The sequence below is a fragment of the Cellulomonas gilvus ATCC 13127 genome, from assembly GCF_000218545.1.
GTDB lineage: Bacteria > Actinomycetota > Actinomycetes > Actinomycetales > Cellulomonadaceae > Cellulomonas > Cellulomonas gilvus.
Map to the genome: position 1 here is coordinate 2512032 of NC_015671.1, position 230686 is coordinate 2742717.

General features: G+C 73.1%; 188 protein-coding genes, 3 rRNA genes, 1 other RNA gene and 1 pseudogene (1 of these 193 running past the window's edge). 70 read left to right on the top strand and 123 right to left on the bottom strand.

The window, feature by feature from the left end:
* From CELGI_RS11555 to CELGI_RS11605, 11 genes are all read left to right on the top strand, one after another.
* Positions 1-397: the 3' portion of a TetR/AcrR family transcriptional regulator gene (locus CELGI_RS11555; RefSeq protein ID WP_013884306.1), read on the top strand. It extends 188 nt beyond the left edge of the window; 397 of the gene's 585 nt are visible here — the last part of the coding sequence; the start codon falls outside the window, past its left edge; the stop codon is at positions 395-397.
* A gap of 62 nt (positions 398-459) precedes the next feature.
* A complete protein-coding gene (gene poxB / locus CELGI_RS11560; protein WP_013884307.1) occupies positions 460-2181 on the top strand; it encodes a ubiquinone-dependent pyruvate dehydrogenase in 1722 nt (573 codons plus the stop codon).
* A gap of 52 nt (positions 2182-2233) precedes the next feature.
* A complete protein-coding gene (locus CELGI_RS11565; protein ID WP_013884308.1) occupies positions 2234-3265 on the top strand; it encodes a TIGR03885 family FMN-dependent LLM class oxidoreductase in 1032 nt (343 codons plus the stop codon).
* Positions 3262-4968 carry an alpha-amylase family protein gene (locus CELGI_RS11570; RefSeq protein WP_013884309.1) on the top strand — a complete coding sequence of 569 codons (1707 nt, stop codon included), beginning with the start codon at positions 3262-3264 and terminating at the stop codon, positions 4966-4968. Before CELGI_RS11565 ends, CELGI_RS11570 begins: the two co-directional genes overlap by 4 nt.
* Positions 4969-5248: 280 nt before the next feature.
* On the top strand, positions 5249-5692 hold the full coding sequence (locus tag CELGI_RS11575) for a hypothetical protein (RefSeq protein WP_013884310.1): 444 nt from the start codon (positions 5249-5251) through the stop codon (positions 5690-5692).
* 263 nt (positions 5693-5955) lie between these two features.
* Entirely contained in the window at positions 5956-6534 is a 579-nt protein-coding gene (locus tag CELGI_RS11580) for a PKD domain-containing protein (protein WP_049785561.1), read from the top strand.
* Positions 6535-6589: 55 nt separating this feature from the next.
* Complete coding sequence (locus CELGI_RS11585; RefSeq protein ID WP_013884312.1) at positions 6590-7915, top strand: hypothetical protein; 1326 nt, start codon at positions 6590-6592, stop codon at positions 7913-7915.
* On the top strand, positions 7912-11301 hold the full coding sequence (locus CELGI_RS11590; RefSeq protein WP_013884313.1) for a DUF7824 domain-containing protein: 3390 nt from the start codon (positions 7912-7914) through the stop codon (positions 11299-11301). Before CELGI_RS11585 ends, CELGI_RS11590 begins: the two co-directional genes overlap by 4 nt.
* A 198-nt stretch (positions 11302-11499) precedes the next feature.
* On the top strand, positions 11500-12675 hold the full coding sequence (locus CELGI_RS11595; protein WP_013884314.1) for a serine/threonine-protein kinase: 1176 nt from the start codon (positions 11500-11502) through the stop codon (positions 12673-12675).
* On the top strand, positions 12672-13208 hold the full coding sequence (locus tag CELGI_RS11600) for a hypothetical protein (RefSeq protein ID WP_013884315.1): 537 nt from the start codon (positions 12672-12674) through the stop codon (positions 13206-13208). The genes CELGI_RS11595 and CELGI_RS11600 overlap by 4 nt, the downstream gene beginning before the upstream one ends.
* Positions 13209-13299: 91 nt before the next feature.
* The gene (locus tag CELGI_RS11605) at positions 13300-13608 is read left to right on the top strand and encodes a DUF5808 domain-containing protein (RefSeq protein ID WP_013884316.1); all 309 of its coding nucleotides are present in this window, start codon (positions 13300-13302) and stop codon (positions 13606-13608) included.
* Positions 13609-13630: 22 nt separating this feature from the next.
* Here the strand turns inward: CELGI_RS11605 and CELGI_RS17385 are convergent, their stop codons facing one another.
* The gene (locus CELGI_RS17385; RefSeq protein WP_169315151.1) at positions 13631-13795 is read right to left on the bottom strand and encodes a hypothetical protein; all 165 of its coding nucleotides are present in this window, start codon (positions 13793-13795) and stop codon (positions 13631-13633) included.
* Positions 13796-13942: 147 nt separating this feature from the next.
* On the opposite strand from CELGI_RS17385, the gene CELGI_RS16565 reads away from it, so the two are divergent.
* Positions 13943-14860 carry a GGDEF domain-containing protein gene (locus tag CELGI_RS16565; protein WP_169315152.1) on the top strand — a complete coding sequence of 306 codons (918 nt, stop codon included), beginning with the start codon at positions 13943-13945 and terminating at the stop codon, positions 14858-14860.
* Positions 14861-14989: 129 nt separating this feature from the next.
* Here CELGI_RS16565 and ssrA read toward each other — a convergent pair.
* Positions 14990-15359: a transfer-messenger RNA gene (gene ssrA / locus CELGI_RS16770) on the bottom strand.
* Between the two features lie 129 nt (positions 15360-15488).
* Between ssrA and CELGI_RS11615 the strand changes: the two genes are divergently transcribed.
* Positions 15489-16286 carry a DinB family protein gene (locus CELGI_RS11615; RefSeq protein WP_041574186.1) on the top strand — a complete coding sequence of 266 codons (798 nt, stop codon included), beginning with the start codon at positions 15489-15491 and terminating at the stop codon, positions 16284-16286.
* Between the two features lie 91 nt (positions 16287-16377).
* Here CELGI_RS11615 and CELGI_RS11620 read toward each other — a convergent pair whose 3' ends face one another.
* From CELGI_RS11620 to CELGI_RS16570, 3 genes are all read right to left on the bottom strand, one after another.
* Positions 16378-16845: a hypothetical protein gene (locus tag CELGI_RS11620; RefSeq protein ID WP_013884320.1), complete on the bottom strand. Its 468-nt coding sequence runs from the start codon at positions 16843-16845 to the stop codon at positions 16378-16380.
* A 154-nt stretch (positions 16846-16999) separates the two neighbouring features.
* The gene (locus tag CELGI_RS11625) at positions 17000-17548 is read right to left on the bottom strand and encodes a Do family serine endopeptidase (RefSeq protein WP_013884321.1); all 549 of its coding nucleotides are present in this window, start codon (positions 17546-17548) and stop codon (positions 17000-17002) included.
* A gap of 128 nt (positions 17549-17676) precedes the next feature.
* A complete protein-coding gene (locus CELGI_RS16570; RefSeq protein ID WP_013884322.1) occupies positions 17677-18804 on the bottom strand; it encodes a matrixin family metalloprotease in 1128 nt (375 codons plus the stop codon).
* Positions 18805-18890: 86 nt separating this feature from the next.
* Here CELGI_RS16570 and CELGI_RS11635 point away from each other — a divergent pair, with 86 nt between their 5' ends.
* Positions 18891-19949 (top strand): ATP-dependent DNA ligase, encoded by a 1059-nt coding sequence (locus CELGI_RS11635; protein ID WP_013884323.1) that lies wholly within the window; start codon positions 18891-18893, stop codon positions 19947-19949.
* 3 nt (positions 19950-19952) lie between these two features.
* Here the strand turns inward: CELGI_RS11635 and smpB are convergent, their stop codons facing one another.
* The 9 genes from smpB to chvE all read right to left on the bottom strand — a co-directional run bounded on the left by smpB (position 19953) and on the right by chvE (position 29807).
* A complete protein-coding gene (gene smpB, locus CELGI_RS11640) occupies positions 19953-20423 on the bottom strand; it encodes an SsrA-binding protein SmpB (RefSeq protein WP_013884324.1) in 471 nt (156 codons plus the stop codon).
* 129 nt (positions 20424-20552) lie between these two features.
* Positions 20553-21866, bottom strand: a complete 1314-nt coding sequence (locus tag CELGI_RS11645) for a M23 family metallopeptidase (RefSeq protein WP_013884325.1) — start codon at positions 21864-21866, stop codon at positions 20553-20555.
* Between the two features lie 2 nt (positions 21867-21868).
* Positions 21869-22783, bottom strand: coding sequence for a permease-like cell division protein FtsX (gene ftsX / locus CELGI_RS11650; protein WP_013884326.1), 915 nt, complete (start codon positions 22781-22783; stop codon positions 21869-21871).
* An 11-nt stretch (positions 22784-22794) separates the two neighbouring features.
* Complete coding sequence (gene ftsE / locus CELGI_RS11655) at positions 22795-23484, bottom strand: cell division ATP-binding protein FtsE (RefSeq protein WP_013884327.1); 690 nt, start codon at positions 23482-23484, stop codon at positions 22795-22797.
* A 181-nt stretch (positions 23485-23665) separates the two neighbouring features.
* The gene (locus CELGI_RS11660; RefSeq protein ID WP_013884328.1) at positions 23666-24436 is read right to left on the bottom strand and encodes an ATP-binding cassette domain-containing protein; all 771 of its coding nucleotides are present in this window, start codon (positions 24434-24436) and stop codon (positions 23666-23668) included.
* Positions 24437-24498: 62 nt separating this feature from the next.
* Positions 24499-25701, bottom strand: coding sequence for an ROK family transcriptional regulator (locus tag CELGI_RS11665; protein WP_013884329.1), 1203 nt, complete (start codon positions 25699-25701; stop codon positions 24499-24501).
* A 35-nt stretch (positions 25702-25736) separates the two neighbouring features.
* Positions 25737-26963 (bottom strand): multiple monosaccharide ABC transporter permease, encoded by a 1227-nt coding sequence (gene mmsB / locus CELGI_RS11670; RefSeq protein ID WP_013884330.1) that lies wholly within the window; start codon positions 26961-26963, stop codon positions 25737-25739.
* Positions 26960-28519 carry a multiple monosaccharide ABC transporter ATP-binding protein gene (gene mmsA, locus CELGI_RS11675; protein WP_013884331.1) on the bottom strand — a complete coding sequence of 520 codons (1560 nt, stop codon included), beginning with the start codon at positions 28517-28519 and terminating at the stop codon, positions 26960-26962. Before mmsA ends, mmsB begins: the two co-directional genes overlap by 4 nt.
* 145 nt (positions 28520-28664) lie before the next feature.
* Positions 28665-29807, bottom strand: a complete 1143-nt coding sequence (gene chvE / locus CELGI_RS11680) for a multiple monosaccharide ABC transporter substrate-binding protein (protein ID WP_013884332.1) — start codon at positions 29805-29807, stop codon at positions 28665-28667.
* Between the two features lie 394 nt (positions 29808-30201).
* Between chvE and CELGI_RS11685 the strand changes: the two genes are divergently transcribed.
* On the top strand, positions 30202-31200 hold the full coding sequence (locus tag CELGI_RS11685; RefSeq protein ID WP_013884333.1) for a LacI family DNA-binding transcriptional regulator: 999 nt from the start codon (positions 30202-30204) through the stop codon (positions 31198-31200).
* A 34-nt stretch (positions 31201-31234) separates the two neighbouring features.
* On the opposite strand, the gene prfB is transcribed toward CELGI_RS11685, so the two are convergent.
* The 9 genes from prfB to CELGI_RS11730 form a co-directional block, all read right to left on the bottom strand.
* Positions 31235-32347 carry a peptide chain release factor 2 gene (prfB, locus tag CELGI_RS11690; RefSeq protein WP_013884334.1) on the bottom strand — a complete coding sequence of 371 codons (1113 nt, stop codon included), beginning with the start codon at positions 32345-32347 and terminating at the stop codon, positions 31235-31237.
* 42 nt (positions 32348-32389) lie between these two features.
* Positions 32390-32839, bottom strand: coding sequence for a hypothetical protein (locus tag CELGI_RS11695; protein WP_013884335.1), 450 nt, complete (start codon positions 32837-32839; stop codon positions 32390-32392).
* Entirely contained in the window at positions 32836-33330 is a 495-nt protein-coding gene (locus CELGI_RS11700) for a TadE/TadG family type IV pilus assembly protein (protein ID WP_013884336.1), read from the bottom strand. Before CELGI_RS11700 ends, CELGI_RS11695 begins: the two co-directional genes overlap by 4 nt.
* Positions 33327-33683, bottom strand: coding sequence for a TadE/TadG family type IV pilus assembly protein (locus tag CELGI_RS11705; RefSeq protein WP_041574187.1), 357 nt, complete (start codon positions 33681-33683; stop codon positions 33327-33329). Before CELGI_RS11705 ends, CELGI_RS11700 begins: the two co-directional genes overlap by 4 nt.
* A 38-nt stretch (positions 33684-33721) precedes the next feature.
* The gene (locus tag CELGI_RS17390) at positions 33722-33958 is read right to left on the bottom strand and encodes a hypothetical protein (RefSeq protein ID WP_013884338.1); all 237 of its coding nucleotides are present in this window, start codon (positions 33956-33958) and stop codon (positions 33722-33724) included.
* A gap of 99 nt (positions 33959-34057) precedes the next feature.
* Complete coding sequence (locus tag CELGI_RS11715; RefSeq protein WP_013884339.1) at positions 34058-34990, bottom strand: type II secretion system F family protein; 933 nt, start codon at positions 34988-34990, stop codon at positions 34058-34060.
* Positions 34987-35841 carry a type II secretion system F family protein gene (locus CELGI_RS11720; protein WP_013884340.1) on the bottom strand — a complete coding sequence of 285 codons (855 nt, stop codon included), beginning with the start codon at positions 35839-35841 and terminating at the stop codon, positions 34987-34989. Before CELGI_RS11720 ends, CELGI_RS11715 begins: the two co-directional genes overlap by 4 nt.
* Position 35842: 1 nt before the next feature.
* Positions 35843-37069 (bottom strand): CpaF family protein, encoded by a 1227-nt coding sequence (locus CELGI_RS11725; RefSeq protein ID WP_013884341.1) that lies wholly within the window; start codon positions 37067-37069, stop codon positions 35843-35845.
* A gap of 129 nt (positions 37070-37198) precedes the next feature.
* Positions 37199-38452: a right-handed parallel beta-helix repeat-containing protein gene (locus CELGI_RS11730; RefSeq protein ID WP_013884342.1), complete on the bottom strand. Its 1254-nt coding sequence runs from the start codon at positions 38450-38452 to the stop codon at positions 37199-37201.
* Between the two features lie 91 nt (positions 38453-38543).
* Here CELGI_RS11730 and CELGI_RS11735 point away from each other — a divergent pair, with 91 nt between their 5' ends.
* Complete coding sequence (locus tag CELGI_RS11735; RefSeq protein WP_013884343.1) at positions 38544-39500, top strand: aldose 1-epimerase family protein; 957 nt, start codon at positions 38544-38546, stop codon at positions 39498-39500.
* A 79-nt stretch (positions 39501-39579) separates the two neighbouring features.
* On the opposite strand, the gene CELGI_RS17710 is transcribed toward CELGI_RS11735, so the two are convergent.
* From CELGI_RS17710 to CELGI_RS11750, 3 genes are all read right to left on the bottom strand, one after another.
* Positions 39580-41565: a M15 family metallopeptidase gene (locus tag CELGI_RS17710; protein WP_013884344.1), complete on the bottom strand. Its 1986-nt coding sequence runs from the start codon at positions 41563-41565 to the stop codon at positions 39580-39582.
* Between the two features lie 330 nt (positions 41566-41895).
* The gene (locus tag CELGI_RS11745; protein ID WP_013884345.1) at positions 41896-42948 is read right to left on the bottom strand and encodes a hemolysin family protein; all 1053 of its coding nucleotides are present in this window, start codon (positions 42946-42948) and stop codon (positions 41896-41898) included.
* Positions 42945-44315 carry a hemolysin family protein gene (locus CELGI_RS11750; protein WP_049785636.1) on the bottom strand — a complete coding sequence of 457 codons (1371 nt, stop codon included), beginning with the start codon at positions 44313-44315 and terminating at the stop codon, positions 42945-42947. Before CELGI_RS11750 ends, CELGI_RS11745 begins: the two co-directional genes overlap by 4 nt.
* Positions 44316-44590: 275 nt before the next feature.
* Here CELGI_RS11750 and CELGI_RS11755 point away from each other — a divergent pair, with 275 nt between their 5' ends.
* Together CELGI_RS11755 and CELGI_RS11760 are read left to right on the top strand one after the other, a co-directional pair.
* Complete coding sequence (locus CELGI_RS11755; RefSeq protein ID WP_013884347.1) at positions 44591-45331, top strand: response regulator transcription factor; 741 nt, start codon at positions 44591-44593, stop codon at positions 45329-45331.
* A gap of 7 nt (positions 45332-45338) precedes the next feature.
* Positions 45339-46478 (top strand): sensor histidine kinase, encoded by a 1140-nt coding sequence (locus CELGI_RS11760; protein ID WP_013884348.1) that lies wholly within the window; start codon positions 45339-45341, stop codon positions 46476-46478.
* A 16-nt stretch (positions 46479-46494) separates the two neighbouring features.
* On the opposite strand, the gene CELGI_RS11765 is transcribed toward CELGI_RS11760, so the two are convergent.
* Positions 46495-47682 (bottom strand): TIGR04053 family radical SAM/SPASM domain-containing protein, encoded by a 1188-nt coding sequence (locus CELGI_RS11765; RefSeq protein ID WP_013884349.1) that lies wholly within the window; start codon positions 47680-47682, stop codon positions 46495-46497.
* 94 nt (positions 47683-47776) lie between these two features.
* Between CELGI_RS11765 and CELGI_RS11770 the strand changes: the two genes are divergently transcribed.
* The 3 genes from CELGI_RS11770 (at position 47777) to CELGI_RS11780 (ending at position 53759) form a co-directional block, all read left to right on the top strand.
* The gene (locus CELGI_RS11770; RefSeq protein ID WP_013884350.1) at positions 47777-48835 is read left to right on the top strand and encodes an ABC transporter ATP-binding protein; all 1059 of its coding nucleotides are present in this window, start codon (positions 47777-47779) and stop codon (positions 48833-48835) included.
* Complete coding sequence (locus tag CELGI_RS11775; RefSeq protein ID WP_013884351.1) at positions 48832-49638, top strand: ABC transporter permease; 807 nt, start codon at positions 48832-48834, stop codon at positions 49636-49638. Before CELGI_RS11770 ends, CELGI_RS11775 begins: the two co-directional genes overlap by 4 nt.
* Positions 49639-49982: 344 nt before the next feature.
* Positions 49983-53759, top strand: coding sequence for a multifunctional oxoglutarate decarboxylase/oxoglutarate dehydrogenase thiamine pyrophosphate-binding subunit/dihydrolipoyllysine-residue succinyltransferase subunit (locus CELGI_RS11780; protein WP_041574188.1), 3777 nt, complete (start codon positions 49983-49985; stop codon positions 53757-53759).
* A 27-nt stretch (positions 53760-53786) separates the two neighbouring features.
* Here the strand turns inward: CELGI_RS11780 and CELGI_RS11785 are convergent, their stop codons facing one another.
* Positions 53787-54749: a GlxA family transcriptional regulator gene (locus tag CELGI_RS11785; RefSeq protein ID WP_013884353.1), complete on the bottom strand. Its 963-nt coding sequence runs from the start codon at positions 54747-54749 to the stop codon at positions 53787-53789.
* Between CELGI_RS11785 and CELGI_RS17140 the strand changes: the two genes are divergently transcribed.
* Together CELGI_RS17140 and CELGI_RS11790 are read left to right on the top strand one after the other, a co-directional pair.
* Positions 54741-55010: a hypothetical protein gene (locus CELGI_RS17140; RefSeq protein WP_150104730.1), complete on the top strand. Its 270-nt coding sequence runs from the start codon at positions 54741-54743 to the stop codon at positions 55008-55010. The two genes, CELGI_RS11785 and CELGI_RS17140, sit on opposite strands and share 9 nt — an antisense overlap.
* 118 nt (positions 55011-55128) lie before the next feature.
* Positions 55129-55722, top strand: a complete 594-nt coding sequence (locus CELGI_RS11790; RefSeq protein WP_013884355.1) for a GDSL-type esterase/lipase family protein — start codon at positions 55129-55131, stop codon at positions 55720-55722.
* Positions 55723-55829: 107 nt separating this feature from the next.
* On the opposite strand, the gene CELGI_RS11795 is transcribed toward CELGI_RS11790, so the two are convergent.
* From CELGI_RS11795 to CELGI_RS11805, 3 genes are all read right to left on the bottom strand, one after another.
* Entirely contained in the window at positions 55830-56438 is a 609-nt protein-coding gene (locus CELGI_RS11795; RefSeq protein WP_013884356.1) for a PadR family transcriptional regulator, read from the bottom strand.
* Positions 56435-57253 (bottom strand): DUF4097 family beta strand repeat-containing protein, encoded by an 819-nt coding sequence (locus CELGI_RS11800; RefSeq protein ID WP_013884357.1) that lies wholly within the window; start codon positions 57251-57253, stop codon positions 56435-56437. The genes CELGI_RS11795 and CELGI_RS11800 overlap by 4 nt, the downstream gene beginning before the upstream one ends.
* Before the next feature lie 75 nt (positions 57254-57328).
* Complete coding sequence (locus CELGI_RS11805) at positions 57329-57919, bottom strand: TetR/AcrR family transcriptional regulator (protein WP_041574190.1); 591 nt, start codon at positions 57917-57919, stop codon at positions 57329-57331.
* A gap of 83 nt (positions 57920-58002) precedes the next feature.
* Here CELGI_RS11805 and CELGI_RS11810 point away from each other — a divergent pair, with 83 nt between their 5' ends.
* On the top strand, positions 58003-58773 hold the full coding sequence (locus tag CELGI_RS11810; protein ID WP_013884359.1) for a DUF2306 domain-containing protein: 771 nt from the start codon (positions 58003-58005) through the stop codon (positions 58771-58773).
* Positions 58774-58782: 9 nt separating this feature from the next.
* Here CELGI_RS11810 and CELGI_RS11815 read toward each other — a convergent pair whose 3' ends face one another.
* Complete coding sequence (locus CELGI_RS11815; RefSeq protein WP_150104731.1) at positions 58783-59871, bottom strand: type IV pilus twitching motility protein PilT; 1089 nt, start codon at positions 59869-59871, stop codon at positions 58783-58785.
* Positions 59872-60050: 179 nt separating this feature from the next.
* Here CELGI_RS11815 and CELGI_RS17825 point away from each other — a divergent pair, with 179 nt between their 5' ends.
* Positions 60051-60125 carry a 50S ribosomal protein bL37 gene (locus tag CELGI_RS17825; RefSeq protein ID WP_118766687.1) on the top strand — a complete coding sequence of 25 codons (75 nt, stop codon included), beginning with the start codon at positions 60051-60053 and terminating at the stop codon, positions 60123-60125.
* 88 nt (positions 60126-60213) lie between these two features.
* Here CELGI_RS17825 and rsrA read toward each other — a convergent pair whose 3' ends face one another.
* Positions 60214-60513, bottom strand: a complete 300-nt coding sequence (rsrA, locus tag CELGI_RS11820) for a mycothiol system anti-sigma-R factor (protein ID WP_013884361.1) — start codon at positions 60511-60513, stop codon at positions 60214-60216.
* Positions 60513-61346, bottom strand: coding sequence for a sigma-70 family RNA polymerase sigma factor (locus CELGI_RS11825; protein ID WP_013884362.1), 834 nt, complete (start codon positions 61344-61346; stop codon positions 60513-60515). Before CELGI_RS11825 ends, rsrA begins: the two co-directional genes overlap by 1 nt.
* Positions 61347-61505: 159 nt before the next feature.
* Between CELGI_RS11825 and CELGI_RS11830 the strand changes: the two genes are divergently transcribed.
* A complete protein-coding gene (locus CELGI_RS11830; protein WP_013884363.1) occupies positions 61506-61994 on the top strand; it encodes a DoxX family membrane protein in 489 nt (162 codons plus the stop codon).
* 59 nt (positions 61995-62053) lie between these two features.
* Here the strand turns inward: CELGI_RS11830 and CELGI_RS11835 are convergent, their stop codons facing one another.
* The gene (locus tag CELGI_RS11835) at positions 62054-62911 is read right to left on the bottom strand and encodes a hypothetical protein (RefSeq protein WP_013884364.1); all 858 of its coding nucleotides are present in this window, start codon (positions 62909-62911) and stop codon (positions 62054-62056) included.
* A 48-nt stretch (positions 62912-62959) separates the two neighbouring features.
* Here CELGI_RS11835 and aroA point away from each other — a divergent pair, with 48 nt between their 5' ends.
* The 3 genes from aroA to hisN are packed head-to-tail and all read left to right on the top strand — an operon-like array spanning position 62960 to position 66235.
* The gene (gene aroA / locus CELGI_RS11840; RefSeq protein ID WP_013884365.1) at positions 62960-64297 is read left to right on the top strand and encodes a 3-phosphoshikimate 1-carboxyvinyltransferase; all 1338 of its coding nucleotides are present in this window, start codon (positions 62960-62962) and stop codon (positions 64295-64297) included.
* On the top strand, positions 64294-65367 hold the full coding sequence (rsgA, locus tag CELGI_RS11845) for a ribosome small subunit-dependent GTPase A (protein WP_013884366.1): 1074 nt from the start codon (positions 64294-64296) through the stop codon (positions 65365-65367). The genes aroA and rsgA overlap by 4 nt, the downstream gene beginning before the upstream one ends.
* Before the next feature lie 58 nt (positions 65368-65425).
* Positions 65426-66235 carry a histidinol-phosphatase gene (hisN, locus tag CELGI_RS11850; protein ID WP_013884367.1) on the top strand — a complete coding sequence of 270 codons (810 nt, stop codon included), beginning with the start codon at positions 65426-65428 and terminating at the stop codon, positions 66233-66235.
* Here hisN and CELGI_RS11855 read toward each other — a convergent pair.
* The 4 genes from CELGI_RS11855 to CELGI_RS11870 are packed head-to-tail and all read right to left on the bottom strand — an operon-like array spanning position 66232 to position 70210.
* Positions 66232-67023 (bottom strand): HAD family hydrolase, encoded by a 792-nt coding sequence (locus CELGI_RS11855; RefSeq protein WP_013884368.1) that lies wholly within the window; start codon positions 67021-67023, stop codon positions 66232-66234. The genes hisN and CELGI_RS11855 overlap by 4 nt on opposite strands.
* Positions 67020-68546: a glutamate--tRNA ligase gene (gene gltX / locus CELGI_RS11860; RefSeq protein ID WP_013884369.1), complete on the bottom strand. Its 1527-nt coding sequence runs from the start codon at positions 68544-68546 to the stop codon at positions 67020-67022. Before gltX ends, CELGI_RS11855 begins: the two co-directional genes overlap by 4 nt.
* A gap of 35 nt (positions 68547-68581) precedes the next feature.
* A complete protein-coding gene (locus CELGI_RS11865) occupies positions 68582-69367 on the bottom strand; it encodes a fumarylacetoacetate hydrolase family protein (RefSeq protein WP_013884370.1) in 786 nt (261 codons plus the stop codon).
* A gap of 27 nt (positions 69368-69394) precedes the next feature.
* Positions 69395-70210 (bottom strand): methyltransferase domain-containing protein, encoded by an 816-nt coding sequence (locus tag CELGI_RS11870; RefSeq protein ID WP_013884371.1) that lies wholly within the window; start codon positions 70208-70210, stop codon positions 69395-69397.
* Between the two features lie 126 nt (positions 70211-70336).
* On the opposite strand from CELGI_RS11870, the gene CELGI_RS11875 reads away from it, so the two are divergent.
* The 7 genes and pseudogenes from CELGI_RS11875 to CELGI_RS11905 form a co-directional block, all read left to right on the top strand.
* Positions 70337-71368, top strand: coding sequence for a heparan-alpha-glucosaminide N-acetyltransferase domain-containing protein (locus CELGI_RS11875; RefSeq protein ID WP_041574191.1), 1032 nt, complete (start codon positions 70337-70339; stop codon positions 71366-71368).
* Between the two features lie 22 nt (positions 71369-71390).
* Entirely contained in the window at positions 71391-72284 is an 894-nt protein-coding gene (locus tag CELGI_RS11880; RefSeq protein WP_013884373.1) for a hypothetical protein, read from the top strand.
* A 64-nt stretch (positions 72285-72348) separates the two neighbouring features.
* Entirely contained in the window at positions 72349-73881 is a 1533-nt protein-coding gene (locus CELGI_RS11885; protein ID WP_150104733.1) for a hypothetical protein, read from the top strand.
* Between the two features lie 107 nt (positions 73882-73988).
* A complete protein-coding gene (gene pnuC, locus CELGI_RS11890; RefSeq protein ID WP_013884375.1) occupies positions 73989-74690 on the top strand; it encodes a nicotinamide riboside transporter PnuC in 702 nt (233 codons plus the stop codon).
* Positions 74687-75766: an AAA family ATPase gene (locus tag CELGI_RS11895; protein ID WP_013884376.1), complete on the top strand. Its 1080-nt coding sequence runs from the start codon at positions 74687-74689 to the stop codon at positions 75764-75766. The genes pnuC and CELGI_RS11895 overlap by 4 nt, the downstream gene beginning before the upstream one ends.
* On the top strand, positions 75763-76428 hold the full coding sequence (locus tag CELGI_RS11900; RefSeq protein WP_013884377.1) for an NUDIX hydrolase: 666 nt from the start codon (positions 75763-75765) through the stop codon (positions 76426-76428). Before CELGI_RS11895 ends, CELGI_RS11900 begins: the two co-directional genes overlap by 4 nt.
* A gap of 41 nt (positions 76429-76469) precedes the next feature.
* A pseudogene (locus CELGI_RS11905) lies at positions 76470-76745 on the top strand (3-methyladenine DNA glycosylase); the annotation flags it as partial.
* Between the two features lie 39 nt (positions 76746-76784).
* Here CELGI_RS11905 and CELGI_RS11910 read toward each other — a convergent pair.
* Positions 76785-77861: an ABC transporter ATP-binding protein gene (locus tag CELGI_RS11910; RefSeq protein WP_013884378.1), complete on the bottom strand. Its 1077-nt coding sequence runs from the start codon at positions 77859-77861 to the stop codon at positions 76785-76787.
* A 97-nt stretch (positions 77862-77958) separates the two neighbouring features.
* Here CELGI_RS11910 and CELGI_RS11915 point away from each other — a divergent pair, with 97 nt between their 5' ends.
* The 3 genes from CELGI_RS11915 to CELGI_RS11925 all read left to right on the top strand — a co-directional run bounded on the left by CELGI_RS11915 (position 77959) and on the right by CELGI_RS11925 (position 80531).
* Positions 77959-78648: an ABC transporter permease gene (locus CELGI_RS11915; RefSeq protein ID WP_041574193.1), complete on the top strand. Its 690-nt coding sequence runs from the start codon at positions 77959-77961 to the stop codon at positions 78646-78648.
* A gap of 10 nt (positions 78649-78658) precedes the next feature.
* Entirely contained in the window at positions 78659-79435 is a 777-nt protein-coding gene (locus CELGI_RS11920; protein WP_013884380.1) for an ABC transporter permease, read from the top strand.
* 88 nt (positions 79436-79523) lie between these two features.
* Complete coding sequence (locus tag CELGI_RS11925) at positions 79524-80531, top strand: glycine betaine ABC transporter substrate-binding protein (RefSeq protein ID WP_013884381.1); 1008 nt, start codon at positions 79524-79526, stop codon at positions 80529-80531.
* 82 nt (positions 80532-80613) lie between these two features.
* Here the strand turns inward: CELGI_RS11925 and CELGI_RS11930 are convergent, their stop codons facing one another.
* Positions 80614-82059 carry a dihydrolipoyl dehydrogenase family protein gene (locus CELGI_RS11930; RefSeq protein WP_013884382.1) on the bottom strand — a complete coding sequence of 482 codons (1446 nt, stop codon included), beginning with the start codon at positions 82057-82059 and terminating at the stop codon, positions 80614-80616.
* Positions 82060-82176: 117 nt separating this feature from the next.
* Positions 82177-83094 (bottom strand): LysR family transcriptional regulator, encoded by a 918-nt coding sequence (locus CELGI_RS11935; protein WP_013884383.1) that lies wholly within the window; start codon positions 83092-83094, stop codon positions 82177-82179.
* A gap of 118 nt (positions 83095-83212) precedes the next feature.
* Between CELGI_RS11935 and CELGI_RS11940 the strand changes: the two genes are divergently transcribed.
* Positions 83213-84484 carry a TDT family transporter gene (locus CELGI_RS11940; RefSeq protein ID WP_013884384.1) on the top strand — a complete coding sequence of 424 codons (1272 nt, stop codon included), beginning with the start codon at positions 83213-83215 and terminating at the stop codon, positions 84482-84484.
* Here the strand turns inward: CELGI_RS11940 and CELGI_RS16775 are convergent.
* Positions 84376-85110: a glutamine amidotransferase gene (locus CELGI_RS16775; protein ID WP_013884385.1), complete on the bottom strand. Its 735-nt coding sequence runs from the start codon at positions 85108-85110 to the stop codon at positions 84376-84378. The two genes, CELGI_RS11940 and CELGI_RS16775, sit on opposite strands and share 109 nt — an antisense overlap.
* Before the next feature lie 85 nt (positions 85111-85195).
* On the opposite strand from CELGI_RS16775, the gene CELGI_RS11950 reads away from it, so the two are divergent.
* The 3 genes from CELGI_RS11950 (at position 85196) to ybaK (ending at position 88924) form a co-directional block, all read left to right on the top strand.
* Complete coding sequence (locus tag CELGI_RS11950) at positions 85196-87754, top strand: DEAD/DEAH box helicase (RefSeq protein ID WP_013884386.1); 2559 nt, start codon at positions 85196-85198, stop codon at positions 87752-87754.
* A 97-nt stretch (positions 87755-87851) separates the two neighbouring features.
* Positions 87852-88403 carry a VIT1/CCC1 transporter family protein gene (locus CELGI_RS11955; RefSeq protein ID WP_041574195.1) on the top strand — a complete coding sequence of 184 codons (552 nt, stop codon included), beginning with the start codon at positions 87852-87854 and terminating at the stop codon, positions 88401-88403.
* A 20-nt stretch (positions 88404-88423) separates the two neighbouring features.
* Positions 88424-88924, top strand: a complete 501-nt coding sequence (gene ybaK / locus CELGI_RS11960; protein ID WP_013884388.1) for a Cys-tRNA(Pro) deacylase — start codon at positions 88424-88426, stop codon at positions 88922-88924.
* Here the strand turns inward: ybaK and CELGI_RS11965 are convergent.
* Positions 88921-89319 carry a YccF domain-containing protein gene (locus tag CELGI_RS11965; RefSeq protein ID WP_013884389.1) on the bottom strand — a complete coding sequence of 133 codons (399 nt, stop codon included), beginning with the start codon at positions 89317-89319 and terminating at the stop codon, positions 88921-88923. The genes ybaK and CELGI_RS11965 overlap by 4 nt on opposite strands.
* Positions 89320-89410: 91 nt before the next feature.
* On the opposite strand from CELGI_RS11965, the gene CELGI_RS11970 reads away from it, so the two are divergent.
* Positions 89411-90145 (top strand): YggS family pyridoxal phosphate-dependent enzyme, encoded by a 735-nt coding sequence (locus CELGI_RS11970; RefSeq protein WP_013884390.1) that lies wholly within the window; start codon positions 89411-89413, stop codon positions 90143-90145.
* 222 nt (positions 90146-90367) lie between these two features.
* Here CELGI_RS11970 and CELGI_RS11975 read toward each other — a convergent pair whose 3' ends face one another.
* The 9 genes from CELGI_RS11975 to CELGI_RS12015 form a co-directional block, all read right to left on the bottom strand.
* Complete coding sequence (locus tag CELGI_RS11975) at positions 90368-91474, bottom strand: lipoate--protein ligase family protein (RefSeq protein WP_013884392.1); 1107 nt, start codon at positions 91472-91474, stop codon at positions 90368-90370.
* Between the two features lie 19 nt (positions 91475-91493).
* Positions 91494-92366, bottom strand: coding sequence for a sensor domain-containing protein (locus CELGI_RS11980; protein ID WP_013884393.1), 873 nt, complete (start codon positions 92364-92366; stop codon positions 91494-91496).
* A gap of 110 nt (positions 92367-92476) precedes the next feature.
* A complete protein-coding gene (cimA, locus tag CELGI_RS11985; protein ID WP_245528228.1) occupies positions 92477-94129 on the bottom strand; it encodes a citramalate synthase in 1653 nt (550 codons plus the stop codon).
* A gap of 322 nt (positions 94130-94451) precedes the next feature.
* The gene (locus tag CELGI_RS11990) at positions 94452-95561 is read right to left on the bottom strand and encodes a branched-chain amino acid aminotransferase (protein WP_013884395.1); all 1110 of its coding nucleotides are present in this window, start codon (positions 95559-95561) and stop codon (positions 94452-94454) included.
* 203 nt (positions 95562-95764) lie between these two features.
* Entirely contained in the window at positions 95765-96829 is a 1065-nt protein-coding gene (locus CELGI_RS11995; protein ID WP_013884396.1) for a 3-isopropylmalate dehydrogenase, read from the bottom strand.
* Between the two features lie 58 nt (positions 96830-96887).
* Positions 96888-97343 (bottom strand): ASCH domain-containing protein, encoded by a 456-nt coding sequence (locus CELGI_RS12000; RefSeq protein ID WP_013884397.1) that lies wholly within the window; start codon positions 97341-97343, stop codon positions 96888-96890.
* Positions 97344-97475: 132 nt separating this feature from the next.
* The gene (ilvC, locus tag CELGI_RS12005) at positions 97476-98504 is read right to left on the bottom strand and encodes a ketol-acid reductoisomerase (RefSeq protein WP_013884398.1); all 1029 of its coding nucleotides are present in this window, start codon (positions 98502-98504) and stop codon (positions 97476-97478) included.
* Between the two features lie 60 nt (positions 98505-98564).
* Positions 98565-99089: an acetolactate synthase small subunit gene (gene ilvN, locus CELGI_RS12010; protein WP_013884399.1), complete on the bottom strand. Its 525-nt coding sequence runs from the start codon at positions 99087-99089 to the stop codon at positions 98565-98567.
* 3 nt (positions 99090-99092) lie between these two features.
* The gene (locus tag CELGI_RS12015) at positions 99093-100985 is read right to left on the bottom strand and encodes an acetolactate synthase large subunit (protein WP_013884400.1); all 1893 of its coding nucleotides are present in this window, start codon (positions 100983-100985) and stop codon (positions 99093-99095) included.
* 321 nt (positions 100986-101306) lie between these two features.
* Between CELGI_RS12015 and CELGI_RS17395 the strand changes: the two genes are divergently transcribed.
* A complete protein-coding gene (locus CELGI_RS17395; RefSeq protein ID WP_169315153.1) occupies positions 101307-101948 on the top strand; it encodes an AMIN-like domain-containing (lipo)protein in 642 nt (213 codons plus the stop codon).
* Positions 101949-101964: 16 nt separating this feature from the next.
* Here CELGI_RS17395 and CELGI_RS12025 read toward each other — a convergent pair whose 3' ends face one another.
* The 7 genes from CELGI_RS12025 to ilvD (CELGI_RS12055) form a co-directional block, all read right to left on the bottom strand.
* A complete protein-coding gene (locus CELGI_RS12025) occupies positions 101965-102939 on the bottom strand; it encodes a hypothetical protein (RefSeq protein ID WP_013884402.1) in 975 nt (324 codons plus the stop codon).
* The gene (locus tag CELGI_RS12030; protein WP_049785638.1) at positions 102936-103910 is read right to left on the bottom strand and encodes an ABC transporter ATP-binding protein; all 975 of its coding nucleotides are present in this window, start codon (positions 103908-103910) and stop codon (positions 102936-102938) included. Before CELGI_RS12030 ends, CELGI_RS12025 begins: the two co-directional genes overlap by 4 nt.
* 95 nt (positions 103911-104005) lie before the next feature.
* The gene (locus CELGI_RS12035; RefSeq protein WP_013884404.1) at positions 104006-105007 is read right to left on the bottom strand and encodes an ABC transporter permease subunit; all 1002 of its coding nucleotides are present in this window, start codon (positions 105005-105007) and stop codon (positions 104006-104008) included.
* Positions 105004-105999 carry an ABC transporter ATP-binding protein gene (locus CELGI_RS12040; protein ID WP_013884405.1) on the bottom strand — a complete coding sequence of 332 codons (996 nt, stop codon included), beginning with the start codon at positions 105997-105999 and terminating at the stop codon, positions 105004-105006. Before CELGI_RS12040 ends, CELGI_RS12035 begins: the two co-directional genes overlap by 4 nt.
* Positions 106000-106080: 81 nt before the next feature.
* Positions 106081-106671 (bottom strand): pyridoxamine 5'-phosphate oxidase family protein, encoded by a 591-nt coding sequence (locus tag CELGI_RS12045; RefSeq protein ID WP_013884406.1) that lies wholly within the window; start codon positions 106669-106671, stop codon positions 106081-106083.
* 49 nt (positions 106672-106720) lie between these two features.
* On the bottom strand, positions 106721-108442 hold the full coding sequence (locus CELGI_RS12050) for an alpha-glucosidase (protein WP_013884407.1): 1722 nt from the start codon (positions 108440-108442) through the stop codon (positions 106721-106723).
* Between the two features lie 61 nt (positions 108443-108503).
* Positions 108504-110219, bottom strand: a complete 1716-nt coding sequence (gene ilvD, locus CELGI_RS12055; protein ID WP_013884408.1) for a dihydroxy-acid dehydratase — start codon at positions 110217-110219, stop codon at positions 108504-108506.
* A 256-nt stretch (positions 110220-110475) separates the two neighbouring features.
* Between ilvD (CELGI_RS12055) and CELGI_RS12060 the strand changes: the two genes are divergently transcribed.
* The 3 genes from CELGI_RS12060 to CELGI_RS12070 all read left to right on the top strand — a co-directional run bounded on the left by CELGI_RS12060 (position 110476) and on the right by CELGI_RS12070 (position 116702).
* Entirely contained in the window at positions 110476-112911 is a 2436-nt protein-coding gene (locus CELGI_RS12060) for a putative bifunctional diguanylate cyclase/phosphodiesterase (RefSeq protein WP_150104736.1), read from the top strand.
* A gap of 457 nt (positions 112912-113368) precedes the next feature.
* The gene (locus CELGI_RS12065; protein ID WP_245528095.1) at positions 113369-114919 is read left to right on the top strand and encodes an outer membrane protein assembly factor BamB family protein; all 1551 of its coding nucleotides are present in this window, start codon (positions 113369-113371) and stop codon (positions 114917-114919) included.
* Positions 114920-115061: 142 nt separating this feature from the next.
* Positions 115062-116702 (top strand): outer membrane protein assembly factor BamB family protein, encoded by a 1641-nt coding sequence (locus CELGI_RS12070; protein WP_245528096.1) that lies wholly within the window; start codon positions 115062-115064, stop codon positions 116700-116702.
* A gap of 182 nt (positions 116703-116884) precedes the next feature.
* Here the strand turns inward: CELGI_RS12070 and ilvD (CELGI_RS12075) are convergent, their stop codons facing one another.
* The 5 genes from ilvD (CELGI_RS12075) to CELGI_RS12095 form a co-directional block, all read right to left on the bottom strand.
* On the bottom strand, positions 116885-118747 hold the full coding sequence (ilvD, locus tag CELGI_RS12075) for a dihydroxy-acid dehydratase (protein ID WP_013884412.1): 1863 nt from the start codon (positions 118745-118747) through the stop codon (positions 116885-116887).
* A gap of 217 nt (positions 118748-118964) precedes the next feature.
* The gene (locus CELGI_RS12080; RefSeq protein ID WP_013884413.1) at positions 118965-121319 is read right to left on the bottom strand and encodes a beta-xylosidase/alpha-l-arabinosidase; all 2355 of its coding nucleotides are present in this window, start codon (positions 121317-121319) and stop codon (positions 118965-118967) included.
* A 6-nt stretch (positions 121320-121325) separates the two neighbouring features.
* Positions 121326-122225, bottom strand: a complete 900-nt coding sequence (locus CELGI_RS12085) for a carbohydrate ABC transporter permease (RefSeq protein ID WP_013884414.1) — start codon at positions 122223-122225, stop codon at positions 121326-121328.
* Positions 122222-123259 carry a carbohydrate ABC transporter permease gene (locus CELGI_RS12090; RefSeq protein WP_013884415.1) on the bottom strand — a complete coding sequence of 346 codons (1038 nt, stop codon included), beginning with the start codon at positions 123257-123259 and terminating at the stop codon, positions 122222-122224. The genes CELGI_RS12085 and CELGI_RS12090 overlap by 4 nt, the downstream gene beginning before the upstream one ends.
* Positions 123260-123264: 5 nt before the next feature.
* Positions 123265-124569, bottom strand: coding sequence for an extracellular solute-binding protein (locus tag CELGI_RS12095; RefSeq protein WP_013884416.1), 1305 nt, complete (start codon positions 124567-124569; stop codon positions 123265-123267).
* Between the two features lie 153 nt (positions 124570-124722).
* Here CELGI_RS12095 and CELGI_RS12100 point away from each other — a divergent pair, with 153 nt between their 5' ends.
* Complete coding sequence (locus CELGI_RS12100) at positions 124723-125703, top strand: LacI family DNA-binding transcriptional regulator (protein ID WP_013884417.1); 981 nt, start codon at positions 124723-124725, stop codon at positions 125701-125703.
* A gap of 35 nt (positions 125704-125738) precedes the next feature.
* On the opposite strand, the gene CELGI_RS12105 is transcribed toward CELGI_RS12100, so the two are convergent.
* The 7 genes from CELGI_RS12105 to CELGI_RS12135 all read right to left on the bottom strand — a co-directional run bounded on the left by CELGI_RS12105 (position 125739) and on the right by CELGI_RS12135 (position 136670).
* Positions 125739-127268, bottom strand: a complete 1530-nt coding sequence (locus CELGI_RS12105) for a peptide MFS transporter (protein WP_049785565.1) — start codon at positions 127266-127268, stop codon at positions 125739-125741.
* A 50-nt stretch (positions 127269-127318) separates the two neighbouring features.
* Positions 127319-127870, bottom strand: coding sequence for a GNAT family N-acetyltransferase (locus CELGI_RS12110; RefSeq protein ID WP_013884419.1), 552 nt, complete (start codon positions 127868-127870; stop codon positions 127319-127321).
* Positions 127871-128023: 153 nt separating this feature from the next.
* A complete protein-coding gene (locus CELGI_RS16580; protein ID WP_013884420.1) occupies positions 128024-132640 on the bottom strand; it encodes an endo-1,4-beta-xylanase in 4617 nt (1538 codons plus the stop codon).
* A 285-nt stretch (positions 132641-132925) separates the two neighbouring features.
* On the bottom strand, positions 132926-134425 hold the full coding sequence (gatB, locus tag CELGI_RS12120) for an Asp-tRNA(Asn)/Glu-tRNA(Gln) amidotransferase subunit GatB (protein WP_013884421.1): 1500 nt from the start codon (positions 134423-134425) through the stop codon (positions 132926-132928).
* Positions 134422-135936 (bottom strand): Asp-tRNA(Asn)/Glu-tRNA(Gln) amidotransferase subunit GatA, encoded by a 1515-nt coding sequence (gatA, locus tag CELGI_RS12125; RefSeq protein WP_013884422.1) that lies wholly within the window; start codon positions 135934-135936, stop codon positions 134422-134424. The genes gatB and gatA overlap by 4 nt, the downstream gene beginning before the upstream one ends.
* Positions 135933-136232 (bottom strand): Asp-tRNA(Asn)/Glu-tRNA(Gln) amidotransferase subunit GatC, encoded by a 300-nt coding sequence (gatC, locus tag CELGI_RS12130; protein ID WP_013884423.1) that lies wholly within the window; start codon positions 136230-136232, stop codon positions 135933-135935. Before gatC ends, gatA begins: the two co-directional genes overlap by 4 nt.
* Positions 136233-136253: 21 nt before the next feature.
* Positions 136254-136670 (bottom strand): hypothetical protein, encoded by a 417-nt coding sequence (locus tag CELGI_RS12135; RefSeq protein WP_013884424.1) that lies wholly within the window; start codon positions 136668-136670, stop codon positions 136254-136256.
* A gap of 70 nt (positions 136671-136740) precedes the next feature.
* Here CELGI_RS12135 and nrdI point away from each other — a divergent pair, with 70 nt between their 5' ends.
* Both nrdI and CELGI_RS12145 read left to right on the top strand, forming a co-directional pair.
* Positions 136741-137181, top strand: a complete 441-nt coding sequence (gene nrdI / locus CELGI_RS12140) for a class Ib ribonucleoside-diphosphate reductase assembly flavoprotein NrdI (protein ID WP_013884425.1) — start codon at positions 136741-136743, stop codon at positions 137179-137181.
* Positions 137182-137211: 30 nt separating this feature from the next.
* Positions 137212-138393: an ROK family transcriptional regulator gene (locus tag CELGI_RS12145; protein WP_013884426.1), complete on the top strand. Its 1182-nt coding sequence runs from the start codon at positions 137212-137214 to the stop codon at positions 138391-138393.
* Positions 138394-138442: 49 nt separating this feature from the next.
* Here CELGI_RS12145 and CELGI_RS12150 read toward each other — a convergent pair whose 3' ends face one another.
* The 6 genes from CELGI_RS12150 to CELGI_RS12170 form a co-directional block, all read right to left on the bottom strand.
* Positions 138443-139720 carry a GNAT family N-acetyltransferase gene (locus CELGI_RS12150; protein ID WP_013884427.1) on the bottom strand — a complete coding sequence of 426 codons (1278 nt, stop codon included), beginning with the start codon at positions 139718-139720 and terminating at the stop codon, positions 138443-138445.
* Positions 139717-142080 carry an NAD-dependent DNA ligase LigA gene (gene ligA, locus CELGI_RS12155; protein WP_013884428.1) on the bottom strand — a complete coding sequence of 788 codons (2364 nt, stop codon included), beginning with the start codon at positions 142078-142080 and terminating at the stop codon, positions 139717-139719. The genes CELGI_RS12150 and ligA overlap by 4 nt, the downstream gene beginning before the upstream one ends.
* Before the next feature lie 43 nt (positions 142081-142123).
* Positions 142124-142495, bottom strand: coding sequence for a hypothetical protein (locus CELGI_RS16585; RefSeq protein ID WP_013884429.1), 372 nt, complete (start codon positions 142493-142495; stop codon positions 142124-142126).
* Between the two features lie 98 nt (positions 142496-142593).
* Positions 142594-143607, bottom strand: a complete 1014-nt coding sequence (locus tag CELGI_RS12160; protein WP_013884430.1) for a uroporphyrinogen decarboxylase/cobalamine-independent methonine synthase family protein — start codon at positions 143605-143607, stop codon at positions 142594-142596.
* Positions 143604-144788, bottom strand: a complete 1185-nt coding sequence (gene mnmA / locus CELGI_RS12165) for a tRNA 2-thiouridine(34) synthase MnmA (protein WP_013884431.1) — start codon at positions 144786-144788, stop codon at positions 143604-143606. Before mnmA ends, CELGI_RS12160 begins: the two co-directional genes overlap by 4 nt.
* A 1-nt stretch (position 144789) precedes the next feature.
* Positions 144790-145998, bottom strand: coding sequence for a cysteine desulfurase family protein (locus CELGI_RS12170; RefSeq protein ID WP_013884432.1), 1209 nt, complete (start codon positions 145996-145998; stop codon positions 144790-144792).
* Between the two features lie 80 nt (positions 145999-146078).
* Here CELGI_RS12170 and CELGI_RS12175 point away from each other — a divergent pair, with 80 nt between their 5' ends.
* Entirely contained in the window at positions 146079-147077 is a 999-nt protein-coding gene (locus tag CELGI_RS12175) for a phosphotransferase family protein (RefSeq protein WP_407636799.1), read from the top strand.
* A 4-nt stretch (positions 147078-147081) separates the two neighbouring features.
* Here CELGI_RS12175 and CELGI_RS12180 read toward each other — a convergent pair whose 3' ends face one another.
* From CELGI_RS12180 to CELGI_RS12190, 3 genes are all read right to left on the bottom strand, one after another.
* Positions 147082-148206: an ATP-dependent 6-phosphofructokinase gene (locus CELGI_RS12180; RefSeq protein WP_013884434.1), complete on the bottom strand. Its 1125-nt coding sequence runs from the start codon at positions 148204-148206 to the stop codon at positions 147082-147084.
* Between the two features lie 70 nt (positions 148207-148276).
* The gene (locus tag CELGI_RS12185; protein ID WP_013884435.1) at positions 148277-149251 is read right to left on the bottom strand and encodes an electron transfer flavoprotein subunit alpha/FixB family protein; all 975 of its coding nucleotides are present in this window, start codon (positions 149249-149251) and stop codon (positions 148277-148279) included.
* A gap of 62 nt (positions 149252-149313) precedes the next feature.
* The gene (locus CELGI_RS12190; protein WP_013884436.1) at positions 149314-150093 is read right to left on the bottom strand and encodes an electron transfer flavoprotein subunit beta/FixA family protein; all 780 of its coding nucleotides are present in this window, start codon (positions 150091-150093) and stop codon (positions 149314-149316) included.
* A gap of 112 nt (positions 150094-150205) precedes the next feature.
* Between CELGI_RS12190 and glgX the strand changes: the two genes are divergently transcribed.
* From glgX to CELGI_RS12225, 6 genes are all read left to right on the top strand, one after another.
* Entirely contained in the window at positions 150206-152446 is a 2241-nt protein-coding gene (gene glgX / locus CELGI_RS12200; protein ID WP_245528098.1) for a glycogen debranching protein GlgX, read from the top strand.
* A gap of 120 nt (positions 152447-152566) precedes the next feature.
* Positions 152567-153103 (top strand): flavodoxin family protein, encoded by a 537-nt coding sequence (locus CELGI_RS12205; RefSeq protein ID WP_013884438.1) that lies wholly within the window; start codon positions 152567-152569, stop codon positions 153101-153103.
* An 84-nt stretch (positions 153104-153187) separates the two neighbouring features.
* Positions 153188-154831, top strand: coding sequence for an FAD-binding dehydrogenase (locus CELGI_RS12210; RefSeq protein ID WP_013884439.1), 1644 nt, complete (start codon positions 153188-153190; stop codon positions 154829-154831).
* A gap of 370 nt (positions 154832-155201) precedes the next feature.
* A complete protein-coding gene (locus CELGI_RS12215; RefSeq protein ID WP_013884440.1) occupies positions 155202-157337 on the top strand; it encodes an alpha-1,4-glucan--maltose-1-phosphate maltosyltransferase in 2136 nt (711 codons plus the stop codon).
* A gap of 110 nt (positions 157338-157447) precedes the next feature.
* Positions 157448-159160 (top strand): maltose alpha-D-glucosyltransferase, encoded by a 1713-nt coding sequence (treS, locus tag CELGI_RS12220; protein WP_407636818.1) that lies wholly within the window; start codon positions 157448-157450, stop codon positions 159158-159160.
* Between the two features lies 1 nt (position 159161).
* Positions 159162-160508 (top strand): maltokinase N-terminal cap-like domain-containing protein, encoded by a 1347-nt coding sequence (locus CELGI_RS12225; protein ID WP_013884442.1) that lies wholly within the window; start codon positions 159162-159164, stop codon positions 160506-160508.
* Between the two features lie 9 nt (positions 160509-160517).
* Here the strand turns inward: CELGI_RS12225 and CELGI_RS12230 are convergent, their stop codons facing one another.
* Positions 160518-161756 (bottom strand): ROK family transcriptional regulator, encoded by a 1239-nt coding sequence (locus tag CELGI_RS12230; protein WP_013884443.1) that lies wholly within the window; start codon positions 161754-161756, stop codon positions 160518-160520.
* A gap of 224 nt (positions 161757-161980) precedes the next feature.
* On the opposite strand from CELGI_RS12230, the gene CELGI_RS12235 reads away from it, so the two are divergent.
* The 6 genes from CELGI_RS12235 to glgB all read left to right on the top strand — a co-directional run bounded on the left by CELGI_RS12235 (position 161981) and on the right by glgB (position 170957).
* Complete coding sequence (locus CELGI_RS12235; protein ID WP_013884444.1) at positions 161981-163318, top strand: ABC transporter substrate-binding protein; 1338 nt, start codon at positions 161981-161983, stop codon at positions 163316-163318.
* 11 nt (positions 163319-163329) lie between these two features.
* On the top strand, positions 163330-164298 hold the full coding sequence (locus CELGI_RS12240) for a carbohydrate ABC transporter permease (protein WP_013884445.1): 969 nt from the start codon (positions 163330-163332) through the stop codon (positions 164296-164298).
* Positions 164295-165119 carry a carbohydrate ABC transporter permease gene (locus CELGI_RS12245; protein ID WP_013884446.1) on the top strand — a complete coding sequence of 275 codons (825 nt, stop codon included), beginning with the start codon at positions 164295-164297 and terminating at the stop codon, positions 165117-165119. Before CELGI_RS12240 ends, CELGI_RS12245 begins: the two co-directional genes overlap by 4 nt.
* Before the next feature lie 58 nt (positions 165120-165177).
* Positions 165178-167733, top strand: coding sequence for a glycosyl hydrolase 2 galactose-binding domain-containing protein (locus CELGI_RS12250; protein WP_013884447.1), 2556 nt, complete (start codon positions 165178-165180; stop codon positions 167731-167733).
* A gap of 104 nt (positions 167734-167837) precedes the next feature.
* Entirely contained in the window at positions 167838-168680 is an 843-nt protein-coding gene (locus CELGI_RS12255) for a LacI family DNA-binding transcriptional regulator (RefSeq protein WP_041574719.1), read from the top strand.
* Positions 168681-168770: 90 nt separating this feature from the next.
* Positions 168771-170957, top strand: coding sequence for a 1,4-alpha-glucan branching protein GlgB (gene glgB / locus CELGI_RS12260; RefSeq protein WP_013884449.1), 2187 nt, complete (start codon positions 168771-168773; stop codon positions 170955-170957).
* Positions 170958-171019: 62 nt separating this feature from the next.
* Here the strand turns inward: glgB and CELGI_RS17780 are convergent, their stop codons facing one another.
* The 11 genes from CELGI_RS17780 to CELGI_RS12315 form a co-directional block, all read right to left on the bottom strand.
* Positions 171020-174055: a glycosyl hydrolase 53 family protein gene (locus tag CELGI_RS17780; RefSeq protein WP_321572164.1), complete on the bottom strand. Its 3036-nt coding sequence runs from the start codon at positions 174053-174055 to the stop codon at positions 171020-171022.
* Between the two features lie 208 nt (positions 174056-174263).
* On the bottom strand, positions 174264-175181 hold the full coding sequence (locus CELGI_RS12270) for a sugar ABC transporter permease (protein ID WP_013884451.1): 918 nt from the start codon (positions 175179-175181) through the stop codon (positions 174264-174266).
* The gene (locus CELGI_RS12275; protein ID WP_013884452.1) at positions 175181-176821 is read right to left on the bottom strand and encodes an ABC transporter permease subunit; all 1641 of its coding nucleotides are present in this window, start codon (positions 176819-176821) and stop codon (positions 175181-175183) included. Before CELGI_RS12275 ends, CELGI_RS12270 begins: the two co-directional genes overlap by 1 nt.
* Positions 176822-176909: 88 nt before the next feature.
* Complete coding sequence (locus CELGI_RS12280; protein WP_013884453.1) at positions 176910-178172, bottom strand: sugar ABC transporter substrate-binding protein; 1263 nt, start codon at positions 178170-178172, stop codon at positions 176910-176912.
* 103 nt (positions 178173-178275) lie between these two features.
* Complete coding sequence (locus CELGI_RS12285; protein ID WP_013884454.1) at positions 178276-180321, bottom strand: beta-galactosidase; 2046 nt, start codon at positions 180319-180321, stop codon at positions 178276-178278.
* A gap of 745 nt (positions 180322-181066) precedes the next feature.
* Positions 181067-181183 (bottom strand): 5S ribosomal RNA (gene rrf, locus CELGI_RS12290).
* Positions 181184-181269: 86 nt separating this feature from the next.
* Positions 181270-184380: ribosomal RNA gene (locus tag CELGI_RS12295) — 23S ribosomal RNA — on the bottom strand.
* Positions 184381-184801: 421 nt separating this feature from the next.
* Positions 184802-186318 (bottom strand): 16S ribosomal RNA (locus tag CELGI_RS12300).
* Together the 16S, 23S and 5S rRNA genes form the textbook arrangement of a ribosomal RNA operon.
* Before the next feature lie 580 nt (positions 186319-186898).
* Positions 186899-187834 (bottom strand): tetratricopeptide repeat protein, encoded by a 936-nt coding sequence (locus CELGI_RS12305; protein ID WP_013884455.1) that lies wholly within the window; start codon positions 187832-187834, stop codon positions 186899-186901.
* Between the two features lie 57 nt (positions 187835-187891).
* A complete protein-coding gene (locus tag CELGI_RS12310) occupies positions 187892-188908 on the bottom strand; it encodes a hypothetical protein (RefSeq protein WP_013884456.1) in 1017 nt (338 codons plus the stop codon).
* On the bottom strand, positions 188905-190740 hold the full coding sequence (locus CELGI_RS12315; protein WP_013884457.1) for a hypothetical protein: 1836 nt from the start codon (positions 190738-190740) through the stop codon (positions 188905-188907). Before CELGI_RS12315 ends, CELGI_RS12310 begins: the two co-directional genes overlap by 4 nt.
* A 339-nt stretch (positions 190741-191079) precedes the next feature.
* Between CELGI_RS12315 and CELGI_RS12320 the strand changes: the two genes are divergently transcribed.
* Together CELGI_RS12320 and CELGI_RS12325 are read left to right on the top strand one after the other, a co-directional pair.
* Complete coding sequence (locus CELGI_RS12320; RefSeq protein ID WP_013884458.1) at positions 191080-193398, top strand: coiled-coil domain-containing protein; 2319 nt, start codon at positions 191080-191082, stop codon at positions 193396-193398.
* On the top strand, positions 193395-193817 hold the full coding sequence (locus CELGI_RS12325; protein ID WP_013884459.1) for a hypothetical protein: 423 nt from the start codon (positions 193395-193397) through the stop codon (positions 193815-193817). Before CELGI_RS12320 ends, CELGI_RS12325 begins: the two co-directional genes overlap by 4 nt.
* A gap of 3 nt (positions 193818-193820) precedes the next feature.
* On the opposite strand, the gene CELGI_RS12330 is transcribed toward CELGI_RS12325, so the two are convergent.
* The 7 genes from CELGI_RS12330 to CELGI_RS12360 all read right to left on the bottom strand — a co-directional run bounded on the left by CELGI_RS12330 (position 193821) and on the right by CELGI_RS12360 (position 202757).
* On the bottom strand, positions 193821-194615 hold the full coding sequence (locus CELGI_RS12330) for an alpha/beta fold hydrolase (RefSeq protein ID WP_013884460.1): 795 nt from the start codon (positions 194613-194615) through the stop codon (positions 193821-193823).
* On the bottom strand, positions 194612-195499 hold the full coding sequence (locus tag CELGI_RS12335; protein WP_013884461.1) for an alpha/beta hydrolase: 888 nt from the start codon (positions 195497-195499) through the stop codon (positions 194612-194614). Before CELGI_RS12335 ends, CELGI_RS12330 begins: the two co-directional genes overlap by 4 nt.
* Positions 195500-195509: 10 nt before the next feature.
* Positions 195510-196376: an HAD family hydrolase gene (locus CELGI_RS12340; protein ID WP_245528099.1), complete on the bottom strand. Its 867-nt coding sequence runs from the start codon at positions 196374-196376 to the stop codon at positions 195510-195512.
* Positions 196373-196675: a hypothetical protein gene (locus CELGI_RS12345; protein ID WP_013884463.1), complete on the bottom strand. Its 303-nt coding sequence runs from the start codon at positions 196673-196675 to the stop codon at positions 196373-196375. The genes CELGI_RS12340 and CELGI_RS12345 overlap by 4 nt, the downstream gene beginning before the upstream one ends.
* Positions 196676-196778: 103 nt before the next feature.
* Entirely contained in the window at positions 196779-198227 is a 1449-nt protein-coding gene (locus CELGI_RS12350) for a GH1 family beta-glucosidase (protein ID WP_013884464.1), read from the bottom strand.
* A 130-nt stretch (positions 198228-198357) separates the two neighbouring features.
* A complete protein-coding gene (gene yicI, locus CELGI_RS12355; protein ID WP_013884465.1) occupies positions 198358-200652 on the bottom strand; it encodes an alpha-xylosidase in 2295 nt (764 codons plus the stop codon).
* A 29-nt stretch (positions 200653-200681) separates the two neighbouring features.
* The gene (locus CELGI_RS12360) at positions 200682-202757 is read right to left on the bottom strand and encodes a beta-galactosidase (RefSeq protein WP_013884466.1); all 2076 of its coding nucleotides are present in this window, start codon (positions 202755-202757) and stop codon (positions 200682-200684) included.
* A gap of 248 nt (positions 202758-203005) precedes the next feature.
* Here CELGI_RS12360 and CELGI_RS12365 point away from each other — a divergent pair, with 248 nt between their 5' ends.
* Positions 203006-204010 carry a LacI family DNA-binding transcriptional regulator gene (locus CELGI_RS12365; protein ID WP_013884467.1) on the top strand — a complete coding sequence of 335 codons (1005 nt, stop codon included), beginning with the start codon at positions 203006-203008 and terminating at the stop codon, positions 204008-204010.
* Positions 204011-204020: 10 nt separating this feature from the next.
* Here the strand turns inward: CELGI_RS12365 and CELGI_RS12370 are convergent, their stop codons facing one another.
* From CELGI_RS12370 to CELGI_RS12385, 4 genes are all read right to left on the bottom strand, one after another.
* Positions 204021-206399 carry a glycosyl hydrolase family 95 catalytic domain-containing protein gene (locus CELGI_RS12370; protein ID WP_013884468.1) on the bottom strand — a complete coding sequence of 793 codons (2379 nt, stop codon included), beginning with the start codon at positions 206397-206399 and terminating at the stop codon, positions 204021-204023.
* A gap of 11 nt (positions 206400-206410) precedes the next feature.
* A complete protein-coding gene (locus CELGI_RS12375) occupies positions 206411-207403 on the bottom strand; it encodes a carbohydrate ABC transporter permease (RefSeq protein WP_013884469.1) in 993 nt (330 codons plus the stop codon).
* Positions 207400-208389, bottom strand: a complete 990-nt coding sequence (locus CELGI_RS12380; protein WP_049785643.1) for an ABC transporter permease — start codon at positions 208387-208389, stop codon at positions 207400-207402. Before CELGI_RS12380 ends, CELGI_RS12375 begins: the two co-directional genes overlap by 4 nt.
* 119 nt (positions 208390-208508) lie before the next feature.
* Positions 208509-210179, bottom strand: coding sequence for an extracellular solute-binding protein (locus tag CELGI_RS12385; RefSeq protein WP_013884471.1), 1671 nt, complete (start codon positions 210177-210179; stop codon positions 208509-208511).
* Positions 210180-210627: 448 nt separating this feature from the next.
* On the opposite strand from CELGI_RS12385, the gene CELGI_RS12390 reads away from it, so the two are divergent.
* A complete protein-coding gene (locus tag CELGI_RS12390) occupies positions 210628-213480 on the top strand; it encodes a glycoside hydrolase family 3 C-terminal domain-containing protein (RefSeq protein ID WP_013884472.1) in 2853 nt (950 codons plus the stop codon).
* Between the two features lie 177 nt (positions 213481-213657).
* Complete coding sequence (gene tatA / locus CELGI_RS17630; protein ID WP_013884473.1) at positions 213658-213900, top strand: Sec-independent protein translocase subunit TatA; 243 nt, start codon at positions 213658-213660, stop codon at positions 213898-213900.
* A gap of 7 nt (positions 213901-213907) precedes the next feature.
* Here the strand turns inward: tatA and CELGI_RS12400 are convergent, their stop codons facing one another.
* The 18 genes from CELGI_RS12400 to rpmE all read right to left on the bottom strand — a co-directional run bounded on the left by CELGI_RS12400 (position 213908) and on the right by rpmE (position 228786).
* Entirely contained in the window at positions 213908-215119 is a 1212-nt protein-coding gene (locus tag CELGI_RS12400; protein ID WP_013884474.1) for an N-acetylglucosamine-6-phosphate deacetylase, read from the bottom strand.
* Between the two features lie 61 nt (positions 215120-215180).
* Positions 215181-215669, bottom strand: coding sequence for a hypothetical protein (locus CELGI_RS12405; protein WP_013884475.1), 489 nt, complete (start codon positions 215667-215669; stop codon positions 215181-215183).
* A gap of 61 nt (positions 215670-215730) precedes the next feature.
* Entirely contained in the window at positions 215731-216426 is a 696-nt protein-coding gene (nucS, locus tag CELGI_RS12410; protein ID WP_013884476.1) for an endonuclease NucS, read from the bottom strand.
* A gap of 25 nt (positions 216427-216451) precedes the next feature.
* Complete coding sequence (locus tag CELGI_RS12415; RefSeq protein WP_013884477.1) at positions 216452-216865, bottom strand: DUF2550 domain-containing protein; 414 nt, start codon at positions 216863-216865, stop codon at positions 216452-216454.
* Positions 216866-216878: 13 nt separating this feature from the next.
* Positions 216879-217160, bottom strand: coding sequence for a F0F1 ATP synthase subunit epsilon (locus CELGI_RS12420; RefSeq protein WP_013884478.1), 282 nt, complete (start codon positions 217158-217160; stop codon positions 216879-216881).
* Entirely contained in the window at positions 217160-218647 is a 1488-nt protein-coding gene (gene atpD, locus CELGI_RS12425; RefSeq protein WP_013884479.1) for a F0F1 ATP synthase subunit beta, read from the bottom strand. Before atpD ends, CELGI_RS12420 begins: the two co-directional genes overlap by 1 nt.
* 67 nt (positions 218648-218714) lie before the next feature.
* Positions 218715-219614 (bottom strand): F0F1 ATP synthase subunit gamma, encoded by a 900-nt coding sequence (locus CELGI_RS12430; protein ID WP_013884480.1) that lies wholly within the window; start codon positions 219612-219614, stop codon positions 218715-218717.
* Positions 219615-219618: 4 nt separating this feature from the next.
* A complete protein-coding gene (gene atpA / locus CELGI_RS12435; protein ID WP_013884481.1) occupies positions 219619-221247 on the bottom strand; it encodes a F0F1 ATP synthase subunit alpha in 1629 nt (542 codons plus the stop codon).
* A 57-nt stretch (positions 221248-221304) separates the two neighbouring features.
* Complete coding sequence (locus tag CELGI_RS12440) at positions 221305-222117, bottom strand: F0F1 ATP synthase subunit delta (RefSeq protein WP_013884482.1); 813 nt, start codon at positions 222115-222117, stop codon at positions 221305-221307.
* On the bottom strand, positions 222117-222686 hold the full coding sequence (locus CELGI_RS12445) for a F0F1 ATP synthase subunit B (protein ID WP_013884483.1): 570 nt from the start codon (positions 222684-222686) through the stop codon (positions 222117-222119). Before CELGI_RS12445 ends, CELGI_RS12440 begins: the two co-directional genes overlap by 1 nt.
* Before the next feature lie 2 nt (positions 222687-222688).
* The gene (gene atpE, locus CELGI_RS12450) at positions 222689-222934 is read right to left on the bottom strand and encodes an ATP synthase F0 subunit C (RefSeq protein WP_013884484.1); all 246 of its coding nucleotides are present in this window, start codon (positions 222932-222934) and stop codon (positions 222689-222691) included.
* Positions 222935-223031: 97 nt separating this feature from the next.
* Positions 223032-223898, bottom strand: a complete 867-nt coding sequence (gene atpB / locus CELGI_RS12455; protein WP_013884485.1) for a F0F1 ATP synthase subunit A — start codon at positions 223896-223898, stop codon at positions 223032-223034.
* A gap of 83 nt (positions 223899-223981) precedes the next feature.
* On the bottom strand, positions 223982-224500 hold the full coding sequence (locus tag CELGI_RS12460) for a hypothetical protein (RefSeq protein WP_013884486.1): 519 nt from the start codon (positions 224498-224500) through the stop codon (positions 223982-223984).
* An 8-nt stretch (positions 224501-224508) separates the two neighbouring features.
* Positions 224509-225618, bottom strand: coding sequence for an MraY family glycosyltransferase (locus tag CELGI_RS12465; RefSeq protein ID WP_013884487.1), 1110 nt, complete (start codon positions 225616-225618; stop codon positions 224509-224511).
* On the bottom strand, positions 225615-226427 hold the full coding sequence (locus CELGI_RS12470) for an L-threonylcarbamoyladenylate synthase (RefSeq protein WP_013884488.1): 813 nt from the start codon (positions 226425-226427) through the stop codon (positions 225615-225617). Before CELGI_RS12470 ends, CELGI_RS12465 begins: the two co-directional genes overlap by 4 nt.
* Entirely contained in the window at positions 226424-227350 is a 927-nt protein-coding gene (gene prmC, locus CELGI_RS12475; protein WP_013884489.1) for a peptide chain release factor N(5)-glutamine methyltransferase, read from the bottom strand. Before prmC ends, CELGI_RS12470 begins: the two co-directional genes overlap by 4 nt.
* Entirely contained in the window at positions 227347-228432 is a 1086-nt protein-coding gene (gene prfA / locus CELGI_RS12480) for a peptide chain release factor 1 (protein ID WP_013884490.1), read from the bottom strand. Before prfA ends, prmC begins: the two co-directional genes overlap by 4 nt.
* 138 nt (positions 228433-228570) lie before the next feature.
* Entirely contained in the window at positions 228571-228786 is a 216-nt protein-coding gene (gene rpmE, locus CELGI_RS12485; protein WP_013884491.1) for a 50S ribosomal protein L31, read from the bottom strand.
* Positions 228787-228994: 208 nt separating this feature from the next.
* Here rpmE and CELGI_RS12490 point away from each other — a divergent pair, with 208 nt between their 5' ends.
* Positions 228995-230134, top strand: a complete 1140-nt coding sequence (locus tag CELGI_RS12490) for a glycosyltransferase family 4 protein (protein ID WP_013884492.1) — start codon at positions 228995-228997, stop codon at positions 230132-230134.
* Positions 230135-230144: 10 nt separating this feature from the next.
* On the opposite strand, the gene CELGI_RS12495 is transcribed toward CELGI_RS12490, so the two are convergent.
* Positions 230145-230606, bottom strand: a complete 462-nt coding sequence (locus CELGI_RS12495; protein ID WP_013884493.1) for a type II toxin-antitoxin system PemK/MazF family toxin — start codon at positions 230604-230606, stop codon at positions 230145-230147.
* Between the last annotated feature and the right edge of the window lie 80 nt (positions 230607-230686).

Genomic DNA, 230686 nt, shown 5'->3' on the forward strand with positions numbered 1-230686 from the left:
CGAGGGACTGCTCGACCGCTTCCACGCGAGCATCGAGTTCGACGACGACCTGCCGGTGCGCACCGCGCTCGAGGCGCAGCTGGACACGCTCGTCCACCTGCTGCGCGACACCCCGGCGGGCCGGCTCCTGCGCCAGCTCATGGCCGCGTCGATCACGGACGCCGCGACCGCGACCGCACTGCTCGACCAGTGGCTCGAACCGCGCCGGCACGCAGCCGTGCACCACGTCGAGCGCGGCATCGCCTCGGGTGAGCTGCGCGCGGGAACGGACGCCGCGCTCGTCGTCGACGCGCTTTTCGCGCCCGCCTACCACAGGCTGGTCTGGGGGCACGCGCCGCTCGACGACGACCTCGCCGCACGCGTGTGCGCCCTGGTCTGGCCCGCGATCGCCACCTGACCCGAACGGTCACCCCACGCGGCGCACCCGGCCGCACCACCACCCACATCAGGGAGAGCTGCATGACCACCGTCGCGAAGAACATGGTCGACTCGCTCGTCGCCGCAGGCGTCAAGCGGGTCTACGGGATCCCCGGGGACTCCCTCAACGGGTTCACGGACGCGCTGCGCGACTCGGGCATCGACTGGGTGCACGTGCGGCACGAGGAGGCGGCGGCGTTCGCGGCAGGCGCCGAGGCGGCGCTCACGGGCGAGCTCGCGGTGTGCGTCGGGTCCTGCGGCCCGGGCAACCTCCACCTGATCAACGGCCTGTTCGACGCGCAGCGCTCGGGCGTGCCCGTGCTCGCGATCGCGGCGCACATCCCCACCTCCGAGATCGGCTCGGGGTACTTCCAGGAGACCCACCCGCAGGAGCTGTTCCGCGAGTGCTCGGTGTACGTCGAGTACGCCGCGTCGCCCGTGCAGATGCCGCGCGTGCTGCACACCGCGATGCGCGCCGCGGTCGAGCGCAAGGGCGTCGCGGTCGTCGTGATCCCCGGTGACGTCGCGCTCGCCGACGCGCAGGACGAGACCGTCGCAGCGATCCGCGCGACGACGCCGCGCATCGTGCCGTCCGACGACGAGCTGGCCGCGATGGCCGCGCTCCTGGACGGCTCGCAGCGCGTGACCATCCTGGCGGGTGCGGGTGCCGAGGGCGCGCACGCCGAGCTGCTCGCGCTCGCCGACACGCTCGGTGCGCCGATCGTGCACACGCTGCGCTCCAAGCAGTTCGTCGAGCACGACAACCCGTTCGACGTCGGCATGACCGGGCTGCTCGGGTTCGCGTCGGGGTACAAGGCCATGGAGTCGTGCGACACCCTGCTGATGCTCGGCACCGACTTCCCGTACCGGCCCTTCCTGCCGGAGAAGGCGAAGGTGGTGCAGGTGGACGTGCGGGGCGAGCGCCTGGGCCGCCGCACCCCGCTCGAGCTGGGCGTCGTCGGGGACGTGCGCGAGACGCTGCGCGGGCTCCTGCCCCTGCTGACCCGGCACGACGACCGGTCGCACCTGGAGGAGGCGGTCGCGCACTACGCCAAGACCCGCGCCAGGCTCGACGACCTCGCGACGCCGCGCAAGGGCGCCCAGCCGCTGCACCCGCAGTACGTGGCACGCCTGATCGACGAGATCGCGTCCGACGACGCGGTGTTCGTCCCGGACGTCGGCTCGCCCGTGATCTGGGCCGCGCGCTACCTCCGGATGAACGGCCGACGCCGGCTCATCGGCTCGTTCATCCACGGCTCGATGGCCAACGCGCTGCCGCAGGCGGTCGGCGCAGCGGCCGCGCACCCGGGCCGGCAGGTGGTGGCGCTGTCCGGCGACGGCGGCGTCGCGATGCTCCTGGGCGAGCTGCTCACCATCACGCAGAACAAGCTCCCGGTGAAGGTGGTCGTGTTCAACAACGCGTCCCTCAACTTCGTCGAGCTCGAGATGAAGGCGGCCGGGTTCGTCACCACCGCGACCGACCTGGAGAACCCGTCGCTCGCGGCGATCGCGGAGGCCGCCGGGCTCAAGGCGTTCCGGGTGGAGCGTTCGGACCAGCTGCGCGACGCGCTCGAGGCCGCGTTCGCGCACGACGGGCCGGCGTTCGTCGACGTGGTCACCGAACGCCAGGAGCTGACCATCCCGCCGTCCGTCAAGCTCGAGCAGGCCAAGGGCTTCGCGCTGTACGCGCTGCGCACGCTGCTGTCCGGACGCGGCGACGAGCTGCTCGACCTGACCCGCGCGAACCTGCGCCAGGTGTTCTGAGCCGCCCGCCTCACCGCGCGAGGAGCGCGGTCAGCAGGTAGGAACGTCAGGCATGGCGACGATCGGGTTCCACCACTCGCACGAGCAGGTCCACCCCGCCGGGCTCCTGGCGGCCGCGCAGCACGCCGAGCAGGTCGGGTTCGACGCGGGCATGTGCTCCGACCACTTCGCGCCCTGGAGCGTGACGCAGGGCCACTCGGGCTTCGCCTGGAGCTGGCTGGGGGCCGCGCTCGCGACGACGAGCCTGCCGTTCGGCGTGGTCAATGCGCCCGGCCAGCGCTACCACCCGGCGATCATCGCGCAGGCCGCCGCGACGCTCGCCGCGATGTTCCCCGGCCGGTTCTGGGTCGCGCTCGGCTCGGGCGAGAACCTCAACGAGCACGTCACGGGTGACGCCTGGCCGCGCAAGCAGGTGCGTGACGCGCGGCTGCGCGAGTGCGTCGACGTCATCCGCGCCCTGCTCGCGGGCGAGGAGGTCTCGCACGACGGCCTGGTCCGCGTCGACCGCGCCAAGCTGTGGACGCTGCCCGACGAGCCCCCGCTGCTCGTCGGACCCGCGGTCACTCCCGCGACCGCCGCGTCGCACGCCGCCTGGGCCGATGGCCTCGTCACGGTCAACCAGCACCCCGACCGGCTGCGCGAGGTCGTGCGTGCCTACCGCGACGCGGGCGGGCGCGGCACCGCGGCGCTGCAGGTGCACGTCGCATGGGCGCCGGACGCGGACGAGGCGCTCGCGATGGCCCGGGAGCAGTGGGGTGTGCAGGTGTTCGGCCCGCCCCTGGCGTGGGACCTGGACCTGCCCGAGTCCTTCGACTCGCTCGCGCCGCACGTGTCCGACGACGCCGTGCGCGCGTCGGTGCTCGTCGAGCACGACCCGGCGCGCCTGCGGGACCGCCTCGCCGACCTCGTCGGGATCGGGTTCGACGCCGTGTACGTCCACCAGGTGGCCACCGACCCCCGCCCGTCGCAGGACAAGCACGCGAGCGCCGCACCGACCGCGACGCACGTCTCCGCCACGCTCGGCCGGTTCCTCGACATGGCCGGCGAGCACGTGCTGCCGGGCCTGCGGGAGGTGCTCGGATGAGGATCCGCGAGACCGGCGAGCTGTGGTGGAAGACCGCGGTGATCTACTGCCTGGACGTCGAGACGTTCATGGACTGGGACGACGACGGGATCGGGGACCTGGAGGGCCTCGTCCAGCGCATCGACCACCTGGCCGACCTGGGCGTCACGTGCCTGTGGCTCATGCCGTTCTACCCGACGGCCGACCGTGACGACGGCTACGACATCACCGACTTCCTGGGCGTCGACCCCCGCCTGGGAGACCTGGGCGACCTGGTGCGGCTCATCCGCACCGCGCAGGACCGCGGCATCCGCGTGATCGCCGACCTCGTCGTGAACCACACCAGCGCGCAGCACCCGTGGTTCAAGGCCGCGCGACGCAGCACGTCCTCGCCGTACCGCGACTACTACGTGTGGCGTTCCACGCCGCCACCCGACACGAGCGACCAGGTGGTCTTCCCCGACCAGGAGGACAGCATCTGGACGCTCGACGAGGCGAGCGGTGAGTACTACCGGCACCGGTTCTACCGCCACCAGCCCGACCTCAACACCGCCAACCCGGCCGTGCGCGACGAGATCGCCAAGACCGTGGGCTTCTGGACGCAGCTCGGGCTGTCCGGCTTCCGCGTCGACGCCGTCCCGTTCTTCCTGAGCGACACCGCCAAGCACCCCGGCGACGACATCACCGACCCGCACGACTACCTGCGGGACCTGCGTGCGTTCCTGCACCGCCGCCGCGGCGACGCCATCCTCATGGGCGAGGTCAACCTCCCGTACGACGAGCAGCGCCTGTACTTCGGGGACAGCGACGGCGACGGCACGTCCGACGGCGACGAGCTCACGCTGCAGTTCGACTTCGTCGGGATGCAGCAGCTGTACCTGGCGCTCGCCCGCCAGGACGCGGGCCCGATCGCCGACGCGCTGCGGGCCCGGCCCGCGATCCCCCGTGACGCGCAGTGGGCGACGTTCGTGCGCAACCATGACGAGCTCACGCTGGACAAGCTGTCCGACGACGAGCGCGCCGAGGTGTTCGCCGCGTTCGGACCCGACCCCGACATGCAGCTGTACGGCCGCGGCCTGCGGCGCCGGCTGCCCCCGATGCTGGCGGGAGACCCCCGGCGCATCCGGATGGTCTACTCGCTGCTGTTCTCCCTGCCCGGCACGCCCGTGCTGTTCTACGGCGAGGAGATCGGCATGGGCGAGAACCTGGCCGTCGAGGGCCGCATGGCGGTGCGCACCCCCATGCAGTGGAGCGACGCGCGCAACGGCGGCTTCAGCCGAGCGGCCCCGTCGCGCCTGCCCGGGCCCGTCGTCGAGGGCGGGTACGGCCCCGAGCACGTCAACGTCGCCGACCAGCGCCGCGACCCCGACGCGCTGCTGTCCTTCGTCGGGACGCTCGTGCGGCGCTACCGCGAGAGCCCCGAGCTCGGCTGGGCGGAATGCGCGGAGATCCTCGACCAGCCGCACCCCGGCGTGCTCGCACACCGGTGCACGTGGGAGGACGGGTCCATGGTCGCGGTGCACAACCTCACCGACCAGGCCGTCACGGTCCCGCTCACGCTGGCCGACCTCAAGCACGACGACGATGCGCCCGCCCGGCTCGTCGACCTGCTGCAGGACGGCGCGTGCGACGTCGACGGCCGCGGCCGCGTCTCGCTCGAGCTGCCCGCCTACGGCTATCGCTGGCTGCGCGTGGTGCACGCCGACGACCGCCGCATGGTCTGAGCGACCCGTGCGCCCCTGTTCGGTTGTCCACACCCCCGCGGACAATCCCCTGTGCGCCGCGCCCTGAATGGGTAGTTTCTCCCCCATGCGCCGGAGACTCGCCCGCACCGCCGCGGCCCTGGTCTGTCTGATCGCCCTCGGTGCCTGCACCTCCGAGCCGTCGGAGGTCCCGCCGAGTGCCACTCCGTCGCCGACGGCCACCGCCTCCGCCACCCCATCACCGACTCCGGCTCCGAGCCCGACACCCTCGACCGCACCCACCTCCGGCCCGGACCAGGACGTGACCCGGCCGCCCACGCCGCCCGCCGCACTCGACGGCCCGGCCACCGAGGACAACGCGGTCCTTGTGGCGAAGTACTTCGTCGCGCTGTTCCCTTATGTGACGTCCACTGGCGACCTCCAGGTATGGGACCGCATGAGTGGAAGGACGTGCCACTACTGCGCCAACGTCCGCGACATCGTGACGAAGCTGTTCGATGCCGACCAGCGCTCCGTGGGCGGTGCCGACGACATCGGCTTCGGCTCAGCTTCACGCATCAGCGCGGACTCATTCGTTGCCGCGATCGATCTGGTGCAGCATCCGTCCCGCACCGTTGACAGGCAGGACCGCGTCATCGAGACCTTCCCAGACACGCTCGTGCTCCGAGCCCACGTCGAGCTGAGTTGGACGGGAAGTCGCTGGCGGATCGACGGCTTGGAAATGCAGCGAATGGGAACGCAATGAGGCGGACAGCGCTCACCGCACTCACGCTCGTGACGGCGTTAGTGGCCGCGAGCCCTGCGCTGGCTATTCAGCAGGACACCGACGGCGACCAGATCACCCTGAGTGACACATTCAAGCGGCATCAGGAGTACCGCAGGTACCAGGCGCTGGGTGTCGCTCCAGAGCAGCGCCTCATCGAGTTCGTTCACGCTCCGCTCTGCAATGTCGACAGCCGGTTCCTCGAGCCGGGGATCGATGGGAACTGCGAACCTCCCAATGGCACCGTGAACCTCCCCGGGTGTGGCGACGACGAGCCGGTCGAACCGCTGTGGCGTCGAACGCGCACGAGCCCCGACGCCGAGTGGACGCGCTGGGACCAGTACATCGGCTGGATCTGCCCCGACGACCTGCTGCCTCCGTTCACCGAGCAGGACTTCCGGAGCCTGACCATCGCCTCGCCCGAGGCGCACCGACAGCCCGCGACGGGCGACGTGCTCGTCAACAAGCCCCTGATCGTCTACACCGAGCCGGACGTCGAGCGCAGGTTCCGCACCAGCCTGTTCGGGTACGGCATCGACGTCGTCGCGACGCCGCTGGAGTACACGTGGGACTTCGGCGACGGGACCGAGCTGACGACGACGTCCCCAGGTGCGCCCTACCCGTCGTTCGAGCTGACGCACGACTACCGCGCCCCGGGCGCGGCGACCGTCACGCTGACGACCAGCTGGGAGGGCCAGTACCGCGTCGACGAGGACCCCGACGGCGAGTGGCGGGACATCGACGGGACGGCAGTCACCACGGTCGCGCTCGACCCGTTCGAGGTGGTCGAGCTGCGCACCCGTCTGACGGACGGCCGGCGCTGACCGGTCACGGGACGCCAGCCATGCACGTCGGAGGCCGTGCCTAGACTCGCCCCTCGTGACCACCCGGACGTTCGCGCGCGGCTCCCACCTGGGCGAGGACGGTCTGACGCTCGGGCTGGCACCGGCGCTGACACCGGGCGGTGTCGTCGACGACCCGAGCTTCTTCCACGGGTTCGCCGCGCACCCCCAGGTGCTGGCCCGTGGACTGCTCACGCTCGCGGACGTGACGGCGACGCGGTACTTCCAGTTCACGCCGACGTCGCAGCGCGATCCGGTGCTCACGGCTCACGGCGACCGGCTGCGCGCCGAGTGCTTCTCGGCGTGCAACAGCGTCTACGCGCGACTCGACCTGCTGCCGGACTCGTTCGACTCGGGCCGGATGAGCCACGGGACCACCAACGTGGACATCGGTCTGGCCACCCGCGCGGCGCTCGCGCGGGTCGGCCGGGACCGGCTGCTCCACCTCGACGTGGGCTCCGACGGGCTGACGCTCTCGAGCCCCACGGACACGATCGCGGAGCGGCCCGTGCAGATGCCGGGGCGCTGGGTGCGCGCGCTGGGCAACGTCGCGCAGCTGCACCACGCGCTGGCGCCCGGGTTCACGGTGGGCACGGCGGCCGCGCGCGCGTTCGTCGCAGCGCTGCCTGCGGCGACGGCCACCCACCGTACGGGCTGGCTCGTCGCGGACCGGTCCGGCGTACGTGTCTCCTCCCGTGCGGCGCCGGGCGGGGTGCACGTCGCGGGACTGCACCGGCTGAGCGCCGCCAAGCGCCTGCTCCCCCACGTCGCGGGGCTCACCATGCACGGCGGTGCGGAGCCGGGCCCGGTCGCGGTGGAGCTGGCGCTGCCGGGCGCACGGCTGGTGCTCGGGCTGACCGACGAGGCGTGGCGCGGCCACTCCGGCGAGGGCGCGCTGCTCGCGGCGCTCGCCGGCGCCACGGTCGCGGAGGACGCCGACCTGGTGAGCGCGCTCCTGGCGTTCGAGCCCGTGATCGACATCCCCGCACTCGCGCGCGCGGCCGCGCTCGACGAGCACCGGGTGCGCGATGCGCTCGCAGTGCTGGCGGCCGACGGGCGGGTCGGGTGGGACGCACACGACGCGGCGTGGTTCCACCGCGAGCTCCCGCACGATCCCGAGCGGGTGGACAAGGACAACCCGCGGCTGGTCGCGGCACGCAGGCTCGTCGCGGACGGCGCGGCGACCCCGACCGCAGGCGGGTGGTCGGTCCGGCGTCAGCGCGGCGACGGCCCCGAGCACCGGGTCACGCACGGCGACGCGGGTCCGCGCTGCACCTGCACCTGGTACCTCACGCACGGCCGTGGTCGCGGCCCGTGCGCGCACGTCCTGGCCGTCCAGATCCTCACGGAGGACCCCGCATGACCGTCACCCCCCGCCTCGCCGCCGCGGTCGAGGTGTTCCGGGAGCTCGGCTGGACGCAGGCGTCACCGGACGACGTGGCGACGTTGCCCGCGGGCACCCCCGAGCAGCAGCGCACCGCGCGCGACGGCCTGGCCACGGGCGAGTGGGGCGAGTGGGGCCGGACCGGGCCGAACACGTACGGCTGGATCAGCTGGGTGGACGTGGACCGGGACATGCTCGGGGCGTTCGCGGTGCGGGTGGGGGTCGACGCGCGCCAAGCGGCCCGCGTCCTGCCGGGCACGGAACGCCTGTCCGACGAGCAGGCCACACGACTCCTGGCGACGCGCGGACCCCGGTTCGCCGAGCAGTTCGTCGAGGCGGCCTGCCGGTCCAACCGACGCGCGTGGGAGCACGCGACCAGCGCGCACGCGGGCGCCGCGGTGCGGCTCGTGGACCTGCACGACCTGCCCGTGCCCCGCAACGTCGAGTACCTCAAGGACTGGTCGGTCTACGCGCTCGGCGCGCTCACCGGTGAGGGCGAGCTGTTCCCGCAGAGCCGCGGCTGGTGCGAGCCCGCGGTGGTCACGCGGCGGCTGGCCGAGCACGTGCGCGCCGGCATCGAGGTGGGCTGCCCCGCCACCGGGCCGTTCGGTGCGGTGGTCCCGGAGGCCGTGGCCCGTGGTCTGCTCCCCCGCGACGAGACGCTGGCCCTGGTGCTGACGGCGCTCGACGCCGCTCAGCGGCCCGGGGACCGGACCGTGTGGGTGCGCGTGCTGACCGGTCCGCTGGCGCTGACGGACGACGAGCTGCTGGCGCACGCCGATGCGTTCGTCACGGTCCTGGCGCACGGCGACGGGCCCGTCGTCGAGCTGCTGGCGCCGCGGCTGATCCGCCTGGCGCCGCAGGACGTCCTCGGCGACGTGCTCGCCGTGACGCTGCCGACCCGCACGAAGAAGCTGGTCCGCGTGCTGCTCGGTGCCGCGGCCGAGCGCGCGCGACCCGCCGACCACGTGGTCGAGGCCGTCGCGCCGCTGGTCCTGCCGCACGTCACGGGGACGGACCGGCAGCTCGCGCGTGCGGCGCGGACCCTCGCCGATGCGTGGGCCATGGAGCCTGGCCCGGACAGCGCGCCCGACGACGAGGCACGTGGCCTGTGGCGGCCCACCCCGCCGCTCTGGACCGTGCCGCGCCTGGAGCTCGGTCCCGTGACCGCGGAGGCGCTGACGGCGTCGGCCGCGGCGCTCACCGGACGGCCGGAGGGGGTCGTCGACGTCGAGGTGGAGCGGTTCCTCGCGCTCGCCAACGCGGTGGCGCGCGACGACGTCGCCGCGGCACGCACCGCGCTCGGCGGCGTGCGCCACGGCTGGGTGGGCGGCCTGCGGTGCGTCCCGGAGTGGGTCGCCGGCGAGCCCAACCGCCTGCTCGACCGGCCCGCCAACCCCGCGTACACCGACGCGCGCGCCACGGTGTGGGGCCCGGCCGAGGCGCGGGAGGCCGCCGTGATGCAGCGGCTCGGAGAGGCGCCGGTGCTGCTGTCCACGCCCACGTGGGTGGACCTGAGGATCGACCCGGCGGACCTCGTCGACCGCCTGCGTGAGTACCGGGCGGCGGGCGCCACCGTGAGCGAGGGTGACCTGTACCTGGCGCTCACGCGCAGCGACCCGACGCTCGCGACGCCCGAGGTGCTCGAGGCGCTCGTCGGGCTGACCGTGCCCGTCGTGCTGCAGTCGGGCAGCACCGCACCCGTCACCGCCGGACCGGCCGTGCGCGACTACCTCCTCGACCCGCTGGTCGAGCCCCCGCTCGAGGTCACCGAGTCGTGGCGGCAGTGGTCGCCGGCCGCACGGGCCGTGCCCGCGTCGCTCGGGTGGCTGCCCGCACGCATCGACGCCGAGAGCCGCTTCGACTTCCCCGGTCTCGACGAGGTGCCGACGTGGGGCGACGCGGCCGCCACCCACCTCGGCCACTCCGAGTCGGCCGAGATCGGACTGCTCCTGCGACAGGCCGTCCGTCGCGCCACGCCGCTGCCCCCGGGCCTCGCGGTCAACCTCATCGGCGCGCAGCGCGTCTTCCACCACGCCGCCGCACCCGACGGCACCGCCGCGGTCCACGAGGCATGGGAGCGGGGTCTGCTGCGTCCGGGCGTTCCCGACGTGCGCCTCCTGGACTGGCGCGAGACGCCGTCGAACCTGGCCGCCCTGGCCCGCGCGTGCGACGAGCTCGCCGCCGAGGGCCTGCTCTCGGTGGTCTGGCCGGTGCTCGACGGCGTCCTCACCGCGAGCCTGCGCGCACCCCGCATGCTCGCCGGCACCGCCGAGGTGGTCGAGGCCATGCAACGGCTCCTGCCGGAGGTCCGGGCCGCCGTCGCGGGCGACCTGGCCGGTCCCGCCGCGCTCGCCCTTCCCGGTGCGCGCGCGCTCGCCGAGCGCGCCGGTTCCTCCCGCGCGGTCACCGCCGCGCGCGCCCTCGTCGCGCAGCTCCCGGCCCTGCCTCCCACTCCCGAGACCGCTCCCGAGACCGCCCCCGCAGAGGTGCCCGCACCCGCGCCGGCGACCGGACGGTCGTTCGACGAGATCTGGCCCGCCGGGGCCGGCAGCGCGCCCGCCGTCGACGACGGTGCCGTGCTCACCGCGCAGTGGGCCGACACCTCGGGCAAGCAGCTGGCCCTCGACCTCACGCTGCCGCACGAGCCGCACGGCCCGTTCCGCGTGATCAAAGGCTGGTTCTACGACCTGGAGCACGAGGGCCAGTGCGCCGCGGTGGCGCTCCCGGTGCCCGAGGGCGCGCGCGGTGCGCAGGCGTGGCTGCGCTGGGACGCCGACGCGGGCCGGCTCGTCGTGTCCTCGCAGCGCAACTGGCGCGGCGGAACGGACGGCCCGTTGGACGGCGGGCCGGTCGCCCCGCTGACCACCTCGATGGTCGCCGCGGTGCTGGCGAGCCTGTGCCACGCCGACGGCGGGACCTACCACCAGCACCACCTGGTGACGTCCGGGCTGTTCGGCTCGGCGGCCGTCGCGGCCGCGATGCGCGCGCTGCTGCCCCACCCGGACGTCAGCCCGGCCCGGATGGTCAAGCTGCTCGAGAGCGACCCGACCACGTTGCCAGTGCTGTGGCCCGTCCTGGCCGAGTCCGTCCGCCACGCCGCCGAGCTCCCCGGCGCGGCTCCGCGGTGGCTCAACCGTGTGCTGGACGTGACGCTGCTGCACGCGGCCGCGTTGCGCACCGCGGCCGACCGCGCCCTGATCCCTGCCGCTGCCGCCGCGTGGCCCGGACTCGCCGCGCTCGCCGCCCGCCCCGGGTCCTCGGCGGTCCCCCGCAAGGCCCGCACGCTCGTCGCCGCGCTGCTGGACACCGATCGCGGTACGCCGATCGACGCTGCCGGCGCCGCAGCGCGCGCCTCGGGGTAGGCGCCGGCCGCCGGGCGAGCCGGCGACGGTGCCCTGCTCGGCGCCTGACCAGCGCGGCGATCACTGCCGGCCACCCGGTGAGCACCGTCGATCGTCGGCGGATGTCGCTCCTCGTCGAGCTCGCGTGTCAACCCCCGAACGGGCGATATCCAGCCACCCGGAGTGCGGGCCGCCCGGACCGCGCCTAGCGTCGGCGGGGTGCTGGGACATGTGGACTCGCCTCCGACGGCCCCCTCGTCGGACGTACCGGAGCCGATCGTCTTCGACGGTCGCTACCGGCTCGATGGCGTGCTCGGCCACGGCGGCATGGCGACGGTCCACCGCGCTCACGACCTGCTCCTGGAGCGCGACGTCGCCCTCAAGGTGTTCCCCGTGAGCCACGGCGAGGACGAGCTCATGCGCAACCGCGCCGAGGTGCGCGTGCTCGCGGCGCTCAGCCACCCCGCGCTGGTCATGCTGTACGACGCAGGCGCCGAGCAGCGGCCCGACGGCGGCCAGCAGGACTACCTGGTCATGGAGCTGGTAGGCGGCCCCACCCTGTCCCAGCGGCTGCGCCGCGCCCCGCTCGGCCGCGCCCAGGCCGCCCGCGTGGGCCGTGACCTCGCCGAGGCGCTCGCCGTGGTGCACGCGCAGGACGTGATCCACCGCGACATCAAGCCGGGCAACATCCTGCTCACGGGTCCGGACGCGCTCGAGGCCGACGAGGCGGGCGGACCTGCGGTCAAGCTCGCCGACTTCGGCATCGCGCGTCTGATCGACGGCACCCGGCTGACGAAGACCGGCCAGACGCTCGGCACGGTGCTCTACCTGAGCCCCGAGCAGGCCCGCGGGGAGGCGCTGACACCGTCGAGCGACATCTACTCGCTCGGTCTCGTGCTCATCGAGTGCCTCACCGGGGTGCCCGCCTTCCCGGGCACCACCACCGAGTCCGCGGTCGCACGCCTGGTCTCCCCGCCGCGCATCCCGGACGACATCGATCCCGAGATAGCGGCGCTGCTGACGCGGATGACGCTCATGGCGCCCGACGAGCGCCCGAGCGCCGACGAGGTCGCGGTCGCCCTCGCGCCGCTCACCTCGCCGGACCGCACGCTCGACCTCTCTGCCGTCGCCGCACCTCCCACCGAGCCACAGCCCACCGAGGCGCAGCCCACCGAAGCCGCCCCCGCGGCCCCTGCGCAGGGTAGGAGCCGCTGGCGCCATCCGCGCCGCGCGCTGCTGTCCGCCGGTGCCGCCCTGGCGCTGACCGCGGGCGGTCTGCTCGTCACGCAGCAGGTGGCGGCCTCGGACGTGCCGTCCGACGCGCCGTCGTACCCCGCAGTGGACGGGCGTCTCGGCGACGCACTGACCGAGCTGCAGAAGAGCGTGCAGCCATGAGGCGCCTGCGCACCACCCTCGCCGCGTTCGGCCTCGCGATCGCGCTCCTCGGAGCGTCAGGCTGCGGAAGCACCACCGAGCTCGCGGCGGAACGCGGCCGCACGCTCCAGGCATCGGTGCTCGCGGTCACGCAGGCCGCCGCCCAGGGCCACTGGCGCGAGGCTTCGACCCTCCTCGCGTCCACGCGGGCGCTTCTCGACGCGGGCGTCGAGCAGGGTGAGGTCTCGGCGGTGCGGTACCGCGCGATCGACGCGGCCCTCGACGACGTCGAGGCGGAGCTGGCCGCCGCACGCCAGCGCGCTGCCGCGGCCAAGGCCGCCGCCGCGGTTAAGGAGACAGCCCCGGCCGACGACGCGACGCCGACGCAGCAGACCACGACGCAGCCGGTCGTCCAGGAGAAGGACGCGCCGGCGAAGCCCGACGACCAGCCCAAGAAGCCCAAAAAGCCCAAGGACCCCGGCAAGGCCGTGCCGCCGGACAAGCCCAGCGGCGGCAAGGGCAAGAAGGCGCCGCGCCACGCCAGCCGCGGGTGAGCACCCCGCGCCCAGAATGCACGGAGGCACTCCCGTCGGCGGACCGTCAGGTGAATGATGGCGGGTAGATCCCCGACCCGAGGAGGGCTCGATGACCACGAAGACCCACGCTCGTCGCCGTGGCGGTCCCGGCGACGTCGTCCGTGCCGTCGGCCTGGCGCTGGCCGTCACCGCGGTGGTCAAGGAGCTGCGCACGCCCAAGGAGAACCGCACCTGGCACGGCGTGGTGCTCGGGTTCGTGCCCTACGAGCTCCGCCCGCCGACTCTCACCCGGTTCCGCGAGCGCGTCTGGGCCCCGGACGACGAGCACCTGATCGGCCCGCGCGTGTTCGGCGTCGGGTGGACGCTCAACCTCGGGCGCCTCTACGCGCTGGCGCGCGAAGCCGCGGACAAGGACTGACCCACGCGCCCTCGGAGAAGCGCTAGACCGCGCACTCGCAGACGAGGTTGTACTCGACCACGATCTCGTCGTCCTGCGCCCACGCCTCGGCCTCGGCGCGCGACCCGAACGTCCGGCCCGCCAGCCGGCCGTTGGCCATCAGCACGCTGAACTCGATCTGCTCCCGCGGGTCCGCCCATCCGCTCATGGCGCCATCATCACCCGCTCGGGCGTCCCCCGTCACGTGGGTCATGCGCGCCGCCCCACGTGCCGATGACGGAGCATGGGTCTCGTCGACGCGTCGATCCGCTGGTTCCACGGGACCCGTGGACTGCTCGCACTCACCCTCGCCGTCATGGCGGTCAGCGTCTTCGCGGCGCTCCGCTGGTCGGTGAACCCGCACGCCTCTGCCCTGCCCTGGCTCGTGGTCGGCACGCTCCTGGCCGTCCTGTCCGGGCTGACGGTGGTGCTGCCCGAGCGGGCGTGGGTCCGGCCCGTGATCCTCGCACTGGCGATCGTCGGGCTCGGGGTGCTCCTGGCCGCGTGCCGGACGGCCGAGGGTCTGGTCTCGATCTCGCTCGCGCTGATCACCGCCGCGCAGCTCGCTGCGTTCGCCTTCCCGGCGCCGCAGGCGATCCCGCTCGTCGGGCTCGCCCTCGCGACGATCACCGCCGGCATGGCGGCCACCTCAGCCGAGTTCCACCCGATGACCTGGGTCGCCGTCATGGTGATGACGGCCGCCTCGACGTCGTTGCTGGGCTACGTGACGCACCGGCTGCGTCACCACGCGACCACCGACGACCTCACCGGAGCGCTCGCCCGCCGGAAGCTGCTGGAGCGCCTGGCGACGCTGCTGCACGAGTCCCGACGCACGGGAGCAGCGCTCGCGGTCGTCTCCGCGGACGTCGACGACTTCAAACTGATCAACGACACGCAGGGCCACCTCGCCGGCGACGAGGTGCTCGGATCGCTCGTGGCGACCTGGCGCTCGACGAGGCAGGGCGCCGCACCGGTGATCGGACGAGTCGGCGGCGACGAGTTCATCGTGGTGCTGCCGGGATACGACGAGGCCCGCGCGGCCGACTGGGTCGCCCGCGCGCAGTCAGCCTCGACGGCGCCGTGGAGCGCCGGCATCGCCGTCGCGGACCGGAGCGACTCCCTGTCGGACCTCCTGCACCGCGCCGACGTCTCGCTCTACGAGGCCAAGCGCTCCCGCGCCAGGGATCCGGAACCGGAGGGCCGCCCGGCAACGCCGCACGCTCCGCCGGTCTGAGCGCCCCGGCGTGCTCGCACGCGGTCCACACCGTCGGTCAGCGCATGCGCCAGACGCCAGAAGGCAGCCGCTCGCGTCGACGAGTGGCTGCCTTCTGAGCAGTACGACCGCCATTTCTGCAAGTCGCTGAGGTGGAGGTGGCGGGAATCGAACCCGCGTCCGATGACGTGGAACCAGGGCTTCTCCGGGTGCAGTCCGTGATGGATTTTCTCGGCCCCCACCACTCCCACGGACGGGAAGGTGGACGGGCTCAGTCAGCTAGAAGTCCCGGTCCTCACACTGACGATGAGGACCAGCAGTGGCTCCCTAGATGACGCCAGGGACTAAGCCGGAAGCGTGCTTAGGCTGACGGACTTCGGGACTCGCTCAGGCGGCGAGGGCGAAGTCGGTGCGCTTGGAATCGGCACCTATGGGTTTGCGCGGAGCGTTAACGAGATAACCGTGCGTCCTCGACCCGCTTCTCCTGGCTCGACGATCACCGTCGAAACCGATCACCCCCGTGTGCATTTATCAACCGCCCGGACCTGGCCGCAGCCGTGCCGGGCGGGGTCCAGACTACCCGTCCAACGCGGGCGGCGTCGCGGTGATTCCCTCGACGCTGTCAGTGGGCGGGTCTAGCGTCCCGGACATGACGGACACACCGGACAGACCCAGCTTCGACGGCACGGACCTGCGGGGGGCGCGCTTCACGAGCGTCGACCTCACGGACGCGGTGTTCCGACGAGTGCGCCTGCGCGGCGCGCACATCCGCGGCGCAGACCTGGAGAACGTGCGCATGGAGGGCGTCGAGATGTTCGACGTCACGATCGAGGGTGACGTCCGGAACCTCACGATCAACGGCGTGGAGGTGACGGGCTACATCTCCGACGAGCTGGACCGCCGGGAACCCGATCGCCTGCTGCTGCGCCCGACGACGGCCGAGGGCTACCGGACCGCGTGGGACCTGCTGGAGCGCCGGTGGGCGGAGACGGTCGAGCGGGCGCGCGCGCTGGGGCCCGAGCGCCTGCACGAGTCGGTGGACGGTGAGTGGTCGTTCGTCGAGACGCAGCGCCACCTGCTGTTCGTCACGGACGCCTGGGTGCGGCGCGGCATCCTGCGCGAGCCGGAGCCGTGGCACCCGCTCGACCTGCCGTGGGACGAGATGCCGGAGAAGCCGGGCATCCCCCGCGACCGCGCGGTGCGCCCGAGCCTCGACGAGGTGCTCGTGCCGCGCGCGGAGCGTCAGCGCATCGTCCGGGAGCTGGTCGCGGGCCTCACGGACGAGCGGCTCGACGAGGAGATCGAGCCCTTGGGCGGTGACTCCTGGCCGCCGGTGCACGTCTTCAAGGTGCGCGAGTGCCTGGACGTGCTCATCGAGGAGGAGTGGTGGCACCGGAGGTTCGCCGAACGCGACCTGGCGGTGCTCACGGGCGCCGCGACCGCCTGAGGGTCCGGCCGACCGGGCACCGCGCGCTGCTGCGGCGCCCTGGCACGTCGGCCACCAGGGGTGCAACGCCCGCAGTCAGGGCTGGCGCGCGTCAGTCGCAGGGCGCCGGCTCGTCGCGCGGCGGGCGGGGCGGGTCGGTGGCGGCGCGCAGCTCGGGCCAGGCGTGGACCGACGGCGGCCGCACCTCGGACCAGTGCACGACCGTGGTCAGCGTGGTGCCGAACACCGCGAAGTACCAGGCCCGCTCGGTCGCGGTGAGCGTGCGGTCCGGCATGCGCAGCCGGCGCAGCGTCCAGTCGGGTCCGTGCGGCCCGTCGGTCGCATACACCGTGAGGTAGCCCCGCGCCTCGAGGTCCCTGACCACGGCCGGGATGCGGCCCCCGCGACGCCGCAGCACCGAGTTGCGCACGATCATCACCAGGCCGAGCAGCACGATCACGCCCACGGCGGCGACCCCCGCCCAGGCGGACGTGCCGATGCCGTCGGCGGTGGTGGCGAGCAGCCCGTCGATGGTCCCGAAGTCCGGTGAACCACCGCTGACCAGCAGGTTCGTGTGCATGGCGCAGTCCCGTCCGCCGAGTCTCGTCGAGAGCCCCCACCCCGGCATCGAGGAACCTAACGCCGCATGAACCCCGGCCGCAGCGCGTGCGCACAGACGTCACCCGCGCCGGTGCACGATTGCCCACCTGGGGGTGAACGGTTGCCGCCGGTACTCAGGCGGGCGCGTCCTCGACCAGGTCGTCGCGCAGCGCCGCGGGGTCGGCGACCGTGGCGGACACCAGCTGCAGCACCGCCATGTCGGCACGCGGATCGCTCACCAGCACCGACGCGAGCGACCGGCGGCCGGAGACGGGATCGGTCACGACGATCGTCGTCGCGCCGGCCACCACGTGCCGGTGCGTCACCGCGATGCCGTCGGCCGTGACAGCCAACGCGGTACCGGTCACGGACCCGGCGGCACCACGCGCCGCGACCTCGAGCACACCGGCGGTCGGGTCGGCCGCCGCCAGCCCGGGCCACGACGGCGCGACGAGCGGCTGCCGCGCACCGTGCGCGCTCGCCGCGGCCGCCGCCGTTCCGGCGGGTCCGACGACGCTCGCACCGACGGCGAGGGCCGCCCCGATCGCGAGACCGCGCCGCCGCCCCCGGGTGCGTCCGGGTGCCTGCTCGGCCGGCTCGGCCTGTGACGCGCCCGGCCCGGTCAGGGCTTCGGTCACGTCGTCCTGTCGTGCGGTCGGTCCGGCGTCGTCGCGGGCAGCCATCGTCGTACCCCTCCTCCCGACGCCGGGCGGCGTCGCTCCGGGACCACACAAGTCCCTCCGCCCGCACAACGACTGAGAGCTCCTTGGGAGTTCCATGGGAATCCCGTGACGTGCTCCGGACCCGACGCTCAGAGATCGGGAGCGCACACCCCGCGGCCCAGCTGGGCCAGCCCGTACGCGTCGCCGCCGCTGTACGCGGCGACGTCGGGTGACCAGAAGGGGTTCATCACCTGGCTGGGGTCCTCGACGTGTGCCAGGCCCAGCGCATGCGCCAGCTCGTGCCTCAGGACGGTCACGTACGCGGGAGACCCGTCGGTCATGGCCTGTCCGACGAGTGTGGTGTCCAGCCATACGGCCCCCGTGACGGTGACCAGCAGACCGTCGCCCCGGTCCACGTTGACGGGGCCGCCCAGTCCGGCGACGTCGCCCTCCAGGTCCGCGACGTCCTGCTCGTCCGCGAACCGGATGAGCAGCGGCGCCCACCGGCCCGGGTAGCGGCTCGGCTGGTACGGCAGCCGGTCGGTGCTCGACGTCTCCGTGGTGACGCCGTCGGACACGAACCGCAGACCCGTCACAGCCGAGGCCTCCGCCACCACGTCCGCGACCTGCGCAGCGAACCCGTCGGGCGCACCGTCGGTGTTCACGACGAAATGGACCGGCCGGCACGGCGACCATCCCACGGGTGCGACGCGGCCGTCCGGCAGCTCCTGCGTGTCGAGGAACGCGAAGGGCTCCCCGGTCGGCGCCAGTCGCATGGGCGCACCGAGTGGCTCGGCTGCCTCCTCGACGCCGGCCGGAGGCCCGTTCAGGATCGTCGTCGTCCCGCCCCAGCCGGTCCCGTACGCGAGCGCGCCCTCCGCGAGAGCACCCGGGAGGTCGTCGAGCGCGGGGCTGTTCAGCTGCTCGTACCCGCGCACGGCCAGGACGCCGATCGCGAGCACGGCGCACGTGGTCGCGAGGATGGTCCGTGTCCGCTCCCACCCCCTGCGCGCATGGATCGGCGCCAGACGGCGGAGCCGGGCCGGCGGCGCGACGTAGCTGGGCGGCCCGTCGCGGTCGATCCCGAAGGTGCGCACGCGGGGTGCACGGTCGCGCCGGCGCATGCGCCGGTGGAGCCAGCGCTCGTCCTGCGCCGCCGACGTGTCGTACGCGTCGGTGCGGAACGGAGCGGGCGTCGTCTCCCGGCCCTGCGCCTCGTCGATCACCCACTGCGGGATCCGACCCGTGGGTGAGCGCGGCAGGTCGTCGTGGGACACGCGGTGGCATCGGCACTTCACGCGCTCGGGTGAAGCCCCTGCACGCCGCCGCTGCCGATGTCACCCGGTTGGTCCAGGATGAGCCCATGCGCCTGCCCGTGATGCCGCCGGTCGCCCCCATGCTCGCCAGGTCGGTCAAGGACATCCCCGACGTGGGGCACGTCGAACCCAAGTGGGACGGCTTCCGCACGATCGTGTTCCGCGACGGCGACGAGGTGGAGCTCGGCAGCCGCAACGAGAAGCCGCTGACGCGCTACTTCCCGGAGCTGGTCGAGCAGATCAAGGCCCACACACCGGACCGCTGCGTGCTCGACGGCGAGATCGTCATCGTCGAGGGCGACCACCTGGCCTGGGACGCGCTCACGAACCGCATCCACCCCGCGGCGTCGCGCGTGCGGCTCCTCGCGGAGCAGACCCCCGCGAGCCTCGTCGCGTTCGACCTCCTGGCCCTGGGCGACGAGGACCTGATGGGTGCTCCGCTGCGGGACCGGCGCCGACGGCTCGTGGACGCGCTCGGCGAGGCGCACTCCCCCGTCCACGTCACACCCGCCACGGCGGACATGGACGAGGCGCACCGCTGGTTCACGCAGTTCGAGGGCGCGGGCCTGGACGGCGTCGTCGCCAAGCCGCTGGACGGCACGTACCAGCCGGACAAGCGCGCGATGTTCAAGGTCAAGCACGAGCGCACCGCCGACTGCGTGGTCGCCGGGTTCCGGTGGCACAAGACCGGCGGGATCCTCGGCAGCCTGCTGCTGGGCCTGTGGGACGACGAGGGGCACCTCCAGCACGTGGGCGTCGCGGCGTCGTTCCCCATGGCGCGGCGTGCGGCGCTCATCGAGGAGCTCGCGCCGCTGCGGACCGACGTGGGCGACCACCCCTGGGCGCAGTGGGCGGACAGCGACGCGCACGCGGGCAACCGGCTGCCGGGCGCGGTCAGCCGCTGGAACGCGACCAAGGACCTCAGCTTCGAGCCGCTGCGCCCCGAGCTGGTGGTCGAGGTGGCCTACGACCACATGGAGGGGACGCGCTTCCGGCACACCGCGCAGTTCCGGCGGTGGCGCCCGGACCGGGACCCGGCCACGTGCACGTACGCGCAGCTCGAGACACCCGTGCGGTTCGACCTCGCGGACGTCCTGGGCGGCTGAGCCTCAGCGGTCGCGGCGCTCGCGCATCGCGCGCTGCGACTCCATGTTGTCCTGCCGCTCGCGCAGCGCCTGACGCTTGTCCCAGTCCTTCTTGCCGCGCGCGAGGGCGATCTCGACCTTGGCGCGGCCGTCGAGGAAGTACAGCGCGAGCGGGACGATCGTCTGGCCCTTCTCGCGTGTCTTCGCCGCGAGACGGTCGATCTCGTCGCGGTGCAGCAGCAGCTTGCGCTTGCGGCGCGGCGCGTGGTTGGTCCACGTGCCCTGCGCGTACTCGGGGATGTGCACGCCGTGCAGCCACGCCTCGCCGGCCTCGATCTCGCACCAGCCGTCGACGAGCGACGCGCGGCCGAGCCGCAGCGCCTTGACCTCGGTGCCGGTGAGCATGACGCCGGCCTCGAAGACGTCCTCGATCGTGTAGTCGTGGCGGGCCTTGCGGTTGGCGGCCACGAGCTTGCGCCCGGAGTCCTTGGCCACCGCGCACCCCTCCTCGTCGTCGTCGCGGCCTGGCCCACCCCACGGGGCGTCCGGCCACGCGCGCACGCGAGCCGTGCGCCGGACGAGCCTACCTGGCGGCGCCGGTGGACTCCCGTGGATAACCGGGCGTCACAGCGGCAGGTACGGCCGGGGGTTGGTCGTCGCGCCGTTGAAGTACACCTCGAAGTGCAGGTGGCACGCGCCCGAGATGCCCGTGTTGCCGGCCCGCGCGATCAGCTGCCCGGCCTTCACCTTGGTACCGGGCGCCACGACGAACGACGACAGGTGGTTGTAGCTCGTCGCGAGCGTCCGCCCGTTGACGTCGTTGTGCGCGATCATCACCTGGTTGCCCCAGCCGTACCGGTACTGCGTCCACAGCACCGTGCCGGAGCGCGCGGCGTACACGTCGTTGCCGCAGTAGTCGCGCAGGTCGATACCCGCGTGCAGCCGCCAGTAGCGCAGCACGGGGTGGAACCGCATGCCGTACTCGGACGTGACGTAGATCGGCTTGGTCTGCGTGGGGTTGACGAACAGCGTGCCCGACGAGGACGGCGGGTCGGCCGGGTCGTCGGGACGGTCCTTGTCGCGCTCACGCTGGTCCCGGATCGCGTCGTTGAGGTCGTCCTCGATCCGGTCGGCCTCGCGGTTGATCTTGGCGAGCTGCTCGGTGATCTCGCCCTTCTTGGCCACCAGCTGCTGCTGCTTGGCCTGCTGCTCGGCCTGCAGGCCCTCGAGCTTGGTCTTGGCGCGGGCCGCGGCCTCCTTGGCCGCCTTGGCCTCGTCGACCTTGCCCTGCGCCTGCTCGCGCAGCTCACCGATCCGGCCCTGCACCGCGGTCAGGCGTTCGGCGGAGTTGCGGTTGCCGGACTCGGTGGCCTGCAGGTCGTCCAGCACCTGTGCGCGCGTGCGCAGCGCCATGCTGACCAGGTCGGCCCGCTCGATGAAGTCCTCGCTCGAGTCGGCGTCCAGGATCATGCTGACGCTCGAGACGTCGCCGCCGCCCCGGTACGCCTCACGCGCCATCTGGCCGATCGCCTCGCGCATGCGCGTCGCCTCGTCGGAGTCGGCCTCCATGGTGGTCTCGAGGTCCGCGGCCTGCTCCTGCGCGTCCTCGAGCCGGCCGGTGACCAGCGCGAGCTCACGCTTGGCCTTGGCGAACGTCGCGTTCGCCTCCTCGAGCGCCAGGCGCGCGGCGGGCAGCTGGGCCTGGATCTCCAGCAGGCGGTCGGAGACCGCGCCGAGCTCGCCCTCGAGGCCCTCCATGGCCTCCTCAGCGTCCGCCCGCTCGCGCTCGTTCTTGGCCTGCTCGCGCTCGGCGGCCTCGCGTCGGTCGTCGATCGCGTCGCCCATCGCGGGCGTCGCGGCGAACGCCAGACCGGCTAGCAGCGCGGCGACCGTGAGGGTCGCGGTTCGTCGGGACACGCGTCGGGGAACGGACAGCATCGTCACACCTTCGTGTAGCGGCTCAGGGTCACCAGCGAGGAGATCGCCGCGAGCAGGATCGCCGCGGCCACCAGGAACGGCGCGACCGTGAGCACGTCGGCCGTCGTCACGTACGGGATCCAGCTCACGGTGCCGCCCAGCCAGTCGGTCACCAGGTACTCCACGCCCAGCCACAGCCCGCCCACCGCGAGCAGCGAGCCGACCGTCGCGGCGATCGCGCCCTCGAGCATGAACGGGAGCTGGATGAACAGGTTGGACGCGCCGACCAGGCGCATGATCCCGGTCTCACGGCGGCGCGAGAGCGCCGACAGGCGGATGGTCGTGGTGATGAGCAGGACGGCCGCGATGAGCATCACGGCGGCGAGCCCACCCGTGAGCAGCGTCGCCCGGTCGATCACCAGGAACAGCCGGTCGAACAGCCGCCGCTGGTCCTGCACGGCCTCCACGCCCTGCCGGCCCGAGACGACCTCCGCGACCACCTGGTACTGCGACGGGTCGGTCAGCTTGATCCGGTAGGACGAGTTCATGTCGTCGACGGTCGCCACCGAGGCCCACGACTGGTCGCCGAACTGCTTGCGGAAGGAGCTGAACGCCTCCTCCTTCGTCTCGAAGAAGATCTCCTCGACGAACGGCTTGACTTCGGGCTCGGCGAGCGCGTCGAGGATCGCCGTCTTCTGGTCCTCGGTCACCTCGCCGCTCGCGCACGTGGGCTCGGGCGACGTGGCCGGGCACAGGAACACCGAGACCTCGACCTTGTCGTACCAGTCGTCCTTCATCTTGCCGATCTGCAGCTGCAGCAGGGCCGCGCTGCCGACGAACGTCAGCGAGACGAACGTGACGAGGATGACCGAGATGGTCATCGACAGGTTCCGGCGAAGACCGATGCCGATCTCGGAGAGGATGAATCGCAGTCGCACGGCCGTCCCCCTCAGCGATCCGAGCCGTAGACACCGCGCGACTGGTCGCGCACCAGCTCGCCCGTGGCGAGCTCGACGACGCGCTTGCGCATCTGGTCGACGATCTCGTCGTCGTGCGTGGCCATGACCACCGTGGTGCCGGTGCGGTTGATCCGGTCGAGCAGGCGCATGATCCCCAGGGACGTGGTCGGGTCGAGGTTGCCGGTCGGCTCGTCGCACAGCAGGATCTGCGGCCGGTTGACGAACGCGCGCGCGATCGCCACGCGCTGCTGCTCACCGCCGGACAGCTCGTGCGGGCGACGCTTCTCCTTGCCCCCGAGCCCCACCATCTCGAGCACGTCGGGCACGGTGGTGAGGATCTGGTGGCGCGGCTTGCCGATCACCTGCAGCGCGAACGCGACGTTCTCGAAGACCGTCTTGTTGGGCAGGAGGCGGAAGTCCTGGAAGACCGCGCCGATCTGCCGGCGCAGCTGCGGGACCTTCCACGACGAGAGCGACCCGAGCTCCTTGCCCGCGACGAACACCTTGCCGGCCGAGGCGCGCTCCTCGCGCAGCACCAGCCGCAGGAAGGTGGACTTGCCCGAGCCGGACGCGCCGACGAGGAACACGAACTCGCCGCGCTCGACGTCGAGCGAGACGCGGTCCAGCGCGGGCCTCGCGCCGCGCGCATAGACCTTGGTGACGTTCTCGAACTTGATCACGGTGCTCGCTCAGCTCGCCGGACACGGACTGCGGCCGAGGGCACGGCCTCGTCGAGACTAGGCATCCGTCCTGGGGGTCCGGCCGGGCGACACGCCGGAGCGTGCGGAGGTCCCGTGAAGGCCGCCTGCGACGCGCGCGCCCGCGGGCGGCGAAACGTGACGAACCGCCCGCGGCGAGCGGTCAGCGCAGCGCCTGCACGCGCGGACCGCGCCGCACCGTGGCCCCCGTGATCGCCGCGAGGACCTCCTCATGGCTGGTGGTCGACGCCGTGAACGTCCCGTTGTTGCGCCCGTGCCGCAGCACGACGATGCGGTCCGAGACCGCGCGCACGTCGGTCATGTTGTGACTGATGAGGATCACGCCCAGGCCCAGCTCGCGCAGCCGCTCGATGTGCGTGAGGACCTCCGCGGTCCCCGCGACGGACAGCGACGCGGTGGGCTCGTCGAGCACGACGATGCGCGGGTCGCCGATCAGCGTGCGCGCGATCGCCACCGCCTGGCGCTGCCCGGCCGAGAGCGTCGACAACGGCGTGCGGACCGACGGGATGCGGCTGTTCAGCGCGTCGAGCGCGCGGCGGGCCGTGGCCTCCATGTAGCCGTCGTCACGCAGCGGGCCCCGGTGGATCTCGCGGCCGAGGTACAGGTTGCTGGTGACGTCCAGGTTGTCGCACAGCGCCAGGTCCTGGAAGACCGTGGCCACGCCCAGCTCGCGCGCCGCCGCGGGCGTGGGGATCGCGGTCGGCTCGCCGTCGATCTCGATGAGCCCGGAGTCTGCCACGTACGCACCCGCGATGATCTTGGCGAGCGTGGACTTGCCGGCGCCGTTGTCCCCCACCAGCGCGACCACCTCGTGCGCATGCACGTCCAGGTCCACGCCGACCAGCGCCTCGACCGCGCCGAAGCTCTTGCTGATGCCGCGCATCGACAGCAGCGGCACGGGCGTCGCGCTCATCTGCTCACCTGATCTTCGTCGAACACGTGGTTGCTGTAGTGAAGTGTCCCACTGCTGCGCCGTCAACCCAGTCCCCCGACGTCGACGGTCTCCTCCACGCTCAGCGGCACGTCCGTGGACTGGACCGCGAGCGCGAGCGCCCCCACCATCTCGGCGCGCGAGCCGAGCCCGGCGCGCACCACCTCGAGCGGCGCGATCCGGTTGGGCAGCGCGTACCGCTGCAGCGCGGCGCGCAGCGGCGCGACGAGCGTCTCCCCGGTCTCGGCCAGCTCACCGCCGATCACGACGACCTGCGGGTTGACCGCGAGCGCCAGGCCGGCCACGGCCGTGCCGATCACCGAGCCCGCCTCGGCGACCGCGTCGCCGCAGCGTTCGTCCCCCTGATTGGCCCGCTGCACCACGTCCCGCAGGCTCGCGATGCCGGGCACCGGGCCGATCGCGTCGAGCAGCGCGCTCGAGCCGACCACGGTGTCCAGGCAGCCGCGGCGCCCGCAGCGGCACTCGTCGCCGTCGGGCGCCACGGTGAGGTGGCCGATCTCCCCCGCGGTGCCCGCGAAGCCGCGGAACACCTGGTTGCCGAGCACGATCCCCGCACCCACGCCGTAGGACGCACGCACGAACAGGCTGTCGCTGAAGTCGCGGGCCGCACCCGCGGTGGACTCGGCGAACGCCCCGAGGTTCGCGTCGTTGTCGACGTAGACGGGCAGGTCCAGTCGCTTGGACAGCACCTGGCCCAGGTGCACGTCGTCCCAGCCGGGCATGATCCCGTGCACGGAGATCATGCCGGTCGCGGCGTCGACGGGGGCGGGCACGCCCACACCCATCCCGACGATGTCCTGCAGCGACGCCCCGACCCGCTCGAGCAGGTCCACCACCAGCAGCGCGACCCGGTCGAGCGTGGTGTCCACGCGGTGCTCCACGGGCAGCGGCAGCGTCTGCTCCGCGAGGATCTCGTGGCTGAAGTCCCCGAGCGCCACCCGCAGGTGGCGGTGGCCGATCTGGATGCCGGCCGCCAGGCCCACGCGGCGGGCGAGCGTGACCATCTGGGCACGCCGCCCGCTGCGTGTGGTCGCGACGGTGTCGACGACGCCCGCGGCATACAGCTCACGGACGATCGTCGACACCGTCGCCTGCGACAACCCGGTCGCCGTGGCGAGCTCGACCTGGGTGAGCCCGCCGTACCGCTTGACGGTCTCGACGACGAGCTGGCGGTTCGCCTCGCGCAGCGACGACTGGGAGCCGGCTGCACCTGCGGGCCTGCTCACGCTGGCACCTTAGTGGTCGAGTCCTGGACGGACGATCAGCTCGTGCCCGCGCGCCGCTTGTTGATCAGGTCGAACGCGACGGCTGCGAGCAGGACGAGGCCCTTGATGGCCTGCTGCCACGCCGGGTCGACGACCATGATCGACAGGCCCATGTTGAGCACGCCCATGATCAGCGCACCGACGATCGCGCCGGAGATCCGGCCGATGCCGCCCGTGACGGCCGCGCCACCGATGAAGCACGCCGCGATCGCGTCGAGCTCGTAGTTCTGACCCGCGGCCGCGACGGCCGCACCGAGGCGACCGGTCGTGACGATGGCTGCGATACCCGCCAGCGCACCGATGTTGACGAAGATCAGGAAGTCGACGCGCTTGGTGTTGACGCCCGACAGGCTCGCGGCGGAGCGGTTGCCACCGATCGCGTAGATGTGCCGGCCGAACACCGTGCGCCCCATGAGGAACGTGTAGGCGACGATCAGCAGGCCGACGATCACCAGGATGATCGGCGTGCCGCCCGTGGACAGCGACAGGATGACGGCCAGGAAGCCGATCGCGACCGCGACGCCCACGAGCTTGGCCGCGAACGCGCCGGTCGACTCCATGTGCAGCTCGTGCTTGCGGAGCTGGGCGCGGGCCCGGAACTGCGCGAACGCGAACGCGCCGATGGCCAGGGCGCCGATCACCAGCGTGACCACGTCGAGCTTGCCGACGAACCCGAGGGAGTTGGGCAGCGAGCCGTTGGCGATCTTCTTGAAGCCGTCGTCGGACACGGCGAGCGTCTTGCCGACCACCGCGAGCGCGAGGCCGCGGAAGATGAGCATGCCCGCCAACGTGACGATGAACGCCGGGATCCCGACGTACGCGACCCAGAAGCCCTGCCAGGCGCCCACGGCCGCACCGATCGCGATGCCGATGAGGACAGCCATCGGCCACGAGAAGCCCCAGTCCGACATCGACACCGCTACGACGCCGCCGATGAGGGCCACGACGGACCCCACGGACAGGTCGATGTGACCGGCGACGATGACCATGACCATGCCGATGGCCAGGATCATCACGTACGCGTTCTGCTGGAACAGCGCCGCGACGTTGTTCGCGAGCAGCAGGCGCCCGTCCGTCAGGAACTGGAACAGCAGCACCACGACGACGAGCGCCGCGAAGATGCCGTACTGGCGCGCGTTGCCGCCCAGGCCCGACAGGCGCTGGCTCAGCGGGACGCGGTCCCCCGGCGGCACGGTGGGTGCGAGGTTGGTCTCGGTGCTCATCGGACAGTCACGTCCTTCTCCATGGTCATGTAGTGCATGAGTCGCTCCTGGGTCGCCTCGGCGCGGGCGACCTCGCCCGTGATGCGACCCTGCGACAGGGCGTAGATGCGGTCACAGATGCCGAGCAGCTCCGGCAGCTCCGAGGAGATGACGATGACGCCCTTCCCCTCGTCCGCGAGGCGGTTGATGATCGTGTAGATCTCGTACTTCGCCCCGACGTCGATGCCACGCGTGGGCTCGTCGAGGATCAGCACGTCCGGGTCGGAGTAGATCCACTTGCTCAGGACGACCTTCTGCTGGTTGCCGCCGGACAGCTTGCCGACCAGCGCCTCGACGCTGGGCGTGCGGATGTTCATGTCCTTGCGGAACCGCTCGGCCACCTTGAGCTCGGCGTTGCGGTCGATGACCCCGCGGCGCGAGACCTTCTCGATCGCGGCGCCCGAGATGTTCTCCCGGATCGTCGTGATGAGGTTGAGGCCGTAGTGCTTGCGGTCCTCGGTCGCGTACGCGAGGCCGGCGTCGATCGCCTGCCCCACCGAGTGCAGGTGGATCTCCTGGCCGTCCTTGAAGACGCGCCCGGAGATGTGCGCCCCGTAGGAGCGCCCGAACACCGACATCGCGAGCTCGGTGCGGCCGGCGCCCATGAGGCCTGCCAGCCCCACGATCTCGCCGCGGCGCACGTTGAGCGACGCGTTGTCGACGACCTTGCGGGCCTGGTCGAGCGGGTGGTGCACGGTCCAGTCCTCGATGCGCAGCACCTCGGCGCCGATGGTCGGCGTGTGGTCCGGGAAGCGCTGGTCGAGCGAGCGACCCACCATCCCGCGGATGATGCGCTCCTCGCTGACCTTCTCGGTGCCGTGCATGTCCAGCGACTCGATCGTCTGGCCGTCGCGGATGATCGTCGTGGTGTCCGCGATCGCCTCGATCTCGTTCAGCTTGTGGCTGATGATGATCGAGGTGATCCCGTGGTCACGCAGACCGCTGATGAGACCGAGCAGGTGGGCCGAGTCCTCGTCGTTCAGGGCCGCCGTGGGCTCGTCGAGGATGAGGAGCTTGACCTCCTTGGACAGGGCCTTGGCGATCTCGACCAGCTGCTGCTTGCCGACGCCGATGTCCTTGATCTTGGTGTCCGGCAGCTCGTTGAGGCCGACCCGCGCGAGCAGCTTGGCGGCCTCCGCGTTGGTGCGGTTCCAGTCGATGACGCCGCGCGCCGCGCGCTCGTTGCCGAGGTAGATGTTCTCGGCGATCGACAGGAACGGCGAGAGCGCGAGCTCCTGGTGGATGATCACGATGCCGACGTGCTCCGAGTCGCGGATGCCGCGGAACTCGGCGGTCTGGCCCTCGAAGACGATGTCGCCCTCATAGGTGCCGTGCGGGTACACGCCCGAGAGCACCTTCATGAGGGTCGACTTGCCCGCGCCGTTCTCGCCGCAGATCGCGTGGATCTCGCCGCGGCGCACGGACAGGTTCACGTGGGAGAGCGCGAGCACACCGGGGAAACGCTTGGTGATGTCCCGCATCTCGAGGATGTTGTCGGGTGTTGCAGTGGTGTCCATCTCGACCTCGGTCCTTGCCCGGTCCTTGTCCGGGTCCTGGCTGCCCGCCTGACGGCGGGACGGTTCCGTCCCTGTGGTGCGGCCGACCGGCCGCCGGTGCGCGCAGGGGCACGCACCGGCGGCCGGACGACGCGTCAGGACCGGGTCACAGACCCAGGTCGGATGCCGAGTAGAACTCCGAGTCGACGAGCGCCGACTGGATCGTGTCCGGCGTGACGACCATCGGGTCGAGCAGGTTCGTCGGGACGACCTTGACGTTGTTGTTGTACGTCTTCTCGTCGTTCACCGTGACCGTCTCACCCTTGACGATCTGCTGGACCATCTCGGCCACGGCGTCGCCCAGGGCGCGCGTGTCCTTCCAGACCGTCATGGACTGCTTGCCGTCGATCATGTTGAGCACGTTCGCCTGGTCGGCGTCCTGGCCGGTCAGCACGGGCCAGTCGCCACCCTCGCCGGCCTTGTAGCCGGCGCTCTCGAGCGCCTGCGCGATGCCCAGGGCGAGCGAGTCGTTCGGGGACAGCACCGCGTCGAGCTTGGTCCCGTCGTTGTAGAACGAGCTCAGGCGGTTCTCCATCTCGGCCTGCGCGTCGTCCGAGCCCCAGCCGAGGATGCCGATCGAGGTCCACTCCTCGTTGGTCTTCGGGGCCTTGCCCGACTTCGCGACGAGCTGGCCGCTCTCGACGTACTGGCTCAGGATGTCCCACGCGCCGGAGAAGAAGAACTTGGCGTTGTTGTCGTCCGGCGAACCGGCGAAGGGCTCGAAGTTGTAGGGGCCCTCGCCCGAGTCCAGCTTGAGCTGGTCGCGGATGAACTCGCCCTGCAGCTGGCCGACCTTGTAGTTGTCGAACGTGGCGTAGTAGTCGACGTTCGGGGTGTCGTTGATCAGGCGGTCGTACGCGATGACCTTGACGTCCTTCTCCGCCGCCTTCTCCAGCACCGGGCCGAGGGCCGTGCCGTCGATCGACGCGATCACGAGGACCTTGGCGCCCTCGTTGATCATGTTCTCGATCTGCGTGATCTGCTGGTCGACCTTGTTGTCGGCGTACTGCAGCGAGGTGTCGAAACCGGCGGTCTCGAGCAGCTCGGTCAGGTGCGCGCCGTCACGGTTCCAGCGCTCGAGGCTCTTGGTCGGCATCGCGATGCCGATGAGGCCACCCGTGTCGCCGCCGGCGGTGGTGCCGCCCGTGGGGTCGTCGCTCGCGCGCTCGCTGCTGCAGGCGGCCAGCGAGGCGGTCAGGAGGCCGGCCGTGGCGAACACGACTGCAGCCTTCTTCCAGGTCTTGGACATCGTCGTCTGCTCCTCTGGTTCAGCTCCCGGGGCATGCGTCGCGGCGGTGCGCCGTCGCACTGGGTGTGTGAGCCGCCCATGGCTCACCGCCCCGGGGGTGACGGTTGGATTCAAGTCTCAAAGCCATGACTTCCGCAAGCGCCGTTACCAAAGCGTGTCCTGACGGTGATCTGCCGTGCGTGGGGTCCGTGACATTGGTTCACTTCACGATCTGAAGAGATGCCGTCGCGACCTGCGCCTCCGCTCCGACCGCCTGGCCGCGACGCGGCACGCGCGCGCTGGGGGCGGCGCGCACAGTTCACCCGCTCGGGCGACCCGGCCCGCCGCAAGGCGGGGCGCGCCGAGCCGGGACCAACGTCACCCCACCAGGCCCCGCACCCGACAGAATCGACGCGTGAGCGTCACCATCCGCGACGTCGCGCTGCGCGCCGGCGTCAGCAAGACCACCGTCTCCCGCGTCCTGAACGGACGGGGCGAGCTCGACGAGCGCACCGCCGAACGCGTGCGGGCCGTCATCGACGAGCTCGGCTACGTGCCCTCGGCACGCGCCGTCGCGTTCGCACGCGGGTCCGCGCGCGTCATCGGGATGCTCGTCCCGTCGCTCGCGTGGCCGTGGACGGGTGAGGTGGTCCAGGCCGCGGTCGAGGTGGCCGAGGAGGCCGGCTACGGGATGCTCGTGTTCACCGCGACGCAGGGCGAGCAGTCCATGCGCCGGTTCGCGGGCCACGTCTCCGCCAAGGCGATCGACGGGCTGCTGGTGATCGAGCCCGACGGCACGCTCGACGCGATCACCGCGCTGCACGACGACGGGCTGCCCGTGGTCCTGATCGACGACCGAGGCAGCGAGCCGCGCTTCCCCTCGGTCAGCACTACCAACCGGCTCGGCGCGCGCGCCGCCGCGCACCACCTGCTCGCGCTGGGCCGCCACCGCCCGCTCGTCGTGAGCGGCGAACCGCGGTTCGGCTGCATCCGCGAGCGCCTCGCGGGGTTCGACGAGGGCTATGCGTCGGCAGGCGTGACGCTCGACCCGGGCCTCGTCGTCGAGGGGGACTTCACGTACGAGTCCGGGCAGACGGCCGCGGCCCGCGCGCTCGAGGCCGGGCTGCGCTTCGACTCCGTGTTCGCGCACAACGACGTGATGGCGGCCGGCGCCATGGCGGTGCTGCGCGGCGCCGGGCTGCGCATCCCCGAGGACGTCGCGGTGGTCGGGTTCGACGACCTGCCGCTGGCGGCACAGACCGACCCGCCCCTGACCGCGGTGCACCAGCCCATCCGCGAGATGGGTCAGACCGCCGCGCGCATGCTGCTGGCCGCGTGCGCGGGCACGCCGCCGCCCGACGAGGCGATCGTCCTGCCGACGTCGTTCACCGTCCGCACGTCGACCGCGGGCTGAGCCCGCGCGCTCGTCGGACGGCGCGTGCGGCGCGTCAGGCCGTGACGTCCTGCGCGCGACGCCAGCGCACGCCGGCCTCGATGAAGTCGTCGATGTCGCCGTCGAACACCGCGGCCGGGTTGCCGACCTCGTGCTCGGTGCGCAGGTCCTTGACCATCTGGTACGGCTGCAGCACGTAGGAGCGCATCTGGTCGCCCCAGCTCGCCTTGATGTCCCCCGCCATCTCCTTCTTGGCGGCGCGCTCCTCCTCCTGACGCTGCAGCAGCAGCCGGGACTGGAGCACGCGCAGCGCCGCCGCGCGGTTCTGGATCTGCGACTTCTCGTTCTGCATCGAGACGACGATGCCCGTGGGGATGTGCGTCATGCGCACCGCGGAGTCCGTGGTGTTGACCGACTGCCCGCCCGGCCCGGAGGAGCGGAACACGTCCACCTTGAGCTCGGACTCGGGGATCTCGATGCTGTCCGTCTGCTCGATCAGCGGGATGACCTCGACCGCCGCGAACGACGTCTGGCGCCGGCCCTGGTTGTCGAACGGAGAGATGCGCACCAGCCGGTGCGTGCCCGCCTCGACCGAGAGGTGCCCGAACGCGTACGGCGCCTTGACCTCGAACGTCGCCGACTTCAGGCCCGCCTCCTCCGCGTAGGACGTGTCCAGCACGGTGGTGGCGTACCCGTGCCGCTCCGCCCAGCGCAGGTACATGCGCAGCAGCATCTCCGCGAAGTCCGCCGCGTCGACGCCGCCCGCACCCGCGCGGATGGTCACCACGGCCTCGCGCTCGTCGTACTCCCCCGCCAGCAGCGTGCGGACCTCGAGCTCGCCCAGGTCCTTGCGGATCGCGGCCAGGTCCGCCTCCGCCTCGACCAGCGTGTCCTCGTCGCCCATCTCCTGGCCCAGCTCGACGAGCGTCTCCAGGTCGTCGATGCGCGCACCGAGCTTGTCCACACGGTCCAGCTCCGCCTGCGCCGACGAGAGCGCGCTGGTGACCTTCTGCGCCGACTCCGGGTCGTCCCACAGGTTCGGCGCGCTGGCGTCCTCCGAGAGGCGGGCGATCTTGGCCCGCAGTGCGGTGGGGTCGCTCACCGCCTGGATGGACTGCAGCGTGGTGCGCAGCTCGCGGATCTCAGCGGGGAAGTCGATGGTGGCCACGACCATCCAGGCTACCGTCAGCAGCGCGCTGCGCGGTCCCCGCTAGCCCGAGGTGGCGTGGGCCTCGGCCTCGATCGTGATGCCGTCCGACCATGCGGCGAGCACCCAGGCCGTCGCGCTCGGGACCACGCGCGCGGACAGGTGGACGCGCGCCGTGAGCGCGTCGGGCGCATCGGCCCGCACCACCGCGAACCCGCGCAGCCCCGCGCTCTGGTCCGGGTGGGCGGCCAGGTAGTCCTCGACGCTGTCCCGCACGGATGCGTCCGTGAGCACGATCCGCGTGCCGTCCACGTCGTAGTACACCTGGTCCGGCACCGCGTCCGCGGCCTCCAGCGCCAGCACGTCCGCGAGCGCGAGCAGCCGCTTGCGCTCGAGGTGCACCTGCGCGGCGGAGGCGACGACGAGCACGAGCGCCACGGCGATCAGCACCGCGCCGAGCGTCAGCACCATGACCTGGCCGCCGTCGTCGCCGGCCCGCAGCCGGCGCCTCATCCCGTGCCCCGGTACGTGTCGACGGCGGCGACGTGGCTCGCCGAGACCGGGACCTCGAGCGGCACGACGTCGCGCACGAAGCCCGGCACCAGCGGCAACGGCACGCGCACCTGCACGCGCGCCTCGACGTGCGCACCGGGCTGCAGGCACGGCGCCTGCTCGCACGCGATGTTCAGCGCGTGCGCCGGGTCGTCCTCGAAGCCCTGGTCCTGGAGCGCGACACCCGTGACCGCCACCGCGTGCGCGGCGGCGGACGCCGCGTCGTCGGCCGCGACGTACGTGCGCGCGGCCTCACGCGCGGCCCCCTCCACCGCGAACGCGGCCGCCTCGAGCCGGCCGAGCGTCACGACGAGGTAGACGAGCGGCACGAGCAGCACCAACGACAGCCCGAGGAACTCGACCACGCTGCTCCCGGCGTCGCGGTGCGCGCCGGACTCGTGCGACCCGGCGGTGAGCACCCGAGCGCGGACCCGGTCGCGCAGCCCCGTCACGGCAACGACTCCTCGGCGATCGCGTGGCCGGACACCGTGACCGCACCGGTCGGCCCCACGAGCCCGACCACCGGAAGCGGCGCCGTCACCGTGACCTCGACCAACGTGACACCGTCGCGCACCACGCGCGTGCTCGTCACGTCCGAGGCGTACGACGCCGACAACGCCCCCGTGACCAGCTCGCGCGTCCGCTGCGCGCCGTCGGCCGGGGTCCGGCCGAGCAGCGCGCCGTACCGTGCACCCTCCGACGCGCTGTCGACCAGCACGTTGCGGACGTGCAGCGCGAGCGCGAGCTGCACGATGCCCAGCACCAGCACGATCACGAGGCCGCCGACGAGCACGAAGTCCACCACCGCGGAGCCGCGGTCACGCGCGGACCGGCACGTCGCCGCTACGGCTGGACCTGCTCCACGGCGTCCACGAACAGGCCCTCGAGCAGCGGCTGCGCGAACACCAGGAGCGCCGCCACCAGCATCGCGGTCATCAGCGTGACCATGACCCAGCCGGGCACGTCGCCGCGGTCCGCGGCACCCGAGCGGGCCAGCCGCGACCGCACGCCCAGCAGGGCCCGGGTGGGCAGGTGGCGCAGCGCAGGACGGCGCGCCCCTCCGCGTCGTCGAACCGTCATCGTCGTCTCCTCGGTGCTCGGGCGGGCCGGGCGGCCCCGCCTCCTGGTCCGACGACCCGACGGGCCGCCGTGCATTCGTGGCTCTCGTGCGGGCCGGCGTCACAGGCCCACCTGCAGGATCACGACGCTCGGGAACGCCGCGAACACGACGGTGACCGGCAGGATCAGGAACACCACCGGCACCATCATCTGGACCTCCTTGCGGCCACCCGTCTCCATGAGCGTGCGGCGCCCCTCCTCACGGACGTCCTGGGCCTGCGCGCGCAGCACGTCGGCCAGTGGCGCACCGCGCTCGACCGCGACCGCGACGCCCTCGGCGAAGCGCGAGAGCGCGGGCAGTCCCGTGCGGTCCGCGAGCCGGTCCAACGCCTGGACGATCGGCAGTCCCGCGCGCGCGTCGGCCAGGGTGCGCTCGAGCTCGACGCTGAGCTCCCCGTGGGTCGAGCGGACCACGCGTTCCAACGCGCCGACCGCGCCCTCGCCCGCGCCGACGGCCAGCGCGAGCAGCTCCGCGATCGTCGGCAGCTCGGCCATCATGCGCGTCTCGCGGTCGCGGACCTGCCGGGACAGGAGCCAGTCCGGCGTGAGCAAGCCCGCGATCCCGCAGCCCAGGACCAGCACCGCGAGCACCGCCGTCGCCGAGCCGCGCGCGGCCGCGAGCAGCAGCCCCAGCGTCAGCCCGCCGGCCAGGCCGAGCGCTCCTGCGACCACCTGCCCCGCGCGGAACTGCTCGACGCTCTCCACCCGTCCGGCCCGCGCCAGACGGCGCCGGAGCTCGTCGGTGGGTGAGCCGAGCCGTGCGGCCAGACGCACGCCGTCGGCCAGCACGGGTGCCACGAGGCGCTCGAACGTGGGCAGCGGTCCGCGCGCCGCGGGCACGTCGAGCAAGGAGGAACCCGTCCGGCGGGGCCGCAGGTAGGGCGCGAGGCGCGCGTCGAGGCCGGGCCGACGAGCGCGCACGCGCGCGATCACCAGCAGGACGCCCAGAGCGGCGAGCAGACCCGCCAACCCGCCCATGGCCACCGGGGTCATCGCAGCACCCGCGGGTCGTCGGGCAGCCGCGCGACCCGCAGCATGAGGGCGTAGGCGACGGCCGAGCACGTACCCCCGGTCAGCAGCACCAGGAAGCCCGCGACCGAGTCGTACGCCGCGGCGGCCTCGGGCCGGGTCGCGAGCATCGCGAGCACCAGCCACGGCGCCGCGACCGCGAGCCGTGCGGCGTAGACCGTCCAGCTCTGACGGGCCTCGAGCTCACCGCGCGTGCGCACGTCGTCGCGCAGGAAGCCCGCGAGCGTGCGCAGCAGCCGGCCCAGGTCCGTGCCGCCGACGTCGCGCGTGATCCGGAGCGCCTCGATGATGCGATCGGCGACGGGGTCCGCCAGCCGCGCCTTGAGCGCGTCGAGGCTCTCGGGGAAGCTGCCCGTCGCGCGGTAGTCCTCGCCGAACGCCCAGAACGGCTGCCGCAGCTCGACCGGGCCGCGCTCCCCCACCTGCGCGACCGCCTCGGGCAGCGACAGCCCCGCCCGGATCCCGGACGCGAGGTGGTCCACCACCTCGGGCCACAGGCGCCGCAGCCGGCTGCGGCGCCGGCGGGCCCGGCCGCGCACCACGCCGAGCGGGGCACCCGCGGCCGCGAGCGCGAAGAACAGCGCGATCGTCGGGGCACGCGTCGTCGCGACCATGACCACCAGCACCGTGAGGCCGAGCACCATGCTCGCCGCGGCGAGCCCGCCCGGACTCACACCGACGACGCCCGCCTGCACCAGGTCGTCCTGCACGCGCGCGCTCCAGCGCACCGAACGGGTCCCGGGCTCGCGCGGCCAGAAGGACCACCAGACGCACGCCACGCCTGCGCCGAGCAGCAAGCCGACCACGACGCCCATGTCAGCCCCGCGCGCGCAGGAGCTGCGGCAGGTCGATCCCCAGCCGCGCGAACCGTTCAGGGTGCGGTGGGAACCCCTCCGCACGGACCAGCCTGTCGTCGCGCCAGTGGAAGATCTCCGCGGTCTCCACCACGCCATGCTCGGTGCGCCCGGGGATCGCCAGGATCTCCCGCACGCGCCGCCGGCCGCGCGCGTCGTGCCCGAGGTGCACCACCAGGTCCACGCACGACGCGACGGTCGGCACCACGAACCGGTCCGAGACGTTCTCGCCCGCGAGCAGCGGCAGCGTGCACAGCTTCGTCACCGCCTCACGCGCGGAGTTCGCGTGGATGGTGCACATCGCGGGCACACCCGCGTTGAGGGCGATGAGCAGGTCCAGCGCCTCGGCCTCGCGCACCTCCCCCACCAGCAACCGGTCCGGGCGCATCCGCAGCGCCTCCTTGACCAGGCGGCGCAGCGGGATCTCGCCCGCGCCCTCGAGGTTCGGCTGCCGGCACTGCATCGCGACCCAGTCCCGCACGGCGAGGCGCAGCTCGAACACCTCCTCGCACGAGACCACGCGCTCACGCACCGGGGTCGCGCCGGCGAGGGCGTTGAGCATCGTCGTCTTGCCCGCCTGCGTCGCGCCGCTGACCAGCACGTTCAGTCCGGCTCGCACCGAGGCGCCGAGGAACGCCGCGGCGTCCGGCGGGAGCGAGCCGAGCGCCACCAGGTCGTCCAGGTGGTCCGCGCGGACGATGTACTTGCGGATGTTGACCGACCAGTGCCGACGCGTGACGTCCGGGATGGCCGCGTGCAGGCGTTCACCACCGGGCAGGGTCGCGTCGACGAACGGGCTCGACAGGTCCAGCCGCCGGCCCGAGACCTTGAGCATCCGCTCGACGAGCTCGCGCACCTCACCGTCCGTGAGGATCGTGGTGGTCAGCTCGGCCTCGCCACGCCGCGCGACGAACACCTGCGTGGGCGTGTTGATCCAGATCTCCTCGACCTCGGGGTCGTCGAGGTAGCGCTGCAGCGGACCGAAGCCCGCGACCGCGTCGAGCACCGCCTTGTGTGCCGCGGCGCCGTCGGGCAGGGGCGGCACCGCGCCGAGCACCGAGCGGGCGTCGTAGTCCGCGAGCGCGTCGTCGACCAGCGCAGTGACGCCCGTCCGGTCCCGGACGGGGTCGATGCCGCGCCGGCGGATCAGCTCCCGCACCTCGCGTTCGAGGATCACGACGCCGTCCATCAGCCCCCCAGCAGACCAGGCCCCGAACCGGATGATTCGGACAGTTGCCCGGCCCCGCACCCTAGGGCACGGGCGTCACGGCGCACATCCCGTTGTCCACAGCGAGGACACGCGGCACGTGACGCGAGGTCAGCGTGCGGCGTGGCCGTACTGCGCGCGCAGGCCGGCGTCCGCGACCACCGCGGTGCACTGCTGGATGGAGCCCGAGTAGGACACGGCACCGCGCACGGTGTTCGCGGACCGGTTGAACCGGCCCGTCTCCTCGCGGATCGCCTGCTTGTACCCGGCCAGCAGGTTGCCCTTCACGGTGACCAGGTCCGCGCGCTTGAGCTCCCAGCCCTTGACCGCCGCGTCGTACGGTCCGGCACCCGCCTGGTTCGCGACGAGGTTGCCCTCGATGCGGATCCACTGCGCCGCGAGCCCCACCACGACGCCCGTGGAGCTGTTGAGCATCGTGTTCTTGCGGATCGTCACGCCCCGCGGGCTGTCGGCCGCGGTCGCGGCGCCGGCCGCGGCGACCTTGATCTGGGAGCCGTTGGGCGCGCCTGCCAGCAGGTTGCGCTCGATGAGGCCGCCCGTGGAGTAGATGCCGGCCATCAGGTAGATGTTGTGGTCCATGCCGTGCGTGTGGCGGCCACGGTTGTCGTGGATGCAGTTGCCCGAGATCGTGTAGTCCCGCGGGCCGGCGGCACGGCGCACGGCCTCGGACCCGCTGCGCGCACCGGGCGTGATCATGATGTTCGCGACGCCCGGGGAGTCCTTGACCTCGTTGTCCGCGAACGTCCAGCCCGTGCCGCCCTGGAGGTTGACGATCGCCTGGCCGGAGCCCTGGACCTCGCGGTTGTACGTGAAGTGGAAGCCCCGGACGGTCCAGTAGCTGGGCTTGCGCAGCATCAGGGTCCCGTTGACCTCGGCGCGCTCGCCCGGGTAGGCCTGCAGCACGATCGGCTTGGTGCTGGTGGCGGCCACCGCGCCCCAGCCGACGGCCTCCCGGTACACGCCCTCCCGCACGACGAGCACGTCACCGGGCAGCGCCGACCGGACGGCGGCCTGCACCGAGCGCAGCGGACGGTTGACGGTCGCGGCGGGGCAGTAGTCCTGGTCCGTCATGCGCTTGGCGAGGCACACGTACCGGCTCGCGTAGTTGTCGCCTCGACGCACCCTGTCCGTGCCGGTCACCGCCACGTAGATCGTCCGGCCGCCCGAGGCGGGCGCAGCGATCTCCTCGGTGCCGACGCCCGAGGCCGTCACCGCGCCCGCGGCGGTGCCCTGCGCGGACGCACCACCGGCAGCCAGGGGCACGAGCACCCCGACGAGCGCGAGGCCCGTGAGCAGTCGGGTCAACGCGCCGCGGTGGTGCGGGCGGGGTGCGCGGGGCTGCATGCGGGTCCTCCTGGTCGGGGTCTGTCCGGTCTATCGGCAGCGGGCGGACGGTCCTGCATCGTCGTCGCGGACGAACCACTACCGTGGGCGCGTGACCTCCCCCACCACGAACCCGTCCCCGGACGCCGACCGTGCCGCGTACGTCCCGTCCGGCACCCAGCACGTCCTGACCCACGGCGACCAGATCGCCGTCGTCGCCGCCGTCGGAGCGAGCCTGCGCGTGTACCGCGACGGTGACCGCGACGTCGTGCTGCCGTTCGAAGAGCACCAGATCGCGCCCGCGTATTCCGGCGCCGTGCTCGCGCCCTGGCCCAACCGGCTGGGCAACGGCAGCTACGCGTTCGCCGGCGAGCGGTACGAGGTGCCGCTCAACGAGCAGGACCGCCAGACCGCGCTGCACGGCCTGCTGCCCTACACCGCGTTCGAGCCGCTGGCCGGTGCCCCCCGCGAGGCCGGCACGCTCACGCTCACCGCGACCGTGGTCCCGACCCCCGGGTACCCCTGGCCCGTCCGCGTGGACGTCACGTACGCGCTGTCCGACGAGGGCCTCGAGGTCACCACGGTCGCGACGAACCTGGGTGACCGCACGGCCCCGTTCGGGCTGGGCTTCCACCCGTGGCTGTCGCCCGGTGACGCGCACGTCGACGAGTGCACGCTCCAGCTGGACGCGCAGCGTCACGTGACCGTGGACGCGCGCCTGCTGCCCACGGGCGACGAGGCGCTGACGGGCCCGTTCGACCTGCGCGAGCCCACCGTCCTCAAGGGCATCGCGCTCGACGACGCCTGGCTGCAGCCCACGCGTGACGACGCGGGCCGCACGTGGGCCCGCCTGGGCGCACCCGACGGCCGGACGGTGGCCATGTGGGCCGACGAGGCGTTCGACGCCTGGCAGGTCTGCACCGGCAACGGCATCCCCGGGATCATGCGCCGCGGCGTCGCCGTCGAGCCCATGACCTGCATCGCGGACGCGTTCCGCACGGGCGACCTGCTGGTCGAGCTCGCCCCCGGCGCGACGCACGAGTCCCACTGGGGCCTGCGCCTCGAGTGACGCGCCCGCTCGCACGACGAGAGGGGCGGTCCGGGATCATTCCCGGGCCGCCCCTCTCGTCGTCGATGCGGGTGGTGCGTCAGCCGTAGTACTCGCCGTCCGCCTTGACGCCCTTGAGGTACTCCCAGTGCCAGCGCTCGTACGGACCCGAGCCGCCCGGCTGCGCCCAGTCCGGGTTCTCGAACCCGTACGTCGCGGCGTTGGCCTGCAGCCAGTCCCACCGGCTGCCGGACGTCATGCTCGAGCAGAAGTCGACCGCCAGGCCCCAGCCGTGGTTGCTCTTGCCGGGCTGCGCGGCGAGGCCGCCCTTCTGCGCCTTGACCGCGTACTGCTGCTGCAGCGTCCGGTACCCGGAGGAGACGCAGATGTCGGCGCCGAACTGCGCGACGTACAGGGTGTTGAGCTGCGCGAGCGCCGACGCGGCGTCCGCGCGCATCTGCGTGTGGCCGTCCCACAGCGTGCACAGGTCCTCGGTGGCGAGCAGACCGTTGAGGCCCGCCGCACGCGCCGACGGGTCGCACCCGGGGATCGGCTCGCGCCCGAAGTCGCGGCTCACGAGACCCTCGGCGCGCGCGTCCAGCACCGACGTGTCGCCTGCGGCCAGCGACGCGGGTGGCGACGCCGACGACGGCTGCGCGGTGAGGGCGGACACCGTGGACGGCAGCGTCCCGCGGTCGGTCGGGAGGCCGCTCAGCACGTCGGTGTCGCCGAGCGAGCCGCGGCTGAGCGGCACGGCGACCGTGACGGCGGCCAGCGCCCCGACGACGCCCAGGCGCACCGCGACGCGGCCGGTCTTGTTCAGCGGCCGGGCCACCCGCACCACGTGCGAGCGGAGTGCGGCCTGCTCGTCGTGCGGACCCGATGCGGGCCGCAGGGGCGCTCGGCCCGTACGGCGCTGTGCCGGCTCGGCATGCGCCTCGGTCTCGTCCTCGGTGGGCGGCTCGGCGTGCACCACGTGCAGCACGCGTGCGGCGGCCGGCGCGTCCTCGCGAGCGACCGGCCCCAGCTCGTGCGCGGCGGCGAGCAGCAGCGCGTCCTGTGCCACGGGCAGCGCGCTCGTGGCGGCGTCGCGGCTCGTGTCGCCGGCCGCGGCCTGGTCTGCGTGGCGCGTACCCGCCCAGCGCGGGGTGTGGCTCGCCTGCGCGGCGGCGTGCTCCGCGGCCGCACGCTCGGCAGCCGCTCGCTCGGCAGCAGCACGGTCTGCAGCCGCACGCTCGGCAGCGGCACGCTCAGCTGCCGCACGCTCAGCTGCCGCACGCTCGGCCTCGGCGAGAGCGGCCTGCGCACGCTCGGCCTCGGCTCGCTCGGCGGCGGCGCGCTGGGCAGCGGCCCGCTCGGCGGCCGCACTCTCAGCGGCCGCACGCTGCGCCTCCGCCGTCTCGGCGGCAGCCCGCTCGGCGGCCGCGCGCTGCACGGCGGCACGCTCCGCGGCAGCGCGCTCGGCGACGGCGGCACGCTCGGCCGCAGCACGGTCGGCGGCGGCACGCTCGGTCGCGGCGCGGTGGATGGCCGCGCGCTGCGCAGCTGCGCGCTCGGCGGCGACGCGTTCGGCAGCGGCACGGTCGGTCGCGGCGCGCTGGAGCAGCGCGAGCTCGGCGGCCGCCCGCTCGGCGGAGGCGCGCTCGGTACCCACGCGCTCGGCGGCGGCACGCTCGGCCGCCTCGGCCGCACGGCGGGCCTGCTCGCGCAACGCGGCGCGGGTGAGCGGGGCGCGGGGTGCATCGGGACCGACCGAGGCCGGCCCCGGGGCGTCGGGCCCGGCCGAGAACGACGCGGGCGCCGGGACGTTCGCGGCGCGCGGCGCCGCGGACGCCCAGGAGGGTGCGGAGGGCTGCTGCGGGAGGCGGGCGGGGCCGGCGTCGGGTCCCGACCCGAACGCGGCCGGACGCGCGGCCACGGGGCCCGTGGACACCGAGCGCCGCGCACCCGCGGAGGGGGCGCTCATGTCGGTCGCGGCAGGGCCGCTGGTCGCCGCGACCTGCGCCTGCTCGGCGGCGCGCTGCTGGGCCTCACGGAGGGCTCGTCGGGTCTGCGGCGCGGGGGACGCCTGGTCCGGGACGACCACGGCACCTCCTCACCGGTCCGACGGGCGCGGGGCCCTGCGCAGGGCCTCGACATGACACGCGCCGGCGCACAGGACCCGAAGGGGCCTGCGACGGTGCCGGCGATCACGAAACCATAACGGGAGATGGTGACGCTTCCAAGCCCCCTGGACGTCCGTCCAGCCGGACGGGTGAGGGACCGCGCAGTGGGCGCCCAGTCGACACGCCGGGCAACACGCCGATTCACTCGTCACCTGGCGCGCTTTCACCCGTTAGCGCCCTCGCAAAACGGACAGCACCGCGCCACCATCGCGCCACCGCGGGGCCCATGTGAAGGTTTGGTGATCCTCACCTCAGGCGGGGGCCCCGCGCTGCATCGCGTCGCGCACCTCGCCCACGAGCTCCTCGAGGATGTCCTCGAGGAACACGACTCCCACGGCCCGCCCGGCCTCGTCGACCCGCGCCAGGTGCGAGCCGGTGCGCTGCATGGCCGCGAGCGCCTCCTCCACCTCGTCGTCCGGGCCGACGACCGCCAGCTGCCGCACGCGCCAGGGCTGCACGCGCTCGTCCCGCGCGCGGGGGTCGTCGTCGTGCGCGTACAGGACGTCCTTGAGGTGCAGGTAGCCCACCAGCGCGCCCGCGTCGTCGGCCATCGGGAACCGGGAGAAGCCCGTGCGCGCCACGAGCTGCTCCACCTGGGCGGGCGTCGTCACGGGCTCGAGCACCACGAGCTCGTCGGTGGGCACCATGACGTCCCGCGCGGTCTTGTCGGAGAACTCGATCGCGCCGGTGAGCAGCCCCTGCTCGTCGTCCAGCAGCCCCTCGGCCTGCGAGCGCTCGACGATCGACTGGACCTCCTGCGCGGTGAACGCCGAGGACACCTCGTCCTTGGGCTCGACGCCGAACAGCCGCAGCGTGTGGTTGGCCAGCCAGTTCAGCGCCACGATCACGGGCTTGACCACGCGCGCCACCACCACGAGCGGCGGCCCGAACAGCAGCACCGCGCGGTCCGGGCCCGAGACCGCCAGGTTCTTCGGCACCATCTCGCCCAGCACCACGTGCAGGTACACGACCACGAGCAGCGCGACGACGAACGCGATCGGGTGCGTCCAGGAGTCGGGGACGCCCGCGGCGTGCAGCGGGTCCTCGATGAGGTGCGCGATGGCCGGTTCGGCCACCACACCCAGGCTCGTGGAGCAGACCGTGATCCCCAGCTGCGCGCACGCCAGCATGAGCGAGACGTTCTCCATGGCCCACAGCACGGTGCGCGCCCGGCGGTCGCCCGCCTCGGCGCGCGGCTCGATCGACGAGCGGCGCGCCGAGATGATCGCGAACTCGGCGCCGACGAAGAACGCGTTGGCTGCGAGCAGCACGACGGCCAGCGCGAGTGCGGTGGTGCTGCTCATCGCCGCCTCCGCTCGTCGCGGACCTCGTCGACCGCGGGCGCGGGGGGTGCGGCGGGGTCGTCGGACCCGGCGGGTGCGGGCCGCACGCGCAGCCGCTCGACGCGACGTCCGGCCATGCGCTCGACCTCGAGGCGCACGCCGTCGACGTCGACCGCGTCCCCGGCCTCGGGGATCCGGCCCAGCCGCGCCATGAGCAGGCCGCCCAGCGTCTCGTACGCGCCGTCCTCGGGGACGACGAGGCCCGTGCGCTCGGCGAGCTCGTCGGGACGCGTGACACCGGGCAGGTGCCACGTGCCGTCCGGCGTGCGCGCGATGCCCCCGCGGCCGCGGTCGTGCTCGTCGGCGACCTCGCCCACGAGCTCCTCGACCACGTCCTCGAGCGTGACGACGCCCGACGTGCCGCCGTACTCGTCGACCACGACGGCCATCTGCATGCCGTGCCCGCGCAGCTCCACCAGCAGCGGACCCAGGTGCACGGTCTCCGGCACGCGGGGCGCGTCGTCCATGAGCGCGGCCGCGGGCACCTCGCCGCGGCGCTCGTACGGCACGCCGATCGCGCGGCGCAGGTGCACCAGGCCCACGACGTCGTCGGGGCCCTCCCCCACCACCGGGAACCGCGAGTGGCCCGTGCGGCGCGCGAGCGCGACGACGTCGACCGCGGTGTCCTCGCGGCGCACCGTGACCATGCGCTGCCGGTCGGTCATGACGTCCACCGCGGTGAGGCCGCCGAAGTCGAGGGAGTTGGTCAGCAGCGTCGCGGTCGACTCGTCGAGCGTCCCGACCTGCGCCGAGCGGCGCACCAGCGCGGCGAGCTCCTGCGGCGAGCGGCCGCCGGACAGCTCCTCACGCGGCTCGACGCCCACGCGGCGCAGCAGCCAGTTGGCGCTGCCGTTGAAGAACGCGATCACGGGCCGCAGCCCGCTGGTGAACGCGCGCTGCAGCGGCGCGACCACGCGCGCGGTGCCGAGCGGCCGCGCGATCGCGAAGTTCTTGGGGATGAGCTCGCCGACGACCATCGAGAAGCCGTTGACCAGCACGATCGCGGCGATCACGGCCAGGCCCGTCGCGACCGTCTCGCTCAGGGCGCCGTCGCCGAGCGCGCCCGCGACGAGGCGCTGCACCGCGGGCTGCGTGGTGTAGCCGAGCAGGACCGTGGTGGCGGTGATGCCGACCTGCGCCCCCGACAGCTCGGTGGACAGGCGGCGCAACGACTTCAGGACCGACTGGCCGCGCCGGTCGTCGGGCGACGTCTGGTTCTCGACCACACCCGGGTCGAGCGTGACGAGCGAGAACTCGCCCGCGACGAACACCGCGGTGCCCAGCGTCAGCAGGACGCCGAGACCGACGAGCAGCCACTCGGTCAGCACGCGCACGCCCCGGGGGGCTGCGCGCAGGGGGATCTCCAGGCAGGGCCGGCTTGGTCAGGACCGGGCTGGAGCGGCGACGGGACGCCGACCCGGACGGGACGCCGGCAGCGACTCGGGCTGCTCATTTGCGCGCCATCATACGGGCGGCCCGGCCGACGGTCCTGGTGAGCGGCCGACGGGCACGGTACGGCGACCGGGGCCGGTACCGCGGCGGGCGCACGCCGGGCGGCACGCACGTCCGGGCCCGGCACGGCCCGTTGTGCCACATTGGGGGGATGAGTGCGGTGAGCGGGTCACGGTCGTCGGCAACGCCGACGAAGGTGCTGGTCGTGGAGGACGAGCCGGCGATCGCGCAGGCGATCGCGCGCCGGCTCTCGGCGGAGGGCTGGGCGGTCGAGGCCGTCGGAGACGGGCTGGCGGGCGTCGAGGCCGCCGCGCGGATCGTTCCCGACGTGGTGGTGCTCGACGTGATGCTGCCGGGGATCGACGGGCTCGAGGTGTGCCGCCGCATCCAGGCCGAGCGTCCCGTGCCGGTGCTGATGCTGACGGCGCGCGACGACGAGACCGACATGCTGATCGGCCTCGGCGTGGGCGCCGACGACTACATGACCAAGCCGTTCTCGATGCGCGAGCTCGTGGCCCGCACCAAGGCGCTGCTGCGCCGCACCGAACGCGCGACGCGTGCGCTCGAGATCGCGACGGCCGAGGCGCCCGAGCCGCCGTTGGCCGTCGGCGACGTGACGATCGACCGCGCGCAGCGCCGCGTGGTGCGGCACGGCCAGGAGGTGCACCTCACACCGACCGAGTTCGACCTGCTCGTCGCGCTCGCCACGTCCCCGCGCACCGTGCTGACGCGCGAGCGACTGCTCGCCGAGGTGTGGGACTGGGTGGACGCGAGCGGCACGCGCACCGTGGACTCGCACGTCAAGGCGCTGCGTCGCAAGCTCGGCCCGGACCTGATCCGCACCGTGCACGGCGTGGGCTACGCGTTCGAGCCGGCCGAACCCGACGCGTGAGCGCGCGGTGACCGACCCGGACACCGCTCCCCTGCCCGGCGGGCGCTACGAGGTCCCCCGCCACGTGCGCGGCGACTCGGTGCGCCTGCGGCTGACCGACGTGCGCCCGCTCGACCGCTTCCGCTCGATCAAGATCAAGCTGGGCGTGCTCGTCGCGGCCACCGTGACGCTCGCGTCGTTCGTCACGTGGTTGGGGCTGTCGCACCAGCTCGGCCCGTCGCGCACGCTCCCGCTCGCGATCATCGTCTCGCTGGTGCTCACCCAGCTGCTCGCACGCGGCATGACGTCGCCGCTGCGCGAGATGACGTTCGCGGCGCGGCGCATGGCGGGCGGCGACTACTCGTTGCGCGTGCGCGCCACCAGCAACGACGAGGTGGGCCAGCTCGCCGAGGCGTTCAACACGATGTCCGACGACCTGCAGCAGGCCGACGCGTTCCGGCGCGAGCTCGTCGCGAACGTGTCGCACGAGCTGCGCACCCCGGTGACCGCGCTGCAGGCGCAGCTCGAGAACATCGTCGACGGCGTCACCGACCCCGACCCGGCGACCATGGAGGCCGCGCTCGCCCAGACCGAGCGCCTGGGCCGCCTGGTCACCTACCTGCTGGACCTGTCCCGCCTCGAGGCCGGTGACGTGCCGCTCGAGATCACGCAGGTCCGGCTCACGGACTTCCTGCAGGAGGCCGCCGACGGCGCGGCGCTCGTCGGCGCCGCCAAGCGGCTGCGGTTCCCCGTGGTCGTGGACCCGCCCGACCTGGTGGTCCCGGCCGACCCGGAGCGCCTGCACCAGGTGGTCGCGAACCTGGTGAACAACGCCGTGCGGCACTCCCCCGAGGACGACGAGGTCCGCCTCGAGGCCTCGCGCGTGGGCGCGCAGGTGCGCATCGACGTCGTCGACCACGGGCCCGGCATCAGCCCGGACCAGCGTGCGCACGTGTTCGAGCGGTTCGTCCGAGGCAACACGCCGGCCGCGACCGGGCAGGTGTCCACGGGCGGGACCGGGCTGGGCCTGGCGATCGTGCGGTGGGCCGTCGAGCTGCACGGCGGCCGCATCGAGGTGGCCGACGTCGCGGACGGCTGCACCATGCGCGTGACCCTGCCGGGCTACCCGCAGGCCCCCACGGGCCGCGCGCTGTTCCACCGCACCTGAGCGCCCCGCACGGCGGTCACGCCGTCAGCAGCGCCTCGACGTCCTGCGGGTAGGGGAACGACCCCGGCTCGTAGCCGCACAGCGGGTCCTCGCCGTGCGGGTCGCCGCTGGCCGCGTAGCCGCGCGAGCGCGACCCGCCGCACACGCGAGCGAACTCGCACCGCCCGCAGCGGCCCTGCAGCCGCGTGGCGTCGCGCAGACCCGTGAACAGCTCCGACGTGCGGTAGATCTCGGGCAGCGGCGTGACGCGCACGTCACCCGCGGACACCGGCAGGAAGCCGGACGGGTGCACGGTGCCGACGTGCGAGACGAACACGAAGCCGTAGCCCGCGTTGACGTTGACCGGCGGCCGGCGCGTGCGCACGGGCTCGCCCCAGCCGAACGCGGCCGTGCGCTCGGTGAGCTCGCGGTACAGGTCACCGAGACCGAGCGCCGCGACGTGGTCGACGCCGCGCTCGGCGAGCACCGCACGCTGCAGCGAGACGCGGCGGAAGTGGTGGCCCTCGGTGGTCTTCACCGGGACGTACGGGCCCAGGTCGTACAGGTAGTTCATGACGTCCTCGGCCTGCTGCGCGCTCAGCACGCCCAGGTCCACGCCGCGGCCCATCGGCACGAGCATGAACGCGCTCCACGTCATGGCGCCCTGCGCGCGCACCAGCGCGGCCAGGTCCGGCAGCTCGTGCACCGTGCGCGCCGACATCGTGGAGTTGACCTGGACCTTCATGCCGAGCTCGCGCGCGACCGCCCACGCCTCCACGGTGCGCTGGAACGTGCCCGGCACGCGCCGGAAGCCGTCGTGCACCTGCGCCGTCGCGCCGTCCAGCGACAGCGACATGGCCGTGACGCCGGCCTCCTGCAACCGCACCAGCGCCGCGCGGTCCAGCTTCGCGGTGCCCGACGGCGACACGGCGACCGCCAGCCCCAGCTCGCGGCCCCGGCGCACCAGCTCGTCCAGGTCGGGGCGCTCGAAGCAGTCACCGCCCGTGATGACGAAGATGGGCGACGGCCGCCCGAACGACGCGACCTGCCGCATGAGCTCGGTCGCCTCGTCGGTGTCCAGCTCACGCGGGTCACGGCGCGGCTGCGCCTCGGCGCGGCAGTGCACGCAGGACAGCGCGCACGCGCGCGTCGCCTCCCAGATCACCAGCAGCGGACGATCCGCCGGGTCGTGCCGGACCGTGCGGACTGCCGTGGTGGGTCGCATGGGTCCGGATGCTGCACCCCGCGCGACCCCCGGGTCCGGGACACAGGTCCCGGACCTGCGCGGACACCGCCCGGTCCCGGTTAGGGTCGAACCCATGACCTCGCCGACCGTGACCCCACGTGCCGACGACGGTGCCGGACCCGACTCCCCGGGCCTCGTGCGCGTCGACCACCTCACCAAGCAGTTCGGCAGCGGCCCCACGGGCGTCCGCGCCGTCGACGACCTGAGCTTCGAGGTCCGGCCCGGCAGGGTCACGGGCTTCCTGGGCCCCAACGGCGCGGGCAAGACCACCACGCTGCGCATGCTGCTGGGCCTGGTCACCCCCACGTCGGGCACGGCGACGATCGGCGGCCGCACGTACGGCCAGATCGAGCGTCCCGCGCACGTCGTCGGCGCCGCGCTCGAGGCCGCGAGCTTCCACCCGGGCCGCACCGCACGCGACCACCTGCGCGTGTACGCACCCCAGGTGGGCGTGCCGGACGCGCGTGCCGACGAGGTGCTCGAGCTGGTCGGGCTGACCGGAGCGGCGCGGCGGCGCGTCGGCGGCTTCTCGCTCGGCATGCGCCAGCGCCTGGCGCTCGCGACGACGCTGCTGGGCGACCCCCCGGTGCTGCTGCTCGACGAGCCCGCGAACGGGCTGGACCCCGAGGGCATCGCCTGGCTGCGCAGCTTCCTGCGTGCGCTCGCGGCGCAGGGCCGCACCGTGCTGGTCTCGAGCCACGTGCTGTCCGAGGTCGAGCAGACCGTCGACGACGTCGTGATCATCGCGCGCGGCCGCCTGGTGCACGCGTCCTCGCTGCCGGACCTGGCCCGCCTGGCCCGGTCGCGCGTGAGCGTGGCGTCACCCGACGGCGACCGGCTCGCGGCGCTCGTCGCGCAGCAGGGGTGGGCGGTCGAGAGCGTCGAACGCGACGGCGCCGGCACGGTGTACGAGCTGCTCGACGTCGAGACCGCGCCTGTGGGCGCCGCGGCGTTCGCCGCCGGGGTCGAGCTGCACCGCCTCGCGGGCCGCGACGTGGGCCTCGAGGACCTGTTCCTCCAGCTCACCGCCCCGCCGACCACCGAGGCCCCGGACGCACCCCCGTACGGCGCGCCACCGGGAGGGCCCGTCCCCCCGTCCGGCCCGACGACGAAGACGGAGGCGGCCCGATGAAGGCGGCGATCGTCACCGAGTACCGCAAGCTCGTCACCACCCGCATGTGGTGGATCCTGCTCCTGGCGATGGCCGCGTACATGCTGTTCCTCGCGGCGGCGATGGCCTGGGCGTTCAGCCAGGGCCAGTCCACCGGGCCGTCCGGGGACGGCGACGTCGTGATCACGCCCGAGATGACCGTGCGGACCGTGTACGCGCTCGCCGTCTCGCTGGGCTACGTCTTCCCGCTCGTGGTCGGGGGGCTCTCCTTCTCGGGCGAGTTCCGCCACAAGACCGTGACGCCCACGCTCCTCGCGGAGCCGCGGCGCGGCGTGGTCGTGCTCGCCAAGCTCGTCGCGGGTGCCGCGCTCGGCCTGGTGTTCGGCGTCGTCGGCACGCTCGCGTGCGTCGGGGCGGGCAGCGGCGTGCTCGCCGCGCTCGGCGAGCCGACCTTCCTGGGCGACCCGGTCGCGTGGCGCACCATCGGGCTGTCGGTGGTCGCGCTCGCGCTGTGGTCGCTCGTGGGCGTCGCGCTCGGCTCCGTCCTGACCAACCAGGTGGCCGTCATCGTCGTGGCGCTCGCGTTCACGCAGTTCGTCGAGCCGATCGCGCGCGTCGCGCTGGGCTCGATCGACGGTGGCGCGCGCATCGCGGCGTACCTGCCGGGTGCGGCCGGCGAGGCGGTCTCGGGCGGCTCGTTCTACGCCGCGTCGGGCATCGGGGAGCTGCTGCCGGTCTGGGGCGGTCTGCTGGTCATGCTCGCGTACGTCGCGGTGCTCGCGGCGGCCGGGCGGTTGACGACGCTGCGCCGCGACATCACCTGACGGCCCGGTCGCTCTCAGCAGTTGAGACGCGGCGGGACGACGCACGTCGATTCACCCGTTCGCGTGAGCGCGGCGCACGTGACCTGCGGCTGGTCTCGGGGCGACCACCGGACGGCCCCGGCGCTGCCGTCGTCGCCGGGGCCAAAGACGCCCTTGCCCCGCGGGACGCCAGCCCCTTGCCCGCTGTTGACCCGCTGGTGGGGACCGTGTGGCAGGTGTGTGGACGCCCGCACACGCACGGCGTCCCCGAGCGGGTCGAACGTCCCGTTGGCCGTAGGGTTGTGCCCATCTGAACCGGAAACGACGCGGTCTCCCGGACCGCAGCGGAAGTGGGCGATCCTCGCGTGTCCCAGAAGTCTGAGTCCGACTCGGCACGCGCCGTCTTCGGCGCGAACGAATGGCTCGTGGACGAGCTGTACGAGCAGTACCTGAAGGACAAGGACGCGGTGGACCCCGCGTGGTGGGACTTCTTCGAGGGGTACAAGCCCGGCGACGGCACCGCACAGGACACGCCCGCCGCTGCGCCGGCCCGGCCGGCCGGGACCAACGGCACGCCCAGCCCCGCGGCACCGGCCGCTGCGGTCCCCGCGGCGCCCGCCCCGGCACCCGCCCCCGCCGCGCCGGCGGCCCCCGCTCCGCAGCCGGAGGCGGACGCCGAGGCCCCGTCGCCCGTGGCCACGGCGCAGCCCGCGACCGCGCCGTACGCCGCCGTGGCGCTGCGGTCCAGCCCCGCGGACGACGAGGACGCGACGGACGACGTGCAGAAGCTGCGCGGCCCCGCGGCACGCGTCGTGACCAACATGGAGGCCTCGCTCGAGGTCCCCACGGCGACCTCGGTGCGCGCGATCCCGGCCAAGCTCATGGTCGACAACCGCATCGTCGTCAACAACCACCTCAAGCGGGGCCGCGGCGGCAAGATCTCGTTCACGCACCTCATCGGGTTCGCGCTGGTCGAGGCTCTCGCGGAGATGCCCGCGATGAACGCGTCCTACACGCTCGTCGACGGCAAGCCGGGTGTGAACCAGCCCGCGCACGTCAACCTGGGCCTCGCGATCGACCTGGCCAAGCCGGACGGCACGCGCCAGCTCCTGGTGCCGTCGATCAAGAAGGCCGAGACGCTCGACTTCGCCCAGTTCTGGACCGCGTACGAGGACGTGGTGCGGCGCGCGCGCGGCGGCAAGCTCACGGTCGAGGACTTCGCCGGCACGACGATCTCGCTCACCAACCCCGGCACCATCGGGACCGTCCACTCGGTGCCGCGCCTCATGCAGGGCCAGGGCACGATCGTCGGCGTGGGCGCGATGGACTACCCCGCGGAGTTTGCGGGCACGTCCGAGGACCGCCTCAACCAGATGGGCGTCTCGCGCGTCCTGACGATCACCAGCACGTACGACCACCGGATCATCCAGGGCGCGCAGTCGGGCGACTTCCTGCGGATCCTGGGCGTGAAGCTGCTGGGCGAGGACGGCTTCTACGACCGCGTGTTCGCGGCGCTGCGCGTGCCGTACGAGCCCGTGCGCTGGGTGCGGGACAGCTCGAGCGACCCGGACGCCGAGGCCGTCAAGCCCGCACGGATCGCCGAGCTCATCCACGCCTACCGCTCGCGCGGCCACCTGATGGCGGACACCGACCCGCTCGCCTACCGCCAGCGCAAGCACCCCGACCTGGACATCCAGAACCACGGCCTGACGCTGTGGGACCTGGACCGGCCGTTCCCGACGGGCGGGTTCACGGGCAAGCCGCGCGCGACGCTGCGCGACGTCCTCGGTCTTCTGCGCGACTCCTACTGCCGCACCACGGGCATCGAGTACATGCACCTGCAGGACCCGCGGCAGCGCCGCTGGCTGCAGGAGCGCCTCGAGTCGGGGTGGGCCCGCACGCCGCGCGAGGACCAGCTGCGCATCCTGCGCCGGCTCAACGCCGCCGAGGCGTTCGAGACGTTCCTGCAGACCAAGTACGTGGGCCAGAAGCGGTTCTCGCTCGAGGGCGGCGAGTCCGTCATCCCGCTGCTGGACGCGATCCTGTCGCGTGCCGCGAACAACGGTCTCGACGAGGTCGGCATCGGCATGGCCCACCGCGGCCGCCTCAACGTGCTGGCCAACATCGCCGGCAAGTCCTACGCGCAGATCTTCAGCGAGTTCGAGGGCAACGCCGACCCCAAGTCGGTGCAGGGATCGGGTGACGTCAAGTACCACCTGGGCACCGAGGGCGTCTTCACGGCCGAGTCGGGTGCCACGACGAAGGTCTACCTCGCCGCGAACCCGTCGCACCTCGAGGCGGTGGACCCCGTGCTCGAGGGCATCGTCCGCGCCAAGCAGGACCGCATCGACCTGGGTGGTGACGGCTTCTCCGTGCTGCCCGTGCTGATCCACGGCGACGCGGCGTTCGCGGGCCAGGGCGTGGTGTTCGAGACGCTCAACCTCGCGCAGCTGCGCGGGTACCGCACCGGCGGCACGATCCACGTGATCATCAACAACCAGGTGGGCTTCACCACGGGTCCGTCGTCGTCGCGCTCGTCGCAGTACGCGACCGACGTCGCCAAGGGCCTGCAGGTGCCGATCTTCCACGTCAACGGGGACGACCCCGAGGCCGTGGTGCGCGCCGCGGAGCTCGCGTTCGAGTACCGCGAGCAGTTCGACCGCGACGTCATCATCGACCTGCTGTGCTACCGCCGGCGTGGCCACAACGAGGGTGACGACCCCTCGATGACGCAGCCGCTCATGTACAACCTCATCGAGGCGAAGCGTTCGGTGCGCAAGATCTACACCGAGACGCTCGTCGCGCGCGGCGACATCACGATCGACGAGGCGGAGCAGGCGCTGCGCGACTACCAGGCGCAGCTCGAGCGGGTGTTCTCCGAGACGCGCGAGGACGGCTGGGCGGCCCCCACCAAGGACGCCGAGTCCGTGGCGGGCCTCGAACGGCCCGAGTCGCAGCACGAGGACGCGGGCGTGATGGTCGGCTGGCAGACCGCCGTCCCCGCCTCGGTGCTCGAGCGCATCGGGGCGGCGCACGTGCGGCCGCCCGAGGGCTTCACGGTGCACCCCAAGCTCCAGCAGCTGCTGCACAAGCGTGAGCAGATGTCCCGCGAGGGTGGCATCGACTGGGGCTACGGCGAGCTGCTCGCGTTCGGCTCGCTGCTCATCGAGGGCACGCCCGTGCGCCTGGCGGGCCAGGACTCGCGGCGTGGCACGTTCGTCCAGCGGCACGCGGTCCTGCACGACCGCGAGACCGGCGCGGAGTGGACGCCGCTGCTGTACCTCTCGGGCGACCAGGCGAAGTTCTGGGTGTACGACTCCTCGCTCTCGGAGTACGCGTGCCTGGGCTTCGAGTACGGGTACTCCGTCGAGCGGCCCGACGCGCTGGTGCTGTGGGAGGCGCAGTTCGGCGACTTCGTCAACGGTGCGCAGACGATCATCGACGAGTTCATCTCCTCGGCCGAGCAGAAGTGGGCGCAGCGGTCCTCGGTGGTGCTGCTGCTGCCGCACGGCTACGAGGGTCAGGGACCCGACCACTCGTCGGCGCGCATCGAGCGGTTCCTGCAGCTCGCCGCGCAGGAGAACATGGTCATCGCGCAGCCCTCGACGCCCGCGTCGTACTTCCACCTGCTGCGCCGCCAGGCGTACGCCCGCCCGCGCAAGCCGCTGGTCGTGTTCACGCCCAAGTCGATGCTCCGCCTGAAGGCGGCGTCCTCGGCGGTCGAGGACTTCACCACGGGCACGTGGCAGCCGGTCCTGCACGACACGCTGGCCGAGGCCAAGGCCGGTCAGGTGGACCGCGTGCTGCTGTGCTCGGGCAAGGTCTACTGGGACCTGCTGGCGCACCGCGTCACGTCAGGCGACGAGCGGACCGCGATCGTGCGGCTCGAGCAGCTGTACCCGCTCGACGCCGACGCGCTGCGCTCGGCGCTGGCCGCGTTCGGCGACGCCGAGCTCGTGTGGGTGCAGGACGAGCCGCACAACCAGGGGCCGTGGTCGTACCTGTCGCTGCACCTGCCGCAGATCATCGACCGCACGCTGCAGGTCGTCTCGCGCTCGGAGTCCGCCTCCCCCGCGACGGGCACCGCCAAGAAGCACCAGGCGCAGCAGGCGGACCTGATCGAGCGCGCGTTCGCCCGCTGACCCCGCGCGCATGCCCGGAGCCGCCGCTCAGACCGGCTGCGGCTCCGGGCAGGCGAACGTGCGCCGGTACGCCTGGGGGCTGGTGCCGAGCGTCCGCGCGAAGTGGTGCCGCAGCACCGCGGCGGTGCCGAACCCGGCCAGCCGCGCGATCTCGTCGACGCCCGCCGTGGTCCGCTCCAGCAGCTCCTGCGCGCGCACCACGCGCTGCCGCGTGATCCACGCGGCGGGCGTCGTGCCCGTCTCGGCCCGGAACCGACGGGCGAACGTCCGCTCCGACATGAGGGCACGTGCGGCGAGGTCGGGCACCGTGTGCTCGTCCTCGAGGTGCTCCGCCACCCAGGCCAGGAGAGGCGCGAGCGTGTCCGCGTCGCACGGCAGGGGCGTGTCCACGTACTGCGCCTGACCGCCGTCGCGGTGCGGCGGGACCACCATGCGCCGCGCGACCACGGCCGCGGCCGCGGCCCCGAGCTCGCGGCGGACCAGGTACAGGCTCGCGTCGATGCCCGCCGCCGTGCCGGCGCTCGTGAGCACGCGCCCGTCCTCGACGTACAGCACCGCGGCGTCGACGCGGGCGGTCGGGAACCGGCCGGCGAGCGCCTCCGCGTGCATCCAGTGCGTGGTGCACGCGCGGCCGTCCAGCAGACCCGCCTCGCCCAGCGCGAACGCACCGCTGCAGATGCTCATGATCCACGCGCCCCGCGCATGCGCGGCGCGCAGCGCCTCGAGCACGGGACCGGGCACGGGTGCGGGATCCGCGCCGTACGCCGGCACGATCACCAGGTCGGCGTCCAGCGTCGCCTCGAGCCCGTGCTCGACGACGAGGCCGAACCCCGCCTTCGTCGAGACCACACCCGGTTCCTGCGCGCACACGCGGAAGTCGAACGCCGGGCCGCCGCTGTCGCGGCGGTCGATGCCGAAGACCTCGCACGCGACGCCGAGCTCGAACGGCGCGGTCTGAGGCAGGAGGACGGCGGTCACGCGGTGCAGCATCCGGCCATCCTGGGCGAGATCTGGCAGAAGATCAATGAACCGCGTCAGATCTGCCACTTACGGCGGAACATCGTCGGGCGAAGACTTTCTGCCATGACCACCTTAGCCGCCCTGCTCGCCCTGCTGATCCTCGCGATCATCGCCGCTGCCGTCCGCCTGGCCCTGACGGTCCGGCGCGACGGTCACGGGACGCGCGTGCCGCCGCACGCGGACGCTCCCTGGGCCGACGCCGCCCAGAACCTCCCGAGCCGTCCCTACTGAGCGCGCCGCACGTCACGCGACTCACCCCCGCTGCTGGGCTGCGCCGCGCGCACGCGCTGGGACACTGGTCCCCGGGTGCGGCCGGTGCGGCCGCCATGACGCGACGGAGGTCGGTGGCGTGACTGAGGTGCGGCTCATGGTGATCGGCGACGAGCTCGTCGCCGGCGCCGGCGACCCGAAGGCGCTCGGGTGGGTCGGCCGGGTCGCTGCCAGGACGCACCCCACGGACCGGCTCTCGGTGCTCACGCTCGCGGTCCCGGGCGAGACCACCACGGCACTCGGCCAGCGCTGGGAGGACGAGGTCGCGCGACGGCTGTCACCCGACGCGGACAACCGCCTGGTGATCGGCCTGGGCCGTGCGGACCTGGGTGCGGGTCTGTCGCTGGCCCGCAGCCGGCTCAACCTGGCCAACGTGCTGGACGTCGCCGAGCAGCGGCGGATCCCCGCGTTCGTCGTCGGCCCGCCTCCCGGGAGCACCGCCGAGGCCGACCGCCTGGCCGAGCTGTCGGCCGCGTTCGGCGACGTCGCCACCCGGCGCCGCGTGCCCTACGTGGACACGTTCTCCCCGCTCGCGGCGCACGAGCAGTGGCTCGGCGACCTGGCCATGGGCGACGGCGTGCTGCCCGGTCAGGCCGGGTACGGGCTGATGGCCTGGCTGGTGCTGCACACCGGCTGGCACACGTGGCTCGGCCTGCCCGACGACGCCGCCTGACGACGGCGCGGGCGGGCGCGCGGACGTGCCGCACGTGAGCCACGAGATCAGCAGCACGTACCGCCACGGCAGCACGGCCGCCCCCTAGTCCCGCGCCCGGACGCGGCTCACGGCAGCGTCCGGCGGACCGCGTCGAGGGCCGAGTCCAGCACGGTCTGCAGCGTCTCGACCGTCAGCCGCTCGACGCCGCCGCGCGCGTCGGCCCGGCGCAGGTCGGCACGCAGCTCGTCGCGGAACCGCTGCAGGAGCTGCTCGGCCTCCATCCAGTGCACGTGCGAGACCGTGCGCGGGTCCTGCGAGACGGGCGTGTACGGCACCGCGCGCTCCCGCGCGTGCCGGGCCGCCTCGGCCAGGTCGGCGCGCAGGTCACGCATCGTGCCCCGCACGTCCTGACGGACCGTGTCCGCACGCGCCCGCACCGACTCCTCGATGTCCTGCTCGAGCCGCGCGAGATCCTCACGCCGCGCGGTGAGCTCGGCGTAGCCGGCCTCGGTGAGCGCGTACGTGCTCTTGCGCTCCTGGTCGACGCGCGTGACCAGCCCCTCCTCCTCGAGGCGCGCGAGCCGCGGGTAGATCGTGCCCGCGCTGGGCCGGTACGTGCCGCCGAACCGGTCGGACAGCGCGGTGATCAGCTCGTACCCGTGCTTGGGCCCCGACTCCAGGAGCGCCAGCAGGTACAGGCGCAGCTGCCCGTGCGCAAACACCGGCGCCATCATCGCTTCACCTCGTCCGGCACGCCCCGCAGCACCGTGACGTGGCCGCTGACCGTGTTCGCCGAGACGTAGCACGCACCGTCGCCCGTGGACATGTCCACCTTGCGCCCGCCCGGCGACGACCCCTTGAACTCCTCGCCGTCCACGACGAGCCGCCCCGAGACGGACTGCGCCTTGACGTGCACGCCGCGGCCCGCGGGCAGGCGCACGGTCACGTCGCCGGACACGGTCGACGCCGTGATCGACGACGTGCCCGTGGTGACGTCGAGCGAGAGCGCACCCGAGACGGTGTTCGCCTGGACCAGCGACAGCTCACCCGACGCCGCGACCTCGCCCGAGACGGAGTTCGCCTTGAGGGAGCCGCCGTGGTCCCGCACCACCACCTCGCCGTTGACGGTGTTGACCGAGAGCCGACCCCGCGTCCCGTCCGTGACGAGCGAGCCCGAGACCGTGGAGACCGACGAGTCCTCCGCCACGCCGACGAGCAGGCCGTCCGCGCTCACCGTGCCGAGCTTGGCGGCGGCGCTGCGCGGGATGGCGATGTGGACGTCCGCCCGGTCCTTGTCCATGAAGTTGCGGAACCGCTCGACGAACCCGTCCCACCCGCTCAGGGTGAAGCTGTAGCCCACGCGCAGCTCGCCGTCCGACAGCCCGATCTCCAACGGACGCCCGTCCACGGAGTGCACCTCGATGCGCGCGACCGGCTCGTCGTGCGCGACGACGTCGACGCGACCCCCGACCAGCTGCACGCGCAGGCGGTCGACGCGCTCGACCTCGATGATCTGCGGGCCGGCGACGACCCAGGACTCCGTGGCCATGACGATGGCTCCTCTCGCGATATGTCGTGTCGCGACACACGATACATCGCGTTTGGTCCGCGTCAAGGGGGGGTGTCAGACGCGCCCGAGCAGCATCGACATCGCCTGCCGCACGAGCCCGTCACGCGAGTCACCGAGGCCCAGCTTGGTCAGACCGCCACGCGCGTCGAGCACCGCGAGGCCGTGCAGGGTGGCCCAGATGGTCCGGGCCAGGTCCCCGACCGCCTGGTCCGCCGGCAGCACGCCCGCGTCCTGCGCCTGGACCACCGCAGTGACCAGCGGCTCGAACGTGGGCGGCCCGGCCGGCGCGGGCCGGCCCGCGCGGTCGCCGAACATGAGCTGGAAGACGTCGGGATGCTCCGCCGCGAAGTCCAGGTACGCCACACCGAGGCCGACCAGGCATGCGCGGGGGTCCGGAGCGGCTTGCGCCGCTGCCCGCAGCGCGGCCCCGAAGATCGCGTACCCCTCGTTCGCGAGCGCGTCCAGCAGCGCGTCACGGTCGGCGAAGTGCCGGTACGGAGCGGCCGTGCTCACCCCCACGCGCCGCGACAGCTCGTTGAGGCTGAACCCGGCGGGCCCGCGCTCGACCAGGAGCTCACGGCCGGCCGCCAGCAGCGCCGACCGCAGATCCCCGTGGTGGTACGTGTCTCGTGATGCGGCGCACATGTTGACGACTCTAACATTCGCCCCTAGCGTCGCCCCCGACCCGATGTGACGACCGTTCACATTCACGCGACCCGGGAGTCCTGATGACGCACGACGAGCTCACGCACGCCCCCGCCGCCGGACCTGAGTCCCCTCGCGGGGCACCGCGCCGTCGCCGCCCCCACAACCGACCGGGCGTCGTCGCCGTCACGCTCGCCGCAGTCGCGATCGCGCTCGTGTCGGTCGCGACGTACGCGCAGGGCACGTTGCGCGAGCTCGCCGACGAGGGAGCGGGCCTGGCCTCGACGTACGCGGACGCCCCCGCGGTGGTGCAGGGCGCGCTCTACGTGCACATCGCGAGCGCGTCGTTCGCACTGGTCGCCGGCGCCGTGCAGCTGTGGGGTCGGCTGCGCCGTCGCGCGCCACGCCTGCACCGCGGGCTCGGACGCGCGTACCTGGTCGCGGTGCTGACCGGCGCGGTGTCGTCGCTCGTCATGCTGCCCGCCAACTCGGCGGGCCTCAATGGCGCGTTCGGCTTCGGCGCGCTCGCGCTGCTGTGGGTGGGCTCGGGCGCGCGGGCGCTGCACGCCATCCGGCACGGCGACGTCGCGGGGCACGAGGCGTGGATGATCCGCACGTACGCGCTGACGTTCGCGGCGGTCACGCTGCGCACGTGGACGGGCCTGCTCGTGGGCGTGCTGCTGCCCGGCGCAGGCCCCGACGCGGACGCCGACGCGCTGTTCGCGCAGGCCTACGCGCCCGTGCCGTTCCTGTGCTGGCTGCCGAACCTCGTCGTCGCCGAGTGGTTGATCCGCCGCCGCGGGCTGCCCGCCTACCGCCTCACCACGGCCGCGCCGGCCGCGCGACCGGCGTGAGCCGTGCCGTCAGGCGACGATGCCCGCCTGCCGCAGCTCGACCGTGAGGTCGTGCGGGTTCGAGGAGGCCGCGAGCGCCTCGTCGTACGTGATGACGTCGTCGCGGACCAGACGGAACAGGTGCTGGTCGAACGTCTGCATCTTGTAGTAGTCGCCCTCGCGGATCAGGTCCACCAGAGGCGGCGCGTTCTGCGGGTCCAGGATCGCCTCGGCCGTGCGGCCCGTGTTGATCATCACCTCGATGGCCGGGCAGCGGCCCGTGCCGTCGGACTTGCGGACCAGCCGCTGCGAGACCACGCCCCGCAGCGCCTGCGAGAGCGCGACGCGCACCTGCTTCTGCTCGTGCAGCGGGAAGAAGTCGACGATGCGGTTGATCGTCTCGGGCGCGTCGATCGTGTGCAGCGTCGAGAGGACCAGGTGACCGGTCTCCGCGGCGGACAGCGCCGCACGGACCGTCTCGATGTCACGCATCTCGCCGACGAGGATGACGTCCGGGTCCTGCCGCATCGCGGCGCGCAGCGCGACCGTGAAGTCCGCGGTGTCCTGCCGGACCTCACGCTGCGAGACGATCGCCTTCTTGTCGTGGTGGAGGATCTCGATCGGGTCCTCGATCGTGATGATGTTGACCTCGCGGTAGCTGTTGATGAGGTCGACCATCGAGGCCAGCGTCGTCGTCTTGCCCGAACCGGTCGGACCCGTCACCAGCACCAGCCCGCGCGGCTCGAGCGCGAGCTCGCCCACCACCTCGGGGATGCCGAGCGACCCGAGCGACTGCGCACCCACCGCGACCCGGCGGAAGACCAGGCCGTACGTGCCGCGGGCCTGGTAGGCGTTCACGCGGAACCGGCCCACGCCGGAGACCGAGTAGGCGAAGTCCGCCTCGTGCGAGTCGCGGAAGTGCTGCACCAGGTCGTCCGGGAGCACCTCCTCGAGCATGCGCTCGGTGTCGGCGGGCTTGAGCTCGGGCACCTGGAGCTTGCGCAGGCGGCCGTCGACGCGCACGCGCGGGGCCGATCCGACCTTGCAGTGCAGGTCGGAGCCGCCCGTGCTGGCCAGGGCGTGCAGCAGCGGGATGACGGACTGGGTCGACGTGCTCACGTCGGGAGTCATCGGCCACCCGGCCGCCCGACTTGAGCGCTTGGTACCGCGGTGTCGTCACGCGGCCCCCGCGGCCCGCACGGTCCGGGGACCTCGCGGGGTGTGGGACCATGGCACGTACAGCGACCACAGGTCGCCGGTCCGCCCTGCGGTCCGGCGGACCGACGAAAGGGACAGCCATGAGCAAGCGAGGCCGCAAGCGCCGCTCCCGCGCCGGAAGCGCCGCGAACCACGGCAAGCGCCCCAACGCCTGAGCTCACGCTCAGCCGGGGTCGACGCCGTCGCACCCGTACGAAGGCCCCGCGCACCACTCAGGTGCAGCGGGGCCTTCGTCGTCCGGGGTCAGGAGCGTCCGGCCTGATCGCTGATCGTGACGGTCGTGAACGTCGCGTGGATGCGCGCGCGCAGCTCGGCCGGTGCGGGCTCCTCGTCCGACCAGCACCTGCGGACCAGCTTCTTCACCACGACCTCGACCTCGTGCTCCTCGAGGCAGCCGCGGCAGCCCTCGAGGTGCGCCTTGACGCGTTCGGCCTCGAGCGGCTCGAGCTCGGAGTCCAGGTAGGCCCACAGCTCGGCGACCGCCTCGTCGCACCCGCAGCCGCCCGGCGAGGCCGCCGTCGACCCGTCGTCCGTGCCCGCCATCAGGCCCCCTCCCCTGCCGGTCCGTGCCCCGCCGGCACCAGGCCGCGGTCGCGCGCGTAGTCCGCGAGCAGGTCGCGCAGCTGGCCACGTCCCCGGTGCAGCCGGGACATCACCGTGCCGATCGGAGTGCCCATGATCTCGGCGATCTCCTTGTACGCGAAGCCCTCGACGTCCGCGAGGTACACCGCGATCCGGAACTCCTCCGGGATGCGCTGCAGCGCGTCCTTCACGTCCGAGTCCGGCAGGTGGTCCAGCGCCTCGGCCTCGGCCGACCGCAGGCCGCTCGAGGTGTGCGACGCGGCACGCGCGAGCTGCCAGTCCTCGATCTCCTCGGCGTGCGACTGCTGTGGCTCGCGCTGCTTCTTGCGGTACGTGTTGATGTACGTGTTCGTCAGGATGCGGTACAGCCACGCCTTGAGGTTGGTCCCCGGCCGGTACTGGTGGAACGCCGCGAACGCCTTGGTGAACGTCTCCTGGACCAGGTCCTCGGCATCGGCGGGGTTGCGCGTCATGCGCAGCGCCGCGCCGTACAGCTGGTCGAGGTAGACGAGCGCGTCGGCCTCGAAGCGCGCGGCGCGCGCCGCGTCGTCCTCGGTGGCGGGCACGCGCGAGTGCCCCTCGCCGGGCGGCGTCGGGTCGATCGGGTCGATCGTGTCGTCGGTCATCGCCGCCGATGCTATGCCCCACGGCCGTGCGGCACCGGCCGCGGCACGGTCGGCGCTCCGGTCCGCGGCGTGCGCGGCGGCCAGCCCGACGAACGGCGCGAGCACGGCGGGCACCCCGTCCGCGGGGGTCGCCGACGAGGGTGCGGGCGTCTCCACGAGGCAGGTCATGCCGGTCGACAACACGCACGGGGTGCCACGTGTTCCCGCGTGCCTCCGTCGCCCGCACCGCGGGCCCGGCGCAGCCGACGCGAGTAGCGTGGCGGAGTCCGGGGCCGCGGCCCGCACCTGCGGCCGGGCACCGGCCGTCCGTCCGACGAAGGGGATCCCGTGCTGCTGCGTCGCCTCGCCCGCCCGCTGTTCGCCACCTGGTTCGTCACGGAGGGCATCGACGCGTTGCGCCGGCCGGTGCCGCACGTGGCGGACGCCCGCGCGGTGCTCGCGCGCGTCGAGCGCGCCCGCCCCGACGCGCGCGTCGACGTGACCGACGCGCAGCTGACCGGAATCGTGCGTGCGCACGGCGCGGCGGTCGTGACCGCGGGGGCGATGCTCGCGCTCGGGAAGGCACCGCGCACCGCGGCGCTCGCGCTCGCCGCGCTGACCGCTCCGCTCGTGCTCGCGACGCTGCCCGAGCGCGGTGCCAAGCGGCTCGACCCGGTCGCCGCGCAGGCGCGTCAGGACCGTCTGGTGCGCACACTCGCGTTCGCAGCGGGCGCCGTGCTGGTGGCGGCCGACCGCGAGGGCCGGCCCGGCGTCGCGTGGCGGCTGCAGGACGCGCGGGCTCGCCGTGCGGCGGCGGCCGCCGAGCACGACGACTGACCGCCGCACGCAGCCACGTGCCCGCCACCCGCGCGTCGGGTGGCGGGCACGCTCGCGTCTCAGTGCGCGCGGGCGCTGAGCACCAGGTCGGTACCGACCTCGACCCTGACGTCCGTCAGCCGCACGCCCGCGGGCAGCGACGCCGCCAGGTCCATGCGCCGGCCCTCGTACCGCTCCACACGGCTGCGCGCGGCGACCAGGAGCGCGGCGACCACCGGGTTGCGGCTCGTGGCGCGCACGTCGGACAGGGTCACGCCCAGCGCGTCGTCGACGGTGGCGTTCGCGCCCGCCTCGACCGTCGCCGAGAGCACGCCCTTGCGCACCTGCGCGTGCACGGTGACCGCGACGCCGTTGCTCCCGGCGGGCGCGAACTGCGCGTCCAGCTTGGTGAGCGTGAGCCCGTGCCCCCGTGCGACCTGCGTCGCGACGCGCTCCACGGCCTGCTCGAGCGCAGCGGCGGACACGCTCAGCCGGGCCGAACCCGTCACGGGCGCGCTCTCGGTCGGCTCGACCGGCGCGAGCCCGAGCTCGGACTGCGCACCCTCGACCCACTCGAACGGGACGCCGGCGACGTCGACCAGGACGTCCACGGGCGCACCCGAGACGGTCACGGGGTGCGCCTCGACGCGCAGCCGACGGATCGTGCCGGGCTCACGCGACGTGGGCGCGAAGCTCGCCGCCCGCTCACGCGCGACCTTGGCCTCGCGCGGCGACACCACGACCCCCGTGAGGTCCACGTCGAGCGTCGCGACGTCGGCGCCGTCGAGCGTCGCGGCCACCTGCAGCCGCTGCGCGGACTCGTCGGCGACCCCCGCGCCGGTCTGCAGCGCGGTACGCACACGCGTCGCGAGGTCGTCGCCGGAGGTGGGTCGGGGCAGGGAGCCCAGGGGCACGATGTCCGTTTTCTGTGTGTTCACGACGTGAGCCTAGACGCCCGCGCGCGTGCCGCTGACTAGCCTTGCGCCATGACCGCGACGAACCCCACGACGCCCCTGCCGCTGTGGGCCGCGCCCGGTGCCGGTGCCCCGCTCGACGTGCTCGTCGACGTGCCCGGGTCCAAGTCGCTGACCAACCGCTACCTGGTGCTCGCGGCTCTCGCCGACGGCCCCGGCGTGCTGCGCTCCGCGCTGCTCTCGCGCGACACGCGCCTCATGGCGGGTGCGCTCGAGACGCTGGGCATCGCCGTGGACCTGCCCACCGCGCCCGAGGGCGCGCTCGCGGTGACGCCGCACCCCGTGCGCGGTCACGTGACCATCGACTGCGGCCTCGCGGGGACCGTCATGCGGTTCCTCCCGGCGGTGGCCGCGCTCGCCGACGGACCCGTGCACTTCAAGGGCGACGTCGAGGCGCTCGCGCGGCCCATGGGCCCCGTCATCCGTGCGCTGCAGGCGCTCGGCGTACGCGTCGACGAGGAGGGCGAGCGCGGGCGCCTGCCGTTCACGGTGCACGGGCACGGGGCCGTGCGCGGCGGGCACGTGGACGTCGACGCCTCCGGGTCCAGCCAGTTCGTCTCGGGGCTGCTGCTCGCGGCGGCCCGGTTCGAGCAGGGGCTCGTGGTGCGGCACACCGGCCCGACGCTGCCGAGCCTGCCCCACATCGAGATGACGGTGGAGACCCTGCGCGCCGCGGGTGTCCAGGTGGACGACTCGCGCCCCGCCATCTGGGAGGTCGCGCCCGGGCCGATCGCGGCGCGCGACGTGCGCGTCGAGCCGGACCTCTCGAACGCCGCACCGTTCCTGTGCGCCGCGCTCGTCGTCGGGGGGACCGTGCGGGTGCCCGGCTGGCCCGCGCGCACCACGCAGCCCGGCGCGCTGCTGCCGGGCATCCTCGAGCGCATGGGGGCGCGCACCGCGCTGACGGACGACGTGCTGGCCGTGACCGGCACGGGCGAGATCCACGGCGTGGACCTGGACCTGCACGCCGCGGGTGAGATCGCCCCGACCATCGCGGCGCTCGCGGTCCTGGCCGACTCCCCCACGCGGCTGCGCGGCATCGCCCACCTGCGCGGCCACGAGACCGACCGGCTGGCCGCGCTCGCGCAGGAGATCGGGCGCCTGGGCGGCCAGGCGGAGCAGACGGCCGACGGGCTCGTCATCACGCCACGCCCGCTCACCGGTGGGACGTGGCGAACCTACGCCGACCACCGCATGGCCACGGCGGGTGCGCTGATCGGTCTGCGCGTGCCGGGCGTCCTCGTCGAGGACGTCGCCACCACGGCCAAGACGATCCCCGACTTCGTCCGGATGTGGGACACGATGCTCGCGGGCGGCGCCGCGCAGCCGGGAGCAGTGGCCCCGCGGTGACGCCCCGCCGCCAGTACGACGAGTCCGACGTGCGGATCCGGCCCGGCAAGGGCTCGCGTCCGCGGACCAAGCAGCGACCCGAGCACGCGGATGCGCAGCGCGCGATGGTCACGGGTGTCGACCGCGGCCGGTACGCGGTCCTGGTCGATGCCGACGGTCCCGACGAGCGCCGCGCGATCGCCATGAAGGCCCGCGAGCTCGGGCGCGATCGCGTGGTGCCCGGCGACCTCGTCGACCTGGTCGGCGACTCGTCGGGCGAGGACGGCACGCTCGCGCGGATCGTGCGGATCGTCGAGCGGCGCACCGTGCTGCGCCGGACCGCCGACGACACCGACCCCGTCGAGCGTGTGATCGTCGCCAACGCCGACCAGCTGGTCATCGTCACGGCCCTGGCCGACCCCGAGCCGCGCACGCGCATGATCGACCGGTGCGTCGCGGCCGCGTACGACGCGGGCATGGACGCGCTGCTCGCGCTGACCAAGGCGGACCTGGCGGACCCTGCCGAGCTCGTCGCGATGTACGCCCCCGTGGGGGTCCGCGTCGTGGTGACGCACACCGAGGGGGCCGGGCCCGACCGGACCATCCACGGGCTGCCCGCGCTGCACGACGCGCTCGCCGGGCGCACGTCGGTCCTCGTCGGCCACTCGGGCGTGGGCAAGTCCACGCTCGTCAACGCGCTGGTGCCCGCCGCGCAGCGCGCGACGGGCGTGGTCAACGTGGTCACCGGGCGCGGGCGGCACACGTCCACGTCCGCGATCGCGCTGCGCGTGCCCGACCAGGCCGCGCCCACCTGGGTCATCGACACCCCGGGCGTCCGGTCATTCGGGCTCGCACACGTGGACCCCGACCACCTGCTGCTCGCGTTCGCGGACCTCGCCGACGTGGCCGGACGCGACTGCCCACGCGGCTGCACGCACGCCGCCGACGCACCCGACTGCGGGCTCGACGAGTGGGTGGGCGCCGCGTCCGACGACGACGAGCGCGCCGCGCGCGCCGCACGCGTGGACTCGTTCCGCCGGATCCTGGCCAGCCGGCTCGGCACGCCCGACCCCGAGCCGCCCGCCGGCTGACCGCGGGAACCCCGAGCGGCGCCGCCATCGCGCGGGACCGCGCCACTACGGTGTGGCCATGAGCCTGCGCACCGGGTACGACGACGACCTCCGCCTCGCGCACGTGATCGCCGACCAGGTGGACTCCCTGACGATGTCCCGGTTCAAGGCGCTGGACCTGCGCGTCGAGACCAAGCCCGACCTGACGCCCGTCTCGGACGCCGACCGCACGGCCGAGGAGCTGGTGCGCAGCCAGCTGGCCCGGGCCCGCCCGCGTGACGCGGTGCACGGCGAGGAGCTGCCCGACACGGGCCACGGGCCGCGCCGCTGGGTGGTGGACCCCATCGACGGCACCAAGAACTTCGTGCGCGGCGTCCCCGTGTGGGCGACGCTGATCGCGCTGCTCGACGGCGACCAGGTGGTCGTCGGCCTGGTCAGCGCGCCCGCGCTGGGGCGCCGGTGGTGGGCCGCGCAGGGCTCGGGCGCGTGGACGGGCCGGTCGCTGGCCGCCGCGACGCGCATCCAGGTCTCGCAGGTGGACCGCCTCGAGGACGCGTCGTTCTCCTACTCGAGCCTGACCGGCTGGGAGGAGCGCGACCGGCTGCCGCACGTGCTCGACCTCATGCGACGCGTCTGGCGCACGCGCGCGTACGGCGACTTCTGGTCCTACGTGCTGGTGGCCGAGGGCGCCGTGGACGTCGCGGCCGAGCCCGAGCTGTCGCTGCACGACATGGCCGCGCTGGTCCCGATCGTCACCGAGGCAGGCGGCCGGTTCACGTCGGTCCGCGGTGTGCCCGGACCGTTCGGCGGATCTGCGCTCGCGACCAACGGCCGGCTGCACGACGACGCGCTCGCGCTCCTCGACCCGCTGCCGGGCGTGCACCTCTAGGTCCGGGGCAGTCCCAGGGCGCCCGGGAGCTCGTCGAGCGACGTGATCCGGACGACGCCCGTCACCGTCGCCTCGTCGACCGGGCGACGGCGCGCGCCGGGCCGGTCGATCCAGACACCCATCAGGCCCGCGTCACGCGCGGCGAGCGCGTCCACGTCGGCCTCGTCGCCCACGTACGCCGTGCGCGCCGGGTGGGTCCCGAGTCGGCGGCACGCCTCGAGGAACACGCGCGGATCGGGCTTGCCGACGCCGAGCGTGTCCACGCCCACGAGCAGCGGCACGCGGTCCAGCAGGCCGGCCTTCTCGAGCTTGGCGGTCTGCAGCGCGGTGCCCGCGTTGGAGAGGGCACCGATCGCGAGGCCGGCGTCGAGCAACGCGGTCAGCGCCGCCTCGGTCTCGTGGTGCGCCGCCCATGCGGCACGGAAGCCCGCGTCGAACACCGCGTTCCACGCGACGAAGTCCTCGTCGGAGAGCACGGGTCCGCTGAACGCCGCGTGCAGGTCGTTCGCGCGGAGCATCTTCTGGTGCTCGTACGTGTCGAGCCCGCTGGTGTAGCGGCGGTAGCGATGGTGCGGGTCCTCGCGCCACATCGCGACGACCGCCCGGAGCCGCGCCTCGGCCTCGTCGGCGGGCAGCGGCGGCAGGTAGTGCTCCGCCACACCCGCGAGCGCCGCGGCGAACGCCGTGCGCGTGTCGACGATGGTGTCGTCGATGTCGAACAGGACGCCGTCGACGAGCAGGCCGGAGCTCGTCGTCGCGCTCGTCGACGTTCCGGTGCCCGCCGTCACGGGGCCGTCGGCAGCGACGCGCGCAGCGACGCGATGCGGGCCAGCGTCGAGTCCTTGCCGAGCAGCTCCATCGACTCGAACAGCGGCGGCGAGACGCGCCGGCCCGTGACCGCGACGCGCAGCGGCGTGAACGCGAACCGCGCCTTGATCCCGAGCCCGGCCTCGTCCACCAGGGCGGCCGTGAGCGCGGCCTGGGTCGCGTCGGGCGTGAAGCCGTCCGCCGGGACGTCCGCGAGCACCTGCGCGGAGACGTCGAGCACCTGCGCCGCCTCGGCCCGCAGGGCCGCGCGCGCGTCGTCGACCACGTGCAGCTCGTCGTCGGGCACGAACAGGAAGCCGAGCATCCCCACGGCCTCGCCCAGCAGCGTCATGCGCTCCTGGACCAGCGGCGCGGCACGCGTGAGCAGGTCCTGGTGCGGCGCGGCCAGGTCGGCGAACGAGTGCGCGGGGACCAGACCCGCGGCGTGCAGGTAGGGCACCAGCCGGTCGCGGAAGTCCTCGGCCCCCAGGAGGCGCACGTGCGCACCGTTGATGGCCTCGGCCTTCTTGAGGTCGAACCGCGCGGGGTTGGGGTTGACGTCGTGCACGTCGAACGCGGCCACCAGCTCCTCGACCGTGAAGATGTCGCGGTCCGCGGACAGGCCCCAGCCCAGCAGGGACAGGTAGTTGAGCAGGCCCTCGGGCGTGAAGCCGCGGTCCCGGTGCAGGAACAGGTTCGACTCGGGGTCGCGCTTGGAGAGCTTCTTGTTGCCCTCCCCCATGACGTACGGCAGGTGGCCGAACTGCGGCATGACCGTGGCCACGCCCAGGTCCAGCAGCGCGCGGTACAGCGCGACCTGGCGCGGCGTGGAGGACAGCAGGTCCTCGCCGCGCAGCACGTGCGTGATGCCCATGAGCGCGTCGTCGACCGGGTTGACCAGGGTGTAGAGCGGGTGGCCGTTCGCGCGCACGATCACGTAGTCCGGCACCGAACCGGCCTTGAACGTGACATCGCCGCGCACCAGGTCGGTGAACGTCAGGTCGTCGTCGGGCATGCGCAGCCGGATGACGGGCTCGCGGCCCTCCTCGCGGTAGGCGAGGCGCTGCGCGTCGGTCAGGTCACGGTCGAACCCGTCGTACCCGAGCTTCGGGTCGCGGCCCGCGGCACGGTGCCGCGCCTCGACCTCCTCGGGCGTCGTCCACGACTCGTACGCGTAGCCGCCCTCGAGCAGCCGCGCGACGACGTCGCGGTACAGGTCGTAGCGCTGCGACTGGCGGTACGGCTCGTGCGGGCCGCCCACCTCGACGCCCTCGTCCCAGTCCAGGCCGAGCCAGCGCAGCGCCTCCAGGAGCATCTGGTAGCTCTCCTCGGAGTCGCGCGCCGCGTCCGTGTCCTCGATGCGGAAGACGAACGTGCCGCCCGTGTGCCGCGCGTACGCCCAGTTGAACAGCGCCGTGCGGATCAGGCCGACGTGCGGCAGACCGGTCGGGGAGGGGCAGAAGCGGACGCGCACGGCGGAGCCGTCGAGGGCGGGGGTGGTCACGGGGTCCAGGCTAGTGGCGTCCGGGCACCCGGACGTCAGCGCCGGCGCAGCACCGGGTTGCGCAGGACGCCGATCTCCTCGACCTCGCACTCGACCACGTCGCGGTCGACGACGGGCCCCACGCCCGCGGGCGTGCCCGTGAGGATCACGTCGCCCGGGAGCAGCGTGAAGACCTCGCTGACGTACGAGACGAGGTAGGCGGTGTCGAACACCATCTGCGACGTGCGGCCGTCCTGGCGCGCCTCGCCGTTGACGCGCGAGCGGACCGCGAGGTCCTCGACGTCGAGCCCCGGCACGATCCACGGCCCGAGCGGGCACGATCCGTCGAAGCCCTTGGCGCGCGTCCACTGGTCGTCGCTGCGCTGGATGTCCCGCGCCGTGACGTCGTTGGCCACGGTGAAGCCGAACACGTGGTCGAGCGCACGCTCGGGCGGCACGTCCTTGGTGACCTTGCCGATCACCACGGCCAGCTCCGCCTCGTGCTCGACGTGCTCGGTCCAGTCCGGCAGCAGGATCGGGTCGTCCGGGCCGATCACGGTGGTGTTCGGCTTGAGGAACAGCAGCGGCTGCGTGGGCACCGCGACGCCGTGCTCGGCCGCGTGGTCGGCGTAGTTGCGGCCCACGCCGACGATCTTCGAGCGCGGGATCACGGGTGCCAGCAGGCGCACCGCGTCGTCGTCCAGCGGGACGCGCTCGCCCGTGGGCTGCACGGGCGTGTAGATCGGGTCGCCCGTGATGACGACGAGCTCCTCGGACCCGGGCTCGCCCTCGACCAGGGCGAAGCGGGGGTCCCCGCCGGTGGTGAACCTCGCGATGCGCACGGGACCACCCTACGGGCGACCCGCGGGTCAGACGCGCGCCAGCACCTCGCCGTGCAGCACCGCGAACCAGCCCTCGGGCTGCCTGCCCCACTCGTGCCAGCCGTCGGCGAGCTGCTCCAGGCCCACCTCGTCCGCCAGCCCGTGCTCGATGGCCTGCTGCGCGAAGTTCGACGCGACGCAGCGGTCCGCCCACAGACCCGCCCACCAGGTGCGGTCCTCGGGCGTCGCGTAGCACCACACGCCCGCGCTGGGTGCGATGCCCGCGGGGTCGAAGCCCGCCGCGCGCACCCAGGAGAGCAGGCGACGGCCCGCGTCGGCATCGGCGCCGTTCGCCTGCGTGACCTCGTGGTAGAGCGCGGACCACTCGTCGAGGCCCGCCGACGGCGGGAACCACGTCATCCCCGCGTAGTCCGCGTCCCGGACCGCGACGACGCCGCCCGGGCGCGTGACGCGCTTCATCTCGCGCAGTGCCGCGACCGGGTCCGTCAGGTGCTGGAGCACCTGGTGCGCGTGCACGACGTCGAACGACTCGTCGTCGAACGGCAGCGCGTACGCGTCCGCGGCGTCGAACGTGACGTTGATCGCACCGGCGTCCGCGGCCGCCTTGCGGGCGATCTCGACGACGGCCGACGACGCGTCGATGCCGACGACCTCACCGGGTGCGACGCGCTGGGCGAGGTCGATCGTCACCGTGCCCGGACCGCAGCCGACATCCAGCAGGCGCTGCCCCGGCTCGAGCGCGGGCAGCAGGTACGCGGCCGAGTTGGCGGCGGTCCGCCAGCGGTGGGAGCGCAGCACGGACTCGTGGTGGCCGTGCACGTACACGTCGGGGCGGGTGCTCACACATGAGAGTAGGGCTCAGCGGGCCGTGTGGATCAAGGCCCGGGACGATCTGGTCCACGATCCGAGACGTGCGGGTCCCCGACCGCCCTCCGCGGCCGCAGCGGCCCCACCCCGTACCGTCGGTACGTGGACCGGGTGCCGGGGATCGACGTCGCGCGCGGGCTCGCCGTGCTCGGCATGATGACCGCGCACGTCGGGCCGGACTGGTCGGCGCACGCGCCCGCCGCGGCCGCGGTGGTCGACCTCGCGGACGGGCGGCCGTCCGCGCTGTTCGTCGTGCTCGCCGGCCTCTCGCTCGCGCTGCTCTCCGGCGGGCCCACGCCCGCCCGGGACCGCGACCTCACGCGTGCGCGGGTCCGGATCGCGGTGCGTGCGGTGGTCGTGCTGGGTGTCGGCCTCGTGCTCGAGGCGCTCGGCACGCCCGTCCTGGTGATCCTGCCCACGTACGCGGTGCTGTTCCTGCTGGGCTGCCTGGTCCTGCGGTGGCCGGTGCGCGCGCTCGTGACCGCCGCGGCGCTCGTCGCGCTCGTGGCGCCCGCGGTGCGGGACGCGCTCGGCGTGCGCACGGACGCGACCGACGTCGGCGGGGTCGTCGGCCTGCTCGTCGGGCCGCACTACCCCGCGCTGGTCTGGGCGGCGTATCTGCTCGCGGGCCTGGCGCTCGGCCGGTGCGACCTCGGGGCACGGGCCGTGCGGTGGCGCACGGCCGTGGTCGGCGCCGCGCTCGGCGTCGTCGGCTACGGCGGCGGGTGGGTCGCGCAGCAGGTGCTTCCCGGGTCGGTGCTGACCTCGACCGCGCCCCACTCGTCGTCGACGTTCGAGGTGGTGGGCAACACCGGCGTCGCGCTGCTCGTCGTCGCGCTCGCCGTGGGCCTGGCGCCGCGCGCGCCGCACCTGGCCGCACCCGTCGCCGCCGTGGGCGCGCTCGCGTTCACGGCGTACACGGTCCACGTCGTCGCCATCGCGCTGCTCGGGGACCACGTCGTCTGGCAGCCGACCACCGCCGTGTGGCTCGCGTTTCTGCTCACGACGACGGCGCTGTGCTGGGCGTGGCGCGCGACACTCGGCCGCGGCCCCCTCGAGCGCGGGATGCACGCGCTCTCCGCGGGCCTCGCGGACGCCCTGGTGCCGCACCGTCGCGAGCCCGTGCCCCGCTGAGGCGTCTCCTACCCTGGGAGCCATGACCGTCCAGGCCGAGCTCGTCGCGCTGCCGCCCGACGAGTGGCGCGCCCGGGCCGACACGCACGCCGCGCGCGCCGATGCGCTCACCGCAGGTCACCGCGCACGCCGGGCGCGGGGCGAACGGCACGCGATCGAGGACTTCCTGTACGAGTACTACCCCGCCAAGCCGGCCCAGCTGCGCCGCTGGCACCCGGGCGCGGGCGTCGCGCTGGACCCGGAGCCCGGCGGCCCTGCCCCGCACGCCGCGTGGCGGTGGTACCGCGTGGACGACGACGGGCGCACGTCGGTGGACACCGCGACGTGGTGCGAGGAGCGCGGCGAGACGCTCCGGTACGTCACCGAGCTGCTGGCCGCGACCGCGGCACGTCCCGCCGCCACCGGGTGCTTCGGATTGCACGAGTGGGCGATGGTCTACCGCGAGGACACCCACCGGCACCCGCTCCCGCTGCGCCTCGGCGGCGCGGGGACCGACGCCGTGGTCGAGGGCCACCGCATCCGGTGCACGCACTTCGACGCGTTCCGCTTCTTCACGCCCGCGGCCGTCGGCCGCAACACGCTCCAGCCCACGCGCACCACCCAGCCGTCGCTCGAGCAGCCCGGCTGCCTGCACGCTGCGATGGACTGCTACAAGTGGGCGCTCAAGCTCGGCCCGCTGGTGCCGGGCGAGCTGCTGCTCGACTGCTTCGAGCTCGCGCGCGAGATCCGCACCACCGACATGCAGGCCTCGCCGTACGACGTGTCGTCGTACGGGCTCGGGCCCGTTGCGATCGAGACGCCTGAGGGCAAGGCCGAATACGTCCGGCGTCAGCGCGACTACGCGGCCCGCTCCAATGCGCTCCGTAGTCGGCTCATCGATGCGTGCGCCGTCGCCCGAGGAGTGCCGCCGACCTGAGGCCATGCGGGGCCTCGTCGATTCTTCCTCGATCACCGCTGTCGTTCACGGCACACTTCGGCATGTGACCAGCACAGACGACGCACGGGCGTTGGCACGCGCAGTCGTCGAGGCGGCGGCCAACGGCAGTGAGCAGGAAGCCGCCGAGCTACTGCTCGACGGCCTCGACGGTCGCGCTTGGCTTGCGCTCGACCAGGCAGCGCGCGCATTCGACTGGCGGACCGGCCGTGCACCCGTGAGCGGTCCGGTGCCGAGTCTGGGCATCGCACGCACCGGGGCCGAGCTCCTGACACTGATCGCCGCAAGCCTGCACGTGGACGGTCGCATCCGGCAGCGTGCGGTCGAGGCACTCGCCTCGGTCGATGCGCCTCTCGCAGCCAGCGCTCTCACCGTTCGCGCCCTCGACCACGTCGCCCAGGTACGCGGCCCGGCCCTGGAGGCGACGTTTGCGCGCCTCGACTTGGCGCACGCCGAGCCAATCCTCGAGATCCTGATCGCCGGCCGCGAACGCGACTCGGCACGACGCATGCTTGCGAGTGCGATCGAGAGCCTGGGCCGGCGGTACTCGGTTGCAGAGATCGCTGCCCGACTGACGGTGAGCCCGCGACGAGGCGTGCGCCGGTGGGCCTTCACCTTCGTGCACCGTGAAGACGGCATGACCGCAGACGACCTCGCCGAGGCCGCCAGGAGCAACGGCGACCAGTGGGTGCGAGCGTCGTGCGCAGAGTGGCTCTCTCACACGAACCCCGAGCGGCTGGGCGCGCTGCTCGACGCGACATCGGTGGAGGCGCGCCTCATTGCGATCGCGCGCGTGCCCGATGCTCTGCTCACGGCCGCTGCTCTGGATGGGCTCCTCGTCGACCGAGCTGCACGGGTGCGTGAGATCGCTAGGACTCGAGCGAGGCGCCGCGGAGTCGACGTCGCATCGCACTACCGCCGCCTCGCGGCAGGTGAGCCGACACCCCGCGAGCTCGTCGCGTGCCTGGACGGCCTCGCGTGGAGCGGCGACGTGCAGGACATCACTTTCGCCGTGGGTGCGCTCAGTCACGGCGCAGTTCAGGTCCGCGCGGCCGCAATCTCGGCTGTCGTCGCGCGGGCCGACTCGGCGACCGCGGTCCAGGCCATCGGGCCGTGCCTGGTCGACCCGAGCGCTCGCATCAGCTCAGTCGCAGCCCGCGCTCTCGCCAGAGCCGGCGCGGCGCCCGAGGTTGCCGCGAACGCCTGGGCATCCGACCTCGTCTCCAGCCGCCGGGTCGCGTGGCGCCTGACTCGCGTTTCGGGCGGGTGGAACCGGGTGGAGGCCGACCTTCGGGCCTCGTGCGACCGCGATGCTTCACTCGCTGGACTTGGTCGTGCTGGCGTTCGCAACTGGCTCGAAACTGCGGCCGCGACGACTTGGGAGCCGCTCTCCGACGTCCAGCGTGAGCGCATGGCGGCGCTCTTGCCGCTCTCCGGCCTGGACGAACGTCGTTCCGCTCTGCTCGCGTTCCACGCGGGTATCGCACGAACCGGGTCTACGCCCGACCGTCACCCCGCGGACAGCTCTCCTGACTCGCTTCGTCGGCCACGGTGGTGGCAACGCCTCACGCGACGGTAGTGCGGCCGCGCCGGCGTCCGATCGAGAGATCTTTAACGCAGTCTTGCGTTAATGCGGTACGGTGGCGACATCACATCCGGTGATGGACCACTTGAGAGGCCGATCGCATGCTCCTCGAGATCGACATCCCTGAAGGGGCGGCGGGTCCCGCCGGCCGCACCGCGCCAGGCCGACGCGACGTCGTCGTCGCCGTCGCGGCAGCCGCCCTGCTGACCGCCGCGAGCTACGGCCTCGGCATCGCCGCGGGGTGGATCTCCGGGGTCGAGTGGCTCGAGGCGCTCGCCGTCGCCACGTCGTACGCCAGCACGGCGCTGTGCATCGTCCAGAGGCGGTTCAACTACGTCTTCGGCGCGGTGAGCACGGCGCTGTACGCCGCCCTCTTCTTCCGGCACGGGCTGGTCGCCTCCGCCTTCCTCAACGTCTACCTGACCCCACAGCTCGTGTACGGGTGGGTGCGCTGGCGGCGGGACGACCAGACGCGCCCGGTGACGTGGCTGGTCCATGACAAGAAGTGGATCCCTGCGTACCTGGGAGTCACCGTCGTGGCGTACCTCGGCGGCGCCTGGCTGGTCGGACTCCTCGACGGCCAGCTGGCCTGGGCGGACTCCGCGATCCTGGCCGGCTCGATCCTCGCCCAGCTCCTCCTCGACAACAAGCGGATCGAGACCTGGTTCGTCTGGATCGCCGTCAACGTCATCGCCGTCTGGACGTACTTCACGGCTGGGCTCGTCGTCGCGGGCCTGCAGTACGTCATCTTCATCGGCACCGCCGTGCTCGGGTTCATCGCCTGGCTGCGGGCCACGCGATGAACGAGCACGCCTGGGTGCTCATGACGGCACTACCGCCCACCACCGGACACGAGGACCTCATCCGCTTCGCAACCCGGTGCGCCCGGACCGCCCACGTCGTGCTGTGCACGCAGCCCAGCGAACCGTTCGCGGACGAGCGTGACGCGGCGCTGCGGGCCTTCGCGGCCCGGGCTGAGTTCGGAGATGCGGTTCGGGTTCACCGGATCCACTACGAGCTGCCGCAGGAGCCGACGGACGCCCCAGACTTCTGGGACCTGTGGGGCGGGCTCATGCGCGATCTGGGCGCCAGGGCCGGGGAACTGGTCGTCGCGTCGGAGCCCTACGGGGCTCGACTGGCCGAGGTGATCGACGGCCAGTTCCTCCCGTACGACCCTGACCGGAGCATCAACCCAGTGAAGGCAACCCGCCTCCGAGAGGACGCGATCGCCTCGTTCTCCCACCTGGTGGCGGAGTTCCAGCCTTTCGTGCGCAAGCGGGTCACATTATTCGGAGCGGAGTCGGTCGGCAAGACGACCATGACGAACCGACTCGACGAACTCGGCCTGGCCGCCGCGTTCCCCGAGTGGGCCCGCCCGTACCTCGAGCTCGAGACAGTCGGCCCCGAGGTGACCGCTGAGAAGATGCACGCGATCTGGCGCGGCCAGCTGGCCCAGCAGCGCGCCGCAGACGCCATCGCGACCCGCCGCGGCCGTGCGTTCATCGCCCAGGACACCGACCTCTTCTCCACCATCGGGTACTGGCTACTCAAAGGCGCCGAGTTCGGTGAGCCTGCCGTCCCGGCAGCGCTGTGGGCGGACGCCGCCAGGAACGCCAGCGACCTGTACATCGTGCTCGGGCAGGATGCCGTGCCGTTCGAGGCCGACCCGCTTCGATACGGCGGTCACTGCCGCGAGTCCGACGACGCGTTCTGGACCAATCTCTGCGAACGCGCCGGGCTGAACTGGATCCTGGTCGACGACGCGGATCGGGCGGCACGTGAGGATCGGGTGGTCGCGGAGCTGCGTCGGGTGTTCGGAAATCCGCTCGCCTATCAGCGTCGAGGTGCCGAGTACCAGTCCACGGGAGGTGGCCGATGACGGCCTCCCGCGACGCCACGGGCAGGTCGCTCGAGGACTACCCACGGCCGTCCCTCGCCGTGGACACCGCCGTGCTGACGATCAAGGACCGTGCGCTGTGCGTGCTTCTCGTCCGCGCGGTGGACGTCGACGACGCGACGGCCTGGCGGCTGCCGGGAACGTTCTTGCATCCAGGCGAGACACTCGCCGACGCAGTCACACGCTCCTTGCGAGACAAGGCCGGCGTCACCGGGCTTCACCCAGAGCAGCTCCACGTGTTCGACGACCCGAGCCGAGACGACCGCGGATGGGTCCTGTCGGTCGCACACCTGGAGGTCGTCCGCGCTGACCGAATCCCCGCGACGGCCGAAAACCGCCTGGTATCAGCCTCCGAGGTTCCCGACCTCCCATTCGACCACCGCGACATCATCGACTTCGCGGTCGAAGCCCTGCGCCGTCGCTACGAGTCGACTCCGGACCCGTCCGACCTCGTCGACCCGGCCGAACCTGACGGCTCCTTCACGCTGCGAGAGCTGCGGCAGACCCACGAGGCCGTCGCCGGCCGCCCACTGCCCCCGGACACGTTCCGCCGCACGATGCAGGGCTCGCTCGTGGACACCGGACGCCTGAGTCTGGGGCGGCGGGGAAAGCCAGCGACCCTCTTCCGGCGACTGCCCGGCTGACAGGCGATGCCACCCGGGCTGCATGCTGAATGCGGGTGACGATGGACTGCGACAAGTGGGCGCTCAAGCTCGGCCCGCTGGTGCCGGGCGAGCTGCTGCTCGACTGCTTCGAGCTCGCGCGCGAGATCCGCACCACCGACATGCAGGACTCGCCGTACGACGTGTCGTCGTACGGGCTCGCACCCGTCGCCATCGAGACCCCTGAGGGCAAGGCCGAGTACGTGCGCCGCCAGCGTGACTACGCGACGCGCGCGAATGCGCTGCGCGTCGGGCTCCTCTCCGTGTGCGCCGCCGTCGAGGGGCCGCCGTCCCGCTGAGGCGCGCCGTGCGCCCCGGTGGATCGAGTCGGGCGGCCCTCAGGACGCGTCCGGGCGCGCCTCCGTGACGCGGCGCAGGGCGCGGACGACGCCGTCGACACTCACGCGGCCGACGGGTGCGGTTCCGTCGGGTGTGTCGCGGTCGACGACCGGCAGCGCGGACTCACCGCTCGCCGCGAGCGCGTCGAGCACCTCGCCGAGCTCGTCCCCGAGGTGGACGGCGGGGCCACGACGAGCGTCTGGCTCCCCGCCCTGCAGGGGTTCGAGGTCCCCGGCCTCGAGTGTGCCGAGCGACAGCAGGCGTGCGGTGCGACCACGGCCGACGAGGTCCGCGACGGCCGGGGACGCGGGGCGGGCCACGATCTCGAGCGGGGGCGCCACCTGTTCCAGGTGCGCGCCCGTGCTGAGCACCGCCACGCGGTCCGCCAGGCGCACGGCCTCGTCGATGTCGTGCGTGACGAGCATGACCGTGGTGCCCACCTCACGCTGGATGCGCACGAACTCGTCCTGCAGGTGGCGGCGGCCCACCGGGTCCACGGCGCCGAACGGCTCGTCCATGAGCAGCACGGGCGGGTCGGTCGCCAGGGCGCGCGCCACGCCGACGCGCTGGCGCTCGCCGCCCGAGAGCTCGTGCGGGTAGCGGCGCGCGTACCGGTCCGGTGGCAGGCCGACCAGGTCGAGCAGCTCGGCCACACGCGCGCGGGTCCGCGTGCGGTCCCAGCCGAGCAGGCGGGGCACGGTCGCGACGTTCTGCGCGACCGTGCGGTGCGGGAACAGGCCCACGTTCTGGATGACGTACCCGATGCGCCGCCGCAGCTCCACCGGGTCGGCTCGCGCGACGTCCTCGCCGTCGAGCAGCACGCGACCGCTCGTGGGCTCGATCAGTCGGTTGACCATGCGCAGCGTCGTCGACTTGCCGCATCCCGACGGGCCGACTAGGACGAGCACCTCGTGCGCGTGCACCTCGAGGCTCAGGTCGTCGACCGCGGCTGGCGCGTCCGCCGTGCGGGTGCCCGCGGGGTAGCGCTTCGCGACCCGGTCGAACCGGATCGCCGCAGCGCTCGCACCCGTCCCGGGTCCTGTGCCGTTGGTCACGTCTGTCGTCGCTGCCACCACGGGACGGACCGTAACCGGGGGCACCGACACCCGCGAGCGGGCGGTGGTTCCGCAGGTCAGCGCGCGCGTGTCGGACCCCGCGGCTACGTTCGCTGCCATGTCCCCGACCGAGGTCCCCGCGAACCCCTGGTTCTCGTGGGACTACGTCGTGCGCAACTGGGCGGACATCGAGCGCGCGGTCGGGCAGCACGTGTCGCTGACCGTGCAGGCGGTAGTGCTCGCGCTCGTCATCGCGCTCCCCCTGGCCGCGCTGGCCCACCTGCGGCCCCGGCTCGCGGGACCCGTGGTGGGGCTCGCAGGTGTCCTGTACACCGTGCCGTCGCTCGCGCTGTTCGCGCTGCTCGCGCCGTGGACCGGCATCGGGCGGACCACCGTGCTGATCGGGCTGGTCGCGTACGCGCTGCTGGTGCTGGTGCGCAACGTGCTGGTGGGGCTGCGCGGCGTGGACCCCGCGGTCACGGACGCCGCACGCGGCATGGGGTACGGGCGCCTCCGGATGCTCGTGCAGGTCGAGCTGCCGCAGGCCCTGCCGAGCGTCGTCGCGGGGGTCCGGGTCGCCACCGTGACCACCGTCGCGCTCGTGACCGTCGGCGTCGTCGTCGGGTACGGCGGCCTCGGGCAGCTCATGTTCCGCGGGTTCCGGAGCAGGTACCACGCCGAGATCATGACCGCGACGCTGCTGTGCCTGGTGCTCGCGCTGGTCGCGGACGTGCTCGTGGTGCTGCTGGGGCGCGCGCTGACGCCGTGGTCGCGCTCGACGCGCATGCTCGCGGAGTCCTCGACGTGAGGGGCATGCCGTGGACGTGCTGACCGATGCGCTGGCCTGGCTGAACGACCCGCTGAACTGGTCGGGGACCAACGGGGTCGTCGCGCTCACCCTCGAGCACCTGCGGGTGACGGCGCTCGCGGTGCTGCTCGCCGCGGCGGTCTCGCTCCCGCTCGGGGTGGCGCTCGGGCATGCGCGCCGCGGCGCGACGCTCGGGGTCGTGGTCGCCAACACCACGCGCGCGCTGCCCACGCTCGCGCTCCTGACGCTCCTGGCGGCCACGGGACTGTTCGGCGCGACCGCGACGGTCCTGGCCTGTGCGGTGTTTGCCGTGCCACCGCTGCTCACCAACACCGTGACGGGGCTCGGCGGCGTGGACCGGGACGTCGTGGACGCGGCACGCGGGCTCGGCATGAGCGGGCGCCGGCGGCTGTGGGCCGTGGAGGTGCCGCTCGCCGGGCCGCTGATCGCGGCCGGGGCACGGACCGCCGCGGTCCAGGTGCTCGCCACCGTGCCGCTCGCCGCGCTCGTCGGCGGCCGGAGCCTCGGCACGGTGATCGTCACGGGCTTCGGCACGCAGCGTTACGGGCAGGTGCTCGCCGGCGGGCTGCTGGTCGCCGCGCTGTGCCTGCTCACCGAGGGCGTGCTGGCCCTCGCGCAACGGCTGCTCACCCCGCGTGGCGTCCGGGAAGCCGGATCGGGCCAGCGGCCTCGGCGCTCGCGTCCCACCACCGAGAAGGCACCGGTGCCGCAGCCCGCAGCGGTTGCCGCACCCACGTCGCGCGGGTCGAATGGTCCCGCCGCGTGACCGGCCCTCACTGCTGCCCGGCGCGCTCGCGCGCCACCCGACCTCCCTCCGTCACCCGGACCGCACACCCTCACCCCTTGGAGTCACCATGACCACCCGACGCCACCTGCGGCTGCTGTCCCTCACGGCGGTCGGCGCCGCGCTGCTGCTCTCGGGCTGCGGCGAACCCGGATCCGGCGGAGGCGAGACCGAACCGGCCGCACCCGCCTCCGCGACGGGTGCCACGTGCGCCCCGGTCGCGGGCGACCAGCTCGTGGTCCTGACCGACGACCTGGGCCTGCAGAACTCGGACAACATCATCCCGGCGCTCAACGCGAAGTTCGCGAAGGCCAACCCCGAGGCGGTCGAGCTCCTGGACACGGTCTCCCAGAACCTCGACACCGACGGCCTGATCGCGCTCAACAAGGCCGTCGACATCGACCGGCAGACCTCCAGCGAGGCCGCGAAGGCGTTCGTCGAGGCCCAGGGGCTGGCCGCCGAGGGCACGCCGGGCAAGGGGGTCTCCCTGACGGTCGGCGCCGCGAACTTCTCGGAGAGCGCGACGCTCGCGGAGGTCTACGCGGCCGTGCTCCGCACCGGCGGGTACGACGTCACCGTCCAGACCATCGGCTCACGGGAGACCTACCTGCCCGCGCTCGAGAAGGGCGACATCGCCGCGGTGCCCGAGTACGCGGCCACGCTCGCGGACTTCCTCAACGCGACGGTCAACGGTCCGGACGCGGGGTCGGTGGCCTCCGACGACGTCGCCGAGACCGTGGCCGCGCTCACGCCGCTGGCGAAAAAGCGCGGGCTCGTGGTCGGCGAGGCCTCGGCCGCGCAGGACCAGAACGCGTTCGCCGTGACCCAGGAGTTCGCGGACGAGCACGACGTGACCACCCTCAGCGACCTGGCGACCGCGTGCCCCGGCGGTCTGACGCTGGCCGGTCCGCCCGAGTGCCCCGAGCGTCCGTTCTGCCAGCCGGGCCTCGAGGAGACCTACGGCCTGGTGTTCAGCGAGTTCACGTCGTACGACTTCGGGCTCATCGGTGAGGCCGTCCGGCAGGGCGAGACGGCCCTCGGGCTCGTGCTCTCGAGCGACGGCTCGCTCGCGGCCTGATCGCTCGCGGCGCCCGGCCGCGGTCCGTCCTCACCCGAGCGTGGACCCGGCCGGGCGCCGTCGCCCGCCCTGGCGTGCGCGGTCAGAGGCCTGCGGCCTCGCCGAACCGCAACCAGACCTCGCTGACCGTGGGGTAGGACGGGACGGCGTGCCACAACCTGCTCAGGGGCACCTCGCCGACCACGGCGATCGTCGCGGCGTGCAGCATCTCGGCCGCATCGGGTCCGACGAACGTCGCGCCCACCACGCGGTCGTCCCGGCCCGCGTCGAGCACCAGCGCGGCGCGGCCGGCGTACTCGGGTGACACGACCGACGCCCCGGCGAGGTCGGCGAGGTCGTAGCTCACCACGCGCACGTCGAGGCCCGCGTCGCGCGCCGCGCGCTCGGTGAGCCCCACCCAGGCGACCTCCGGCTGCGTGAACACGACCTGCGGCACGGCCGCGTGGTCGGCGGTCGCGCGGTACCGGCTCCACGGCCCGGCCGCGGCCTCGGCCGTGCGCGCAGCCTCGTCGCCGCCGAACCGCGCGGCGACCACGTCGCCGACCACGCGCGCGTCGTACTTGCCCTGATGGGTGGTCCCCGTGCGGCCCGTGACGTCGCCCGCGGCGAACAGCCAGCCACCCGCGACGCCGTTCACCTGCATCGCGTCGTCCACCTCGACGGGCCGTCCGGGCTCGAGCCCGATGGTCTCCAGACCTAGGTCGGTGGTCCGCGGGTGCCGTCCGGTCGCGACCAGGACCTCGTCGGCGTGCACGTCGGGGCCCTGCGTGACGCGCAGGTGCACGCCGTCGTCGTCGCGCGTCACCGCGATCGCCTCGGTGCCGAACCGCACGTCGACCGCGCGCGCGACGAGCGCGTCGGCCACGGCCTCACCCGCGAACGGCTCGGCGTCGGCGAGCAGGCGCGGCCCGCGGACCAGCAGCGTGACGTGCGCGCCCAGGTCGGCGTACGCGCACGCCATCTCGACACCGACGACGCCTCCGCCCAGGATCGCGAGGCGTCCGGGGACGTGCGTCGCCGACGTCGCGTCACGACTGGTCCAGGGCGCAGCACCCCGCAGCCCGTCGACGGGCGGGATGGTCGCACCCGACCCGGTCGCCAGGATCACGGCGTGCCGGGCGTGCACCAGGACGGTGCCCGCGTCGGAACGGACCGCGAGCTCGCGCGGACCGAGGAACCGCGCCTGCCCGCGCACGAGCGCGATGCCGGCGCCGCGGACCCACTCCTCCTGCCCCGAGTCATCCCAGTGGTGCGTGATCTCGTCGCGGCGGGCCAGCACCGCCGCGACGTCCGGTGCACCGGGGTCGGCGACGCCCGGTGTGCGCCGCGCGGCGTCACGTGCGGCGCCGGCGCGCAGCAGCACCTTGGACGGCATGCAGGCCCAGTACGAGCACTCGCCGCCGACGAGTGCACCCTCGACGATCGCGACCGAGAGCCCGGTCCGGGCCGCGCGGTCGGCCGCGTTCTCCCCCACGGCGCCACCGCCCACCACCACGACGTCGAACGTGTGCTCCTGCGTGCCGGCCATGGGTGACTCCTCGGTGCGGTCGAGCGGGACGGTCCGCGGTCATCGTGACCCGCGGGTGCGCCACCCGCGCGGCGAGCGGAGCGCGGCACGCGGACGCCGCGTCGCCGTGGCTGCGGCTCAGTGCCGCGCGTCGGCGGCGATGACGTCCAGCAGGGCCTGGGCGGCATCCGGCACGCGCGGCAGCGTGGGCGACCACACCACGCTCAGCGGGCGTGTGACGCGCAGGTCCGCGAGCGGCACCCGCACCAGCGAGCCCGCGAGCAGCGCGTCGCGGACCGCCAGGAGGCTGAGCACCGCCGGCCCGGCACCCGCGGCAGCGGTGGCGCGCACGGCCGCGGTGGTCGGCAGCAGGGCCACGGGTCGCGGCAGTGCGGACGCCGGGACGTGCACGTGGGCCTGCAGCGCAGCCTCGAGCGCCGCGCGCGTCCCGGAGCCGTCCTCCCGCGTGACCAGCGCGGTCGCGGCGAGCTCGGCCGACGTGAGCGGGGTCGCGCGGTGCGCCCACGGGTGCTGCGGGCCGACGACCACCACGAGCTCGTCGTGCGCGAGCGTGCGGGACTCCAGGTCGGCCGGCAGGTGCGGGGTCTCGACGAAGCCGAGGTCGTGCGAACCCGCGCGCACCAGCGCGAGCACGGCCGCGCTGTTGGCGGCCGTGAGCTCCACGGAGTCGCTGCCCGGCGCACCCGTCGCGCGCAGCCGCACCAACCAGCCCGGCATGAGGTGCTCGGCGACTGTGAGGCTCGCGGCGACGCGCAGCGGCGCCGCCCCGGGCGCTCGCAGCGCGGCCACCGCGACCTCGAACCGGGTCGCGGCCTCGACCACGTCCCGCGCCCACGTCGCGACGAGCCGGCCGGGCTCGGACAGCGCAGAGCCACGCGCTGACCGATCGACGAGCCGTGCCCCCACCTCGCGCTCGAGCGCGCGCACGCGCTGCGAGACGGCCTGCTGGCTGAGCCCGAGCGCACGCGCCGCGGCGGAGATGCTGCCGTGCGCCTCGATCGCGGCGAGCACGCGCAGCGCTGTCAGGTCAGCCATGGGCGGTCACGGCCACCATCTCCGGTTGTGCGGGCGCTCGTCGGACACAAGGCCTGATTGTGTCAGAACAAGGACCATCGTCTACCGGGGCGCGTGGCAGGGCGGCCAGACTTCCCCTGTGCTCGACCGCGCCCCCGTCATCGCCCGCCCCACCGGCGCGCCCCTGACGCCCGCACCCGGCACCCCGCGGCAGGCGCTCACCACCGCGCGGCTGGGCCCGAACTGGTTCACCTCCGTGATGGGCACCGGCATCGTCGCGACGTCCTCCGCGGGGCTGCCGGTCCACGTCCCGGGCGTGCGGGCCGCGGCGACGGTCGTGTGGCTCACGGCCGCGAGCCTGCTGGTGGTGCTCGTCGTGGCGACCGCCCGGCACTGGTCGCACCACCGCGCGGCCGCGCGGCGCCACCACCTGGACCCGTTCATGGCGCACTTCTACGGCGCACCGCCGATGGCGATGCTGACCGTGGGCGCGGGCGCGGTGCTGCTGGGTCCGCCGCTCCTGGGCGACCGCGCGGCGCTCGTGGTCGGCGCCACGCTGTGGACGCTCGGCACGCTCGCGGGCCTCGCGAGCGCGGTCGCGATCCCCGTCCTGCAGCTGACCCGGCACGCCGTGGGCGAGCAGGACGCGTTCGCGGGCTGGCTGATGCCCGTGGTGCCCCCGCTCGTCTCCGCGGCGACCGGAGCGCTGCTGCTCCCCCACGTGCCCGCGGGCGAGGCACGGCTCGCGTTCGCCCTCACGCTCGGCGCGCTGTTCGGGCTCTCGTTGCTGGGCTCGGCGCTGATCCTGCCGCTCGTGTGGGCGCGGCTGGTCCGGCACGGCCCCGGGGCCCCGACCCTGGTCCCCACGCTGTGGCTGGTGCTCGGCCCCCTGGGTCAGTCGGCGACCGCCGCGCTCGCGCTCGCGGGAGTCACGCACCTGGTCGCCGGCCCCGGCACGGCGCACGTGGTCGAGGTCCTGGCGGTGCTGTACGCCGTCCCGACGCTCGGCTTCGCGGCGCTGTGGGCCGCGTGGGCGCTCACCGTCACGGTGCGCACCGCCCGTGCGGGGATGCCGTTCGCGCTCACGTGGTGGGCGTTCACGTTCCCGGTCGGCACGTGCGTCACGGGGCTCTCGGGCCTCGCGGTGCACACGGGTTCGCGCGTGGTGGCCGTCGCGGCGGTCGGCGCGTGGGCCGGGCTCGTCGGCGCGTGGGCCACGGTCGGCGTGCGGACCGCGCGCGGTGCGCTCGTGACGCGGGAGCTGCTCGCCCCGCCGCAGCCCGCACCCGCACCCGTACCCGCTCAGTCGCGCGCGTACCGCGACACGAACGCGGACAGGATCCGCGGGGGCGCCCACACGTCGGCGCGCGCCACCCCCGCGAGCACCTGCGCCTGCTCGTCGGGCTCGTAGTACCCGTACCCGCCGTAGACGCGGATGCGCGTACTGATCCCCTCGACGTCGAGCTCGGGGTGGAACTGCGTCGCGTACAGGTGCGTCCGCACCCGGAACATCTGCACCGGACAGGTCGGCGAGCTCGCCAGCAACGTCGCGGTCGGCGGCAGCACGCGGCACGCCTCCTTGTGCCCGACGAACGCGTCGAACTCGTCCGGCACGTCGGCCAGGAGCGGATCGGCGCGCCCCTCGTCGGTGAGCCGCACGCGTACCGCGCTGATGGGCTCGGCGAACGTCCGGTCGATCACCCCTCCCTGGTGGCTGCCCAGCGTCCCCACGCCGTAGCACGCGCCCAGGAACGGGTAGTCGCGTGCCACGAGCTCGTCGAGCAGCGCCGACATCTCCCGCTCGACGCGCTGCTGCGTCACCGACTTGCGGACCTCGGGCAGGCTCGCGTCGAACGGGCTCCCCCCGACGATCACGCCCGACAGCGCGTCCAGGTCCAGCGCCGGCACCGGCCCCCGCTCCATCCGGATGCGCACCAGCTCCCGGGGCTCCAGCCCGCCGAACCGCAGGAACGAGGCGTACTCGTCGTCGGCGGCGGCGTCCTCGGCCCGCGAAGCCAGCAGCACGAACGGCCTCATGCTCACCGACCCTAGCGGCGCACGCGGTCGCCGGCCGGGCGAGCGCGGCACCGGCCCGGCAGGGCCGGGGTGCGAGGATGCCGGGGTGCCCACCACCCTCGCCGACCGCGTCCCGGCGGACCCCACGGACCCGGACGCCCTGTACGAGGCGTTCACGGGGTGGGCGGCCGAGCAGGGCCTGACGCTGTACCCGCACCAGGAGGAGTCGCTCCTGGAGCTCGTGACCGGCAGCCACGTGATCCTGTCCACGCCCACCGGGTCGGGCAAGTCGCTCGTGGCCACCGCGGCGCACTTCGTCGCGCTCGCACGGGGCGTCCGCACGTACTACACGGCACCGCTCAAGGCGCTCGTCAGCGAGAAGTTCTTCGCGCTGGTCGCGGCGTTCGGCTCGGAGAACGTCGGCATGATGACGGGCGACTCGGCGGTCAATCCGGGTGCGCCGATCATCTGCTGCACGGCCGAGATCCTGGCGAACGTGGCGCTGCGCGACGGCAAGGACGCCGACGCGGGCCAGGTGGTCATGGACGAGTTCCACTTCTACTCCGACCCCCAGCGCGGGTGGGCGTGGCAGGTGCCGCTGCTCGAGCTGCCGCGCGCGCAGTTCGTGCTGATGTCCGCGACGCTCGGCGACGTCACGTTCTTCGCCGACGACCTGCGTGCCCGCACGGGAGGCGAGGTCGCGGTCGTCGCCGACGCCGAGCGGCCCGTGCCGCTCACGTTCTCCTACGTGGTCGAGCCGTTGCACGAGGTGCTCGACGAGCTGGTCACCACGCGCCGTGCACCGGTCTACGTCGTGCACTTCACGCAGAAGGAGGCCGTCGAGCGCGCGCAGTCGCTGCTCTCGGCCACGCTCACCAGCCGCGAGCAGCGGGACGCGATCGCCGCGGAGCTCGGCGCGTTCCGGTTCGGCCCGGGCTTCGGGCGCACGCTGTCCCGCCTGCTGCGGCACGGCGTGGGCGTGCACCACGCGGGGATGCTGCCCAAGTACCGCCGCGTCGTCGAGCGGCTCACGCAGAAGGGCCTGCTGCCCGTGGTCTGCGGCACGGACACGCTGGGCGTCGGCATCAACGTGCCCATCCGCACGGTGGTGCTCACGAGCCTCGTGAAGTACGACGGCACGCGCATGCGCCACCTGTCCGCGCGTGAGTTCCACCAGATCGCGGGCCGCGCCGGGCGCGCGGGGTTCGACACGGTCGGCGAGGTCGTCGTGATGGCGCCCGAGCACGTGATCGAGAACCGCAAGGCGCTCGAACGTGCGGGCGACGACCCGCGCAAGCTCAAGAAGATCGTCCGCAAGCAGGCGCCCGCAGGTCACGTGAACTGGACCGACAAGACGTTCGAGCGCCTGCGCGACGCTCCCCCGGAGCCGCTGACCAGCAGCTTCGCGGTGACCCACGCGATGGTGCTGCACGTGCTGGCGCGCGGTGCCGCGGGTGAGGACCCGGTCGCGGCGATGACCCGGCTCCTCACGGACAACCACGAGCCCGAGGGCGCACGCGGCCGGCACGTGCGGCGCGCGGTCGCGGTGTACCGCTCGCTGCGCGCCGCGGGCGTGATCGAGCGCGTCTGGGTGCCGGACCCGGACGCACCGCACGGCCGCCGCCGCTCGGTCCGGCTGACGCACGACCTGCCGCCCAACTTCGCGCTCAACCAGGCGCTGTCGCCGTTCGCGTACGCCGCGCTCGAGCTGCTGGACCGCGAGGACCCGGCCTACGCGCACGACGTTGTCTCGGTCCTCGAGGCGACGCTCGACGACCCGCGCCAGGTGCTAGCCGCGCAGGAGAACAAGGCGCGCGGCGAGGCCGTGGCCGCGATGAAGGCCGACGGCCTGGACTACGACGAGCGCATGGCCCTGCTCGAGGACGTGACCTACCCCCGGCCGCTCGCCGAGCTGCTGACCGCGGCGTTCGCCACCTACCGGACGACGAACCCGTGGGTCGCGGACCTCGAGCTGTCGCCCAAGTCCGTGGTGCGGGACATGCACGAGCGCGCCGCGACGTTCGCGGAGTACGTCAGCCTGTTCACGCTCGACCGGACCGAGGGCGTGCTGCTGCGCTACCTCGCGGACGCCTACCGCACGCTGCGCCAGACGGTCCCGGAGGACGCGCGCACCGAGGAGCTGTGGGAGCTCATCGAGTGGCTCGGCGACCTGGTGCGCCGCACCGACTCGAGCCTGCTGGACGAGTGGGAGCGGCTCGCCAACCCCCTCGACGAGCGCGGGGCGGACGCGCCGGGCGGCGTGGACGACGACACGCCCGCGCCGATCACCGACAACCCGCGCGTGTTCCGCGCGCTGGTCCGCGGCGCGCTGTTCCGCCGCGTCGAGCTGCTGGCCCGCGAGGCGTACGGACCGCTCGCCGCACTGGGCGACCAGGACGAGGACGGCGGCCCGTGGACCGCCGAGCGGTGGGCCACCGCGCTCGACCCGTTCTACGACGACCACGACGAGGTGCTCACGGGCGCACCGGCACGCGGTCCGGCGCTGTTCCAGGTCACGACGAGCCCGACGACGTGGCGAGTGCGGCAGCTGCTCGACGACCCCGAGGGCGACCACGACTGGCGGATCGACGCCGTCGTGGACCTGGCCGCGTCCGACGAGACGGGGGAGGTCGCTCTGCGGGTGGTAGCCGTCGGACCGCTGTGACCGGGCCGGACGCAGGGTAGGCATACCTGCATACATGCAGGTCAGGCCAGGCTTTCCAACGATGACAAGGCCCGGCACGCGTGCCTACCGTGGTCGCATGACCGCACTCTCGACCGTCCTGTGGCACCCGTCCGAGCCGCTCGACACGGCACGGCTGAACGGTCTGCGCGCCGGTGTGCTGGGCGCGAACGACGGCATCGTGTCCATCGCGGCGCTCGTCGTGGGTGTCGCGGGTGCGACGCCCGGGAGCAGGGCCATCCTCACTGCCGGGTTCGCCGGGCTCGTCGCGGGTGCGCTGTCGATGGCCACCGGCGAGTACGTGTCGGTCAGCTCGCAGCGCGACGCCGAGCGTGCGGGGCAGGTCGCGGAGCACGAGCAGGTCAACCCCTGGCACGCGGCCGTGGCGTCGCTCGCCGCGTTCGTCGTCGGCGGGCTGATCCCCATGCTCGTCGCGCTCCTGCCGTGGGGTCACGCGGTCGTGCCCGCGATCTTCGTGGCGGTCGCGCTCGCGCTCGTCGGCACGGGCGCGGTCAGCGCCCGCATCGGAGGCGCGCGCATCGCGCCCGCGGTCCGGCGCAACGTGGTGGGCGGCTCGCTCGCGATGATCGTGACGTACGCGATCGGCACGCTCGTCGGCACCGTGATCTGAGCGCGCCCTACCCTGGGCCGGTGGCCAAGCACGCGAAGCACGCCCCGACCGGAACCCCCGCGCTCGTCGCGCTCGCGCAGGCGGGCGTCCCCCACACCGCACACCCCTACGAGCACGACCCCGCCTCCGACCTGGGGTACGGACTGGAGGCTGCGCAGGTGCTCGGCGTGCCGCCCGAGCAGGTGTTCAAGACCCTCGTGACGGTGGTCGACGGCACGCTGACGGTCGCCGTGGTGCCCGTGACGGGCCAGCTGGACCTCAAGGCGCTCGCCGCCGCGGTCGGCGGCAAGAAGGCCGCGATGGCGCCCAAGGCCGACGCCGAGCGGGCCACGGGCTACGTGCTCGGCGGCATCTCCCCGCTGGGTCAGCGCACGGCGCACCCGACGGTCGTCGACGAGACCGCCTGGCTGTTCGACACGGTGCTCGTCTCGGGCGGGCGACGCGGCCTCGACGTCGAGCTCGCACCCGACGACCTGGTGCGGCTGACCGGGGCGGTCGTCGCGGACGTCGCGAAGAGTTAGGCGCCGTACGCCGCGAACGGACGGTCGGTGGGGACCACCCGCTTGCCGAGCGGGAGCAGCGAGACGGGGATCATCTTGAGGTTCGCGATGCCCAGCGGGATACCGATGATCGAGACGAACAGCGGGATCGCGGTCACCACGTGCCCGATCGCGAGCCAGATCCCCGCGACCAGCACCCAGATGACGTTCCCGACGGTGGACCAGGCGCCCGCGGTCGGGCTGTCCACGACGGTGCGGCCGAACGGCCAGAGCGCGTACCCGGCGATGCGGAACGACGCGATGCCGAACGGGATGGTCACCACCAGCAGGCAGCAGACGATGCCCGCCACGACGTAGCCGAGCGCGAGCCAGGCGCCCGCGAGCACCAACCAGATGACGTTGAGCAGGGTCTTCACCCGCTCACGGTGCCACGCCGCCGCGTCGCAGAGCCATCCGGGAGACCCCTGGTTCGTCCCCGACCGCCGGGTTCCGCTAGGTTCCGACGACGTGACCGACGAGCAGCACGACGAGCGCATCGCGGCCCTGGACCGCCGCCTCGCCGAGGTGCGCGAGCGGGTGCGCCGCGCGTGCGCCGCCGCCGGGCGCCCCGAGCGCGACGTCACGCTCCTGCTCGCGTCGAAGGCGCAGCCGCTGCCCGTGGTGCGGGCCGCGGTCGAGGCCTCCGCTCGCACGCCCGGGCCTGTGCTGCTGGGCGAGAACCGCGTGCAGGAGCTCGTGGCGAAGGCGCCCGCGCTCCTGGACCTGGGACCGGCGTGGCACTTCATCGGCCCGCTGCAGTCGAACAAGGTCAACGCGGCGCTGCCGTGGGTCTCGTGCGTCGAGTCGCTCGCGAGCCTCGAGCTGGCGCACCGGCTCGCCGCGCGCGTGCCGGACCGCTCCGCTCCGCTGGACGTGATGGTCCAGGTCAACGTCTCGGGCGAGCCCACCAAGAGCGGCGTGGCCCCCGACGACGCGCTCGCGCTCGCGCGGGACGTCGCCGCGATCGACGGGCTGCGTCTGGTGGGGCTGATGACGGTCGGCGCACGCAGCGACGACGAGGCCGTCGTCGCGTCGGGCTACGACCGGCTGCGGTCGCTGCGCGACGAGGTGCTCGCGAGCGGCGCACCCGGGACCGCGAGCGCGGTGGGCCTGTCGATGGGCATGAGCGGCGACCTGGAGCTCGCGATCGCCCACGGGGCGACCGTGGTGCGCATCGGCAGCGCGGTGTTCGGCGGGCGCTGACGCAGAACGGGACGAGCGCCCGCACGGCGCAGCGCGGCCATCTCCCGTGCGTGCAGCACGGCCATGCGCCGCAGGGCCCGGTCCAACGTGATCGGCTCGGTCGCCATGCGTGTCCCCTCCCGCCGGGTGCCGGCAGCGGGGCCGTCCCCCGTCACCCGCTCCATGTCGCGAGCCGTGCGGCTCCTGCACGCAGGAGCGGATCGAGACCGTGCTGATACGTGCTCAGGGCACGCGCGCGGTCCACGCGGGGTCGGCGAACTTGGTGCGCCGCAGCTCCTCGGCCCGCTCGAGCTCGGCTGGACGCAGATCGCCCGGGACGCTCGGGTAGCGGGCGCGGAAGTGCGCCTCGAACGCGTCGATCACGGCCTCACGCGGCAGGTGCGTCTGCGAGCGCACGGGGTCCACGCGCTTGGCCGCGCTGGGCGTGCCCTTGTCGGAGACCTTCTCGCGGCCGATGCGCAGCACCTCGAGCATCTTCGCCGCATCGATGTCGTACGACATCGTCACGTGGTGCAGCACGGCGCCGCCCACCACGCGCTTCTGCGCGGAACCCGCGAGCTTGCCCGCGGGTGAGGCGATGTCGTTCAGGCCGGTGAGCGTGGCCTGCACGCCCACGTCCGCGAGCGCGCCGAGCACCCACTGGTTGAGGAACGCGTACGACTCCTCGAACGTCATCCCGTCGACGAGCGAGGCCGGGACCACCAGCGAGAACGTGATGCAGTTGCCCGCCTCCATGAACATCGCGCCGCCGCCCGAGATGCGGCGCACCACGGTGATGCCGTACCGCTCGGCGGCGGCCAGGTCCACCTCGTTACGCAGCGACTGGAACGAGCCGATGACGACCGCGGGGTCCTCCCACTCCCAGAACCGCAGCGTGGGACCGCGCCGCCCCGCCGCGAGCTCCTCGGTCAGCACCTGGTCGAGCGCCGCGTGCACCGCGGGCGGCATCGGGCCGGGCCGGATCACCGCGAACTCGTGGTCCTCCCACGTGGTCGACAGGCCCAGCGCACGGCGGACGGCGACGGCGACGGCCCGCTCGTCGAACCCGACCATCGCCACCGGGCCGACGAGGCGGCCCGCGTCCTGCGCCGCCGCGAGGTGCTCGCGCACGGCGTCGGCCAGGCGCAGCGTCGTGGTGTCCGCGGGGAGCCCCGCGAGCGCCGCGTCGATCTCGACGAGCGCGTCGTCGGGCTCGAGGAAGAAGTCGCCGGACACCCGGACGTCCGCCAGGACGCCGTCGTGGACCTCCAGGTCCACCGTGACGAGCTTGCCGCCCGGCACCTTGTACTCGCCGTGCCGCCTGTCCCGTGCGGTGCGCTCGTGGGTCACGGCACCACCCTAGGCGCGCTCAGCCCAGGCCCTGGACCGCCGCCTGCGCGCGCTCCTGCATCAGCATCGACAGCGAGTCGGCGGTGCCGAGCGTCGCGAGCCGCGCCCCCAGGTCGTCGCCGTCGCCGGGCGCCGCCGCGGTCCAGCTGACGACGACGTTCCCGACGAGCAGGTGGCCGCGGAACGTGGGGGTCCGCTGCCCCTCGGCCTCGTGCACGACCTCCTGCACGATCGACGGGTACACACCCTGGCCCTCGATCGCGGGCTCGGCCGTCCAGACGGCACCGTCCATGCCGGGGTTCACCTGCCTGTACCGGGGGCACCCGTCGACGGTCGTCACCAGCTCGCGGAACGCCTCGGCCGCGGAGGCCGCATCGGGCAGCAGCGTGAGCGTCTGCGTGAAGTCCAGGCCCGCGTTGCCCCAGGCGCGTGCGTCGAACGCCGCCGGAGCCGTGGTGACCACGGTGACCGCGGCGGTGCACCGCTCGGGCTCGACGCGCGACCCGTCGGGCAGCCCCCACGCGAGCTCGCCCGACCGGATCCGCAGCGCGACCCCGTCCTGCGCGGCGGGGACCGTGTCCTCGAGCACCCGCGGCCGGACGAACAGCGCGCGCATGGTGCTGTCGTCGAACACCGCCTCGGCGCCCGGCACGGGCGGCAGGGTCGGCGTCGCGGACGGTGCGGCGGTCGGTGCGGTCGGGGACGCCGACCTCGGCGAGGTGCTCAGGGCGCTCTCCGTCGGTGGGAGGAGGGGTTCGGTCTCGTGCGACCACGGCTGCAGGACCAGGACCACCACGAGCCCGAGCAGGGCGATGCCCGTGAGCCACCACCACCCGGACCTGCGAGAGCGCGCGGGAGACGTCCCGGGGCCGTCGGGCACCGTGCTCGTCACGCCCCGTCCTCTCCCGCGGCGGCGCCGCGTGCCGTGCTGCGGTGCCTGCTCGCACCCGTGACGGTTCCGAGGCTAGGGCGCCGGGCCGTCCACCGCGAGGCGCACCCGGGTCAGCGCGGCTCGACCCCGTGCTTGCGCAGGCCCCAGATGGTCGCGTCGGTCAGCGCCTCCCACGACGCCTCGAGCAGGTTGGGGCCCACGCCCACGGTGCTCCAGGACGCCTGCCCGTCGGTCATCTCGATGAGCACGCGCGTGACCGCATCGGTGCCGTGCATCGAGTCGAGGATCCGGACCTTGAAGTCGATGAGCTCGAACGGCTCGAGCTCGGGGTAGGCACCTACCAGCGCGAGCCGCAGCGCATGGTCGAGCGCGTTGACCGGTCCGTTGCCCTCGCCGGTGGAGACCATGCGCTCGCCGCCCGCGTGCAGCTTCACGGTCGCCTCCGCGGTCGCCGGGGTCCCCCGTCCGCCCACGCGCTCGACGATCGTGCGCCACGACTCGACGCGGAAGTAGTGCGGGCGCCGACCCTCGACCTCCTCGACCAGCAGCAGCTCGAACGACGCGTCGGCGGCCTCGTACGTGTAGCCACGCGCCTCGGCGTCCTTGACGCGCTCGGTCACGCGACCCAGCACCTCGGGGCGCCCCGACAGGTCGAAGCCGAGCTCGCGGCCCTTGAGCTCGATCGACGCGCGTCCGGCCATGTCGGAGACGAGCATGCGCATGTCGTTGCCGATGAGCGCAGGGTCGATGTGCTGGTACAGGTCCGGGTCCACCCGGATCGCGGACGCGTGCAGACCGGCCTTGTGCGCGAACGCGCTGGCCCCCACGTACGGCGAACGCGCGAACGGCGAGATGTTGGTGATCTCGCTGATCGCGTGCGCGATGCGCGTCAGCTCGGGCAGGCCGCCCGGGCGCTCGTCGTCGTGCGCCAGCACCGGCAGCCCGTACTTGAGCTCGAGGTTCGCCACCACGGCGAGCAGGTCGGCGTTGCCCGTCCGCTCGCCGTAGCCGTTGACCGTGCCCTGCACGTGCGAGCACCCGGCCTCGACCGCGGCGAGCGTGTTCGCCACCGCGCAGCCCGAGTCGTTGTGCGCGTGCATGCCGAGCACGGCGTCGGGGCCGACGGCCGCGCGCACGTCCTGCACGATCGCCGCGACCCACGCCGGGATCATGCCGCCGTTGGTGTCGCACAGCGCGACCACCTCGGCACCCGCCTCGAACGCCGCGAGCACCGCCGCGCGCGCGTATGCGGCGTCGAACCGGAACCCGTCGAAGAAGTGCTCCGCATCCACGACCACGCGCCGCCCCTCGCGGACCAGGAGCGCGACCGTGTCGGTGATCATCGCCAGGTTCTCCTGGCCCGTCGTCCGCAGCGCGCGCTCGGCGTGCCGCAGGTCGCTCTTGGCCACGAGCGCGACGACCGGGGCCTCGGAGTCGAGCAGCGCCCGCACCTGCGGGTCGTCGTGCGCGCGCGTGCCGGGCTTGCGCGTCGCGCCGAACGCGGCGAGCTCGGCGTTGCGCAGGTCGAGCTCCTTGGCCGCGCGCTTGAAGAACTCGGTGTCCTTGGGGACCGCGCCCGGCCAGCCGCCCTCGATGAAGCCCACGCCCAGCTCGTCCAGCAGCGGCGCGATCGCGAGCTTGTCCGCGACGGACAGCGCGATGCCCTCCTGCTGGGCGCCGTCCCGCAGCGTCGTGTCGTACACCTGGAACGCACGCCCGGTCAGGTGCGGCAGGGCGGTGCTGGCGGTCGGGCCGGAGGTCACTGCGCTCACGTTGCTGCTCTCTTCGGACGAGTCACACGGGGGACGGACGGAGAACCGCTCGCCGGTGCGGGGGTGTCCTCGTGAGACGGACCCGCACCAACAAAAAGACCCCCCGGGGTACGGGAGGTCTGCGCGCCGACGGGGTGGGTCGGCGCGCTAGTCGATAATCGCGGTCCACGGGGACATGCGGGCCATGGTGGCACACGTCACCCCGGCAGGTCACGCCGCTCCCCCGCGGGTTCCATCCCTTGGACCCGGCGACAGACGCACCGGCCCGGCCGACCCTCCATCGGGTGCGGCCGGGCCGGGGTGGGCGTGCAGGTCAGAGAAGGCGGTGCAGCCAGCCGTGCCGGTCGGTCGCGCGCCCGTACTGGATGTCGGTGAGCTCGGCGCGGGTCCTCGTCGTGACCGGACCGGCGGCACCGTCGGCGACCGTGAGGTCGAAGTCGTCCGACGCGAGCCGGCCGATCGGCGTGATGACCGCGGCAGTGCCGCACGCGAACACCTCGGTGATCGAGGCGTCCGCCAGCCCCGCACGCAGCTCGGCGAGCGTGACCTGGCGCTGCGAGACCTCGTGGCCCGCGTCCGTGAGGAGCTGCAGGATCGACGAGCGCGTCACGCCCTCGAGGATCGAGCCCGAGACCGGGGGCGTCACCACCGAGCCGTCGGCGTGCACGACGAAGATGTTCATCCCGCCGAGCTCCTCGAGGTACGTGTTCGTCGATGCGTCGAGGAAGCACACCTGCTCGAAGCCCTTGTCGTACGCCCGCTGCTGCGGCAGCAGGCTCGCGGCGTAGTTGCCGCCGCACTTGGCCGCCCCCGTGCCGCCCGCACCCGCGCGGTGGAACTCCTGGTCCACCCAGATGGCGACGGGGCGCACCCCGCCGGAGAAGTACGGCCCCACGGGTGAGGCGATCACCAGGTACTCGGCCTCGAGCGAGGGACGCACGCCCAGGAACGACTCGGACGCGTACATGAACGGCCGCAGGTACAGGCTCGTCTCCTCGCCCGTGGGCACCCACGCAGCGTCGGCGCGCACGAGCGCCTCGATCGATGCGAGGAAGTCCTCCTCGGGCAGCTCGGGCAGCGCGAGGCGGTGCGCGGACCGCGCGAACCGTGCCGCGTTGGCCTGGGGCCGGAACGTCCACACCGAGCCGTCGGCGTGCCGGTAGGCCTTGAGGCCCTCGAAGATCTCCTGGCCGTAGTGGAGCACCGACGTCGCGGGCGCCAGCTGCAGCGGGCCGTACGGCTCCACACGCCTGCTGTGCCAGCCGCGCTCCTGCGAGAAGGAGATCCGGGACATGTGGTCCGTGAAGACCGTGCCGAACCGCGGCGCCGCGAGGTGCTGCGCGCGCTCGTCGTCCGGGACGGGGGTCGTCGACGCGTGCACCTCGAAGAGGTCGGCCGATGGGGAGGAAGCGACGGTGCTCATGGGGGGCCTTTCACCTGGGCTGGTCTGACGGTACCCGGCGGCGGCGGCCTGGAGAACAGCCCGCGTCGGTCCGTCGCCACGGGGGCGACGGTCACGACGAGGCCGGCCGGCCGCTCCGTCGCCGGGGACCCGGGGACGGAGGAGACGACCTTCGGTGGAGCAGGGTGCCGGACGCCGCGGACGGCGTCCCGACGAGCGTGCGGTCAGCCCGCGACGCGCGCGGCGAGGTCCTTGCCCACCTCGGCCGTCGACCGTACTCGGGCCGCGGTGCCGCGCTCGGCCAGGTCCGCGGCGACCGCGTCCTCGACCACGCGCGCCTGCGTGTGCAGCCCCAGGTGGTCCAGCAGCAGCGCGACCGACAGCACCGTGGCCGTCGGGTCCGCCTTGCCCTGGCCCGCGATGTCGGGCGCCGATCCGTGCACGGGCTCGAACATGCTGGGCGCCGTGCGGTCGGGGTTGATGTTGGCGCTGGCCGCCAGGCCGATGCCACCCGTGATCGCGGCCGCGAGGTCGGTGAGGATGTCGCCGAACAGGTTGTCCGTGACGATCACGTCGAACCGGCCCGGGTCGGTGACCAGGAAGATCGTCGCGGCGTCGACGTGCAGGTAGTCGACCGTGACGTCCGGGAACTCGGCGTTGAGGGCCTCGACCGTGCGGCGCCACAGGTGCCCCGCGTGCACCAGGACGTTGTGCTTGTGCACGAGCGTGAGCTTCTTGCGCGGACGGGCCGCGGCGCGCGCGAACGCGTCACGCACCACACGCTCGACGCCGAACGCGGTGTTGACGCTGACCTCGTTCGCGACCTCGTGCGGCGTGCCCACGCGGATCGCGCCGCCGTTGCCGACGTACGGACCCTCGGTGCCCTCGCGGACGACGACGAAGTCGACCTCGCCCGGGTTCGCGAGCGGCCCGGTGACACCCGGGAAGAGCTTGCCGGGGCGCAGGTTGACGTAGTGGTCCAGCGCGAAGCGCAGCTTGAGCAGGAGCCCGCGCTCGAGCACGCCCGACGGCACCGTGGGGTCACCGATCGCGCCGAGCAGGATCGCGTCGTGCGTGCGGATCGCGGTCAGGTCCTCGTCGGTCAGGGTCTCGCCGGTGGCGTGCCACCGGCGTGCGCCCAGGTCGAAGCTCGTCGTCGTGACGCCCACGCCGCTGCCCGCGAGCGCGGCCTCGAGCACCAGGAGCCCCTGCTCGACCACCTCGGTGCCGATGCCGTCGCCGGCGACGACGGCGAGGTTGATGTCCCGGGCGGTGGCGCTGCTGCTCATGCCGGCCACAGTACTCGTCGTCCCACTCCCCGGACGGTGCATCTCACGATGCGGCCGGTCAGTCGACAGGCGGCGTGGGCCCGTCCGTGGGGTAGACCAGCTCGAACTGCTCGGCCACGACGTCGTCGGCGAGCGTGACATGCGTCGTGCGGATCAGCGCGCGCGGCTCGCCGCGGGAGTCCAGCACGATGGCCAGGTCCCCCGCGCGCGGCAGGTCGCTGTCCAGCCCGTAGTCGGCGCGCGGCGAGCCGCCCGACGTCCGGGCACCCGCCAGCACCTCGAGCACCGCCGCGTCCGCCTCGGCACCCTCGCCGAACGAGAACGACGGCGGCGGAACCACGTCGAGCGGCACCGAGCCGACGATGCCGTCGAGCTTGCCGAACCCGACGTGCCCGCGCGCGGCCTGCCAGAACGCGGTGATGCGCTCGTCACCGTCGGAGGCCACGTCGGCGTGCTCGTCGACCATGTCGTGGCCCCCGTGCTCGTCGTACCCGCCGTTCACGTGCCCGTTCATGTGCGTCACCCCTCGCGAAGTCGGTGCCCCCATCCTGCCCGACGCTGCCGTGCGCACCACCGGCGGACCTCGCCCCGGACGCCGACGAGGCCGGCCCCGGGTGGGACCGGCCTCGTCAGGGCGTGCGGCGGGTCAGCGCGCGGCCGAACCCTCGGTGTAGTCGCTGTCGGAGGGCTTGACCCATGCGAACAGCTTGCGCAGCTCACGGCCGACGGGCTCGATCGGGTGGTTCTGGCCGGCCTCGCGCAGCGCGGTGAACTCGGGCGCACCCGCGTCCTGGTCGGCGATGAAGCGCTCGGCAAAGGCGCCCGACTGGATGTCCGCGAGCACCTGGCCCATGTTCGCCTTGACGTCCGGCGTGATGACGCGCGGACCGGAGACGTAGTCGCCGTACTCGGCGGTGTCGGACACCGACCAGCGCTGCTTGGTGATGCCACCCTCCCAGATGAGGTCGACGATCAGCTTGAGCTCGTGCAGCACCTCGAAGTACGCGACCTCGGGCTGGTAGCCGGCCTCGGTCAGGGTCTCGAACCCGTACTGGATGAGCTGCGAGACGCCACCGCACAGCACGGCCTGCTCACCGAACAGGTCGGTCTCGGTCTCCTCGGTGAACGTGGTCTTGATGCCCGCGGCACGCAGACCGCCGATCGCCTTGGCGTAGGACAGCGCGAGCGCCCACGCCGAGCCGGACGCGTCCTGCTCGACCGCGACGATGACGGGGACGCCACGGCCGTCGACGTACTCGCGGCGCACCAGGTGACCCGGCCCCTTGGGGGCGACCATGAAGACGTCGTGACCCGCGGCGGGCTTGATGTAGCCGAAGCGGATGTTGAACCCGTGCCCGAAGACCAGCGCGGCGCCGTCCTTGAGGTTGGGCTCGATCTCGTCGCGGTACACGTGCCGCTGCACCTGGTCGGGCGCGAGGATCACGACGACGTCGGCGCCGGCGACCGCCTCGGCGACGGTCGCGACCTTGAGGCCCTGGTTCTCGGCCTTCGCGCGGGACGCGGAGCCCTCACGCAGGCCGACGGTCACGTCGACGCCGGAGTCGCGCAGGTTGAGCGAGTGCGCGTGCCCCTGGCTGCCGTAACCGACGACGGCGACCTTCTTGGACTGGATGATCGACAGGTCGGCGTCGTCGTCGTAGAACAGCTCGGCCACGATGGGTCTCTCCTTCAGATGGCGTTCGTTGGCGAACGGGTGGTGCTGGACTGAGGTGTATCAGGCGGAGCGCGAGACGCGCTCGAGCGCCCGGTCCGTGATCGAGCGCGACCCGCGGCCGATGGCGACGGTGCCGGACTGCACGATCTCACGGATGCCGAACGGCTCGAGGGCGGCCAGGAGCGCGTCGAGCTTGCCGGGCGAGCCGGTCGCCTCGATGACGACCGAGTCGGGGACGACGTCCACGACGTGCGCGCGGAACAGCTGCACGACCTCGAGCACCGAGGTCCGCTGCGTCACGTCCGCCTTGACCTTGACCAGCAGCAGCTCGCGCTGGACCGACGCGGCGTCCTCGAGCTCGACGATCTTGATGACGTTGATGAGCTTGTTGAGCTGCTTGGTCACCTGCTCGAGCGGCAGCTCGTCGACGTCGACGACGACCGTGATCCGGGAGATCTCCTGGTGCTCCGTGGGGCCCACGGCCAGGGAGTGGATGTTGAACGCCCGTCGCGCGAACAGGCCCGCGACGCGCGTGAGCACGCCCGGCTTGTTCTCGACGAGCACGGACAACGTGTGACGGCTCATGGGTCAGTCCTCCCGGTCCCAGGCCGGCGAGATGCCCCGCGCGTACTGGATGTCGTCGTTGCTCACGCCCGCGGCGACCATCGGCCACACCATCGCGTCACGCGAGACGGTGAAGTCGACGACGACGGGCTGGTCGTCGATCTCGAGCGCGCGCTTGATCGTCGCGTCGACGTCCGCCTTCGTCTCGCAGCGCAGGCCGACGCAGCCGTACGCGTCGGCGAGCTTGACGAAGTCGGGGATGCGCGCGGTGCCGTGGCCCGTGTGCAGGTCCGTGTTGGAGTAGCGCGACTCGTAGAACAGCGTCTGCCACTGCCGCACCATGCCGAGCGAGGAGTTGTTGACCACCGCGACCTTGATGGGGATCTCGTTGATCGCGCAGGTCGCGAGCTCCTGGTTGGTCATCTGGAAGCAGCCGTCGCCGTCGATCGCCCACACCGTGCGGTCGGGCTCGCCCACCTTGGCGCCCATCGCCGCGGGCACCGCGTAGCCCATGGTGCCCAGGCCGCCGGAGTTGAGCCACGAGTTCGGGCGCTCGTACCTGATGAACTGCGCGGCCCACATCTGGTGCTGGCCCACGCCCGCCACGTACGTCGCGTCGGGGCCCGTGATCTCGCCGATGCGCTGGATCACGTGCTGCGGGGCCAGGTGCCCGTCCGTCGGCTCGTCGTAGCCCAGCGGGAACGTCTCGCGCCACGCGTCGAGCTGCCGCCACCACGCCTCGAGGTCCGGCTTGCCGTGCTGACCGTGCTCGCGCTCGAGCTCGGGCAGCAGGTCACCCAGGACCTCGCGCAGGTCGCCCACGATGGGCACGTCCACGGCACGGTTCTTGCCGATCTCGGCCGGGTCGATGTCCGCGTGCACGATCGTGGCGTGCGGCGCGAACGACGCGAGCCGCCCCGTCACACGGTCGTCGAACCGCGCGCCGAGCGCGACGATCAGGTCGGCCTTCTGCAGCGCGGCCACGGCTGCCACGGTCCCGTGCATTCCGGGCATGCCCAGGTGCTGCGGGTGCGTGTCGGGCAGCGCGCCGCGGGCCATGAGCGTGGTCACGGCCGGCGCACCGGACGCGTCGACCAGCGCGCGCAGCTGACGCGCCGCACGTGCGCGGATGACGCCGCCGCCGACGTACAGCACGGGTCGCCGCGCCGTGGCGAGCAGCCGCGCGGCCTCCCGGATCTGCTTGGCGTGCGGCTTGGTCACCGGGTGGTAGCCGGGCAGCGCGACGTCCTGCGGCCACGTGAACGTGGTCGACGACTGCATGGCCGACTTGGCGATGTCCACGAGCACCGGTCCGGGACGGCCCGTCGCGGCGATGTGGAACGCCTCCGCGATCACGCGCGGGATGTCGTCGGGGTCCGTGACCAGGTAGTTGTGCTTGGTCACCGGGAGCGTGATGCCGACGATGTCGGCCTCCTGGAACGCGTCCGTGCCGATCATCGCCGCGCCGACCTGACCCGTGATCGCCACGAGCGGGACGGAGTCCATGTTGGCGTCGGCGATCGGGGTGACCAGGTTGGTGGCTCCCGGGCCGGACGTCGCCATGCACACGCCCACGCGGCCGGTCGCGGCCGCGTAGCCGGTCGCGGCGTGGCCGCCACCCTGCTCGTGCCGGACCAGGATGTGCCGCAGGCGGGTCGAGTCCATGAGCGGGTCGTACGTCGGCAGGATCGCGCCGCCGGGGATGCCGAAGACCACCTCGGCGCCGGCCTCCTCGAGCGAGCGGACGATCGACTGCGCACCCGTGACGTGCTCGACCGTCGTCGTGACGGCGAGGCCGGACGGCGCGCCGCCCGGTGTCGCACCGGACGCGACCGGGGCGGGCGCGGGACGCGCCGCCCCGACCGTGGCCGGGCTCACGGGCGTCCTCGGCGGTGCCGGGTGGGGGCCCTGGACCATCGGTGTCTCCCTGCTGCTGGTGGGGTGCTGCGGGTGGAGCGCGTGCGCCGGGGCGGACGCCCCGGGAAAACAGAAAACCCCTCGCGTCGACGGAGCCGACGGGGCGAGGGGTGAGCGCGCGGACGAGGCCTGTGCGGGCGTGGCCTCAGCCGGCGCGCTCAGGAAGTACTACGAGGATCGTCTGCACCCGGCCGAGGTTACGCCTCCGTCGGTTCCGTGTCACGCCGTCTCACATCCTGGCTCACGCGACCATCATGTGGATGCGGGACGCCGTGCGCCGATCCTCGCTAGCGTGGGTGGCCACCGATGAAGGGACCTCACGTGCGAGTCCACCGGAGCACGCTCATGGGCGGCGCAGCGCTCGTCGTCGTCGCCCTCTCGGCCTGCGGCGGGGCGGGGGACCCGGACGACGTACCCACGACGACCGGGCCGGGCACCGCATCCTCGTCGTCCTCCCCGTCCGCACCGGCGACGAGCCCGCCCGCGTCGCCGGCGGCCACCACCGCTCCCCCGGAGCCGGCCGGGCCCCCGTTCGCCGAGCCCGGCGGCGAGCTGGTCCGCGAGGCCGGCGCGTCCGCTGCGCTCACCGTGGTCGACGTCCGCGTGGGCCGGCACCCCGGCTTCGACCGGGTGGTCTACGAGCTCGCGGGCCAGGGGACGCCGGGCTGGCGTATCCAGTACGTCGACGAGGCGGTCGACGACCCCAGCGGCGAGCCCGTGGACGTGACGGGCGACGCCTTCCTGCAGGTCCTGGTCACCGGGACCGCGTACCCGGACGACACCGGCCACGACGAGTTCGCCGAGAACCTGCTTCCTGCGGCGGGCGCGGTCCGCGAGGTCACCCGACCACTCACGTTCGAGGGCATCACGCAGTCGTTCGTCGGGCTCGACGAGCAGCGCCCGCTGCGGGTCGCGCTCCTGCGCGACCCGGTCCGCGTGGTCGTCGACGTCCGCACCACCTGACGCGAGGGCCCGCGCGTCAACCCACGTCGCGCAGCCGGAACACCAGCAGACCGAGACCGACCACGACCGCCGCGACCCCGAGCATCACCAGCCCGCCCTGGGTCTGCGAGATGACGTGCTCGACCACGTCGCAGACCTCGTTCTTCGCCGCGTCGAGACGGCACGTCTCGGTGACGTACGACGTCCCGCCCTCGGTCCAGGCCCGCAGGTTCGTCACGAGGGTCACCCCCCGCGACGTGGGCAGGATCGTCGGGAGCGCGGTCTCCACCGCGGCGACCCACCACACGACCACGCCGATCACGGCCGCGGAGTGCCGGAACGTGAACGCGAGGCCCGTACCCAGGACGACCCCCCACAGCGCCGCGACGACGGCGCGCCAGCCGTACGCCGCGATCGAGGCCGCCGCCTGACCGCCGTCCTGCATCGCCCCGTTCCATGCCACGACCCCCGCCATGCCGAGCGCCGCGGCGGTGAGCACGGCCAGCGCGAGCGGCACGGTCGCGGTCGCGGCCGCAAGGAGCCGGCTGCCGACCACGCGCGCGCGGCGCGGCTGGAACGTGAGCCACGTCGCCATCGCACCTGACGCGAAGTCAGCCGCGGCCAGGCTGGTGCCCATGATGAGCAGCCCGAGCACGAGCAGCCCGCCGATCGGGGCGAACCGGCTGTCCACGACCTCGGCGAGCCCGTCCCGGTACGGCAGGAACTGCTCGAGGACGGGACGTCCGAACGTGTCGCAGTCCACGCTCTCGAACCACGGATCCTCCGCGTCCTCGCACTCCGCGGTCCACCAGTCCTGCTCGTCCTCCCAGGACGCGAGGGCGTCATCGAGGTCCAGGTGCGCCTGGGCGACAGCAGCGTCCGACGGTGGCCTCGTGTCGTCCCACGCCGCGATCACCAGGCCGGCGCAGGCGACCAGCAGCACGACGAGCGTGCCCCAGAAGGCCGAGCGGGAGCGCACGCGCATCAGCTCCGCGCGCAGCATCCCCCTCATGAGAGGTTCCCGAGACGGACGCCACGGCGGACGGCGGGCCGGTCGATCCCGCCCGGACCCGTCCCTGCCGTGAGTTCGAGGAACGCGGCCTCGAGATCGGCGCGGACCGTGCGCACCTCGTGCGCGAACACGCCGGCCCGCGCGAGGGTCTCGTTGACGACCCCCGCGTCCGGTGCGCCCGCGACGACGAGACCGCTGTCCTCGGCCTGCACGGACCAGCCCTGGCCGGTCAGGACCCGCTGCGCGACCACCGGGTCCGGGACCCCGACCCTGACCTGGCCCCGGCCCGCCACCAGCGACGCGACCGTGCCGGATGCGACGAGGCGCCCGCGCGTCACGATCGAGACCGTGTCGGCCACCTGCTCGACCTCGCTCAGGATGTGGCTCGAGACCAGGACCGTGCGGCCCTCGTCGGCCAGGCCCCGCATGGTCGCGCGCACGTCGTGGATCCCAGCGGGGTCCAGCCCGTTCGTCGGCTCGTCGAAGATCAGGAGCTCGGGGTCCTTGAGGAGCGTCGCGGCGATCGCCAGACGCTGCTTCATGCCGAGCGAGTAGCGCCGGAACGGGTCGCGGCCACGTTCCCGCAGCCCCACCCGCTCGAGCACGTCCTCGACCTGCGTCGGCGGGACGTCGATGCCCGCCGCCAGGATCTGCAGGTTGCGGCGGCCCGAGAACGTCGGGACGAACTTCGGCTGCTCGACGATCGCGCCGACGCGCCCTACGACCTCGGGCAGTCGCTCGGGCACCGGCACGCCGAAGATGTGCATCCGGCCGGAGTCCGGACGGGCGAGACCCAGCAGCATGCGGATCGTGGTGGTCTTGCCCGAGCCGTTCGGCCCGAGGAAGCCGTGCACGCCACCCGCGGGGACGTCGAGGTCCAGGCCCTCCACGGCGACGACCTGGGACAGGTCGAAGCGGCGGTAGGTCTTGCGCAGGCCGCGTGTCGAGATCGCGGGCTCGCCGTTCCTGATGGTGCCCCCCTCGTCGTCGTCTCGTGCTTCAACGACGTCCCGACCCCGCGCCACGAGCGGCGCGATCGAGCTTCACCCGATCGGAGCAGCCGCCGTCACCCGACGTCCCGGCGCCGGAACACCAGCGCGGCCACGGAGACGAGCACCGCCACGACCACCAGGAGCACGACGGCCCCGTGCAGCTGGCTGACCGCGTGCGGGACGTACGCGCACACCTGACCGCCGCCCTCGGGGTTCGGCGCGCACACCTCGACCGTGTACTCGGTCCCGCGCTGGAGCCACGCCTCGAGGTTGACGTGGAGCTGGAGCCCCTGCAGCCGCGGCACGAGGCTGCCGAGCATGCCCTCGACCACCACGGCCCACGCGACCACCAGACCGAGCACCGCCGCGGTGTGGCGCGCGACGAACCCGAGCGCGGCGCCCGCGACGGCGAGCAGCACGATCGCCGCCACCAGTCGCGCGCCGAAACCGACAGCGTCTGCGACGTCCCACAGCGGCGCGTCCTCCTGCGGGCGGGGGTTGTGCAGCGCGTCGTTGAGCGCGAACGCGCCCCAGGTCCCTGCCAGGAGAGTGGTCACCGCGACGACCGCCGTGGGCAGGAAGCCCAGACCCGCCGCGACGAGCTTGCTGGTCAGCACCCTCCCGCGCCGCGGCGCGAACGTGAGCCAGTTGCCGATGGCGCCGGTCGTGAACTCCGCGGCGACGAACGACGCGCCCGCCATGAGCGCCACGACCGCCAGCAGGATCGACACCCCGGCGACGCCGCGCTGGGCCTCGGTGTCGAAGTACTGGCGCCACGGCAGGAAGTCGGTCGCGGTGGGCCGCCAGTCGCAGTCGAAGTCGACCGTCGGGTCGCCGGTCGCCTCCCGCTCGCGGGCCTCCTCCGCACGGCATACCTCGATGTCGGCGTCGCTCATGGGTTCGAACTGCTCGACCTGCAGCTGCGCGTCCCGCAGGTCCTCCTGCGACGGGGCCCGCGAACCGGACCAACTCTGGAACGGCACCAGCAGCATGAGCAGCACGGTCCCGCCGGCCAGCCCCCACAGCAGCGACCGCGAGAACCAGCGGCGCAGCTCGGTCCACACCAGGCGGGTCATGCCGCACCTCCCTGCGCGCGGCGCCCGTGCGACGCCTTTCGTGGCGCGTCCGGCGGCCGCGTACCGGGCCCCTGCCCCGCGGTCAGCTCGAGGAACACCTGCTCGAGGTCCACGCGCACGGGCATCAGCTCGTCGACGAAGAGCCCGGCCCGCGCCAGCACCTCGGTGACCCGCGCCGGGTTCGGTGCGCCGTCGACCAGGAGGTACCGACCGTCCCGGCGCACGCCCCAGCCCTGCGCGGTGAGCAGCTCGCCGGCCGTACCGGGTACCTCGATGCCGACCCGCACGGTGGTCGCCGAGCTTGCCCCGATGAGCTCGGCGACGGTCCCGGCGGCCACCAGGCGCCCCCGCGCGACGATCGAGACGGTGTCGGCGACCTGCTCCACCTCCGCGAGGATGTGGCTCGAGACCAGCACGGTCTTGCCGCGGTCGGCCAGGCCGCGCATGGTCTGGCGCACCTCGCGGATCCCGGCGGGGTCCAGCCCGTTCGTCGGCTCGTCGAAGATCAGCAGGTCCGGGTCCTTGAGCAGCGTCGCGGCGATCGCCAGCCGCTGCTTCATGCCGAGCGAGTACGAGCGGTACCGGTCCCGAGCGCGGTCCGCCAGGCCGACGTCCGCGAGCACCACGTCGACCAGCCGCTCGTCGGCGCCGATGCCTCCGGCCAGCAGGGACAGGTTGCGGCGGGCCGAGAAGCTGGGGAAGAACTTGGGCTGCTCGACGATGGCACCCACGCGCCCGACGACGGCGGGCAGCCTCAGCGGCACGGGCTCGTCGAACACGCGCATGGTGCCCGAGTCGGCGCCCACCAGGCCCAGCAGCATGCGGATCGTCGTCGTCTTGCCGGCCCCGTTGGGCCCCAGGAAGCCGTGCACCCCACCGACCGGCACGTCCAGGTCGAGGCCCTCGACCGCGACGTGCGGGCTGCGGCCCGGCCGCCGGTACGTCTTGCGCAGCCCGCGCGTCGACACCGCGAGCTCTCCTGTGAACCCCACCCTGTCCCCCTGCCTCGACCCCCGGGTGGGGCCATCGGCACCGTACCCGTCCGCCGACGAGGGCCGGGCCGAACACGCTGGTCAGGTGCGAGGTACGGCCTCGGGGGCGGGGTCCATGTCGAACGCAGGAAGGCCGTCGATCGAGGTCCGGTTCTTGAGCCGGCGGTAGTCCGCGCGGCCCTGTTCGCCCTTGCGCTCCATGAACGGCGGCAGGAGGTCGCGCTCGCCCGCGTAGGTCATGAGCGGCACGCCGTAACCGCACGAGTCGGAGACGCGCTCGACGTCGACGACGACGACCGCACGCGCCCCCCGCGAGTCGTCGACACCGCCGTCGAACCGGGTCAGCAGGTCGGCGAAGCCCTCGTCGTACAGCGTCACGAACCGGCCGCGACCGTGCAGCCGGACGATGTTCGGCGGGCCCTCGAACGCGCAGAACATCAGCGTGATGCGCCCGTTGTCGCGCAGGTGCGCGATGGTCTCGGCACCCGAGGCGGTCACGTCCACGTACGCGACCGTGCGCTCGTCGAGCACCGCGAACGTGCCGCCGATGCCCTTGGGTGAGACGTTCACGTGCCCGTCGGACCCGCTCGGGGCCGTGGCGACGAAGAACATGTGCTGCGCCTCGATGAACGCCCTCAGCCGGTCGTCGATGCGCTCGTGGACCTTCCCCATGCGCCGAACCTAGCCAGCGCCCCGCGGGTGCAGCGCCCGCGTCTCGCGGTCAGCGCGTGCGCCGCACCACCAGCGCCTCCCACGGCCGCAGCCGCACGGGCGTCTCGACCACGGGCTCGTCGTAGTTGCCCAGGAGAACCTGCGCATCGGTCCAGACCGGGTCGACGAGCGCGAGCTGCTCCTCGCCCGTGAAGTTGCCCAGGACCAGCAGCTCGACGTCGTCCAGCCGACGCGTGAACGCGTACACGGCCTCGTCGTCGGGCAGCAGCATCGTGAAGTCGCCGTGCGCCACGGCCGGCTCGTCGCGCCGCAGCGCGATCAGCCGGCGGTAGTGGTGGAACACCGACCGCGGGTCGGCGCGCTGCGCCGCGGCGTTGAGCTCCACGTGGTTCGGGTTCACGGGCAGCCACGGCTGCCCGGTGGTGAAGCCCGCGTGCGCGGACGCGTCCCACTGCACGGGCGTGCGCGCGTTGTCCCGGCCCATCGCGCCGTACGCGGCCAGCAGGTCCGCCTCGGTGCGGAACGCCCGCGCCTCGGCCAGGTGCCGCAGCGTCTCGATGTCGCGGTAGTGCTCCGGCGCCGTGAGGTGCTGCGCGTTCGTCATCCCGAGCTCCTCGCCCTGGTAGACGTACGGCGTCCCCCGGTGCAGGTGCAGCACGGTCGCGAGCATCGTCGCGGACTCCCGGCGGTACGCGCCGTCGTCGCCCCAGCGCGAGACGATGCGTGGCTGGTCGTGGTTGTCCCAGTACAGCGAGTTCCACCCGACGTCGGCCAGGCCCGCCTGCCACCGGCCCAGGCTCGCCTTCAGCTCCGTCAGGCGCAGCGGCCGCGGGTCGAACTTGCCGCCGGGGCCGTGGTCCAGGCCCACGTGCTCGAACTGGAACACCATGTCCACCTCGGCGCGCGCCGGATCGGTGAACAGCCGCGCGTCCTGCACGGTGACACCGGGCATCTCCCCCACCGTGAGGAAGGCGCCGGGGCGGCCCGCGAACACCTCGCGGTGCATCTGCGCCAGGAACTCGTGGATGCGTGGCCCCGACGTGTAGTGCGGGCTGCCGTCGCCCAGCCGCCCGTCGTGCGCGATGCCGTCCGGCAACGAGCCGTCGGGCCGGACCGCCTTGGACAGCAGGTTGACCACGTCCATCCGGAACCCGTCGACGCCCCGGTCCAGCCACCACCGCATCATCGTGAACACCGCGTCGCGGACCTCCGGGTTCTCCCAGTTGAGGTCCGGCTGACGCCTGCTGAACAGGTGCAGGTAGTACTCGCCCGTGATCGGGTCCAGCTCCCAGGCCGGTCCTGAGAAGAAGCTGCCCCAGTTGGTGGGCTCGGCGCCCGGGGCGCCCGTGGGCATCCCCTCGCGCGCGGGTCGCCACCAGTACCAGTCCCGCTTGGGGCTGTCCTTCGACGAGCGGGACTCGACGAACCACGGGTGCTCGTCGGACGTGTGGTTCACGACGAGGTCCATGACCACCTTGATGCCGCGCTCGTGCAGCGCCGCGATCACCTGGTCCAGGTCCGCGAGCGTGCCGAACAGCGGGTCGACGTCCTGGTAGTCGCTGATGTCGTAGCCGTTGTCGTCCTGCGGGCTGCGGAAGATCGGCGAGAACCACACGACGCCGACGCCGAGCTCCGCCAGGTGGTCGACGCGCTGCAGCACACCCCGCAGGTCGCCGATGCCGTCACCATCGGAGTCCTGGAACGAGCGCGGGTAGATCTGGTAGACCACCGTGCTCGTCCACCAGGGCGCGTCCTGCTGCGTGAAGGCCATGCCCCACACCGTAGGCAGCGCGCGGGCGCGCCGCCCGGGCTCGTCGCGCCGGTGGTGCCGATCAGGTGAGGACCGCGCCGCGGCTCGCGGACTGCACCAGCTTGGCGTACTTCGCGAGCACGCCGCGGGTGTAGCGCGGCGGCAGCGGCGCCCACCCCTCGCGCCGGCGCGCGAGCTCGTCGTCGTCCACCAGCAGGTCGAGGCGCGCGTGCGCGACGTCGAGCCGGATGCGGTCCCCGTCGCGCACGAACGCGATCGGGCCCGCGTCGACCGCCTCGGGGGCGATGTGGCCGACGCACAGGCCCGTCGTCCCGCCCGAGAAGCGTCCGTCCGTCACCAGCAGCACGTCCTTGCCCAGCCCCGCGCCCTTGATCGCACCCGTGATCGCGAGCATCTCGCGCATGCCCGGTCCGCCCTTGGGGCCCTCGTAACGGATCACGACGACGTCGCCCGCCTGGATGGTGCCGTCCTCGAGCGCGTCGAGCGCCGCTCGCTCCCGCTCGAACACGCGCGCGGTGCCCTCGAACACGTCGGAGTCGAACCCCGCGGACTTCACGACCGCACCGTCCGGTGCGAGCGAGCCCGACAGGATCGTGATGCCGCCCGTGCGGTGGATCGGGTTGTCGAGCGCGCGCAGGATCTTGCCGTCCGGGTCGGGCGGGTTCACGTCGGCGAGGTTCTCCGCGACCGTCCGGCCCGTCACCGTCAGGCAGTCGCCGTGCAGCAGGCCGGCCTCGAGCAGCGCCTTCATGACGACCGGCACTCCCCCGACGCGGTCGACGTCGTTCATGACGTACCGGCCGAACGGCTTGAGGTCGCCCAGGTGCGGCACGCGCTGCGCGACGCGCGCGAAGTCGTCGAGCGTGAGGTCCACCTCGGCCTCGTGCGCGATCGCCAGCAGGTGCAGCACCGCGTTGGTGGAGCCGCCGAACGCCATGACCACCGCGATCGCGTTCTCGAACGCCTCCTTGGTCATGATCTGCCGGGCCGTGATGCCGCGCCGCAGCATCTCGACCACGGCCTCGCCCGAACGCTGCGCGTACTGGTCGCGGCGGCGGTCCGCCGAGGGCGGCGCGGCGGAGCCCGGCAGCGACATGCCCATGGCCTCGGCGACGGACGCCATGGTGTTCGCGGTGTACATGCCGCCGCACGCGCCCTCGCCCGGGCAGATCGCACGCTCGATCCGGCCGACGTCCTCGACGCTCATCAGCCCGCGCGCGCACGCCCCGACCGCCTCGAACGCGTCGATGATCGTCACGTCCTTCTCGGTGCCGTCGGACAGCTTGACCCAGCCCGGCATGATCGAGCCCGCGTACAGGAACACGGAGGCCAGGTCGAGGCGCGCCGCGGCCATGAGCATCCCGGGCAGCGACTTGTCGCACCCCGCGAGCAGCACCGACCCGTCGAGCCGCTCGGCCATCATCACCGTCTCCACGGAGTCGGCGATGACGTCGCGGCTGACCAGCGAGAAGTGCATGCCCTCGTGGCCCATCGAGATGCCGTCGGACACCGAGATGGTGCCGAACTCCAGGGGATACCCCCCGGCGGCGTGCACGCCGGACTTGGCGGCCTTCGCGAGCCGGTCCAGCGACAGGTTGCACGGCGTGATCTCGTTCCACGAGCTCGCGACCCCGATCTGGGGCTTGGCGAAGTCCTCGTCCCCCAGGCCGACGGCACGGAGCATCCCGCGGGACGCCGTGGCCTCGAGACCGTCGGTCACCTGGCGGGAGCGCGGCTTGATGTCGATGCCGTCGGCGCCCGGGGCTGTGTCCGTCATGCGCTCACTGTAGGAGCGCACCCCCGCGCACGCGCGGGCCGGCCCGGTGAGCGCACCCGCGCCGCCGCCCCGGCCGGGACGCTCGGTGCACGCGCTGGTCAGCCGTGTGGTCGTCGCCGGTGCGGGTGACACGAGAAACCTCTCGGGCTTCCGGCTCAACGCGGGGAGCGCGCGGCCGATCGGAGGGGATGCGACGGAGGTGTGCGCGGTCGGTGCGGTCGCGCCGACCTGGACGACGACGAACCAGGGAGGTGCGATGGACGACGTGCCCGCGCGCAGCGTGCGACGGCCCCTCGACGTCGTGTCGTGCCGGGCCTTCCTCGCGTGCGGGCTCGGCCTGACGTTCCTGGTCATGCTCGTCCCCGGCTGGGCCGGGGAGGTCCTGTGGGACGTGGTCCCCGTGCTCGCCGTCGCCGCGACCGTCGTCGGGATCCGGCGCAACCGCCCGGCCGCCGCACGTGCGTGGTGGCTCCTGGCCGCGGGCCTCGCCTGGTGGTGCCTCTCCGACCTCGCCTGGACCACGTGGTACGTCGTCACGGGCGACGACAGCCAGATCCCCTGGTGGTTCGACGTGCTGTACATGCCCACGTACGCGCTGCTGACCGCAGGGCTGGCCGCGCTGCCCCGCAACCCGCAGCGCTCCCGGAACGAGAGCGCCACGACCGACGCGTTCATCGTGGTCATGGGCCTCGCGCTCCTGTACTGGGTGCTCGTCTTCCGCACGCACGTGGGCACCGACGCGCTCGAGGACCCGTCGCGCGTGGCCTCGATCGTGTCGATCGCGCTCGGCCTGCCGGTGGTGTTCGCCGCAGCGCGGCTGGCGTTCCGGTACGGCACCACCAACCGCGCGTACGTCCTGCTCGCGCTCGGTGTGGTGTCCTCGACCACGGGCGACATGCTCTACACGGTCACGCTGACCGGTGACGGTCTGCCGGGGATCTCGCTGCTCGACACCTCGCTCGTCGAGGGCATCGGCAGCGCCTCGTGGCTCGTGTGGTTCGTGCTGTTCGCGACCGCGGCCCTGCACCCCGCGACGTCGGAGCCGCGTGCCGAGCGGTCCTCGCACACGCACACCGCGACGCGCGGCGCGATCTTCGTCGTCATGGCGACCGTCGGGCCGATCACGTACCTCCTGACGTTCGAGCCCGGTTCGATCGTGTCGATGCGGTGGTCCGACCTCGCGGTCCCGCTGCTGACCTTGACGGTCATGTCCGCGTTCCTGGTGGGCCGCCTCGTGGCCGGCACGAGCACAGCGCAGCGCCGGGCCGTGCAGCTGGACCGCCAGGCCGCCGAGCTGTCACAGGCGCTGCGCGAGCAGAGCAACCTGCAGAAGCTGCTGCGCAAGCAGGCCCTGCGTGACCCGCTCACCGGCCTGGGCAACCGTGCGCACCTCTCGGCCCGTCTGGCCGACCCGGGGCCGCCCGGCGGCCGCACCCTGCCCCGCGCCGTGCTGATGGTGGACCTCGACGGGTTCAAGGGCATCAACGACAACTACGGCCACCCGGCCGGCGACCAGCTGCTGACCGCGGTCGCGCGGCGGCTGCGCCGCATCGTGGTCCCCACCGACACGCTCGCGCGCCTCGGTGGCGACGAGTTCGCGATCGTCCTGGAACGCGCCACCGACGAGGACGCGCACGACATCGCGTGGCGGATCGTGCGCGCGCTCGCCGAGCCGCTTGAGATCGACGGCCAGTCCATCCGCGTCGCCGCGAGCGTCGGCGTGCGCGTCATGGACGACACCGTGTCCGTGCAGCAGGGCCTGCGGGACGCGGACCTGGCGCTGTACGCCGCCAAGGCCGCCGGCAAGAACCAGGCCTACGTCTTCACGCCCCGTCTGCGGATCGAGCAGGCCGGCCGCTCCTCGCTCACCGAGGGCCTGCGGCACGCCGTCGCGCGCGACGAGCTCGAGGTGCGCTACCAGCCCGTGGTCGACCTGGACTCCGGCGAGATGCTCGCCGTCGAGGCGCTCCTGCGCTGGCACCCCGTGGGCGGGCTCGTCATGCCCGACCGGTTCATCCCCGTCGCGGAGGACACCGGCCTGATCATCCCCATCGGCGCGCACGTGCTGCAGCGCGCCTGCGCCGACGCCCGGCCCTGGTACGAGCGTCACGGCGTGGCCGTGCACGTCAACATCTCCGGCCACCAGCTGCGCCGACCCGACGTGGTCGACACCGTCCTGGAGGCCCTGCACTCCTCCGGCCTGCCCGGTGAGGCGCTGGTCCTCGAGATCACCGAGACCGCGCTGCTGGCGACCGGCCGCGACGAGGCCGCACCCGCGATCGCGCACCTGGCCACCCTGCGCGAGCACGGCATCCGCGCCGCGATCGACGACTTCGGCACCGGCTACTCCTCGCTGTCCTACCTGCGGGACCTGCCCGTGGACATCGTCAAGATCGACGGCGCCTTCACCCGCATCGCCGCCGAGACCGGCGAAGAAGCCCGCCGCCGCCGCGCCCTGGCCGGCGCCATCGTCGACCTGTGCGCGAGCCTGGACCTGACCGCCGTCGCCGAGCAGGTCGAGACCCAGGAAGAGGCCGAGGCCCTGCGCGCCCTCGGCTGCCCCCAGGGCCAGGGCTACCTGTTCGGCCGGCCCGTCCCCCGCGAGGAGATCGACGGCCTGCTCGACTCCGCCACCGTCGCCTCTTCCGTCCTGCGCGGGACCGGCGGCCCCCGCCAGCACGAGCACGCCTGACCCTCGCCCGGACCCTTGCGAGGACCATCACACCGCCGCCACCACGGCGGCATGATCGCCCGACCCGAACGGTCCGGGAGCCCGGTTCAGGCTCCGCGGCGCGCAGAGGGGGAGTGTTCGGCACCGAGAACGACCCCATGCTGAGCCCTGGCGCGCCTGGGGAAGAGGCGAAAGCTCGAGCCGCCGAGGGCTCAACTCGCTGCCACCAGGCGCCGATGGGCTGAGAGACGTCACAACGAAAGAGGCGGAGGCAATGCGGCGGCGTGTGTTCGGCCTCGGCGTGGTCGCGGCGTGTGTGCTTGCACTCGCACCCCCGGCTTCGGCCGACGCCTCGGTAGCGCCGACATCGTCGAGACCCTCCGACCCGTATGCCGCGGCTGCCTACCAGAACAACGCTCTGCACGACGGCCGATCCGTGGACCCTTCGTTCAGAGGCCCGTTGACCGAGGCATGGTCGGTGACGCTGGCAGGGGGCACCATCGGCTATCCCCTGATCGCCGAAGGCCTCGTCTTCGCGATGTCGGCCGATCCGGCGGGGCGTGGCCGGAGCGTCGTGGCGCTCTCCGCCGAGACGGGCGAGCGCGTATGGGGCCCGCTGGTGATCGGTGGCTGGACCACGGGCCCGAGCTCGTTCGCCTACGATGCGGGACAGGTCTTCATCCTCGGTGAGCTCGGCCGGATCGTGGCCGTCGATGCGGTGACCGGTGAGGTCAACTGGGACCTCACGCTCGACCTCCCGTCCGGCGTGAATGCGCCGGTCACCGCGCGCGACGGCGTCGTGTACGTCGGCGCCCGCGGATATCTCGGGAATCTCCTTGCACTCGATGAACAGACGGGCGAGATCCTGTGGACGGCCTATCAAGGCACTGGTGACACGAGTTCCCCGACGGTCTCCGCAGATGGCGTCTACGTCTCGTACGCGTGCAAGGAGACGTACAAGTTCGCGCTCGACGGCTCACTCATCTGGCGTCGACCAGGCTCGTGCACTGGTGGCGGCGGAATGACGACGGTCCTGCACGGCGACCGGCTCTACGTGAGGAGTCCCGACACGTGGGAGTGGCCGAGCATCCTTGATGCCGCGACCGGGGCCGAGCTCGAGCTCGCGACGTTCAGCGGGTGGGCTCCTCCGGCGTTCGACGACTCGCACATGATCACCGTTGCTGGCGGGCTGCTGACCGCGTACGACCTGCGCTCCGGGAGCGACCGACTGATCGGCGACCCACTCTGGCAGGCCGCGGAAGACGATTACACGGTGCCGCCACTGGTCGTGAACGGCTACGTGGTCGGCGGACGCTCAGACGGCACCGTCGACATGAGAGACATCGAGACCGGTGCCCTGGTCTGGCGCGGCAGTGCTGGCGGCCCGATACCGCTCAGCATCGAGTGGGGCCAAGCGGTCATGGGTATGGCGCAGGGTGATGGTGTGTTGGCGGTGCCAGCCGGTTCGACGTTGACGGTGTTTGAGCCTGCGGGCGACACGACGGTCAGGTTGGAGGGTCCTGCCGCGGGTTCGTCGGTGGGTCCGGGCGTGCGGTTCGTGTTCAGCTCAGGGGTCCGTCACGCCAGGTACGTGTGCACGGTCGACGGGGTGGACCGGGAGTGCACGTCGCCGTGGTCGCCGGCGGGTCTGGGTGACGGGTCGCACACGCTGGGGGTGCGGGTCGCGTACGCGACGGTGGGCGCGGTCTCGACTCGATTCACACTGGATGCGACGTCCCCGAAGGTGTCGGTCGCGCCCTTCTCGTCTGCGGTGATCCACACGTCCACCACGAGGGCGCGGTGGTCGGCGATTGACCGCGGAACCGGGGTCAAGGCCTATCAGGTGCGAGTCGGCCGAGCGCCGGTGGGCAAGCCGATCCGTTCGTGGAAGGTCCGGGCACGCTCCCAGGCGACCTCGGCGACGTTCTCGGTGCCCAGGGCGACCCGGCTGTGCGTCTCCGTGCGTGCGGGCGACCTCGTCGGCAACTGGTCTGGATGGAGCAGCCCACGATGCGTCAACCGCACCTAGTCGAACGCGCGCGCGTCTGGCCCGCACGCCTACCGATGAGAGAGAGGCATCGCCGATGCGCAGGCGACTACTGTCGATGATTGCTGCCGTCTCGGCGGGGATCGCCTGCTGCGCCCCAGCCGCGGCAACGTACGGGTCGGATGTGGAGTCGCCCGACCCGTACGCAGCAGTGGCTTTCCAGCAGGGGCCGTTGCACGACGGCCGCTCCGTGGACCCGTCGTTCACCGGCCCGCTGACGGAGGCGTGGTCAGTGACGCTCCACGGCACGGTCAGCTACCCGCTCATCGCAGACGGCATCGTGTACGCGCTGTACTCCGACCCGCGCCGCCTCGGTCGAAGTGTCGTCGCGCTGTCCGCCCGGTCGGGTGAGGTCGTGTGGGGCCCGCGTGTCGTCGGCGGGTACACCGAGAGTACGAGCGCGTTCGCCTTCGACGCAGGTCGAGTCTTCGTGATGAGCGACTCGGGTGGACTCATGGCCCTCGACGCGACAACCGGACACGTCGCCTGGAACATCGACCTCCCCAGTCAGCGGTACTTCGACGGCCCGCCGACCGCCCGCGACGGCGTCGTGTACGTCGTCGGCAGCGGTAGTGGCGGCACGCTCTTCGCGGTCGATCAGGGCTCGGGGAACGTGCTGTGGACCGCCGATCTCGCCACTGGCTCCGCGAGCTCACCGACGGTGTCGGACAACGGGATCTTCCTGTCGTTTGCGTGCGAGCGCATCTATCGCTTCGCACTTGATGGTGCGCCGGTCTGGAGCCGGCACGGCCCCTGCTCGGGGGGCGGCGGTTCGACGTCCGTCCTCCACGACGGCAGGCTGCATGTCCGTGGCTTCTACGTCGGGCGCCCGATGGCAGTCGTCGATGCCCTCACTGCTTCCGATCTCGCGTTCGCGGCTGTCACGTCCTGGACCACACCCGCGTTCGACGACACGCACATGGTCGCCGTCGCCAACGGGCACCTCACCGTCCACGACGCGCGGTCCGGTGTCGAGTTGTGGAGGGCACCCACGAACGACAACACGACGCCGCCGTTGATCGTGAACGGCTACGTGGTCGAGGGCCGCGCGGACGGCACCATTGACATGCGCGACGTCGAGACCGGTGCGCTGGTGTGGCGCGGGAAGGCACGCGGGCCCATTCCACAGGTGATCGAGGGCGCAGACGCCCCGCTGCGCGGTATGGCGCAGGGTGATGGTGTGTTGGCGGTGCCAGCCGGTTCGACGTTGACGGTGTTTGAGCCTGCGGGCGACACGACGGTCAGGTTGGAGGGTCCTGCCGCGGGTTCGTCGGTGGGTCCGGGCGCGCGGTTCGTGTTCAGCTCAGGGGTCCGTCACGCCAGGTACGTGTGCACGGTCGACGGGGTGGACCGGGAGTGCACGTCGCCGTGGTCGCCGGCGGGTCTGGGTGACGGGTCGCACACGCTGGGGGTGCGGGTCGCGTACGCGACGGTGGGCGCGGTCTCGACTCGATTCACACTGGATGCGACGTCCCCGAAGGTGTCGGTCGCGCCCTTCTCGTCTGCGGTGATCCACACGTCCACCACGAGGGCGCGGTGGTCGGCGATTGACCGCGGAACCGGGGTCAAGGCCTATCAGGTGCGAGTCGGCCGAGCGCCGGTGGGCAAGCCGATCCGTTCGTGGAAGGTCCGGGCACGCTCCCAGGCGACCTCGGCGACGTTCTCGGTGCCCAGGGCGACCCGGCTGTGCGTCTCCGTGCGTGCGGGCGACCTCGTCGGCAACTGGTCTGGATGGAGCAGCCCACGATGCGTCAACCGCGCGTGAGCAACCAGATGGTGCGGAGGGAGCGTGCCGCCGGAGCCTGTCCCGGTTTCCCGCACCGTTCAGGTTGGGCGGTCATGCCGCCGCGGTAGCAACTCCCATGGTTCATCGCCAAGCAGCCACCCGACATGTCAGGCCGGCCTCCGAGGACGAGACCCGGCGCACTGCTCGCGGCGACGGTCGGCTCAGCCGCGGCGCAGGCGGGTGACGTCGCGGACCGCGCCGCGGTCGGCGGACGTGGCCATCGCTGCGTAGGCCTGCAGGGCCGGGGACACGTAGCGGTCGCGGTCGCGCGGCTGCCACGGCGTCTCGGACGCCTCCATCTTGGCGCGGCGCTCGGCGAGCACGTCGTCGGGCACATTGATGCGGATCAGGCGCGTCTCGACGTCGATCTCGATCTCGTCGCCGTCCTCGATCAGGGCGATCGCACCGCCCGCGGCCGCCTCGGGAGAGACGTGACCCACCGAGATGCCGGAGGACCCGCCCGAGAACCGGCCGTCGGTGATGAGCGCGCACACCTTGCCGAGCCCACGGCCCTTGATGAAGGACGTCGGGTACAGCATCTCCTGCATGCCGGGGCCGCCCGCAGGGCCCTCGTACCGGACGACGACCACGTGGCCGGGCTGCACCTGCTTGGTGAGGATCTTCTCCACGGCCTCGTCCTGCGACTCGCACACCAGCGCGGTGCCGACGAAGTGGAACACGTCCGGGTCGATGCCGGCGGTCTTGATGATCGCGCCGTCCTCGGCCAGGTTGCCGCGCAGCACCGCGAGGCCGCCCTCGACCGTGTAGGCGTGCTCGACGTCGCGGATGCAGCCGTGGGCGGCGTCGGTGTCCAGGGACTCCCACACGTTCGCCGTGGAGAACGCCTGCGTGGTGCGCACCCCCCCGGGCGCCGCCAGGAACAGGTCCTGAGCGCGCTGCGTGGCCTTGCCGCCGCGGATGTCCCAGTCGTCGAGCCACGCGCGCAGCGTGGGCGTGTGCACGGAGGTCACGTCGTGGTCCAGCAGCCCGCCACGGTCGAGCTCGCCGAGCAGCGCGGGGATGCCGCCCGCGCGGTGCACGTCCTCCATGTGGAAGTCGGGGTGGTTCGGCGCGACCTTGGCCAGGCAGGGCACGCGGCGGGAGATCGCGTCGATGTCCGCGAGCGTGAAGTCGACCCCCGCCTCCTGCGCCGCGGCCAGGATGTGCAGCACGGTGTTGGTGGAGCCGCCCATGGCCACGTCGAGCGCCATCGCGTTGCCGAACGCGGCGCGCGTGGCGATCGAGCGCGGGGCGGCAGTGTCGTCCTCGTCGTCGTAGTACCGCTTGGCCAGCGCGACGATCGTGCGGCCCGCCTCGAGGAACAGCTCACGCCGCGCCTCGTGCGTGGCCAGCGTCGAGCCGTTGCCGGGCAGCGACAGGCCGAGCGCCTCGGTCAGGCAGTTCATCGAGTTGGCCGTGAACATCCCGGAGCAGGAGCCGCACGTGGGGCACGCGTTCTCCTCGACCTGCGCGAGCGCGTCGTCGCCCACGTTGTCGTCGGCCGCGTAGTTGATCGCGTTGACCAGGTTGAGGGGCGTACGGGCGACGCCGTCGGCGACGACGGCCTTGCCGGCCTCCATGGGCCCGCCCGAGACGAAGATGACCGGGATGTTGAGCCGCAGCGCGGCGTTGAGCATGCCGGGCGTGATCTTGTCGCAGTTGGAGATGCACACGATCGCGTCCGCGCAGTGCGCGTTGACCATGTACTCGACCGAGTCGGCGATCAGGTCGCGGCTGGGCAGCGAGTAGAGCATCCCGCCATGACCCATCGCGATGCCGTCGTCGACCGCGATGGTGTTGAACTCCTTGGCCACGCCGCCGGCCTCGCGGATCGCGCCCGCCACCAGGTCGCCCATGTCCTTGAGGTGGACGTGGCCCGGGACGAACTGCGTGTACGAGTTCGCGATCGCGATGATCGGCTTGCCGAAGTCCTCGCTGCCCATGCCGGTGGCGCGCCACAGCGCACGGGCACCGGCCATGTTGCGGCCGTGGGTCGAGGTCCGGGAGCGCAGCGGACGGCTCATCGAGGTCAACTCCTCACGCAGGTGGCGCGTCAGGGGCACGCGCCGGGTCAGCGTACGTCGGTGGGCGGCGCGGTCCGCGCGGTGTCCACGCTGCGACCTGCCACGACGGGTGCGGGACGACGAAGGCCCGCCCCCGGGCCGTGCCGTCGGAGTCGGCACGGCCCGTCGGGGCGGGCAGGGATGCTGGGCGGGCGTCGAGACGCGGGCCGTCGGGGCGTCAGCCGCCGACGATCTCCGTCACCGTCCAGCGGTCGTCGTCGTCGATCGTGTGCACGGCACCGGTCAGCCGGACCCGGGCCTGCGCGCGCCGGTCGGCGCACGTGCCGACCCACAGCTCGAGCTCGCCGGGCTCGACGATCCGCACCATGTCCCGGTCGCTGAACGCGACCCGGGTGGTCGGCACGTCGAACCGCACCACCGCGGACTGCCCCGCGGCGAGCGCGACCCGGCGGAACCCGACCAGCTGCGCGACGGGCCGGGTCACCGAGGCGACCGGGTCGTGCGCGTAGAGCTGGACCACCTCGTCGCCGTCCCGCTCGCCGGTGTTGGTCACCCGCACCGCGACGCGGATGCGTCCGTCCGTGGCGACCTCGTCGGCGGCCGGCTCGAGCGCGTCGTACGCGAAGGACGTGTACGACAGGCCGTGGCCGAACGGCAGGGCCGGCGTGCTGCGGAGGTTCGTGACGTCGCCGTCTCCCCCCAGCGCCGGGTGCAGGTAGGAGTACGGCTGGGCACCCGCCGAACGCGGCAGGCTCACGGGGAGCCGACCGGACGGGTTGACCCGGCCGGACAGCACGTGGGCGACCGCCGTGCCGCCCTCCTCACCCGGGAAGAACGCCTGCACCACGGCACCGCACCGCTCGAGCGCCCAGTCGACCGCGTAGGGCCGGCCGGTCAGGAGCACCAGCACCACCGGGGTGCCGGTCGCGAGCACCGCCTCGACCAGCTCGCGCTGCACGCCCGGCAGCTCGAGGTCGTCGCGGTCGCAGCCCTCACCCACGGTGCCCCGCCCGAACAGGCCGGCGTGGTCCCCCACGACGACGACGGCCACGTCGGCCGCCGAGGCCGCTGCCACGGCCTCGGCGAACCCGGCACGGTCCTCGTCGTCCACGGCGCTGCCACGCGCGTAGGTGACCTCGGTGCCGTTCAGCTCGGCGCGCAGCGCGTCGAGCACGGTGGGGACCTCGATGCCCATCTCGGCCTCGGGGTGGTGCTCGAGGACGTGGTTGACGAACGAGTAGCAGCCGAACATCGCCTCGGCACGGTCGGCGTTGGGGCCGATCACCGCGACGCGGCCGACGGGCCCGGAGGCACCGAGCGGCAGCAGCCCGTCGTTGCCGAGCAGCACCACCGACTCCTGCGCGAGCCGCAGCGCGACCGCGCGGTGCGCGGGCGAGTCGAGGTCGATCCCGGTGGGCGGCTCGTCGTCGAACGTCGCGTCCAGGAGCCCGAGCTCGGCCTTCTGCCGCAGCGCACGGGTGACCGCACGGTCGACGAGCGCCTCGTCGACCCGGCCCTCGCGCACCGCCGTGATGAGCGGCTCGAGGAACGCGTCCCCGGTGGGCAGCTCGATGTCGACGCCGGCCGCGAGCGCGAGGCCCGCGGCGGCACCGAGGTCCTCGGCCACGTGGTGCAGGATGTCGAGGAACGCGACGCCGAAGTAGTCCGCGACGACCACGCCGTCGAAGCCCCACCGCTCGCGCAGCACGTCGTGCAGCAGGCGCGGGTCGCTCGCCACGGGCACGCCGTCGATCTCGGCGTACGAGTGCATGACCGAGCGCACGCCACCGTCACGGACCGCCATCTCGAACGGGATGAGCAGCACGTCGGCCACCTCACGCGGCCCGGCGTGCACGGGGGCGAAGTTCCGCCCCGCCTGCGAGGCCGAGTAGCCGACGAAGTGCTTGAGCGTGGCGTGCACGCCCGTGGACTGCAGCCCGCGCACGTAGGACGTGCCGATCGCACCGATCAGGTACGGGTCCTCGGCGATGCACTCCTCGACGCGGCCCCACCGGGGGTCGCGCACGACGTCGAGCACGGGGGCCAGGCCCTGGTGGATGCCCAGCGCGGCCATGGACCCGCCGATGAGCGTGGCCATCTCCTGCACCAGCTCGGGGTCGAACGACGCGCCCCACGCGAGCGGCGTCGGGAACGTCGCCGCCTGCCAGGCCGACAGGCCCGTGAGGCACTCCTCGTGCACGAGCGCGGGCAGGCCGCTGGTCGCGACGAGCTCGCGCTGCTTGGCCCACAGCCACCGCGCCCGGCCGTCCGGGTCCACGGGACGTGTGCCGTACACGCGGGTGAGGTGGCCGAGCCCGTGGCGGGTGGCCTCGTCGAGGCCGCCCTCACGCGTGAACTCGCCCTGCAGCGGTGCGACGACCTCGCCGTCGCCCTTCTCCCAGAAGCCGACGACCTGCGCGATCTTGGCCTCGAGGGACATGCTCCCGACGAGCGCCGCGACGCGAGCCGCGGTCTCGTCGGCAGGAGCCGGCCGGGTGTCCGGCGCGGTGGTGGGGGTGCTCGGCGCACCCTGCAGCTGGCCCGCCTGGTCGCGGGTGGTGGTGTCCGTCATCGCCGATCAGCCCTTGACCGCGCCCTGCAGACCGCTGACGATCCGCTTCTGCATCGCGAGGAAGAAGATCAGCGCGGGGATCATCGACAGCGACGTGAAGGCGAACACACCGGCGATGTCCGACGCGTGCTCCGAGGAGAAGTCCGCGACACCCAGCGGCAGCGTCTTCTTGTCGCCCTGCAGCAGCAGCAGCGGCAGGAGGTAGGCGTTCCACGAGCCGACGAACGCCAGGACACCGACCGTCACCAGGCCCGGGCCGGACAGCGGCAGCAGGATCCGCCAGAAGAACCCGATGCGGCTGGCGCCGTCGAGCATCGCCGCCTCCTCGAGCTCGGTGGGGATCGCCTGCAGGAACGGCCGCAGGATCACCACGGTGATCGGCAGCGCGAACGCCGCCTGCGGGAGCGCCACGCCCCACCACGAGTTGCCCAGGTGCAGGTCCTTGGTGATGAGGATGAACAGCGGGATGACGCCCACGGTCGCGGGGAACAGCAGGCCCGCGACGAACACCATGTAGAGGCCTTCGCGGCCCTTGAACTGGTACCGCGCGAGCGGGTACGCGGCCATCACGCCGCACACGACGACGAGCGCCGTGGTGACGAGCGCGATCACGGTCGAGTTGAGCGTGTACCGCCAGAAGTCGGGGTTCTGGATCACGCCGGCGTAGTTGTCGAGCACCCACGGGGCGGGCAGCGACGAGGGCGACTCGGCGAGCTGCGCGTTGGTCCGGAACCCGGACACCACGCCGTACAGCACGGGGCCGAGCGTGAACGCGCACACGATGAGCGCGACGAACCAGATCAGCGGGCTCCCGCCGCGCATCGCGTTGGTGCTGCCGGACCGGCGCGCGGTCTGCTGCGACTGCGCTGCCGCGGCGCCCTTGGTCGGGGCGAGGGCGGTGGTCATCGGGCGGCCTTCTTCCGGACGACCGTGACGGTGTTGTCACGGCGCATGACGAAGCGCTGGTACAGCAGCGCCATGATCAGGGCGACGACGAAGAGGATCACGGAGGCCGCCGAGGCGATGCCGTAGTTGGACCGCTTGGTGCCCTCGTTGATGAGGAACGTGGCCATCGTCGTCGTGGAGTTGGCGGGACCGCCGCCCGTGAGGATCCAGACCATGTCGAACAGCTGCAGCGAGCCGACCATCGACAGGAACGCCCACGTGCGCAGCGTCGGGCCGAGCATCGGGATGGTGATGCGGCGCTGGATCTGCCACCAGGACGCGCCGTCGATCTGCGCGGCCTCGTACAGCTCGTCGGGCACGCCCTGCAGGCCGGCGAGGAACAGGATGATCGCCAGGCCCAGGTACTTCCAGGTGAGGACCGCGATGACGGTCCACAGCGCGTACTTCGGGTCGCCGAGGAAGCCCTGCTCGGGTCCGCTGAGCCCGATCGCCGAGAGCAGCGTGTCCATGACGCCCTCGTCGGCGACGAGCATCTGGTACCAGACGACGCCCGCGATGACCTCGGCCAGCACGTACGGGACGAAGATGATGGTGCGCAGCACGCTCTGGCCGCGCATCTTGCGGTTCAGCAGGAGCGCGATGCCGAGGCCGAGCGGGAGCTGGATGGCGATGGACGCCACCACGATGATCATGTTGTGCGTGAACGCGCCGGTGAAGACGTCGTTCTGCAGCACGCTCGCGTAGTTGTCGAGCCCCACGAAGTTCTTGAGCGGGCCGTACCCCTTCCACTTGTAGAAGGAGAACTGCACCGCGCGGATGATCGGCCACACCACGAACAGGCCGAACAGCACGAGGGCGGGCGCCACGAAGATCGTGATCTCGAGGCGCTTGCGGACCGATGCGCCGGAGCCGCGGCGTCCGCCCGGGGCGGGGGCCGCCGACCGTGCCTGAGCACGGCCGGCGGCCTCCACCGTCGGGGTGGACGTCGCAGTCGAGGCGGAGGCACCCGTCAGGGCGTTCGCTTCGTCTGCCACGTCGATCACTCCGAGTCAGCCGCAGCCTGGGTGGCGTCGACGATGTCCTGCGGAGATGCCTCGCCTGCGAACAGCAGGGCGATCTCGTCGTTCATCGCGCCGCCGACCGAGGCGCCGAAGGCCGTGTCGAAGTACAGCTGCACGAAGGGCGCCGCGTCACGGACGGCCAGCAGGTTCGCCAGCGCCGGGTCGGAGACGTACTTCGAGGCGGTGTTGTTCGTCGGCAGACCCATGTCCAGCTCGGCGAAGCCCTTCTGGACCTCGTCGGACAGCAGGTACTGCGCGAAGTCCACCGCGGCGTCCGGCGCGTCCTGGCCCACGGCCCACGCGTCACCGCCGCCGAGCGCGGAGGCCGGGTCGCCCTGGCCGTCGTCCACGGCCGGGAACGCGAACCAGCCCGTGTTCTCGCCCAGGCCCGAGCCGTCCTCGGTGAGGCCCTGCATCACGCCGGGCTCCCAGTGGCCCTGGAGCTCGATCGCGACCTTGCCGGTCGCCAGCAGGCCGGAGGCGCTCGTGGCACCCTCCTGCGCCTTGGTGGTGAGGAAGCCGTTGTTGAACGGCTTGGCCGCCACCAGCTCCTCGAGCGACTCGCCGGCGCGCACGAAGCACGGGTCGGAGAAGTCGAGCGACTGCACCGCGCCCTGCAGGACCTCCTGCGAGCACTGACGCAGCGCGAAGTAGTACCAGTAGTGCGCGGCGGGCCACTTGTCGCCCGCGCCCACCGCGATCGGGGTGATGTCCGCCGCCTTGAGCTTGTCGATCGCGGCGTACATCTCGTCCCACGTGGTCGGCGTGGCGTCGATGCCCGCCTCCGCGAAGAGCGCCTTGTTGTACCAGAACCCGACGACGCCCAGCGAGAACGGCAGCGCGTAGGTGGCGCCGTCGACCTGGAAGCCGGCGACCGTGCCGCCCAGCTTGGCGATCGTGTCGCCCGCGGCCTCGGACAGGTCCTTGACCAGGCCCGCCTCGACGTGGTCGGCGAGCTCGCCGCCACCGCGCTCCATGTAGACGTCGGGCGCCTCACCGGCCTGGAAGGCCGCCTCGAGCTTGGTGGTCATGTCCTCGTGCTGCATGGCCTGGACGTCGATGTCGACACCCGGGTTGGCCGCCTCGAAGTCGGCCGCGACCTTGTCGTAGTACTTCTTGCCGTCACCCGTGTTGGAGTTGTGCCACCACGTGACGGTGACGTCCTCGCCCTTGCCCCCGGGCGTCTTCTCGCCTCCGGGCTCGTCCCCGCCGCCACAGGCTGCGAGCAGAGCCACCGTCGTCGCCACCGCGATCGTCGCGGTCGCACGGCGCATGCGTGCCATGTCTGGTCCTTTCAGTCTTCGTTGACCCACCTGGACGCCGGCGAGTCTCGCAAAGTGTCGGGCGGAGTGTCAATCGTTATCGAAACCGTTATCTATACCGTTATCAAACCGATGCCATATCATCGCGGCGTGGAGCAGCCAGGGCGAGTCAAGATGGCCGACGTCGCACGTCAGGCGGGCGTGTCGGTCGCCACCGTGTCCAAGGTGGTCAACGGCCGGTACGGCGTGGCGCAGTCGACGCTCGACCGCGTGCAGCAGGTGATCTCCGACCTGGGGTACGAGGCGAGCCTGGGCGCCAGCAGCCTGCGCTCGCACCGCACCAACGTGATCGGCATCCTGGTCGCGGAGTTCGAACCGTTCAGCACCGAGCTGCTCAAGGGCGCCTCGAGCGCGATCGGCGCGACTGGCTACGAGCTGCTCGCCTACTCCGGCGGCGCACGCGGCGCCGAGGTCGGCTGGGAGCGCCGGTACCTGTCCCGCCTGGGCGGGACCCTGATCGACGGCGCGATCATCGTGACCCCGACGGTCGTCGACGCCGCGAACGGCATCCCCGTGGTCGCGATCGACCCGCACACCGGCCCGTCCGGCAGCACGCCGACGGTCGACGCGGACAACTTCGCCGGCGCTGTCATGGCGACCGAGCACCTGATCGCGCTCGGCCACCGGCGCATCGGGCACGTGGGCGGCCGGCCCGACCTGGAGTCCGCGCGCCTGCGCGAGGCCGGCTACCGCTCGGCCATGGCCGCCGCGGGCCTGCCCGTCGACGAGTCGCTCGTCGTGAACGGCGGGTACCGCGCGGAGACCGCGGGCCAGCCGGCACGCGCGATGCTCACCGGCCCCGACCGACCCACGGCCGTGTTCGCCGCCAACGACCTCTCGGCCATCCGCACGGTCGAGGTCGCGCGCGAGGTCGGGCTGCGCGTGCCCGAGGACCTGTCGGTCATCGGGTTCGACAACGTCCCCGAGTCAGCGCTGTGCGACCCGCCGCTCACCACGATCAGCCAGCCGCTGCGGGACATCGGCGCGCAGGCGCTGCGGCTGCTGGTGGACCTGCTGAACGAGCGCGAGGTGCCGACGCACCTGCGTCTGCCCACGTCGCTCGTCGAGCGCGGCTCGACGCGCCGCCTGGCCTGACGACCGCCCCGCGAGCGCCGTGGGGCGGCCCGGCGTCACCCCGCGAGCGCGGCCTTGTCCTCGGTCTCGGCACCCTCGCGGATCTTGCGCGTGACCCACGGCGCGATCGCGAACATGGCCCCCGCGCACGCCAGCGCGACCGCACCGATCCACCCGAAGTACGCCGTCGGGCTCGCACCCTCGGTCACCTGGACCAGCTGCGCGGTCACCGCGTTGCCCGCACTGGTCGCCAGGAACCACAGCGCCATCGCCTGGCCGCGGAACGCGCGCGGCGCCAGGAGCGTGGTGGCCGCGAGCCCGACGGGTGACAGGCACAGCTCGCCGACCGTCTGGATCACGTAGACCACCACGAGCACCCACGCGGGCGACCGGCCGTCCCCCGCGATCGCCGACGCGCCGGCCAGGAACAGGAACGAGACGGCCGCGAACGCGAGCCCGATCGCGAACTTCACCGCGGTCGGCGGACGGTCGTCGAGCCGCACCCACAGCCACGCGAACAGCGGCGCGAGCAGGATGATCGCAGCCGGGTTCACCGACTGGAAGAACGACGGCGACACGGCGAAGCCGAGCACGTCGAGCTCCGTGTGGTCCTTGGCGTACGCGGACAGCGTGCTCGCCGCCTGCTCGAAGATCATCCAGAACACCATCGCCGCGACGAACAGCGGCACGTACGCGCGCAGCCGCGAGCGCTCCGGTGCCGTGACCTTGGGCGAACGGAACATGACCCAGAACGTCGCCACCGGCGCGGCGAGCGCGATGTAGGACAGCGTGTCGACGAACGTCGTCACCTCGACGCCGCCCGAGACCAGCACCGCGACGCCGAACGCGACCAGCGCGCCCACGCCCACGGCCGCCAGCAGGCGCAGCAGGCCCGGGCGGTCCTGCGCGGTCAGCGGGTTGGGCGGCGCGTCGCCCGCACCGCCGAGCAGGTGGCGCCCGGCGACGAAGAACGCGAGCGCGACGGCCATGCCGACCGCGGCCACCGCGAACCCGGCGTGGTAGCCGCCCACCTCGCGCGCGATGCCCACCAGGATCGGCGCGAACAGCGAGCCGATGTTGATGCCCATGTAGAAGATCGAGAACGCCGAGTCCCGGCGCGGGTCGTCGCGCGTGTACAGCTCGCCCACGAGGCTCGAGACGTTGGGCTTGAGCAGCCCGGTGCCGAGCGCCACGAGCACGATGCCGAGGTACGCGGTCGCGGCCGACGGCAGCGCGAGTGCCACGTGGCCCGCCGCGATCACCACGCCGCCGTACAGCACCGAGCGCCGCGCGCCGATCACGCGGTCCGCGAGCCACCCGCCCACGACCGACAGGAGGTAGACCGAGGCGCCGTAGGCCGCGACCATCGCGTTGCCGACGCCCTCGTCGAGGCCCAGACCGCCGTCGGCGAGCGTGTCCGTGAGGAAGTACAGCAGGATCGCGCGCATGCCGTAGTAGCTGAACCGCTCCCACATCTCCGTGCCGAAGAGCGTGAGCAGGCCACGGGGGTGGCCGAAGAAGCCGCGGTCGTGCGTGCCGCGGGCCGTGCCCGCACCGCCCCGGCCGGGTGCGCCGTCCTGATCCATGACGCCCATCGTGCGGGTGACGCCCGCCGCCGGACAAACCCGGACGGGCGTCAGTCCAGCTGACCCGCCCGGAACTCGTCCTCGAGCAGGCCCATGTCGATGCCGTCGCACCAGCGCTCGCCGTCGCGGTACGCGTCGCGCCGACGGCCCTCCACCCGGAAGCCGAGGTTCTCGTACAGCGCCTGCGCGCGCGTGTTGATCGACAGCACGTCGAGCCCGACGCGGTGCAGACCCAGCCCGTCGAACGCGAGACCGAGCACCAGCTGGATCGCCTCGGTCCCGTACCCGCGCCCGCGGTACCCGGGCCGCATCGCCAGGCGCAGGTTCGCGCTGCGGACCACCTCGTCGATGTCGGTCAGGACGATCTCGCCCAGGTACTCGTCGTCCGTGGGGTCGGCGAGCGTGATGGCCAGGTCGACGCGGTCGGGCAGGTCCGCCACGGTCGCGCACCACGTGTCGATCTCGCCGCGCGTGAAGGCGCGCGTGGTGCCGGTCAGGCGCCGTCCCTCGTCGTCGGTCACCGCCTCCCACACGGCCTCGGCGTCCGAGGCGCGGATGGGACGCAGCGTGAGCATCTCGCCGTTCAGCGTGGGCTTGTCCATGGGCGCAGATCACCTCCGGTGCCCGAAGGCTATGCCCGCGTGCGGCACGACGGACCTCCGAAACGCCGCACGCACGTGGGCGCCGCCCCGGGAGCAGCCCTCTCCCGGAGCGGCGCCGTGCGCGGCCGGTCCCCTTCGACCGGCCGCCGGCGGTCAGCGCACCGTCAGGCGCACCGCCGTGCTGGTGACCGAGCCGGCGGCGTTGGTCGCCACCGCGCGGTACAGCGCCCCGTCACGGGCCTTCGTCGCCAGCACCTGGAGCTGCGCGGACGTCGACCCCGTGAGCTTCACCCACGTCGTGGAGCCCGCGCGCCGCTCGTACCACTGGACCTTCGGTGCGGGGAACCCCGTCACCCGGACCGTGAACGACGCGACCGTGCCGGCGCGGGCCGTGGTGGGCCTCGGCTGGACCGAGACGCGCGGCGCGACCGGCTTGACCGTGATGGTCGCCGCCCTCGTCGTGGCCGTGCCCACCGCGTTGCGGAACACCGCACGCACCTGCAGGCCGCTGTTCGAGCGCGAGGCCGTGACCTTGAGGCTGGTCCTCGTGGCTCCCTCGACCCGGACCCACTGCGACGAGCCCGCCTTCTTCTTCTCCCAGCGGACCTGCGGTGCCGGGTAGCCCGACGCCGCGGCCGTGACGGTCACCGTGGTGCCCGCCGCGACCTGGACGGACCGCGGCTGGGTGGTGATCCGCGGTGCGACACGGGTCACCCTGACGACGGCCGCCGAGGACCGGACGGTGCCGGCCACGTTGGTGAAGACCGCACGGTAGGCCGCGCCGTCGTTCGCCGCGGTGACGACGACGGCGAGGCTCGCGCTCGTCGCGCCCGGCACGTCCGTCCACACCGGCGAGCCGGGTGCACGCCGCTGCCACTGCACGGTCGGCGCGGGTGCCCCGTTCGCGGCCGCGCGCAGCGTGAGCGTCCGGCCCAGCGTCACCGTGCCGCCCACGGGCTGCTCGGTGATCACGGGTGCGGTGGCGACCGCGGGTCCGACGAGCTCGGCGACGCCCCAGTGGGCCGTGGACTGGTAGCCCGCACCCGTGGGGTCCGCCCAGTTGCTGATCGCGTGCCGGCTGCCGCCCGCGGCGTCGTTGACCTGCACGTCCAGGCCGTGGAACGTCCCGAGGCCGCCGTGCTCGAGCAGGCTGATCGCCGCCTCCACCCGGTACCCCGTCGCCGTCTCGACGACCGCGCTCGTCAGCCGGTTGCGCTGGAACGCCTCGTCGCCCGTGCCGAACGAGACCGCACCGGTCGCGTCGATCCGGATCTGCGTGTCGTCGTACCGGTAGGAGCCGTTCTTGGCGTTCCCGGCGTCGACGTAGATCTCCACCGAGTCCTTGGTCCACGGGTCCGATCCCGACGTGTCGACCACGTCGTCGGCCACGTCCGCCAGGACGTACAGCGTGCCGTCCCGCCACAGCGTGCGGAACGTGCCCCGGGCGCCGTCGGAGCCCGACGTCACCTTGTCCGTGGTGATCGCCCCGGCCAGCGTCCACGCCGCGTCGACGTCGCCGTCGATCGTCGGGGCCGCGTCCGTGCGGTGGATCGCGACGAACGACAGCGGCTCGACGAGCGAGATGCTGCCGAGCACGCCCGGCGTGTTCCACGTCGTCGTGACGTCACCGTCGACCACCTGCACGTCGAGCTGGACCACGTCACCCTGCGCCGCATCGGTCAGGGGAACCCGGACCACCGCGGTCCACCCGCCGTCACGCTCGGTGGCGGTGCCCTCGAGGTCGCCCTCGCCGTCGCGGCCGAACGTGGCCGGGCCGTCCGTGGTCTCGACGACGACCGCGTCGGTCGCGTCGACGTCGGCGTCGTCGACGTCGACGAAGGCCGTGAGCCCGTCGGGCGCCCACCGCAGCTGGAAGCGGGCGTCCTCGCCCACCGGGTGCAGCGGCAGCCGGTCCCACTGCTCCGACGTCACCGCGTAGTCACCACCGGGGTCCGCCGCGAACGCGTTCGCCGAGCGGATCGCCGCGGGCAGCTCGAGGCCGGCCGCGCCGCGGAACGCGGGCTTGGCCTTGAAGAAGTCGTCGAACAGCAGCGGCTTGCCGTTGTTCGACGCGCGCCACGAGCGCCCGTCGGTCAGTCCCCAGACCGTGACCGAGAACAGGCTGTCCGCGTGCTCCCGGAACGCGTCGAACGCCTGCTGGTAGTAGTAGCCCTGGTCGATCGCCTTCGCGGTGTCCGCCGAGCCGACGACGACGTCGAGCTCGGTGACCGCCTGCGTGACGGGCAGGTCCTCGAAGTCCGCGATGGCGTCCTCGAGCGTGCTCGCCGGCGTGGACAGCGCGACGTGGAACTGGTGGCCCACGCCGTCGATCGGGACGTCACGCGCGAGCAGCCGCTCGACGAGCGCCTTGTAGCGCGCGCGCTTGCCCGTCTGCTCGGTGTTGTAGTCGTTGATGAACAGCGTCACGGGGTGCTCGACGCCGTCCGCCGCGTACACGTCGTTGAACGCCTCGTCGGCGTAGCGGAACGCGTCGTCGACGAACTCCTCACCGAGGATCTGGTACCACGTGCTGCGGCGCATGCCGTCGGCGTACGCGGTGCCGTCGTCGATCACCTCGTTGACCACGTCGAACGCGCGCAGCGGGTTGGTGGCCGAGCCGAACGGCCCGTACTCCTCGCTCAGCGTCCGGGCGACCGCGAACACGTGGTCGCGCAGGCGCTGCCGCATCGCCTCGGGCGCGAGCAGCGCACCCTCGTCGTCCTCGAAGAACCAGTCGGGCGTCTGGCTGTGCCACGCGAGCGTGTGGCCGTAGACGGCCAGGTCGTTGGCCTGCGCGTAGTCCATCAGGGCGGCGGCCTCGGGGTGCAGGCGGAACGTGTCCACGCCCGTGCCCGCGTACCAGGCCTCGACCTTCATGTAGTTCTCGCTGGTCACCTGGTCGAAGTGCCGGAGCAGCAGCTCCGAGGCGGTGCCCGCGGTCTCGCGCGAGTCGATGGCCACACCGACCGGGAAGTCGACCGTGTCCTTGAGCGGCGTGAGGTCCTCGACGGTCGACGGCGGGGTCGAGGCGATCGTGATGTCGTCGATCACGAACGGCGACGTGTTGCCCGCCTCACCGCTGGCCCACTTCGTCTCGACGTACAGCTCGGCGGCGGTCTCGAACGCCGGCATGGTGAACGTCCCGGTCAGGTGCACCCACTCGCTCGAGGAGAGCCCCGTGAACTGGACCAGGTTGGAGTAGGTCGCGCTGCCGTCGGTCACACCGCGCGCCGAGAGCGTCATGTCCCCCGGCGTGCCCTCGAACCGGACCCACGCCGAGACGTCGTACGTCGCGCCCGGGGTCGCCCGGTCGGTGACGTCGATCTGCAGGCCCTGGCCCTGCGACGTGCGGTCGGAGACGCGCGCCGCGTACGTGCTCTCGTGCGCGAGCTCGTCGGTCACGGCCAGCGTGGGGTCGCCGCTGTCGTCGCCGCGGGGCGTCCAGCCCTGCAGCGTGCCGTCCTCGAAGTCCGAGTCCGCCAGCGTCACACCACGCGGTGCGGCGCCGCCCGCGGGCAGCGTGAACGTCCAGCCGTCGGCGAGCAGCTCGGCGACCACGGTCTTGACCGCGGCGACACCTGCGCTCCGGTTGCCGCCGCCGTCGTGCACGAGCACGACCTGGCCCGGGTGGGACGTGATGGTCTCGCGCAGCGCGGCGGTCAGCTTCGCCTCGTCGCCCGCGTTCTCCGCGCCGTCCCAGTCCATGATCAGGTTCGTCACCGCGAGCGGCTGCATGCCGAGCGCGACCGCCACCTGGTTGGTCCGGCCCCAGTCGCCGTTCGGTGCGCGGAAGTACGGCACCTGCGCGGTCGCGTCACCCAGCGCGGTCCGGATGGTCGCGAGGTTCGCCTTGAGCTTGTCCGCGACCTGCTGCGGCGTGAGCGAGCCCATGCCGCTGTAGTCGGTGCTGTGGTTGCACAGCGTGTGGCCGTCCGCGACGATCCGGCGCAGCACGTCCGCGCCGCCCGGCGCCTCGACGTTCTGCCCGATCACGCAGAACGTGGCCGGCACGTCGTTCGCCTCGAGGAAGTCGAGCAGCTCGGTGGTCGTCGCGCCGTTCGGGCCGTCGTCGAACGTCAGCGCCGTGGTCTTCTCGGTGCCGCGGGCCGCCGTCACGGGCGCCTCGACGGCGTTGAGCGCACCACCGGGCACGAAGTCGGGGTCCGTCTCGACGTAGCCGCCGTCGCCACCGCCCGCCGCGCCGAGGATCTCCACGTCGTCGACCAGGAGGTCGGGGTGGACCGTGCCGATGTCCGCGGCCTCGACGTACAGCACCACGGACGTCGTGCCCGCCGGGCGGACGTACGTGCCCGTGAGCTCGAGCCAGCCCTCGGCCGTCGCCGTGACCGGCTCGGTCACCTGCGCGTAGGACGTGCTCGAGCCGTCGTTCGTCTGCGCCGTGATCTTGACGGCCGACGAGCCCGCGGTCCCGGCCGGGAGCTTGACGAACGCGGAGACCTCGTACGGCTCTCCCACGACGAGGGTGGAGGTCAGGTCGGCCTCGGTGCCCGCCCAGCTCGCGGAGCGCGCCGAGACGAGCAGGCTCTTGCTGCCGCCGTGCGCCTCGGTGGTGGTGGCGGCCACGGTCGAGCCACGCGCGCCCCACGGTGCGACGGCCGACTCGAAGTCGTTGCTGACCACGGGGACGGGGGCGGGGGCTTCTTCGGCGTGCGCGGCGGGGGCCGCCGCGAATGCCGTCAGGCTGGACGCGACGAGCGCGCTGAGTGCCGTCCAGGCGCTCGCGCGACTCCGTGCGGTGGGTCGGGACATCGACGCTCCTTTGCGTGACGTGGCCGTATCGGTGCGGTGAGGTTATCCGCTATCGGGCGACTATCGGAAACGTTGTGTATAACGATTTCGACACCGTTCTCGACGAGCACTGCTTCCGAACCGGCGCATGAGAGGGCACATCGGGCACGGCGACGCGGCCCCTTCGGCCCGCGAGCACGCGTCCGCTCGCGAGGTCACGGCACCGGACGCACGAAGGGCCCGGCCGGTTGTCGCCCGGCCGGGCCCTTCGTCCGACTGCGCCCCGTTGGGGCTCGATAGTTTCGGCTATCCCTGGACGCGCTCGAGGAGCAGCTCGCGCACCCGGCCCGCATCGGCCTGCCCTCGGGTCGCCTTCATCACCGCGCCGATGATCGCGCCCACCGGGCCCAGGTTGCCCGAGCGGATCTTGTCCGCGATGTCGGGCTGCGCCGCGAGCGCCGCGTCGATCGCCTCGAGCAGCGGACCGTCGTCCGAGACCACCTCGAGGCCCCGCGCGACCACCACGGCCTCGGGGTCGCCCTCGCCCGCCAGCACACCCTCGAGCACCTGGCGCGCGAGCTTGTCGTTGATCCGGCCCGCGTCGACGAGCCCCTGCAGCGCGGCGATCTGCGCCGGGGTGATCGGCAGGTCGCCCAGCTCGACGTCCCGCTCCTTGGCGGTGCGGGCCAGCTCGCCCATCCACCACTTGCGCGCGGCAGCCGGAGCGGCGCCCGCGGCCACGGTCGACTCGATGAGCTCCACCGCGCCCGCGTTGACCACGTCGCGCATCTCGGCGTCGGCGTAGCCCCACTCCCCCTGCAGCCGCCGCCGGCGCGCGGCCGGCAGCTCGGGCAGCCCCGCGCGGATCTCCTCGACCCACGCGCGGTCCGGCGCGATCGGCACCAGGTCGGGCTCCGGGAAGTAGCGGTAGTCCTCGGCGTCCGACTTCACGCGGCCGCTCGTCGTCGTCCCCGTGTCCTCGTGCCAGTGCCGCGTCTCCTGGACGATCGAGCCGCCCGCGTCGAGCACCGCGGCCTGCCGGGAGATCTCGTGACGGACCGCGCGCTCGACCGACCGGAACGAGTTCACGTTCTTGGTCTCGGTGCGTGTGCCCAGCGGGCTGTCCGGCGTCGCGCGCAGCGACACGTTGACGTCCGCGCGGACGTTGCCGCGCTCCATGCGCGCCTCCGAGACGCCCAGGGCGCGGAACAGGTCACGCAGCGTCTGCACGTACGCACGCGCCACCTCGGGCGCGCGCTCGCCGGCACCCGTGATGGGCCGGGTCACGATCTCGACCAGCGGGATGCCCGCGCGGTTGTAGTCGACCAGCGAGTACTCCGCACCGTGGATGCGGCCCGTGCTGCCGCCCACGTGCGTGTTCTTGCCGGCGTCCTCCTCCATGTGCGCGCGCTCGATCTCGACGCGGAACACCGTGCCGTCCTCGAGCTCGACGTCCACGTGACCGTCGAACGCGATCGGCTCGTCGTACTGGGACGTCTGGAAGTTCTTGGGGACGTCCGGGTAGAAGTAGTTCTTGCGCGCGAACCGGCACGTCTCCGCGATCGAGCAGTTGAGCGCGAGACCGATCCGGATCGCGTACTCCACCGCGGTGCCGTTGACGACCGGCAGGCTGCCCGGCAGCCCGAGCGAGACCGGCGTGACGGACGTGTTCGGCTCCTCGCCGAACCCCGCGGGGGCCGCGTCGAACATCTTGGTCCGGGTGCCCAGCTCGACGTGCACCTCGATGCCGATCACCGGGTCGAACCGCGTCACGGCCTCGTCGTAGTCGACCAGCTCGGCGCTCATCGGGCGACCTCCAGCTCCGGGGCCTTGGCCAGCAGCGGGCCGCCCCACTCGTTCTCGAGCAGCGCCTCGAGCGCCGCACCCACGCGGTACAGGCGGTCGTCGGCCTTGGCCGGGGCGAGCACCTGGAAGCCGACGGGCAGGCCGTCGTCGGACAGGCCCGACGGCAGCGACAGCCCGGGGACGCCCGCCAGGTTCGCGGGGATCGTCGCGACGTCGTTGAGGTACATCGCGAGCGGGTCGTCGAGCTTCTCGCCGAGCTTGAACGCCGTCGTCGGCGCGGTCGGCGAGACCAGCACGTCCGCGCGCTCGAACGCCGCCGCGAAGTCGCGCTGGATCAGCGTGCGGACCTTCTGCGCGCTGCCGTAGTACGCGTCGTAGTACCCCGCCGAGAGCGCGTACGTGCCGAGGATGATGCGGCGCTTGACCTCGTCGCCGAAGCCCTGGCCGCGGGTCGCAGCCATGACGCGCTCGGCCGTGACCGGACCCTCGGTCGGCTCGACGCGCAGGCCGAACCGCATGCCGTCGAACTTGGCCAGGTTGCTCGAGGCCTCCGCCGGCAGGATCAGGTAGTACGCCGCGAGCGCGTACGTGAAGTGCGGGCAGGAGACCTCGACGATCTCCGCACCCGCGCTCTGCAGCAGCTCGAGCGACTCGTGGAACCGCGCGAGCACGCCCGGCTGGTAGCCCTCACCCTGCAGCTCGGTGATGACGCCCACGCGCACGCCCGTCAGATCGGCGCCCGCACCCAGCCGCGCGGCACCCACCAGGTCGGGCAGCGGCTCGGGGATCGACGTCGAGTCACGCGGGTCGTGCCCGCCGATGAGCTCGTGCAGCAGCGCGGAGTCCAGCACCGTGCGCGTCACCGGGCCCGCCTGGTCCAGGCTGCTCGCGAGCGCGATCAGGCCGTACCGCGAGACCGAGCCGTACGTGGGCTTGACGCCGACCGTGCCCGTCACGGCCGCGGGCTGACGGATCGAGCCGCCCGTGTCCGTGCCGATCGCCAGCGGCGCCTCGTACGCCCCGACCGCGGCCGCGGAGCCGCCGCCGGACCCGCCGGGGATGCGGTCCAGGTCCCACGGGTTGTGCGTGTTGCCGTACGCGGAGTGCTCGGTGGACGAGCCCATCGCGAACTCGTCCATGTTGGTCTTGCCGAGGATCGGCAGGCCCGCGGCCTTGATCCGCTCGACGAGCGTCGCGTCGTACGGGGGCACCCAGCCCTCGAGGATGCGTGAGCCCGCCGTGGTCGGCACGCCCTGCGTCACGACGACGTCCTTGACGGCGATCGGGACACCGGCGAGCGGGTGCAGCTCCTCGCCGGCCGCGCGGCGCACGTCGACGTCGGCCGCCGTGGCCAGCGCGGCCTCGTCGGACACGTGCAGGAACGCGTGCACCGCGCCGTCGACGGCCGCGATGCGGTCCAGGTGGGCGCGCGTCGCCTCGACGCTGGACACCTCACCGGCCTGCAGCTTCTCGGCGAGCGCCGCGGCCGTGATCCGGGTCAGGTCGCTCATGCGTCCTCCCCCAGGATCTGCGGCACCAGGAACTTGCCGTCCTGCGCGGCGGGCGCCGCGGCGAGCACCGCGTCGCGGTCCACCGGGGGCTCGGGCACGTCGGTGCGGAACACGTTCGTCAGCGGCAGGGGGTGGCTGGTGGCCGGGACGTCGGACGTGGCGATCTCGCTCACGCGCGCGACCGACTCGACGATGACGTCGAGCTCGCCCGCGAGCCGGTCGAGCTCGGCGGACGACAGGTCGATCCGGGCCAGCCCCGCCACACGCGCGACCTCGTCGCGAGAGAGGGTGGACATGCCCGGCAGTCTAGTGGGGGGTCACACCCGCTCCACCGCTGCCGCGACGAGCGCCAGCAGCGCGAGCGCGTACGCGTCCTCCGCCCGGTCCGCGGTGAACACCTGCTCGGGCCGCCCCGCCAGCTCGACGAGCACCTGGTAGCGCCCGTCCGTCGAGCGCGCGAGCGAGCGGAACGTGCCGCCCAGCAGGTCGCGCAGCTGGTCCTCACGCGGCAGCCACACCGCGTCCTGCAGCGCGACCGAGTCGAGCGCCCACTCGGTGGTGCCGTTGAAGCCCAGCACCGTGCCGGTCGGGTAGTGGTGCGCCTCGATGGTCATGTCGCTCACCGTGAAGACGTCGTCCACGCCGTCCACGAGCACACCGAACCGGTCGCCGGACGCGGGGTGCCAGTGCAGTCCCGTCCGCCGCAGCCGCAGTGCCAGCTCGCGCGAGATCACACCGTCAGTATCGACCGGTCCGGGACCATCTGCCCGGGCAGCGACGACCGACCGCGGCGATGCTCGCTGCGTGCGCCTCACACCCGTCTACTACTACTCGTCGACCAGCGGGCTGGTGCGCACGTTCGCCGAGCGGCTCGACCGGCCCGCCTACAACCTGGCCGAGCGCGCGCACCGGCTCAGCGAGGCCGACGGGCCGTGGGTGCTGCTGACGCCGTCCTACAAGACCGGCAACGACGCGAACGACACCGTGCCCGAGGCGGTGCACCGCTTCCTGCGCTCGGCCGTGAACCGGCGCACGCTCGTCGGCGTCATGGGCTCCGGCAACCGGAACTTCGGGCGGTACTACCAGAAGGCCGCCCGCGAGATCGCGGCCCGCTCGGGACGCCCGGTGCTGTTCGAGTTCGAGCTCGCAGGCACGCCCTGGGACGTCGCCGAGTGCCGGCAGATCCTCGCCGACCTCGACGACGGCCTCGCCCGCGCGGCGCACGCCCGGCTCGGCGCGCACTGAGCACACCGGCCCGGGTGGTTCACTGTGCGGATGGACGAGCCGACGCGGGCCCCGTCCCGGCCCGCGGGCGCGGGCGAGCTGTTCCAGCTCCTGCGTGACGGCCGCCCCCGCACGCGCTCCGACCTGGCGGCCAGGACCGGTCAGACGCGCTCGACCATCGCGGCGCGCGTGGACCAGCTGCTCGCATCCGGGCTGGTCAGCCCCGCGGGCGAGGCCGGCTCGACGGGCGGCCGCCCACCCGCGACGTTCGCGTTCCGCCCGGGTGCGCGCGTGGTGCTGGCCGTCGACCTGGGCGCGACGCACGCGCGCCTGGCCGTGACCGACCTGGCCGGCTCCGTGCTCGCCGAGCACGACGAGCAGCTCGCCATCAGTGCCGGACCGCACGTGGTGCTCGCGCGCGTCGTCGAGATCGGCGAGCTCCTGCTCGAGCGCGCCGGCCGGCCCGTGAGCGACCTGGCGAGCGTCGGCGTGGGGCTGCCCGGCCCCGTGGAGCACTCGACCGGCCGGCCCGTGAACCCGCCGATCATGCCGGGCTGGGACGACGCCGACGTGCCGGGCCTGCTCTCGGACCACCTGCCCGTGCCGGTCCTCGTGGACAACGACGTCAACCTGATGGCCCTCGGTGAGCACGCCACGCAGTGGCCCACGGTGGACCACCTGCTGTACGTCAAGGTCTCGACCGGGATCGGCGTGGGCATCATCTCGGACGGGTCCTTGCGGCGCGGCGCGCAGGGTGCCGCGGGCGACCTCGGGCACGTCGCCGTGCCCGGGGGTGCGAACAAGCCGTGCAGCTGCGGCAACACGGGCTGCCTCGAGGCGCTCGCGAGCGGCCCGGCGATCGCCGCGACGCTGACGGCGCTCGGCCTGCCCACGCGCACGGGCGCCGAGGTGGTCGCGCTGGTCCACGCGGGAGACCCCGACGCGGCCCGGGCGGTGCGCGAGGCCGGCCGCCGGATCGGTGCGGTCCTCGCGACGTGCGTCAACCTGCTGAACCCGTCGGTCATCGTCGTCGGCGGACAGGTGGCCGACGCCGGGGACCACCTCCTGTCCGGGATCACCGAGGTGGTGCACGCGCGATCGCTCCCGCTGGCCACGCAGCACCTGCGCATCGTGGGCACGCGCACCGGGGCGGCCGCAGGCGTGCTCGGGGCGAGCGCGATGGCGGCGGGGCACGTGCTGTCCGCGAGCGCGATCGACGCGCTCGTCGGCTGACGCGGAGCCGCCGGCCCGACCGGGCCCCCACGCCCCGACCCGTCCGGGATCAGCCGAGCGCACCCACCCGCGGCTCGCGGTACCGGTAGGAGTCCGCGGGACGGAACCCCAGCCGCGCGTACAGCCGGGCCGCGACCACGTTGTGCGCCTCGACCTGGAGGAACGCGCGCGCCGCCCCGTGCTCACGCGCCAGGGCCAGCGCGTGCAGCGTCAACGCCCTGCCGATGCCGGCACGACGCGCGAGCGGGTCGACGGCGAGGCAGGACAGCGCCGCCCAGTCGCCCTCGTAGGCCACGCGGATCACGCCGACCACGGCCCCGGCGTGCCGCGCCACGACGTGCTGCGCGGTGCCGCCCGCCAGGATCGCGCGGGCCACCTCGCGGTCCGCCGACGCGGACTTCACACCCAGGTACGTCTCGAGCCACGCGTCGTCCGGCACGTGGTGCACCGCGAGCTCGAGCGACGGCGGCGCGGGAGCGGTCGGCTCCGTGCGCACCGGCGCGTGCAGGTCGGCCACGAGGACGTCGGTGACCGAGGCCGTGACCCAGTCCTGCGCGTCCAGCAGCTCGCCGACCCGGCGGTCCACGTCGCTCCCACCCAGCCGCAGGACCGGCCGCTGCCGCTCGGCCGCGTAGATCGCCACGACCTCGGCCACGGCCGCCGCGAGATCGGCGGGCTCGGTGAGCGGGACGGCGGAGTTGGCGCGCCGCGTGAGCCCCTGCGAGACCCCGACACGCCACCCGCCACGTGTCGTCAGCACGCGCAGCGGCGGCCAGCACGCCATCTCGGTCAGGACACCAGGGGCCGTGGGTGGCGTCCAGGTCAGCACGCGCAGCCGGATCTCCTCGTGCGCCCAGTCGCGCTCGGCGGCCGGCGTGAACCCCAGGCGTGCGTACAGCCGTTGCGCGGTGCGCATCGAGTCCAGCGTGGAGAGCACCACGCGACGCGCACCGAGCACCACGGCCTCACGCTGCGCCGCGACCACGAGCGCCTCCGCGACACCCGCACCCCGCGCCTCGGGGGCGACCGCGAGCATCCTGAGCTCGAGCTCGCCCGGCTCGGCGATCTCGGCGTACGAGCTGCCGTACGGGGCGAGCGTGATCGTGCCGACCACGGCGTGCCGCCCGTCGGGCGCCGCGGGGTCCACCGGGACGCTCGCGACCAGCAGCGTCGCCTCGCGCGCGCGGCGCTCGGCGTCGCGCAGCTCGACCTCGTACTCGTCGTCACGGTCCAGCAGCCGGTCGGCGAGGTAGGCCTCCGCGGTGAGCGCGCCCGCATCGGCGACCTGCTCGGGCGTGGCCACGCCGATGCGGGGCAGCACGCTCACGCGAGCGCCTCCGGCCCACCCGCGAGCAGCCGCTCGAACGCGGCCTCGTCCAGGATGGTCAGGCCGAGCTCGCGGGCCTTGGTCTCCTTGGAGCCCGCGCTCTCGCCCACCACCACGTAGTCGGTCTTCTTGGAGACCGAGCCCGAGGCCTTCCCGCCCCGGGTCAGGATCGCCTCCTTCGCCTCGTCGCGGCTGAACCGCTCGAGGCTGCCCGTGACCACCACCGTGAGGCCGTCGAGCGTGCGCTCGACCGCCGCGGCGGCCTCGTCACGCATCCGGACGCCGGCCGCGGACCAGCGGTCCACGATCTCGGCGTGCCACGGCGTGGCGAACCAGTCGACGAGCGAGCGCGCGATCGTCGGCCCCACGCCCTCGACGCCACTGAGCCGCTCGACCGCCGCATCCGGCCCCTGCTCGAGCGCGGCGCGCAGGTCCTCCATCGAGCCGAACTCCTGCGCGAGCGCACGCGCCGCGGACGGCCCGACGTGACGGATGCTCAGCGCCACCAGCACGCGCCACAGCTCCTTGGTCTTGGCGAGATCCAGCTGATCGAGCAGCGTCCTGGCCGCCTCCGACGGCTCCCACTGCGCGAGCGTCCGCCTCTCGGCCTGCGCCGTCGCCTGCTGCGCACGCGTCCAGGTCAGCCGGCGCCGGAAGGGCGTGCGCCGGCGCACGTTGCCGTCCTCGTCCTCGCGCGGCAGACCCGTCTCGGGGTCGCGCACCACCACCTCGATGGCGGCCAGGGTCGCCAGGCTCCTGGTGCGCACCGCCTCCCGGACGTCCGCGGGCGCGTCGAGCGGGTAGGCGACCAGGTCGAACAGGTCGGCCTCGGTGTGCAGGGGCGGCGTCTCCGGCACGTCCGGCTGCGTGAGCGCGGCCGCCGTGACCTCGCCGAGCGCCTCGATGTCGAGCGCGCCGCGGGACCCGATGTGCTCGACGCGCCCCCGCACCTGCGCGGGGCACGTCTGCGCGTTGGGGCAGCGCAGGTCCACGTCGCCCTCGCGCATGGGCCGCAGCGGCGTGCCGCACTCGGGGCAGTCGGCCGGCATCTGCCACTCGACGCGCCGCACGTCGTCCCCCGGGGCCTGCGGCGCCGGACCGACGACCTCCGGGATCACGTCACCGGCCTTGCGCAGCACCACCATGTCGCCGATGCGCACGCCCTTGACGCGCACCACGTCCTGGTTGTGCAGCGTCGCCTGCCGCACCTTGGACCCCGCGACCAGCACGGGCTCCATCACCGCGAACGGCGTGGCGCGCCCGGTCCGGCCGATGCCCACCTCGATCGCGAGCAGGCGCGTGTTGACCTCTTCCGGCGGGTACTTGTACGCGATCGCCCACCGGGGCGCGCGGCTCGTGGCGCCGAGGCGCCGCTGCAGGCCGAGGTCGTCGACCTTGACCACCACGCCGTCGATCTCGTGCTCGACGTCGTGCCGGTGCTCGCCGTAGTGGTCGATCATCTCCTGCACACCCGCGAGGTCCGGGACCACACGTGTGTGCGACGAGACCGGCACGCCCCAGCCCTCGAGCAGGCCGTAGACCTGGGACTGCTGCACCACGTCGGCCCTCGGCGCCCCGTCGCGCCAGCGCAGCGCGCCGATGCCGTGCGCGTACATCCGCAACGTGCGCGACGCGGTGACGCGCGGGTCCTTCTGCCGCAACGAGCCCGCCGCCGCGTTGCGCGGGTTCGCGAACGGCGCCTTGCCCGCCGCGACCTGCGCGGCGTTGAGCTCGGCGAACGCCGCGACGGGGAAGAACACCTCGCCGCGGATCTCGATCAGCGCCGGGTGGGTCGCCGGGTCGCCACCCAGCACGTCCGGGATGGTGGAGATCGTGCGGACGTTGAGCGTCACGTCCTCCCCGGTGCGGCCGTCGCCGCGCGTCGCGGCCCGCACCAGCCGGCCGTTCTCGTACAGCAGCGCGATCGCCAGGCCGTCGATCTTGAGCTCGCACAGGTAGGACGGCGGCTCGGCGGCCTCCAGGTCACGCTGCACACGTTCGGCCCAGGCCTGCAGGTCCTCGGCGGAGAACGCGTTGTCGAGCGAGAGCATGCGCTCGACGTGGTCCACGGCCTGGAAGTCCGTCGAGAAGGTCCCGCCCACGCGCTGCGTCGGCGAGTCCGGCGTGCGCAGCCCCGGGTGCTCGTCCTCGAGCGCCGCGAGCTCGCGCAGCCGCTCGTCGTACTCCGCGTCCGACGACGAGGGCGCGTCCCGCACGTAGTAGGCGAACTGGTCCGCGAGCACGCGCTCGGCCAGCTCGGTCCAGCGGTGACGCGCGGCGGCCGGCACCTCGCCCTCGGCCGGGCCGTCCGGTGCGGAGGCGGAGGCGGGCGCGGGGTCCGGGAGCACGGCGTCGTTCACGCGCCCATCATGGCCCGAACCACCCACAGGCCACCCGGTGGGTTCAGCGCCGCAGCCGGGGTGCGACCAGCAACCCCACGCACGTCAGGACGCCGCCGACGAACAGCACTCCGCCGAGCCAGAACACCGCGGGCGACGCCTCGCCGAGCACGACCGTCTCCGGCTCGCCCGCAGCGTTCGTCCACTCGCACAGCGTGCGCGGCGGCACCAGCTCGTTCCGCGTCCGCGCACCTGGCGCGTCCGCGTCGACCGCGGTCAGGCACGGGATCTCCGCCCGCTCCGAGCTCTCGAACGACGACGTGCCGACGGACACCCACGAGACCAGCAGCAGCGCGATGCCGACGAGCGCGGCGCCGCTCGCGAGCACGAGCGCCAGGGGTCGGGCCAGGCTGGGCCGGGCAGGGGCATCCGTCATCGTCGTCCGTTCGTCGGCGGGCTCGCGTGCAGCCGGGGCGGCCGCGCGTGCAGCCTACGACGCCCCTGCGGCGCGCAGACGGGCCGATCGGCCGACGCTCACGAGTACGCGACCTCGGCGACCGCGCGCGCCGCGCGGACCACGCCCGCGAGCGCTCCACGCGCCTGGTCGGGCGTGCCCTCGGACGGCCCCGCGAGCAGCACCACGTCCGCCAGGCCCGCGGCGGGCAGCCCGACGGACCGCCACGGGGCCGTGAGCGTGCGCGCCTGCCCGACGGCGTCCGGTCCGGCACACTGCGAGCTCGCCTGCGGCGGCAGGTGCGCCCACAGCCGCAGCCCGTCCTCGACCACGGCGGCCACGCGCTCCCAGCCCGCCTCGCCCAGCCCCGCGACCTCGATCGCGAGGCCGTCCGCTCCCGTGCCGGCGATCGTCGAGACGGTCGACCACGCCGCACCGCCGTGGACGGCCACGTCCTCGGCGCCCGCGGCGCGCGTCGCCCGCACCACCTCGCCGATCCGCTCGGCCGCGAGCGGCCCCGGCACCGACCGCAGCCGCGCGTACCCGGAGAACGTCGGCAGCACCCCGGCCGTGGCCGGTGCGAGCAGCGGCTCGTGCACCAGCACACGCGGCACGGCGCCCGGGACCGCCCGCACCAGCGCGGCGAGGTGCTCGGCGACGCCCGCCGCGAGCGACTGCGTCAGCTCGCGGAACGCCCCCGCGTCCGCGAGCACGCGGTCACCGCGGGCCAGGTAGACGCTCGCGGCGAGCGTCACCGGTCCGAGCACGGGCACGACGAGCGGGCCCGCGTACCCGTGGCCCGCGACCGCGAGCGCGTCCCCGTCCTCGCGCAGCAGCGCGCGCCCGCGCGCGAGATCCGCACCCGGGCGGTCCGCGAGCTTCCAGCCGTGCGGCCCGAGCTCGGCGGGCAGGTCCACGAGCATCGCGAGCGCGCGTCCGACGAGGGTGCCGAGCGGCCCGCGCTCGGGCAGGTGCACGACGAAGGGCAGACCCTGCACACCCTCGGGGGCGTCCACCAGGTCCCCCACGGCGACCTGCTGCGCCTCGAGCACGTCGAGGCCCGGCCAGTCCCCCGTCCCCGTGACGCCGATCACGCGCGACGTCCCGCGGCCGTCGGCACCGTCCGCCGTGCGGGGTCGTCGTGCTCCGCGCGCTCGTCCACGAGCCGCTCGGTACCCCTCACTGTCGCCTGCGCGAGCACGCGCGTCCCGTCGTACAGCACCAGCGACTGCCCGGCGGCGACGCCGTGCAACGGCTCCGCGAGCCGCACCCGGACGGCGTCCCCGCGCCGCTCGACGAACCCGGGCACGGGCGCGCCGTGCGCCCTGACCTGCACGCCGACCGGCCGGCCCGCCCCGGAGCCGGTCGGCTCCGCCGCCTGGCCGGCACCCGCGGGCTCGTCGTACCAGACGGTCCGGTCGGCGTGCACCGTGCCGACCGCCAACGCCTCGGCGGGCCCGACGACCACGCGGTTGTGCACGGGCTGCACGTCGAGCACGTAGCGCGGCCGCCCGTCCGCGGCCGGCCGGCCCAGGCCCAGGCCGCGCCGCTGACCGACGGTGAACGCGTACGCGCCGTCGTGCGTGCCGACCACGGCACCGGACGCGTCGACCACCTCGCCCGGCCTGCTGCCGAGCCGGGACCGCAGGAAGCCGGGGGTGTCACCGTCGGCGACGAAGCAGATGTCGTACGAGTCGGGCTTGGCGGAGACCGCCAGACCGCGTGCGGCGGCCTCCTGACGCGTGACGTCCTTGCTCGTGACGTCACCGAGCGGGAACAGCGCGCGCGCGAGGCGCTCCGGACCCATCACCGCGAGCACGTAGGACTGGTCCTTGGCCGCGTCGCGCGCGCGGTGCAGCTCACGCGTGCCGTCGCCGCGCTCGACGACGCGCGCGTAGTGCCCCGTGCACACCGCGTCGAAGCCCAGTGCGAGCGCCTTGTCCAGCAGCGTCGCGAACTTGATGTGCTCGTTGCAGCGCACGCACGGGTTCGGCGTCCGCCCGGCCTCGTACTCGCTCAGGAAGTCCGCCACGACCGTCTGCTCGAACTGCTCGGACAGGTCCCACACGTAGTACGGGACGCCGAGCACGTCGGCGGCACGGCGCGCGTCACCCGCGTCCTCGATCGAGCAGCACCCGCGCGAGCCGTTGCGCAGCTGGTCGCGCGTGCGGGACAGGGCCATGTGGACAGCGACCACGTCGTGCCCCGCGTCGATCGCGCGCGCGGCGGCCACCGCGGAGTCGACGCCGCCCGACAGCGCGGCCAGCACCCGCACGTCAGGCCACCGGTCCGCGCGAGGCCGACCGCCCGGCGCCGACGAGCCCCGCGGCGCGCGCGCGGTCGAGCACCGCGGGCAGCGCGGCGACGAGCGCCGCGACGTCCGCACGGGTCGAGGTGTGCCCGAACGTGAACCGCAACGCGCCGCGCGCCTCGTCCTCCGTGAGGCCCATCGCGAGCAGCACGTGCGAGGGGCGCGGCACGCCGGCCTGGCACGCCGAGCCCGTCGACGCCTCGACGCCGGCCGAGTCCAGCAGGTAGAGCAACGAGTCGCCCTCGCAGCCCGGGAACGTCAGGTGCGCGTTGCCCGGCAGTCGGCGCGCACCGTCGGCGGGTCCGCGCAGCACGGCCGACGGGTCGATGCGCCGCACGGCCTCGACCAGCTCGTCGCGCAGCGCCGCGACGCGGACCGACTGCTCGGCCCGCGCGCCCACCGCGACGTCGACCGCGGTCGCGAACGCCGCGAGCAGCGCGGCATCGAGCGTGCCCGAGCGCACGCCGCGCTCCTGGCCACCGCCGTGCTGCACCGGGGTGAGGTCCAGGCCGCGCCGCGCGAGCAGCGCGCCCGCGCCGCCCGGACCGCCGACCTTGTGCCCGCTCACGGTCAGCGCGTCGAGGCCGCTCGCCGCGAAGTCGACCGGGACGTGCCCCACGGCCTGCACCGCGTCGGCGTGCACCGGCACGCCGTACCGGGCGGCCAGCGCGACCACCTGGTCCAGCGGCTGCAGCGCACCCACCTCGTTGTTCGCCCACATCACCGAGATGAGCGCGGCCGCGTCGCCGTGCTCCTCGAGCTCGGCACGGAGCGCGTCGACCTCGAGCACGCCGTCGCGGTCCACGGGCAGCAGCACCAGCTCGGCACCCGCGTGCTCGGTCATCCAGAACGCGGGGTCGAGGACCGCGTGGTGCTCGACCGCGGAGACCAGGAGCCGACGACGGCGCGGGTCCTGCGTCCGCCGTGCCCAGAACAGCCCCTTGACCGCAAGGTTGTCCGCCTCGGTCCCGCCGGACGTCCAGAGGACCTCGCTGGGCCGCGCACCGAGCGCCGCGGCGAACCGCTCGCGCGCCTCCTCGACCGTGCGACGCGCCGCACGGCCCGACGCGTGCAGCGACGACGGGTTGCCCGTGCACGCGAGCTGCTCGGTCAGCACGCGGGCCGCCTCGGGCAGCATGGGCGTGGTCGCCGCGTGGTCCAGGTACGCGCTCACCCGACGAGTCTACGAACGCCGGGCCGGGCCGCTGACCCCGCGTGGATGCCTGCCGCGCGGTGCGGGCCGCACCTGGCAGGATGTGCGCCGTGAGCGCCGACGACGAGGTCCTGGCCCTGCCGCCCGCCTTCAGCGGGCAGCGCCTGGACTGGCGCGACCTGCCCCGCCACGTGCGCGAGCAGATCGCCGGGCTGTGCGGTGCGCAGGTCTCGGCGGAGATGGGCGCGACCAGCGGGTTCACGCCCGGCTTCGCTGCGGTGCTCGAGCTCGCGGACGGGCGCGGCGTGTTCGTCAAGGCCGTCTCGCCCGAGCAGAACCCGTCGTCACCGGACCTCGCGCGCGCGGAGATCCGCAGCGCCGCGGCGCTGCCCCCGCAGGTGCCCGCGCCGCGCCTGCAGTGGTCGCACGACGACGGCGACTGGGTCCTGCTCGGCTTCGACGTCGTGCACGGACGCTCGCCCGAGCTGCCGTGGCGGCTCGACGACCTCGGCGCGGTGCTGGACGCGGTCGGCGACCTCGCCGAGGCAGAGCCGCTCGACGGGCACGGCCTGCCGCGCACGGACGACCAGCTCGCGGAGGACTTCACGGGCTGGCGCCGGCTGGCCGCCGGACCGGGAGACGACGTCGACGCGCTGTCCCGCACCCTGGGCGAGGTCGGCTCGTGGGTGCAGGACTCGCTCGAGCGACTGGTCCTGCTCGAGCAGGACGCGCTGCCCGCGCTCGCGGGTGATGCGCTGGTGCACGGGGACCTGCGCGCGGACAACGTGATGATCGACTCCGACCACAACCGCGTGTGGCTCATCGACTGGCCGCACGCGTCGGTGGGTGCGCCCTGGCTCGACCTCGCGTTCATGCTGCCGAGCGTCACGCTGCAGGGCGGCGGCGACCCGGCCGCGCTGTTCCGCAGCCACCGCCTGTCGATCGGCGTCACGGACGACGAGCTGCGCGCCGGCCTCGCGGGGCTCGCGGGGTACTTCGCGTGGAGCAGCCTGCAGCCCGCACCGCTCGGCATCCCGAACCTGCGCGCGTTCCAGGGCGCGCAGGCCGGCGCGACCCTGCGCTGGCTGCGCGACCTGTAGCGGCTCAGTCGCCCAGGCCGGTCCCGACCTGGCGGGCCGCGGCGATCCAGGCGTGGTCGGGCGGCACCAGCTTGACCTTGCCGGCCACCTCGCTCAGCGGCACGGCCTCGGTCCCCTCGTTGCGGGAGGCGACCATGACGCCGAACTCGCCGCGGTTGACCAGGTCGGCCGCGGCGGCGCCCAGCCGGGATGCGAGCAGGCGGTCGGCCGCGCACGGCGTGCCACCGCGCTGCACGTACCCGAGGATCGTGACGCGCGACTCGAGCCCCGTGGCGGCCTCCAGCTCACGCGCCAGCGTGAAGGTGTGCTCCCGCTGCGCGTCCTCGACGTGCTTGAGGTGCGCCTTGGCGGCCCGCACGGCCTCGGGCGTCTTGGCGGCCTTCACCAGCAGCTGCGCGGCCTGGTAGTCCGCGGTGTCGTCGACGTCGCGCGCACCCTCGGCGACCGCGATGACCGAGAACGTGCTGCCGCGGGCCGTGCGCGCCTTGATGGTCGCCGCGATCGAGTCCACCGTGTACGGGATCTCGGGCAGGAGGATGACGTCCGCGCCGCCCGCGATGCCCGCACCGAGCGTGAGCCAGCCGGCGCGGTGCCCCATGATCTCGGTGAGGATGATCCGGTGGTGGCTGTGCGCGGTCGAGTGCACGCGGTCGATCGCCTCGGTCGCGATCTCCATCGCCGTCGCGAACCCGAACGTCGTGTCCGTCCGGGCGATGTCGTTGTCGATCGTCTTGGGCAGCGTGATGACGTTCAGCCCCGCGTCGACCAGGCGCATCGCGTTCTTCGCGGTGCCGCCGCCGCCCAGCATGATGAGCGCGTCGAGCCCGTTGCGGTGGTAGTTCTCCACCACCGTCGGGACCATGTCCCGCACCTCGCCGTCCACGTTCCACCGGTGCACCTTGTCCCGGCTGGTGCCCAGGATCGTGCCGCCGACCGTGAGGATGCCGGACAGCGCCGCACCGTCGAGCTCGACGAACCGGTCCTCGACGAGCCCGGTGATGCCGTCGCGGAAGCCGATCAGCTCCATGCCGTAGTGCCCGATGGCGGTCTTGCCGAACCCGCGGATCGCGGCGTTCAGGCCAGGGCTGTCGCCGCCCGCGGTGAGGATGCCGACGCGCTTGCTGGCCATGGTCGCTCCGGTGCTCGAGGGTGCGTGATCGGCGCGGCCGGCGCACAGACCGGCCGCAGGTGTGGCGCGGTCAGCCCCGGAGCCGCCGGAGCTCGGCAGCGGCCTGCGGCAGGACGGTGTGCAGGTCGCCGACGATGCCCAGGTCGGCGATCTCGAAGATGGGCGCGTCGGCGTCGGAGTTGATCGCGACGATCGTGCCCGACGCCTGCATGCCGCCGCGGTGGTGCACCGCACCCGAGACGCCCGCGCCGATGTAGAGCCGCGGCGAGACGGTGACGCCCGTCTGGCCGATCTGGGCGTCGTGCCCGATCCAGCCCTCGTCGGTGGCCACACGCGTGGCGCCGACCGCACCGCCGAGCACGTCCGCGAGCTCCTCCACGGCCGAGAAGTCGCCCTCGGTGCCGCGTCCGCCCACGACCACGATGTGCGCGCTGCCCAGGTCCGGCCGCCCGGTCGCCGGACGCTCGGTGCGCGAGACGAGCCGCACGCGGCGCGCGGCCGCGTCGGCGGCGACGGGGTGCGTCACGACCTGCGGCGACGAGGGCACGTCGGCGTCGGTCGCCGTGACGCTGTTGGCCTTGAGCGCGACGACCGCGAGCGGCGTACGGATCGCGGTCCGCGACGTCCAGGAGCCCGCGAACACGGTCTTGCCGACGACGAGCCGGTCGTCGACGACCTCGACCGCGTCGGCGTCGGTCACGACGCCCGCTCCGGTCGCGAGCGCCACGTACGCGGCCGCCTCCTTGTTCTCGAACGTCGAGGTGACGAGCAGCGCAGCCGCGCCCGTCGCGCCCAGCAACGACGTGAGCCCCTGCGCCAGCACCGGCGCGACGTGCAGGTCCGCGTCCGACGTGACGTGGTGCACCGTGCCGACGCCGAGCGCGCCCAGCTCCGCGAGCGCCGCCTCGTCGGGGCCCGTCGCACCGGCCCACGCGCCGTGCACGGTGCCGTCGGTGAGCGTGCGGGCCAGGGTCACCAGCTCGCGCACCGGCGTGCGCAGCGCACCGGCGTCGGAGTGGTCGAGCAGGACGAGGGTGTCGCTCACGGGTGGGTCCTCTGGTTCGTCGTACGAGGTTCGTCGGGCGAGGTGTGCGTGGGTGCGGGCGCTCAGACGAGCTGGTTCTCGACGAGGTAGGCGGCGAGCCGCACACCCGCGTCGCCGGTGTCGTTGATGACCTGGCGGTCCGCACGCGGCGGACGCGGGGCCGCCTCGAGCACCTCGGTGCGCGCGCCGGCCTCGCCGACCAGTTCGGCGTCCAGGCCCAGGTCCGCGAGCGCGAGCGTCTCGACCGGCTTCTTGCGCGCGGCCATGATGCCCTTGAAGTTCGGGTAGCGCGGCTCGTTGGCCTGGTCCGTCACGGACACGAGCGCGGGCAGCTGCGCCTCGAGCACCTCGGTCGCGTGGTCCAGGTGCCGGGTCACGCGCACGGTCCCGCCCTCGACGACGAGCTCGGCAGCGAGCGGCAGCGCCGGGACGTCCAGCAGCGCGGCGACGGCCGTGGGCACGAGCGAGGTCAGCCCGTCGAGCCCCGCCATGCCCGTGACGACCAGGTCGACGTCACCGATGTGGCGGATCGCCGCCGCGAGAACACGCGCGGTGCCGATGGCGTCCGAGCCCGCGATCGCGTCGTCGAGCACGTGCACGCCCGCGTCCGCGCCCATCTGCAGGCCCTTGCGCACCGCGTCGACGGCGTCGTCGGGACCGGCCGTCACCACGACGACCTCACCCTCGCCCGCCGCCTCGACGAGCGCGAGCGCCGCCTCGAGGGCGTTCTCGTCGAGCTCGTTGAGCGTGCCGTCGCCGCCGTCACGGGCGGTGCGCCCGTCGACGAGCCGGCGGTCCGACTGGATGTCCGGGACGTGCTTCACGCAGACCACGATCTTCACCCGCGGAACGTTACCTCCCGCCCCGCACGCGGGCCGTCACCGGTTCGCCCACCGGACGCCGCACGCGGCGCGCGGCAACACCCCGGACACGGACGTCGCGCACAATGAACGCGTGAGCCCCCGATCCGCGCAACCCCGACGCCAGGCCCGCCACGGTGCGCGCCCGCCGCGCCTGGGGGTGCACGTGGTCGAGGGCGGCGTCGAGGTCGCGGTCCTCGCCTCGCATGCGACAGGCGTCGAGCTGTGCCTGCCGGGCCCGGGCGACGGGCCCGAGCGGCGCGTGCCGTTGGCGGGGCCGCAGCAGGGCGTGTTCAGCGCGTTCGTGCCCGGCGTGCGCGCGGGCGACCGGTACGGGCTGCGCGTGCACGGCGCGTGGGACCCGGTCAACGGGCTGCGCCACAACCCGGCCAAGCTCCTGGTGGACCCGTGGGCGCGCGGGCTGGTCGGCGAGATGACGTACGGTCCGGCGACCTACGGGCACGTCGTCGACGACGAGTGCCGGGGCGATGTGTACGGTCCGGCCGACGCAAGGGACTCGGCGGGTCTGGTGCCGTGGTCGGTGGTCGTCGACCCGGGAGCGCTCACAGGTCCCGACCCCGCAGCGAACCGGCCGTGGACCGCGTGGGAGCACACCGTGGTCTACGAGGCGCACGTGCGCGGCCTGACGATGCAGCACCCGGGCGTGCCGCCCGAGCTGCGCGGCACGTACGCGGGGCTCGCGCACCCGGCCGTGCTGGACCACCTGGTCGGTCTCGGCGTGACCGCGGTCGAGCTGCTCCCCGTCCACGCGGCGGCCACGGAGCCGCACCTGGTCGAGAAGGGCCTGACCAACTACTGGGGCTACAGCACGCTCGGCTTCTTCGCACCCGAGCCGCGGTACGCGACCGCGGCCGCGCGCGCGGCAGGCCCCCACGCGGTGCTGGCCGAGCTGCGCACCGCGGTCCACGCGCTGCACGAGGCCGGGCTCGAGGTGCTGCTCGACGTGGTCTACAACCACACGTGCGAGGGCGGTCTGCCCGGCCCGCACGTGTCCTGGCGGGGCCTGGACAACACCCTCTACTACGCGCACGACGGCGCGGTCCCCGCGAGCTACGCGGACGTCACGGGGACGGGCAACACGCTCGACTTCCGCCGCCCCGAGGTCGTGCGCATGACGCTCGACTCGTTGCGCTACTGGGCCGACGTCGTGGGCGTGGACGGCTTCCGGTTCGACCTCGCGGTGACGCTCGCCCGTGGCTCGGACGGCTTCACGCAGGACCACCCGCTCCTCGTGGCGGCCGCCACCGACCCGAGCCTGCACGGCCTCAAGCTCGTCGCCGAGCCGTGGGACGTCGGGCCCGGCGGCTGGCGCACGGGGCAGTTCATCCTCCCGTGGGCGGAGTGGAACGACCGGTTCCGGAACGCGGTGCGCTCGTTCTGGCTCGCCGACCCGGCGCGCGCCGCGCACGGCCTGCCCGGGCACCGGGTCCGTGACCTGGCGACGCGGCTGTCCGGCAGCGTGGACCTGTTCGGCCACAGCGACCCCCCGCTCACGCGCGGGCCCGGCGCGAGCGTCAACTTCGTCACCGCGCACGACGGCTTCACGCTCGCCGACCTGGTCGCGTACGACCACAAGCACAACTCCGCCAACGGCGAGAAGAACCGGGACGGCTCCGACGACAACCGCTCGTGGAACCACGGCGCGGAAGGCCCCGTGGACCCCGAGTCGCCCGCCGCGGTGATCGTCCCGCTGCGCCGCCGCTCGATCCGCAACCTGTTCGCGACGCTCGTGATCGCGGCGGGCACGCCGATGATCACCGCGGGCGACGAGATGGGCCGCACGCAGCGCGGCAACAACAACGCCTACTGCCAGGACTCGGAGCTCACCTGGGTGGGCTGGGACCTCGCGCCGTGGCGGCGCGACCTCCTGGCGACGACCAGGTGGCTGCTGGCTCTGCGCCGCGACCACGCCGCGCTGCGCACCGACCGCTTCTACACCGGCCGACCGCACCGGGACGGCGGCCGGGCCGACCTCGCGTGGTTCGACGCCGCGGGTGTGGCGTTCGACCACGCGCGCTGGCACGACCCCACGGTCCGCACGCTCCAGATGCTCCGCGCGGCGCACGACGAGCGCGGCCGCGAGGACGTCGTGCTCGTCGTCGTCAACGGCGCGCTCGACCCGGTCGACGTGACCCTGAGCGGTGCCGCGGACGACCGATGGCGCCTGGTGTGGGACTCGGTGTGGGAGCACCCCGACGAGCAGCGCGCGGCGGCGATCGCCGGCGTGCTGCACGCCGCGACGGGTGACTCGACGCTGCTGGAGCCGTTGAGCATGCGCCTGTACGTGCTCGAGCTGGGCGCGTCCGCGCACTGACCCGACCGGGCCCGACGCGGGTGTGACGCAGTCGTGTGACGCAGTCCTGTGACGAGCGTGACGCCCGTTCGGGACCACCGACCCACCGACACGCCCGGTCCCGTCGCCGATACTGAAGGCATGTCCGCAGTCGTGGTGTACGAGTCGATGTTCGGTTGCACGCGCCAGCTCGCCGAGGCCGTCGGCGAGGGCATCGCCGCGCTCGGCGCCCGCGTCGACGTGCTCGAGGTGGGCGAGGCCAGCGCGCGCGACGACGTCGTGCTGGCGGCCGAGATGCTCGTCGTCGGCGCACCCACGCACATGCGCGGGCTCAGCACGCCGCGCACGCGTGCCCTCGCCAAGGCCCGCGGCGCGAGCGCGTCCGCCGAGCTCGGCGTGCACGAGTGGCTCGACGCGCTCCCGGGTCTGCGGGCACGCCGCACCGCGGTCTTCGAGACGCGCAACAACGGGCGCTTCGCCGGATCGGCCGGGCAGCGCATCGAGAAGATGCTCCGCAAGAGCGGTGCCGACGTGGTCGTCCCGCTGCAGTCGTTCGGCGTGGACGCGGACGACGACGGCCGCGCGAGCGTCACGCCCGCCCAGGTGGACCTCGCTGCCGCGTGGGGCCGTTCGCTCGCGCAGGAGCTGCGGCCCGACCCGATGCGCGCGGTGCTCTGACCTGCTCGACCCCGCGTCCGCCCGGCGGATGTCCGGTGCGTCGACCCCTGCCCCGACGCGCGTCGGGTGCGTAGGCTCCCGGCCATGGGAACCCACGACGTCGTGGTCGTCGGCGCCGGTCTCGCCGGCCTGGTCGCCACCGCAGAGCTGACACGCGCGGGCCGCCGCGTCCTGCTGATCGACGCCGAGAACGCGGCGTCGTTGGGGGGCCAGGCGTTCTGGTCCTTCGGCGGCCTGTTCCTGGTGGACTCCCCCGAGCAGCGGCGCCTCGGCGTGCACGACAGCGCCGAGCTCGCGCTGTCCGACTGGCTGGGCTCGGCGCAGTTCTCGACGGACGGCTCCGACCGGTGGGGCCGGGCCTGGGCCGAGGGGTTCGTCGACTTCGCGTCGGGCGAGATGCGCGCGTGGCTGCACGGCCTGGGCGTGCGCTGGTTCCCGCTGGTGCAGTGGGCCGAGCGCGGCGGCCACCTGGCCGGCGGGCACGGCAACTCCGTGCCGCGGTTCCACGTCACGTGGGGCACCGGTCCCGGCATCCTCGAGCCGTTCGTCCGCGCGCTGCTCGACGCGCGCCGCGACGGGCTCGTGGACGTGCGGTTCCGGCACCGCGTGACCGGCCTCGTCGTGACCGACGGGCGCGTCACCGGCGTGCGCGGCGACGTGCTCGCCCCAGCACCCGGCGAGCGCGCGGTCCCGTCGGCGCGCGACGTCGTCGACACGTTCGAGATCGCCGCGCACGACGTGGTCGTCGCGACCGGCGGCATCGGGGCGAACCACGACCTGGTGCGCGCCACGTGGCCCGCCGATGCGGGCCGGCTGCCCGCACGCATGCTGTCGGGCGTGCCGGACCACGTGGACGGCTCGGGCATCGCCGCCGCGCGTGACGCGGGCGGCGCCGTGGTGCACTCCGACCGGATGTGGCACTACCCCGAGGGCATCACCAACCACTCCCCGGTGTGGACCGACCACGGGATCCGCATCCTGGCCGGACCCTCGTCGCTGTGGCTCGACGCCGACGGCGACCGCCTGCCCGCCCCGCTGTTCCCGGGCTTCGACTCGCTCGGCTCGCTGCAGCACGTCACGCGACGCGGCGACGACCACTCCTGGTTCGTGCTCGACAAGACGATCCTCGGGCAGGAGTTCGCGCTGTCCGGATCCGAGCAGAACCCCGACCTGACGGGCCGCGACGTCGGGCTCCTTCTGCAGCGGGTCAAGCCCGGTGCGGTGGGGCCCGTCGAGGCGTTCGCGGAGCTGTCGCCCGAGTTCATCTGGGCGGACACGCCCGCCGAGCTGGCCGCACGCATGAACGCGCTCAGCGGACAGGACCGGATCGACGCGGGCCGGCTCGAGCGCACCATCGTCGAGCGGGACCGGCAGGTCGCGTCCGGCCTGGGCAAGGACCCCCAGGTGGTCGCGACGGCCCAGGCGCGCACGTACGTCGTCGACCGGCTGATCCGGGTGGCCAAGCCGCACCGGCTGCTGGACCCCGCGCACGGCCCGCTGCTCGCGGTGCGGCTGTCGGTGCTGACGCGCAAGACGCTCGGCGGCCTGCACACCGACCTCGAGGGCCGGGTGCTGCGCCCGGACGGTGAGGCCCTGCCCGGGCTGTGGGCGGTCGGCGAGGCCGCGGGGTTCGGCGGCGGCGGCGTGCACGGCCACCGCGCGCTCGAGGGCACGTTCCTGGGCGGCTGCCTGTTCACCGCCCGCACCACGGCCCGCGCCCTCACCTGACCCACCCCCGCCGACCTGGTACCTAACCGCCAGCTCGCCGCGGACGGGGCCACCCCCACCGGCCGAACTGGTACCTAACCGCCAGCTCGCCGCGGACGGGGCCACCCCCACCGGCCGAACTGGTACTTGACCGCCAGCTCGCCGCGAACGGGGCCACCCCCACCGGCCGAACTGGTACTTGACCGCCAGGTCGTCGCGGACGGGGTGGCCGCTCAGGCCTCGGGCCGTGGCGTCGCGGCTCCGTGAGGGCCGGGCGGGTGTGTCGCGCGGCTGCGGATGCTGCACCCGCGCACCTGCGGATAGGTTCGGGACCGTGACGACCTCCCCCGCCGCACCGGGTCGACGCCGCCGGACCGCCCGCGCGACGACCGTGGCCGCCCAGGCCACGCCGCCGCACGACGCCGTCACCGCGAGCGCGACGCAGACCCCGCCCGCCACGACCCCCGCACCGGCCGATCCCGCACCAGCCGACCCCACCCCCACGGGCCCGGCGCAGGCCGGTCCCGCGCACGCCCCGATCGGCCGCATCCCGGTGGTGGACGTGTTCCCCGTCGCGGAGGCGGGCCGGTTCCCCGCCAAGGCCGTGGTCGGCGAGGCGTTCCCGGTCCGCGCGACGGTCTTCCGGGAGGGTCACGACGCGGTCGCGGCGACCGCGGTGCTGATCGACCCCGAGGGTCGCGTGCACTCGACCGCGCCGATGGTCGACGTGGCACCGGGCCTGGACCGCTACGAGGCGCGGCTGCAGCCGGACCGCACGGGCCGCTGGTCGTTCCGGGTCGAGGGCTGGTCGGACCCGTTCGCGACGTGGGCGCACGACGCCGCGATCAAGGTCGAGGCCGGCATCGACGTCGAGCTCATGCTCGCCGAGGGTGCACGCCTGCTGTCCCGCGCGGCCGACCGCACGGGCGAGGACGCGATGAGCGCACACGGTGCGGCGACGCTGCGCGAGGCGGTCGACGCGCTGCGGGACACGCACCGGTTCCCGGGCGAGCGGCTGGCCTGGGCGCTGTCGCCGCACGTCCGCCAGGCCCTCGCGCGCGAGCCGCTGCGTGACCTGGTCAGCGCGTCGCCGGACTACCCGCTGGTCGTGGACCGCCCGCTCGCGCTGACGGGCTCGTGGTACGAGCTGTTCCCGCGCTCGCACGGGGCGTGGTGGGACGACCGCGCGCAGGAGTGGCGCTCGGGAACGCTGCGCACGGCCGCCGAGCAGATCCCGCGCATCGCGGCCATGGGCTTCGACGTGCTGTACCTGACGCCGATCCACCCCATCGGCCTGACGAACCGCAAGGGACGCAACAACTCCCTGGGCGCACTGCCGGGCGATCCCGGTTCGCCGTACGCGATCGGCTCGGCGGACGGCGGGCACGACGCGATCGAGCCGTCGCTGGGCACGTTCGACGACTTCGACGCGTTCGTGGCCCGCGCGCGGGACCACGGCATGGAGGTCGCCCTCGACATCGCGCTGCAGTGCTCGCCGGACCACCCGTGGGTCGCGGAGCACCCGGAGTGGTTCACGACGCGGGTCGACGGGTCGATCGCGTACGCGGAGAACCCGCCCAAGAAGTACCAGGACATCTACCCGCTGAACTTCGACAACGACCCCGACGGGCTGGCCCGCGAGATCCGCCGCGTGCTGCAGGTGTGGATCGACCACGGCGTGACGCTGTTCCGGGTCGACAACCCGCACACCAAGCCGCTCGACTTCTGGCAGTGGCTGCTGGCCGACGTCGCGCGTGACCACCCCGAGGTGGTGTTCCTGTCCGAGGCGTTCACGCGTCCGGCCATGATGCAGACGCTCGCGAAGGTCGGCTTCCACCAGTCGTACACGTACTTCACGTGGCGGCACACCAAGGAAGAGGTCGCGGAGTACCTCGCGGAGGTCTCGGGCGACCAGGGCGCGTGGATGCGTCCGGCGTTCTGGCCGACGACGCACGACATCCTGCCCCCGTACCTGCAGGGTGCGGGCGGGCAGGCCTGGGCGATCCGCGCCGTGCTGGCCGCGCTGGGCTCGCCCACGTGGGGCATCTACTCGGGCTACGAGCTGCTGGAGAACGTGCCGCGGCCGGGCGCCGACGAGCAGATCGACAACGAGAAGTACGAGTTCCGCCCGCGCGACTGGTCGGTGGCCGACCATCTGGGCATCGCGAGCCTGCTGGGCCGGCTCAACCAGATCCGGCGCGAGCACCCCGCGCTGCAGCAGCTGCGCAACCTGCGGCTCCACCCGACGAGCGACGACGCGACCGTGGCGTTCTCGCGGCACCTCGCGGCCGAGCACTCCCCCACCGGACGCGCGAGCACGGTCGTCACGATCGTCTCTCTCGACCCGTGGAACACGCGCGAGGGCGTCGTGGAGCTGGACCTCACGGCGTTCGGGCTCCCCGCGGGCCGGCCGGTGCGTGCGCACGACGTGCTGCGCGACGAGCACTACGAGTGGGGCTCGTCGGTCTTCGTCCGGATCGACCCGGCGGAGCGGCCCGCCCACGTCGTCGCGCTGGAGCACCCGTGATCGAGCACACGACGACGAACCCCCCGACGGCCGGCGTCCCGGCGGTCGGCCCGCCCACCGCACCGCTGCCGCGCGTACGCGAGCCCGCACCGACCACGTCGCAGATCCGCCTGCCCACGGGGTCGCAGCCCGACGTCCCGGTCCTGCACGAGCAGGGGCTGTCCGACGACCCCGACTGGTACCGCACAGCGGTGTTCTACGAGGTCATGCTGCGGAGCTTCTCCGACTCGACGGGCACCGGCACGGGTGACCTGCGCGGCCTGATCAACCGTCTGGACTACCTGCAGTGGCTCGGGATCGACTGCCTGTGGCTGCCGCCGTTCTTCCCGAGCCCCATGCGGGACGGCGGCTACGACGTCGCGGACTACACCGCCGTGGCCAGCCAGTACGGCACGCTCGAGGACTTCGCGGAGCTGATCCAGGAGGCCCACAAGCGCGGCATGCGCCTCGTCGTCGACCTGGTGATGAACCACACGAGCGACGCGCACCCGTGGTTCCAGGCCTCGCGCAGCGACCCCGACGGGCCGTACGGCGACTTCTACGTGTGGTCCGACGACAACACGCGCTACCAGGACGCCCGCATCATCTTCGTCGACACCGAGACGTCCAACTGGACGTTCGACCCCGTGCGCCGGCAGTACTTCTGGCACCGGTTCTTCAGCCACCAGCCCGACCTCAACTTCGAGAACCCGCGCGTGCGTGAGGCGATGCTCGACGTCGCGCGGTTCTGGCTGCACCTCGGCATCGACGGGTTCCGGCTGGACGCCGTGCCGTACCTCTTCGAGGCCGAGGGCACCAACTGCGAGAACCTGCCGGAGACGCACGGCTTCCTGCGCACCATGCGCGAGATGGTCGACCGCGAGTTCCCGGGCCGGATCCTGCTGGCGGAGGCCAACCAGTGGCCCGAGGACGTGGTGCACTACTTCGGCACCGAGGACGAGCCCGAGTGCCACATGTGCTTCCACTTCCCGGTGATGCCGCGGATCTACTACTCGATCCGTGACCAGCGCTCGACGCAGATCGTCGACATCCTGGCGGACACGCCGCCGATCCCGAAGGGCGCGCAGTGGAGCACGTTCCTGCGCAACCACGACGAGCTCACCCTGGAGATGGTCTCCACCGAGGAGCGCGCGTCGATGTACGGCTGGTTCGCGCCGGACTCGCGCATGCGCGCCAACGTGGGCATCCGGCGGCGCCTGGCGCCGCTGCTCGACAACAGCCGCAAGGAGATCGAGCTCGCGCACGCGCTGCTGCTGTCCCTGCCCGGCAGCCCGTGCCTGTACTACGGCGACGAGATCGGGATGGGCGACAACATCTGGCTCCCGGACCGGGACTCGGTGCGCACGCCCATGCAGTGGACGCCGGATCGCAACGCGGGGTTCTCGCGCGCGGACCCGGGCAAGCTCTACCTCCCGCTGGTGCAGTCGCTCGTCTACCACTACGGCCACACCAACGTGGAGGCGCAGCTCGCGCAGCCGACGAGCCTGCTGCACTGGGTCCGCGGCATGCTCGCGGTGCGCAAGGAGCACCCCGCGATGGGGCTCGGCGAGTTCCAGGTGGTGCCGTGCGACAACGAGTCCGTCCTCGCGTTCACGCGCACGTCCGACGACGAGACGATCCTGGTGGTCGCCAACCTCGCCGCGACGGCCCGATCGGCGCGCGTGACGCTCGACCACCCGCCCGGCTCGGAGCTGCACGACGTGTTCGGCGGCGCGTCGTTCGGCGTGCTCGACCAGGACGGATCGGCCCGGTTCACGCTCGGCTCGCGCGAGTTCTTCTGGCTCTCGGTCAGCGCGCCGGCCCCGACGAGCGCGCGGGTGTGACGTGCTGACCGCGCACGCCCCGACGCCGCGCGACGAGCGCCTGCTCGCGCTCGTCGCGGCGGACCTGCCCGGGCGGCGGTGGTTCCCCGTCAAGGGGGTCGCCGCCGACCTGCGCGTGCACGCGGCGCTCGACCTGCCGGTTCCGCCGGGCGCGGACGCCGAGGTGCGCATCCTGCTGGTGCGCGCACAGGCGGGCTCCGTGGACGCGCTGCTCCAGCTGCCGCTCGTGCTCGTGCCCGAGGCGGGGCCGCACGACGCGGTGCTCGGGAGCGTCGACGGCCGCGCCGTGCTGGACGCGGTCACGCACCCGGCCTTCCTGCGCGCGTGGCACGCGGCCGCGCAGGGGCCGGGCGGACCCGCCGCGCACGTGGACCTCGACGCGGTCCGGGCCATCACGGGTGAGCAGTCCAACTCGTCGGTCATCCTGGGCCCCTCAGGGCGGCCGGGTCGCGCGATCCTCAAGGTGCTGCGCGCGCTCCAGCCGGGTGAGAACCCGGACGTGGACGTGCCGCGCCGGCTCGTGGCCGAGGGCTACGACGGCGTGCCCGCGCCGCTCGCCTGGCTGCAGGTGACGTGGCCCGCCCTCGACGGCGGCGCGCACGTGACCGGCTACCTGGGCGTGACCAGCACGTTCGTCGAGGGTGCGCGGGACGGTTTCGAGCTCGCGTGCGAGGTCGCCGCGGTGGGGGACGACTTCGACGAGCAGGCGCGGGCACTCGGGGCGGAGACGGCGACCATGCACGCCGCGCTCGCGCGCGCGTTCCCCACGGTCGTCGACACCGACGGGCCCGCACGCCTCGCGCACGCGCTCCTCGGGCGGTTCACCTGGGCGCGGGCCGCGGTGCCGGTGCTCGACCGGTACGAGCCCGGCGTGCGGCGGACCGCGGCGCAGGTCGGGGCGCTCGCGCGCACGCCCGAGCGCCAGCGCGTGCACGGCGACCTGCACCTCGGCCAGGTCCTGCACGGCGCGGACGGCCGGTGGCTGATCCTCGACTTCGAGGGTGAGCCGCTCGCACCGCTCGAGGCCCGCACACGCCCCGACCTCGCGGTCCGGGACGTCGCGGGGCTCCTCCGCTCGCTCGACTACGCCGCCGCGGTCGGTGGCCTGGTGGGCGCGGACGCGGACCGCTGGACCGCGTCGGCGCGCACCGCACTGCTCGCCGGCTACGCCGAGGGCGGCGGGCTCACCGACCACCCCGGGCCCACGGGTGCGGAGGCGGCCGAACCGTTGGTCACGCGCGCGCTCGAGCTCGACAAGACGCTGTACGAGGCGGTGTACGAGTCCCGCAACCGCCCCGACTGGCTCGCGATCCCGCTCGCCGGGCTGGACCGGCTGACCGCGGACTGAGCGACGGGTTCAGCCCGCGACGCCCACCTCGGCCGGCTGGAGCACCATGCGCATGCCCGCGCGGCGCGGTGCGAGCTCGGCCTGCAGCACCAGCGCCGCCGCGCCGACGGCCGCGGCCTCGGGCGCGTTGGACGAGATCCCGACGCGGACGACGTGGCTCCCGCGCGCGAAGAACGAGCGCGCGAGCCGCTCCTCGATCACGGGCAGGTAGAGCGAGCCCGCGAGCGCGAACGACGGCCCGGTCAGCACCACGTGCGCGAGGTCGAGCACGTTGGACAGCGTCTGCGCGGCCACGGCCAGGTACCGCGCCGAGCGCTGCAGGAGCGCCATCGAGGTCTCGTCACCGCGCGCCGCGGCCCGCGCGAGCTGCGCGAAGTCCTCGGAGACGCTGCGTCCCGCGAGCTCGACGCCGGCGTCGCGCGCCTGCGCGACCACCGCCGCGGGACCCGCGAGCGCCTCGACGCAGCCCGTGCTCCCGCACCAGCAGGGCGGGCCGTCCAGGTCCACGCAGATGTGGCCGACCTCGCCCGCGTTCGAGCTCGAGCCGCGGTACACGGTGCCGTCGACGATGATCCCGGCGCCGATACCCGTGCCCATGTACAGCGCCGCGAACGCGGTGCCCGTCGGGACGCCGCCCGACCAGTACTCGCCGATCGCGGCCGCGGTCGCGTCGTTGTCCAGCAGGACCGGCAGGCCCACGGCGTCCTCGAGGGCCGCCGCGAGCGGGTACTCGGTCCACGCCTGCATGACCGGCGGGGTGAGCGTCATGCCCGTGGACGCGGCGATCGGGCCGGGTGAGACGACGCCGAGACCGAGGATGCGCTCGGGGTCCACGCCGATCCGGGCGACCGTGGCCCTGATCTCCGCGGCGATGCGCTCGACCACCTCACGCGGGTCGTCGGAGCCTGCACCGGGCCGGCGCCACCGCGCGACGATCGCACCGCCGAGGTTCGCGACCACGTAGGTGATGCCGGCGTGGTCGAGGTGCACACCGACCGCGAACCGCGCGTACGGGTCGAGCTCGAGCATCATGCGCGGCTTGCCGCCCGTGGACTCGGCGAGTCCCGCCTCGACGACCAGACCGTCGTCGATCAGGCGCCGCACGACGGTCGAGACCGTGGCCCCCGTCAGCCCGGACACCCGGGTGAGCTCGACGCGCGAGATGGTGCCGGCGGCGCGGATGAGGTCGAGGATCGCCGACCGGCTGCTGGCGTGCGCGGCGCCGAGCCCCGGCTGGGTGCTGTTCACCGACCCTCCTGTTCCTGCGTGGACGGGCGCGGAGTCCGGTCAGCCTCCGTGCGCCCACGATAACGATCCGGGCACGGCCCGGGTGTCACGCGACACGGCGGTTGACTTACTTTGTTCACCGGCCTAAGAATGCCACACGGAGCGGGGTGCACCCCCGATCGGCAACGAAGCCCCTCCACCCACGGCCGGCACGCGGAGGTGCCGGGACGACGAGAGGATCATCGATGTTCCCTCAGCAGCGACGCCGGCGGGGCCTGGCCCTGGCCGCGGCCGGCACCATCCTGGCCCTCACCGCAGCGTGCTCGGGCGGCGGCACGGACGAGGACCCCACCACCGAGCCCGGCGCGGACGCCAAGCCGAGCGGTGAGATCACCGTCCTGACCTGGCGCACCGACCTGGTCGGGGACGGCACGTTCGACAAGTACGTCGAGGAGTTCAAGGCGAAGTACCCCGACGTCACCGACGTCAAGATCGAGGGCCTCACCGACTACGAGGGTGAGGTGAAGACGCGCATGAACACCGACAACTACGGCGACGTGCTCGCGATCCCCGGCTCGGTGACGCCCGACCAGCTCGGCCAGTTCTTCGAGCCGCTGGGCGACCAGGCGGAGATGGCCAAGGAGTACCGCTGGATCAACGACAAGTCGTTCGACGGCAAGTCCTACGGCATCCCCGTGGTCGGCAACGTCCAGGGCATCGTCTACAACACCAAGGTCTGGGAGGCCGCGGGCGTCACCGACTTCCCGACGACGCCCGACGAGTTCCTCGCGGACCTCAAGGCGATCAAGGACAAGGGCATCGAGATCGCACCGCTGTACACCAACTACAAGGACAGCTGGCCGCTGTCGCAGTGGGACGGCGCGCGCGGTGCGGTCACGGCGAACCCCGACTACGTCAACGAGATGGTGACGTGGGACGACCCGTGGACCGACGAGCGTGACTCCGGCGTGATCGACGGCCTGATCTACGACGTCGTCGCGCAGGGCCTCACGGAGGCCGACCCGACCACGACCAACTGGGAGGCGTCCAAGCAGATGCTCGGCACCGGCCAGGTCGCCACCATGGTGCTCGGCTCGTGGGCCATCCCGCAGATGCAGGCCGCGGCCGAGGCCGCGGGTGCGAGCGCCGAGGACATCGGCTACATGCCGTTCCCCGCTCAGGTCGACGGCAAGTTCCACGCGGTCGCCGGCGGTGACTACAACCTGGGCATCAACGTGAACTCGGACAACAAGGTCACGGCGCGCGCCTGGATCGACTGGTTCAACCACGAGTCCGGCTACTCGGAGTCGCAGGTGGGCCTGTCGCCGCTCATCGACGGCGCGGTCCCCGCGGCGCTCGAGAGCTTCGTCTCCGAGGTCGAGCTCATCACCATGAACCCGGCGCCCGCGGGCAAGGAGTCGCTGTTCGCGGACATCGACACCGCCTCGGGCATCGTCACCACGGACCCGAAGTACCGCCAGAAGATCGTCGACGACGCGCGTTCGGGCGACCGCTCGCGCCAGCAGGTGTTCGACGACCTCAACGCCGCGTGGGCCAAGGGCCGCGCGGAGGTCGGCGCCTGAGGGACCTGACCATGACCACCGCTCCGACGGGCCTGCAGGGCCCGACGACGCCGGCGGCACCGTCCGCGGGCCGCGCCTCCGGGGAGAAGTCCCCGGGGCGCGCGGCCCGCGGCCGGCGGGGCAGCCGCGTCATCCCCTACCTGTTCCTGCTGATGCCGGTGGCACTGCTGGTGCTGCTCACCTACGTCCCCGTCGTCAACATGTTCTGGTACTCGGTGACCGACTGGGACGGCCTCGACAAGGTCAAGAACTTCGTCGGCCTCGACAACTTCGTGGAGGTCTTCACCGACCCGGACAACGTGCGGGTGTTCTACGTCTCGCTCTACTACTTCGCGGCGTCGTTCATCCAGATGGCGCTCGCGCTGTACTTCGCGACGATCCTGTCCTTCCGGATCCGGTTCAAGAACCTGTGGAAGGGCATCCTGTTCTTCCCGTACCTGATCAACGGCGTCGCGATCGGCCTGATCTTCCTCAACTTCCTGCGCCCGCAGGGCGGCCTGGACTCGGTCCTGACCGCGGTGGGCCTCGAGTCGCTGATCCACCAGTGGACGGGTGACCCGGACATCGCCAACGCCACGCTCGCGAGCGTGTCGGTCTGGCGGTACATGGGGCTGAACTTCGTGATGTTCCTCGGGGCCATCCAGTCCATCAACAGCGAGGTCTACGAGGCCGCGGAGATCGACGGTGCGAGCCGCTGGCACGAGTTCTGGTACATCATCCTGCCGTCCATCCGGCCCATCATCGGGCTGTCCCTGATCCTGGCGATCTCGGGCTCGCTGTCCGTGTACGAGATCCCGAAGGTCATGACCGACGGGGGCAACGGCACCGAGACGTTCGTGATGCGCACCGTCTGGATGGCGTTCAACCGCAACATGGTGGGCCTGGCCGCAGCGATGGCCGTGGTGCTCCTGGTGGTGGTGCTGATCGTCACCTGGATCCAGCGCCGCCTGCTGCCCGACGAGGAGGTCGACCTCACATGACCCGCGCGATCACCTCGACGGTGAAGTACACGAGCCTGGTGCTCGCCTCGATCATGATGCTGCTGCCCATCGGGCTCATCGTCATGGGCTCGTTCAAGACCACGCAGGAGTTCCTGGCCACCGGGCCGTTCACGCCGCCCGAGGACTGGACCAACGTCGACAACTACGTCAAGGCGTTCGACCAGGGCGGCATGCTCATGGGCTTCGTCAACACGGTCATCATCTTCGCGGCGGCCATCGCGGGCACCATCCTCATCGGTGCCGCGACGGCCTACGCGCTGGACCGGTTCCGGTTCCCCGGCCGCCGCGCCGTGCTCAACCTGTTCCTGCTCGCCACCCTGGTCCCGGGCGTGACCACGCAGGTCGCGACGTTCCAGATCATCAACGGCCTGGGCCTGTACGACACGCGGGGCGCCCTGATCCTGCTGTTCATGGGCACCGACATCATCTCGATCTACATCTTCCTGCAGTTCATGCGGAGCATCCCGCGCTCGCTGGACGAGGCCGCGACGATCGACGGCGCCGGTCACCTGCGGATCTTCTTCACGATCATCCTGCCGAACCTCAAGCCCGCGATCGCGACCGTGATCATCATCAAGGGCATCGGCATCTACAACGAGTTCTTCCTGCCGTTCCTGTACATCGCCGACCCGGACAAGCGCCCGATCTCCACCGCGCTGTTCGCGTTCAAGGGTCCGTTCGGCGCGTTCTGGGAAGTCATCTCGGCCGGCGTGATCATCACGATCATCCCGATCCTGGTGCTGTTCCTCTTCCTGCAGCGGTACATCTACAACGGCTTCACGTCGGGTGCGACGAAGTAGCCGGACGACGCCGTCCGGAGCTCACCGCCCTGCCCGCCCCGCCATCAGGAGCACACCCATGACCGCGCACCACCTGTCCGACGGCTGGACGCTGTCCGCCACCGGCGGCGTCCCCGAGGCCGATCCCGCTGTGTCCCCCGAGCTGTCCCCCGAGCTGTCCCCCGCGCTCGTCACCGCGCTGCGCGACGGCGTCCCGGCCCGGGTCCCGGGCACCAGCCACACGGCGCTGCTGGACGCCGGGCTCATCCCCGACCCGTACCTGGACCGCAACGAGGAGGTCCTCGCGTGGATGCGGCACGTGGACTGGCGCTACGAGCACGTGCTCGACGAGCCGGCCGCCGCACCCGACGAGCGCGTCGACCTCGCGTTCGACGGCCTGGACACGGTCGCGACGATCAGCGTCGTCGGCCGGGCGGACCAGGCGACCGTGGTGGGCCGGACCGCCAACCAGCACCGGTCCTACCGGTTCGACGTGCGCGAGCTCGTCGGCGGGCCGGCCACGCTGCGGGTCGACCTCGCCTCAGCGCTGCACCACGCCGAGGCCGAGGCCCGCCGGCTGGGCCCGCGCCCCCTGGCCTACCCGCAGCCGTTCAACATGATCCGCAAGATGGCGTGCTCGTTCGGCTGGGACTGGGGTCCCGACCTGCAGACCGCCGGGCCGTGGCGGCCCGTGCGCGTCGAGCGCTGGCGCGTCGCACGGCTCGCCCAGGTGCGTCCGGTCGTCACGGTCCGTGCCGACGGCACGGGCGTGGCCGAGCTGCACGTCACGGTCGAGCGCTCGGGCCTGCCCGGCGGCGACGCGCCGCTCGCGCTGCGCGCCGAGGTCGCGGGCGTCGTCGCGACCGCCGGCGTGGACCCCGGCGACACGCACGGCGTGCTGCGCGTCGAGGTGCCGGACGCGCCGCTGTGGTGGCCCGTGGGGCACGGCGAGCAGCCGCTGGTCGACGCGGTCGTCGGGCTCGCCGGACCGGACGGCACGGTGCTCGGCACGTGGCGCCGCCGGCTCGGCTTCCGCACGGTCACGGTGGACCGCAGCCGCGACGAGCACGGCACCCGGTTCACGTTCGTCGTGAACGGGCGCGAGATCTTCGTGCGCGGCGCCAACTGGATCCCGGACGACCACCTGCTGACCCGGATCACGCGGGACCGGCTGGCCCGGCGCATCGACCAGGCGCTCGGCGCCCATCTCAACCTGCTGCGCGTGTGGGGCGGCGGCATCTACGAGTCGGAGGACTTCTACGAGCTGTGCGACGAGCGCGGCGTACTCGTCTGGCAGGACTTCCTGCTCGCGTGCGCGGCCTACCCCGAGGAGTCGCCCCTGCTCGAGGAGCTGACGGCCGAGGCGCGTGAGCACGTCGTCCGACTGGCCTCCCACCCGAGCCTCGTGCTGTGGAACGGCGGCAACGAGAACGTGTGGGGCCACGAGGACTGGGGCTGGAAGGCCGAGCTCGACGGCCGGACGTGGGGGCTGCGCTACGCGGCCGAGATCTTCCCCGCGATCGTCGCCGAGCTCGACCCGACCCGGCCCTACTCCGACAACAGCCCGTACTCGCCCGGCTTCGCACCCGAGGAGGTGCACCCGGACGACCCCGACCACGGCACGCACCACCAGTGGGAGGTCTGGAACCGCGTCGACTACACGCACTACCGCGACGACGTCCCGCGGTTCTGCTCCGAGTTCGGCTTCCAGGGGCCCCCGACGTGGGCGACCCTGACGCGTGCCGTTCACCCGGCCGACGGCGGACCGCTCACGCCCGAGGACCCCACGTTCCTGCTGCACCAGAAGGCCGAGGACGGCAACGGCAAGCTCGCGCGCGGGCTCGCGCCGCACCTGGGCGTGCCGGCGGACTTCGTCGACTGGCACTGGGCCACGCAGCTCAACCAGGCGCGTGCGGTCGCGTACGCCGTCGAGCACCACCGCTCGTGGTGGCCCCGCACCGCGGGCTCGATCGTGTGGCAGCTCAACGACTGCTGGCCGGTCACGTCCTGGGCGGCGGTCGACGGCGACGAGCGGGTCAAGCCCCTGTGGTGGGCCCTGCGGCACGCGCACGCGCCGCGCCTCCTGACGGTCCAGCCGCGCGACGACGGGTGGGCGCTCGTCGCGGTCAACGACACGGGCGAGGCGTGGACGGGCACCGCGACGCTCGAACGTCAGCAGCTGGACGGCACGGTCCTGGCCGCGGGCACGCTCGAGGTCACGGCCGCGCCGCGCACGGCCGCGGTGCTCGTTCTGCCGCAGGACCTCGCGGTCCCGGGCGATGCACGCACCGAGGCGCTCGTCGTGCGTCTCGGCGACGAGCGGGTCGTGCACGTCTGGGCCGACGACGTCGACCTCGCGCTCGAGGCCGGTGCCCTCACCGCGACGGCGCAGCCCGAGCCGGGGGGCTGGGCCGTGACCGTCACGGCGCGTTCGCTCGTGCGCGACGCCACGCTGCTGGTGGACCGGCTCGACCCGGACGCGACGGTGGACGCCGCGCTCGTCGACCTGCCCGCGGGTGCGACCGCGACGTTCCACGTGCGGACCACCGCGACGCTCGACGCGGCCGACCTGGTCGCGCCGCCCGTGCTGCGGTCGGCGAACGACGTGGTCGTGCCCGCGGCGGCGAGGGTCTGATCCGGACCTCCGGGTCGGCCGGGGCCGGGAGCAGCACGGTGACGGGCCGTCGGTGGCACGCCGGCGGCCCGTCCCGCCTGCTCGGCGGGACTACGCTCGACGCCGTGACGCATGCCGACGCGGTGGGGCTGGTGCTGGCACGGCCCGTGCGCCTGCTGGGCATCGAGCCGTTCTTCGCCGAGCTCATCTCGGGCATCGAGGAGCGGCTGTCGGGTGAGGGTCGTTCGCTGCTCCTGCACGTCGTGCCCGACCACGCGGCCGAGATCGCCGCGTACCGGCGCTGGAGCGGTGGCGGCGTGGACGCCGTGGTGGTCGTCAACCTCGCGCTCGAGGACCAGCGCCTCGACGTGCTCACCGAGCTCGGCATGCCGACGGTCGTCGTGGGCGGCCCCACGCCCGACCTGCCGTTCGCGAACGTCTGGATCGACAACGCGCGCGCGATGCGTGACGCGGTCGGCCACCTGACGGCGCTCGGGCACCGCCGCCTCGCGCGCGTGTCCGGACCCGCCGCGCTCGCGCACACCCAGGCCCGCACCGACGCGTTCCTCGACGAGTGCGCCCGGCGGGGCGCACAGGGCGTGGTCGTCGAGGGCGACTACCTCGAGGACTCGGGCACGCGTGCCACGCGCTCGCTCCTGGGCCGGGGATCGCCGCCGTCCGCGATCATCTTCGACAACGACGTCATGGCGATCGCGGGTCTGCAGGTCGCGGCGGAGATGGGCGTGGGCGTCCCCGACCGGCTGTCGCTGCTCGCGTGGGACGACTCGGCGCTGTGCCGGCTCGCGCACCCCGCGCTCTCGGCGATGAGCCTGGACGTGCACGCGATGGGCGTGCAGGTGGCCGACTGCGTGCTCAACGTGCTCGCGGACGGACCGGTGCGCTCCTACACGGCACCCCTGCCCCGGCTCGTGGCGCGCGGCAGCACGGCCCCCGCACCCACCGACTGACGGCCCGTGCGGCGTGCGCCGCGGGGCGGCGCTGCTGATCAGGCGTCCGACACCCCTGCGCACCTGCCCGCGGGGTGGTTGGCTAGGCCCATGAGCCCGGCCGTCCCGTCCCCCGTCCCCGTCGAGACCGACACGCTGCGCGCCGTGGCGCACGGGTCCTGGTACGACCCGCACGGCGTGCTCGGTGCGCACGTCGGGTACGGCGGGGTCACGGTCCGCACGCTGCGCCCGCTCGCGGATGCGGTGGTGATCATCACGCCCGAGACGCGTGTGCCCGCGCGGCACGAGCAGGACGGCATCTGGGTCGCGGTGCTGCCGGGCGACTCGGTGCCCGACTACCGGATCGAGGTCACGTACGGCGGCACGACGACGCTCACCGACGACCCGTACCGCTACCTGCCGACCGTGCAGGAGCTCGACCGGCACCTGATCCGCGAGGGCCGGCACGAGGCGCTGTGGACCGTGCTCGGCGCGAACGTGCGCACATACCCCGGGCTGCTCGGACAGGTCGACGGCACCGCGTTCGCGGTGTGGGCGCCGAACGCCCGGGCCGTGCGCGTGGTCGGCGACTTCAACTACTGGCAGGGCGCCGCGCACGCCATGCGCTCGCTGGGCGACTCGGGCGTGTGGGAGCTGTTCGTGCCCGGCGTGACCGCGGGTGCGCGGTACAAGTTCGAGATCCTCACGCAGGACGGCACGTGGCGGCAGAAGGCCGACCCGATGGCGCGCGGCACCGAGGTCCCGCCGGCCACCGCGTCGGTCGTCGTCGAGTCGACGTACACGTGGGGCGACGACGCGTGGCTCGAGGCACGCGCCGCGCACGACCCGCACACCGCTCCCCTGTCGGTGTACGAGGTGCATCTCGGCTCGTGGCGCGCCGGTCTGTCCTACCGCGAGCTCGCGCACCAGCTCACCGAGTACGTCGTCGACCTCGGGTTCACGCACGTCGAGCTGCTCCCGGTCGCGGAGCACCCGTACGCACCCTCGTGGGGCTACCAGGTCACGGGGTACTACGCGCCCTCGTCGCGGTTCGGCCACCCCGACGACCTGCGCTACCTCATCGACACGCTGCACCGCGCGGGCGTCGGCGTCATCGTCGACTGGGTCCCGGGTCACTTCCCCAAGGACGAGTGGGCGCTCGCGCAGTTCGACGGCACCGCGCTGTACGAGCACCCGGACCCGCTCATCGGCGAGCAGCCGGACTGGGGCACGTACGTGTTCAACTTCGGCCGCAACGAGGTGCGCAACTTCCTCGTCGCGAACGCCGTGTACTGGCTCACGGAGTTCCACGTGGACGCGCTGCGCGTGGACGCGGTCGCCTCCATGCTCTACCTCGACTACTCGCGCCAGCCGGGCCAGTGGCGGCCCAACAAGCACGGCGGCCGCGAGAACCTCGAGGCGATCGCGTTCCTGCAGGAGACCAACGCGACGGCCTACCGCCACGCACCGGGCATCATGATGATCGCCGAGGAGTCCACCGCGTGGCCCGGCGTGACCGCACCCACCGACCACAACGGCCTGGGTTTCGGCCTGAAGTGGAACATGGGCTGGATGAACGACACGCTGCGGTACATGGCGGAGGAGCCGGTGCACCGGCGCTACCACCACGGCGAGATCACGTTCTCGATGGTCTACGCGTACTCCGAGCGCTACATCCTGCCGATCTCGCACGACGAGGTGGTGCACGGCAAGGGGTCCCTGTACGGGCGCATGCCCGGCGACCACTGGCAGAAGACCGCGGGCGTGCGCACGCTGCTCGCCTACCAGTGGACGCACCCCGGCAAGCAGCTGCTGTTCATGGGGCAGGAGTTCGCCCAGCCCGACGAGTGGAGCGAGTCCCGGTCGCTCGACTGGTGGGCCCTGCAGGACCCCCTGCGCGCCGGGGTGCAGCGCATGGTCCGGGACCTCAACGCGCTCTACCGACGCACACCCGCGCTGTGGCAGCTGGACCACACGCCCGACGGCTTCGAGTGGATCGACTCGAACGACGCCGACCACAACGTGCTCGCGTACGTGCGCAAGGGCGTCGACTGCCCGCCCGTGGTCGTCGTCGTGAACTTCGCGGGGGTCGCGCACGAGAACTACCGGCTCGCGCTCCCGTCGGGCGGCCGCTGGGCCGAGATCTTCAACACGGACGTGCTCGAGTACGGCGGGTCCGGGGTCGGGAACCTGGGTGCCGTGCAGGCCCAGCCCGACCCGCACCACGGCCGGCCCGCCTCCGCACTCGTGCGCGTCCCGCCGTACGGCGTCATCCTGCTCTCCCCCGAGCAGGGCTGACCCGCCGCACGACGGAGGGGCGGTGACCGCAGCCCTCGGTCACCGCCCCTCCTCTGCGCGCGTCAGACGACGCGCAGCCTCACCGGCGCCGCGGTGCCCGCCTTGACGGACGCGTCGCTGCTGTACCGCACCCCCACGGGGTAGGTCCCCGCGGGCAGCCGGGGCAGCGTCACCGTCACGCGGCCCTTGTCGGCCGCCTTGAGCGCGACGACCGTCGACCGCGTGCCGTACGTGACCTTGACCCAGCCGGTCGGCGCCGCGATGCCGGAGGCCGTGACCTGCACGACCACCTGCGCGCGCTGCGCCGTCGTGACGGAGGACCGCACCAGCCGGGACGTGACCTTCGGCGTCGCCTTGACCACCGTGAGCCTGCCCGCGGTGGTGCGCGCGGCCGCGACGGTCGGGCTGCCGGCGTAGTCCACCGTGACCACGCGCGAGCCCGCGGGGAGCTTCGGGAGCGTGACGGTGGCCCGGCCGTTGCTCGACGTCGTCAGCGTCGCTGTCCGCCTGGTCGAGCCCGCGGTGACGGTCACGGTGCCCGTGGGCGTCGTCCCCGTCGCGGTCACGACGACGTCGACCCGGGCCTGCTCACCCGTGGTCACGGTCGCGGTGCGGAGCGTCGCGGTGACCGTGGCGGGTGCCTTGACCACGCGCAGCGCCGGACCACCGGCCTCACCGGCGACCACGCTCGAGTCACCCGCATACGCGGCGTGCAGCGCATGCGTGCCGACCGCGAGCCGCGGCAGCGTGAACCGGGCGACGCCCTCGTCGGCGGCACGCAGGCGCACCGTCGCGCTCGCGGTGCCGTAGGTCAGCGTGACGTCACCCGTGGGGCGAGCGGTGGTGCCCGCGCTCACGTCGACCGTGACGACGGCGCGCGTCGTGGGCAGCACCGTGGCGGGCGAGGACGTGATCGTGATCCGCGGGGTCGCGGCGCTGCTCACCTCGAGCGCCTCGAGCGCCGTGGTCACCAGCGCAGCGGCATCGTCCACGTCCTGCTGCGTCGCGAGCGCGCCGTCGAGGACGACCTCGCCGATCTCGACGGCCCGGTCGAGCGCGTCGAGCGACGCCGCGGTGTACCAGCGGCGCGAGACGCCCTCGGCGTCGGCGAGCGCGTCGGTGAGGGCCGTCGTGTCGGGTCCCTGCACGGTCCGCACCAGCTCGAACTCGTCGAGCCAGCCCCACGCCTGCGCCTGGAGCTCGAACCGCGCACCGATCGTCGCGGTCCCGGACTCGCCGACGACGACCTGCAGGCTCGGGGTGCTCCACACCTTCCAGCCGTCGAGCGCGAACGGCGCGGTCACGGTGGTGGTGCCGGACGTCGCGAACAGCTCGACCACGTCGTCGGCGGCCTCGCCGTCGCCCTGCGCGGTCGCCGAGAGCGTGTACGTGCCGGGTTCGATCCCGGTGACGACCTGCGTGACCTCACCGGTGCGGTCCGTGTCGCCCCACAGGTTGACCGCGACGAGCCCGTCGGACGGGTTGCCCGCGTCGTCCCACTTCGCCTCGGCACCCGTGATGGTCCACTCGGGCCAGCCCCAGGCCTCGAAGCTGGGGTTCTGCACCAGGTTGACCGCGCTGCTCACCGCGGTGACCGTGACGGTCGCGGTCGCCCTGTCGCCGTCGGCCGTCCGGCCCGAGACCGTGTACCTGCCCGGACCACGGATCCACTCGACCGAGTCGCTCCACGTGACCGCGACGTCGGCCACGGTGTCGTCGTTGTAGGTCACCGAGACGGTCGTGGGGAGCACCACGGGCTGACCCTCGTCGACCGTGACCGTGGCGGGCGCCACCGAGACCGCGGCGCGCGGCGCGGTCGCACCCGTCGTGACGTAGCGGAAGACCCGCAGCGACTCGAGCGGCTCACCCTCGACGTCGAACAGCGCCTGGTTGTCCCACGACGAGCCGCCGTACCAGGTCGCGGCGTCGTCCTCGTACTCCCCCGCGTAGCTCGACGCCCAGCCGGACCCGTGCGTCTCCCAGAGCGTCTTGTTCTCCTCGAGCTGCGAGGGCGGGCCCACGGGCAGCCACGCGGGCTCCCAGTAGAAGACGCCGATGCCCGCGTCGTCCGGCACGTCGGCGACGGCCTGCATGACGTCGCGCACCGCGGTGGCCTGGCCCTGGACGCTGATCGGGTACGCCAGGTCGGCGTCGTTCTGGCCCGCGCGCACCGTGTTCGGGTGCCCGTCGCCGTCATCGAGGGTCGAGGCCCACGACGTCTCCGCGACCATGACCTTCTTGCCGTAGCTCTCGGCGACGCCGCCCAGCACCGATGTCAGGTTGCCGAGCGTGCCGTGCCAGAAGGGGTAGTACGACGACGCGAAGACGTCGTAGTCGACCCCGTTCGCCGCGAGCTGCGCGGCGTAGCCGGCGTACCGGCCAGACGTCTCGGGGTTGGTGAAGTGCAGCGCGACGAGCGCGTCCGGCAGCACGTCGCGCACAGCGGCGCTGCCGGCCGAGTAGATCTGCGCGACGGCGGGCCAGCCGTCACCCGAGACCGTGACACCGGCGACGCCGTTGTTGGTCTCGTTGCCGACCTGGACCATCGTGACGTCGACGCCCGCGTCCTCGAACCGCTGCAGGCTCGCCGCGGTGTAGTCCTCGACCGCGTCGGCCTTCTCGGCCACCGTGAGGGAGCGCCACGCCTTGGGTGCGGACTGCTTGCCGGGGTCCGCCCAGAAGTCCGAGTAGTGGAAGTCGACCAGCACGCCAAGGCCGGCCGCGGTCGCACGTTCGCCGATCTCGACAGCGCGGTCCACGTCCACCGTCCCGCCGCCGTAGCCGTGCCCGGCCGCGTCGTACGGGTCGTTCCACACGCGTACGCGCACATCGGTGACGCCGGAGTCGGCGAGCACGTCGAACAGGTCGGCGGGCCGGCCCGCGGCGTCGCGGAACACGACCCCGCTCTCCTCCTCCGACAGCACGGACGAGACGTCCACGCCGCGCAGGAAGCCCTCGGGCATGCCCTCGACCTTCTTCACGACGATCCCGGCGTCGACCGGGCCGTCCTCGGCGGCCGCGACGGGCGGCGCCACGACCAGCAGCGACCCGGCAGCCACGCAGGCGGCTGTCCTGAGCCGGCGGGGGAGTGCAGACACGGTGGATCCCTTCGTTCTGAGCGTCGTTGACCGAACTGGCGGCGGCGTCCGTGGACGTCGACGCATGTGGTCGCCCTCCCCCGGTCGGCCCGTGCGGGACCGTCAGGGCGACCGCCACCCACCCGAGCGGTCCGCGACCGTCGGGCTCGTGCAGCGCATGGCGGGGCGGCCCCGGGTGCCGCCGCAGCGCGGCACCCGGGGCGCAGGCTCACCCCTTGACGGAGCCGGCAGTCAGGCCGCCGACGATGTACTTCTGCAGGAAGAGGAACAGCGCGAGGATCGGCAGCGACGCGAGCACCGCGCCCGCCGCGAACAGGCCCCAGTTGGCGTTGAGCTGGTCCGAGACCCACCCGTACATGCCGACCGCGAGCGTCCACCTGCTCTCGGACGTCAGGATGACGCGGGCCAGGATGAACTCGCCGAACGTCGAGATGAAGGACAGGAGCCCGACGACCGCCAGGATGGGCGTCACCAGGCGCAGGATGATCGTCCAGTAGATCTGCGAGTGGGTCGCACCGTCGATCTTGGCCGCCTCGTCCAGCTCGCGCGGGATCGAGTTGAAGAAGCCGTACATGAGGAACGTGTTGGTGCCCAGCGCACCGCCCAGGTACACCGCGATCAGCGCCAGCTGGCTGTTCAGGCCGAGCACCGGAACCACGTTGCCGAGCGCGAGCAGCAGCAGGAAGATCGCGACGAACGCGAGCATCTGCGGGAACATCTGGATGATGAGCAGGCCGGTCAGGCTGGTCCGGCGGCCCGTGAACCGGTACCGCGAGAACGCGTAGGCGGCGGCCGCTCCCATGAGCACCGAGCCGAGCGCGGTGGCCACGCCCACGACGAGGCTGTTGCCGGCCCACGTCCAGAACTTCGTGGCGTCGAGCGCCGCGAAGTTGTCGGTGCCGAACGAGCGGAACAGCGAGGTCGAGCCGGTCAGCGTGCCCGAGGTCGCGAGCGACGCCGACAGCACGTACACCAGCGGGAACGCCGAGTAGATGACCACCACGACGGCGACCACGTACTTCCAGCTGACCTCGAGGAACCATCGCCGCCGCCGCGACTGCGTGCGCAGGGCCTCGTTGCTGGTCATCGTCGTGCCCTGACGGGCCGGGGACGTCGTCTTGGCCATCAGTTCACCTCCTCGAGCTGACGCGTGCGGCGGAACATCAGGGCGGAGATGACGCCGATGATGACGAAGATGATGATCGACAGGGCTGCCGCGAGGCCGAAGTCGGCCCGACCGCCCGCCACACCCGAGATCTGGTAGACCATCGAGATCAGGATGTCCGTGTGGCCGAGCGTCGCGGACGTGTCGGTGAACCGCGGTCCGCCGTTGGTCAGCATGTAGATCAGCGTGAAGTTGTTGAAGTTGAACGCGAACGACGCGATCAGCAGCGGGGCGGTCGAGACCAGCAGCAGCGGCATCGTGATGGACCGGAACGTCCGCCAGCGGCCCGCACCGTCGATCCGGGCGGCCTCCTGCACGTCGTCGGGCAGCGACTGCAGCGCACCCGTGCAGACCAGGAACCAGTACGGGTAGCTGAGCCACAGGTTCACCAGGATCACGGAGACCTTGGCCAACGTCGGGTCGTCGAGCCACTCGATGCGTGCCCCGAAGAAGAACAGCTGGTTGACGATCCCGTAGTCCGGGTTGGCGTTGAGCATGCCGCGCCACAGCAGCGCGGACAGGAACGCCGGGAACGCGTACGGGAGGATGAACAGCGTCCGCCAGACCTTGCGACCGCGCACGCGCGGGTCGTTGTAGATGAGCGCGAGCACCAGGCCGAAGAAGAAGCTCACCAGCACGCTCGCGAACGCGAAGACGAACGTCCAGACCATGATCTTGAGCAGCGGACCGGAGTACGTGTCGTCGGTGAACGCCTTGGTGAAGTTCTCGAACCCGACGAACACGCGCCAGCCGACCGGCAGCGCCGTGCCGTCGGGAGCGACGAACTGGCCGTCCTCGGTCGCGGCGTACACGACGCCGGTGTCCGTGTTGGTCAGGGTGTCTGCCTCGGCGTCCCACTCGAGCACCGAGCGGTAGACCGCGCCGATCGTGGCGTCACCCGTGCGGATCGAGCCGTCCTCGGCGCTCTCCGAGATCGGCACGCGCAGCGCGAGCACCTCGTCGGCGAGCGCCGCGTCGCTCAGCACCGCGTTCTTGCCGACGACCTCCCAGCCCGGGACCTGCGTGACGACGCCGTCGGTGACCGTCGCGTCCGCGGCGTCCGCCAGCGCGGAGTCGGCCGTGCCGACCTTCGCGACCCCGTCCTGCACGATCGCGAAGCCGAGCTCGCCGTCCTGCTCGACGATCGTCAGCGGATAGCTCGGCGAGTCGGGGATCTTCTTCTCGTTCTGGCTCAGGAGGGCGTCGACCGCCTGCTCCTTGCTCACGTTGTGGCCCGTGCCGTAGTTCGTCAGCGCGACGTAGCCGGTGTAGCCGATCGTGAACAGCTGGAACACGGCCAGGAACGCCAGGCCGGGGAACAGGTACTTCAGCGGGAGCGCGCGCCTGCTGAAGTACACCCAGTCCGCGAGGACCAGGAGCACGAGCATCGCGCCGAGGATGACCCACGAGCCGGTGACGTACGCCGACCAGATGGCGGCGACGCCGAGCGCGTTGACCAGGGCCATGGCGGCGAGCTTCGCGACGAACCCGATGCCGCGTCCGTCCCAGAGGCGCGCATGCGACTGCTCGCGGCTGCGCGACCGCTGCGGCGGCGGCTCGGTGTCGCCGTGGGCCACGGCGTTGAAGTGCTCGGTGGGCATGTCTCCTCCGGAGGCGGTCACAAGGTCTGGAGTGGGAAGGGCCGGCGGCGAGGGCTACGCCTCAGACCTCGCCGCCGACCCGGCTCGATCAGCCGATCGCGGACTCGAGATCGGCCAGCATCTTGGTCCAGGCGTCCTTGGGCTTGGCCGAACCGGAGATGATCGACGCCTCGGCGGCGTTCCAGTGCTCCCAGACGTTGCCCATCTCGGGGATGGACGGCATCGGTGCACCGTTCTTCGACGCCGACAGGAAGCCGGCGACGATCGGGTCGGACGCGACCTCGTCGGCGACCGACGTCATGGCGGGCAGACGCGGGTCGGCGTCGTAGAGCGCCTTGATGACCTCAGGCGTGGCGACGTAGTTCACCAGGAAGTCGTTCGCGATGAGCTTGCTCTCGCTCTGCGCGGACAGGTAGAAGCCCTGCACGCCGACGAACGGGGCAGCGGTCTCGCCACCGGCCGACGGGATCGGGTCGACCGCGACGTCGATGCCGGCGTCCTTGAACGTCTGGATCGCCCACGGGCCCGCGATCGTGTACGGCGCGTTGCCGTCGGAGAACTCCTGGTTGGCGACGTCGTACGTCCAGTCGGTGCTGAAGTGGCCCTCGCCCTTCATACCGTTCTCCGCCAGGAAGTCGGCGAAGGCGAAGCCCTCGTCGCCGCCCATGCCGAGCTCGCTGGTGTACGAGCCGTCCTCGTTCTGGACGAACACCGGGGCGCCGAACGACGTCTGCAGCCCGTAGTACGTGTACGCGTCACCCGTGGTGCCGTTGGTGTTGATGACGAACGGGTACTTGGTGCCCGCCTCCTTGCCGGCGGCGATCATCTCGTCCCACGTCTCCGGCGTGGAGTCCACCAGCGCGGCGTTGCGGACCACCGCGATGGTCTCGAGCGCGTACGGCAGGCCGTACATCTGGCCGTCGTACGTGAACGCCTGCGTCGCGACCGCCTCGAACTCGCCGGCCTTCGCACCCAGGTCGACGGGCTCGGCGACACCGTTGACGATGAACGAGCCGAGCCAGTCGTGCGCACCGATCGTGATGTCCGGGCCCTCACCGGTGGGGACCTGGGCGAGGAAGTCGGCGCGGATGTCCTCGAAGTTCTTCTGGACGAGCTCGACCTTCACATCGGGGTTCGTCTCGTTGTAGATGTCGACCGCGGCCTGCACGGCCGGCTTGCGGTTCTCGTCGACCCAGATCGTCAGCGATCCGGTCGCGCCCGCGGGGGCCGCGCTGGTCTCGGCCGTGGTGGGCTCCTGCGTCTCGGCGGGGGCCTCGTCGCCGCCGCCGCACGCGGCGAGCAGGGACATCGCGGCCACGACGGTGGCCGCGCGGAACAGGGTCTTGCGCATGAGGGTCCTTCCGATAGGTGTCCCACCGCGCGACCAGGGTGATCGCGACGCTGCGACGTGGTGAACCGAACTGCTGCGGGCGCCGGGCGGGGCGCCCGGGGCTCTACGGCTGGCCATCACCTCCGACACGCCGGGCGTCCGTGCGGAGCACGGCCACCGAACCTGCGGGGACGACGAGCGTGCCCGAGACCGGGGCGGCGCCGAGCAGCTCCTGGCCGTCGCCGAGGGCGAGGTCGACGTCCTCGGCGGAGTGGTTGATCGCGACGACGAAGTCCGCGTCCGCGCCCCGGCGCGTGACGACCTCGACGTCGAACGGCAGGCCCGCGGGCGCGAGCCGCGCGTCGGCGTACACGCGCTCCATGACCGGTGCCAGTGCGTCGATGTCGAGCCGCGTCGAGACGTACCACGCCGATCCGGCGCCGTGGGCGTTCCGCGTGATCGCGGGCCGGCCCGCGGCGGGTCCGTCGAGGTAGGTACCGACGACCTGCGCGCCGTCCAGCGCGATGTCGTCCTGCCACACGTCGGCGGGCAGCTCCTGGGCCTGCGCCCCGTCCGGCGTCCAGGAGACGCGTGCGGTCTCCCCGGCGCGCAGCGGCAGGAACTCCTCGACCGTGAGCCCGAGCGCCTCGCGCAGCGGGGCGAGGAAGCCGCCCTGGTGCACCGCGTCGTGCTCGTCGACGATGCCCGAGAAGAACGAGACGAGCAGCGTGCCACCGTCCGCGACGAACGCCGTGAGGTTCGCGGCGTCCTGCACACGCAGCAGGTAGGACGCGGGCGCGACCACCAGGCGGTAGCCGGACAGGTCCTGCGACGGCTGCACGAAGTCGATCGTCAGGCCGTCACGCCAGAGCCGCTCGTAGTACGCGCGCACGCGCTCGCGGTGCTGCACGTCCACCGACGGCCGCCACTCCAGGTCCTGCGCCCAGAACGACTCGGCGTCCCACAGGATCGCGACGTCGGCGTGCACCCGCGAGCCCTGCACGGGCGCGAGCCGCTGCAACGAGTGCCCCAGCTCCACGACCTCGCGCCACACGCGCGAGTCGGTCCCGGCGTGCGGCAGCATCGCCGAGTGGAACTTCTCCGCGCCCGAGCGCGAGGCCCGCCACTGGAAGAACAGGATCCCGTCCGCACCGCGCGCCAGGTGCGAGAGCGAGTTGCGCGCCATCTCCCCCGCACGCTTGGCGACGTTGCGCGGCTGCCAGTTGACCGCCGAGGTCGAGTGCTCCATGAGCAGCCACGGCGCACCGCCCGCGACCGACCGCGTGAGGTCCGCGGCCAGCGCCAGGCCCACGTGGCCGCGCGGGTCCGCCGCCGTCAGGTAGTGGTCGTTCGCGACCACGTCCACCTCGCGGGCCCACGCGAACAGGTCCGTCCCGGGGCACTCGTTGGCCATGAAGTTGGTGGTGATCGGCTGCGTCGCGTGCGCCCGGATCGCATCGCGCTCCGCGATGTAGCACGCGCGCAGCTGGTGGTCGCTGAACCGCGCGAAGTCCAGGCGCTGCGCGGGGTTGGCCACGGACGGCGTCGCGTGCGGCAGGCCGACGTGCTCCCACCGCGTGTAGCGCTGACCCCAGAACGCGGTCCCCCACGCCGCGTTCAGCTCGTCGAGCGAGCCGTAGCGCGCCTGCAGCCACACCCGGAACGCCGTGACCGCCGCGGGCGAGAAGTCCTCGCCCACCGGGGCACCGTACTCGTTGTGCACGTGCCAGAGCACGACCGCGGGGTGCTGCGCGTACCGCTGCGCGAGCTCCGTCGCGATGCGGACCGCTGCCGCGCGGTACTCCGGCGAGCTCGGGGAGGCCATGCCGCGCGAGCCGAAGCCCTGCACGGTGCCGTCCTTGGCGACCACGCGCGCCTGCGGGTACTGCGCGAAGAACCAGGCCGGCGGCGAGGCGGTGGGCGTGCCCAGGTCCACCGCGATGCCGTTGGCGTGCAGCAGGTCGAGCAGCTCGTCGAGCCAGGCGAAGTCGAACACGCCCTCGCTGACCTCGAGCATGCCCCACGAGAAGATCCCGACGCTCACGAGGTTGACACCGGCCTGGCGCATGAGTGCGACGTCCTCGTCCCAGACGTCGCGCGACCACTGCTCGGGGTTGTAGTCGCCGCCGAACGAGATCGCGCTGCCAGTGGGCCAGCTCGAGAGAGACATGACGCTCCGTTGTGTCATACCGCGCACCTGTGCACGGTCACTGCCTGTGAACGTGCACATACTAAGCACAGCACCTGTCGTCATGGGAACAGAGGACAGGGTCCTGAGGCCGGTTCGTTACGCACCTGTGATCGTTCCCAGTCGATTCGCCCGACTCGTCCGCCGACGAAGGCACACGTCCCGAACCCGCCCGCGCCCGGCGTCGCCCCCACTCCCGTGCTCCGGGCCGTGCCCCCGCACGCACGTGTCCGCCCCACGCCGCCCCCGCACGCACGTGTCCGCCCCACGCCGCCCCCGCACGCCTGCACCTGCACCCGCGGCCACCGCAGCCACGCGAGCACCCGTGGTGGCCCTCGAGCCGACTCGACCGCCTCCACGCGGCACACGTCGCGCGGCGCAGCCGAGCGGCAGCACACGCAGCCGCGCCGCTCGCACGATGCGAGCTGACGCGCGGCGGCCGCGGGAGCCCCCGGGCTCATGCCCTGCCGGCTCTGGTCCGCGCCACCGGGAGACACCGCCAGCTCAGCGCCTGGGCGCCAGCGCCATCCGGCATGCCGCGCGAGCCAGAGGGCCGTAGGGCCGCGGGGCGCCCAGCGCCTCCGAGCCCCTACGGTGCGCCTAGGACCGCCAGCCCGTGAGCGAGGCCGGGCGCCGACGTCGGCCGTACTCGTCCGGCTCGCACAGCCACGATGCCCCGGGAAACAGAACAAGCCACCCCGCAATGGGGTGGCTTGTTCTGAATGGTGTCCGGCGGCGTCCTACTCTCCCACACCCTGGCGAGTGCAGTACCATCGGCGCTGAAGGGCTTAGCTTCCGGGTTCGGAATGGGACCGGGCGTTTCCCCTTCGCTATGACCGCCGTAACTCTGTCGAGTTGTGAACGGGACCCCCGTGGGGGTGTCGTTCGTTTCTCGGGAACCGCACAGTGGACGCGTAGCATTGAAAAGTTGTGGTGAAGTTGTCGGCTTATTAGTACCGGTCAGCTGCGGCAGTCGTTAGTCCTGCCTTCCACATCCGGCCTATCGACCCAGTGTTCTTGCTGGGAGCCTCTCGCCCACAAGGGGCGTGGAAACCTCATCTTGAAGCCGGCTTCCCGCTTAGATGCTTTCAGCGGTTATCCGTTCCGAACGTAGCCAACCAGCCGTGCTCCTGGCGGAACAACTGGCACACCAGAGGTTCGTCCGTCCCGGTCCTCTCGTACTAGGGACAGCCCTTCTCAAGTTTCCTGCGCGCGCAGCGGATAGGGACCGAACTGTCTCACGACGTTCTAAACCCAGCTCGCGTACCGCTTTAATGGGCGAACAGCCCAACCCTTGGGACCTACTCCAGCCCCAGGATGCGACGAGCCGACATCGAGGTGCCAAACCATGCCGTCGATATGGACTCTTGGGCAAGATCAGCCTGTTATCCCCGGGGTACCTTTTATCCGTTGAGCGACGGCGCTTCCACAAGCCACCGCCGGATCACTAGTTCCGACTTTCGTCCCTGCTCGACATGTCTGTCTCACAGTCAAGCTCCCTTGTGCACTTGCACTCGCCACCTGATTGCCAACCAGGCTGAGGGAACCTTTGAGCGCCTCCGTTACATTTTAGGAGGCAACCGCCCCAGTTAAACTACCCACCAGGCACTGTCCCTAGTCCGGATCACGGACCGAGGTTAGATGTCCAGAGCGACCAGAGTGGTATTTCAACGTTGACTCCACCGACACTGGCGTGCCGGCTTCACAGTCTCCCACCTATCCTACACAAGCCGCACCGAACACCAATACCAAGCTATAGTAAAGGTCCCGGGGTCTTTCCGTCCTGCTGCGCGTAACGAGCATCTTTACTCGTAGTGCAATTTCGCCGAGTTCGCGGTTGAGACAGCGGAGAAGTCGTTACGCCATTCGTGCAGGTCCGGAACTTACCCGACAAGGAATTTCGCTACCTTAGGATGGTTATAGTTACCACCGCCGTTTACTGGGGCTTAAATTCTGAGCTTCGCCTTGCGGCTGACCCGTCCTCTTAACCTTCCAGCACCGGGCAGGCGTCAGTCCGTATACATCGTCTTGCGACTTCGCACGGACCTGTGTTTTTAGTAAACAGTCGCTTCTCCCTGGTCTCTGCGGCCCTCCACGCTCCCCGGGCAAGCCGGTTCACGCTTCAGGCCCCCCTTCTCCCGAAGTTACGGGGGCATTTTGCCGAGTTCCTTAACCACGATTCGCTCGATCGCCTTGGTATTCTCTACCTGACCACCTGAGTCGGTTTGGGGTACGGGCGGCTAGAACCTCGCGTCGAGGCTTTTCTAGGCAGCATAGGATCACCAGATTCCCGCTATCGCGGTCACCGTCAGCTCTCAGGCTGTGTGAGGTGCGGATTTGCCTACACCTCGCCCTACGACCTTGGACGTGGACTACCATCGCCACGCTTGGCTACCTTCCTGCGTCACCCCTGTTAATACGCTTACCTACTACCGGTTCGGGTCCCGTGCTCCCCGGTGCGGTGTGACCCGAAGGTCACGGTGCACCGGCTCGGACGGTCAGCATCACCGGGCTCGGTATGGGCGGTTCTTCGCCGGTACGGGAATATCAACCCGTTGTCCATCGACTACGCCTGTCGGCCTCGCCTTAGGTCCCGACTTACCCAGGGCGGATTAGCCTGGCCCTGGAACCCTTGGTCATTCGGCGGACGGGTTTCTCACCCGTCATTCGCTACTCATGCCTGCATTCTCACTCGTGTAGCGTCCACAACTGGGTTACCCCGCTGCTTCACCCGCCACACGACGCTCCCCTACCCATCCACACGACTGAACCACGAAGGCTTGTCTCATGTGTGAATGCCACAGCTTCGGCGGTGTGCTTGAGCCCCGCTACATTGTCGGCGCGGAATCACTTGACCAGTGAGCTGTTACGCACTCTTTCAAGGGTGGCTGCTTCTAAGCCAACCTCCTGGTTGTCTGTGCAACTCCACATCCTTTCCCACTTAGCACACGCTTAGGGGCCTTAGCTGGTGGTCTGGGCTGTTTCCCTCTCGACTACGGAGCTTATCCCCCGCAGTCTCACTGCCACGCTCTGGCTTACCGGCATTCGGAGTTTGGCTAACGTCAGTAACCTGGTGGGGCCCATCGGCTATCCAGTAGCTCTACCTCCGGCAAGAAACGCGTGACGCTGCACCTAAATGCATTTCGGGGAGAACCAGCTATCACGAAGTTTGATTGGCCTTTCACCCCTAACCACAGGTCATCCCCCCGGTTTTCAACCCAGGTGGGTTCGGTCCTCCACGCGGTCTTACCCGCGCTTCAACCTGCCCATGGCTAGATCACTTCGCTTCGGGTCTAGAGCACGCGACTGAAACGCCCTGTTCGGACTCGCTTTCGCTACGGCTTCCCCCACACGGGTTAACCTCGCCACGTACCACTAACTCGCAGGCTCATTCTTCAAAAGGCACGCCGTCACCCCTGCTAGGGAGGCTCCGACGGATTGTAGGCACACGGTTTCAGGTACTATTTCACTCCCCTCCCGGGGTACTTTTCACCTTTCCCTCACGGTACTTGTCCGCTATCGGTCACTAGGTAGTATTTAGGCTTACACAGTGGTCTGTGCAGATTCACTCCAGGTTTCTCGGGCCCGGAGCTACTTGGGATCCCTCTCGGGAGGCCACGCCATTTCGTCTACGGGGGTACCACCCTCTGTGCCGGGCCTTTCAATGCCCTTCGACTATGACGCGACTTTCTGACTCCCTGCTGGATCGGCAGACCCAGCTGAAAGGTCCCACAACCCCGAGTGCGCAACGCCTGCCGGCTATCACACGCACACGGTTTGGCCTGATCCGCTTTCGCTCGCCACTACTCACGGAATATCTCTTCCTGCCGGTACTGAGATGTTTCACTTCCCGGCGTTCCCTCCACACACCCTATATATTCAGGTGCGGGTCACCACACATGACTGTGGCGGGGTTTCCCCATTCGGAAATCCTCGGATCACGGTTCGTTTGCCAACTCCCCGAGGCTTATCGCAGGCTACAACGTCCTTCTTCGGCTCCTAGTGCCAAGGCATCCACCCTGTGCCCTTATAAACTTGACCACAAAGACTTTGATTCAAAGATGCTCGCGTCCACTGTGCAGTTCTCAAGCAACGACCGACCCGCCGCACCCAGCCACGCCAACCCGGAACACACCGAGCGGTACGAGGCCCACGACGACCCGAAGGCCACCACCAGCAGACCACCCCACACAAGGGCAACCCACCAGATCCGACCCCGAGACAACAACCAACCGGCTGTTCCCTCAGGACCCAACAGCGTGCCAGGCCCACCGCAACCAGCAGACCGACCCCGTTCCCACCCGACAGCAAGCTGCCGGCGTACTAGAAGCCAACCCACCACACGGTGAGCCGTAGTCGATGTTCCACCCGTGAGCACCACCCCACACGTTCGGTGCAGGCATGGGCCTGGACCAGCCATCCGCCCCATGACAGGACGAACCACCAGCCAGATGCTCCTTAGAAAGGAGGTGATCCAGCCGCACCTTCCGGTACGGCTACCTTGTTACGACTTAGTCCCAATCGCCAGTCCCACCTTCGACGGCTCCCCCCAAAAGGTTGGGCCACCGGCTTCGGGTGTTACCGACTTTCGTGACTTGACGGGCGGTGTGTACAAGGCCCGGGAACGTATTCACCGCAGCGTTGCTGATCTGCGATTACTAGCGACTCCGACTTCATGGGGTCGAGTTGCAGACCCCAATCCGAACTGAGACCGGCTTTTTGGGATTCGCTCCACCTTACGGTATCGCAGCCCTTTGTACCGGCCATTGTAGCATGCGTGAAGCCCAAGACATAAGGGGCATGATGATTTGACGTCATCCCCACCTTCCTCCGAGTTGACCCCGGCAGTCTCCCATGAGTCCCCGGCATAACCCGCTGGCAACATGGGACGAGGGTTGCGCTCGTTGCGGGACTTAACCCAACATCTCACGACACGAGCTGACGACAACCATGCACCACCTGTACACCGACCTTACGGGGAGCACATCTCTGCACTTTTCCGGTGTATGTCAAGCCTTGGTAAGGTTCTTCGCGTTGCATCGAATTAATCCGCATGCTCCGCCGCTTGTGCGGGCCCCCGTCAATTTCTTTGAGTTTTAGCCTTGCGGCCGTACTCCCCAGGCGGGGCACTTAATGCGTTAGCTGCGGCACGGAATCCGTGGAATGGACCCCACACCTAGTGCCCAACGTTTACGGCATGGACTACCAGGGTATCTAATCCTGTTCGCTCCCCATGCTTTCGCTCCTCAGCGTCAGTTGCGGCCCAGTGACCTGCCTTCGCCATCGGTGTTCCTCCTGATATCTGCGCATTCCACCGCTACACCAGGAATTCCAGTCACCCCTACCGCACTCTAGTCAGCCCGTACCACTGCAAGCCCGAGGTTGAGCCTCGAGTTTTCACAGCAGACGCGACTGACCGCCTACGAGCTCTTTACGCCCAATAATTCCGGACAACGCTTGCGCCCTACGTATCACCGCGGCTGCTGGCACGTAGTTAGCCGGCGCTTCTTCTGCAGGTACCGTCACTTTCGCTTCTTCCCTGCTGAAAGAGGTTTACAACCCGAAGGCCGTCATCCCTCACGCGGCGTCGCTGCATCAGGCTTGCGCCCATTGTGCAATATTCCCCACTGCTGCCTCCCGTAGGAGTCTGGGCCGTGTCTCAGTCCCAGTGTGGCCGGTCGCCCTCTCAGGCCGGCTACCCGTCGTCGCCTTGGTAGGCCATCACCCCACCAACAAGCTGATAGGCCGCGAGCCCATCCCCAACCGAAATTCTTTCCACACCACCACATGCGTGACAGTGTCATATCCGGTATTAGACCTCGTTTCCAAGGCTTATCCCAGAGTCAGGGGCAGGTTGCTCACGTGTTACTCACCCGTTCGCCACTGATCCAACCAGCAAGCTGGTCTTCACCGTTCGACTTGCATGTGTTAAGCACGCCGCCAGCGTTCGTCCTGAGCCAGAATCAAACTCTCCGTCAATGTTTCACGCCACCAACCCACCGAAGCAGGCCAGCAGACAACACAACGAACAGACCCGAAGGTCCAATCAGATTCGGCTTCAATTGAAGGACCCCACCACCCACGGGGTGGACGGCAAGGCCCCAATCTCAACCAAACAACCCGTCTTCGACAACATCGAGACGAGCCATATGGCATCGACTACTTGGCACACTGTTGAGTTCTCAAGGAACAGACGCGCATCCTGCCGGACCTTGTCGGTCCCGCCCGGAGGCAACCTCTCTAACTTAGCCGAGCCGCTCCGCCCCGTCAAATCCTCTTGCGAGGATCTTCGTTGCGTGGCGGCCCGACGTCTGGGGCGCCACATCAGACCGGCGACGATGTCGTCGGCTGCGTGAGCTCCAGGGGGCGCCGCCTGCGGGACCAGCCACCGGGATCGTTCCTCGGTGTCCGTTCCTCCCTGCCGGGCGACATCGAGAACATTACGCAGCCGATCCGGCCTGGAGCAAATCCGCGACGTGGTGACGGCCGTCACCCCCCTCCGGGGAGGGCCGCACAGGCCGTTGACCTGCGCTTTCGTACGCGGGAGCGGGCCGATCGCCTAGTAGAGCGCGCTCGCCATCGCGCGCCGGGCCGTGCCGACGCGCGGGTCCTGGTCCCCCACGACCTCGAACAGCTCGATCAGGCGGACCCGCACCTGCTCCTTGTCGGCGCCGGCGGTCCTGCGCAGCAGGTCGACCAGGCGGTCGAACGCGTCGGCCACCTTGCCGCCGAGCACGTCGAGGTCCGCGACCGCCAGCTGCGCCACGACGTCGTCGGGTCGGGCGGCGGCCGCCGCCCGCACGCCCTGCAGGTCGGCGTCGCGCGTCCGGGCGAGCAGCCCGACCTGGGCGAGTCCCGCTCGCGCGTCGTGGTCGCGGGGGTCCTCACGCAGCGCCTGCTCGTACGCCGCACGCGCCGCGTCCAGGTCGTCGCGCTCGATCGCGTCGTACGCCGCCTGGTGCAAGGGGGGAAGCTCCGGCTCGGGCTCGGCCGTCTCGGGCGCCGGCTGCGCGGGCTCGACGCGCGCCGTCAGACCGTTGGCGGCGGCAGCGGCCAGGACCTGGTCGATCACGGGCCGCATCTGGTCGCGCGGCGCACCGCCCTGGAACAGGGGCACGGGCTGGCCCGCGAGGATCGCGGCGACCAGCGGGACCGACTGGGCCTGGAACGCCGCGGCGATCTGCGGGTTGGCCTCCGAGTCGATCCGGGCCAGCTGCCACGTGCCCGCGTCCTCGTCGGCGAGCGCACCCAGGTCGGCGACCACGTCGCGGCTCACCTGCGACCAGGGGGCCCACAGGACGACGACCACCGGGTGCGACGTCGAGCTCTGGACGAGTGCGGGGAACGACGCCTCGTCGACGTCCACGACGTAGGGCCCGGGTGCCGGGAGGCCGCCGGGTGCGCCCGGCGGCGGCGTGGCCGGACGGGCGAGCGCGGACAGGTCGACCGCGCCACGGGCGTCGAGACGAGGCTGCGGACGGTCGGTCTGGGCCATGGCGTGGATCCTTCGCGAGTGGGTGCGGTCGGGCGACGGACGACGTGCCCGGTGGGGTCAGGAGGCGTCGGCCTCGGTCATCACGAGCTCGCCCGCGAGCACCTGGACGCTCGCGTCCGAGCCCTCGGGCGGCACGTACAGCACGACGACGCCGGTGTAGGTACGCGTGAGCTTCTTCGACGCCGAGGTCGCGCCCGCGAGCGCCGCCAGGAACGGGTCGGACAGCGGCAGCTTCGCCCCGTCCAGCGTGATCGAGATCGTCGAGACGGCGGTGAACGCCCCCGCGACGATCGCGCCGCCGTCGATCGTGCGCAGCGCGGCCGCGGGGTTGCCGAGCGGCTCGTACGTCGACGACGCGGAACCCGCCTCGCCGACGCCCTTGTCCGCCTGGTCGCGCAGGTCCTCGAGCTCCTGCTGGAACGGGCTGTCCTCGAAGGTCTTCGCGTAGTCGGACTTCGAGCCCTTCGCCAGCACGTCCGTGAACTGGGTCAGCACCTCACCGGGCGGCACGAGCAGGCTCGTGGACGACGCGGGGACCACCTCGCTGCCGTCCTCGGCGAGCGCCGTCGTGGGCATCTGCGCGCCCGGCATCAACCGCGCCCAGCCCCAGAGGCGGTACTGCGAACGCGGGGTCCCCTGGCGGAGCACCAGGATGCGCTGGGCCTGCAGGTCGTCGGGCTGCTCGGTCACCGCGAGCTGGGTGCGCGCCCACGACGTCGTCTGCGGGACCACGGACGTGAGCACCTTCGTCGGCAGGACGGTCGGCGGCTTGTCCCCGTCGGTCGCGCTCGCCCGGACGTACTCCGCGCGGCGCATCGCCATCGCGGGTCCCTCCAGCCGCGGGGGCAGCTGCGACGAGTCGAGGTCCGCGTCGGCCGCCTCGAGCGTCTGGCCGAGCGCCGCGAGGACGTCCTCGGTCTGCGGGACGGTGAGCGCGGCGGCGACCACCGCCGGTGCCGGCTGCGCGACGGGCTCCGGCGGCGGTGAGCCGCACCCGGCGAGCAGCCCGAGGACGACGACGGACGCGACACCGACGGTCGCCGCTGGGCGGCGCACGTGCTCGGGAGCCTTCATCGCTGCACCTCCTCGTCGTCGTCGGGACCCCTGGCGTCGTCGGTCGGCCCGGGATCGGGCGTGGGCGGCAGACCCCAGGCCCGTCGCCACGCGTCGGCGCGCGAGCCCGCGGTCGCCGGGTCGTCCGGCGCCGCGCCCGGACCGGCACCGGGTGCTCCCGGCGTCCATGCGGCCGCGCCGCCGGGACGCGCGCTCGGCGCCCACCGCGGCGAGGCGACCGACGAGCCGCGTGCGGGATCTCCCGAGGCGGGCCCGACACCCGGCGGGACCGGGCCGGGACCACGCCCGCCGGCATCCGCGGCCGGAGCGCCGGGCACGGATGCCCCGGGGGTACCGGGGTGCACGGGACCGGCCGACGGCGCGCCGGGCCGGGGCGCGACAGGGGCGGACGCGCCCGCGCTCGCCCCCGGGACCCAGCCACCCGCAGCGGGGTGCTGGTCAGGTCGCGGCGGCGTGGCGGGCGCCTGTGCGTCGGCCGCCTGCTCACGACCGCCGAGCCAGGACGGCCGCTGGCGCGCCGCACCCGGGCCAGGCTGCGCACCCGGGTACCCGGGGGTGCCCTCACCCGGCCGCGGCCCGGTGGGAGCGACCGGGCTGGGGGAAGCGCCGGGGCCGGTGGGCTGCGCGGCGGTGCGCGGTGCCGCGCCGGGCGCTGCCGCGGCCGGGGGCACCACGGGCGTCGACGCCGTGGTCGCGCCGTGCTCGCGCAACGCGCGACGACTGAGCGGCGCACCGGGTCCGGCCGGGCTCGCGGGCGATCCGCCGGCCACCGGGGCCGAGGCCGGGACCGACGGGCGTCCACCGTCCGGGACCGGCTGCCGGGAGGGTGCGGGCGCGGGCTGCGCCCCGGGACCCGCCGCGGGTGCCGTACCGCGAGCCGCCGGCATGGTCGTCGGAGTCGTCGGCCCGCTGGCGGCGGGCGTCCGCGCGTCGGCGCGCGGCGCGACCGCGGGGGTCGCACCGGTGGCGACGCGGGGGATGGCGCCCGTGCGCCGGCTCGCCGCCTCGGCGGCCTCACGCAGCTGCCGGCGCGTGAGCGGACGGCCGTCCTCGCCGAGCGCCGGGACGGCACCCGTGTCGACCGGCTGCCACGTCGCGGGCCGGGCGGTGAGGCGCTCGCGCACCAGCAGACCGGCCGCGGCTAGCGCCAGGAGCGTGCCGAGTGCGACGCAGGGCCACAGCCACGGCGTGGTGACCTCACGCGGCCACGAGATCGAGACGGTCGGCGGCGCACCGGCGGTGCTCGCGACGAGCAGGCTCCAGCGGCCGTCCTGCGCGGGCCAGACGAGCTCGGCGCTGCCGTCGCCCGAGGCCTGCGCGAACCACATGTCCGAACCCGCGGGATCCGGTGCCGTCGCGGCGTCGTCCGCGGCGTCGTCGGCGGAGGTGCCCGGCGTCGCCGAGCTCGTCGGGGTCGGTGCCGCGTCCGTCGGGGTGGGCGTGCTCGTGGGCTTCGCGGTGGAGGTCGCGCCGGCGGTCGCCGACGGGCTCGGGGACGGGCGCACGGGCACACCGGCCGCGGTCGCGAGCTCGTGCCACGTCGCCAGGCCCGTGACGCGCGTGTACGGGTCGGAGCCGACCCAGCCGTCGACGTCGAAGTCCCGGCCGATCGCCAGCACCACGGGCGCACCGTCCGGCGCGGTCACCCGGACGGTCGCCGGGTCCCCGCCCATCTCGAGGACGCCCGGGTCGGTGACGACGAGGTGCGTCGACGCGCGCGTCGTCGCGACCAGGACGTCGTCGGCACGCCAGACGGTCGCGGAGGCGACGCCGAGTCCGACGACGACCAGTCCGACGACGCCGACGGCGGCCGTGATCACTCGCTTGCGCACGCACAGTCCTCTCAGGCGGAGAAGGCCAGGATAGGCCGACGACCTGGCCGGCGGCCCTCGGGAGCACGTCCGGACCGGCCCCCGACCCGCTCCGCGGCCGGGCCGGACCGCGCACGACGGGCGCCGCGGCCCCGGTCCACGGCGGGCGACGGGTCCGTGGGCGACCGGGCCGCACCCCCGACCGACGCGCTCGTCCGATGCGTGGACACGAGGGCCGGGAGCCCCACCATCGGGTGACGCCGACCGCGTATCCTGACGCAGGTCCCGGACCAGCCGTCCTGCCGTGCCCGCCAGCGGGGGCAGACGCCGGGACCGCTCGTCACCCGAGGAGGAGATCTCGTGTCCGACGCCCGGCCCACCTTCCCCGTCGCCAACTTCCGGGGATACGAACGCGAGGCCGTCGACACACGGATCTCGCAGCTCGAGCACGCACTGGCCGAGGCCCGCGCGCAGGTCGAGACGCTCGACGCCAAGGCGCTCCAGGTGGCCGGCGAGCTCTCGGAGGCGCACCGACAGCTGCGCGAGGCCGAGCGCCCGACGTACTCGGGGCTGGGGTCGCGCATCGAACAGCTGCTGCGTTCGGCCGAGGAGCAGTCCTCGGACGTCGTCACGCAGGCCAACGCGCAGGCCGCGGACTCCATGGCCCGCGCCAAGCTCGCCGCGGGCCAGCTCCGCGCGCGCGCCGAGAACGAGGTGGCCGAGCTGCTGGCCACCGCGCGCCGCGAGGCCGAGGAGGTCCGCACCACGGCCTCCGCCGAGGCCGAGAGCACGTTGCTGGCGGCGCAGCGCCGCGCCGAGGAGCTCGTCGGCTCCGCCGAGCGCGAGGCGGCCCGCATCCAGAGCGCGATCACCACCGAGGAGAGCGAGCGCCGCACGTCGCTCGAGCGTGAGCTCGGGACGCTGCGCGCGAGCGTCGAGCACGAGGCCACGCAGCTGCGGGTCGCGACCGAGCGCACCGCGAGCGAGCTGCGGACGCGCGCGGAGAACGAGACCGCGGCGCAGCGCGAGGAGGCCGAGCGCTACGCGCAGGACCTGCGCCAGAGCGCCGACGCGGACACGACCGCGCTGCGGCAGCAGACCGACACCGAGGTCGCGGCCCTGCGGGGCGACGCCGAGCGGTTCGCGGCCGAGCTGCGCGCGACCGTCGCGCAGGAGGTGGCCGTGCTGCGCCAGGAGGCGCACGCCGAGGCGACGTCCCTGCGCACGCAGGCCCAGGAGTACGCCGACGGCGTGCGCGCGGCGGCGGACCGGGACGGGACCGCGCTGCACCAGCGCGTCGCGGGCGAGGTCGCCGCGCTGCGCACCGAGGCCGACCAGTACAGCGCGTTCGTGCGCGCCCAGGCCGAGCGGGAGACGGGCGAGCTGCGCGCGTCGGTCGCCGACGAGGTCGCGGCGCACCGGGCGCAGGCGGAGCAGGAGATCGCCGCCGCGCGCGCGCAGGCCGAGCAGTACGTGGCCGAGATCCGTGCCGCGGCCGAGCGCGAGACCACGGAGCTGCGTGAGCGCACCGCGCACGAGACCACGCACCTGCGGGAGACCACCGAGCGCGAGACAACCGAGCTGCGCGAGAAGACCGAGCGCGATGCCGCCGAGCTGCGGGCGAGCACCGAGCGCATCACGCGCGAGCAGCGTGAGCAGACCCGGCTGGACACCGAGCGCGTGCTGACCGAGGCGCGTCGATCGGCCGCCGAGACGGTGGCCCAGGCCAAGCTGCGCGCCGACGAGATGACGCAGGAGGCCGAGAAGCGTCTGGCCGACGCCGAGCTCGAGATCGCGTCCAAGCGCGAGGCGAGCGAGCGCGAGGACGCCGCGCGGCACGACGCGGCACGCGCCGAGACCGAGCGCCTGGTCCGCGACGCCGAGGCGCACGCGGCCGAGGCCGAGGAGCGCGTCGCCAAGGCGGTCGCGCAGGCGGAGAAGGTCCGCATCGATGCGGAGAGCCACGCGAAGGAGCTGCTGTCGAACGCGCGGCGCAACGCCGACCGCGTGGTCGCCGAGGCGCGTGAGCACGCCGAGAAGCAGATCTCCGAGGCCATGACCGAGTCGGAGCGCGAGCGGACGTCGGCCGCGCGCCAGGTCGAGGACCTCAACCGGCAGCGCGAGTCCATCACCACCTACCTGGACGAGCTGCGCAGCCTGCTGGGCGCCGACCCGGACCGTGCGGCGCTCGAGCGCGCGCGCCGCGCCGAGGCCGAGTTCTCGGCGACGCACGGCACCCCCCACCAGGCCAAGGCCGCCGCGGCGGCGACCGCGGCGAACGTCCGCGCCGCCGACGGCCCTGCTGCCGCCTCCGCGGCGGAGCGCCCCGCAGAGCAGTCCCCGCAGGACGCGCGTGACGGCGACGCGCCCGACGAGCCGGCGACGGTCGCCGACGAGCCCGCGACCGATCGCGACGGGTCCGGCGGCCAGCCCGAGACCGAGGCAGAGGCCGAGGTCGACGCTCCCGCGGCGGCACCCGTCCGACCCGCCACGAAGTCGCGCCCGAAGTCGCGCCCCGCGCCCGTCTCGGCCGCGGCCCGGCAGCTCGCGGCCCAGGCGGGGACGGACGCGACGGCCGCGGACCAGGTACCCGCGGCCGAGCAGGCCGCAGGTACCGATCCCGATGACGCCCCGACCGCGGCGGCACCGTCCGACGACGAGCCGTCCGCTGCGCGGTGAGCGACGAGGCCGCGCGGTGGCGTGAGGGCCGGCGCGAGGCCGCGCAGGCGCACGCCGATGCGTTGCGCCGCAAGCAGCAGGCGGAGTCGTCGCAGGCGCGGGCGCTGATCGACGAGTTCGTGGCCGAGGCACGCCGCCTGGGCCCGGACCCCGAGCCGCTGCGCGCACGCACGTACGACGGCCGGGCCCGGTACCGCACACCGTTGACCGGCTGGTACCTGCGGTTCGACGAGACGCTCGCGATCGACGCCGACGGCCTGTTCTACGTGCTCCGCACGCCGCCGAGCCTCGTCGGCCGCGTGCGCGGCGTGGTGCCCGAACCGTCCGACCCGCCGCTCGTGCTGGGTGCGGGTGGCAAGGACGGCGAGTCGATCGACCTGCGGGACGCGCTCGACCGGATCCGGGCCCGGCGCGTCTGAGGTTCAGGCCGAGTCGGCGCGGGCGGCGAGGTCGCTCAGCGCCGCGGCGACCTCGTCGGGCTGCTCGACCGTCGACATGTGGCCCGAGCGCGGCACGACGACGAACTGCGCGGCCGGGGCCGCGGCGACCATGTGCTCGGCGGCCTCGAGCGGCGCGATCTGGTCCTCCTCGCCGACGACGACCGCGACCGGGCCGGCGAAGCCACGCAGCAGCTCGGTGCGGTCGGGGCGGGCCGCCATGGCGCGCTGCGACCACGCCACGCCGCCGGGGTCCTGCCCGTCGATCCAGGCGGCGATCTGCTCGACCAGCTCCGGCGCGGACGCCCGCGTGGTCTCCCCGACGAGCGTGCCGGCCATGGGCCGCACGGGGTCGACCGATCCGCTCGCGAGGACCTCGTCGGCGATGCGCAGGCGGTTGGCGCGCGCGTCGTCGGTGTCGGCGGTCGACCTCGTGTCGACCAGGCCGAGCCCGGCCACGAGCCCCGGGTGCCGCTCGAGCAGCGCGAGCGCCACGTAGCCGCCCATCGACAGGCCCGCGACGACCGCACGGTCCACACCCGCGGCCGCGAGCGCGTGCGCGACCGCGTCGGCGGACGCCTCGAGCGCGGGCTCGGGCAGCGCGGGGTCGGCTGCGGTGCTGCCGCCCGCACCCGGCAGGTCGACGGCCAGCACGGCGCGCGCACCGTCCACCCGCCCGGCGACGGGCTCCCACATCCGGTGGTCGAGCGGGAAGCCGTGCAGCAGGACCAGCGGGAGCCCCGCGTCCGCGGATGCCTCACGCAGCACGTGCACCGTCATGCGTCCTCCTCCGGCGCCGGGGTGGCGCTCCTGGTCTCGTCCGCGGGCTCGTCGTCCGCGGGGTCGTCGGTGCCGTCCGGGGCGGCGGGTGCGACGTGGGCGGTCTCGGCCGGGCCCGACCACGTGGTGGGCAGCGGGGCGCGGCCGGGCAGGACGTGCGCGACGACCTCGTCCAGCACGCGCCGCACCGCGGGCTCCCCGACCCACAGGTGCTTGGCGCCCTCGACGCCGATCACCTCGGCCTGCGGCACGCGCGCGAACCGGGCGCGTGCCTCGTCGGGTCGCAGGTAGTCGTCGAGCTCGGGGACCAGGACCACGAGCGGTCGGCCGAAGGCGGCCCACGCGTCCAGGTCCGCGTCGGTGGCGCGGTGCAGCGGCGGCGAGAGCAGGATCGCGCCCTCCACGGCCGGGTCGTGCCCGTGCATGAGCGCGAGCTCGGTGCCGAACGACCAGCCCACGAGCCAGCGGTGCGGCAGGTCATGGAACTCGGCGTACTCGATCGCCGCGGCGACGTCGAACCGTTCACCGCGACCCTCGTCGAACGCACCCTCGCTGGTCCCCCGCGGGCTGGACGTGCCGCGCGTGTTGAACCGCAGCACCGCGAGGTCCGCGAGCGCGGGCAGCCGCCAGGACGCCTTCCTCAGCACGTGCGAGTCCATGTAGCCGCCGTGCGTGGGCAGCGGGTGCAGCGTCACCAGGGTCGCGGCGGGCGTCGCGGGGCCTCCCCCGGGCGCGAGCGGGCGCGCGAGCTCGCCGACCAGCCGCAGGCCGTCGGCGGTGTGCAGCTCCACGTCCTCGCGGTGCGCCGGGAGCACGGTCAGCGAGCGGATCGGGGCGGCCTGCGCCCACGTGCCGGCGTCGGCCGGATCGGTCGTCGTGGTCATCCGTGCGAGCCTAAGCCCGCGCGCGCCCGGCGGCTCCGCGCGCGAGCGCCGCCGCATGCTCCAGGACCGCGGCGACGCCGTCGTCGTCGTTCGCGGGGCACGCGTGCCGCGCGCTGCTGCGCACGTCGGCGAACGCGTTCGCGACCGCGAACGACTCACCCGCCCACGCGAGCATCGGCAGGTCGTTGGGCGCGTCACCGCACGCCCACACGTCGGCGGGGGCCAGTCCGCGCTGCGCCGCCCAGGCCGCGAGCGCGCCGGCCTTGGTGGTGCCCGCGGCGCTCACCTCCCCGAGGCCGCGCGCTCCCGAGTCGGCGACGAGGGCTGCGGACCCGATCGCGCGCTGCACCACCGCCGCATGCTCCGCCCCGTGGTCCTGGCGCGTGCGGACCAGCAGCTTGAGCGTGGACGCCGTCAGGACGTCCTCGATGCGCTCGGCCACGGGGCTCCCGGGCGGGACCGGGTGCTCGTCGAGGAAGCCGCGCTCGGCGGCGAACCCCGCGACGCGCTCGACCGCGAGATGCACCTCGCCGAGCGCGTCCCGCAGCGCCGCGGCCACGCTGCCGACGAGCGCGGCGCTCATGCCGCGCTCGTCGAGCACGCGGCCCGTCGCGACCTCGAGCACCGCGGCGCCGTTCGCGCAGATCGCGACCCCGTGGCCGCCGACGTGCGGCGCGAGCTGCGTGAGCCAGCGCGGCGGGCGGGCCGTGACGAACACGACCTCGACACCCGCCGACTCGGCGTCCCGCAGCGCGCGGGCCGTGCGCGGCGAGACGGCACCCGCGGGGCCCAGGAGCGTGCCGTCCAGGTCGGTCGCGACGAGCCGCGGTGCCCGTGAGGGCCACGTGGCGCGCAGAGGGGTCGTCGGCACGCTCACCGCCGCCTGGTCGGGGCCCGGCGCCCGCGCGCGTCCCAGCACGACGCGTGCCAGTGCCGGCGGTCCTCGACGGGTTCGCCGTACCAGGCGTCCGCGCGCCACGCGACGACGTGCGCGGTCCCGGCCGGCACCAGCTGGTCACACCCCGGACAGCGGTACTCGCGGTCGCCGCCGCGCACGCGCTGCACCACCCACTCGCCGTCGGCCGACTCCAGGACGGTCCGGCCGCCGGTCGCGCGGTCCACGTCGAGCGGGACGTGCTGAGCGCCGTAGGGGCGCTTGCTCGACCGTCGGGACATGCGCCGATCCTCTCCGATCCCCGCGCGCGTCACGAATCGCGCGCGAGACACGACGGACGCCCGGCAGGCGAGCCGCCGGGCGTCCGTCGTGCTGCGGGACGCGTCAGAGAGTCGCCGCCGCCTCGATCGGCGGGATGGTGCGGGTGCGGACCAGCTCGGCGTACCAGCGGCCCGAGTCCTTGACGGTGCGCTCGAGCGTGTCGTAGTCGACGCGCACGATGCCGAACCGGCGGTCGAACCCGTAGGACCACTCGAAGTTGTCCATGAGCGACCACACGAAGTAGCCGCGCACGTCGGCGCCCTTGTCGCGCGCCTCGCCGACCGCGTCGATGTGGTCGTGCAGGTAGGCGACGCGCTCGGTGTCGTGCACGCGGCCGTCCTCGCTCACGGTGTCGTAGAACGCCGCACCGTTCTCGGTGATCGCCAGCGGCAGCCCGGGGAACCGCTCGTGCAGGCCGACGAGCAGCTCGACGAGGCCCTCGGGCTCGATGTTCCAGCCCATCGCGGTGTGCGGACCGGGCAGCGGCAGCCACTCGACCTGCGTGGCGCCTACCCACGGGCTGTGCTCCGACGAGCGGTGGCCGTCGGGGCCGGGGGTGCCGTCGCCACCCGCGGGCGTGCCGTGCTTGACCATGCCCGTCGCGTAGTAGTTCACGCCCAGCACCTCGAGCGGCACCCGGATGAGCTCGAGGTCGCCGTCCTGCACGAACGACCAGTCGCTGATCGCGGCCGTGTCCGCGAAGACCTCCTGGGGGTAGGCGCCGTCGATGATCGGCCCGAGGAACACCTCGTTGGCGATCGTGTCGATGCGGCGCTTGGCCTCGAGGTCGGCCGGGGCGTCGGTCGCGGCGCGCGTGACGTGCAGGTTGAGCGTGATGGAGATCGGCGTGTCCGGGCCCAGCACGTCCTTGATCGCGCGAGCGGCCAGCCCGTGCGCGAGGTTGAGGTGGTGCACGGCGCGCAGCGCCTTCTCGTCGTCGGTCACGCCCGGCGCGTGCACGCCGCTGCCGTAGCCGAGGAACGCCGAGCACCACGGCTCGTTGAGGGTGGTCCACAGGTGCACGCGGTCGCCGAGCACCTCGGCCACCTTGCGCGCGTAGTCGGCGAACAGCTCGGCCGTGCGCCGGTTGGCCCAGCCGCCCTCGTCCTCGAGCGGCTGCGGGAGGTCCCAGTGGTACAGCGTCACGACGGGCTTGATGCCCGCCGCGACCAGGCGGTCCACCAGGTCGGAGTAGAAGTCCAGACCGGCCTGGTTGAACTCCCCCGACCCGGTGGGCTGCACGCGCGGCCACGCGACCGACAGGCGGTAGGCCTGCAGGTTGAGCTCGCGCATGATCGCGACGTCCTCCGGGACGCGGTGGTAGTGGTCGGCGGCCACGTCGCCGGTGTCGCCGTCGAGCACCTTGCCGGGCGTGCGGGCGAACGTGTCCCAGATCGAGGGCAGGCGCCCGTCCTCCTGGGCGGCGCCCTCGATCTGGTACGACGCGGTGGCCGAGCCCCAGAGGAAGTCGGCGGGGAACTGGCGGCCGGACGGGCGGCGCGAGGTCGTCATGTGCGGTCCTTCACAGGTGGGTCGGCTGCTGCGCGCCGGAGGCTGGAGGTCTGCGGCACCCTCGCCACGGAACCGGTTCCGACACGTATCGAATCGATACGGTACACGCAGTCGCGCGTCTCGATCACCCTCACGATCCCAGGTTCACCAGGACGTGGTCGACCCCGGCCGCGGCATGTGCCTCCACCGCGGGCGTGGTCCCCGTGGGCTCGACGCGCACCGACCACGGCGCCGTGGTGCCGCTCGCGACGACCCGCACCTGGTCCCCCGCGCGCGTCACCTCGAAGTACGCCGGTGCGCCGCCCGACGACGACGGCACGCGCGTGGTGCCGCTGAACCCGTCCGGCAGGTCGAACAGGCGCAGCGTGAGGCCGTCGGCCCAGTCGGTGTCCGGTCGGTCCTCGCGCGCGCCGAACGCGAGCACGGTGCCGGGCCGCACGTACAGCGGCAACGACGAGAAGCCGTGCTCCTCGTGCACCCAGCGCGGTCCCGTGACCTGCTCACCCGTCAGGAGCGACGTCCACGTCCCCGCGGGCACGTACACGTCCACGTCCCCCTGCGCCGTGAACACCGGCGCGACGAGCAGGCTGTCGCCGAGCATGAACTGCGTGTCGACGGTCGCGGCGCCGCGGTCCAGCGGGAACTCCAGGAGCATCGGGCGCATCACGGGCACGCCGTGCTCGTGCGCCTGCTCCCCCAGCTCCGCGAGGTAGGGCATGAGCCGGTGCTTGAGTTGCGTGAACGTGCGCGTCACGTCGACCGCCTCGTCGTCGAACGCCCACGGCACGCGGTAGGAGTCCGAGCCGTGCAGGCGGCTGTGCGAGGACAGCAGGCCGAACGCGACCCAGCGCTTGAACACCGCCGGGTCCGGCCGGCCCTCGAACCCGCCGATGTCGTGGCTCCAGTACGCGAACCCCGACGACGCGAGCGACAGCCCGCCGCGCAGCTCCTCGGCCATCGAGGCGAACGTCGACTCGCAGTCCCCGCCCCAGTGCACCGGGAACTGCTGACCGCCCGCGGTCGCGGACCGCGCGAACAGGACCGCCTCACCCGCGCCGCGCTCGGCCTCGAGCAGCTCGAACACCGCCTTGTTGTACAGGTGCGTGTAGTAGTTGTGCATGCGGTGCGGGTCGCTGCCGTCGTGCCACACCACGTCGGTGGGGATGCGCTCGCCGAAGTCGGTCTTGAACGCGTCGACGCCCTGGCCCAGCAGCTCGCGCAGGTAGCCCGTGAACCACGCGGCCGCGTCCGGGTTGGTGAAGTCGACGAGCGCCATGCCCGCCTGCCACATGTCGGTCTGCCACACCGACCCGTCGGCGCGCGTCACCAGGTAGCCGCGCTCCTTGCCCTCGGCGAACAGGCGCGAGCGCTGCGCGATGTACGGGTTGATCCACACGCAGATCCGCAGGCCCTTGGCCTTCAGCCGGGACAGCATGCCGACCGGGTCCGGGAACGTGGCCGGGTCCCACACGAAGTCGCTCCAGTGGAACTCGCGCATCCAGAAGCAGTCGAAGTGGAACACCGACAGCGGCAGGTCGCGCTCCGCCATGCCGTCGACGAACGACGTGACCGTCTCCTCGTCGTAGCTGGTGGTGAACGACGTGGACAGCCACAGCCCGTAGGACCACGCGGGCAGCCGCGCGGGGCGGCCCGTGAGCGCGGTGTACTTGCGCAGGATCTCCTTGGGCGTCGGGCCGTAGATGACGTAGTAGCTCAGGCGCTGCCCCGCGACCGAGAACTGCGTGCGGGACACCACCTCCGTGCCGACCTCGAACGAGACGCGGCCGGGATCGTCGACGAAGACGCCGTACCCCGCGTCCGACAGGTAGAACGGCACGTTCTTGTACGCCTGCTCGCTGGCGGTGCCGCCGTCGGCGTTCCAGATGTCGACGCTCTGGCCGTTCTTGACGAACGGGCCGAACCGTTCGCCGAGGCCGTAGACGTGCTCGCCCACGCCCAGCGAGAGCTGCTCGTGCACGTACGCCTCACCCGCCGCGTCGGTCACGATGCCGATGCTGCGCGCGGTCGAGGACGTGAGCACGCGGCCGTCCGCGCTGAACTCCACGCCCCACGCGCCCTCGGTGCGGACCGTGGCGAGCAGCGCACCCGAGCGCACGTGCGCGACGTCCGCCGCGCAGTCGTGCGTGATCTTCAGGTCCGGTGACGTGCGCGCGATGTCGAACCGCGGCCCGCGGTCGAGGCCGCCCTGGTGGTGCTCGATGCACACGCCGACGACGTCGTCGGCCGGAGACGTGAACGTCACGGTGACGAGCGGGCGGTTCAGGGTGTCCCCGCGCGAGTTCAGCGGCGCGGTCGAGGACCACACGGTGAGCGAGTCCTCCTCGACCCGCACGTCCGCCACGCCCCGGGGGCGCAGCACCTGCACGCCCGGCAGCGTGAGCCAGTAGCCGTCGGTGAACTTCATCGCGGTGCCTTCTCTCGACGCGTCATCGGTCAGTCCTCGGGGTGGTCGGTCGGCTCGACGACGACGTCGTCGTGAGCGGGGTCAGGGGATGCGGCCGGTGCGTGCTCGAGCACGGCGGCGCCGCCCGCGGGCAGCGTGATCCGACCGTCGACGACCACGCCGCCGAGCAGGTCGCGCACCGGACCGTCCGAGCGCGGCAGCGGCACGACGCGCGGCTCGGCGGCCAGGTTCAGCACGAACACCAGCCCGCCGCGGACCGCCACCTCGACGTCGTCGGGTGCGCCGGGCAGCGGCGGCCGGAGCCCGGCCGCGTCGGCGGCGTCGCGCAGCACACGGTCCAGCACGTCCTGGGGCGGGAGCGTCGAGACGTACCACGCCTGCCCGCCGCTCGGGTCGGCACGGCGCAGGACCGCGGGGGCGCCCTCGAGGTCGGCCCCGGCGTACGTCGCGAGCACGTCGGCGTCGTCGGCGCGCAGCCGCTCGGACCACGTGGACGCGACGAAGTCGCCGTACCGCTCGCTGCGCACGGGGACGCCCGCGTCGGGCAGGGGGCGCCACTCCTCGCCGGCCAGCCCCAGCACACCGGTCCACGGCGCGGGGAAGGCTCCCGTGCGGACGCGCGTGGTCGGGTCCTGGACGCCGCTGAACGGGCCGACGACCAGGACGCCGCCGCGCTGCGGCACGGCGGCGATCGCGGCGGCCGCGGCGTCGCTCACGAGCGGCAGTGCCGGCACCACCACCAGGTCGTAGCCGTCGAGCGGCGCGGTGGACGGCACCACGTCGGTCGCGATGCCCGCGCGCCACAGCGGACGGTGGTACGCCTCGAGCTGGTCCAGGACGCGCAGGCGGTCGGACGGCCGCGCGGGCAGCTCACCCGCCCACAGCGCGGGCCAGTCGTGCACGAGCGCCGCCCGGGCGGGCACGCGGGCCCCCACCACGGGTCGCAGCGCGGCGAGCGCCCGGCCCTGCGCACGCACCGCGCGGTGCAGCACGGTGTCCGGCCCGGCGTGGGGCAGCAGCGCGGAGTGGAAGCTCTCGGCTCCCGCCGCCGAGGCGCGCCACTGGAAGTAGCAGACGCCGTCCGCGCCGTGCGCCACGGCACGCAGCGAGTCCTGCAGCATCTGGGCCGGGGTCTTCGGGACGTTGTGCGGCCGCCAGTTGACGGCACCCGCGGCCTGCTCCATGAGCAGCCAGGGCGCGCCGCGGCCGACGCCGCGCGTGAGGTCGTGCGTGAGCGCGGAGCGCGCCGGGCTTGCCGGGTCCTGCGGGTCGCCGTAGTGGTCGTCGGCGACGACGTCGAGGTCGTCCGTCCACGTGTGCTGGTCGACTCCCCCGAAGAAGCCCATGAAGTTCGTGGTGACCGGCACGTCGCCGGCCGCGCGGAGCACGGCCGCCTGCTCGCGGTACAGCGCACGCATCTGGTCGGACGTGAAGCGGCGCCAGTCCACCGCCTGCGCGGGGTTGTGCAGGTAGGGCGCCGCGCGCGGCGGGACCACCTCCTCGAGCGCGCCGTACCGCTGGCTCCAGAACGCGGTGCCCCACGCGTCGTTGAGCCGGGCCACGTCGCCGTACCGCGCGGCGAGCCACGCGCGCCAGCGGTCCGCGCACAGGTCGCAGAAGCACTCCTGGCCGTACTCGTTGCCCACGTGCCACAGCGCGAGCGCGGGGTGGCCCGCGTACCGGTGCGCGAGCGCACGCGCCACGCGCAGCGCGGCGTCCCGGTAGGCGGGCGCCGACGGGCAGAAGTGGTTGCGCGAGCCGACCGCCATGCGCACGCCGCGCGCGTCCACCGAGGACGACTCGGGGTGCAGCCGCGCCAGCCAGGGCGGCGCGGACGCCGAGGGGGTCGCCAGGTCCACCGCGATGTCCGCATCGGCCAGCAGGCCCAGCACCTCGTCGAGCCAGCCGAAGTCGAGGACACCCGGCTCGGGCTCGAGGACCGACCAGGAGAAGACGCCGACCGTGACCAGGTTGACCCCCGCCTCGCGCATGAGCGCGACGTCCTCACGCCACACCTCGCGCGGCCACTGCTCGGGGTTGTAGTCGCCGCCGTAGAGCACGCCGCGGGCCTGCGTGAGCGCGTGCAGCCCGTGCGTGGGGCTCATCGGTGACTCCCTTCCGCGCCCGCGCCGACGCGAGCCGCACGAGCGCTCCCGATGCATCGAAGCGCTTCAACGATCTGACCGCCGAGGGTACGCCCTGGCCGGGCTCCCGTGGCACGGGATCCGCCTGCAGAGCGGCGACTTGCTCGGGGACACGCGTGCACATGCGCGCATCGGGCAGTCGAAGCGGTTAGTCGACGCACCCGCGCAATCCGTTCGACGGTGGGCCGTGCGTCGCTACACTCCGACGCATGGCAACGATCGCCGACGTGGCTCGGCTCGCGGGCGTCTCGTCGTCCACCGTCAGCTACGTGCTGTCCGGCAAGCGCCCCATCTCGGGCGCCACGCGGGCCCGCGTCGAGCGTGCGATCAAGGACCTGGGCTTCAGCCCGCACGCCGGCGCCCGCGCGCTCGCGACCAACCGCACCAACGTGCTGGGCCTCGTGGTGCCGCTGCGCGCGCTCGAGGCGAACTCGGCGACCGTCATGGAGGTCGTCACCGGCGTGCTCACCGCGGCGCGCGAGCACGGCGACGACGTGCTGGTCATCACGGACGAGGACGTCGAGGACGTGCACCGCCTCGCGGGCGGCTCGCGCGTGGACGCGCTGATCCTGATGGACATCGAGCGCCAGGACCCGCGCCTGCCGGTGCTCGCCGCGCTCCGCCAGCCGTCGATCCTCATCGGCGTGCCGAGCGACACGCAAGGGCTGTCCTGCGTCGACCTCGACTTCGCCGCGGCGGGTCGCCTGGCCGTCCGGCACCTGGTGGAGCACGGGCACCGCAGCATCGCGCTGCTCGGCGCGGGCCAGGCCGCGATCTCGCGTGACGCCAACTACGCGGTGCGCATCATCGACGGCTTCCGCGCCGAGGCGGGGCGGCTGGGCGTGCGCAACACCGTCGTGCCGTGCGAGGAGTCCTACCCGCAGGCCGCGGCCGCGGTGGCCCGCGCGCGCGCCGAGGTCGAGGACGTCACCGCGCTCGTCGTGCACAACGAGAGCGCGCTGCCCGGTGTGCTCGACGCGCTCGCCCGCGACGGGCTGCGGGTCCCCCAGGACGTGTCGGTGGTGGCGGTCAGCCCCGCGCGGCTCGCGGCGCACCTGGCCGTCCCGCTGTCGGTGATCGACATCCCGAGCGTCGAGATCGGCCGCACCGCCGTCGCGATGGCGGTGGACCGGCAGGACCGCACGCGCGCGGTCGAGACGCGCCTGCTCGCGCCCACGCTCATCGAGCACGGCAGCTGCGCGGCGCCCGCCTGACGCCCCCCGGTCACGCGGCACGGTCGGTCAGCCCCTCACCCAGCCGCACGGTCGTCCCGGCACGCAGCACCACGTGCCGGCTCACGCCGTCCACGACCACCTCACGCTCGCCGTCGGCACCCGGGTGCAGCACGAGCTCGACGAGCCGCCCGCCGGCCCACGTCAGGTCCACCACGAGCGCACCCCGCGCACGCAGCCCGGTCGCGGCGCCGTCGGGCCACGACGGCGGGAGCGCGGGCAGCACGACGAGCCGCGTGCGTGTCGAGGACAGCAGCGCCTCGGCCATGGCCGCCACGAGGCCCAGGTTGCCGTCGACCTGGAAGGGCGGGTGCGTCGAGAACATGTTCGGCAGCAGGCCGCCCGCCCAGGAGCCCCCGTCCTGCGGGGCGCGCGTGAGCGCGCCCCGCAGGATCTCGTCGACGCCGGGGCCGTCCCCGAGGCGCGCGCGCAACGCGGCCTTCCAGGCCATCGACCAGCCGGTCGAGCCGGGGCCGCGCGCGTCCAGGCTCGCGCGGGCGGCCTCGGAACGCCCCCACGGGTCGTCGACGAGCTCGTCGAGCGGGAAGAGCCCGACGAGGTGCGAGAGGTGGCGGTGGTGCGGGTCGATCGCGCGGGCGTCGTCGGGCCACTCGCGCAGCAGGCCGTCCGCGTCCACGTCCGGGCGCGGCAGACGCGCTACCGCGTCCACCCAGCGCGCCGCGAGCGGCTCGTCGAGACCCAGGATGTCCACGGCCTCGAGGCAGTGGCTCAGCAGGTCCCGCGCGAGCGCGACGTCCACGGTCGAGCCCGCGCACAGCGCGACCTCGCGCCCAGCGCGCTCACGCACGTTCTCCGGGGACGACGACGGGCTGGGCACCAGGCCGCCGCGGCCGTCGGGCACCAGCCAGTCGACGACGAACGCCGCGGCGCCGCGCAGCAGCGGCCACACGTCGCGCAGCACGTCCTCGTCGAGCGAGTACTCGTACCGGTCCCACAGGTGCCGGCACAGCCACGCGCCCCCCATCCACCAGGACGCCCACGACGGGTCGCCGTGACCGTCGCCGACCGGCAGCGCCCAGCCCCACACGTCGCTGTTGTGGTGCGCGACCCAGCCCGCGCACCCGTACAGGTCCCGCGCGACGGCGGCCCCCTCGCGCGCCAGCACGCGCACCTGGTCCACGAGCGGCTCGACGCACACGCCCAGCCCGGTGGGCTCGGCGGGCCAGTACGCCATCTGCAGGTTGATGTTGAGCGTGTAGCCGCTCGACCACGGCGGCCGCGCCTCGTCGTTCCACACGCCCTGCAGGTTCACGGGCGGCGCACCCGGGCGGGACGCGGCCATGAGCAGGTAGCGGCCGAACGCGAACGCCGCACGTGCCCGCGCGGGCAGCGGCGCGGTCCCGAGCGCATCGGGCAGCAGGAGGTCGGCGGGCTCGCCCAGCTCGAGACGCGTCGCGTCCGCGAGCGCGCGGTGGTCCTCGACGTGGCGCCGCTGCGCGACCGCGCCGGCGGCGGGCGACGGCGGCAGCGCGGCCCGCGCGCGCTCACGCGACGCGTGCTCGGCCTCCGCCGGATGCGCGAGCGGGCCCGGCTCGGGCCACCGCGTCGTGGTGGCCGTGGCCAGCACGGCCTCGACCCACGTGGCGCCGGCGACGCGCACGCCCCCCGGGCTCGCGGTCGCGCGGCCGTCGGTGGACACGAGCACGGTCGCGTAGCCGACGAGCGACGCGTGCGACCCGACCGCGATGCGGCCCGGCCGGTCCGGCTCGTGCCCGGGCGCCACGTCGAACGGCAGCTCGACACGCACCTGCGCGCCCACCACACCCGCCTCGACCACGAGTGCGCTGGGTCCCCCCGGCTGCGCGCCGCGGAGCTCGAGCTCGAGCGAGAACGGGACGTCGGGCGCACGCCACCGCGCGTGCAGGCAGCCGTCCGGGGCGCTGGTGAACCACGTCGTCATGACGCGGCAGCCGGCGCTCTCGAACGTCACCGCCTCGTGCACCAGCCCGTCGCGCAGGTCGAGCGACCGGCCCTCGTACGCCGCGTCGACGTCGTCGTCGCCCGTCGGGTCGGCCGGGGACAGGGTCACCAGCAGGTCGACGAACGGCTGGAACGCCTGCGCGTACGGACCCTGGAACCGCTGCGCGAGGCGTGCGGCCTCGTCGTCGCGACCCTCGGCGATCGCCGAGCGCAGCGCCGAGAGCGTCCGCGGGCCCACGTCACGGCGGCGCAGCTCCGCGAGCGCGAGGCCCGGACCGGCCGGGTGCCCCGACCACGCGGTCGCGTCGTTGACCTGCACGCGGGCCCGCCGGTGGCCGCCGTGCACCATGGCACCCACGCTCCCGTTGCCGAGCGGGAACGCCTCGTCCCAGCGCAGCGCGGGACCCGCGAAGCGCAGCGTGTCGCCCACGAGCGGTCGCCTCAGCCCTTGACCGCGCCGAAGATGACGCCCTTGGTGAAGTGCCGCTGGACGAACGGGTAGACGACGAGGATCGGGATGATCGCGAGGATCATCACGGCCATCTTGACCGGCATGCCGGTGACCACGCCCGTGCCGACGTCCACCTGGCCCGCGCCGCTGCCGGGCAGCGTCACGCCCTGCAGCACGTACGAGCGCAGGACCAGCTGCAGCGGCCACTTGGCGTTGTCGTTGATGTAGAGCATCGCGTTGAAGAATGCGTTCCAGTAGCCCACGCCGTAGAACAGCGCGATCACCGCGACCACGGCCTTGGACATCGGCAGGACGATGCCGCCGAGCACGCGCCACTCACCCGCTCCGTCGATGCGTGCGGCGTCGAGGATCGAGGAGTCGATCGCCATGAAGAAGTTGCGCAGGATCAGCACGTTGAACGCGCTGACCGCGCCCGGCAGGATCAGCGCCCAGTACGAGTCGATGAGGTTGAGCGAGCTCACCAGCAGGTACGTGGGGATCAGACCCGCACCGAAGAACATGGTGATGAGGAAGACGAACAGCAGCGGCCGGTGCGCGAACGACCCGGGACGCGACAGCCCGTAGGCCGCGAGCACCGAGACGACGACCGAGATCGTCGTGCCGACGGCCGTCACGCCGATGCTCACGAGCGCCGCACGCGTCACCACGCCGCCCGAGAGGATCTGCGTGTACGCGTTGAGCGTGAGCTCGCCCGGCACCACGACGAGGCCGCCCGCCTTGATCGACTCCTGCGTGGTGGACAGGCTGGTGACCACCACCGTCCAGAGCGGGAACAGCACAGCGAGCACCACGCCCGCGAGGATGACGAACTTCGCCACCTGGCCCGCGACGGTCGGCTGCTCCTCCCACACCGGGCGGTTCGGGTTGCGTCGCCGCTTCGGGCGGCGCCCCCGCGCGTCGTCGACGACGTCGCGGGGCAGGACGGCCCCTTCGGCCGAGATCTCCGGAGTCATGCCGCTCATGCGCGCTTGTACACCCCACTCTCACCGAACACGTGCGCGAGCTTGTTCGCCCCGAGGACGAGCGCGAGGCTCACGACACCCTTGATCAGCCCCGCGGCGGCCGCGAAGCTCCAGTCGCCGTAGATGACGCCCTGGTAGTACACGTAGGTGTCGATCACCTCCGACACCTGCGAGCCGACCGCGTCCCGCTGCAGGATCAGCTGCTCGAAGCCCACGGTCAGCGCGTCGCCCAGGCGCAGGATGAGCAGCAGGACGATGACGGGCCGCAACGCGGGCAGGGTCACGTGCCACATGCGTCGCCACCGGTTCGCGCCGTCGACCACCGACGCCTCGTACAGCTCGGGCGAGACCGTGGACAGGGCCGCGAGGAAGATGATGATCCCCCAGCCGGCGTCCTTCCAGACGGCCTGCGACGTGATGAGGACCAGGAACGTGTCCGGGTTGGTCATCAGGTCCACGCCCGCGTCGAGCCCGTTGTTGCGCAGCGTCTGGTTGATGAGGCCCGCGCCGCCGAAGATCTGCTGGAAGATCGTCACGACCAGCACCCACGAGAAGAAGTGGGGCAGGTACACGATCGACTGGATCATGGTCCGCAGCCGGGGCGAGACCACGCTGTTGAGCAGGAGCGCCAGGAAGATCGGCACCGGGAAGTAGAACACCAGCTGGAACAGCGTGATGGTCAGCGTGTTCTCGACCGCGTGCAGGAACAGCGGGTTGTCGAACACCTCGACGAAGTTCTGCCACCCGACGAACGGGCTCTGCACGAACCCGGTGTACGGCGAGTAGTCCTGCCACGCGATGACGTTGCCCAGCATGGGGACGTAGGCGAACACCACCAGCAGGACGATCGCCGGCACGGTCATGAGCAGCAGCGACCGGTCGCGCTTGAGGCGCGTGGTCCAGCCGATCTTGCGCTGCGGGACGGCCGTGCGGGTGCGCGACGTCCGGGCGCGCCCGGGCGTGCGTCGCGCGTCGGGCGCGGTCACGGGCGGTGTCGTCGGTGTGGTCGGCGGGCTGGTCGGCGGGGTGGTCCCCCGCGGCGCCTCCCCCTCGTCGCCGGGTGCGGCGGACGAGGGGGAGGCTCCGTCGGTGAGTCGTGCGTCGGTCACTGCGCGTCCAGGATCTCCTGGTAGAACTCCCGCAGCTGCTCGCCGCCCGAGGACTTCCACGTGGAGACCGCGGAGTCGAGGTCGTCGATCGACTTGCGGCCCCGGGCGATGTCCTTCTCGAGGTCGACGAACGGCTGGCCGATCGACGCGTACTGCGCGGGCTCGACGATCTGCATCGCGAAGAACGCGGGCTGCTGGACGGCCGCCGCAGCGTCCGCCATCCACGTGCAGTACGCCTCGACGAAGCCCGGGTACTGCACACGCGTCTGCGCGATGGGCGGGCCGACCAGGAACATGTAGGTGGGCTGCAGCTCGGTCGCGGCGAGCTCGGTGGGCACGGGCAGGCCCTTGTCGTCGCGCGTGTAGTGCACGCCCTCGACACCGTTGTTGATCGCGTCGAACTCCGTGGTGCCGAACGGCGCCGCGAGCGCGTCCGCGAGCTTGAGCAGCTCGGTCACGCGCGCCGGGTCGTCCGACTTCTTGAGGAACGAGAAGATGTTGGCCGGGTTCCCCTGCCACAGCACGGGCGTGCCGCCGTCGGCCGCGATCGGGGCGAACGGCTGCTGCCAGTACTCGGGGTTGCCGGGCAGGTTGTCGCGCAACGCCTCGTGCCAGCCGCCCAGGCCGTCGGACATGATGAGCGAGCGGCCGCCCTGGAACCGCGTCTTGGCCTCGGCGGTGTTGCCCGCGACCGCGTCCGGGTGGACCGCGCCCGAGGCGAACAGGCGCGCGGTCCAGTCGAGCGCCGCGCGGTACTCCTCGGTCTCGACGCGGTGCACGAGCTTGCCGTCGACGACCTTCCACTTGGGCGGGACCGCGTACATCTGGGTCGCGGTGATCCACAGGTCCTCGGCGCCGTACACGCCCCCGCCCGTGAGCTCCTTGGCGAGGTCGATCAGCTCGTCGGCCGTGCTGACGTCGGCGCTGACACCCTTCGCCTCGACCAGGTCCTTGCGGTAGAACGTCGCGTCCGTGATGAGCTCGCCCGGCATGGGCAGGCCGTACAGGCGGTCGTTGAAGACGCAGAACTTCCAGGCCGCGGTCGGGATGTTGGCCAGGTTCGGGTAGTCCTTGACCTTGTCGCCCGCCAGGTGCTCGGTGAGGTCCTGGAAGAGGTTCGGCACGATCTCCGAGCCGAAGCGCGGCGGGATGTTCCACGACGGGATGCAGACCCAGTCCGGCACGTCCTTGGCGGACGCGAGCACCGTGGCGAGCTTGTCGCCGTACGTGTTGCCGTCCGAGATCTGGAACGTGATCGTCGAGCCCAGCATGCCGTTGACGGCCTCGTAGTACTTGTTGCCGTCGGTGGGCGGGATGGTGCCCCACAGCGGCGTCATCGCGGTGAACGACGCACCCGAGCCCGGGGGCGTCTTGACCGAGGCGACGAACGACTCGGGGATCTTCGAGAACCCGGGCGTCGAGCCGTTGACGCTCGGGAAGTCCGGCGCGACGTACTCGACGGGGTAGAAGTTCGGCAGCACGCCCGTCGACACCGTGGCCTGCGCCGACGGGGCCGCGGCGCCGCCGCCGCCTCCCCCGGTGCCGCAGCCGGACAGCAGCGACGGGACGCCGACGACGGCCGCACCGGCCGCGAGCATCCCGAGGAAACCACGCCGGCCGACCTGGAAGTCGGTGATCCGGCCGGGTCGGGGGGTGGAGCTGTTCATTGCGTCCTCACTCCCTTATGCGGACGAGCCCGGCGCGTGGGGCGCACGGGGGAAACCAGCTCGGCCCGGTGCCGGCCGGGCTGCGGCCCGGCACCGTCCCGGTCTCCCGGTGGCCGTCGAACCGCCGACTCCGATTGTCGAAGCGGTTCGACGGGGAACGTAGCGGTTGGGCGGGCTCGCGCGCAACCACCGAGGTCAGCAGCGGGTACTGCGCCTCACGCCGGCCGACCGGTTCCTCCTGTTCCGGGGCGGTGCAGCAGCACGCAAACCGCCCCCGGGCCGCCCGCCCGGCACCGCGCTCGCCGCGCGGACGGCGTGTGACTTGCGCCATCGAATCGGTTCAACGCATGCTGCTCCCGCGACACGGTCACGCCGTGCCGTCCGCCCGGCCGGCCGCGCACCACCGGCCCCACCCGCAGCCCGTGCCCGACTCGACGAGGAGTCCGCAGTGCCGACCGACGCCCCCCTGTACCGCGACCCGACCCGCCCGTTCGACGAGCGCGCACGCGACCTGGTCGCACGCCTGACGACCGCGGAGAAGATCGCGATGCTGCACCAGCGCGGCCCCGCGGTCGAACGCCTCGGGCTGCGCGCGTTCACCACGGGTGCGGAGGTGCTGCACGGCGTGTCCTGGCTGGGCACCGCGACGGTCTACCCGCAGCCCGTGGGTCTGGGCGCGACGTGGGACCCGGAGCTCCTCGAGCGGATCGGCGACGCGGTGGGCGTCGAGCTGCGGGCCAAGCACGCCGCGGACCCCTCCGTCTCGCTCAACGTCTGGGCGCCCGTGGTCAACCCGCTGCGCCACCCCGCCTGGGGTCGCAACGAGGAGGGGTTCAGCGAGGACCCGCACGTCACCGCGGAGCTCGCGACCGCGTACGCCCGCGGTCTGCGGGGCCGGCACCCCGTGTACTGGCGCACCGTGCCGGCGCTCAAGCACGCGTTCGGCTACAACAACGAGACCGACCGAGCGGTCACCAGCTCACAGCTGCGCCCCCGCGTGCTGCACGAGTACGAGCTGCCCGCGTTCCTGGGACCGCTGCGTGCCGCGACCGCGGGTGCGGTCATGGCCGCGTACAACCTCGTCGACGGGCGCCCCAACCACCTGCAGGGCGAGCTGCTCGACCTGCTGCGCGACGCCGCCGACGGCTCGCTGCTGATCGTCTCCGACGCGGCCGCGCCGGGCTTCGTCGTCACGCTGCAGCGCTACTACGACGACCACGTCGAGGCGCACGCCGCGATGCTGCGTGCGGGCATCGACTCGTTCACCGACAACGACGCCGACAGTGCTCCGACGATCGAGCGCGTGACCGCCGCGCTCGAGCGCGGTCTGCTGGACGAGGCGGTGATCGACCGCGCGGTGGCCCGCCAGCTCGAGCTCCGGCTGCGCACGGCCGAGCTGGACCCCGAGCTCGACCCGTTCGTCGTCGGTCCGGACGCCATCGACCTGCCCGAGCACCGGGCGCTCGCGCGCGAGGCGGTGGCGCGCAGCGTCGTCGTGCTCGAGAACGACGGGGTCCTGCCGCTGCGGCCGGGCGTCCGCGTCGCGGTGGTGGGACCGCATGCCGACCGCGCGCTGCACGACTGGTACTCGGGCACGCCGCCGTACCTGGTGGGCCTGGGCACGGCGCTGACGGAGCGTCTGGGCGCGGATGCGGTGCGCGTGGTCGACGGCGCCGACCGGCTGGTGCTGCGCTCGGTCCGCACCGGCGGCGCGGTTCGCGCGAGCGGGTCCACGCACGTGCTCACCGCGGACGGTGACGCGAGCGACGCGTCCGCGCAGCACGACCTGACGCACTGGGGCGACGGGCTGTGGTCGCTCCAGGTCGCCGGGAGCGGGCTGCTGTGGAGCGGCGCGAGGTGGGTGGTGCACGCGGACGCGACCCGGCTGGGCGGCTGGGTGGCCCAGGAGGCGTTCCGGCGCCAGGTGCACGCCGACGGCACGTGGTCGCTGCAGCACGCCGGTTCGGGCAAGTGGCTGCGGGTGCAGCACGACGAGGCGGGCACGCTCGTCGCGGACGGCGAGACCCCGGAGCAGGCCGACCGGTTCACGGCCGAGGTGCTGGTCTCGGGCGCGCAGGCCGTGCGCGACGCGTGCGCCGACGCCGACGTGGTCGTCGTCGCGGTGGGGAACGACCCGCACCTGGGCGGCCGCGAGACCGCCGACCGTCCCTCGCTCGAGCTGCCCGGGTCGATGCTCGCGCTGTGGCGCGCCGCACGCGACGGCGGGGCGGACGGCCCGCGCCGCGTGCTGCTCGTCGTGTCCTCCTACCCCTACGTGCTGCCCCCGGACCTCGACGCCGACGCGGTCGTGTGGACGTCGCACGGCGGTCAGGAGCTGGGGCACGGCCTGACCGACGTGCTCACCGGGGACGAGGAGCCGCGCGGACGCCTCACGCAGGCCTGGCCGCGCGCGAGCGCGGACGTCGGCGACCTGTTCGACTACGACGTGATCGCCGGCGGGCACACCACCTGGTACGCCGCGCACGCGCCGCGCTACGCGCTGGGGCACGGCCTCACGTACGGCGACGTCCGGTACGTCGGGGCGCGCCTCGTCGACCCGGCGCCCGTGGACCCGGACGTGGCCGACCACACGGCCGTCCGCGTCGCGCTGCGGAACGACGGCCCGCGCGACGCGCACGAGCTGGTGCAGGTCTACGCCGACGCGCCCGCGCACCGCCTCCCGTTCGGCCACCGGCTGGTCGCGCACGTGCGCGTCCTGGTCCCGGCCGGCGGCGAGGCCGAGGTGGACGTGCCCGTGCGGCTCGAGCGCCTCGCCACGTGGGACGTCACGCGCGACCTGCTGGTGGTCGAGCCCGGGCCGTACGAGCTGCGCGTCGGCGCCTCGGCCACCGACCTGCCCCATGCGCTCACGCTCGAGGTCGCGGGCGCGCCCGTGCCGCCGCGCACGGTCGTCGGGCGCGCGGTGCGGGCGGCGGACGGCGACGCGTTCACCGACGTCGAGCTCTCGGCCTGGCACCGCACCGAGGGCACCGCGGTGCAGGTCGCGCGCCGGCGCACCAGCGGGACCGTCGAGCTCTGGACGTGCGACGTGCGCAGAGCGCGTGGCCTGCGCGGCGTGCTCGCGCGTACGGGACCCGGCGTCGCTCAGGTGCGCCTGGCCGTCCGGGTCGGCACCGGCTGGCGCACGCTCGCCACCCTCGACGCCGCCGCCGGTGGCGGCCGGTGGGACTGGAGCGAGCGGTCCGCTCCGCTGCAGGACCTGCCCGCCGGCGACGTGCACGACCTGCGCCTCGAGCTCGTCGGCGCCGTCAGGGTGGGGGCGGTCGAGCTGACGTCCTGATGCTTGACGGCGCCCGGCCGGGGGCGCACGATGAGCGTCGAAGCGCTTCGACGCCGACGCGCCCCCCCGGCCGGTCCCTGGTTCGCGAGAGCACGGGCATGCGCTGGCACGACCTGCACGCACCATCCGCCGGGCCCCGGTCGACGACGACCGGGCCCACGTCCCCAGGAGCCCCCCGTGCTCAAGAACCTGTCCGCCTGGCACGTCATCGTCCTCGTCGGCGTGCTGATCCTGCTGTTCGGCGCCAAGCGCCTGCCCGAGCTCGCCCAGGGCATCGGTCAGTCCCTCCGGATCTTCAAGTCGGAGATCAAGGACCTCGCGGACGACGAGCCCGCGCGCCCGGTCGTCGCGGCACCCGCCGCCCCGGCCGTCGCCCTGCGCCCCGAGCCGGTCGTCCCCGAGGACCGCCCGGCGGCGTGAGCCCGGGTCAGCCGACCTGACGCCCCGCGCGCAGCACGCGCAGCGGGCGCAGCGCGTCGTCCACCACGAGGACGTCCGCGCGGCGGCCCGCGGCGAGCGCACCGACGTCCCGGCGGCCCAGCACGGTCGCGGGCGTCGTGGCCGCGGCGCGCACCGCCTCGACCAGGGGCACGCCGTGCGTCACGACGAACCGCAGCACGTCGAGCAGGTGCGCGGTGCCGCCCGCGATCGCACCCGCCTGACCGTCCTCGGTGACGATCCGGGCCACGCCGTCCGCGACGCGGACCGCCATCGGACCCAGCTGGTAGTCGCCGTCGGGCATGCCGGCCGCCGCCATCGCGTCCGTGACCAGCGCGATCGAGTCTGCGCCCAGCAGGTCGAACACCGCGCGGACCGTGCCGGCCGCCAGGTGCGTGCCGTCGGCGACGAGCTCCACGACGAGCTCGCCGCGCGCGGCGGCCGCCAGGCACGCCGTGACCGGACCCGGGTCCCGGTGGTGCACCGGCCGCATGCCGTTGAACAGGTGCGTCGCGGTGGGCCGCTCGCTGCGCGCCGCGTCGCTCGCGGCCAGCAGGTCGAACGTCCGGTCCGCGGCGGCGTCCACCTGCTCGGCGCTCGCGTCGGTGTGCCCGATCGACGGCAGCGCGCCGGCCTCGACCAGCGCCTCGAGCACGTCGTGCGCGCCGTCGACCTCGGGAGCCACCGTCATGGTCACCAGGTGGCCGCGCGCGGCGTGCGCGATGCTGCGGACCAGCGCGGGATCGCCCGCGAGCATGTCCGCCGGGTTCTGCGCACCGCACCGGTCCGCTGACAGGAACGGCCCCTCCAGGTGGATGCCGGCGACCACGCCCGCGTCCGCGGCGTCGGCGAGCAGCGCCGTACGCGCGAGCAGCACGTCGGCAGGAGCCGTGACCAGCGACGCCACGAGCGTCGTCGTGCCGTGCCGCAGGTGCTCGTCCGCCGCCTGCGCGACCTCCGCCGCGGTGACCGCATCCGGGAAGCTCGTGCCGCCGCCGCCGTGGCAGTGCAGGTCGACGAGCCCCGGCAGCAGCGTCAGGTCGCTCGCGGCGGGCGCCGTCAGTCCGGCGGGCAGGCGCTCGGCGGGCCCGACCCAGGCCAGCCGCTCGCCCTCGATCACGACGACGCCGTCGGCGATCACGGTGGACGGCGTCACGACCCGTCCGCGCAGCAGGGACGGGGACGCGGTGTGCTCGGTCACCGGGCCATTGTGGCTCAGCGGTGGGCGGCGCGGGCCGGGACCGACGGGCCGCGGTGCGCCGTCAGGCGGTCGCGGCGTCGACCTCGCGGTCCTCCACCGCCTCGTCGGGCTCCCTGCCACCGCCCGCGGCCCGCAGCGCCTCCCGGCGTCGGCGCGCGCGCACCGACCACCAGCGGGCGGCGACGGTCGCGACGGCCGCGGTCCCGCCCAGCGCGCCCGCCATCGCGCCCAGCCCGGACGGGCCGGACAGCGCCTGGACGTCCATCGCCAGGAGCACCGCGGCGGGGAGCAGCGCGGCCAGCACCGCGTACGCCCCGTAGCGCACCGGCTCCGGCACGCGCCACCGCTCGAGCAGGATCGCGACCGGCACGCCCACGACGAACGACGGCAGCAGTCCGAGCGTCAGCGTGACCGCCACGAACGCCGCGGCGGACCCCGCGTCGCTCGCGAGCGCCCAGGTGAGCATGAGGACCGCGAACAGCAGCATCGCGCGCAGGTAGCCGCCGAGCGCGAACGCGGCGTCGTCGACGAGCGGGCGGCGCGGTGTCATCCCGTCATCCTGACGTGCGCGACGGCGCTGCGCACCCGTGTCCGTACCGCGTGCCGGGCGGTCAGAACAGGCGGGAGTCCACGTCGTCCACGCCGCGCATCGCGTCGTAGTCCAACGTCAGGCAGGCGATGCCGCGGTCCGTCGCGAGCACGCGCGCCTGCGGCTTGATCTCCTGCGCGGCGAACACCCCGCGCACCGGCGCGAGCAGCGGGTCCCGGTTGAGGAGCTCGAGGTAGCGCGTGAGCTGCTCCACGCCGTCGATGTCCCCGCGGCGCTTGATCTCGACCGCCACGGACCCGCCCGCCGGGTCCTTGGCCAGGATGTCGACCGGGCCGATCGCGGTCGGGTACTCGCGGCGCACCAGCACGTGGCCCGCACCGAGCAACCCGATCTGCGCCGCGAGCAACGTCTGCAGGTGGGCCTCGACGCCGTCCTTGACCAGGCCCGGGTCCACGCCCAGGTCGTGCGCGCTGTCGTGCAGCACGTCGTACAGCTCGATCTCGAGCCGGTCGTCGGACTTCGCGTGCTGCACGGTCCAGACGGCCGTGACACCCGCGGTCCGCTGCTCGTCGTCGGGCTCGAGCACCGCGAGCGAGCACGGCGGGCTCATCCAGTTGAGCGGCTTGTAGGAGCCGCCGTCGGAGTGCAGCAGCACGCTGCCGTCCGCCTTGACCACGAGAAGACGCGTGGCGCGCGGCAGGTGCGCCGCGAGCCGCCCGGTGTAGCGGGCGGCGCAGGACGCGACGACGAGACGCACAGGACCTCCAGCCGGACGGCGCGGATCAGATGACGGAGCCCACGCGCTGCGGCGTGGCCTCGATCCAGGACAGCAGACCCGCGTACGCCTCCCGCGACATGCTGAGGACGAACTCCACCTCGGCGCCGCCGGACACGCCGCGGCACGTCACCAGGAGCACGTCCGAGCCCGGGGCGGCGGGCTCCCGCCCGACGATCGCCAGCCCCGAGCGGTCCCAGCGCCGCGCGGGACGCGGTGCGAGCGACCAGAAGCGCCACCAGTACAGGTCGGCCGCGCCGTACTGCGCGACGCCGCTGGGCCAGCGAGAGCCGCGGCGCAGGTTGCACCGGAACGACCCCACGCGGCGGTCCAGCGTCTGCCGGCGCGACCACCAGGCACCCGCGCCGGCCAGCACCACGACGACGCACGAGGCGACGACGAGGACGAGCGGCCCGGGCACCTGGCGAAGGTCCTCAGTGCGTCGGGGCCGCGGCGGACTCGGACAGCGAGTCCACCACGACGGTCACGCGGTCGGAGTCCACCGAGAGGAAGCCGCCGTCCACGTGCCAGGCGTGCACCTGGCCGCCGGACGTGCGCACGCGCACCTCACCGGCACGCAGCACCGACAGGATCGGCGTGTGCCCGGCGAGGATGCCGATCTCCCCGTCGGCCGCGGGCGCCGAGACCTGGCGGGCGGGACCCGACCAGACCTTGCCGTCCGCGGCGACGAGGTCGACCTCGAGCGAGTCGGCCATCAGACGCCGTACTCCTTCTGGATGCGCGCCCAGTTCTTCTCGAGGTCCTCGAGACCACCGATGTTGAAGAACGCCTGCTCGGCGATGTGGTCGAACTCGCCCGCGGCGATCTTCTTGAACGCCTCGACCGTCTCGGACACCGGCACCGTGGAGCCGGAGACGCCCGTGAACTTCTCGGCCATGTAGGTGTTCTGCGAGAGGAACTGCTGGATGCGACGCGCCCGCGCGACGACGGTCTTGTCCTCCTCCGACAGCTCGTCGACACCGAGGATCGCGATGATGTCCTGGAGCTCCTTGTTGCGCTGCAGGATCGACTTGACCTGCGTCGCGACGTCGTAGTGCTCCTGGCCGACGTACCGCGGGTCGAGGATGCGGCTCGTGGAGGTCAGCGGGTCCACGGCGGGGTACAGACCGCGCGACGCGATCTCACGCGAGAGCTCCGTGGTGGCGTCCAGGTGCGCGAACGTCGTCGCCGGCGCCGGGTCCGTGTAGTCGTCAGCGGGGACGTAGATCGCCTGCAGCGAGGTGATCGAGTGACCGCGCGTCGAGGTGATGCGCTCCTGCAGGAGGCCCATCTCGTCGGCGAGGTTCGGCTGGTAGCCCACCGCGGACGGCATGCGGCCCAGCAGCGTCGACACCTCGGAACCGGCCTGCGTGAACCGGAAGATGTTGTCGATGAAGAGCAGCACGTCCTGGTTCTGCACGTCGCGGAAGTACTCCGCCATCGTCAGCGCCGAGAGGGCCACGCGCAGACGCGTGCCGGGCGGCTCGTCCATCTGGCCGAAGACGAGCGCGGTCTTGTCGAAGACGCCCGCCTCCTCCATCTCGACGATGAGGTCGTTGCCCTCACGCGTGCGCTCGCCGACGCCCGCGAAGACCGACACACCGCCGTGGTCCTGCGCGACGCGCTGGATCATCTCCTGGATGAGGACCGTCTTGCCGACGCCCGCACCGCCGAACAGGCCGATCTTCCCGCCCTGCACGTAGGGGGTCAGCAGGTCGATGACCTTGATGCCCGTCTCGAACATCTGGGTCTTGGACTCGAGCTGGTCGAAGGCCGGGGGCCGGCGGTGGATGGGCCAGCGCTCGGTGATCTCGAGCGTCTCGCCCTCGGCCAGGTTCAGCACGTCACCCGTGACGTTGAAGACCTTGCCCTTGGTCACGTCGCCGACCGGCACCGAGATCGGCGCACCCGTGTCGGTCACCTTGGCGCCGCGGACCAGGCCGTCGGTCGGCTTGAGCGCGATCGCACGGACCAGCGAGTCGCCCAGGTGCTGCGCGACCTCGAGGGTCATGTGCAGGACGCCCTGGCCCTCACCCTCGCCCTGGGCGGACAGGTCGATGTCGACCGTGAGCGCGTTGTAGATCTCGGGGATCTGGTCCGCCGGGAACTCGATGTCCACGACGGGGCCGATCACGCGGGCGACGCGACCGACGCCGGGCGTGCCGGCGGCGGCGGCCGTCTCGTCGACGGTGGTGGCGGTCATGTCTGGCCTGCTTTCTCGTCGCGGGGTGCTCGACCCCGGCGTGGTCATTCCGATGGCTGTGGGGCGGTCAGGAGGCCGAGGCGAGCGCGTCCGCGCCCGAGACGATCTCGCTGATCTCCTGGGTGATCTCGCCCTGGCGCGCCTGGTTGGCGAGCCGGGTGTACATGCGGATGAGGTCCTCGGCGTTGTCCGTCGCCGTGTGCATGGCGCGCTGGCGCGCGGCGAGCTCGGACGCCGCGGCCTGCAGCAGGCACGCGAAGATGCGGGCCCGCACGTACCGCGGCAGCAGCGCGTCGAGCACGACCTCCGGGCTGGGCTCGAAGTCGTACAGCGGGAGCGGGCCGGACTCGCCCGCGGGCGCGACCCCCTCCACGACCTCGAGCGGCAGCAGCCGGATGACGCGCGGACGCTGCGTCACCATGTTGACGAACTGCGTGTAGACGACGTGGACCTCGGCGATGCCACCCTCGTCGGCCGGCGCCCGGAAGCGCTCGAGCAGCTCGTCGGCGATCTCGACCGCGACCTGCGACGTGGGCGCGTCCGACGAGCCCGTCCACTGCGCCGCCAGCTCGCGCTGACGGAACGTGTAGTAGCTCACGGCCCGCCGGCCCGAGACGAACAGGTCGACCTGCTTGCCCTGGCCCTGCAGCCGCTCGATGAGCCGCTCGGTCTCCCGGATGACGCTCGCCGAGTAGGCGCCCGCCATGCCGCGGTCGGACGCGACGAGCAGGACCGCGACCCGCTGGGTGTCCGTGCGCTCCATGAGGAACGGGTGGGACACGTTCGAGTGCGTGGCCACGGCCGAGACCGCCCGGGTGATCGCCCGCGAGTACGGCGACGCCATCGCCACCCGGTCGCGAGCCCGCCCGATGCGCGAGGCGGCGATGAGCTCCTGCGCCCGGAACATCTTCTTGAGCGACTGGGTGGACTTGATGCGCTGCTTGTAGACGCGCTGCGAACCGGCCATGTGCTCAGGCCTTCTTCTGCCGGACGATCTGCTCCTGCTCGACCTCGACCTCGGCGTCCTCGTCGCCGCCGCCGACCAGCGGCGTGCCGTCGAACTTGAGGAAGCCGTTGCGGAAGTCGGACACGGCGCCCGCGAGCGACTGCTCGGTCGCGTCGTCGAGCTTGCCCGTCTCCGCGATCGTGGTGAGCACGTCCGTGTGGCGGCGCAGGTGGTCCAGGAGCTCGGCCTCGAAGCGCTTGACGTCCTCGATCGGCACGTCGTCCAGGTGGCCCTTGGTGCCCGCCCAGATCGACGCGACCTGGTCCTCGACCGGGTACGGCGTGTACTGCGGCTGCTTGAGCAGCTCGGTCAGGCGCGAGCCACGCGCCAGCTGCGCGCGCGACGTCGCGTCCAGGTCGGACGCGAACATCGCGAACGCCTCGAGCGAGCGGAACTGCGCCAGGTCGAGCTTGAGCGTGCCGGAGACCTGCTTCATTGCCTTGACCTGCGCGGCACCACCGACGCGGGACACCGAGATGCCGACGTCGACGGCCGGGCGCTGGTCGGCGTTGAACAGGTCCGACTGCAGGAAGATCTGGCCGTCGGTGATCGAGATGACGTTGGTCGGGATGTACGCCGAGACGTCGTTCGCCTTGGTCTCGATGACCGGCAGACCCGTCATCGAGCCCGCGCCCAGCTCGTCGGACAGCTTCGCGCAGCGCTCGAGCAGCCGGGAGTGCAGGTAGAAGACGTCACCCGGGTAGGCCTCACGGCCCGGCGGGCGGCGCAGCAGCAGCGACACGGCGCGGTACGCCTCGGCCTGCTTGGACAGGTCGTCGAACACGATCAGGACGTGCTTGCCGTCGTACATCCAGTGCTGGCCGATGGCCGAGCCGGTGTACGGCGCGAGGTACTTGAAGCCCGCCGGGTCGGATGCGGGAGCCGCGACGATCGTCGTGTACTCGAGCGCACCGGCCTCCTCGAGCGCGCCGCGCACCGAGGCGATGGTCGAGCCCTTCTGGCCGATCGCGACATAGATGCAGCGGACCTGCTTGGTCGGGTCGCCGGTCTCCCAGTTCGCCTTCTGGTTGATGATCGTGTCGATCGCGATCGCCGTCTTGCCCGTCTGGCGGTCGCCGATGATCAGCTGACGCTGGCCACGGCCGATCGGGATCATCGAGTCGATCGCCTTGATGCCGGTCTGCAGCGGCTCGTGCACCGACTTGCGGGCCATGACGCCGGGGGCCTGCAGCTCGAGCGCGCGGCGCGCCTCGACCGCGATCTCGCCCAGACCGTCGATGGGCTGACCCAGCGGGTCCACCACGCGGCCCAGGTAGCCGTCACCCACGGGCACCGAGAGCACCTCGCCGGTCCGGCGGACCTCCTGGCCCTCCTCGATGCCGGAGAACTCGCCCAGCACCACGACGCCGATCTCGCGCACGTCGAGGTTCAGGGCGAGACCGAGCGTGCCGTCCTCGAACCGCAGCAGCTCGTTGGCCATCGCACCGGGCAGGCCCTCGACCTGCGCGATGCCGTCGCCCGCGAGGGTCACGCGCCCGACCTCTTCGGCGACCGCACCCGTGGGCTCGTAGGCCTTCACGAAGCTGTCCAGCGCGGCGCGGATCTCCTCCGGCCTGATCGTCAGCTCAGCCATTGCTCTCTCCTGTCAATGGGGCCCGCGTCCGCGGGCACCGCGTTCTGGGGTGCCGGGTCAGCCGGCGAGTCGTCGTCGGGCGTCGGCGAGGCGGGACAGCACGGTGGAGTCGACCACCTGCGGGCCCACCTGGATGCGCAGTCCGCCCAGCACCTGCGGGTCCAGGATCACGTTGAGCTGGATCTCGCGGCCGTACGCCTCGCTCAGGATCTGGGTGAGTCGCTCGCGCTGGGCCGCGTCGAGCGCGGTCGCCGAGGTGACCGTGGCCACCTGGCGGTTGCGCCGCTCCGCGATCAGGTCCGCGAGGTGGCCCAGCGTCGCCACGTAGCGGCGGCCCCGGGGGGCGACCGCGGCGCGGCGCGCCAGGATCGCCGTCTGTGCCGTGCCGCGGCCCGCGAGGATGCCGTCGACCAGCGAGCCGCGGGCATCGCCCGGGATCGCGGGGTCGAACAGCGTGCGGCGCACGTCACGCTGGCCGGCGAGCGCCCGGGTGAGGCGGAACAGCTCCTCCTCGACCTCGGCGAGCACGCCGTCGGCCTCGGCCGAGGCCAGGACCGCGTGGAAGCCGAGTCGCTCGGCGGCCTCCGCGAGGTCCGCGTCGGCCGACCACCGAGCCCGCACGAGCTCCTGCGCGACCGTGACGACCAGCGGGTCGGCGGTGCCGAGCAGCTGGGCCACGAGCGACGCCTTGGCGTCGCCGTCGATCGACGGGTCGCCGAGCGTGCGCCGCAGCGCGGCCGACGAGTCGAGCGCGTCGACGAGCGCGAACAGCTGCTCGCCCAGCTCCGACGACCGGGTGCCGGCGGCGGTCAGGACCGGCTCGAGCCGCTCCTCGACCGCCGCCAGCGAGGCGCGAGAGGTTCCGCGCATCACTTCCCCTGTCCGGCGGTCGACGCCTCGAGCTCGTCGAGGAAGCGGTCGACGACGCGCGAGCGGCGCGCCTCGTCCTCGAGCGACTCGCCGACGATCTTCGACGCGAGCTGCGTCGCGAGCGTGCCGACGTCGGTGCGCAGCTGGACGGCCGCCTGCTGGCGCTCCGCCTCGATCTGGCGCTTGGCGGTCTCGGTGATGCGCGCCGCCTCGTCCTGCGCCTTGCCCCGCAGCTCGCTGACGATCTGGCCGCCCTCGACGCGCGCGTCCTCACGGATGCGCGCGGCCTCGGCACGGGCCTCGGCGAGCTGCTGGTTGTACTCGTCACGCGCTGCCGCGGCCTCGGCCTGGGCCTTCTCGGCCTTGGCGAGACCGCCCTCGATCTTCGCGGTGCGCTCGTCCAGGACCTTGTTCAGGGCCGGGAGCGCGTAGCGGAAGAACGGGATGGCGATGATCAGCAGGACGACGGCCGACCAGAGCAGGTCGTAGGACGCCGGCACCAGCAGGTCCATGCCCTTGGGCTCGGTGGACTCCGCGGCCGTCACGACAGCCGCGGAGATCGCGGCCATGCTCACGAGAAGAGGAACCCGGTGATGAGGCCGAGGAGGCCGAGGACCTCGACGAAGCCGATACCGATGAACATGGTGGTGCGCAGCTGGCCGGCGACCTCGGGCTGACGTGCGATGCCCTCGATCGTCTTGCCGATCAGGATGCCCAGGCCGATACCCGGGCCGATGACCGCGAGGCCGTAGCCGACGGTCGCGATGTTGCCCGAGATGGCGTTCTCGGCCGCGAGGATGGTCTCCGCAAGAGCCACGATTGCTCGTTCCTTCCGTTGGGTATCCGACCGGCCGGCCGGCTACTCGTCCGTGGGCGGGGCCGCTGGGGCCCCTGGGGTGGGTGGTACGTGAGGACTAGTGCTCTTCCTCGACCGACAGGCTGATGTAGACCGCCGTGAGCACGACGAAGATGTAGGCCTGCAGGGCTCCGACGAACAGCTCGAAGAGCGTCATCGCGATGCCCGCGCTGAGCGTGACCGCGCTGAACCCCTTCATCGCGCCCGACGCGTCGAGCAGGAAGTACTGCGTCGCCGAGAAGCAGAGCACGAGCATGAGGTGACCCGCGACCATGTTGGCCATGAGTCGGATCGCGAGCGTCGCCGGCCGGATGATGAAGACGGTGAGGAACTCGATCGGCGTGAGCAGCACGTACATGAACCACGGCACGCCGGGCGGGAACAGGCTGGCCTTGAGGAAGCCGCCCAGACCCTGCGCCTTGACCCCCGCGCTCAGGTAGCGCACGTACGCCCACAGCGCGAGCAGCACGGGCAGGCCGATCAGCGACGTGCCGGCGATGTTGAGGCCGGGCACGATGCCGGTGAGGTTGAACGCGAGGATCGCGAAGAACATCGTCGTCAGCAGAGCGACGTGCTCCCGGGCGCGCTCCTTGCCGAGGATCTCCTCGGCGATGTTCACGCGGACGAAGTCCATGCCCATCTCGATGACGTTCTGGAACCGGCCGGGGACCAGCTTCGCGCGGCGTGCGGCGACCACGAACACGATCACCAGGACGACGGCCGCGACGAGCCGGACCAGCTGCAGACGGTTGAGCTCGAACGGCGTGCCCTCGAACAGGATCGGGGGCGGGAAGAAGTCGACGATCGACGGCGCGTGGAAACCGTTGCCGCCCTCGGATGACGCGAGTGGCAGGACGGTCGCGAGGCTGGACAGCGGGTGCTCCTGGTGGTCGTGGCGCCGGGTGCCGTGCTTCCTCGCGGGCACACCATGGACGTCTGGCCGTCTGGGATCGGAGGAAGCCTAACCCATCCTTGGCAGTGCCCCCTGCCTCCCGCAGGACGATCGTCCTACGAGTTCGCGCGACCGTCGTCGATCATGCCCTCGCCCGGCTCGGCCGCCTTCGCCGGGGCCGGTTCGACGTAGGGCACGTGCGCGCGCGTGACGGCCCGGTAGTCGAGGTACGCCGAGCCGAGCACGCCCACCAGCAGCACCACCGCGAGCACGGGCTTGGAGTAGAAGTCCTGGTCCTTGATCAGCGCCAGCACCACCACCACGACGACGACCTTGGCGAGCCACGTCCCCATCACCACGCCCGCCATGGCGGCCGGGCTCGAGCGCAGCGTGCGCAGCATCGCGACGATCGTCGTGCCCGAGAACACGAGCGCGAGGCCCACGCCGATCAACGCACCCCACAGGCCCGCGGAGCCCGCCACGGCGAGCCCGATGCCGACGCCGAGCACCGTGAGGCCGGCCAGCAGCCAGAGCACGGTGCGCAGCGACGTGCGGAACACCTGCTCGACGCTCGTGTCGTGCGTGGGGCCGTCCGGGACGGACGTCGGGTCGGGTGCGGGGGTCGCGTCGCTCATGGGTTCGCTCACGTCGTCTCGAGGGGGCGGCGGGTGGACCGGCCGCGCAGGGGGCCGAGGGTCAGCAGGACGGCGACCACGACGCCCGCGGCGAACAGCCACAGCACCGTGGTGGTCGAGAGCACGACGAGCGCGCCCATCCCGAACGCGAACACCGCCGTCCAGACGTACATGATCGCCACCGCGCGCCGGTGGCTGTGCCCGAGCGCGAGCAGGCGGTGGTGCAGGTGCATGCGGTCGGGGTGGAACGGCGACTTGCCCTGGCCGAGCCGGCGCACGATCGCCAGGCCCATGTCCAGCAGCGGGAGCACGAGCACCGCGAACGGCAGCAGCATCGGCACGAACGCGGGGAACGACTGACGCCGCGAGACCTGCTCGGGGTCGATCTGGCCGGTCACCACGACCGCGGCCGCGGCGAGCACGAAGCCCAGCAGCATCGCCCCGGAGTCCCCCATGAAGATCCGCGCCGGATAGACGTTGTGCGGCAGGAACCCGATGCAGGCCCCGACCAGCGCCGCCACGACGAGCGTCGACAGGCTCGCGTAGTCGCCCGACGTCGCGCGCGTGAGCAGGTAGGAGTACAGGAAGAACGCGGCGCCGCCGATCGCGAGCACGCCCGCGGCGAGGCCGTCGAGGCCGTCGACGAAGTTGACCGCGTTCATCGCGATCACCACCGTGATGATGGTGAGGAACGTCCACATGCGCGTCGAGCTCACGGTCACGCCGCCGACCGGCAGCTGGTAGAGCTGCACGCCCTGCCACGCCAGGAACCCGGCCGCAAGCACCTGCCCCATGAGCTTGGTGAGCCAGTCCAGGTCCCAGATGTCGTCCGCCACGCCCAGCAGGCACACCAGCGCCGCACCGCCGACGATGCCGACGAGCGCGCGCGGGTTGTCGTAGACGCCCGCCAGGAACGGCAGGCGGCTCGCGACGACGATCGCGACCGTGAGGCCCAGGAACATCGCGACGCCGCCGAGCCGCGGGGTCGGGATCGCGTGCACGTCGCGGTCGCGCACCGCCGTGATGGCGCCCCAGCGCAGCGCGCACCACCGTGCGAGCGGCGTCATGAGGTACGCGACGGCCGCGGCGATCACGCCGACGAGCAGGTAGACCCTCACCCGGGCGCACCGCCCGCGGGTGCGTCCTTGACCATGTCCGGTCCCGCGCCGGGGGCGTCCGCGGCGGGTGCCTCGTCGTCCGCAGGCTGCGGGTCGGGCGCCTGCTCGTCCGGCGCCTTCTCGTCGGGCGCGGCTGCGGCAGGCTCGTCGGACGGCAGCTCGCCGTCGAGGCCGAGGACGGGCGCCACCGCGTTCAGTGTCTCGAGGTCGAGCGCCCCGAGCCGCACGACGCGCAGCCGGGGTCCGGTCGCGTCCACGATCGTCGAGGCGACCTGGCCCGGTGCGTCGCCCGCGTCGAGGTAGACGCGCACGCGGTCGCCGAGCTGGCGGTACGCCTCACCCGCGTCCACGGCGGCCGCGAAGCCCGTGCGGTTCGCGCTCGAGACCGCGAGCGGTCCGGTGCGCCGCAGCAGGGCGCGGGCGGTGGCGTGGTCCGGGACGCGCAGCGCGACCGTGCCGTGCGTCTCCCCCAGGTCCCACGCGAGCGAGGGCTGGGCGCGCACGATCAGCGTGAGCCCGCCGGGCCAGAACGCCTCCGCGAGCAGGCGCGCGTGCGCCGGGACCTCGGTCGCCAGGCCGTCGAGCGTGCGCACGTCGGCGATCAGCACGGGCGGCGGCATCTGCCGGCCCCGGCCCTTGGCGTCCAGCAGCGCCTGCACCGCGGGCGGCGAGAAGGCGTCGGCCCCGATGCCGTAGACGGTGTCGGTGGGCAGGACGACGAGGCCGCCGTTGGCGACGACGTCGACCGCCTCGTCGAGAGCCGGTCCCCAGGTGGCCGCGTCGTGGGCGGGCAGCGTGCGCGCGTTCACGGCTGGGAGTCTTCCACGCCCGACGGTGCGTCCGGGCCAGCGACCCGGCGCGCGACGAGCATGCGGGGCCTGCCGGTGAGGTCCGGCAGCGTGCGGACCTGCTCGAACGCACCCGTCGCGGACGCGGCCTGCCGCACCGCGGCGTCCTGCACCTCGGCGTGCTCCATGACCAGCAGACCCCCCGGGGCCAGGAGGCGCGCCGCGGCCGCGAGCACCGCACGCGGCACGTCGAGGCCGTCCAGGCCCCCGCCGTACAGCGCCAGGTCCGGGTCGTGGTCGCGCACCTCGGGCTCGCGCGGGACCGCGTCGGGCGGGACGTACGGCGGGTTGGACACCAGCACGTCGACGCGACCGGCGAGCTCGGCGAGCAGGGCGGGGTCGCGCACGTCGCCCTGCTCGACGCGCATGCCGAGCGAGCCGACCGCGCCGTGGTTGGCACGCGTCAGGCCGACCGCCTCCGCCGAGAGGTCCACGGCGACCACGTCCGTACCCGGCACCTCGGTGTCCACGGACAGCGCGATCGCGCCGGTTCCGCAGCACAGGTCCACCACGAGCGGCCGTCCGCCCGCGGCGACGAGGCGCGCGGCCTCGTCGATCGCGACCTGCGCGACCACCTCGGTCTCGGGGCGGGGCACGAACACGCCCGGCTCGACGCGCAGCGTCAGGTACCGGAAGACCGTGGACCCGACGATGTGCTGCAGCGGCTCACGCGAGCGCCGGCGCTCGACCAGCCCGGCGAACTCCTCGACGAACCCGTCCGGGGCCGGGTCGGGCGCGAGCGCGAGCTCGAGCCGCGGCAGCCCCAGGGCGTACGCAGCGAGCTGCGTCGCGTCGACGCGCGGCGAGGGCACGTCCGCCTCGTCGAGCACGCGCACCGCACCCTCGACGAGCGCGCGGACACCGGGTGTCGCACCCGCGCTCATGCGCCCGCCTCGGCGAGGCGCGCGGCCTCGTCGGCCTCGACCGCGGACGCGACCACGGGCCCGAGGTCGCCCGCGAGCACCGCGTCCAGGTTGTAGGCCTTGTACCCCGTGCGGTGGTCGGCGATCCGGTTCTCCGGGAAGTTGTACGTCCTGATCCGCTCGGAGCGGTCGACCGTGCGCACCTGGCTGCGCCGCGCCTCGCTCGCGACGGCCGCGGCCTCCTCCTGCCGCGCTGCCAGGAGCCGGGCCCGCAGCACGCGCATGGCCTGCTCGCGGTTCTGCAGCTGGGACTTCTCGTTCTGCATCGACACGACGATGCCCGTGGGCACGTGCGTGATCCGCACGGCCGAGTCGGTGGTGTTGACGGACTGGCCGCCCGGGCCCGACGAGCGGTACACGTCGATCCGCAGGTCGTTCGGGTCGATCTCGACCTCGCCCTCGTCGTCCGCCTCGGGGAACACCAGCACGCCCGCGGCGGACGTGTGGATGCGCCCCGCGGACTCCGTGACGGGCACGCGCTGCACGCGGTGCACCCCGCCCTCGTACTTCAGGTGGGCCCACACGCCGTCCTCGGGCGCGACCGTGCCGCGCGACTTCACCGCGAGCTGCACGTCCTTGAACCCGCCGAGGTCGGACGACGTCGCCTCGAGCACCTGCGTCGCCCAGCCCATGCGCTCGGCGTACCGCGTGTACATGCGCAGCAGGTCGGCCGCGAACAGCGCCGACTCCTCACCGCCCTCGCCCGCCTTGATCTCCAGGATCACGTCACGCGCGTCGTCGGGGTCACGCGGGATCAGCACCGCGCGCAGACGCGCCGCAGCCTCGTCGGCGGCGTCCTGCAGCGCGGGCAGCTCGGCCGCGAAGCCCGGGTCGGCGTCCGCCAGCTCGGCCGCCGCACCCGCGTCGTCCGCGGCGGCACGCCACGTCCGGTAGGCCTGCACCACGCGCCCCAGCTCGGCGTAGCGCCGGCCGAGGCGGCGGGCGCGGGCCGCATCCGCGTGCACGGACGGGTCGGCGAGCTGCTGCTCGATCTGCGCGTGCTCGGCGAGCAGCGGCTGCGCGACGGCGAACTGCTCGCTCACTCGGGCTCCCTCGGGTTCGGCTGGTTCGGGTGACGCACGCTCAGGTGCACGTCCCCGGGTACGACGCAGCGCCGGTGCCCTGGCGGACACTGCCATGGAGGGCAGTCGTCCGCACCGGGCACCGGCGCTGCGGAGGTGCTAGTTGCCGGCCTTCTTGCCGTAGCGGGCCTCGAACCGGGCCACGCGGCCGCCGGTGTCGAGGATCTTCTGCTTGCCGGTGTAGAACGGGTGGCAGGCGCTGCAGACGTCGGCGTGGATCTTGCCGTTCGGCACGGTGCTGCGCGTCACGAACGTGGCGCCGCACGTGCAGGTCACCTCGGTGACCACGTACTGCGGGTGGATGTCAGCCTTCACGGAACTCTCCTTGGTGGGATGTCTCCGGGTCCCGACGCGGACGCGCGCGGGTGAACCGCAGACCAGCGAACCATGATGCCAGAACCGCGCGCGGTGCCGAAATCTTCCCGCGCGCCGGGCCGCCGCGGACCGGGACGGCGACGCGGTCCCGGAGCGGGCGCCGACGCCTAGCATGGGGGCGCCCACCCGCCTCAGCATTGGAGCTGCCGTGCCCCGCACGCTCGTCGTGACCAACGACTTCCCGACCCGCAAGGGCGGTATCGAGGCGTTCGTCGCAGCGCTGTGCGAGCGGTTCGACCCCGACGAGGTGGTCGTCTACACCGCATCGATGCCGGGTGACCGGGAGTACGACGCGACGCTCCCCTACCCCGTGGTGCGCGACCGCCGCTCGATGCTGGTGCCGACGCCGCGCGTGCAGGGGTCGGTGGTGGCCGCGTTCCGCGAGCACGGGTGCGACCGCGTGCTGTTCGGCGCGTCCGCGCCGCTCGGCCTGCTCGCCAAGCCGCTCAAGGCTGCGGGCGCTCAGCGGGCCGTCGCGATCACGCACTCGCACGAGGTCTGGTGGTCCAAGGTGCCGGGCGTGCGGCAGGTGCTGCGCGAGATCGGCGAACGCGTGGACACGCTCACGTACATCTCCGGCTTCACGCGCGACGCCGTGGCCCGCGCCTTGACACCCGCCGGCCGGGCCAAGCAGCAGCGGCTCACGCCGGGCGTCGACTCGACGCGGTTCTACCCCGGCGTCGGCGGGGCGCAGGTGCGCGAGCGCCTGGGCATCCGTGCCGATGCGCCCGTGGCCGTGAGCTCGGGCCGGATGGTCGAGCGCAAGGGTCAGGACAAGGTGATCGAGGCGTGGCCCGCGGTGCGCGCCGCGGTGCCGGGCGCGCACCTGCTGATCGTGGGCGACGGCCCGTACCGGCCGACGCTCGAGAAGCTCGTCGCCGCGCGGGGCCTGGGCGACGCGGTGACGTTCACCGGAGCCGTCCCGTGGGCCGACGTGCCGCCCTACGTCGACGCGGGCGACGTGTTCGTCATGCCGTCCCGGACCCGCCTGCGCGGGCTCGAGCCCGAGGGTCTGCCGCTCGTCTTCCTCGAGGCCGCGTCGTGCGCGCTGCCCGTGATCGTCGGACGGTCCGGCGGCGCACCCGACGCGGTCGAGGACGGGGTCACGGGTGTGGTCGTCGACCCGACGTCCGTCACCGAGATCCGCGACCGGCTGGTCCAGCTGCTCACCGACCACGAGCTGGCCGCCCGGATGGGTGCCGCGGGCCGCGAGCGTGCGCTCGCCGGCTGGCAGTGGGACACGATCGCGGCCACGTGCCGCGGGTACCTCGGCTACCCGCAGTCCTGACCGCGCGGGCTCAGACCGTCGGTGAGCCGGCCGCGGCCCGCCGCTCGTCGTACCAGGTCACCCAGCCCTGGCCGGGGACGCCGACCCGTCGCCGGAACGCACGACGACGCAACGTGCGCGGCCGCAGGTCCACCCAGCTGGTCCGGGCGAGCCCGGGCAGTCCGTCCGGCACGCGGAGGTGGTCACGGCGCTGCGTGCGGTCCTGCGACGTGAACCGCGCGACCTCGACATGCCTGCCGCGCGTGCGGAGCACCAGCACCGGCCTGTCCTTGGCGGCGCGCCCGTCCTCGAACGGCACGAGCGCGAACCACACCTCACCCGGCCGGGGCCGCGCGGCCCGGCCGCGCCGCAGCAGCGCGAGCACGAGCACGGCGGCCACCGCCGCGAGGCCCAGGTACGGGGCCGGGACCTGGGCGAACCACTCCACCGCCGTGTCGAACGTCCCCTGACCGTCCACCGTCGTCGCGCGCACGACTGGGCATCGACGTGCACGCGCACGGACTTGAGCGTCCAGGCGGCACCGCGGGGCGGCGTGCCGACGCGGAGTGCTCA

Excerpts from the sequence above, each read along its gene's own strand:
- poxB (WP_013884307.1), top strand. The coding sequence starts at position 460 with ATGACCACCGTCGCGAAGAACATGGTCGACTCGCTCGTCGCCGCAGGC.
- CELGI_RS11565 (WP_013884308.1), top strand. The coding sequence starts at position 2,234 with ATGGCGACGATCGGGTTCCACCACTCGCACGAGCAGGTCCACCCCGCC.
- CELGI_RS11570 (WP_013884309.1), top strand. The coding sequence starts at position 3,262 with ATGAGGATCCGCGAGACCGGCGAGCTGTGGTGGAAGACCGCGGTGATC.
- CELGI_RS11590 (WP_013884313.1), top strand. The coding sequence starts at position 7,912 with ATGACCGTCACCCCCCGCCTCGCCGCCGCGGTCGAGGTGTTCCGGGAG.
- CELGI_RS11600 (WP_013884315.1), top strand. The coding sequence starts at position 12,672 with ATGAGGCGCCTGCGCACCACCCTCGCCGCGTTCGGCCTCGCGATCGCG.
- CELGI_RS11605 (WP_013884316.1), top strand. The coding sequence starts at position 13,300 with ATGACCACGAAGACCCACGCTCGTCGCCGTGGCGGTCCCGGCGACGTC.
- CELGI_RS17385 (WP_169315151.1), bottom strand. The coding sequence starts at position 13,795 with ATGAGCGGATGGGCGGACCCGCGGGAGCAGATCGAGTTCAGCGTGCTG.
- CELGI_RS16565 (WP_169315152.1), top strand. The coding sequence starts at position 13,943 with ATGGCGGTCAGCGTCTTCGCGGCGCTCCGCTGGTCGGTGAACCCGCAC.
- CELGI_RS11615 (WP_041574186.1), top strand. The coding sequence starts at position 15,489 with ATGACGGACACACCGGACAGACCCAGCTTCGACGGCACGGACCTGCGG.
- CELGI_RS11620 (WP_013884320.1), bottom strand. The coding sequence starts at position 16,845 with ATGCACACGAACCTGCTGGTCAGCGGTGGTTCACCGGACTTCGGGACC.
- CELGI_RS11625 (WP_013884321.1), bottom strand. The coding sequence starts at position 17,548 with ATGGCTGCCCGCGACGACGCCGGACCGACCGCACGACAGGACGACGTG.
- CELGI_RS11635 (WP_013884323.1), top strand. The coding sequence starts at position 18,891 with ATGCGCCTGCCCGTGATGCCGCCGGTCGCCCCCATGCTCGCCAGGTCG.
- CELGI_RS11645 (WP_013884325.1), bottom strand. The coding sequence starts at position 21,866 with ATGCTGTCCGTTCCCCGACGCGTGTCCCGACGAACCGCGACCCTCACG.
- CELGI_RS11660 (WP_013884328.1), bottom strand. The coding sequence starts at position 24,436 with ATGAGCGCGACGCCCGTGCCGCTGCTGTCGATGCGCGGCATCAGCAAG.
- mmsB (WP_013884330.1), bottom strand. The coding sequence starts at position 26,963 with ATGAGCACCGAGACCAACCTCGCACCCACCGTGCCGCCGGGGGACCGC.
- mmsA (WP_013884331.1), bottom strand. The coding sequence starts at position 28,519 with ATGGACACCACTGCAACACCCGACAACATCCTCGAGATGCGGGACATC.
- chvE (WP_013884332.1), bottom strand. The coding sequence starts at position 29,807 with ATGTCCAAGACCTGGAAGAAGGCTGCAGTCGTGTTCGCCACGGCCGGC.
- CELGI_RS11695 (WP_013884335.1), bottom strand. The coding sequence starts at position 32,839 with ATGAGGCGCCGGCTGCGGGCCGGCGACGACGGCGGCCAGGTCATGGTG.
- CELGI_RS17390 (WP_013884338.1), bottom strand. The coding sequence starts at position 33,958 with ATGACGGTTCGACGACGCGGAGGGGCGCGCCGTCCTGCGCTGCGCCAC.
- CELGI_RS11715 (WP_013884339.1), bottom strand. The coding sequence starts at position 34,990 with ATGACCCCGGTGGCCATGGGCGGGTTGGCGGGTCTGCTCGCCGCTCTG.
- CELGI_RS11720 (WP_013884340.1), bottom strand. The coding sequence starts at position 35,841 with ATGGGCGTCGTGGTCGGCTTGCTGCTCGGCGCAGGCGTGGCGTGCGTC.
- CELGI_RS11725 (WP_013884341.1), bottom strand. The coding sequence starts at position 37,069 with ATGGACGGCGTCGTGATCCTCGAACGCGAGGTGCGGGAGCTGATCCGC.
- CELGI_RS11730 (WP_013884342.1), bottom strand. The coding sequence starts at position 38,452 with ATGCAGCCCCGCGCACCCCGCCCGCACCACCGCGGCGCGTTGACCCGA.
- CELGI_RS11745 (WP_013884345.1), bottom strand. The coding sequence starts at position 42,948 with ATGAGCAGCACCACCGCACTCGCGCTGGCCGTCGTGCTGCTCGCAGCC.
- CELGI_RS11755 (WP_013884347.1), top strand. The coding sequence starts at position 44,591 with ATGAGTGCGGTGAGCGGGTCACGGTCGTCGGCAACGCCGACGAAGGTG.
- CELGI_RS11765 (WP_013884349.1), bottom strand. The coding sequence starts at position 47,682 with ATGCGACCCACCACGGCAGTCCGCACGGTCCGGCACGACCCGGCGGAT.
- CELGI_RS11770 (WP_013884350.1), top strand. The coding sequence starts at position 47,777 with ATGACCTCGCCGACCGTGACCCCACGTGCCGACGACGGTGCCGGACCC.
- CELGI_RS11775 (WP_013884351.1), top strand. The coding sequence starts at position 48,832 with ATGAAGGCGGCGATCGTCACCGAGTACCGCAAGCTCGTCACCACCCGC.
- CELGI_RS11785 (WP_013884353.1), bottom strand. The coding sequence starts at position 54,749 with ATGCTGCACCGCGTGACCGCCGTCCTCCTGCCTCAGACCGCGCCGTTC.
- CELGI_RS11795 (WP_013884356.1), bottom strand. The coding sequence starts at position 56,438 with ATGATGGCGCCGGTGTTTGCGCACGGGCAGCTGCGCCTGTACCTGCTG.
- CELGI_RS11800 (WP_013884357.1), bottom strand. The coding sequence starts at position 57,253 with ATGGCCACGGAGTCCTGGGTCGTCGCCGGCCCGCAGATCATCGAGGTC.
- CELGI_RS11805 (WP_041574190.1), bottom strand. The coding sequence starts at position 57,919 with ATGTGCGCCGCATCACGAGACACGTACCACCACGGGGATCTGCGGTCG.
- CELGI_RS11810 (WP_013884359.1), top strand. The coding sequence starts at position 58,003 with ATGACGCACGACGAGCTCACGCACGCCCCCGCCGCCGGACCTGAGTCC.
- rsrA (WP_013884361.1), bottom strand. The coding sequence starts at position 60,513 with ATGGCGGGCACGGACGACGGGTCGACGGCGGCCTCGCCGGGCGGCTGC.
- CELGI_RS11825 (WP_013884362.1), bottom strand. The coding sequence starts at position 61,346 with ATGACCTGCCTCGTGGAGACGCCCGCACCCTCGTCGGCGACCCCCGCG.
- aroA (WP_013884365.1), top strand. The coding sequence starts at position 62,960 with ATGACCGCGACGAACCCCACGACGCCCCTGCCGCTGTGGGCCGCGCCC.
- hisN (WP_013884367.1), top strand. The coding sequence starts at position 65,426 with ATGAGCCTGCGCACCGGGTACGACGACGACCTCCGCCTCGCGCACGTG.
- CELGI_RS11880 (WP_013884373.1), top strand. The coding sequence starts at position 71,391 with ATGACCGTCCAGGCCGAGCTCGTCGCGCTGCCGCCCGACGAGTGGCGC.
- pnuC (WP_013884375.1), top strand. The coding sequence starts at position 73,989 with ATGCTCCTCGAGATCGACATCCCTGAAGGGGCGGCGGGTCCCGCCGGC.
- CELGI_RS11895 (WP_013884376.1), top strand. The coding sequence starts at position 74,687 with ATGAACGAGCACGCCTGGGTGCTCATGACGGCACTACCGCCCACCACC.
- CELGI_RS11900 (WP_013884377.1), top strand. The coding sequence starts at position 75,763 with ATGACGGCCTCCCGCGACGCCACGGGCAGGTCGCTCGAGGACTACCCA.
- CELGI_RS11915 (WP_041574193.1), top strand. The coding sequence starts at position 77,959 with ATGTCCCCGACCGAGGTCCCCGCGAACCCCTGGTTCTCGTGGGACTAC.
- CELGI_RS11925 (WP_013884381.1), top strand. The coding sequence starts at position 79,524 with ATGACCACCCGACGCCACCTGCGGCTGCTGTCCCTCACGGCGGTCGGC.
- CELGI_RS11930 (WP_013884382.1), bottom strand. The coding sequence starts at position 82,059 with ATGGCCGGCACGCAGGAGCACACGTTCGACGTCGTGGTGGTGGGCGGT.
- CELGI_RS11935 (WP_013884383.1), bottom strand. The coding sequence starts at position 83,094 with ATGGCTGACCTGACAGCGCTGCGCGTGCTCGCCGCGATCGAGGCGCAC.
- CELGI_RS16775 (WP_013884385.1), bottom strand. The coding sequence starts at position 85,110 with ATGAGGCCGTTCGTGCTGCTGGCTTCGCGGGCCGAGGACGCCGCCGCC.
- CELGI_RS11955 (WP_041574195.1), top strand. The coding sequence starts at position 87,852 with ATGACCGCACTCTCGACCGTCCTGTGGCACCCGTCCGAGCCGCTCGAC.
- CELGI_RS11990 (WP_013884395.1), bottom strand. The coding sequence starts at position 95,561 with ATGAGCACCGTCGCTTCCTCCCCATCGGCCGACCTCTTCGAGGTGCAC.
- CELGI_RS11995 (WP_013884396.1), bottom strand. The coding sequence starts at position 96,829 with ATGAGCAGCAGCGCCACCGCCCGGGACATCAACCTCGCCGTCGTCGCC.
- CELGI_RS12000 (WP_013884397.1), bottom strand. The coding sequence starts at position 97,343 with ATGAACGGGCACGTGAACGGCGGGTACGACGAGCACGGGGGCCACGAC.
- ilvN (WP_013884399.1), bottom strand. The coding sequence starts at position 99,089 with ATGAGCCGTCACACGTTGTCCGTGCTCGTCGAGAACAAGCCGGGCGTG.
- CELGI_RS12015 (WP_013884400.1), bottom strand. The coding sequence starts at position 100,985 with ATGGTCCAGGGCCCCCACCCGGCACCGCCGAGGACGCCCGTGAGCCCG.
- CELGI_RS12025 (WP_013884402.1), bottom strand. The coding sequence starts at position 102,939 with ATGAGGGGGATGCTGCGCGCGGAGCTGATGCGCGTGCGCTCCCGCTCG.
- CELGI_RS12035 (WP_013884404.1), bottom strand. The coding sequence starts at position 105,007 with ATGACCCGCCTGGTGTGGACCGAGCTGCGCCGCTGGTTCTCGCGGTCG.
- CELGI_RS12045 (WP_013884406.1), bottom strand. The coding sequence starts at position 106,671 with ATGGGGAAGGTCCACGAGCGCATCGACGACCGGCTGAGGGCGTTCATC.
- CELGI_RS12050 (WP_013884407.1), bottom strand. The coding sequence starts at position 108,442 with ATGGCCTTCACGCAGCAGGACGCGCCCTGGTGGACGAGCACGGTGGTC.
- ilvD (WP_013884408.1), bottom strand. The coding sequence starts at position 110,219 with ATGACGGACACAGCCCCGGGCGCCGACGGCATCGACATCAAGCCGCGC.
- CELGI_RS12060 (WP_150104736.1), top strand. The coding sequence starts at position 110,476 with ATGGACGACGTGCCCGCGCGCAGCGTGCGACGGCCCCTCGACGTCGTG.
- ilvD (WP_013884412.1), bottom strand. The coding sequence starts at position 118,747 with ATGAGCCGTCCGCTGCGCTCCCGGACCTCGACCCACGGCCGCAACATG.
- CELGI_RS12080 (WP_013884413.1), bottom strand. The coding sequence starts at position 121,319 with ATGACGGACACCACCACCCGCGACCAGGCGGGCCAGCTGCAGGGTGCG.
- CELGI_RS12085 (WP_013884414.1), bottom strand. The coding sequence starts at position 122,225 with ATGACCACCGCCCTCGCCCCGACCAAGGGCGCCGCGGCAGCGCAGTCG.
- CELGI_RS12095 (WP_013884416.1), bottom strand. The coding sequence starts at position 124,569 with ATGGCACGCATGCGCCGTGCGACCGCGACGATCGCGGTGGCGACGACG.
- CELGI_RS12100 (WP_013884417.1), top strand. The coding sequence starts at position 124,723 with ATGGCCGACGTCGCACGTCAGGCGGGCGTGTCGGTCGCCACCGTGTCC.
- CELGI_RS12105 (WP_049785565.1), bottom strand. The coding sequence starts at position 127,268 with ATGGATCAGGACGGCGCACCCGGCCGGGGCGGTGCGGGCACGGCCCGC.
- CELGI_RS12110 (WP_013884419.1), bottom strand. The coding sequence starts at position 127,870 with ATGGACAAGCCCACGCTGAACGGCGAGATGCTCACGCTGCGTCCCATC.
- CELGI_RS16580 (WP_013884420.1), bottom strand. The coding sequence starts at position 132,640 with ATGTCCCGACCCACCGCACGGAGTCGCGCGAGCGCCTGGACGGCACTC.
- gatB (WP_013884421.1), bottom strand. The coding sequence starts at position 134,425 with ATGAGCGCCGAGCTGGTCGACTACGACGAGGCCGTGACGCGGTTCGAC.
- gatA (WP_013884422.1), bottom strand. The coding sequence starts at position 135,936 with ATGAGCGACCTGACCCGGATCACGGCCGCGGCGCTCGCCGAGAAGCTG.
- gatC (WP_013884423.1), bottom strand. The coding sequence starts at position 136,232 with ATGTCCACCCTCTCTCGCGACGAGGTCGCGCGTGTGGCGGGGCTGGCC.
- CELGI_RS12145 (WP_013884426.1), top strand. The coding sequence starts at position 137,212 with ATGGACGAGCCGACGCGGGCCCCGTCCCGGCCCGCGGGCGCGGGCGAG.
- CELGI_RS16585 (WP_013884429.1), bottom strand. The coding sequence starts at position 142,495 with ATGACGGATGCCCCTGCCCGGCCCAGCCTGGCCCGACCCCTGGCGCTC.
- CELGI_RS12175 (WP_407636799.1), top strand. The coding sequence starts at position 146,079 with ATGTGCGCCGTGAGCGCCGACGACGAGGTCCTGGCCCTGCCGCCCGCC.
- CELGI_RS12180 (WP_013884434.1), bottom strand. The coding sequence starts at position 148,206 with ATGGCCAGCAAGCGCGTCGGCATCCTCACCGCGGGCGGCGACAGCCCT.
- CELGI_RS12205 (WP_013884438.1), top strand. The coding sequence starts at position 152,567 with ATGTCCGCAGTCGTGGTGTACGAGTCGATGTTCGGTTGCACGCGCCAG.
- CELGI_RS12210 (WP_013884439.1), top strand. The coding sequence starts at position 153,188 with ATGGGAACCCACGACGTCGTGGTCGTCGGCGCCGGTCTCGCCGGCCTG.
- CELGI_RS12235 (WP_013884444.1), top strand. The coding sequence starts at position 161,981 with ATGTTCCCTCAGCAGCGACGCCGGCGGGGCCTGGCCCTGGCCGCGGCC.
- CELGI_RS12240 (WP_013884445.1), top strand. The coding sequence starts at position 163,330 with ATGACCACCGCTCCGACGGGCCTGCAGGGCCCGACGACGCCGGCGGCA.
- CELGI_RS12245 (WP_013884446.1), top strand. The coding sequence starts at position 164,295 with ATGACCCGCGCGATCACCTCGACGGTGAAGTACACGAGCCTGGTGCTC.
- CELGI_RS12250 (WP_013884447.1), top strand. The coding sequence starts at position 165,178 with ATGACCGCGCACCACCTGTCCGACGGCTGGACGCTGTCCGCCACCGGC.
- glgB (WP_013884449.1), top strand. The coding sequence starts at position 168,771 with ATGAGCCCGGCCGTCCCGTCCCCCGTCCCCGTCGAGACCGACACGCTG.
- CELGI_RS12270 (WP_013884451.1), bottom strand. The coding sequence starts at position 175,181 with ATGGCCAAGACGACGTCCCCGGCCCGTCAGGGCACGACGATGACCAGC.
- CELGI_RS12275 (WP_013884452.1), bottom strand. The coding sequence starts at position 176,821 with ATGCCCACCGAGCACTTCAACGCCGTGGCCCACGGCGACACCGAGCCG.
- CELGI_RS12280 (WP_013884453.1), bottom strand. The coding sequence starts at position 178,172 with ATGCGCAAGACCCTGTTCCGCGCGGCCACCGTCGTGGCCGCGATGTCC.
- CELGI_RS12285 (WP_013884454.1), bottom strand. The coding sequence starts at position 180,321 with ATGTCTCTCTCGAGCTGGCCCACTGGCAGCGCGATCTCGTTCGGCGGC.
- CELGI_RS12305 (WP_013884455.1), bottom strand. The coding sequence starts at position 187,834 with ATGGCCCAGACCGACCGTCCGCAGCCTCGTCTCGACGCCCGTGGCGCG.
- CELGI_RS12310 (WP_013884456.1), bottom strand. The coding sequence starts at position 188,908 with ATGAAGGCTCCCGAGCACGTGCGCCGCCCAGCGGCGACCGTCGGTGTC.
- CELGI_RS12330 (WP_013884460.1), bottom strand. The coding sequence starts at position 194,615 with ATGACGGTGCACGTGCTGCGTGAGGCATCCGCGGACGCGGGGCTCCCG.
- CELGI_RS12335 (WP_013884461.1), bottom strand. The coding sequence starts at position 195,499 with ATGACCACGACGACCGATCCGGCCGACGCCGGCACGTGGGCGCAGGCC.
- CELGI_RS12345 (WP_013884463.1), bottom strand. The coding sequence starts at position 196,675 with ATGTCCCGACGGTCGAGCAAGCGCCCCTACGGCGCTCAGCACGTCCCG.
- CELGI_RS12350 (WP_013884464.1), bottom strand. The coding sequence starts at position 198,227 with ATGACGACCTCGCGCCGCCCGTCCGGCCGCCAGTTCCCCGCCGACTTC.
- yicI (WP_013884465.1), bottom strand. The coding sequence starts at position 200,652 with ATGAAGTTCACCGACGGCTACTGGCTCACGCTGCCGGGCGTGCAGGTG.
- CELGI_RS12360 (WP_013884466.1), bottom strand. The coding sequence starts at position 202,757 with ATGAGCCCCACGCACGGGCTGCACGCGCTCACGCAGGCCCGCGGCGTG.
- CELGI_RS12365 (WP_013884467.1), top strand. The coding sequence starts at position 203,006 with ATGGCAACGATCGCCGACGTGGCTCGGCTCGCGGGCGTCTCGTCGTCC.
- CELGI_RS12375 (WP_013884469.1), bottom strand. The coding sequence starts at position 207,403 with ATGAGCGGCATGACTCCGGAGATCTCGGCCGAAGGGGCCGTCCTGCCC.
- CELGI_RS12385 (WP_013884471.1), bottom strand. The coding sequence starts at position 210,179 with ATGAACAGCTCCACCCCCCGACCCGGCCGGATCACCGACTTCCAGGTC.
- CELGI_RS12405 (WP_013884475.1), bottom strand. The coding sequence starts at position 215,669 with ATGACACCGCGCCGCCCGCTCGTCGACGACGCCGCGTTCGCGCTCGGC.
- CELGI_RS12420 (WP_013884478.1), bottom strand. The coding sequence starts at position 217,160 with ATGGCCGACTCGCTCGAGGTCGACCTCGTCGCCGCGGACGGCAAGGTC.
- atpD (WP_013884479.1), bottom strand. The coding sequence starts at position 218,647 with ATGACCGCCACCACCGTCGACGAGACGGCCGCCGCCGCCGGCACGCCC.
- CELGI_RS12430 (WP_013884480.1), bottom strand. The coding sequence starts at position 219,614 with ATGGCCGGTTCGCAGCGCGTCTACAAGCAGCGCATCAAGTCCACCCAG.
- atpA (WP_013884481.1), bottom strand. The coding sequence starts at position 221,247 with ATGGCTGAGCTGACGATCAGGCCGGAGGAGATCCGCGCCGCGCTGGAC.
- CELGI_RS12440 (WP_013884482.1), bottom strand. The coding sequence starts at position 222,117 with ATGCGCGGAACCTCTCGCGCCTCGCTGGCGGCGGTCGAGGAGCGGCTC.
- CELGI_RS12445 (WP_013884483.1), bottom strand. The coding sequence starts at position 222,686 with ATGGCCGCGATCTCCGCGGCTGTCGTGACGGCCGCGGAGTCCACCGAG.
- CELGI_RS12460 (WP_013884486.1), bottom strand. The coding sequence starts at position 224,500 with ATGAGCGACGCGACCCCCGCACCCGACCCGACGTCCGTCCCGGACGGC.
- prmC (WP_013884489.1), bottom strand. The coding sequence starts at position 227,350 with ATGAGCGCGGGTGCGACACCCGGTGTCCGCGCGCTCGTCGAGGGTGCG.